192 protein-coding genes, 1 tRNA gene, 10 pseudogenes, 4 riboswitches and 1 other annotated feature (1 of these 208 running past the window's edge) are annotated in these 230,686 nt (G+C 39.1%); of the genes and pseudogenes, 139 read left to right on the plus strand and 64 right to left on the minus strand.

Annotated elements, in window-relative coordinates:
- The first annotated feature begins 747 nt into the window (after nucleotides 1-747).
- Both NSQ41_RS05165 and NSQ41_RS05170 read left to right on the plus strand, forming a co-directional pair.
- Nucleotides 748-2,178, plus strand: coding sequence for an alpha-amylase family glycosyl hydrolase (locus NSQ41_RS05165; protein WP_339211142.1), 1,431 nt, complete (start codon nucleotides 748-750; stop codon nucleotides 2,176-2,178).
- A gap of 472 nt (nucleotides 2,179-2,650) precedes the next feature.
- Complete coding sequence (locus NSQ41_RS05170; protein ID WP_130158619.1) at nucleotides 2,651-3,094, plus strand: DUF1284 domain-containing protein; 444 nt, start codon at nucleotides 2,651-2,653, stop codon at nucleotides 3,092-3,094.
- Nucleotides 3,095-3,806: 712 nt separating this feature from the next.
- Here the strand turns inward: NSQ41_RS05170 and NSQ41_RS05175 are convergent.
- On the minus strand, nucleotides 3,807-4,862 hold the full coding sequence (locus NSQ41_RS05175) for a lactonase family protein (RefSeq protein ID WP_339211143.1): 1,056 nt from the start codon (nucleotides 4,860-4,862) through the stop codon (nucleotides 3,807-3,809).
- A gap of 172 nt (nucleotides 4,863-5,034) precedes the next feature.
- On the opposite strand from NSQ41_RS05175, the gene NSQ41_RS05180 reads away from it, so the two are divergent.
- The 3 genes from NSQ41_RS05180 (at nucleotide 5,035) to NSQ41_RS05190 (ending at nucleotide 13,312) form a co-directional block, all read left to right on the plus strand.
- Nucleotides 5,035-10,470, plus strand: coding sequence for a lamin tail domain-containing protein (locus tag NSQ41_RS05180; protein WP_339211145.1), 5,436 nt, complete (start codon nucleotides 5,035-5,037; stop codon nucleotides 10,468-10,470).
- A 702-nt stretch (nucleotides 10,471-11,172) separates the two neighbouring features.
- Entirely contained in the window at nucleotides 11,173-11,970 is a 798-nt protein-coding gene (locus tag NSQ41_RS05185; RefSeq protein WP_066248413.1) for an ABC transporter ATP-binding protein, read from the plus strand.
- On the plus strand, nucleotides 11,918-13,312 hold the full coding sequence (locus NSQ41_RS05190) for a hypothetical protein (protein WP_339211147.1): 1,395 nt from the start codon (nucleotides 11,918-11,920) through the stop codon (nucleotides 13,310-13,312). The genes NSQ41_RS05185 and NSQ41_RS05190 overlap by 53 nt, the downstream gene beginning before the upstream one ends.
- A 908-nt stretch (nucleotides 13,313-14,220) precedes the next feature.
- Here the strand turns inward: NSQ41_RS05190 and NSQ41_RS05195 are convergent.
- A complete protein-coding gene (locus tag NSQ41_RS05195; protein WP_066248403.1) occupies nucleotides 14,221-15,090 on the minus strand; it encodes an SDR family oxidoreductase in 870 nt (289 codons plus the stop codon).
- Nucleotides 15,091-15,849: 759 nt separating this feature from the next.
- Nucleotides 15,850-16,996 (minus strand): annotated as a pseudogene (locus NSQ41_RS05200) (IS3 family transposase).
- 101 nt (nucleotides 16,997-17,097) lie between these two features.
- On the opposite strand from NSQ41_RS05200, the gene NSQ41_RS05205 reads away from it, so the two are divergent.
- Nucleotides 17,098-17,319, plus strand: coding sequence for a GH36 C-terminal domain-containing protein (locus NSQ41_RS05205; protein ID WP_339211149.1), 222 nt, complete (start codon nucleotides 17,098-17,100; stop codon nucleotides 17,317-17,319).
- Between the two features lie 196 nt (nucleotides 17,320-17,515).
- Here the strand turns inward: NSQ41_RS05205 and NSQ41_RS05210 are convergent, their stop codons facing one another.
- Nucleotides 17,516-19,186 carry an ABC transporter ATP-binding protein gene (locus NSQ41_RS05210; protein WP_327855894.1) on the minus strand — a complete coding sequence of 557 codons (1,671 nt, stop codon included), beginning with the start codon at nucleotides 19,184-19,186 and terminating at the stop codon, nucleotides 17,516-17,518.
- Between the two features lie 95 nt (nucleotides 19,187-19,281).
- Entirely contained in the window at nucleotides 19,282-19,731 is a 450-nt protein-coding gene (locus NSQ41_RS05215) for a hypothetical protein (RefSeq protein WP_339211150.1), read from the minus strand.
- A 668-nt stretch (nucleotides 19,732-20,399) separates the two neighbouring features.
- On the opposite strand from NSQ41_RS05215, the gene NSQ41_RS05220 reads away from it, so the two are divergent.
- A complete protein-coding gene (locus tag NSQ41_RS05220; protein ID WP_339211152.1) occupies nucleotides 20,400-20,582 on the plus strand; it encodes a hypothetical protein in 183 nt (60 codons plus the stop codon).
- Between the two features lie 234 nt (nucleotides 20,583-20,816).
- Here the strand turns inward: NSQ41_RS05220 and metH are convergent, their stop codons facing one another.
- The 8 genes from metH to NSQ41_RS05260 all read right to left on the minus strand — a co-directional run bounded on the left by metH (nucleotide 20,817) and on the right by NSQ41_RS05260 (nucleotide 30,119).
- Complete coding sequence (gene metH / locus NSQ41_RS05225) at nucleotides 20,817-24,239, minus strand: methionine synthase (RefSeq protein ID WP_063387030.1); 3,423 nt, start codon at nucleotides 24,237-24,239, stop codon at nucleotides 20,817-20,819.
- On the minus strand, nucleotides 24,232-26,091 hold the full coding sequence (locus tag NSQ41_RS05230) for a bifunctional homocysteine S-methyltransferase/methylenetetrahydrofolate reductase (RefSeq protein ID WP_339199126.1): 1,860 nt from the start codon (nucleotides 26,089-26,091) through the stop codon (nucleotides 24,232-24,234). The genes metH and NSQ41_RS05230 overlap by 8 nt, the downstream gene beginning before the upstream one ends.
- A 108-nt stretch (nucleotides 26,092-26,199) precedes the next feature.
- Nucleotides 26,200-26,321: riboswitch (SAM riboswitch) on the minus strand.
- Nucleotides 26,322-26,422: 101 nt separating this feature from the next.
- On the minus strand, nucleotides 26,423-26,914 hold the full coding sequence (locus NSQ41_RS05235; RefSeq protein WP_063387028.1) for a YajQ family cyclic di-GMP-binding protein: 492 nt from the start codon (nucleotides 26,912-26,914) through the stop codon (nucleotides 26,423-26,425).
- Between the two features lie 144 nt (nucleotides 26,915-27,058).
- Entirely contained in the window at nucleotides 27,059-27,337 is a 279-nt protein-coding gene (locus NSQ41_RS05240) for an HPr family phosphocarrier protein (RefSeq protein WP_063387027.1), read from the minus strand.
- 342 nt (nucleotides 27,338-27,679) lie between these two features.
- Nucleotides 27,680-27,811: a DUF3941 domain-containing protein gene (locus tag NSQ41_RS05245; protein ID WP_082829462.1), complete on the minus strand. Its 132-nt coding sequence runs from the start codon at nucleotides 27,809-27,811 to the stop codon at nucleotides 27,680-27,682.
- Nucleotides 27,812-27,842: 31 nt separating this feature from the next.
- Nucleotides 27,843-28,721: a DegV family protein gene (locus NSQ41_RS05250; protein WP_339199128.1), complete on the minus strand. Its 879-nt coding sequence runs from the start codon at nucleotides 28,719-28,721 to the stop codon at nucleotides 27,843-27,845.
- 315 nt (nucleotides 28,722-29,036) lie between these two features.
- Entirely contained in the window at nucleotides 29,037-29,177 is a 141-nt protein-coding gene (locus tag NSQ41_RS05255; protein ID WP_063387024.1) for a hypothetical protein, read from the minus strand.
- A 132-nt stretch (nucleotides 29,178-29,309) separates the two neighbouring features.
- Nucleotides 29,310-30,119: a Cof-type HAD-IIB family hydrolase gene (locus NSQ41_RS05260; RefSeq protein ID WP_339211154.1), complete on the minus strand. Its 810-nt coding sequence runs from the start codon at nucleotides 30,117-30,119 to the stop codon at nucleotides 29,310-29,312.
- Nucleotides 30,120-30,248: 129 nt separating this feature from the next.
- On the opposite strand from NSQ41_RS05260, the gene NSQ41_RS05265 reads away from it, so the two are divergent.
- The 11 genes from NSQ41_RS05265 to clpB all read left to right on the plus strand — a co-directional run bounded on the left by NSQ41_RS05265 (nucleotide 30,249) and on the right by clpB (nucleotide 44,301).
- A complete protein-coding gene (locus tag NSQ41_RS05265; protein WP_066248429.1) occupies nucleotides 30,249-30,998 on the plus strand; it encodes an alpha/beta fold hydrolase in 750 nt (249 codons plus the stop codon).
- Between the two features lie 66 nt (nucleotides 30,999-31,064).
- Entirely contained in the window at nucleotides 31,065-31,373 is a 309-nt protein-coding gene (locus NSQ41_RS05270) for a metal-sulfur cluster assembly factor (RefSeq protein ID WP_063387022.1), read from the plus strand.
- Nucleotides 31,374-31,701: 328 nt separating this feature from the next.
- The gene (gene argC, locus NSQ41_RS05275; protein ID WP_130158453.1) at nucleotides 31,702-32,739 is read left to right on the plus strand and encodes an N-acetyl-gamma-glutamyl-phosphate reductase; all 1,038 of its coding nucleotides are present in this window, start codon (nucleotides 31,702-31,704) and stop codon (nucleotides 32,737-32,739) included.
- An 18-nt stretch (nucleotides 32,740-32,757) separates the two neighbouring features.
- Nucleotides 32,758-33,978, plus strand: a complete 1,221-nt coding sequence (gene argJ, locus NSQ41_RS05280) for a bifunctional ornithine acetyltransferase/N-acetylglutamate synthase (RefSeq protein ID WP_339199133.1) — start codon at nucleotides 32,758-32,760, stop codon at nucleotides 33,976-33,978.
- On the plus strand, nucleotides 33,941-34,753 hold the full coding sequence (gene argB, locus NSQ41_RS05285; protein WP_327856678.1) for an acetylglutamate kinase: 813 nt from the start codon (nucleotides 33,941-33,943) through the stop codon (nucleotides 34,751-34,753). The genes argJ and argB overlap by 38 nt, the downstream gene beginning before the upstream one ends.
- On the plus strand, nucleotides 34,750-35,907 hold the full coding sequence (locus NSQ41_RS05290) for an acetylornithine transaminase (protein WP_339211156.1): 1,158 nt from the start codon (nucleotides 34,750-34,752) through the stop codon (nucleotides 35,905-35,907). Before argB ends, NSQ41_RS05290 begins: the two co-directional genes overlap by 4 nt.
- Before the next feature lie 57 nt (nucleotides 35,908-35,964).
- Nucleotides 35,965-37,029 (plus strand): carbamoyl phosphate synthase small subunit, encoded by a 1,065-nt coding sequence (locus tag NSQ41_RS05295; protein WP_063387018.1) that lies wholly within the window; start codon nucleotides 35,965-35,967, stop codon nucleotides 37,027-37,029.
- Complete coding sequence (locus NSQ41_RS05300) at nucleotides 37,022-40,099, plus strand: carbamoyl phosphate synthase large subunit (protein ID WP_144596630.1); 3,078 nt, start codon at nucleotides 37,022-37,024, stop codon at nucleotides 40,097-40,099. The genes NSQ41_RS05295 and NSQ41_RS05300 overlap by 8 nt, the downstream gene beginning before the upstream one ends.
- Nucleotides 40,096-41,016, plus strand: a complete 921-nt coding sequence (gene argF, locus NSQ41_RS05305; protein WP_063387016.1) for an ornithine carbamoyltransferase — start codon at nucleotides 40,096-40,098, stop codon at nucleotides 41,014-41,016. Before NSQ41_RS05300 ends, argF begins: the two co-directional genes overlap by 4 nt.
- 356 nt (nucleotides 41,017-41,372) lie before the next feature.
- Complete coding sequence (locus NSQ41_RS05310; RefSeq protein WP_063387015.1) at nucleotides 41,373-41,552, plus strand: YjzC family protein; 180 nt, start codon at nucleotides 41,373-41,375, stop codon at nucleotides 41,550-41,552.
- A 109-nt stretch (nucleotides 41,553-41,661) separates the two neighbouring features.
- Complete coding sequence (clpB, locus tag NSQ41_RS05315; protein WP_339199142.1) at nucleotides 41,662-44,301, plus strand: ATP-dependent chaperone ClpB; 2,640 nt, start codon at nucleotides 41,662-41,664, stop codon at nucleotides 44,299-44,301.
- A gap of 540 nt (nucleotides 44,302-44,841) precedes the next feature.
- Here the strand turns inward: clpB and NSQ41_RS05320 are convergent.
- Nucleotides 44,842-45,024: a YjzD family protein gene (locus tag NSQ41_RS05320; protein ID WP_063387013.1), complete on the minus strand. Its 183-nt coding sequence runs from the start codon at nucleotides 45,022-45,024 to the stop codon at nucleotides 44,842-44,844.
- A gap of 146 nt (nucleotides 45,025-45,170) precedes the next feature.
- On the opposite strand from NSQ41_RS05320, the gene NSQ41_RS05325 reads away from it, so the two are divergent.
- From NSQ41_RS05325 to NSQ41_RS05335, 3 genes are all read left to right on the plus strand, one after another.
- Nucleotides 45,171-45,908, plus strand: coding sequence for a hypothetical protein (locus tag NSQ41_RS05325; protein WP_311067038.1), 738 nt, complete (start codon nucleotides 45,171-45,173; stop codon nucleotides 45,906-45,908).
- Nucleotides 45,909-46,047: 139 nt separating this feature from the next.
- Complete coding sequence (locus NSQ41_RS05330; protein ID WP_327873811.1) at nucleotides 46,048-46,896, plus strand: hypothetical protein; 849 nt, start codon at nucleotides 46,048-46,050, stop codon at nucleotides 46,894-46,896.
- 274 nt (nucleotides 46,897-47,170) lie between these two features.
- Entirely contained in the window at nucleotides 47,171-48,121 is a 951-nt protein-coding gene (locus NSQ41_RS05335; RefSeq protein ID WP_339199146.1) for a BMP family ABC transporter substrate-binding protein, read from the plus strand.
- Nucleotides 48,122-48,176: 55 nt separating this feature from the next.
- Here the strand turns inward: NSQ41_RS05335 and NSQ41_RS05340 are convergent, their stop codons facing one another.
- On the minus strand, nucleotides 48,177-48,449 hold the full coding sequence (locus NSQ41_RS05340) for a hypothetical protein (protein ID WP_063387009.1): 273 nt from the start codon (nucleotides 48,447-48,449) through the stop codon (nucleotides 48,177-48,179).
- Between the two features lie 213 nt (nucleotides 48,450-48,662).
- Between NSQ41_RS05340 and NSQ41_RS05345 the strand changes: the two genes are divergently transcribed.
- From NSQ41_RS05345 to NSQ41_RS05365, 5 genes are all read left to right on the plus strand, one after another.
- Complete coding sequence (locus NSQ41_RS05345; protein ID WP_063387008.1) at nucleotides 48,663-49,595, plus strand: beta-ketoacyl-ACP synthase III; 933 nt, start codon at nucleotides 48,663-48,665, stop codon at nucleotides 49,593-49,595.
- Nucleotides 49,596-49,664: 69 nt separating this feature from the next.
- On the plus strand, nucleotides 49,665-50,909 hold the full coding sequence (fabF, locus tag NSQ41_RS05350) for a beta-ketoacyl-ACP synthase II (RefSeq protein WP_063387007.1): 1,245 nt from the start codon (nucleotides 49,665-49,667) through the stop codon (nucleotides 50,907-50,909).
- A 773-nt stretch (nucleotides 50,910-51,682) separates the two neighbouring features.
- A complete protein-coding gene (locus NSQ41_RS05355) occupies nucleotides 51,683-52,462 on the plus strand; it encodes a DUF2268 domain-containing protein (protein ID WP_339211158.1) in 780 nt (259 codons plus the stop codon).
- 91 nt (nucleotides 52,463-52,553) lie between these two features.
- Complete coding sequence (locus NSQ41_RS05360; protein WP_339211159.1) at nucleotides 52,554-54,200, plus strand: peptide-binding protein; 1,647 nt, start codon at nucleotides 52,554-52,556, stop codon at nucleotides 54,198-54,200.
- 136 nt (nucleotides 54,201-54,336) lie between these two features.
- A complete protein-coding gene (locus NSQ41_RS05365; RefSeq protein ID WP_066248356.1) occupies nucleotides 54,337-55,089 on the plus strand; it encodes a YjbA family protein in 753 nt (250 codons plus the stop codon).
- A gap of 115 nt (nucleotides 55,090-55,204) precedes the next feature.
- Here the strand turns inward: NSQ41_RS05365 and trpS are convergent, their stop codons facing one another.
- On the minus strand, nucleotides 55,205-56,197 hold the full coding sequence (gene trpS, locus NSQ41_RS05370) for a tryptophan--tRNA ligase (protein ID WP_066248353.1): 993 nt from the start codon (nucleotides 56,195-56,197) through the stop codon (nucleotides 55,205-55,207).
- 47 nt (nucleotides 56,198-56,244) lie between these two features.
- Nucleotides 56,245-56,463, minus strand: a binding site (T-box leader).
- A gap of 340 nt (nucleotides 56,464-56,803) precedes the next feature.
- Between trpS and spxA the strand changes: the two genes are divergently transcribed.
- A complete protein-coding gene (gene spxA, locus NSQ41_RS05375) occupies nucleotides 56,804-57,199 on the plus strand; it encodes a transcriptional regulator SpxA (RefSeq protein WP_063387002.1) in 396 nt (131 codons plus the stop codon).
- Nucleotides 57,200-57,249: 50 nt separating this feature from the next.
- Here the strand turns inward: spxA and NSQ41_RS05380 are convergent, their stop codons facing one another.
- Nucleotides 57,250-57,906 (minus strand): TerC family protein, encoded by a 657-nt coding sequence (locus NSQ41_RS05380; RefSeq protein WP_144596613.1) that lies wholly within the window; start codon nucleotides 57,904-57,906, stop codon nucleotides 57,250-57,252.
- A 268-nt stretch (nucleotides 57,907-58,174) separates the two neighbouring features.
- On the opposite strand from NSQ41_RS05380, the gene mecA reads away from it, so the two are divergent.
- From mecA to pepF, 4 genes are all read left to right on the plus strand, one after another.
- The gene (gene mecA / locus NSQ41_RS05385; protein ID WP_063387000.1) at nucleotides 58,175-58,837 is read left to right on the plus strand and encodes an adaptor protein MecA; all 663 of its coding nucleotides are present in this window, start codon (nucleotides 58,175-58,177) and stop codon (nucleotides 58,835-58,837) included.
- 118 nt (nucleotides 58,838-58,955) lie between these two features.
- Nucleotides 58,956-60,461 (plus strand): cardiolipin synthase, encoded by a 1,506-nt coding sequence (gene cls / locus NSQ41_RS05390; protein WP_339211161.1) that lies wholly within the window; start codon nucleotides 58,956-58,958, stop codon nucleotides 60,459-60,461.
- Nucleotides 60,462-60,751: 290 nt separating this feature from the next.
- The gene (locus tag NSQ41_RS05395) at nucleotides 60,752-61,945 is read left to right on the plus strand and encodes a competence protein CoiA family protein (RefSeq protein WP_339211163.1); all 1,194 of its coding nucleotides are present in this window, start codon (nucleotides 60,752-60,754) and stop codon (nucleotides 61,943-61,945) included.
- Between the two features lie 84 nt (nucleotides 61,946-62,029).
- Nucleotides 62,030-63,847 (plus strand): oligoendopeptidase F, encoded by a 1,818-nt coding sequence (pepF, locus tag NSQ41_RS05400; protein WP_339211165.1) that lies wholly within the window; start codon nucleotides 62,030-62,032, stop codon nucleotides 63,845-63,847.
- Nucleotides 63,848-64,017: 170 nt separating this feature from the next.
- On the opposite strand, the gene NSQ41_RS05405 is transcribed toward pepF, so the two are convergent.
- The 6 genes from NSQ41_RS05405 to NSQ41_RS05430 form a co-directional block, all read right to left on the minus strand.
- Nucleotides 64,018-64,191 (minus strand): hypothetical protein, encoded by a 174-nt coding sequence (locus NSQ41_RS05405; RefSeq protein WP_162536160.1) that lies wholly within the window; start codon nucleotides 64,189-64,191, stop codon nucleotides 64,018-64,020.
- A gap of 173 nt (nucleotides 64,192-64,364) precedes the next feature.
- Nucleotides 64,365-64,595, minus strand: a complete 231-nt coding sequence (locus tag NSQ41_RS05410) for a hypothetical protein (RefSeq protein WP_339199163.1) — start codon at nucleotides 64,593-64,595, stop codon at nucleotides 64,365-64,367.
- Nucleotides 64,564-65,424 (minus strand): ClpXP adapter SpxH family protein, encoded by an 861-nt coding sequence (locus NSQ41_RS05415; RefSeq protein WP_232515740.1) that lies wholly within the window; start codon nucleotides 65,422-65,424, stop codon nucleotides 64,564-64,566. Before NSQ41_RS05415 ends, NSQ41_RS05410 begins: the two co-directional genes overlap by 32 nt.
- Before the next feature lie 13 nt (nucleotides 65,425-65,437).
- On the minus strand, nucleotides 65,438-65,848 hold the full coding sequence (locus NSQ41_RS05420) for a hypothetical protein (RefSeq protein ID WP_063387493.1): 411 nt from the start codon (nucleotides 65,846-65,848) through the stop codon (nucleotides 65,438-65,440).
- 298 nt (nucleotides 65,849-66,146) lie between these two features.
- Nucleotides 66,147-66,749 carry a lytic transglycosylase domain-containing protein gene (locus NSQ41_RS05425; RefSeq protein WP_082830278.1) on the minus strand — a complete coding sequence of 201 codons (603 nt, stop codon included), beginning with the start codon at nucleotides 66,747-66,749 and terminating at the stop codon, nucleotides 66,147-66,149.
- Nucleotides 66,749-67,339, minus strand: coding sequence for a CYTH domain-containing protein (locus tag NSQ41_RS05430; protein ID WP_339211167.1), 591 nt, complete (start codon nucleotides 67,337-67,339; stop codon nucleotides 66,749-66,751). Before NSQ41_RS05430 ends, NSQ41_RS05425 begins: the two co-directional genes overlap by 1 nt.
- A 112-nt stretch (nucleotides 67,340-67,451) precedes the next feature.
- Here NSQ41_RS05430 and NSQ41_RS05435 point away from each other — a divergent pair, with 112 nt between their 5' ends.
- From NSQ41_RS05435 to NSQ41_RS05515, 17 genes are all read left to right on the plus strand, one after another.
- Nucleotides 67,452-67,820, plus strand: a complete 369-nt coding sequence (locus NSQ41_RS05435) for a hypothetical protein (RefSeq protein ID WP_339211169.1) — start codon at nucleotides 67,452-67,454, stop codon at nucleotides 67,818-67,820.
- Between the two features lie 13 nt (nucleotides 67,821-67,833).
- Nucleotides 67,834-68,463 (plus strand): GTP pyrophosphokinase family protein, encoded by a 630-nt coding sequence (locus tag NSQ41_RS05440; protein ID WP_063387496.1) that lies wholly within the window; start codon nucleotides 67,834-67,836, stop codon nucleotides 68,461-68,463.
- 20 nt (nucleotides 68,464-68,483) lie between these two features.
- Complete coding sequence (locus tag NSQ41_RS05445; RefSeq protein WP_063387497.1) at nucleotides 68,484-69,278, plus strand: NAD kinase; 795 nt, start codon at nucleotides 68,484-68,486, stop codon at nucleotides 69,276-69,278.
- Between the two features lie 15 nt (nucleotides 69,279-69,293).
- Nucleotides 69,294-70,193: an RluA family pseudouridine synthase gene (locus tag NSQ41_RS05450; protein ID WP_063387498.1), complete on the plus strand. Its 900-nt coding sequence runs from the start codon at nucleotides 69,294-69,296 to the stop codon at nucleotides 70,191-70,193.
- A 104-nt stretch (nucleotides 70,194-70,297) separates the two neighbouring features.
- Nucleotides 70,298-71,662, plus strand: coding sequence for a magnesium transporter (mgtE, locus tag NSQ41_RS05455; protein ID WP_339211171.1), 1,365 nt, complete (start codon nucleotides 70,298-70,300; stop codon nucleotides 71,660-71,662).
- A gap of 25 nt (nucleotides 71,663-71,687) precedes the next feature.
- The gene (locus tag NSQ41_RS05460; RefSeq protein WP_327847686.1) at nucleotides 71,688-73,541 is read left to right on the plus strand and encodes a monovalent cation:proton antiporter family protein; all 1,854 of its coding nucleotides are present in this window, start codon (nucleotides 71,688-71,690) and stop codon (nucleotides 73,539-73,541) included.
- A 54-nt stretch (nucleotides 73,542-73,595) separates the two neighbouring features.
- Nucleotides 73,596-73,704, plus strand: a riboswitch (TPP riboswitch).
- A 139-nt stretch (nucleotides 73,705-73,843) separates the two neighbouring features.
- Nucleotides 73,844-74,458: a thiazole tautomerase TenI gene (tenI, locus tag NSQ41_RS05465; RefSeq protein ID WP_339211173.1), complete on the plus strand. Its 615-nt coding sequence runs from the start codon at nucleotides 73,844-73,846 to the stop codon at nucleotides 74,456-74,458.
- Nucleotides 74,445-75,557, plus strand: a complete 1,113-nt coding sequence (gene thiO / locus NSQ41_RS05470; protein WP_339211174.1) for a glycine oxidase ThiO — start codon at nucleotides 74,445-74,447, stop codon at nucleotides 75,555-75,557. The genes tenI and thiO overlap by 14 nt, the downstream gene beginning before the upstream one ends.
- Before the next feature lie 7 nt (nucleotides 75,558-75,564).
- Entirely contained in the window at nucleotides 75,565-75,768 is a 204-nt protein-coding gene (thiS, locus tag NSQ41_RS05475) for a sulfur carrier protein ThiS (protein ID WP_339199181.1), read from the plus strand.
- A 6-nt stretch (nucleotides 75,769-75,774) separates the two neighbouring features.
- A complete protein-coding gene (locus tag NSQ41_RS05480) occupies nucleotides 75,775-76,542 on the plus strand; it encodes a thiazole synthase (protein WP_066248317.1) in 768 nt (255 codons plus the stop codon).
- The gene (locus NSQ41_RS05485; protein WP_063387505.1) at nucleotides 76,539-77,552 is read left to right on the plus strand and encodes a thiazole biosynthesis adenylyltransferase ThiF; all 1,014 of its coding nucleotides are present in this window, start codon (nucleotides 76,539-76,541) and stop codon (nucleotides 77,550-77,552) included. Before NSQ41_RS05480 ends, NSQ41_RS05485 begins: the two co-directional genes overlap by 4 nt.
- A 14-nt stretch (nucleotides 77,553-77,566) precedes the next feature.
- Nucleotides 77,567-78,379: a bifunctional hydroxymethylpyrimidine kinase/phosphomethylpyrimidine kinase gene (thiD, locus tag NSQ41_RS05490; RefSeq protein WP_063387506.1), complete on the plus strand. Its 813-nt coding sequence runs from the start codon at nucleotides 77,567-77,569 to the stop codon at nucleotides 78,377-78,379.
- Nucleotides 78,380-78,477: 98 nt separating this feature from the next.
- The gene (gene fabI / locus NSQ41_RS05495) at nucleotides 78,478-79,254 is read left to right on the plus strand and encodes an enoyl-ACP reductase FabI (RefSeq protein ID WP_063387507.1); all 777 of its coding nucleotides are present in this window, start codon (nucleotides 78,478-78,480) and stop codon (nucleotides 79,252-79,254) included.
- Nucleotides 79,255-79,533: 279 nt separating this feature from the next.
- Nucleotides 79,534-79,920, plus strand: coding sequence for a CotO family spore coat protein (locus NSQ41_RS05500; protein WP_339211178.1), 387 nt, complete (start codon nucleotides 79,534-79,536; stop codon nucleotides 79,918-79,920).
- A gap of 94 nt (nucleotides 79,921-80,014) precedes the next feature.
- Nucleotides 80,015-80,356: a DUF1360 domain-containing protein gene (locus tag NSQ41_RS05505; RefSeq protein WP_339199969.1), complete on the plus strand. Its 342-nt coding sequence runs from the start codon at nucleotides 80,015-80,017 to the stop codon at nucleotides 80,354-80,356.
- A gap of 67 nt (nucleotides 80,357-80,423) precedes the next feature.
- A complete protein-coding gene (locus NSQ41_RS05510; RefSeq protein ID WP_339199188.1) occupies nucleotides 80,424-81,155 on the plus strand; it encodes a sugar nucleotidyltransferase in 732 nt (243 codons plus the stop codon).
- Between the two features lie 4 nt (nucleotides 81,156-81,159).
- Nucleotides 81,160-82,455, plus strand: a complete 1,296-nt coding sequence (locus tag NSQ41_RS05515; RefSeq protein ID WP_339211180.1) for a glycosyltransferase — start codon at nucleotides 81,160-81,162, stop codon at nucleotides 82,453-82,455.
- 294 nt (nucleotides 82,456-82,749) lie between these two features.
- Here the strand turns inward: NSQ41_RS05515 and NSQ41_RS05520 are convergent, their stop codons facing one another.
- The 3 genes from NSQ41_RS05520 to NSQ41_RS05530 form a co-directional block, all read right to left on the minus strand.
- Nucleotides 82,750-82,947 (minus strand): hypothetical protein, encoded by a 198-nt coding sequence (locus NSQ41_RS05520; RefSeq protein WP_339199195.1) that lies wholly within the window; start codon nucleotides 82,945-82,947, stop codon nucleotides 82,750-82,752.
- 27 nt (nucleotides 82,948-82,974) lie between these two features.
- On the minus strand, nucleotides 82,975-83,139 hold the full coding sequence (locus NSQ41_RS05525; RefSeq protein WP_339199198.1) for a hypothetical protein: 165 nt from the start codon (nucleotides 83,137-83,139) through the stop codon (nucleotides 82,975-82,977).
- Nucleotides 83,140-83,263: 124 nt separating this feature from the next.
- Complete coding sequence (locus NSQ41_RS05530) at nucleotides 83,264-84,343, minus strand: glycosyltransferase family 4 protein (protein WP_339199201.1); 1,080 nt, start codon at nucleotides 84,341-84,343, stop codon at nucleotides 83,264-83,266.
- A gap of 258 nt (nucleotides 84,344-84,601) precedes the next feature.
- Between NSQ41_RS05530 and NSQ41_RS05535 the strand changes: the two genes are divergently transcribed.
- Together NSQ41_RS05535 and NSQ41_RS05540 are read left to right on the plus strand one after the other, a co-directional pair.
- Complete coding sequence (locus NSQ41_RS05535; RefSeq protein ID WP_339199971.1) at nucleotides 84,602-85,606, plus strand: sugar phosphate nucleotidyltransferase; 1,005 nt, start codon at nucleotides 84,602-84,604, stop codon at nucleotides 85,604-85,606.
- The gene (locus tag NSQ41_RS05540; protein ID WP_339199204.1) at nucleotides 85,603-86,718 is read left to right on the plus strand and encodes a glycosyltransferase family 1 protein; all 1,116 of its coding nucleotides are present in this window, start codon (nucleotides 85,603-85,605) and stop codon (nucleotides 86,716-86,718) included. The genes NSQ41_RS05535 and NSQ41_RS05540 overlap by 4 nt, the downstream gene beginning before the upstream one ends.
- On the opposite strand, the gene NSQ41_RS05545 is transcribed toward NSQ41_RS05540, so the two are convergent.
- From NSQ41_RS05545 to NSQ41_RS05555, 3 genes and pseudogenes are all read right to left on the minus strand, one after another.
- Complete coding sequence (locus tag NSQ41_RS05545; protein ID WP_327862821.1) at nucleotides 86,712-87,659, minus strand: GDP-L-fucose synthase; 948 nt, start codon at nucleotides 87,657-87,659, stop codon at nucleotides 86,712-86,714. The genes NSQ41_RS05540 and NSQ41_RS05545 overlap by 7 nt on opposite strands.
- Nucleotides 87,656-88,879 (minus strand): glycosyltransferase family 2 protein, encoded by a 1,224-nt coding sequence (locus NSQ41_RS05550; RefSeq protein WP_339199208.1) that lies wholly within the window; start codon nucleotides 88,877-88,879, stop codon nucleotides 87,656-87,658. Before NSQ41_RS05550 ends, NSQ41_RS05545 begins: the two co-directional genes overlap by 4 nt.
- Nucleotides 88,880-89,443: 564 nt before the next feature.
- Nucleotides 89,444-89,821, minus strand: a pseudogene (locus NSQ41_RS05555) (transposase); the annotation flags it as partial.
- A gap of 246 nt (nucleotides 89,822-90,067) precedes the next feature.
- Between NSQ41_RS05555 and gmd the strand changes: the two are divergent.
- From gmd to NSQ41_RS05595, 8 genes are read left to right on the plus strand one after another with little or no spacing between them, the layout of a single operon-like run.
- Complete coding sequence (gmd, locus tag NSQ41_RS05560; protein ID WP_327862823.1) at nucleotides 90,068-91,048, plus strand: GDP-mannose 4,6-dehydratase; 981 nt, start codon at nucleotides 90,068-90,070, stop codon at nucleotides 91,046-91,048.
- 5 nt (nucleotides 91,049-91,053) lie between these two features.
- Nucleotides 91,054-91,692 (plus strand): acetyltransferase, encoded by a 639-nt coding sequence (locus NSQ41_RS05565; RefSeq protein ID WP_339199211.1) that lies wholly within the window; start codon nucleotides 91,054-91,056, stop codon nucleotides 91,690-91,692.
- Between the two features lie 41 nt (nucleotides 91,693-91,733).
- Nucleotides 91,734-92,849, plus strand: coding sequence for a DegT/DnrJ/EryC1/StrS family aminotransferase (locus NSQ41_RS05570; protein ID WP_339199214.1), 1,116 nt, complete (start codon nucleotides 91,734-91,736; stop codon nucleotides 92,847-92,849).
- A gap of 6 nt (nucleotides 92,850-92,855) precedes the next feature.
- A complete protein-coding gene (locus tag NSQ41_RS05575) occupies nucleotides 92,856-93,893 on the plus strand; it encodes a glycosyltransferase family 4 protein (protein ID WP_327862826.1) in 1,038 nt (345 codons plus the stop codon).
- The gene (locus NSQ41_RS05580; RefSeq protein ID WP_339199217.1) at nucleotides 93,890-94,390 is read left to right on the plus strand and encodes a hypothetical protein; all 501 of its coding nucleotides are present in this window, start codon (nucleotides 93,890-93,892) and stop codon (nucleotides 94,388-94,390) included. Before NSQ41_RS05575 ends, NSQ41_RS05580 begins: the two co-directional genes overlap by 4 nt.
- A gap of 34 nt (nucleotides 94,391-94,424) precedes the next feature.
- Nucleotides 94,425-96,059 carry a hypothetical protein gene (locus NSQ41_RS05585; RefSeq protein ID WP_339199219.1) on the plus strand — a complete coding sequence of 545 codons (1,635 nt, stop codon included), beginning with the start codon at nucleotides 94,425-94,427 and terminating at the stop codon, nucleotides 96,057-96,059.
- 21 nt (nucleotides 96,060-96,080) lie between these two features.
- Nucleotides 96,081-96,785: a sulfotransferase family 2 domain-containing protein gene (locus NSQ41_RS05590; protein ID WP_339211181.1), complete on the plus strand. Its 705-nt coding sequence runs from the start codon at nucleotides 96,081-96,083 to the stop codon at nucleotides 96,783-96,785.
- A 26-nt stretch (nucleotides 96,786-96,811) separates the two neighbouring features.
- On the plus strand, nucleotides 96,812-98,548 hold the full coding sequence (locus NSQ41_RS05595; protein WP_339199224.1) for a DUF4214 domain-containing protein: 1,737 nt from the start codon (nucleotides 96,812-96,814) through the stop codon (nucleotides 98,546-98,548).
- A gap of 47 nt (nucleotides 98,549-98,595) precedes the next feature.
- Here NSQ41_RS05595 and NSQ41_RS05600 read toward each other — a convergent pair whose 3' ends face one another.
- Nucleotides 98,596-99,369: a sulfotransferase family 2 domain-containing protein gene (locus NSQ41_RS05600; protein ID WP_339199227.1), complete on the minus strand. Its 774-nt coding sequence runs from the start codon at nucleotides 99,367-99,369 to the stop codon at nucleotides 98,596-98,598.
- A 179-nt stretch (nucleotides 99,370-99,548) separates the two neighbouring features.
- Here NSQ41_RS05600 and rfbC point away from each other — a divergent pair, with 179 nt between their 5' ends.
- The 3 genes from rfbC to rfbD are packed head-to-tail and all read left to right on the plus strand — an operon-like array spanning nucleotide 99,549 to nucleotide 101,937.
- Nucleotides 99,549-100,112 carry a dTDP-4-dehydrorhamnose 3,5-epimerase gene (gene rfbC, locus NSQ41_RS05605; RefSeq protein WP_327862832.1) on the plus strand — a complete coding sequence of 188 codons (564 nt, stop codon included), beginning with the start codon at nucleotides 99,549-99,551 and terminating at the stop codon, nucleotides 100,110-100,112.
- Complete coding sequence (rfbB, locus tag NSQ41_RS05610) at nucleotides 100,109-101,089, plus strand: dTDP-glucose 4,6-dehydratase (RefSeq protein ID WP_339199230.1); 981 nt, start codon at nucleotides 100,109-100,111, stop codon at nucleotides 101,087-101,089. The genes rfbC and rfbB overlap by 4 nt, the downstream gene beginning before the upstream one ends.
- Entirely contained in the window at nucleotides 101,086-101,937 is an 852-nt protein-coding gene (rfbD, locus tag NSQ41_RS05615; RefSeq protein WP_327862834.1) for a dTDP-4-dehydrorhamnose reductase, read from the plus strand. Before rfbB ends, rfbD begins: the two co-directional genes overlap by 4 nt.
- Nucleotides 101,938-102,067: 130 nt before the next feature.
- On the opposite strand, the gene NSQ41_RS05620 is transcribed toward rfbD, so the two are convergent.
- The 4 genes from NSQ41_RS05620 to NSQ41_RS05635 form a co-directional block, all read right to left on the minus strand.
- On the minus strand, nucleotides 102,068-102,814 hold the full coding sequence (locus tag NSQ41_RS05620; RefSeq protein ID WP_339199232.1) for a sulfotransferase family 2 domain-containing protein: 747 nt from the start codon (nucleotides 102,812-102,814) through the stop codon (nucleotides 102,068-102,070).
- 86 nt (nucleotides 102,815-102,900) lie between these two features.
- Nucleotides 102,901-103,872, minus strand: a complete 972-nt coding sequence (locus NSQ41_RS05625) for a glycosyltransferase (RefSeq protein ID WP_339199234.1) — start codon at nucleotides 103,870-103,872, stop codon at nucleotides 102,901-102,903.
- A gap of 17 nt (nucleotides 103,873-103,889) precedes the next feature.
- Complete coding sequence (locus NSQ41_RS05630; RefSeq protein WP_327862837.1) at nucleotides 103,890-104,927, minus strand: hypothetical protein; 1,038 nt, start codon at nucleotides 104,925-104,927, stop codon at nucleotides 103,890-103,892.
- Between the two features lie 397 nt (nucleotides 104,928-105,324).
- Nucleotides 105,325-106,044, minus strand: a complete 720-nt coding sequence (locus tag NSQ41_RS05635; RefSeq protein ID WP_339211182.1) for a hypothetical protein — start codon at nucleotides 106,042-106,044, stop codon at nucleotides 105,325-105,327.
- 272 nt (nucleotides 106,045-106,316) lie between these two features.
- Here NSQ41_RS05635 and NSQ41_RS05640 point away from each other — a divergent pair, with 272 nt between their 5' ends.
- From NSQ41_RS05640 to NSQ41_RS05660, 5 genes are all read left to right on the plus strand, one after another.
- Nucleotides 106,317-106,784 carry a hypothetical protein gene (locus NSQ41_RS05640; protein ID WP_327862839.1) on the plus strand — a complete coding sequence of 156 codons (468 nt, stop codon included), beginning with the start codon at nucleotides 106,317-106,319 and terminating at the stop codon, nucleotides 106,782-106,784.
- Between the two features lie 76 nt (nucleotides 106,785-106,860).
- A complete protein-coding gene (locus NSQ41_RS05645; protein WP_327862840.1) occupies nucleotides 106,861-107,013 on the plus strand; it encodes a hypothetical protein in 153 nt (50 codons plus the stop codon).
- 10 nt (nucleotides 107,014-107,023) lie between these two features.
- Entirely contained in the window at nucleotides 107,024-107,200 is a 177-nt protein-coding gene (locus NSQ41_RS05650; protein WP_339199241.1) for a hypothetical protein, read from the plus strand.
- A gap of 135 nt (nucleotides 107,201-107,335) precedes the next feature.
- Nucleotides 107,336-107,476: a YjcZ family sporulation protein gene (locus tag NSQ41_RS05655; protein ID WP_327862842.1), complete on the plus strand. Its 141-nt coding sequence runs from the start codon at nucleotides 107,336-107,338 to the stop codon at nucleotides 107,474-107,476.
- Between the two features lie 169 nt (nucleotides 107,477-107,645).
- Nucleotides 107,646-107,903 carry a stage VI sporulation protein F gene (locus NSQ41_RS05660; RefSeq protein ID WP_327862843.1) on the plus strand — a complete coding sequence of 86 codons (258 nt, stop codon included), beginning with the start codon at nucleotides 107,646-107,648 and terminating at the stop codon, nucleotides 107,901-107,903.
- Between the two features lie 332 nt (nucleotides 107,904-108,235).
- Here the strand turns inward: NSQ41_RS05660 and NSQ41_RS05665 are convergent, their stop codons facing one another.
- From NSQ41_RS05665 to NSQ41_RS05685, 5 genes are all read right to left on the minus strand, one after another.
- A complete protein-coding gene (locus NSQ41_RS05665; protein WP_339199244.1) occupies nucleotides 108,236-108,703 on the minus strand; it encodes a hypothetical protein in 468 nt (155 codons plus the stop codon).
- A gap of 284 nt (nucleotides 108,704-108,987) precedes the next feature.
- Nucleotides 108,988-109,662, minus strand: coding sequence for a DUF421 domain-containing protein (locus tag NSQ41_RS05670; protein ID WP_339211183.1), 675 nt, complete (start codon nucleotides 109,660-109,662; stop codon nucleotides 108,988-108,990).
- A 217-nt stretch (nucleotides 109,663-109,879) separates the two neighbouring features.
- On the minus strand, nucleotides 109,880-110,314 hold the full coding sequence (locus tag NSQ41_RS05675; RefSeq protein WP_339199249.1) for a GNAT family N-acetyltransferase: 435 nt from the start codon (nucleotides 110,312-110,314) through the stop codon (nucleotides 109,880-109,882).
- On the minus strand, nucleotides 110,314-110,832 hold the full coding sequence (locus tag NSQ41_RS05680; RefSeq protein WP_094245364.1) for a YjcG family protein: 519 nt from the start codon (nucleotides 110,830-110,832) through the stop codon (nucleotides 110,314-110,316). The genes NSQ41_RS05675 and NSQ41_RS05680 overlap by 1 nt, the downstream gene beginning before the upstream one ends.
- A 61-nt stretch (nucleotides 110,833-110,893) precedes the next feature.
- Nucleotides 110,894-111,625: an alpha/beta hydrolase-fold protein gene (locus NSQ41_RS05685; RefSeq protein WP_339199251.1), complete on the minus strand. Its 732-nt coding sequence runs from the start codon at nucleotides 111,623-111,625 to the stop codon at nucleotides 110,894-110,896.
- Nucleotides 111,626-111,802: 177 nt separating this feature from the next.
- Here NSQ41_RS05685 and NSQ41_RS05690 point away from each other — a divergent pair, with 177 nt between their 5' ends.
- The 3 genes from NSQ41_RS05690 to NSQ41_RS05700 are packed head-to-tail and all read left to right on the plus strand — an operon-like array spanning nucleotide 111,803 to nucleotide 114,358.
- On the plus strand, nucleotides 111,803-112,588 hold the full coding sequence (locus NSQ41_RS05690) for an ABC transporter ATP-binding protein (RefSeq protein WP_339211185.1): 786 nt from the start codon (nucleotides 111,803-111,805) through the stop codon (nucleotides 112,586-112,588).
- Nucleotides 112,572-113,330 carry an ABC transporter permease gene (locus NSQ41_RS05695; protein WP_327862847.1) on the plus strand — a complete coding sequence of 253 codons (759 nt, stop codon included), beginning with the start codon at nucleotides 112,572-112,574 and terminating at the stop codon, nucleotides 113,328-113,330. The genes NSQ41_RS05690 and NSQ41_RS05695 overlap by 17 nt, the downstream gene beginning before the upstream one ends.
- Nucleotides 113,331-113,347: 17 nt before the next feature.
- Nucleotides 113,348-114,358, plus strand: coding sequence for an aliphatic sulfonate ABC transporter substrate-binding protein (locus tag NSQ41_RS05700; RefSeq protein WP_339211186.1), 1,011 nt, complete (start codon nucleotides 113,348-113,350; stop codon nucleotides 114,356-114,358).
- Between the two features lie 270 nt (nucleotides 114,359-114,628).
- On the opposite strand, the gene NSQ41_RS05705 is transcribed toward NSQ41_RS05700, so the two are convergent.
- Nucleotides 114,629-114,787, minus strand: a complete 159-nt coding sequence (locus tag NSQ41_RS05705) for a hypothetical protein (RefSeq protein WP_339211187.1) — start codon at nucleotides 114,785-114,787, stop codon at nucleotides 114,629-114,631.
- 793 nt (nucleotides 114,788-115,580) lie between these two features.
- Nucleotides 115,581-115,718: riboswitch (SAM riboswitch) on the plus strand.
- A 116-nt stretch (nucleotides 115,719-115,834) separates the two neighbouring features.
- Between NSQ41_RS05705 and NSQ41_RS05710 the strand changes: the two genes are divergently transcribed.
- The 5 genes from NSQ41_RS05710 (at nucleotide 115,835) to NSQ41_RS05730 (ending at nucleotide 121,831) form a co-directional block, all read left to right on the plus strand.
- Nucleotides 115,835-116,950: a methionine biosynthesis PLP-dependent protein gene (locus tag NSQ41_RS05710; protein WP_339211188.1), complete on the plus strand. Its 1,116-nt coding sequence runs from the start codon at nucleotides 115,835-115,837 to the stop codon at nucleotides 116,948-116,950.
- Nucleotides 116,943-118,106 carry a cystathionine beta-lyase gene (gene metC / locus NSQ41_RS05715; RefSeq protein ID WP_339211191.1) on the plus strand — a complete coding sequence of 388 codons (1,164 nt, stop codon included), beginning with the start codon at nucleotides 116,943-116,945 and terminating at the stop codon, nucleotides 118,104-118,106. The genes NSQ41_RS05710 and metC overlap by 8 nt, the downstream gene beginning before the upstream one ends.
- Before the next feature lie 162 nt (nucleotides 118,107-118,268).
- A complete protein-coding gene (locus tag NSQ41_RS05720) occupies nucleotides 118,269-119,276 on the plus strand; it encodes a TAXI family TRAP transporter solute-binding subunit (protein ID WP_339211193.1) in 1,008 nt (335 codons plus the stop codon).
- A gap of 73 nt (nucleotides 119,277-119,349) precedes the next feature.
- Nucleotides 119,350-119,868, plus strand: a complete 519-nt coding sequence (locus NSQ41_RS05725; protein WP_063387530.1) for a DUF1850 domain-containing protein — start codon at nucleotides 119,350-119,352, stop codon at nucleotides 119,866-119,868.
- A 37-nt stretch (nucleotides 119,869-119,905) separates the two neighbouring features.
- The gene (locus NSQ41_RS05730; protein WP_339211599.1) at nucleotides 119,906-121,831 is read left to right on the plus strand and encodes a TRAP transporter permease; all 1,926 of its coding nucleotides are present in this window, start codon (nucleotides 119,906-119,908) and stop codon (nucleotides 121,829-121,831) included.
- Between the two features lie 808 nt (nucleotides 121,832-122,639).
- On the opposite strand, the gene NSQ41_RS05735 is transcribed toward NSQ41_RS05730, so the two are convergent.
- A tRNA-Val gene (locus NSQ41_RS05735) sits at nucleotides 122,640-122,712 on the minus strand.
- Nucleotides 122,713-123,170: 458 nt separating this feature from the next.
- Between NSQ41_RS05735 and moaA the strand changes: the two genes are divergently transcribed.
- From moaA to NSQ41_RS05800, 13 genes are all read left to right on the plus strand, one after another.
- A complete protein-coding gene (moaA, locus tag NSQ41_RS05740; RefSeq protein WP_339211194.1) occupies nucleotides 123,171-124,190 on the plus strand; it encodes a GTP 3',8-cyclase MoaA in 1,020 nt (339 codons plus the stop codon).
- Nucleotides 124,191-124,337: 147 nt separating this feature from the next.
- Nucleotides 124,338-125,090, plus strand: coding sequence for a helix-turn-helix domain-containing protein (locus NSQ41_RS05745; RefSeq protein ID WP_339199267.1), 753 nt, complete (start codon nucleotides 124,338-124,340; stop codon nucleotides 125,088-125,090).
- A gap of 11 nt (nucleotides 125,091-125,101) precedes the next feature.
- On the plus strand, nucleotides 125,102-126,190 hold the full coding sequence (locus NSQ41_RS05750) for an XdhC/CoxI family protein (protein ID WP_339199269.1): 1,089 nt from the start codon (nucleotides 125,102-125,104) through the stop codon (nucleotides 126,188-126,190).
- Between the two features lie 537 nt (nucleotides 126,191-126,727).
- Nucleotides 126,728-129,145, plus strand: a complete 2,418-nt coding sequence (locus NSQ41_RS05755; RefSeq protein ID WP_339199271.1) for a xanthine dehydrogenase family protein molybdopterin-binding subunit — start codon at nucleotides 126,728-126,730, stop codon at nucleotides 129,143-129,145.
- Complete coding sequence (locus tag NSQ41_RS05760) at nucleotides 129,142-129,597, plus strand: carbon monoxide dehydrogenase subunit G (protein WP_144596576.1); 456 nt, start codon at nucleotides 129,142-129,144, stop codon at nucleotides 129,595-129,597. The genes NSQ41_RS05755 and NSQ41_RS05760 overlap by 4 nt, the downstream gene beginning before the upstream one ends.
- 608 nt (nucleotides 129,598-130,205) lie before the next feature.
- On the plus strand, nucleotides 130,206-131,093 hold the full coding sequence (locus tag NSQ41_RS05765) for a xanthine dehydrogenase family protein subunit M (protein ID WP_339199273.1): 888 nt from the start codon (nucleotides 130,206-130,208) through the stop codon (nucleotides 131,091-131,093).
- Complete coding sequence (locus tag NSQ41_RS05770; protein ID WP_063387539.1) at nucleotides 131,080-131,571, plus strand: (2Fe-2S)-binding protein; 492 nt, start codon at nucleotides 131,080-131,082, stop codon at nucleotides 131,569-131,571. Before NSQ41_RS05765 ends, NSQ41_RS05770 begins: the two co-directional genes overlap by 14 nt.
- A gap of 7 nt (nucleotides 131,572-131,578) precedes the next feature.
- Nucleotides 131,579-133,138 carry an AMP-binding protein gene (locus NSQ41_RS05775; protein ID WP_339199275.1) on the plus strand — a complete coding sequence of 520 codons (1,560 nt, stop codon included), beginning with the start codon at nucleotides 131,579-131,581 and terminating at the stop codon, nucleotides 133,136-133,138.
- Nucleotides 133,139-133,168: 30 nt separating this feature from the next.
- A complete protein-coding gene (locus NSQ41_RS05780; RefSeq protein WP_339211196.1) occupies nucleotides 133,169-133,957 on the plus strand; it encodes an enoyl-CoA hydratase-related protein in 789 nt (262 codons plus the stop codon).
- 97 nt (nucleotides 133,958-134,054) lie between these two features.
- Nucleotides 134,055-135,305: a benzoate/H(+) symporter BenE family transporter gene (locus tag NSQ41_RS05785; RefSeq protein ID WP_339211198.1), complete on the plus strand. Its 1,251-nt coding sequence runs from the start codon at nucleotides 134,055-134,057 to the stop codon at nucleotides 135,303-135,305.
- A gap of 2,012 nt (nucleotides 135,306-137,317) precedes the next feature.
- Nucleotides 137,318-137,716: a hypothetical protein gene (locus NSQ41_RS05790; protein ID WP_339199277.1), complete on the plus strand. Its 399-nt coding sequence runs from the start codon at nucleotides 137,318-137,320 to the stop codon at nucleotides 137,714-137,716.
- A 607-nt stretch (nucleotides 137,717-138,323) separates the two neighbouring features.
- The gene (locus NSQ41_RS05795) at nucleotides 138,324-138,473 is read left to right on the plus strand and encodes a TetR/AcrR family transcriptional regulator (RefSeq protein WP_232515741.1); all 150 of its coding nucleotides are present in this window, start codon (nucleotides 138,324-138,326) and stop codon (nucleotides 138,471-138,473) included.
- Nucleotides 138,474-138,677: 204 nt separating this feature from the next.
- On the plus strand, nucleotides 138,678-139,256 hold the full coding sequence (locus tag NSQ41_RS05800; protein ID WP_198318514.1) for an HXXEE domain-containing protein: 579 nt from the start codon (nucleotides 138,678-138,680) through the stop codon (nucleotides 139,254-139,256).
- A 267-nt stretch (nucleotides 139,257-139,523) separates the two neighbouring features.
- On the opposite strand, the pseudogene NSQ41_RS05805 reads toward NSQ41_RS05800, so the two are convergent.
- Nucleotides 139,524-140,117, minus strand: a pseudogene (locus NSQ41_RS05805) (multicopper oxidase domain-containing protein); the annotation flags it as partial.
- Nucleotides 140,118-140,277: 160 nt separating this feature from the next.
- A complete protein-coding gene (locus tag NSQ41_RS05810) occupies nucleotides 140,278-141,147 on the minus strand; it encodes a C39 family peptidase (RefSeq protein WP_094245385.1) in 870 nt (289 codons plus the stop codon).
- Between the two features lie 277 nt (nucleotides 141,148-141,424).
- On the opposite strand from NSQ41_RS05810, the gene NSQ41_RS05815 reads away from it, so the two are divergent.
- Both NSQ41_RS05815 and asnB read left to right on the plus strand, forming a co-directional pair.
- Nucleotides 141,425-142,675: an IS4 family transposase gene (locus tag NSQ41_RS05815; RefSeq protein WP_339192832.1), complete on the plus strand. Its 1,251-nt coding sequence runs from the start codon at nucleotides 141,425-141,427 to the stop codon at nucleotides 142,673-142,675.
- A gap of 357 nt (nucleotides 142,676-143,032) precedes the next feature.
- Nucleotides 143,033-144,931, plus strand: a complete 1,899-nt coding sequence (asnB, locus tag NSQ41_RS05820; protein ID WP_339199281.1) for an asparagine synthase (glutamine-hydrolyzing) — start codon at nucleotides 143,033-143,035, stop codon at nucleotides 144,929-144,931.
- Nucleotides 144,932-145,163: 232 nt separating this feature from the next.
- Here asnB and NSQ41_RS05825 read toward each other — a convergent pair whose 3' ends face one another.
- From NSQ41_RS05825 to NSQ41_RS05840, 4 genes are all read right to left on the minus strand, one after another.
- Complete coding sequence (locus tag NSQ41_RS05825; RefSeq protein ID WP_339199974.1) at nucleotides 145,164-146,738, minus strand: IS66 family transposase; 1,575 nt, start codon at nucleotides 146,736-146,738, stop codon at nucleotides 145,164-145,166.
- Nucleotides 146,739-147,185: 447 nt separating this feature from the next.
- Nucleotides 147,186-148,763, minus strand: coding sequence for an IS66 family transposase (locus tag NSQ41_RS05830; RefSeq protein WP_274856739.1), 1,578 nt, complete (start codon nucleotides 148,761-148,763; stop codon nucleotides 147,186-147,188).
- A gap of 61 nt (nucleotides 148,764-148,824) precedes the next feature.
- On the minus strand, nucleotides 148,825-149,181 hold the full coding sequence (tnpB, locus tag NSQ41_RS05835) for an IS66 family insertion sequence element accessory protein TnpB (RefSeq protein WP_003352857.1): 357 nt from the start codon (nucleotides 149,179-149,181) through the stop codon (nucleotides 148,825-148,827).
- Nucleotides 149,175-149,495, minus strand: a complete 321-nt coding sequence (locus NSQ41_RS05840) for a hypothetical protein (RefSeq protein ID WP_003352856.1) — start codon at nucleotides 149,493-149,495, stop codon at nucleotides 149,175-149,177. The genes tnpB and NSQ41_RS05840 overlap by 7 nt, the downstream gene beginning before the upstream one ends.
- 391 nt (nucleotides 149,496-149,886) lie before the next feature.
- On the opposite strand from NSQ41_RS05840, the pseudogene NSQ41_RS05845 reads away from it, so the two are divergent.
- Nucleotides 149,887-151,048: pseudogene (locus NSQ41_RS05845) on the plus strand (IS3 family transposase).
- A gap of 178 nt (nucleotides 151,049-151,226) precedes the next feature.
- Here NSQ41_RS05845 and NSQ41_RS05850 read toward each other — a convergent pair.
- Together NSQ41_RS05850 and NSQ41_RS05855 are read right to left on the minus strand one after the other, a co-directional pair.
- The gene (locus NSQ41_RS05850) at nucleotides 151,227-151,760 is read right to left on the minus strand and encodes a hypothetical protein (RefSeq protein WP_066249858.1); all 534 of its coding nucleotides are present in this window, start codon (nucleotides 151,758-151,760) and stop codon (nucleotides 151,227-151,229) included.
- Nucleotides 151,761-151,772: 12 nt separating this feature from the next.
- Nucleotides 151,773-153,281, minus strand: coding sequence for a hypothetical protein (locus tag NSQ41_RS05855; RefSeq protein WP_339199291.1), 1,509 nt, complete (start codon nucleotides 153,279-153,281; stop codon nucleotides 151,773-151,775).
- A gap of 959 nt (nucleotides 153,282-154,240) precedes the next feature.
- Here NSQ41_RS05855 and NSQ41_RS05860 point away from each other — a divergent pair.
- The 5 genes from NSQ41_RS05860 to NSQ41_RS05880 all read left to right on the plus strand — a co-directional run bounded on the left by NSQ41_RS05860 (nucleotide 154,241) and on the right by NSQ41_RS05880 (nucleotide 160,699).
- A complete protein-coding gene (locus NSQ41_RS05860; protein WP_066249868.1) occupies nucleotides 154,241-155,239 on the plus strand; it encodes a LacI family DNA-binding transcriptional regulator in 999 nt (332 codons plus the stop codon).
- A gap of 96 nt (nucleotides 155,240-155,335) precedes the next feature.
- Nucleotides 155,336-156,778, plus strand: a complete 1,443-nt coding sequence (locus NSQ41_RS05865; RefSeq protein ID WP_339199307.1) for a sucrose-specific PTS transporter subunit IIBC — start codon at nucleotides 155,336-155,338, stop codon at nucleotides 156,776-156,778.
- A 124-nt stretch (nucleotides 156,779-156,902) separates the two neighbouring features.
- Nucleotides 156,903-158,084, plus strand: coding sequence for an IS701 family transposase (locus NSQ41_RS05870; protein ID WP_339197155.1), 1,182 nt, complete (start codon nucleotides 156,903-156,905; stop codon nucleotides 158,082-158,084).
- 145 nt (nucleotides 158,085-158,229) lie between these two features.
- Nucleotides 158,230-159,711 carry a sucrose-6-phosphate hydrolase gene (locus tag NSQ41_RS05875; protein ID WP_339211200.1) on the plus strand — a complete coding sequence of 494 codons (1,482 nt, stop codon included), beginning with the start codon at nucleotides 158,230-158,232 and terminating at the stop codon, nucleotides 159,709-159,711.
- A gap of 16 nt (nucleotides 159,712-159,727) precedes the next feature.
- A complete protein-coding gene (locus NSQ41_RS05880; protein ID WP_339211202.1) occupies nucleotides 159,728-160,699 on the plus strand; it encodes a carbohydrate kinase in 972 nt (323 codons plus the stop codon).
- Between the two features lie 1,313 nt (nucleotides 160,700-162,012).
- Here the strand turns inward: NSQ41_RS05880 and bioA are convergent.
- From bioA to NSQ41_RS05895, 3 genes and pseudogenes are all read right to left on the minus strand, one after another.
- A pseudogene (gene bioA / locus NSQ41_RS05885) lies at nucleotides 162,013-163,387 on the minus strand (adenosylmethionine--8-amino-7-oxononanoate transaminase).
- A complete protein-coding gene (gene bioD / locus NSQ41_RS05890) occupies nucleotides 163,377-164,099 on the minus strand; it encodes a dethiobiotin synthase (protein ID WP_339199315.1) in 723 nt (240 codons plus the stop codon). Before bioD ends, bioA begins: the two are co-directional and overlap by 11 nt.
- Nucleotides 164,099-164,662, minus strand: coding sequence for a biotin transporter BioY (locus NSQ41_RS05895; RefSeq protein ID WP_339199317.1), 564 nt, complete (start codon nucleotides 164,660-164,662; stop codon nucleotides 164,099-164,101). The genes bioD and NSQ41_RS05895 overlap by 1 nt, the downstream gene beginning before the upstream one ends.
- Before the next feature lie 265 nt (nucleotides 164,663-164,927).
- Here NSQ41_RS05895 and NSQ41_RS05900 point away from each other — a divergent pair, with 265 nt between their 5' ends.
- The 13 genes and pseudogenes from NSQ41_RS05900 (at nucleotide 164,928) to NSQ41_RS05960 (ending at nucleotide 179,528) form a co-directional block, all read left to right on the plus strand.
- Nucleotides 164,928-165,668 (plus strand): transposase, encoded by a 741-nt coding sequence (locus tag NSQ41_RS05900; protein WP_339211204.1) that lies wholly within the window; start codon nucleotides 164,928-164,930, stop codon nucleotides 165,666-165,668.
- 357 nt (nucleotides 165,669-166,025) lie between these two features.
- Nucleotides 166,026-167,279, plus strand: coding sequence for an MFS transporter (locus NSQ41_RS05905; protein WP_339199321.1), 1,254 nt, complete (start codon nucleotides 166,026-166,028; stop codon nucleotides 167,277-167,279).
- Between the two features lie 46 nt (nucleotides 167,280-167,325).
- Nucleotides 167,326-168,099 carry an IclR family transcriptional regulator gene (locus tag NSQ41_RS05910; RefSeq protein WP_339199323.1) on the plus strand — a complete coding sequence of 258 codons (774 nt, stop codon included), beginning with the start codon at nucleotides 167,326-167,328 and terminating at the stop codon, nucleotides 168,097-168,099.
- Between the two features lie 92 nt (nucleotides 168,100-168,191).
- Nucleotides 168,192-169,460, plus strand: coding sequence for a M20 family metallo-hydrolase (locus NSQ41_RS05915; protein ID WP_339199326.1), 1,269 nt, complete (start codon nucleotides 168,192-168,194; stop codon nucleotides 169,458-169,460).
- Nucleotides 169,442-170,227, plus strand: a complete 786-nt coding sequence (locus NSQ41_RS05920; RefSeq protein ID WP_339199328.1) for a dihydroorotate dehydrogenase electron transfer subunit — start codon at nucleotides 169,442-169,444, stop codon at nucleotides 170,225-170,227. Before NSQ41_RS05915 ends, NSQ41_RS05920 begins: the two co-directional genes overlap by 19 nt.
- Nucleotides 170,224-171,147 (plus strand): dihydroorotate dehydrogenase, encoded by a 924-nt coding sequence (locus NSQ41_RS05925; RefSeq protein WP_339199330.1) that lies wholly within the window; start codon nucleotides 170,224-170,226, stop codon nucleotides 171,145-171,147. The genes NSQ41_RS05920 and NSQ41_RS05925 overlap by 4 nt, the downstream gene beginning before the upstream one ends.
- Before the next feature lie 18 nt (nucleotides 171,148-171,165).
- Nucleotides 171,166-172,566 (plus strand): allantoinase AllB, encoded by a 1,401-nt coding sequence (gene allB / locus NSQ41_RS05930; RefSeq protein WP_339199332.1) that lies wholly within the window; start codon nucleotides 171,166-171,168, stop codon nucleotides 172,564-172,566.
- A gap of 15 nt (nucleotides 172,567-172,581) precedes the next feature.
- Complete coding sequence (locus tag NSQ41_RS05935; RefSeq protein WP_339211206.1) at nucleotides 172,582-173,868, plus strand: CapA family protein; 1,287 nt, start codon at nucleotides 172,582-172,584, stop codon at nucleotides 173,866-173,868.
- 47 nt (nucleotides 173,869-173,915) lie between these two features.
- On the plus strand, nucleotides 173,916-174,068 hold the full coding sequence (locus NSQ41_RS05940) for a hypothetical protein (RefSeq protein ID WP_339199336.1): 153 nt from the start codon (nucleotides 173,916-173,918) through the stop codon (nucleotides 174,066-174,068).
- Nucleotides 174,069-174,167: 99 nt separating this feature from the next.
- On the plus strand, nucleotides 174,168-175,001 hold the full coding sequence (locus tag NSQ41_RS05945) for a nucleotidyltransferase domain-containing protein (protein WP_100660515.1): 834 nt from the start codon (nucleotides 174,168-174,170) through the stop codon (nucleotides 174,999-175,001).
- Nucleotides 175,002-175,011: 10 nt separating this feature from the next.
- Nucleotides 175,012-175,080 (plus strand): annotated as a pseudogene (locus NSQ41_RS05950) (class I SAM-dependent methyltransferase); the annotation flags it as partial.
- A 206-nt stretch (nucleotides 175,081-175,286) separates the two neighbouring features.
- Nucleotides 175,287-177,617: an IS1182 family transposase gene (locus NSQ41_RS05955; RefSeq protein ID WP_339211209.1), complete on the plus strand. Its 2,331-nt coding sequence runs from the start codon at nucleotides 175,287-175,289 to the stop codon at nucleotides 177,615-177,617.
- 1,031 nt (nucleotides 177,618-178,648) lie between these two features.
- Nucleotides 178,649-179,528: pseudogene (locus NSQ41_RS05960) on the plus strand (IS982-like element ISGth1 family transposase).
- 848 nt (nucleotides 179,529-180,376) lie between these two features.
- Here the strand turns inward: NSQ41_RS05960 and NSQ41_RS05965 are convergent.
- From NSQ41_RS05965 to NSQ41_RS05975, 3 genes and pseudogenes are all read right to left on the minus strand, one after another.
- Nucleotides 180,377-180,619 (minus strand): 30S ribosomal protein S14, encoded by a 243-nt coding sequence (locus NSQ41_RS05965; protein WP_339211211.1) that lies wholly within the window; start codon nucleotides 180,617-180,619, stop codon nucleotides 180,377-180,379.
- 44 nt (nucleotides 180,620-180,663) lie between these two features.
- On the minus strand, nucleotides 180,664-181,206 hold the full coding sequence (gene dcd, locus NSQ41_RS05970; protein WP_094245416.1) for a dCTP deaminase: 543 nt from the start codon (nucleotides 181,204-181,206) through the stop codon (nucleotides 180,664-180,666).
- A 20-nt stretch (nucleotides 181,207-181,226) separates the two neighbouring features.
- Nucleotides 181,227-182,426, minus strand: a pseudogene (locus tag NSQ41_RS05975) (GTP-binding protein).
- Nucleotides 182,427-182,834: 408 nt separating this feature from the next.
- Between NSQ41_RS05975 and NSQ41_RS05980 the strand changes: the two are divergent.
- The 4 genes and pseudogenes from NSQ41_RS05980 to NSQ41_RS05995 form a co-directional block, all read left to right on the plus strand.
- Nucleotides 182,835-183,005: pseudogene (locus tag NSQ41_RS05980) on the plus strand (NAD(P)-binding domain-containing protein); the annotation flags it as partial.
- Between the two features lie 268 nt (nucleotides 183,006-183,273).
- The gene (locus NSQ41_RS05985) at nucleotides 183,274-184,302 is read left to right on the plus strand and encodes an amidohydrolase family protein (RefSeq protein WP_339211213.1); all 1,029 of its coding nucleotides are present in this window, start codon (nucleotides 183,274-183,276) and stop codon (nucleotides 184,300-184,302) included.
- A gap of 68 nt (nucleotides 184,303-184,370) precedes the next feature.
- On the plus strand, nucleotides 184,371-185,081 hold the full coding sequence (locus NSQ41_RS05990) for an iron-sulfur cluster assembly protein (RefSeq protein ID WP_339211215.1): 711 nt from the start codon (nucleotides 184,371-184,373) through the stop codon (nucleotides 185,079-185,081).
- A 56-nt stretch (nucleotides 185,082-185,137) separates the two neighbouring features.
- The gene (locus NSQ41_RS05995) at nucleotides 185,138-185,710 is read left to right on the plus strand and encodes a DJ-1/PfpI family protein (RefSeq protein WP_063386439.1); all 573 of its coding nucleotides are present in this window, start codon (nucleotides 185,138-185,140) and stop codon (nucleotides 185,708-185,710) included.
- A gap of 396 nt (nucleotides 185,711-186,106) precedes the next feature.
- Here NSQ41_RS05995 and NSQ41_RS06000 read toward each other — a convergent pair whose 3' ends face one another.
- Nucleotides 186,107-187,237 carry a sugar diacid recognition domain-containing protein gene (locus tag NSQ41_RS06000; RefSeq protein ID WP_339211216.1) on the minus strand — a complete coding sequence of 377 codons (1,131 nt, stop codon included), beginning with the start codon at nucleotides 187,235-187,237 and terminating at the stop codon, nucleotides 186,107-186,109.
- 134 nt (nucleotides 187,238-187,371) lie between these two features.
- Between NSQ41_RS06000 and glcD the strand changes: the two genes are divergently transcribed.
- Both glcD and NSQ41_RS06010 read left to right on the plus strand, forming a co-directional pair.
- Nucleotides 187,372-188,784, plus strand: coding sequence for a glycolate oxidase subunit GlcD (gene glcD, locus NSQ41_RS06005; RefSeq protein WP_063386437.1), 1,413 nt, complete (start codon nucleotides 187,372-187,374; stop codon nucleotides 188,782-188,784).
- Nucleotides 188,784-190,100, plus strand: a complete 1,317-nt coding sequence (locus tag NSQ41_RS06010) for a (Fe-S)-binding protein (protein WP_339195704.1) — start codon at nucleotides 188,784-188,786, stop codon at nucleotides 190,098-190,100. Before glcD ends, NSQ41_RS06010 begins: the two co-directional genes overlap by 1 nt.
- 648 nt (nucleotides 190,101-190,748) lie before the next feature.
- Here NSQ41_RS06010 and NSQ41_RS06015 read toward each other — a convergent pair.
- A complete protein-coding gene (locus NSQ41_RS06015) occupies nucleotides 190,749-191,087 on the minus strand; it encodes a thioredoxin family protein (protein WP_144597540.1) in 339 nt (112 codons plus the stop codon).
- Between the two features lie 870 nt (nucleotides 191,088-191,957).
- Nucleotides 191,958-192,478: pseudogene (locus NSQ41_RS06020) on the minus strand (type II toxin-antitoxin system PemK/MazF family toxin).
- A 409-nt stretch (nucleotides 192,479-192,887) separates the two neighbouring features.
- Between NSQ41_RS06020 and NSQ41_RS06025 the strand changes: the two are divergent.
- The 13 genes from NSQ41_RS06025 (at nucleotide 192,888) to NSQ41_RS06085 (ending at nucleotide 212,164) form a co-directional block, all read left to right on the plus strand.
- Entirely contained in the window at nucleotides 192,888-193,010 is a 123-nt protein-coding gene (locus NSQ41_RS06025; protein ID WP_261308773.1) for a hypothetical protein, read from the plus strand.
- A gap of 644 nt (nucleotides 193,011-193,654) precedes the next feature.
- Complete coding sequence (locus tag NSQ41_RS06030; RefSeq protein ID WP_063386432.1) at nucleotides 193,655-193,918, plus strand: hypothetical protein; 264 nt, start codon at nucleotides 193,655-193,657, stop codon at nucleotides 193,916-193,918.
- An 18-nt stretch (nucleotides 193,919-193,936) separates the two neighbouring features.
- Nucleotides 193,937-195,433, plus strand: coding sequence for a TIGR02677 family protein (locus NSQ41_RS06035; RefSeq protein ID WP_339194824.1), 1,497 nt, complete (start codon nucleotides 193,937-193,939; stop codon nucleotides 195,431-195,433).
- 47 nt (nucleotides 195,434-195,480) lie between these two features.
- Nucleotides 195,481-196,611 carry a TIGR02678 family protein gene (locus NSQ41_RS06040; RefSeq protein WP_117017513.1) on the plus strand — a complete coding sequence of 377 codons (1,131 nt, stop codon included), beginning with the start codon at nucleotides 195,481-195,483 and terminating at the stop codon, nucleotides 196,609-196,611.
- Complete coding sequence (locus NSQ41_RS06045) at nucleotides 196,601-200,752, plus strand: TIGR02680 family protein (RefSeq protein WP_339211219.1); 4,152 nt, start codon at nucleotides 196,601-196,603, stop codon at nucleotides 200,750-200,752. The genes NSQ41_RS06040 and NSQ41_RS06045 overlap by 11 nt, the downstream gene beginning before the upstream one ends.
- A 12-nt stretch (nucleotides 200,753-200,764) precedes the next feature.
- Nucleotides 200,765-202,057 (plus strand): TIGR02679 family protein, encoded by a 1,293-nt coding sequence (locus tag NSQ41_RS06050; RefSeq protein WP_339194830.1) that lies wholly within the window; start codon nucleotides 200,765-200,767, stop codon nucleotides 202,055-202,057.
- Nucleotides 202,058-202,309: 252 nt separating this feature from the next.
- Nucleotides 202,310-202,399 carry an ImmA/IrrE family metallo-endopeptidase gene (locus tag NSQ41_RS06055; RefSeq protein ID WP_339195707.1) on the plus strand — a complete coding sequence of 30 codons (90 nt, stop codon included), beginning with the start codon at nucleotides 202,310-202,312 and terminating at the stop codon, nucleotides 202,397-202,399.
- A 449-nt stretch (nucleotides 202,400-202,848) separates the two neighbouring features.
- Nucleotides 202,849-206,094: a type I restriction-modification system endonuclease gene (gene hsdR / locus NSQ41_RS06060; protein ID WP_339211221.1), complete on the plus strand. Its 3,246-nt coding sequence runs from the start codon at nucleotides 202,849-202,851 to the stop codon at nucleotides 206,092-206,094.
- Nucleotides 206,095-207,576, plus strand: coding sequence for an N-6 DNA methylase (locus NSQ41_RS06065; protein ID WP_339211222.1), 1,482 nt, complete (start codon nucleotides 206,095-206,097; stop codon nucleotides 207,574-207,576).
- The gene (locus NSQ41_RS06070) at nucleotides 207,573-208,970 is read left to right on the plus strand and encodes a restriction endonuclease subunit S (protein ID WP_339211224.1); all 1,398 of its coding nucleotides are present in this window, start codon (nucleotides 207,573-207,575) and stop codon (nucleotides 208,968-208,970) included. The genes NSQ41_RS06065 and NSQ41_RS06070 overlap by 4 nt, the downstream gene beginning before the upstream one ends.
- A gap of 914 nt (nucleotides 208,971-209,884) precedes the next feature.
- Complete coding sequence (locus NSQ41_RS06075; protein ID WP_327848799.1) at nucleotides 209,885-210,139, plus strand: hypothetical protein; 255 nt, start codon at nucleotides 209,885-209,887, stop codon at nucleotides 210,137-210,139.
- Nucleotides 210,129-210,515, plus strand: coding sequence for a retropepsin-like aspartic protease (locus NSQ41_RS06080; protein ID WP_339194842.1), 387 nt, complete (start codon nucleotides 210,129-210,131; stop codon nucleotides 210,513-210,515). Before NSQ41_RS06075 ends, NSQ41_RS06080 begins: the two co-directional genes overlap by 11 nt.
- A 287-nt stretch (nucleotides 210,516-210,802) precedes the next feature.
- Nucleotides 210,803-212,164, plus strand: coding sequence for a transposase (locus NSQ41_RS06085; protein WP_087960047.1), 1,362 nt, complete (start codon nucleotides 210,803-210,805; stop codon nucleotides 212,162-212,164).
- A 368-nt stretch (nucleotides 212,165-212,532) separates the two neighbouring features.
- Here NSQ41_RS06085 and NSQ41_RS06090 read toward each other — a convergent pair whose 3' ends face one another.
- Nucleotides 212,533-213,396 (minus strand): SDR family oxidoreductase, encoded by an 864-nt coding sequence (locus tag NSQ41_RS06090; protein WP_066249957.1) that lies wholly within the window; start codon nucleotides 213,394-213,396, stop codon nucleotides 212,533-212,535.
- Between the two features lie 1,281 nt (nucleotides 213,397-214,677).
- On the opposite strand from NSQ41_RS06090, the gene NSQ41_RS06095 reads away from it, so the two are divergent.
- Genes NSQ41_RS06095 through NSQ41_RS06105 form a run of 3 tightly spaced genes read left to right on the plus strand, consistent with a single transcriptional unit; the run spans nucleotide 214,678 to nucleotide 215,664 of the window.
- Nucleotides 214,678-214,845: a hypothetical protein gene (locus tag NSQ41_RS06095; RefSeq protein WP_235600397.1), complete on the plus strand. Its 168-nt coding sequence runs from the start codon at nucleotides 214,678-214,680 to the stop codon at nucleotides 214,843-214,845.
- A complete protein-coding gene (locus NSQ41_RS06100) occupies nucleotides 214,830-215,291 on the plus strand; it encodes an SRPBCC domain-containing protein (protein ID WP_066249963.1) in 462 nt (153 codons plus the stop codon). Before NSQ41_RS06095 ends, NSQ41_RS06100 begins: the two co-directional genes overlap by 16 nt.
- Entirely contained in the window at nucleotides 215,284-215,664 is a 381-nt protein-coding gene (locus tag NSQ41_RS06105) for a VOC family protein (RefSeq protein ID WP_066249966.1), read from the plus strand. The genes NSQ41_RS06100 and NSQ41_RS06105 overlap by 8 nt, the downstream gene beginning before the upstream one ends.
- A gap of 65 nt (nucleotides 215,665-215,729) precedes the next feature.
- On the opposite strand, the gene NSQ41_RS06110 is transcribed toward NSQ41_RS06105, so the two are convergent.
- Entirely contained in the window at nucleotides 215,730-216,773 is a 1,044-nt protein-coding gene (locus NSQ41_RS06110) for an LLM class flavin-dependent oxidoreductase (RefSeq protein ID WP_063386411.1), read from the minus strand.
- A 578-nt stretch (nucleotides 216,774-217,351) separates the two neighbouring features.
- Here NSQ41_RS06110 and NSQ41_RS06115 point away from each other — a divergent pair.
- Nucleotides 217,352-217,546, plus strand: coding sequence for a hypothetical protein (locus NSQ41_RS06115; protein WP_063386410.1), 195 nt, complete (start codon nucleotides 217,352-217,354; stop codon nucleotides 217,544-217,546).
- 64 nt (nucleotides 217,547-217,610) lie between these two features.
- Here the strand turns inward: NSQ41_RS06115 and NSQ41_RS06120 are convergent, their stop codons facing one another.
- Nucleotides 217,611-217,859, minus strand: coding sequence for an ATP-binding cassette domain-containing protein (locus NSQ41_RS06120; RefSeq protein ID WP_327848804.1), 249 nt, complete (start codon nucleotides 217,857-217,859; stop codon nucleotides 217,611-217,613).
- Between the two features lie 736 nt (nucleotides 217,860-218,595).
- Nucleotides 218,596-218,684: riboswitch (cyclic di-GMP riboswitch) on the plus strand.
- Between the two features lie 515 nt (nucleotides 218,685-219,199).
- Here NSQ41_RS06120 and NSQ41_RS06125 point away from each other — a divergent pair.
- The 6 genes from NSQ41_RS06125 to NSQ41_RS06150 all read left to right on the plus strand — a co-directional run bounded on the left by NSQ41_RS06125 (nucleotide 219,200) and on the right by NSQ41_RS06150 (nucleotide 225,769).
- Nucleotides 219,200-220,468 (plus strand): HAMP domain-containing methyl-accepting chemotaxis protein, encoded by a 1,269-nt coding sequence (locus NSQ41_RS06125; protein WP_339211227.1) that lies wholly within the window; start codon nucleotides 219,200-219,202, stop codon nucleotides 220,466-220,468.
- Nucleotides 220,469-220,895: 427 nt separating this feature from the next.
- Nucleotides 220,896-221,186 (plus strand): hypothetical protein, encoded by a 291-nt coding sequence (locus tag NSQ41_RS06130; protein WP_063386407.1) that lies wholly within the window; start codon nucleotides 220,896-220,898, stop codon nucleotides 221,184-221,186.
- 66 nt (nucleotides 221,187-221,252) lie between these two features.
- Nucleotides 221,253-221,561: a hypothetical protein gene (locus NSQ41_RS06135; protein ID WP_063386406.1), complete on the plus strand. Its 309-nt coding sequence runs from the start codon at nucleotides 221,253-221,255 to the stop codon at nucleotides 221,559-221,561.
- A 661-nt stretch (nucleotides 221,562-222,222) separates the two neighbouring features.
- On the plus strand, nucleotides 222,223-223,101 hold the full coding sequence (locus tag NSQ41_RS06140) for an IS982-like element ISGth1 family transposase (RefSeq protein ID WP_311066496.1): 879 nt from the start codon (nucleotides 222,223-222,225) through the stop codon (nucleotides 223,099-223,101).
- 84 nt (nucleotides 223,102-223,185) lie between these two features.
- Entirely contained in the window at nucleotides 223,186-224,760 is a 1,575-nt protein-coding gene (locus NSQ41_RS06145) for a class I SAM-dependent DNA methyltransferase (RefSeq protein ID WP_063386404.1), read from the plus strand.
- Nucleotides 224,761-225,004: 244 nt separating this feature from the next.
- Entirely contained in the window at nucleotides 225,005-225,769 is a 765-nt protein-coding gene (locus tag NSQ41_RS06150) for a hypothetical protein (protein WP_339199374.1), read from the plus strand.
- 131 nt (nucleotides 225,770-225,900) lie between these two features.
- Here the strand turns inward: NSQ41_RS06150 and NSQ41_RS06155 are convergent, their stop codons facing one another.
- A complete protein-coding gene (locus NSQ41_RS06155) occupies nucleotides 225,901-226,194 on the minus strand; it encodes a YxcD family protein (protein ID WP_066251682.1) in 294 nt (97 codons plus the stop codon).
- A complete protein-coding gene (locus NSQ41_RS06160; RefSeq protein ID WP_327874009.1) occupies nucleotides 226,182-226,616 on the minus strand; it encodes a hypothetical protein in 435 nt (144 codons plus the stop codon). Before NSQ41_RS06160 ends, NSQ41_RS06155 begins: the two co-directional genes overlap by 13 nt.
- A 348-nt stretch (nucleotides 226,617-226,964) precedes the next feature.
- Here NSQ41_RS06160 and cydD point away from each other — a divergent pair, with 348 nt between their 5' ends.
- Both cydD and cydC read left to right on the plus strand, forming a co-directional pair.
- A complete protein-coding gene (gene cydD / locus NSQ41_RS06165) occupies nucleotides 226,965-228,698 on the plus strand; it encodes a thiol reductant ABC exporter subunit CydD (protein ID WP_339211230.1) in 1,734 nt (577 codons plus the stop codon).
- Nucleotides 228,695-230,416: a thiol reductant ABC exporter subunit CydC gene (cydC, locus tag NSQ41_RS06170; RefSeq protein WP_339211233.1), complete on the plus strand. Its 1,722-nt coding sequence runs from the start codon at nucleotides 228,695-228,697 to the stop codon at nucleotides 230,414-230,416. The genes cydD and cydC overlap by 4 nt, the downstream gene beginning before the upstream one ends.
- 185 nt (nucleotides 230,417-230,601) lie before the next feature.
- On the opposite strand, the gene NSQ41_RS06175 is transcribed toward cydC, so the two are convergent.
- Nucleotides 230,602-230,686, minus strand: partial view of a cytochrome d ubiquinol oxidase subunit II gene (locus NSQ41_RS06175; RefSeq protein WP_063386398.1) — the 3' end only. Its footprint extends 935 nt past the window's final position; only the last 85 of its 1,020 coding nucleotides appear in the window; its start codon lies beyond the right edge, outside the window — the gene reads right to left on this strand; its stop codon occupies nucleotides 230,602-230,604.

Below are 230,686 nucleotides of genomic sequence, written 5' to 3' on the forward strand. Positions count from 1 at the left end.
AAAATCATAAACACCGATATATCAACGTTTCTAACACATTAATGGGGGCGTCAATAAGCCGTAAAAACGACTTATTAGACACCCCCCTTGCTTTTTATAATAAAGAAGGACAAACATGTTCAGCATGTTATAATGTTTTTTATAATGAAATTCAAAAATGATCTGCAAGGGGAGCGGGAGGGGAGAGATATATAAACATTTTGTAGAAACTGAATGATTCATCGGTAGAAAAAAGATTTTTATGAAAATGATGAACGTTTTCAAAAAATTTTCTAATGTCTAGGAATCAAGCAGGGAGAGAAGCTTACAATAAGATCCGAATTTGGCCTGGTACGTTTCATGTTGTAAGAGAATAGTTCAAGAAGATATGAATGAAAAATTAACTGACCTAACTTTTTGAATACGTTGACGAACTGTTTGATCGTGGCGCAATCCAGGCAAAATGATGTAGGTAACGCAATGATTTCAAACATGTAAACTTATTTTTCAGTTAGCATGGAAGGAATAAAGGCTCTTTCAAATGAAACTGGGATAAGCCAGCGAGTGATTCGCGAGGCTTATAAAGAAAAACTCATCGGAAAAGGGGATAAATCCCATCAAACATTACATACATTCGATGAGAAGATTGACAGCAAACCAAAACAGATGCAACACCGCTTGCCGATTTTGCGGAAGAGTTGAAGCGGCGAACTTAGATGAATTAAGCGACAAGCATGGATTTTGCTGACATAAGGAGGATTTTGACGAGTGAAAAAAGGATTGATCTTCATTTTGTGTGTTTCATTGCTTTTTTGTTTTTCAGCGACTGCTAGCGCTGTAAACTTGCAGGATGAGTCAATTTATCACGTAGCAGTTGACCGCTTTTACAATGGAACGACGGCCAATGACGGCGAAAGAAAGGGCGGTCTTGAACATTTTCTTGGGGGTGACTTGCAAGGGGTGATCAAAAAGCTGGATTACATAAAAGGAATGGGCTTTACAATCGTTTCTTTATCACCAATATTTCAAAATGAGGCAAACGGCTTTCATGGGAAATGGGTGAAAGACTTTAAAAAAGTGGACGAGCATTTTGGAACAATGCAGGATTTAAAACAGCTGACAAAGGAAGCACATAAACGTGATCTAAAGGTCATGATAGATTTTGTTTTCGAAACAGGACCGAACCACCCTTGGCTGTCTGATCCAGCTAAAAAAGAATGGTTTGTTGAAGGAAGTACGACATTCGATGTTTCTCGCCCCGACGTTCAAGCATTTATAATCGATGTCGCTAAATGGTGGATCAAACAAAGTGATATTGACGGGTATCGGTTGATTGACGCGAATCGAACTGAACCTCAATTTTTAAAAAAAATGGCTGAAGAAGTTAAGTCTGTCAAAAAAGATTTCGTTTTAGTGGCAGATATTGGCGGGGGTGATCCGAATACATATCAAAACAGTGGAATCGATGCCGTGATGAATACCTATTTTGCGAAAAATGCGCAAAAATCATTTTCGAATGTGGATGAACCGCTTTCGGGATTGGACGGGTTTACGCAATCCAATCTGCCTGTCGTTTCGTTTTTAGATGACGAGGATATCGTTCGTTTTACAAGAAAAGCTGTTGAGAATGAAGCGTTTCCAGTGACAAGATTAAAACTTGCCTTGACGTATTTATATACTTTACCGGCTGTTCCTTTTGTTTATTACGGGACGGAGATTGCATTGGATGGCGGAAATGGAGCAGTCAATTATCGGATGATGGATTTTCGCACGAGCACCGAAATAGTCGAGTACATAACAAATTTAGCCGACATTCGCAAAATCCTGCCTTCTCTCCGAACAGGGCAATATCATTTGTTGTATGAAAAGGACGGCATGCTCGTTTATCAATTAAAAAGCGGTGATGAAACATCCATTATTGCCATTAACAACACATCGCAAACAAAAAGCGTAACGATCGGATTTCGATATTTGCCGGATAATCACGAATTGAGAGGGTATTTAAAAGGGGGAAGCATAAAAAGTTCAAAGGACGGATACACGATCACTTTGGAACGGGAAACAGCGGAGATTTTTAAACTGGACGAACAAAAAGGCGCGAGCATCCCTTTTATTTCCATTTTGGTCGGAGTCCCAGTTTTGTTTATCCTTTTCTTATATGCCGCATATAAAAAAGGGAAGGGAAAACAGCCGTCGTAAAATGCAAAATAAAAAGCTGATCCCTTAAAGGTGCAAAAAAAGGACAAACTCGTCTTGATTTGCCATTTTGAAGCTGCTTCTATGTACACATAGGCTTTAAACAGGAATTTTTCAACTGAAAGCTTCGGGGCGGAAAGTTCGCCTATCACATCTTCCTTTTCATATTGAGATGTTGGAAAAGAAGCCTAATTCTTCCTTTTTGAACGCAAAAAAGCCCCTTCCTCATATCAAGACGCTGAAAAAGGAGCGACTCCATTTAAAGTGGGTAAAACAATATTGATCAATGGATAACCGATTAGGAAAGAGGGCTTCTTATCAATAGCTTGTGAATTTGGAACAAGCTTTTGCTCGCTTTTTCGTTGTGACGCTTGTATTTTAATTTTAAAGGATGCAATGTTTTTTCACGTTTATGTTGTAGGCTTGTGCTTTTTCTCATAAGATGGGAGTAATAGAAAAAGGGGAGGAGAAATGTATGAAGCCGCTTCGCTTACGGGGGCATCATTTATTATGTGTGCACGGATTTCGCGGAATGGGATATAGTCCATCGTTTGTAGAGAAGATGTGGGAAGTAGTTACAAAAATTCGTGATGAAGAGCAAGACTTTCCCATTCAAGTCGTATCTGCACTTGATGATGCGTGCATGGCATGTCCGCACCATGGAGAATCGACGTGCCAAGCGGATCCGAATTCAAATGAGCATGTGATTTCCATGGATCAAAAAGTAATCCGCCATTTAGGCATTGAAGAAAATGGGATTTACTTAAAATCGGAATTATTGGGGCTCACGGCCCAAAAAGTAGTCCCTGACGACTTAGATTACTTATGTGCGAATTGCTCCTGGCTTCCGCACGGTGTATGCAAAGAAGGCATCGCCAATGTCCGTAACGGGAATATTGCGCAAAAGGAAGCTAAGTAGCTTTTTACAGTTTTCGTCACTGCCCAATCTGTCAGTGTAGCTGATTGCGGCTTTTCAAAATTATTGGTGCATATTGGCGCAATCTTGTTGAAATTTTGTACTCTTTTTCGTCTTCGTCATCTTTTACATAATCCAAGTATTAGCGAAACCATGTTGAGATTTTGCTCCTGTTAAGCAGGAAATAACCTCTTCGTGGAAATAGCCGAGCGACAATTCGGCTATTCTAATTTTAAACACGGAGGGCTATGCTTCTTCACTATAATACTGCAAGCTTTGTAGAAAGCTGTTTCCGTTTCTTTTCTATAGGAATCATGAATGAAGATGTCATAAAGGTTTGCAACATTTGCTGTCCGATGGATCATAAGCGGTCAGCTTAAAAGAAGGGTGCTTCCATGACGATTTTTCTTTCGAGTTCGGGAATTGGATTAATAAGTTGGAGGAAAACTAGATTGTTTGAAACGCTCTGTATCGGACGACGATAAGATTTGAATTAATAAGTTGGAGGCAAACGGATTGAGCAGCACTTCACCGTTTTTATACTCTTTCACTAGGGATTCGCACTGTGATCGAAGTTGACCAACGCCAATAGGCTCCTAAATTAAAAGTCTGATGGAAGGTGCCATTTTTATAAAAATTTGAAAGGCTCGTCTTGTTTTAAAACAAGATGAGCCTTCTTTTCGTAAAGGTGAAAATAGATTGCAAAGACATTTTTTTAGCCTTGATGAAGAAATTTCACGCAAACCGGATCAGGCACGGAAATTTCTGATGGCAAGCGTGTCAATTTGCCGGTTTCAGGATCGCGTTCAAATAAGACGGCGTTGCTTGATTCTTGGTTTGTGGCGATCACAAATCTTTCTGTCGGATCGAGGACAAAGTCTCTTGGCCAATGGCCGCCGGTGCTTGTCCATTCAACAAATTCAAGCTTGCCCCCATCATTTTCTACCTTGAAAACAGCAATGCTGTCATGGCCGCGGTTAGCAGCATAAACGAACTTGCCGTCGGAAGAAATGTGAATGGCGCTGCCTTGGCTGTTTTCTGCAAAATCTTCCGGAATTGCTGGGATGTATTGCAGCTCTTGAAAGCTTCCTTCATCTGCATTATAAGAAAGAACGATCACTTCATTGCTTAATTCCGTCATCACGTAAGCGAATTTTCCGTTTGGATGAAAGACGATATGGCGAGGGCCGCTTCCAGGTTTAACAGAAAGGCTGCTCACCTTCTTTAAAACACCTTGATCACAAGAGTAGGTAATAATTTGGTCAATTCCTAAATCAACAGCTACAACATATTTTTCATCTGGTGTAAACCCCGAATAGTGAGCGTGCGGTTTTTCTTGCCTTTCAAGATTAGGGCCTGAACCTGTATGTTCTGCAACGCTTGCCGCTGGATTTGCGCTTTTGTCTTCATTCAGCAAGTAAGCCTCGATCGTTCCGCGATGGTAATTAGCGGTGACGACGAAATGGTTTGCTTTGTTGACGCTGACGTGGCACGGAGAAGGTCCTTCCGTCACTTGTCGGTTGATGCTTTGCAGATCGCCTGTTTGTTCGTCAATGGAAAAAACAGCAAGCCCCCCTGAATTTCTGTCTTTAACAACCGAATATAAATTTTGATTGTCTTTGGAAATCGCGACATATGTCGGATTGTCAAGCTCTGCTGCTACTTTAGCTTCACCAAGCTCTTTTTTCTCAGTGTCCAATGTAAATTTGTAAATGCCTTTGCTTTCACCTTTCGTATATGTACCGATATAACCGATGAATGGATTTGCCACGAAACATGCTCCTTTCAAATATACTTTTCTAGAATTATATCATGGAAATTCTCCTATTTTTCTATTTTAAAATGAACGAAAATTAGACGAAAATTTACAAATAATTAAAACCAACTAAATATTTCGATATTACAATAATTTGAGGTTAGAAAATTTTAGGGAGGTGTTTTATTTGAAAAAAAGAAAGAGACGCTCTATGCTGGCTGGAGCTTCCGCTGTTTTGCTTGTTCTTGTTTCCGTGTTAACACCGATACATACGTATGCAACAGCAACAGTTGCAGGAAACGCCGAGCAGCAGATGGAGGAACAAACGAAATCAACGGATAAACCAAATCAAGAACAACCGCTTCATCAAAATGACAGCGAGCCAAATGTTGAAGAAAACAACTCTCAGCAAAACGAAGTTCAACAGGACAAAAGTGATGAAAGACAGCCTGATGCAGCAAATGAAGAAATGAAAGAACCTGCAAAAGGAGGGGATCATCCATCTTTTCCGGTTAATGAAAGTGAACAAAAGCAGCAAAAACCAGAACAGCAAGATACTGATACAGTTCCCGAAACTTCAAAACAAGAACCAGAAGCAAATTCACAATCTACCCCCCAACTTGAACAGCAAGCTGTTACACTGCCACTGGAAATCGTTCATCAGCCACCGGCAGTCATTCAAAAAGGCCGGCCGCTTAAAATTGATGCGGAAGGAAAAGGTCTTGCGGAGTTGTCACTGTTTTATCGTACAGCACCGGGTATGCTTGTGAAAAGCATGAAAATGGAGAAAATAAATGATACAACCTTTACGGCAACTGTACCAGAAAGCGATTTATGGTCTTATGCTTTTACTTATTGGTTTGAAGGGAAAAATGAGACAGAAACAACAAGACTTCCAATAAATTCTTCTGAAACATTTTCAGTAGCTATTCAACAAGATGCGGAACCGGATTATCAAAAAGTTCCGAAAATCTTAATCACCGAACTGGCTCCAGACACGTCAAATGTCGGAAGTGCTGACGGATATGAATTTATTGAGCTTTACAACAATACCAACAAGCCGATTGAATTGCGAAATTATGAACTTCATTATCAATATCCGGGTACAGCAAAAGCCGATCAAGTTTTTCAATTTTCGGACAATCAAGTAATAGCTCCGCAAAAAACTTTCATTCTCTGGGTGAAAAATAGTTCTAATCAATCTTTAAGATTGGAAGATTTTAATCAATTTTACGGAACGAATTTGAAAGAAAGCGAAGTCCAAGCCTTGCCATTTGAAGGAATGGCTAACAGCGGCATCCGGGCATTAGCTGTTTATTCAAAGGATGGTTCATTAGTATCTGCAGCAGCATATAATGATGGAGCTGATGATGTTGAAAGAGATAAAGGAATCATTTATCAATTTACGGAAGAGACGAAAATGAAAAAAATTGGCTTAAGTGAAAAAGCTAATCCAGGTGCATTCATCGAAGGGCAAGTGCCGAAGACACCTGTCGCTATTGAAGAGCCTGATGACAAAGAAGCTCCTGTCATTACACATCAGCCAATAGCAGAATGGGAAAGCGAGGAGCCATTAATTGTAAAAGCTACAGTCACTGATAATAAAAAAGTCCGTTATGTCACATTATTTTATAAATTGACGGAAAATGGAGCATACAAATCCCTTCAAATGACTGAAAACGGAAATCAAAATGAATATAGGGCGGCGATTCCCAGTGCAGGCATGTGGGGAAGCGAACTCCTATATTACATAGAGGCATCAGATGGAACAAACACGGTCAAAACAGAGGAACACCATGTTCAACTCAAAACTCCCAATATTGATTATCAAAAAGCCCCAAAACTTCTCATTACTGAAGTAGTTCCGGACAGCGCCAATATAAATGGGTTGGACGGTTATGAATTTATTGAAATTTATAATAATACTAATCAGACCATTGATTTTAAAGACTATAAAATCCGTTATCGATATCCGCAGGAAGGTGCAGAATCCGATCTTATTTGGGGACCTCCTAATGATGATCAATCACTGCTAATTCCTTCAGGTGGGACGCTTGTATTTTGGATCATCAATCAAGGGAATGCATCGTTGGCTGTTGAAGATTTTAATAAACATTATGGTGTTTCGTTAGAAGAGAATAAAAACATTGTGAAAATTTATAATAACGGGATGGCCAACAGTAGTGCGAGATCATTAGTAATTGCCACAAACAGCGGAAAAGAAATTTCCGTTGCTCATTATAATGATCAGGTAAATATTGATGATACTAAAGAGGACAAAGGGATTTTGTACAAATATCCTGCGGATGGAAGCAATATAATGCAAAAAATTAGTGCCGGCGTTGAAGCGGCTACACCCGGATCGGTAAAAGACGGACAAACTCCGAAAGTGAAAGTAACTGTTCCAGCCGATTCAATGGCGCCAACTATTGAAAATTTAACAAATACTGAAAAAGCCATGGAAACGGATAATATTTTCATCAAAGCGGAAGTAAAAGATAATATCGAAGTCAAAACCGTTTCTTTATACTACCGGACAAAACTACAAGAACCATTTAAAAAAGTGAATTTAGAAGAAAACTATAATTCGAGATTATATGAACATACGATTTATTCGCCTGAATTAATTGGGAAAAATATAGTTGAGTATTACTTTGTCGCTGGCGATGGAGTGAATATCAAGGAGTCTCCTAAGTTTACCGTTCAAATTGGAAATGCAAATAAGAAGCAGGGATTGCGGTTAAATGTAGAAAATGGACAAATTGTTTCAAAAGAAACCGTAGTGAAGGCAACAGGCGATCTTACACCTGAGGAGGTTTCCTTATATATTGATGGAGCAAAACAAACAAATACTTTCCGCACGATTGAATCAGACGTTTATTTTGCCTTTGATGTTCGTAAAACGAATCTTTATTTTCAAAACGGTGTGACGATAGGAAATGACATTTTGAGAATATTTGATGACACCATTAATCAATATACAACAATTACGGTTCCGATTTCGTCGGAAAGGCTGAAAATCGGTGAAGATTTATCAATTGCGATTAGGGCAGGCACAAAGGTCAGTCCATTTGATGAAACATCTGAAGAAAATCGAGATGATTTTTATGTAAAAAATGTGCGATTAGTTTTATCTGACGGCACAGCTCTATACAGCAGCGAGTATCAAGAACCCGAACAGGAGATTTCCGTCGGCGACAGTGCCGGATTAAGCCCGGTTGTCGAATTTACGTTCAATATTCCGGATGAAAAATTTACTTCCCTCGGTTACTTATGGAACAGCGAAAATGAAGAAGATGGCGAGCATGAAGTGAAAGCAGTTGACCAAAAGGGGAATGAAGTGAAATCGACAGTTATTGTCGATAACACAATGCCAATCATTAAACCAACTATTGAGGAAGGAAAAAAATATAAAGGACCTTTTGTTATTGATGCTGAAATTCAAGATAAATGGAGTAAAATTAGATCGATCACTGCCAAATTAGATGATCAATATATCGATCTTCCATTTGCAGCTTCGTCAGCACAGCTTCAATCAGGCAAACATCAACTTGTCATTACAGCTATTGATGAGGCAGGCAATGAAGGCAAAAGCGAAGTCACTTTCTATACAGTGGACGAACATCCGCTCTTACCTGATTTTTCCGAAACAGATGAGGATGCTTTAAGTGCTAAATTGTCCGTAAGGGTGGCGGATCCGACAATGGACGATCTTGATGTATCTTTCTTTCAAGCTTTTCAGTATAAAGCATCAGATGAAGAACATGTAGATATTTTGCAAAATGCATCTGATACAGAACCGCCTGCTGGATTTCAAGTTGAAGGCGAAAAAGTTCTTTCGAAAGATGAACGCAGGAAGTTGGAAAACGCAGATGGCGAGGCGCTTGCAACAACATCAACTGAGCAGTTTCCGTATCATCGCTTCAACGTTACCGTTGATCAAAAAGTTGATGAAAATGATGAAATAGAACTTATTTGGAACGGTTCTTCATTGCCGGGACGAAAAGTGACGATGTATGCCTGGAACAATATGGAAAATAAATGGAAGGAAGTTGCTTCACAAACTGCCGGTGAAGAAAGATTTCAATTGAAAGGGAGCGTAATTGCGAAAGACTATGTGAAAAACCAAAAGGTGAGCGTGATCGTTCAAGACCAAATCGCGCAAACTATAGATTATGATTATACGTTTGTATGGATGAGCGATACGCAATATTATTCGGAAAGCTATCCACACATTTATCAAAAGCAAGTCGAATGGATTCGAGATCAAAAAGATAATCTCAATATTCAGTATGTATTTCATACAGGTGATCTAGTCGATGAAGCAGATGATCACAATCAATGGGCAGTGGCCGATCAAGCTATGAAAGTGCTAGATGATGCAGGAATCAGATATGGAGTTCTAGCCGGCAATCATGATGTTGGCCATAAAGACGGAAGCTATGACAATTATTATCAATATTTCGGCGAGAATCGGTTTGCAGGTCGTGACTATTATGGAGGTTCTTATAAAAATAACCGCGGTCATTATGATTTAATTTCGGCGAACGGTAATGATTATATTATGGTGTATATGGGCTGGGGCGTTTCGGATGAAGATTTGGACTGGGTGAATTCGGTGCTTGAAAAGTATCCCGATCGGAAAGCAATTTTAGCATTCCATGAATATTTACTAGTCAGCGGAAACCGCAGCCCGATTGGAAATCAAATTTTTGAAAAAGTTGTTAAACCAAATAAAAATGTGATGGCGGTATTATGCGGACATTATCATGACAGCGAGACATTAGTCGATGAGATTGATGATAACGGAGATGGAGCGCCTGACCGAAAAGTATATCAAATACTTGCTGATTATCAAGGCGGTCCTGAGGGCGGCCAGGGCTATATCCGTTTGCTGCATTTCAATACAGATACGAATCAAATTTATGTAAAAACATATTCGCCTTATTTAGACGACTACAACTTTTACGATCCGGAACAGTATCCAGGAAAAGATGAATTTATCATTGAAACCGATTTACAACCGCAAGAGAAAAAAGTAGCAACAGATTCTTTTGTTGTCAACGTCTATACCGACAGCTTGATCGGCAAAGTCGAAAACGTTCCGAGTGGCGAAGTGGCCTCTGTCATGTGGCATGATTTAGAGCCAAACCAAGTGTATTATTGGTACACGGAAGCGGAAGATCAATTTGGCGGTAAAACGCGCTCATCGATTTGGTCTTTCCAAACGAAAGAAGGTGAAATTGTTCCAAATCCGGCTGATCCGGGAGAAGGCGGAAATGATCCGGAAAAAGACAACAGGGATAAAGGTGGTCAAGGCGATAAAACACCTTCCGAAAGCGGCGGCCAAGAAAAAGATCAAGATCATTCGGGTAACGAAGATCATCCTGAAAACGAAAATCATAATGGAAACAACGGTAGCGGATCAGGCGGCACAAATAATCCTTCTGGTACGGATGGAACTACGGATGAAACGAAATTTGAACAGGTGAGTGAGAATCAAGCTTCGGCATCACTTCCGGATACAGCAACGTACGTGTATCGCTGGCTGCTGATAGGCATGCTGCTGATAGCAATGGGAATGATGCTGAAGATTCGTCAGCGCAAAGCTATTTACAAATAAAATAGGCAAACGGGGCTGTCTAATAAGTCGATTTTCCGGCTTATAGACGCCCCTTTAATGTTTTAGTAACGCTGATATATCAATGTTTATGATGTTTCGTTTTCAATGGATTTTGACTTTCTGGACAGCCCGTTTCTTGGTGCGCCCGACATGGGTGTAATCTCTAGGATGAAAGTCCCGAGCTCTGAAGGCAGAAGCAGCATTTAGCTTAACGCAAGGGGTGTCCGTGGTGACACGGATTCTGATGGAAGCGGGCGGCAAACTTTGGGTCTCTTGCCTGAATAGTCAGCCGTCCTATGATTTTTTCCATTAAAAAATGACCATTTGAAAACTTCTTCTATATCTATTATGAAAAAACAATTTCTATAAAGTTTGTAAATGATCGGAAATTAAAATTGACAAAAAGAAAAAAGTATTGGTAAAATTACCAATGAATTGGAAAATTATATATAATATTCAAAAGAATGAAAGTGAAGTTTATAGTTTACAAAGAAAATAGATTTTTCCATTATTCATCGGGATAAGCAGTGGTTTTAGCACAAGTATCTTTATACAAAATAAAAGAACTATTTTCAGTTATTGTTGATCCCTAGACAGTGCATTTACGTGAAGAAAAAAGGATAGAAAACATGATCCCGTTTTCTCTCTTTCAATCTATCATAATTGAATGTTTCCAATCAACTGCAAAGCGGGGAATATAGAATGCTGTCATTATATATTCAACACAAGAGACACGGTGATGAATTTGAGCTGAAAAATATAGAAGTGACCATCATGCCTTCTCAAATCACATTATTATTAGGTCATAATGGGGCGGGGAAAACAACCATTATTAAATCACTCTTTGGATTAATGGATTATGTCGGTACTTTATCCGTAAATAACAAAAAGATTGATTTGAATGTTTCTGAAGATGTGGATTATTTGAAGAAAAATGTTTCCTATATTTCAGATGAGATTGCTCTTTTCGATTATTTGACGCCGAAAGAATACTTCTCTTTAATCGAAAACTCATTTAAACATCAGGTAGACCATCAGTTATTAGAAAAGCTTATAAAAATTTTTGAACTTGAAAGGTATCTGCATATACCGATAAGCAATTTATCTCATGGCAATAAGAAAAAAACACAAATTGTTTCACAGCTTTTTAAAGGAAGTGAATTTGTCATCTTTGACGAGCCGACGAACGGGCTGGATCCCGATATGGTCATTATCTTGCGGAAAACTCTTCATTTTTTAAAAACAAAAGGCATCGGGATTTTATTGTCCACCCATCACCTTAGTTTTGGGGAAGAATTGTACGACAAGGTTATTTTGCTTCGAAACGGAAAAGTAAAATTAAATTGTACGCGGGATCAAGTATTTGAGCAGTTTGGCAGAATGTCTTTGGAAGAAATATATGAAGAGGCAAACAAGGATTATTACTTGAAAGCAGAGGAGATTTTAAATGCCCCCGATGTTCGAGATAATAGCGAGGATCGAGATTCCGAAACAGGTTAAAAAAGCAAAAAATATCTTTTTGAACTACCCGACTCATTTATTGGCAGTTGTTTTAGGAGCGATTCTCCTTTATGTCGTATATGCCTTAATTTTATTTCAATATTTGGATTTCATTCCATTGAATAAGACAGACGCTTTTGATTCAATTTTGGTGTTCAGCATCTTATTGGCGTGTTTCCTTATGATATTTTCCAGAGAAAAGTTAAAAAGAAAGGAGTATGCCTTTTTCTTTTTAAACACTTCTATTAATGCGGGTCAATTTGTTGCGGGAAGCTATTTTTTGTTATATGTCTTTTTTAACATCTTCATTTTTTTCGCATTTTTGCCTTTGCTCATTTCTTTTTATATAAAACATATTCAAATACATATCTTTCATATTTTTCTAGTTCTTCTTTTGTTGTTTATTATTTTTTGGTTCATCCTGTTTATTTGGATTTTATCCTCTTTGATTGTCGGAAAATGGCTGGGCAGACATAAAGATGGACTTTATTTCAAATCATTATTATTTATGTCCATCATATGGGGGATGCATTTTGTTTCTAAACATATGGCGGAGCGTATAGGAAATTTCGGCTTTCTGTTTTGGATCGGTTGTTTGGTCGCTCTTTTAATATTATGGATAGGGATAAAAAATTTATCGGGAAGGTATTTATTTGGTTTATTTCAGCAAAGCCATACAGGTAATTATCCTAAAAAAATAAAAAGCAAGGAATTTAAGCTTAATCATTACGTTATTCATTTTGTATTGGAAGCAATCTATTATTTTCGAAATCGACTTTTTGCGGAAATGGCTCTTATGTTCTCGATTCTCTATGCTCTCACCATAGGGGTTTATATTTTCTCGGATGCAATGACCTTTGCCATTGTATATTCATTTATTATGAATTTAGGTTTAAAAGAACTTATGATTGTTTTGCCTTTATGTATTGGGATGCATTTTAGGCAATATAATCTTTCCATATTTATGATCAATGCACCGGCTTCCGTCTATTTTTTTCCGAGAATATTCATGGCAATAGCAGTAAATTTTATGATTTATTTTTTATTTGTAGTTTTAAATTGTTTTATATTAAATCAAGATTTTCTTCCGCAATTAACCGGAATTTTTTCTATTTTTTTCGTTACAATGCTCTCAACCTTTGCCGGATTTATAGCGAGAATTCATGACGGGAATAAGGCTGTAGCGTTAATTATAATCCTTGTCATTGTGGCAATCATTGATTCTTTTTTACATTATTTCATTTCGCAAAGTTATTATATTGATTTTATATATGTTGCAGGCGGGATTTTTCTATACTTGATTTCTCAAAATATTTTTTTAAGAAGGCCTGTTTTCAAATGATAAAAGTGCTATTAGCAGTCTGGCCTCCAATTTTTCATGAGACGGGATATATCGCAATGAATTATAAAGAGGGGATGAAAAATATTGGACTTCGGCAAATAATCAATTTGAAGTATTTTTATGTAATATATTTCAATTCTGAAATAAATTTGTGCATTTGCTCCAATGGCAGTGTCGATAGTATGAATAAATATGACTGACAGCTTTTTTGTGAAGATGTTATTTTTAACATCGTTATGTAATTTGCTCTTTTTGTCCTCAAATGGCCTGATGAAAAAAATTGTAAAAGCAATAGAAGAAATGAGGAAGATGTTATGACAACTTTCTTTAGAGCGCTTATGGGCGGAATCAGTTTAGTTTTTCTGTACGCTTTAATAGTTCTAATAACCCCTTTTATTATTCGGTTATCCGGCATCACCCACATTGAATCAAGTCCGAAGATTCTGAACCTTCCCTTATATGTCATCAAAATAGAGGGAAGTAAATTTGTAGCGGAAGCGACCTGGTTAGGCTTAATTCTTTCACTTGTAGCAGGCACGGCTTTTTATTACTTGGTTCATTTCTTTACAAGAAACAGATCCCGTTAATTCATAGAAGGAGCCGCTGAAGAGAGGGGCTTGTAAAAAATTTTGCTTATTTTTCACGACATACCGTCAAGCAAAATATTGAATGCCACGAAATTTTCTTCTTTACTTTGGATTTGAAAGCGATTGATGCAGTCTGTAGAATTTTCCAGAAATTAATAATCCAGTGGAATTCATTTATCAGCATCTGACAGGAGCGAACATGTATCGATGACTTTTGTTTAGCGTATTGATCTGGCCATGTGGATATTGCTCTCAGATATGCCAGAGCTATTTACAAATAGAAAAGCCCCAAAGTATTGGATTTTGGAGCCTTTTTGCAGATTAACCATTTACGATCGTGCCGCCGTTTACGTGGAGAATTTGCCCTGTCATATAAGTAGAATCGTCACTTGCTAAATATACATAAGCAGGCGCAACTTCCATCGGCTGTCCGGGCCGCTTCATCGCTGTGTTGGAGCCAAAAGAAGCTACTTTTGTACGATCAAAAGTAGAAGGGATGAGCGGTGTCCAAATGGGTCCTGGCGCTACACCGTTGACTCGAATGCCTTTAGGGGCCAATGATAAAGCAAGAGAACGGGTAAATGACGCAATGGCGCCTTTTGTTGCCGAATAATCAATGAGCTGTTCATTTCCATGATAGGCTGTAACAGATGTCGTATTTATGATCGTGCTGCCTGTCTTCATATGGGGAAGAACAGCCTTTGTCATGAAAAAGAACGAAAAAATATTGGTCCGAAACGTTCGTTCAAGCTGTTCTGCTGTAATAAATTCAATTCCTTGCTGCGGATGCTGCTCGGCTGCGTTGTTTACTAAAATATCCACTTTTCCAAATTGATCTTTTGCTCCCTTCACCGCTTGCTGGCAAAATGCTTCGTCGCCGAGATCGCCGGCTATTAAATGACATTTGCGCCCGAGCTGTTCAACATATCCTTTTGTTTCCTTTGCATCTTCATGCTCATTTAAGTAAATGATGGCCACATCGGCACCTTCTTTGGCAAACAGCACCGCAACCGCCCTCCCGATGCCGCTGTCGCCGCCGGTAATGACCGCTGTCTTTCCTGCAAGCTTTCCGCTGCCTTGATAAGAAGGATCATCAAAGATTGGTCTTGGATTCATAAACGATTCAATCCCCGGCTGCACATTTTGCTGTTGAGGCGGAAGTGTATTTGGCTGATTTTGCTGCTGAACCATAAAAACCTCCTCCTAAAACAAGTAAGTATATAGTTAGTATGGGAAGTTGACGGGATAATAAACAAAAATTGATTAACAGTATATTTTAGAAAAGAATGATTTTTCAAAAAAACTATTGATACTACAATCTGTTTTATGGTTATATTTAGGTGAAGTAACAGTATTTGGTTATATAATAAAATGGAGAATATTTGATATGACATTTGGAAAAAGCGAACCGTTAATAACAAAATGGCTTTTGGGTGATGAAATGTTAATAATAAAGTGGCTTAAATGGAAATTAATGATAAGATGGAGAAATAAAATCGGAGAATATAAAACTGATTCCTGATAAATATTTAGAAGGAAGGACATTATTTTTATTGAGTATCTTAAAAGATAAACTTTTTTTTCGATGAATTCATCATTTTATAATATTCTTTTTCAACTAATATCGCGAGATTATATCGAATAAAGATCATCGCAAATGGATTCAAAAAGGAACATTTTACCGCTTAATAAGCCCATTTGACGGGGACGGAAATGTGACGGCATGTATGGTTGTGTAATGCACCCCTTTGTCAAGACACAAATTGATAATATTTAAGTTATCCATTCTCTCCTTTCGCTATGAATGTGGTGCGTGTGCGATAAAGGCTTGACATGGAGCCTCTACGGGCACGATTTTTTGCGCTGGAGCGATGGACAGATAACATCGCATGGCTAAAACAGCCTATCATGCCCGTCTCTCCATATAAAGCCTCTCATCACGTTCGATGGTTAGGATGCTTGAGCCATCTTAGGTTGCTTGTACACTGTTGCTGGCGTCAAATAGTCCAAGGATTGGTGAGGTCGGTCTGTATTATAGAACGTAACATAGCGTCGAATGCCTTTTCGCAACTCTTTAGGATTCTCGAATTCATTGAGATAGATACATTCATACTTTAAAGCTCTAAAGAATCGTTCCGTACGACTATTGTCTGTTGCTCGTCCTTTGCCATCCATTGATACCTGGATGCCATACTCTTTCAACAGCCCGAGATAGTCAGCGTTTGTAAAATGGCTGCCCTGGTCACTATTGATGATGGTCGGCTTACCATGACGCAATGCCCGCTTAAGACAGTTGATGACAAATCCTTTCTCCAGCGTACTAGATAACTCGTAATCGATCACTTTGCGGCTGAACCAGTCGATGATGGTAAACAGATACATAAAGCCCCGTCCCATACGAAGGTAGGTGATATCCACTCCCCACACATGGTTCGGATGAGTGATCTCCTATCCACGGAGCAGGTAAGGTCGGCAGTACTTGGCATGTAGCCTCTTACTAAGGTTGGGTTTAGGGTAAATAGCTTGTATACCCATAAGACGCATGAGACGGTGTACGCGTTTACGATTCGCATCAAATCCTTTCTCACGAAGTTTCGCAGTCATTCGCCTGTAGCCAAAGTAGGGATGAGCTGTATAAAGCATATCCATTTCGTGCATGAGCATGATGTTTTCTGAGCTTTCTGTTTGCCCCTTTGATTGGCGATACACGCTAGTACGATGAATACCTAATAACTGTGCCTGACGCTTGATGCTGATCGATGGGTGATTGAATTCGACCATAGCCTTTCGTTCGTCAACAGACTTATTTGAGCCCAGATTTTTTTTTCAGCCAGTCAACTTCAACCGTTAACTGACCTACCAATTTCTCTAAATTTTCTTGTTTGGCCTCATATTCTTTACGGATTTTATCCACTTCGCTTGAGCCTTTTTCAAAGACCATCGAGGATCGTTCTAGAAATTCTGCTTTCCAACGACTGACCATGACTGGGCTTAATTCATATTTGGCGGCTATTTCATTGACGGTTTGCTCTTCACGCAACACCTCAAGAACCACCTTAGCTTTAAATTCTGCGGTATATCGGTTTCTTTTTTTCATGGTATCATTATAACTTATTTATCACGCTCATGTGTCTCACCTTATGGGAGCATTATATTGTTTCAGAAGATCAAAAAGAAGCGCTTGTAGGTTACTACCAAGTGCTGGCAAAACCAAATCACGGATATTCACGCATTCTGTTAAAAGGGTTAAATGGCGATTTTGAATATGAAATAAAAGGAGTCGAAAACACATTTTTTGGCGATGAACTGATGAACGTCGGCATTCAGCTGACGAACAATATCTTTGATGCCCACTTCGGGGTCAATGAATCGGGCGATTTTTCTTCAAAACTCTTTAAGCTCAAAGCAAAAGAATGGTAGAAACCGGGGCGCCTGCCTCGGTTTTTTCATCAGAGCCTCAAATACTTCCCCTTACACCCAGAAGGAGTGATGGATTTTTCCCGCAGGCTGGGGCATGGATCGGGGAAGAGTCAAATTACCCAAAGTGCACAAAATCCGGGCAATTTGCAAAATGTGAACGGTATTTACGGATTTTAGGTTGAAGTCATGAGTTTTGCTAATTGGCAGCAATTGTTGCTTCGCCTTGTGGATGATCATGTAAGTGAATGATTTTGTTGCATACTGTGTCAAAATCATTGCTATGGTCTATAATGATAAAAATGGAATTTGATGAGCCGCTTTCAATTAATTTCTTTATCTTTTCTTTACCGCTAAAATCCATATGAGAAATTGCTTCATCAAACATAATGATGTTTGCCCCTTTTAAAAGGGCTCTGGCAATAGCAATTCTTTGAATTTGGCCTCCTGATAAATTTTTTCCGTTTTCCCCAACTAATGTATTTTCTTTATCAGGCAATTTTTCTATAATATCATCTAAACCAGTCGTTCTCAGCACTTCCATATAAGTATTCGAATCAACGTTTTCTACACCATATTTAATATTGTTTTCAATTGTATCGTTAAATAAATATATTTTTTGCGATACGATGCCAATGTTTTTCCGAAGCGATTTTTTATCTATGTCATCAATCGGTATTCCATTTATAAGAACTTGTCCTTTTCCTTTTTGCACATTATATAATCCCATTAATATTCTAAGTATTGTTGTTTTGCCGGTTCCATTTTTCCCCTTTATTAAAAGCTTATCAGCAGGGGCTAGCGAAAAACTTACATTATTCAAGATATATGGCTGGTCTTCTTTATACCTAAAAGATACACCTTTAAACTCAATGCTCTTAATATCATTTATTTTGACTTTATTCTGTTCCTCGTCTTCTCCTATTTGTTCAATAAATATATGGAGCCTTTTTAAACTTACTAATGCCGGCTGGATCGTTAGAACAGTAGCCGATATATTTTGAATTGGCGAATACAGTCTGGGAAGATAGTTCATAAATACCATATATCCGCCTATTGTCATACTATTTATTATGACATCTTTTCCACCCATAACGATTAATAAAACAGAAGACAGTGAACCAACCAAAACAATTAATTCCATACCAATTGAATAAAAGATTGATTGTTTAATATTGGCATCCACTAGATCTTTAGCTGCTGAATTGATTTTTTCTGTTTCCTTATCCTCTACCGAGAGATTTTTGACTTCTTCGATACCCTGTACTGACTGCTGTATTTTGTTGTTTAAAACGGCACTTTTTTCAGCTGTTTCAGTAGATATATGAAATATTGAAGACAAGAATTTGTTTGAAATGATGTAATATGCCGGCATTAGCAGACATAAAATTAATGTTAATTTGAAATTGATTGCTGCCAGAATAATAAGGGTAGCAAACAGTTCAAAAAAACTCAGCAAAATTTTAAATGTGTTGGCAGAAAACAATCCCCCTATATTATTTACCTCATTTAATCTTGATGTAATATATCCGCTGGGGTAAAAATTGAAAAACTCCATAGGCAGTTTCAGCAGTCTTGTTGATATATTTTGCCGAAGATTCAACACTATATTCTGGCTTACTTTTGTAAAAACTACATTGGAAAAATAGTTGAGCATACTCTTAATTACATATATTAATGCAAGTATTGCACTGAATAAAAGAACATAGTGATAATCTTTTTTTGCTATTCCAAAATCAAAAATATTCTTAATGATTAATCCTGGAAGTACAGTGATTGCAGAAAGAACAACTAATAAAAGAAAAGCTATAGACAAGCTCTTTTTAAATTCTTTTAAATAGCTAAACAATAATTTTACGCTGTTGTTCATATATATCGCCCCGGTTTAGTTAGTAGAGGTAACCGTTGATTTTTCTATTTTATTGCAATAGACCATTCCATCAATCCTTTTGGATTTAAAATAATCTAGCGCACGGCAATCAAAGCAAAATAAATTTCTCTCACAATTTGAACAATGTTGAATTTTCGTTCCATACGTTTATTTGAAAAATTCTTTGAATAAAAATAATGGTCAGAGTAAATACAATATTTGCATCTGAAATTGCAAGCATCGGTAACAATTAAGCATAGATGCGATATTCCCTCTGTCAGTAATTTTTCTTTAATAAATTGTTCAGTGATTTTTGGCAATTGAAAATCTGATTGAAAGAGGTTATATTTTACAATTTTATGAAGCAATTCATTTAGATTATTTTTTTTGAAGTCTTCTTCATGAATGGTGTCACCTATCTTAATTGCCGACAAAAAGTTTTTTTCTGATTTATTTACTGGAATAACTATTCTCGTACTGTTGTCATAGCAATAATTATCTTTTTCGGTATCAAATAATAATGGTTCAGTTAAAAATTTAATCATTTCACTTCTTCCTTTCTATTTTAACGTTAACCTTGTTGCAACCATCTTAGGGGAAGAAAGTGAAGAGGCCTCTCTACCAAAAATTATAAATGATGAACTCCATTAATTTACAGAAAAATTTTACATATTTTTGAATTTTTCCAACTATATGGGAGGCTATTAAAAAGGTCAATCTGACAAGGCATGAAAACAAGAAAATGATGGAATGATCCGGCGGAATGAGAAAATGGGTGGGAATCGCACAGGATCGGTATTTAGCCGTTGTTAGGGGTGTGAACTAAAATGAGAGATTATTTAGAAAGCATTTATGCACCTTTGTATTTGACCGAAAGACGATGGGGCTCACTTTTTTTGTCCCTGCTGTGATGTTTAGCTTATCTATGTTGCTTATTCTGTTTGTTCCAAGAGAGGAAGATGATATTCACAGTAATATCATTATTATTCAAGGTGTTTTTATACCGTTTACTTGCTGGTGCCTTATGTATCGGCTGAGTGAAATGTATGAAGAAGGGGCGTATGAAACGTTAGTTCCATATTACTAAAAACGGTTTGGGATGGATTTCTTCCAGTACTTGATTGTCAATATTATCGGGGTTTTTCATTTATGTACCGTTTTTGTGATGAAATACGGGATGACTTCGTTATCTGGTCTTAACGTGATTCATTTTATGATTTTAGTATTATTCTATATGCTTTTTGGCACATCACTTATCGTGCTGATTATAAACATTGAGATTTCTCTAACGATTATCATGATTTACACGGTTTTAGAAGTGCTTACGTTAGGAGAATTTATCCATGGCCGCACATCTTTCTATTCGATCCGCCTGTTTGGGATCCATTTTTATTGAGAAAATGGTTATTTTTGTCGATAACCGTTATCGTGCTAATGTTTATAACAGTTGTTTTCATTCAGCGGGCGGATAGGAAACCGCAATAGGCTATTTTAATACAATTTATTCAAGCTTATGGTTAGGAAAAGCTTTGAGGCGATTTAATAAAAAATGGATAACGAAGTGCTCGTTTAGCACTTCGTTATCCATATGCATCCGAAAATAGCTTGCCCTTAACGGCGAGACGAAATATTAAAGGACATTAAAATATCGAGCTTCAGGGTGTGAGACGACGAAGGCAGAGACGGATGCTTCCGGTTCCATCATAAAGCCTTCCGTCAGCTGGATGCCGATTTTTTCAGGCTTTAACAGCTTAAACAGCTTCGCTTGATCTTCTAAGTCTGGACAAGCCGGATAGCCAAATGAATAGCGCTGACCTTGGTATTTTGCTGCAAACCGTTCCTGCATTGTGAAGTCAAGTGGATCCGGGAAGCCCCATCGGTCGCGGATCAGCTGGTGCGTCCGCTCTGCAAGACCTTCTGCCAGCTCCAGCGCCAATGCTTGAATCGCATGGCTCCGGAAAAATTCACCGCTTTCTTTAAACTGCATGGCGATGCTGCGAATGTCTTTTCCAGCAGTTACGGCAAACAGGGCGATATAATCATGCGGTGTTTCATCTGACCGTTCGCTTACATAGTCGGCAATGCATAAAAACGGCGGCTTTTCCTGCCGAGGGAATGTAAACGTCTCAATGATTTTATCTTTTGCAGCCGGATCTAAAATGTGAATGGAGTTTCCTTCGCGATAGGCCGGGAAAAATTGATAAATAGCAGATGGACGGAACCAGCCATTTTCTTTCCCTAAACGCAGCAATTCATCTATTTCATTTTTTAGTTCTACCGCTTTTTCCTGTTTTTCCAGAAGCATCTGTTTGACATTGCCTTTTAATCCGAGATGGTGTCCTAAAAGCATTTGCATGTTCACATACGGGACGACTTGGGCAATATCAATGTTTTGAATAATGTGTGGATTGCAGTCAGCTGGATGATATACGGTCGGTTTGGACACAGATGATTTTTTTTCAATGATCATAACAGGTTTGCTGCTTTTCTGTCTATTCTGTTTTTCCTCAACTGCGACCGTTCTTTTCTCAAGGAATGCATCCGGGTTTTCTCTCAGCTTATTGGCAAGCGACAGCCCGTCCATTGCATCTTTCGCATATAACACAGGACCGTCATATTCCGGTGATATTTTTTGATCGGTAAATTTGCGTGATAATGCAGCACCGCCGACTAAAATCGGAATCGAAATGTTGGCTGTTTTTAAGTCTTGTGCTGTTAACACCATTTGCTGGGCTGATTTGACGAGCAGTCCGGAAAGACCGATAATATCAGGCTTTTCATTATTGACCGCTTCAATCAGCTGCTGCGGCGCAACTTTAATGCCTAAATCAACGACGCGGTAGCCGTTGTTGGAAAGAATAATGTCAACTAAATTTTTGCCGATGTCATGGACGTCGCCCTTGACTGTAGCTAAAATGACTTTTCCTTTGCCGCTGTCATCTTTTTTTTCCATATACGGTTCTAAAAAGGCGACAGATGCTTTCATCACTTCCGCACTTTGAAGCACTTCAGCAACAATCAGCTGATTGTCGTTAAACAGTTCGCCGACAATTTCCATTCCTTTCATTAACGGCCCGTTGATGATATCGAGAGGATCATCATATTTTTCTAGTGCCAGCTGCAAGTCTTCGATTAATCCTTGCTTTGTTCCTTCCACAACGTATTGTGCGAGCCGTTCCTCCAAGGTTAATTCCGTTTTCGGCTTTTTTTCCTCTTTCTTTTTGTCGCGGTAAAAGTTCGTAAATTGTGCGAGCGTCTGATCATTTGTTTCAAATAATAAGTTTTCTGCCAACTTCCGCTCTTCCTCAGGGATCGAAGCGTACCGTTCTAATTTTTCCGTATTGACGATCGCATAATCGAGCCCTGCCTGTGTGCAATGGTATAAAAAAACGGCGTTTAATATTTCTCTGCCGACCGGCGGAAGCCCGAAAGAAACATTGCTGATCCCGAGAATAGTTAAACAGCCGGGAAGATGTTCTTTAATTAAACGGATCCCTTCGATCGTTTCTTGGGCAGATCCGATATATTGCTCATCACCTGTGCCGACAGGGAAGACGAGTGGGTCAAAAATAATGTCGCTTGGACTTATACCGTGTTGATTGACTAAAATGTCATAAGACCGCTTGGCAATCTCCAGCTTTCGCTCCGCAGTCAGAGCCATTCCGTCTTCATCGATTGTTCCGACGACAACAGCTGCACCGAATTGTTTCACAAGCGGGAGAACTTCTTCAAACCGTTCTAAGCCGTCCTCTAAATTGATCGAGTTGATGATCGCTTTCCCTTGTGAGTATTCGAGCGCTTTTCTGATGACATTGGCGTCGGTTGAGTCAATGACAAGCGGCGCTTTTACTTTTTTTACAACCTCGCGGATGAAGTTTTCCATATCTTCAAGCTCGTTTCGGTCCGGATCTGCGAGACAGACATCGATGACGTGGGCGCCGTTTTTCACTTGAGCGCGGGCGATCTCCGCTGCTTCTTCAAATTTTCCTTCCGCAATGAGACGCTTGAATTTACGCGAACCGATGACGTTTGTGCGTTCACCGACAAACAGCGGGCGCATTGATTCATCATAGCGAAGGGGCTCGATGCCTGATACCGTATGTTGATTTTGCTTTTTGACGATTTTTCGCGGTTTTAAGCCTTCCATTGCCTCCCTTATTGCGCGAATATGTTCGGGAGTTGTTCCGCAGCAGCCGCCGACCATATTAAGCCAGCCTCTTTCTGCAAACCCTCTGATTTTTTTGGCTAAAGATTCCGGTGATTCGTGGTAGCGTCCTTCTTCATCAGGCAGTCCGGCATTCGGATAACAGCTGACAGCGGTATTGGCGATTTCAGACAATGTGCGGATGTGATCGGTCATGAATTCCGGGCCTGTCGCACAGTTTAAGCCAACGGCAATTGGATTCATATGTTCAGCTGAAATGTAAAACGCTTCAATATCTTGACCGGCAAGAGTTGTTCCCATCGGTTCTATCGTTCCGGACAGAATGATCGGCACTTCTTTCTTGAGCTTTTGAAAAGCTCGTTGAATTCCTAAGTAACCCGCTTTTACATTGAGCATATCTTGGCTTGTCTCAAGCAGAAGTACATCAACGCCCCCCTCTAACAGTCCTTCCGCTTGAACTTGATAAGCTTCTGCCAATTGTTGGAATGTGACGCCGCCTGTAACGGAGAGCGTTTTAGTCGTTGGCCCCATTGATCCTGCCACAAAACGAGGCCAATCCGGTGTTGAATATTTTTCTGCAGCGCGCTTTGCAATCTCAGCTGCTTTTTTATTTATTTCAAAAGCAAGGTGCCCCAAGTTATATTCCTCGAGGACGATGCTTGTACCGCCAAACGTATTTGTCTCGATAATATCAGCGCCTGCTTCAAGGTACGCTTCATGAATACGGACAATCGTTTCAGGGGAAGTGATGTTTAAATATTCGTTGCATCCTTCATATTCTTCACCGCCAAAATCTTTCGCAGATAATTCTGCAGCTTGAATCATTGTTCCCATGGCTCCGTCTAGTATTAAAATTTTTTTCTCCAGCTGTTCCTTTATGTTATACATGGGAAATCTTCCTTTCTCGTTTTGCCTTTTCTTTTTCATGAATGTATTCCGTCAGCTCGACTGTCATCTCATAATGCAAAAACGGAGTGATTAAGTAAATGCCGTTAAACAGGTCAAATGCTGCGTCAATAAGCGATTTTGCAATGGCAAGTCCTTCTCGTTTTCCCTTTTCTTTATCATTGCCTGCTTTTTGCATCTGTTCGCGAATCGAATCAGACAATTTAATGCCTGGCACTTCGTTATGAATAAATTCAGCATTGCGGCTGCTTATTAACGGCATAATCCCGAGATATATCGGAACATTCAGATGTTTTGTTGCTTCATATACTTCTTCGATCAGCTTCTCCGAGTAGAGCGGCTGCGTAATAAAATAATCGGCTCCACAGCTGATTTTTTTCTCAAGTCTCTGAACTGCGCGATCAAGATGTCTTACGTTCGGGTTGAAGGCGGCGGCAACAGTAAAGTTTGTTTTTTGACCAAGTGATTTTCCGGAGTATGACAAACCTTCATTAAATTGCTTAATTAAACTGATTAAATCAAACGATGATAAATCATAGACAGAGGTTGCACCCGGAAAATCACCGATTTTGGACGGGTCGCCGGTGACCGCTAAAATATCGTGCAGGCCAAGCGTATGCAGCCCCATTAAATGGGATTGAATGCCGATTAAATTTCTGTCACGACATGTTAAATGAACGAGCGGGCGAAGCTGGAAACGGCTTTTCACAATTTTTGCGCAAGCAACATTGCTGATTCTTGGTGTAGCAAGGGAATTATCCGCAAGCGTAATTGCATCAATCCCCGCTTTTTTCAACGCTTTTGCTCCTGTTAAAAATTTTTCCAAGCCGAGCGTTTTCGGCGGGTCCAATTCTACAATCACTGAGCGTCTGTTTTTTGCAATATCTGGGAGAGGAGTTTCTTGACTTTCTTTCATAGGTAAAACATGAATTGGAACATTTCGTTCTTTTACTTCTTTCTCTGTGACAGGAGGGAGGTTTGATACCGCTTCAGCCATTGCCCGAATATGTTTCGGCGCGGTTCCGCAGCATCCGCCGAGAAGCCGGACACCTTGTTTTCGGAATTGAAGAGCCGCTTCATAAAAATAGTGTTCATCTGATTCATAAACTAATCTTCCGTTTTCATACCTTGGCAGGCTGCCGTTTGGAAAAGCGGATAAAAAGGCATGTTCAAACAGCGGCACTTCTTCCAGAGATTGCAGCATATGATAAGGGCCTAAACGGCAATTGAGGCCGACAATATCTGCACCAAGTTCTTCAAGCATTTTCAAACCGTCTGCCAATCTTGTTCCATTTTGAAAGACGCCTTGTTCGTGCAAAGAAACATTTGTGATAATGGGCAAATCCGTTTCTTTTCTAGCTATTTGCAAAACGGTTTTCAGTTCTTCCAAGTCGTAATAGGTTTCTAAAATAATGCCATCTACGTTTTCGGATAAAAGGACATGAAGCTGCTCACGAAAATTTTCGGCAATGTCAGATAGCGTGAAGGCGCTTTTTTGAAACGAACGGATGCCGCCGATTGTTCCGATGACATACCCTTTGTTTTCCGCTTTTTGTAACGCCCTCTTTGCAAGTTCAACCCCTTTTTGGTTGATGATCTTTATATCATCTTCCAGCCCATATCTGGCAAGCTTTATGCGATTGGCGCCGTATGTATTTGTTTGAATAACAGTTGCGCCTGCGTCTAAATAGGCTGAATGAATCCGTTCTATTTCTTCCGGTTTTGAAACGTTTAGCTCATCAAAGCATCTGTCTATTCCGAATGAGTATAGTAGAGTCCCCATTGCTCCGTCGGCAATTAATATATGATTCTGTAAATCTTGTAAAAGCCCCATAAAAAGTCCTCCAATCAAATGAAATAGGCGCCTGCAAGGAGGCGAACACCTATATAAAAAAGAAAAGCCTTCTAAGAAGAAGACTTTTTCTTGAACAATTTCCCCTTCTTCTTATCTTCCGAGCGCAAATTTACGCATCGCTGGATTTAGCACCTTGGTACCCAAAGTTTTTGGGTAATCCGGTTGCTGAAGGTTCATCGGGCCAGTCCCTCCGCTTCTCTTGATAAGAACGCTTTACCGTATGAAATTTTAAAACAACGGATTAATCCTAATTTAACGAATTTTATCAAAATAATCAATATAAAATTTCAATTTTGTGAACAGGGCAAAGCTAGCGAAAATTAATAAATTGTACGTCGATCGGCAAGTCGGCGCTTTTCACAGCTGCAATCACTTTTTGCAAATCGTCCTTGCTTTTGCCGCTTACCCGGACTTGGTCGTCTTGAATTTGGCTTTTTACTTTTAGCCCGGTATTTTTGATCAGCGCATTGATCTTTTTCCCGTTTTCTTTGTCAATTCCGTTGACAAGTTTGGCTCTTTGTCTGACAGTGCCTCCTGAAGCCTTTTCGATTTTCCCGTACTGAATATTCTTGGTTGCGACACCGCGTTTAATCATTTTGCTTACTAATACATCTTTTAGTTGATTCAGCTTATATTCATCGTCAGAGATTAGCACAAGCTCATCTTTTTCTAGGGATATATCGCTTTTAGATCCTTTGAAATCATATCTGTTTACAATTTCTTTTTTCGCCATTTGAATGGAATTGTTCACTTCGGCAATATCCACTTTTGAGACGATGTCAAATGAATTCTCCTTAGCCAACTTTTTACCTCCAATAACGTTATTTACATTCATTATAGTGAATGTCGTTCAGTTGAACAACTCTTTTAGGGGTTCCTCGCAAATTAAATGAAAAAACCGTTACTTAAAGCAACGGCAAGGAAATTAATATCTGCTTAAATGCAATTAAGCTAAAGATGTCGCTTTAGAACATTTAGGGGAAAGAAAGTCTTGTAAGTTTTTTACTGCTTCGAGCGAATCTTCTCCTTCAGCGCTGATGACTACATGACCTTCTAAAAAGGCGGAAAAACCGAGCATGCTTAAAACGCTTTTCGCATTTAATTGGAGCTTTTTTGTTTGGAATAAAATGTAGCTGTTAAATTTAATCGCTTCATGGACAAGGGAAATGACATATTCCGGCTCCATCTCTTTTGTAAGATACACGGAAATTTCATGTTTCTTCATTGTGCCACCTCTTGTATACTTATTTTACAATATCTTACATTAATAAAGGATAGATTCCCACATGTTTGTCATTTCCTCTTACATATAAAAAAATGACCTCCGCTTTTGAATATGGAAACGTTTTGGATTTCTCTGTTTTTTAATGAAATGAATGGCCTAATCAAATTGAAAGTTATTGCCCCGCCCATGTTTTATTAGACAAAAATGAAAACAAAAGCTAGAGAAAAGATGCATACTGTAAGATAAGAAAGCGTCTTTTTCTTTCAGAACGTCCGGATAGAAGAGGTGGAAGACTCGCCTTTAGAGATATTTCAAAAAAAGAAAAAGCCCGACAGGCGGGCATTATAAATGATCCGTTTTCTTTGAGTATTGCCGTTTTCCAAGCTCTCGATTTTTTTCCTTCAATAGATTTTTTTCGTGTCGTTTTGCATTGTTGTCTACAGCTTTTTTATCATTATCGCTTGTTTTGGACATTCAGGAAGCTCCTTTCCATACTGTTATATACTTATGATTTCCATGAAGCTTCTTGAATATGTTTATTTAGAAAAAATACAGCAAGGGTGCCGGGGCCAGAGTGTGCACCAATGACAGCACCGATCGTATGGATGATCATTTCTTTTGGATGAAACGTTTCTTCAATTAATTGTTTTAATTCGAGAGCTGCTTCTTCATCATCACCATGGCTGATGGCGATTGTCTGTTCACTCAATCCGTCTCCACGCTCTTCCATCAGCTCAAGAATTCTCCGGTAAAGCTTCTTTTTCCCGCGGATTTTTTCCAGCGGGATCAGCTTTCCTTCTTCGACATGCAAAAGCGGCTTGATATTAAGCAGTCCGCCAACAAACGCAGATGTTTTGCTGATTCTCCCGCCGCGAGCCAAATATTCCAGGCGATCAACTGTAAAAATGTGCTCCATATGACTGCAATACTCTTTTACTGCATTTGCCATTTGTTCTAAATCAAGTCCTTGTTTTGCTAATTGAATGGTGTAGCGGACAGCAAGTCCATACCCAAGTGAAGCACATTTCGAATCGATAATTTGCAGTTTCCAATTCGGATATTTTTCAAGCAATTGCTGCTGAACCATAACGGCAGTTTGATATGTACCGGACAATTCGGAAGAAAAGGCAATATACAGCGCCGGCTGATTGTCTTTCGCCAGCTTTTCAAATTGATTGGTGATTGTTTCCGGTGATGCTTGTGATGTTTTAGCAACGTTTCCAGCTCTCATATAGTCGTAAACTTCTTTCGGTTTGATTGTCAATTGATCCTCATAGTCCTTCTCGCCAAGGTGGACACGAAGAGGGATGAAAGAAACGCCTTGATCGTTTAAAAAAGAGACAGGCAGATCACAAGCACTATCAGCGATAATGTGAATATTCATTAATCACACCTACTTTTTTTCATTTACATATAGTCTATCTTGATCACAAATAGAAAACAATACAATTTGTGCAAACTGAAAATTTAAAAAAGAAGGACAAAAAAAGAAAAAATGGACGAAACAAGAGGAGCTCGTTTCGTCCATTTCATATTTATTCCTTGTTCAAAATGTGCCGTACAATCGGCATTCTGGATGGTGTTATGCCTGCTCGATTTTTTCTCGATGCAGATGCTGTACAAAGATTGGTCTGTTCAAATTCGATCTGTTCATTATAAAAACAGCCCTTAAAAGGATTCGAAAATGAACGGAAGGGCATTATCCTTCGAAGCTTGCTTCGTTATTGACTCTTGCTTCTGATTCGGCAAACGTCATACGGTATGGAAACTTTTCATCATGTTTTTTGACAGCACCTTTTCCTTGCTCAATGAATCGTTTCGATTTATTCCGTTTGCCCAAGTTGGAATCCCCCTTTTGATCATTGACGAAATGAGTTCGTCAATTATAGGGTATCCCTTTTTAAACATCTAAATCCTTGTCAATTGTTGTGAGGTGTAAAAAGATAATCGAACTTTTGGACTTTTGCAAAGATTAAAGGGACAGCAATTCCTTTAAAAATTTTGCAACTCCGTCTTCTTCATTTGTCAGCGTAATTTCATCAGCAATCTCTTTGAGCCGCTCAATTCCGTTTCCCATTGCAACGCCTAATCCCGCATATTCGATCATTTCCAAATCATTGTCTTCGTCGCCAAAAGCGATAATTTGCTTTCGAGGGATATTGTAAAATTCGGCGATTTTTTGCAATCCGACTGCTTTATTAATGCCTGCTCGGATAATTTCAATAACATGCCACGGGTGAGCCCAGCTTCTGTGGTCTACAACTTCCGCATGAACTTCATTTAAATAATGGCGAATCCGCTTGACATTTTCTTCATCTGAATGGATTAACATGCTTGTGACATCGCGATTTAAAACAGCTTTTAAGTTGCCGATTTCAATTTTCGGATTTCCTATACTGAAAATATCCAACCATTGTTCATTATGGTAATGAAAATAAACATGATCAAGCACTTCTGCTAAAATGTTATGGACTTGATGCTGTTCGGCGATTTCTACAATTTCTTTTACAACAGATACATCAAGGGTTGTATGATGAAATCCCCAGGATTCATCCAGCGGATGATGGACAAAGGCCCCGTTAAAATTGACAATCGGGGTTTTTAAATTTAATTCTTCGTAATACATTTTGCTCGAGCGGAACGGCCTTCCTGTTGAAATGCATATGATATGCCCTTCTTCTTGTGCTTTTTGCAAAACATTTTTTGTAAAAGGAGAAATCGTTTTGTCATCTTTCAGCAATGTGCCGTCTAAATCCAATGCGATTAAATGTTTTTTGGCCATAATCTCTCCTCATTTTTTGTTTTTATTTAGTGTATCTTTTTTCCATCTTTTTTGTCCATATGTTAAACTAATTTTAGCAAAAAAATAATGAAAGGAGCATCCTAATTGAAGGTCATTGTTGAGCATACGATGGCGGACAATATCCCTGTACTGCATGTATGCAAAGAAGATTTTATAAAAGATGAGCTGCCGCTTGTTGTGTTTATCCATGGATTTACGAGCGCAAAAGAGCATAATTTGCACATTGCCTATCTTTTGGCGGAAAAAGGTTTGCGAGTAGTATTGCCTGATGCGAAATTTCACGGAGAGAGGGATGAGAATCTTTCAGAGGCTGACTTAAATTTAAATTTTTGGAATATTGTTATCAGTTCTGTTAAAGAGCTCGAAAAAATAAAAAATTATTTTTTTGAAAAAGAATTGATTGACGGGAAAAATATAGGGGTAGCGGGAACTTCCATGGGCGGTGTTGCTACACTTGGAGCGCTCACTCAATATCCGTGGATCAAAGCTGCTGTCAGTTTAATGGGCAGCCCAAATTATCAGGAATTTTTCAAATATCTTGTGGACTCCTATCAAAAAGCAGGCTATACCTTTCCGTTGTCTGAAGAAGAAATTCAGCAGCAATTCGATGCATTGTATGAGTATGATTTATCCGTACATAAAGAAGCGTTATGCAACCGCCCCCTTTTGTTTTGGCACGGGATGAAGGATCAAGTTGTACCATTCGCTCCTACTTATCAATTTTATGAAGAGATAAAGCCGTTGTATGCTGACAATCCGGAACATTTGGCATTTATTGCGGAAAAGGATGCAGGGCATAAGGTGTCTCGAAAAGGGGTGCTAGAAACGGTTGAATGGTTTGTACGGCATTTGAGGTAGAAAATTTTTAATGTGACATTAACTTCGATATAATGTAATTAACGAATATAAGAGGAGTGGATCGAAATGGATGAAGCGCTGAAGGAAAATATAATGGGTGCTCTTGAACAAGTTATTGACCCAGAACTCGGCATTGACATTGTCAATTTAGGATTAATATATGATTTGGAACTGAACGATGAAGGAGTCCTCAAAGTAACTATGACATTGACGGCAATGGGATGCCCCCTTGCTGGAACAATTGTTCAACAAGTAAAAGCTGCGCTTGACGGAATTCCGGAAATCAAAGATGTCGATGTCAACATCGTTTGGAATCCACCTTGGACGAAGGACCGCATGTCCAGATACGCAAAAATTGCCTTGGGTATTCAATAAAAACTTGTGCAGACTGGCGGAAAAGGCCAGTCTTTTTTTTATGCAAATGTTTTATCAATTTGGCTGCAAGTGTCATTATGTTTTTATTTTCGTCTTTATCGCTTCTTTTGTTTATCTCTCACCATAATGGAGCTTTTATCCCGAAACATAATTTGCATTTTTTCTTCAGCATGGCATATCCGGATAATTTGCAAGGGATTCCCTGCTCTCTACTACATTAAGAATCCTTGTTTTTGAACAGAAAAATTATAAATATACAATTGATTTTATTTTTATACAGTATTATAATGGTAACTAATTTAACGGAATGAATTGAAGGTGATTGAGGTTGAATATAGGAATTATCGGGGCAACAGGATATGGCGGTGTGGAACTTTATCGAATTTTAGCCAATCATCGGTATGTCGAAAACATTCATTTATATACATCTTCAGCAGAAAAAAAGAGCTATATTGACGAATATCCGCATTTATCCCATATAAAAGAAAATGAACTAAAACCGCTAGAGCCGGATCAAATAAAAGAAGAAAATGATGTTGTTTTTCTTGCGACGCCGTCGGGGATATCGGCTTCACTGACGCCGGAATTGCTTGACGATCAATTGAAAATCATCGACTTATCAGGCGATTTAAGGTTAAAAAACAGTAATGATTATGAAAAATGGTATAAAAAAGCACCAGCGCCTGAAATGCTTTTGCAGAAAGCGGTATACGGCTTGACAGAGCTGTATCGTGAGGATATTAAGAACGCTAAAATTTTGGCGAATCCTGGATGTTATCCAACTGCAACCTTGCTTGGCCTAGCACCGCTTGTGCGGGAAAAAATCGTCAAAGAGAACTCGATCATTGTTGATGCAAAATCGGGTGTTTCAGGTGCAGGTCGGAACGCGTCGCTTGCTACAAGCTTTGTTGAAATACAAGATAATTTCAAAATTTATAAAGTACATCAGCATCAGCATATACCGGAAATTGAACAGGAGCTTCATAAGTGGGACGAGAAAGTCGGCTTCATTTCGTTCAGCACCCACTTAGTGCCGATGACAAGAGGGATTATGGCGACAATGTATATTGAATTATTAGAAGAATGGAATACTTCAAAATTAGTAGATTTATATGAATCGTTTTATAAACATTCACCATTTGTGAGAGTGCGTACAAACGGAACGTTCCCAAGCACAAAGGAAGTGTTCGGCTCGAATTATTGCGATATCGGTCTTGCATTTGATCAAAGAACAAGTCGGTTGACAGTCGTATCTGTCATTGACAATTTGATGAAAGGCGCTGCAGGGCAGGCAGTGCAAAATTTCAACATTATGTCAGGATTCCAAGAAAATGAAGGACTAAACTTTTTGCCAGTATATCCATAACATCAAGGAGGACTTCTAGTGACAACCAAAATAAGAAAAATAGACAACGGTTCAATTACAACACCGAAAGGCTTTTATGCAGGCGGCTATGAAGCGCACATCCGCTACACTCATAAAAAAGACATCGGCATCATTTATAGTGACGTTTCAGCAACAGCTGCAGCTGTTTACACACAAAACGTTGTGCAAGCTGCCCCAATTTTTGTGACAAAAGAGAGCATTGCAAAGGAAAACAAAATTCAAGCGGTGATTGTCAACAGCGGCAACGCCAATGCCTGTACAGGCGAAAAAGGTTTAAGCGATGCATACGCAATGCGGAAATGGACAGCTGAAAAGCTTGGAATTGCAGATCATCTTGTGGCTGTCGCTTCAACAGGAGTGATTGGCGAATATTTAAACATGGAAAAAGTCCAAGAGGGGATCAACAATATTGAATATGAACGTTCATCAGCAGGAGCCAAAAGCTTTGCCGAGGCTATTTTGACAACAGATACGTGTGAAAAGACTGCCTGCTATCAATTTGAAATCGAGGGAAAACAGGTGACCATCGGCGGAGCAGCAAAAGGATCGGGGATGATTCATCCCAACATGGCGACAATGCTCGGGTTTTTGACGACAGATGCGAATATCAATGAAAAATCGCTGCAGCAAGCTTTTCGAGAAGTTATCGATGAAACGTTTAATCAAATAACCGTTGACGGCGATACATCAACAAATGATATGGTGCTTGTTTTAGCAAACGGAAAAGCTGAACACTCAATGCTGACGGAAGAGCATCCAGATTGGCCTGTTTTTAAAGAGGCGTTGAGAAAAGTAAGCGAAGATTTAGCAAAGCAAATTGCCAGAGACGGTGAAGGCGCGACAAAATTGATTGAAGTTTCTGTTAATGGGGCTAAATCAAAGCAGGAAGCGAACATCATTGCCAAGACGATTGTCGGATCCTCCCTCGTCAAAACTGCAATATATGGAAAAGATGCGAACTGGGGAAGAATCTTGTGCGCCGCCGGCTACAGCGGAGCGGAATTCGATCCGAATCAAATGGAAGTGTATCTCGGCCATATCTTATTATTTAAAAACGGATTGCCGGCTTCATTTTCGGAACAAGAAGCGATCCAATATTTGGATCAGGAAATCGTAGAAATCAAGGTAATGTTAAATAATGGTGAAGCACAAGGAAAAGCATGGGGATGTGATTTAACATATGAGTATGTCAAAATCAATGCAAGTTACCGGACATGATAAACCGATTGTTGTCATTAAGCTTGGCGGCAGCATGCTGGAACAGCTGTCAGAAAGCTTTTTAGACAGCATAAAAGAACTGTTAACTACGAAACGGGTCATTATCGTCCACGGCGGAGGACCGGACATTAACAATATGTTGACAAAATTAAATGTAAAAAGCGAGTTTTACAACGGCATGCGTAAAACGACAAAAGAAGTGCTTGAAATTGCAGAAATGGTTCTTTCAGGAAAAATTAACAAACAGCTTACGGCTCTGTTGACACAAAAAAATGTGAAAGCGATCGGCCTTTCAGGCACTGATGGTCAGCTAATTGTCTCGTCATTTTTAGATGAAGAAAATCTTGGCTTTGTCGGCAAAGTCGAGCAGATTAATGATGAACTATTGCGTTCGCTGCTAATTCTTGACTATGTTCCAGTCATTGCCCCGATCGGCATAACGGCGGATGGGCAAAAATTAAATATCAACGCAGATCTGGCTGCTAGTGCAATTGCTGAAAAAATAAATGCGGAACAGCTGCTGTTTGTGACGAATGTTCCGGGAATTTTACATGACGGCAAGCTTATTGAAGAAGCGACGGAAACGATGATCGAAAAACTCATTGAACAGAAGGTTATTTACGGCGGGATGATTCCGAAAGTACAGGCGGCTTTAGATGCGCTTTCTGATCAGCTTGAGCATGTGATGATTGTGAGCGGCAACGACCGTATTTTTAAGGAAGGGAAAATGATCGGGACGAAAATTACGAAAAAACGAGAGGTCGTGGTCAAATGAGTTATTTATTTCCAACCTATGCGAAGTGGGATGTGGCGATTGAAAAAGCAGAAGGAAGCTATGCATATGATGCAAACGGAAAAAAATATTTAGATTTTATTTCCGGAATTGCTGTATGCAACCTGGGTCATTGTCCGAAGCAAGTGGCGGATGCCATCACTGAACAGCTGCAAAAGGTATGGCATACTTCTAATCTTTTTCATATCCCCCTTCAAGAAGAGGTTGCCAAGCAATTGGTGGAGCATTCAAGCGGAGATGCCGTATTTTTTGCGAACAGCGGCGCCGAAGCGAATGAAGCCGCCATAAAACTGGCTAGAAAACATACCGGCAAACATAAAATCATTACATTTTACCAGTCTTTTCACGGCAGAACATTTGCGACTATGACGGCTACTGCTCAAGAAAAAGTACATAAAGGGTTCGGTCCTCTCATTCCTACGTTCGAATATCTTCCTTACAATGATGCAGCTGCGGTGAAAAACATTCATGATGAGGATATAGCTGCTTTTATGCTGGAAGTGGTTCAGGGCGAGGGAGGAGTTATTCCTGCAACGAAGGAATTTTTACTGGCGGTAGAAGAAAAGTGCAGGGAGATCGGCGCATTATTCATCGTCGATGAGGTGCAAACTGGAATCGGACGCACCGGAAAAGCATTCGGCTACCAGCATTACGGCATTTCTCCGGATATTATCACTGTCGCCAAAGGATTGGGAAGCGGATTTCCTGTCGGAGCCATGATCGGAAAACAAGAATTGATCGAAAGTTTTTCACCGGGAACACACGGTTCAACGTTCGGCGGGAATTATTTGGCTATGGCAGCTGCGAAAGCGACTTTGGAAACTGTTTTTCAGCCAAGCTTTTTGCAAAGCGTTCAGGAAAAAGGTCAGCGGCTGTTCGAAGGTCTATCAGAACTCTTGAGAGATGTGCCTACTGTAAAAAAAGTGCGGGGTAAAGGATTGATGCTTGGAATTGAGCTGGATATTGAGGTCAATAAAGTGCTTGCTTCTTTAAGAGAAGAAGGACTTCTAGCACTTTCAGCTGGATCCAATGTGTTACGGCTTCTTCCTCCGCTCACTGTTTCGAATGAAGAAATTGATTTAGGACTGGGCATTATTGCTTCTGTTTTGAAAAAAGAAAAGATCTTCTCTTCCTAAAAGAGAAGAATTTTCTTGCAAATTGTTGTATAAATATACATCAAAGAGGTGTTCAATATGCAAGGTTATCTTGTATTAGAAGATGGAACAGTTTTTGAAGGCAAGATGGATGAAATCGTGTCTCCTGTTAAAGGGGAACTCGTTTTTTATACAGGAATGACAGGATATCAAGAGGTGTTGACAGATCCTTCCTACAAAGATCAAATCGTCGTTTTTACGTATCCGCTTATTGGCAATTACGGTATCAATGATCAAGATTTTGAAAGCAAAAAGCCGCAGGTGAAAGGGGTCATCCTTTTTCAGCTGACTGAACACTATTCCCATTATAAAGCGAACCGTTCATTAAAAGACTATTTACAAAAATGGAATATTCCTTATTTAACAAATGTTGACACGAGAGCTGTTGTCAAACAAATCCGATCAAAAGGGACATTGCATGCGGTCATTTCAAAAGACAAACAATACGACTCTCAGGATAAGCTCTCCGATTTTCCGATTCGCGACGTTTCTGCAAGCGAAATCGAAACGTTTGGCAATGGTGCGACACACATTGCGTTAATTGATTTTGGATTTAAAAAATCGATTTTGAATTCTTTGCTGAAAAGAGGCTGTAAAGTTTCAGTCGTTCCGTTTCATCAAATGGAAAAAGTGTTTGAAATCAAGCCGCATGGCATCGTGCTGTCGAACGGACCGGGCGATCCAAAGCAAATGAAAAATTATTTTTCAACATTAAACCAATTGATGAAGCAATATCCGACGCTCGGGATTTGTTTAGGGAATCAGCTGATTGCCCTGTCGTTTGGCGGGAATACAACAAAGCTCAGATTCGGGCACCGCGGAGCAAACCATCCGGTAATTGATCAAAAAACAGGAAACGTATTTATTACATCACAAAACCACAGCTATGTGGTGGATAAAAAAAGCTTGGAAAAAACACCTCTTAAATTGCGATATACAAATGTCAATGACGGCTCAGTTGAAGGGCTTGAGCATGAAAAATTGAAAGTCATGTCTGTTCAATTTCATCCGGAAGCCCATCCAGGACCGGAAGATGCTAGTTTTATTTTTGATGAATTTTTAGACACATATGTAGCAGCAGGGAGAGAAAAAGTCTATGCCTAAAGATACATCATTAAACAAAATACTAGTGATCGGTTCAGGTCCGATCATTATCGGCCAAGCGGCGGAATTTGACTATTCTGGGACACAGGGATGCTTGGCGTTAAAAGAAGAAGGATTTGAAGTTGTACTTGTTAACAACAATCCTGCAACGATTATGACCGATACGAAAATTGCCGATGCGGTCTATTCAGAGCCGCTTACGGTGGAAAGCATTGAAAAAATAATTGCAAAAGAACGTCCAGACGGCCTTTTGGCAACATTGGGGGGCCAGACGGCTTTAAATCTAGCTGTGGAGCTTGATCAGGCAGGGATTTTGCAAAAATACGGCTTGAAACTGCTCGGAACCTCGATCGAATCGATTCAAAAAGGGGAGGACCGGGAGCTATTTCGAAAGCTGATGATTGATTTGAACGAGCCGATCCCGGAAAGCAAAATTGTGGAGGATGTTCCGTCCGCCCTTCAATTTGCTGATGAAATTGGCTTTCCGATTATCATTCGTCCGGCTTATACGCTTGGCGGCAAAGGCGGAGGCATCGCCTACAACCGAGAAGAGTTTATTTCCATTGTCACAAATGGACTTAAAATGAGCCCAATCAATCAAGTGCTTGTGGAAAGAAGCATTGCCGGATTTAAGGAAATCGAATATGAAGTGATGCGCGATGCAAAAGGTACTTGTATTACCGTCTGCAATATGGAAAACATTGATCCAGTCGGAATTCATACCGGGGATTCGATCGTTGTTGCCCCATCTCAAACATTAACAGATGAAGAATATCAAATGCTCCGGCAGGCGGCTTTGAAAATCATCGATGCATTAAAGGTGGTCGGGGGCTGCAACATTCAGTTTGCACTTGACCCTGAAAGCAAGCAATATTACGTGATTGAGGTCAACCCTAGGGTAAGTCGCTCTTCCGCACTTGCTTCGAAAGCGACCGGTTACCCAATTGCCAGAATGGCTGCAAAGCTAGCTGTTGGCTACTCATTAGCGGAGCTGAAGAACCCGTTAACGATGTCGACATATGCCAGCTTTGAACCTGCACTTGACTATGTAGTTGTCAAATTTCCGCGCTGGCCGTTTGATAAATTTACAAAAGCAGATCGGAAGCTTGGAACAAAGATGAAAGCAACCGGCGAAGTGATGGCGATCGAACGGACGATGGAAGCCGCTCTGCAAAAAGCTGCGGAATCGTTGGAATTAAATAATATCGGCATTTATTTGCCTAAGCTTGTGAAAGAAGATACGTCAGCTCTTATTAACCGCCTCCAGCATGCAGATGATGAACGCTTTTTCATCTTAATGGAGCTGTTAAGAAGAGGAGTTTCTATAGATGAGCTTCACAGCCAGACAAAAATTGACTATTATTTCTTGCATGTTTTCAACCATCTAATTGAACTTGAAGGAAAAGCGAAAAAAGAAAAGCTGTCTCCAAGCCTTTTAAAAGAACTGAAATTTTTCGGTTTTTCCGACCGTTCGATTTCATATTGGCAAAAGACAGAAGAAAAAGAAATCCGAAAGCTCCGTAAAGAGTGGGGGATTAAAGCCATATTCAAAATGGTTGATACATGTGCAGCAGAATTTGAAGCGAGAACAAATTATTTCTATTCTACGTACGTTTTCGGTGAAAACGAAGCTGTCTCCACAAGAGGAAAGAAGAAGGCGCTTGTCATTGGTTCCGGCCCGATTCGCATCGGACAGGGAGTTGAGTTTGACTACAGTGCTGTTCACTGCATTCAAACATTGCAAAAGCTTGGATATGACGCGATCATGATCAACAATAATCCTGAGACGGTCAGCACTGATTATGAAACAGCGGATCGATTATATTTTGAGCCGTTAACAGTCGAGCATATATTAAATGTTGTTGAAAATGAAAACATTGACGTAACGCTCGTCCAATTTGGCGGCCAGACGGCGATCAACTTAGCGGAGAAGCTTGAAAAAGCAGGCGTGAAGCTGCTTGGTACAACTTCTGAGCTTCTGGACATATTGGAGGATCGAGAAAGATTTTATCAGCTATTAGACGAAACGAATATCCCGCACATTCAAGGAGCAATGGCACATACAAAAGAGGAGGCGATATCGGAAGCGAAAAAGCTGCGGTATCCGATCCTGTTAAGACCTTCATATGTTATTGGCGGAAAAGGCATGGTGAAGGTAAAAAATCAAGAAGAGCTGCTTTCGTTAGTGGAGCAGACGGACGAAAATCATTTTCCTCTTCTTTTAGATGAATTCCTTTTTGGTCAGGAAGCGGAGGTTGATTTAATAGCTGACGGGAAAAATGTGTTTATTCCGGGATTTATGGAGCATATCGAGCCCGCTGGTGTTCATTCTGGCGATAGTTATGCGATTTTTCCAGCTGTGTCGTTGTCAAAAGAAATAAAAGAAAAAATGACCGACTATGCGGAAAGAATGGTTCAACATTTGCAATATAAAGGCATTATGAACATTCAATTTTTAATTGATGGTCAGGACGTTTATGTGCTGGAAGTGAATCCGCGTGCGAGCCGGACTGTGCCGATCGTCAGCAAAGTTGCCGGAGTGCCGTTAGTAGATCTTGCGACAACCATTTTAACCGGAAAAATGTTAACTGACTTACATCCTCAAATAGCAGCCCATGAATATGTGGCTATTAAATATCCGGTATTTTCAACGCACGCCCATTCAGATGTCGATATGAAACTAGGTCCGGAAATGAAATCGACGGGCGAAGGAATGTGTGTCGGCAAATCTGTGGAGGAAGCGATGCGGAAGGTATTCGATCATTTATTTCCAATTCATTCGGACGGTATTTTTGTGGATGGAGATAAGAAAGATGATGTACTCGATTATATAAAACCGGTAACGGATAATTTTGAAAGTTGGCTTGAGAAAAAAGAAGCGGTGCTTTATTATAATCCGGAAGAAAACGATCAGGCAAAGGCAAGACGACAAAAAGCGCTTGAACGAGGAATTATGGTATTGACGGAAGAAGCATCATTTCAGGCATTTTTAAGTGCACTAACAGTTAGCAAATACACGCCTATTTCTTTACATGAACTGTCAGATAAAGGAGTCGAAATGAGTTTATGAGCACACTTAAAGGTCGTAACGTTTTAAAGCTGCTTGATTTTACATCAGAAGAAATTCAATATTTGCTCGAGGAAGCATTGAAATTGAAACAAAATCCGCTATCAAACGTTCTTCATGGGAAAACGCTGGCGATGATTTTCGAAAAATCATCCACTCGAACTCGTGTCTCCTTTGAAGTAGGAATGCTGCAATTAGGGGGACATGCGCTTGCTCTTTCTTCAAAAGAGCTACAGCTCGGGCGCGGTGAGACAATCGCTGATACAGCGAGAGTATTGTCGCGATATGTGGATGCCATTCTTCTCCGCACAACTGACCATAATCGGGTCAAAGAGCTTGCCGAATATGCAACTGTCCCTGTCATCAATGGTTTGTGCGACTTGTACCATCCTTGCCAAGCGTTAGCTGATTTATTGACAATTTATGAGCTGAAAGGCAAATTTTCAGGCGTAAAAGTCGTTTATGTTGGCGACGGCAACAATGTCGCCCACTCCCTTATGGTTGGCTGCGCAAAAGTTGGCGCTCATTTTACGATCGCAGCCCCAGAAGGCTATGAGCCAAATGAAAGCATTTTGAAACAGGCGAAAGAAATTGCTGGCGAAACGGGCGGCAAAGTCGAATTAATTCATAATCCAGACGAAGCGGTTCAGGATGCTGATATTATTTATACGGACGTTTGGGTCAGCATGGGACAGGAAGAAGAAACAGAAGCAAGAATGAAAGCATTTAAACCGTTTCAAGTAAATCAATCCTTGCTGGCAAAAGCAAAACGAGATGTAAGCTTCCTTCACTGCCTGCCGGCTGCGCGCGGTTTGGAAGTGACAGATGAAGTGATGGACGGAAGCCAATCAGCGGTATTTTTGCAGGCCGAAAACCGCCTTCATGCGCAAAAAGCAATTTTAAAAGAAATTATGGCTTAACAAGATCTTTCGTTGATAAAGCAGGATGATCTCCTGCTTTTTTCTTTTGAAACGGGGCGAAAGGTTTTACTCTACTGCATGTATATCCAGACAAAAAAAACGACAGGTGAGACGATTTTAGAAATAATTGGAAATAATGTTTCTCACAGAAACAGTAAAAAGAGCTTTTGACCCAGCATTCGGTGCTTGAACGCTTAAACGATTTTTTCAAAAGGATGCCATATGCAGTGGGTTCGATTTTGGGCGTTGAGTAAAGTTTCGAAGTACATCACATAATGAAAATTATCAAAGGTGTTTCTGTCTATACATGAAAAATCTTCTGATAGCCAACAATAATGTCCAAGGAGGGATGATTCATGGGTCAAAATCGTCAATTCAGGCCTGGTCAAAAAGCACCTAACAACGGAATTTACATCGAAGTCGGCGAGACCGGATCGATGGTGGTCGATCCCAAAAAGGTTGAACTCAAAGCAGGAGATCGATTCCCCGAAACATCCAACCATAATCGGGTTTGGACCTATAAGCGCAAGCCGTAATATTTCGAACAACGCTAAGCCATTCGGAAAACGAATGGCTTTACTTGATTTATAAAGAAGTTATAATAAAATTAAAGGTCAAAAAAAGTCAAAATAGGGGCGTTTCGGTATGGATGTAAATCTATTCACGGAGAAGCTGCAAAAAGGTCTGGTAGAAGCTCAAAAAATCGCAAAAGAACATGAACATCAAGAAGTGGATGAATTTCATATTTTACTTGCTTTTCTGCGGCAGTCTGACGGGATTTTTCCAAGAATTTTAGAAAAGCTTAAATGTCCTGTACAACAAATTGAGTCAGCGATCAACGAGTATTTACAAAAAAAGCCGAAAATATCTGTTCACGGAAACGGTGAGGTAAGTATTTATATTTCCCGTACTCTTTCAGAAGCTTTTGCAAAAGCGGACGAAATAAGGAAAGATTTTCAAGATGATTATTTATCAGTTGAACATATTATATTGGCATTTACCGAATCGAGCTCAAAAGAAGTGAGAGAGCTTTTTCAGCAATATCACTTAACAAAAGCTGCCATATTGAAAGTGTTAAAGGAAATAAGGGGGAATGCTCGGGTGACATCACCTAATCCAGAAAGCACTTATGAAGTATTGGAGAAATACGGCCGTGATTTAGTTAAAGAGGTGAAAGAAGGAAAAATTGACCCTGTCATTGGCCGTGATCAAGAAATTCGGCGCGTGATCCGAATTTTATCAAGAAAAACGAAAAACAACCCGGTGTTAATCGGTGAACCAGGGGTTGGAAAAACAGCGATCGTGGAAGGATTAGCCCATCGGATTGTACGAAAAGATGTACCGGAGGGATTAAAAGATAAAACAATATTTGCTTTAGATATGAGCTCGCTCATTGCGGGAGCCAAGTTTCGCGGAGAATTTGAAGAAAGATTAAAAGCTGTTTTGCAAGAAATTAAAAAGAGCGATGGACGGATTATTTTATTTATTGATGAATTGCACACAATAGTCGGGGCCGGCAAAACAGAAGGAGCGATGGATGCCGGCAACATGTTAAAGCCGATGCTTGCGAGAGGTGAGCTGCACTGCATAGGAGCAACGACACTTGATGAACATCGCAAGTATATTGAAAAAGATCCGGCGCTTGAGCGGCGTTTTCAACAGGTGCTTGTGAGCGAACCGTCTGTGGAAGACACGATTTCTATTTTACGAGGACTAAAAGAACGGTTTGAAATCCATCATGGAGTCAAAATTCATGATTCGGCGATTGTAGCTGCGAGTGAGCTCTCGCACCGCTATATTACAGAACGCTTCCTGCCTGATAAAGCGATTGATTTAATCGATGAAGCATGCGCGATGATCCGCACGGAAATAGATTCAATGCCGACAGAACTTGATGAAGTGACGAGAAGGATTATGCAGCTTGAAATTGAAGAGGCTGCATTGAAAAAAGAAACGGATGACATCAGCCGAATCAGATTGGAAGAGTTGCAAAAGGAACTTGCAAATTTAAAAGAGAAAGCAAATGAAATGAAGGCGAAATGGCAGCTTGAAGTCGAAGGTATTCAACAGCTTAGAAGCTTGAGGGAAGAGCTGGAAAAAGCACGCAGAGATTTAGCTGATGCTGAAAATGAATACGATTTAAACAAAGCGGCTGAGCTGCGCCATGGAAAAATTCCGGCGCTGGAAAAACAAATCAAACAGCTGGAAGAAGAAATGAAGCAGAAAGAGGAAAACAAGATGCTTCGCGAGGAAGTAACAGAAGAGGAAATTGCCGGTATTGTGTCAAGATGGACTGGCATTCCGGTAGCAAAGCTTGTACAAGGGGAAAGAGAAAAGCTTCTGAAGCTTGAACAAATATTAAAAGAAAGGGTCATCGGGCAAGACGATGCAGTTGAATTAGTATCGGATGCAGTTTTGCGTGCGCGGGCAGGCATAAAAGATCCGAACAGGCCGATCGGCTCCTTCCTCTTTTTAGGTCCGACAGGGGTCGGGAAAACGGAGCTGGCGAAAGCATTGGCAGAAGCGCTTTTTGACAGCGAGGACGAAATAGTCCGCATTGATATGTCGGAGTATATGGAAAAACATTCTGTCTCAAGGCTGATCGGCGCACCTCCGGGTTATGTCGGATATGAAGAAGGAGGACAGCTGACGGAAAAAGTTCGGAGACATCCGTACTCGGTTATATTACTGGACGAAATCGAAAAGGCTCACCCAGAAGTGTTTAACATATTGCTGCAAATGCTTGATGACGGCAGGGTGACCGATTCGAAAGGAAGAACAGTTGATTTTAAAAATACAGTGATCATTATGACATCCAACATCGGTTCTCAGCATTTGCTCTCCGGTTTAAATGATGAGGGGGAAATAACAGACGAAGCGAAAAAGAAAGTTCTTGATGAGCTCTCCATGCATTTCCGGCCAGAATTTTTAAACCGGATTGATGACACGATCCTGTTCAAGCCTTTAACAATGAACGAAGTAAAAGGAATAGTAGAAAAACTTTTAAAAGAGCTTCAAGCGCGCCTATCCCATAAACAACTTACACTAAAGATTACAGATGAAGCGAAGGAATTCATTGCAAAAAGAGGATTTGATCCTGTATTTGGCGCACGGCCGCTGAAACGGTTTATTCAAAAGCATGTAGAGACAAAACTTGCGAAAGCGGTTATTGCTGGAACCGTTCATGATCGTGACCAAGTTCTGTTAGGGGTAGAAAATGAAGAAATTGTTATAAAAACGGATTTGCATGCTCATGAGAAGAGCGGAGCAGCAAAATTAGAATAGCTATAAATGGATATTAAAACCCTTCTCAATCGAGGAGGGTTCTTTTTTTTGTGCGGACCATGTAGACATAGGAAACTGTGTCCTGGCGGCGGGGAATCTGATTCGGAGACTAAAAACAGGGCGAGATTCCTATCAGGCTAGTTTCATGGGGAGATTGCACAGCTAAGCAAGCCTGATTCTGCCTAAAAGACTAGAAAACTATAATTGGAAAAGTGTAGTGATTTATAAGTTTTTCCGCCAATCTTAGTTGTGCTGACGTATACGTAACAGCTTCATGTAAATTTGCTAGGCTGAAATCTTAATTATACTGACGTATATGTTAACTGGTAAGGGTCTGTCCAAAGACAAATCTCCATTGAAAACAAAAAATCACAGGGGATGTCTTAAGCCCAAAAATGACTTATTAGACTATCCCCTTTTTTTGAATTTGTCTATATTATGGCGTAACAAGTGAGGCTTCGCCGATAGCAGCAGGCATCTAATCGCTGATTTTCGTTTTAAATAAAAAGAAATTGGCAATTCGCCAATTTCGACAAATTCTTAATGCTCTTCTGAAGGTTCAGCCGGAATTAACTCCCCAATTATAAAGAGAAGTACGGTAAAAACAACAGAGATTATAATTGCTGTTGAAAAATGGAATGCAGAGCCTGTCATGGAAGAAACAACATAGCTGGCCATGTTGACAAGCAAAAACGTCCAAAAAAATGTTGCGAAATATCTCATTATCTTCACCTCGTTTATTCCTGTCTTTACTTATATTATCATACAACATTTTTCATGAAAACGGTTGTTTCGCGATTTTTTTGCGAGCCTTTTTGACATTTCGTACATACATTATAAAAGGTCATCGATGGAAAGGTGGTGGGCAAATGGAAGGTGTTTCGGAAAGATTTTTTCAAATTGAAAACGAGTGGAATGTCATTCATCTTCCGGAAAAGCCGAACGGATTCGGCATCTTGATCATTGGCGATCGAACCCATTTTGTTGAAAATGGTTCAAGCTACTGGTTGGAGCATTACGGGCGGCGTCAGCTGATCAATACGTTAAAAAGCTGCGGATATACATTGTTTCATTCCAATCTTTACGGACGCCATTGGGGCAGCTCTCACGCCGTTTTGTTGGCAAAACAGCTTTATCATCTTGTCATGAAACAAGAAATTTTAAATAAAAAAATCCATATACTGTCTGAAGGTATAGGAGCACTCGTTGCGCTGCAGTTGATGGAAGAGATGCCAAATTCCATCCGTTCATCGGTGATGATCAATCCTTGTTTGGACATAAAAGCCCAAATAGCGGAAGAGAAAAAGAATAAATTTTTTTACAAACAAATGATAAAAGAACTATCAAAAGCTTACCAATTAGATGAAAAAGCTGTCACCCATTATCCCTTTGTCCGTATACAAGACTTTGTATCAAAAATACCTGTAGGCATCTGGCAGAAAATGAACGGGGGAAGCTATTCCTATAAAATTCATGGAAAAAAATATGAGGAATGGAGAAAGCAGCTGAAAGCTCCAATTCAATTCACATTTTATTTCCAGGAAAATATAAATCGGATCCATGATATGATAAGAAGTTTTTACAAAGAGCATGAAAGAATCTTATAGAAAAGGAATTGAGGACTGGGCGAAAATGCTCAATAAGTGAGCAGGCTGCCCCCTTTTTGTTTGAAAAGGGCATTGGACTAATCTCTTCTTTTTTCGCATACGATACAATAATAGTTTTTTCATAAAGGAGGTTTTCAAAATGTCAACTGCCTTAAAGCAGTGTAAACATATTTTAATTGTTGGGGTTCATCAATTTGAAGGCTTTCATATATGTTCAAAACTGGTAGAGGAAGGATTACTAGTCGATGGAGTGGTAATCGTTCCTAAAAATCCGTTGCAAAAAAAAATATGCGAAGAAGAAATGATGTGGCTCGGGCGGAACGCACATTTTCATTTATTGGAAGAAGACAGCTGGATAGAGGATGCTTCCAAAAAGCAATATGATTTGATTTATTATTGTCAAACAGATCATCAACCGATAGACGATGAAGCTGAAAAACACCGATTGGAAAAAACGGTCGAAATCGCATCCCTCAAGCAGACTCCGATTATTTTTATATTTTCTCTTGAAGGAGAAAATCCGCAGGAAGATAGGGATGAAGAAATTGACAGCTGGATGCAGCAAATAGGACAAAAATGGACTTTCCCTTATTTATTTGTTTATCTTCCAACCGTTTTCGGACCTTGGCAGCCGCTAGGCCATTGGATTTCGAACAGTTTGTTGGAATGTACAGGCATCAGCCGTTCCAAGACGAATGCGAATGAAAAAATTGTCATTCGCGACATTCTTCATATTGATGAAATAGTTCCGGTGTTAACAGAATTTGACGAAGATTTGTTTGCGAAAAAAACAATTTACTTGATTTCCGACGACAAAGAGCGCATCAAGAAGGTGATGAGCTTTTTTGACATTTTTCATTACATTTACAAGCCTATATCGAAAAGCGAACATCATTTAGTTGTTCCAAAGACGGTCGAAAACATTGAAAAGAGTTTGCAAGAATTAAAAGATTTTTTCCTGCACAATACACGCAGACTTTATACCTAAATATAAAATTTCTTTACTTCATTGACGGCGTATAGCAAAATAAAAGAGGAATGAAGTGAAACGTGAAAATTTTAGTACTAAATATACATCGTGTTAAAGAGGAAGCTTCCTAGAGAAACGCCTCATAAGCTATATTTCGTGACAATCAAATTGACCGTAAATTCAAAAGATCGTTTTGAACTTAGCTGAGATCGATATGTAATCATTTCGATTATTGAGAAACCTCACCATTTCAATGATGATGCAGTTCACTGGTTTAAAGGAGTTGCTTGGTATGTATAAAAAAATGTTTGTGATCATTTTTATTTTATTATTTCTCGTTGGCTGCGGACAAGCATCAGAAAAAGGAAAACTGAAAAAGGTGGGTTTGCTCGTTCCTGAAACGATTAATGATCAAGTTTGGGGGACAAAAGGGTATAAAGGGCTGTTAAAAATTCAGTCTGAGCTGAATGTAGATGTTTTTTATAAAGAAGGAATGAATTCCGAAGCGGCGGTGAGGGAGGCGGTCGAAGAATTTCACGGAAAGGGAGTTAATTTAATTATCGGGCACGGTCACGAATATGAGGGTTTTTTTAGAGATTTGCTGGATCTATATCCAGATATTCATTTCGTTTTTTTTAATGGTGATGCAAAAGGCCCGAATGCCACAAGTTTAAATTTTGAGGCGCATGCCATGGGCTTTTTCGCAGGAATGGTGGCAGCACATATGACAAAAACAAACGAAATCGGAATTATTGCCGCTTTTGAGTGGCAGCCTGAAGTGGAGGGGTTTTATCAAGGGGCGCAATTTGAAAATCCAAACGTAACCATTCACATTGAATATGTCCAAGGGTTTGATCATATTGACTTGGCGCTTGAGAAGCTCGATAAGCTTGTCGCAGAAAATGTAGATGTTGTTTATCCGGCAGGCGACAGATACAACGTGCCAGTGATCGAAAAAGTGAAGGAAAAAGGAATATATTCAATTGGCTTTGTTTCAGATCAAAGTGATTTGGGCGAACAAATGGTTTTAACAAGCACAGTACAGCATGTGGATGAGTTGTATTTATTAGTCGCAAAAAAATTTATAAAAGGCGAACTGGAAAGCGGGAATTTATATTTTGATTTTCAAGATGGTGTGATTGATTTAGGGAAGTTCAGCCCTCTAGTAGATAAAGAATTTAAAAATAAAGTTTTAAAATATGTGGAAGAATATAAGAAAACAGGGAAATTGCCTAACGAATAATGCTATGGTGAGATAAATAAAATAAAAATTTTGGGGGATGGTTGAATTCATCCCCTTAATTTTTAAATAGTTTTTTAATTTGATTGACGAACGGCTTTATTTCTTTAATAATTGGCTTCAGCTCAGATAATTTTGTCACAATATCATCGACTTGCTCAAAAATTTTTTGATAGTCTGATTGCTCGTTTTGCTCGTTTTTTTCGGAAGTTTTTTCGGAATGAACCGGAAGCTGCCGGCCGAACATAAATTGGGTAAAAAAATCGGGTTCTGGTGCTTCTGCTTTCTCTTTTTCATCTTCCTGCCGCTCGTTTACGTTTTCATCACTCATTCCCGTTTCACCTTCCGTTCTTTTTTCCTTTTCATCCTATTTTATGAAACAAAACTGAGTAAGGAATAGACGATTAGCTCAATCTATCAGTCAAAAACAAGAAAACCTGTAGTTAACTGTTATGAAGCATATTGCTATAAGTAGAAAAATAATATAAAATTAGTACCAAGTCATAACATTTGATAATAATTTTTTGTGAAGGAGATGTTCTTGATGAGAGCTGGGATCATCGGGATAGGCCGTTATATACCGGAAAAAGTTGTGACTAACTATGATTTAGAAAAAATCATGGATACGTCTGATGAATGGATTCGAACAAGAACCGGCATTGAAGAGCGGAGAATTGCTTCAGATGATATGAAAACATCGGATTTGGGCGCAAGAGCGGCATTAGAGGCCATTGAAGATGCAAAAATTTCCCCGGAAGAAATCGATATGATTATAGTTGCGACCGCAACACCTGATCAATCCTTTCCATCAGTTGCCTGTGTTCTGCAGGAAAGACTTGGTGCAAAACGGGCTGCTGCTTTGGACATAAGTGCCGCATGTTCAGGTTTTATTTATGCGATGGCAACGGCAGAGCAGTTTATACAAACAGGAGCTTATAAAAAAATTCTTGTCGTTGGAGCCGAAAAGCTTTCGAAAATTACGGATTGGAATGACCGTTCAACAGGTGTTTTATTTGGGGATGGTGCCGGGGCGGTTGTTTTAGGAGAGGTAAGTGATGACAGAGGGATTCTCTCATTTGAGCTAGGAGCGGACGGAAGCGGCGGCAAGCATTTATATGAAAAAGGCCATATTGTGATGAACGGGCGTGAAGTATTTAAATTTGCTGTGCGGCAGATGGGAGAATCAAGCATTAATGTATTGGAAAAAGCGGGATTAACGAAAGAAGATGTTGACTTTCTCATTCCGCATCAAGCAAATATCCGCATTATGGAAGCCGCCAGACAACGGCTTGAATTGCCGGAGGAGAAAATGTCCAAGACGATTCACAAGTACGGGAATACTTCCGCAGCATCAATACCAATTTCTTTATACGAAGAAGTAAAAGCTGGTAAAATAAAAGATGGTGATCTTATTGTGATGGTCGGCTTCGGCGGAGGTTTAACATGGGGAGCCATTGCATTAAGATGGGGACAGTAAAATCATTCAATCAAAAATAAAAATGCTTTTTTTCCGTCATACAAACCGAAAAAGGCGAGGTGTAATGATATGGAAAAACGTAGAGTAGTTGTAACAGGCATCGGTGCTGTGACACCGATTGGATTGGATGCGAAAACAAGCTGGGAAAATGCTTTGAAAGGTGTATCAGGCATTGGAGAATTGACGAGAGTCGATAAAGACATATTTCCTGTCAAAGTTTCCGCCGAAATAAACGATTTTAAACCTGAAGATTTTATGGATCGGAAAGAAGCGAGGAAAATGGACCGCTTCACACAATTTGCATTAGCCGCCTCGTTGATGGCGCTTGAAGATTCAGGTTTAAAAATAAATAATGAAAACCGCGAACGGGTAGGCGTTTGGATCGGTTCAGGCATAGGCGGAATGGAGACGTATGAACAGCAATTCGAAACTTTTCTGGAAAAAGGTCCGAGACGTGTAAGTCCTTTCTTTGTTCCGATGATGATTCCTGATATGGCAGCCGGACAGGTGTCCATAGCGATCGGCGCGAAAGGTCCAAATTCATGTACAGTCACTGCCTGTGCAACAGGATCAAATTCAATCGGCGATGCCTTTAAAGTAATTCAACGTGGCGATGCCGATGTGATGATTACGGGCGGAACAGAAGCGCCGCTGACCAAGATGGCTTTTGCAGGTTTCAGTGCAGCAAAAGCGTTGTCGACAAATCCTGATCCGAAAACTGCTAGCCGTCCTTTTGACAAAAACCGCGATGGCTTTGTCATGGGAGAAGGTGCAGGAATACTTGTTCTTGAAGAGCTGGAACATGCTTTAAAACGAGGAGCAAACATTTATGCAGAAATCGTCGGCTATGGATCAACAGGCGATGCCTATCACATTACACAACCGGCTCCTGGCGGAGAAGGCGGAGCACGTGCAATGAAAATGGCAATTCAAGATGCAGGCTTAAAACCGGAAGATATCGATTATATTAATGCCCATGGAACAAGCACCGAATATAATGATAAATTTGAAACATCGGCGATTAAAGAAGTTTTTGGCAGCCATGCTTATCAATTAACCGTCAGCTCGACAAAATCGATGACAGGTCATCTCCTTGGAGCAGCAGGAGGAGTTGAAGCCATTTTCACCATTTTAGCAGTGAAAGAAAATATAATTCCTCCGACAATTAATTATGAAACACCTGATCCTGACTGTGACTTGGATTATGCTGTTAATCAGGCTAAACAAAAAACAGTTCGGGCGGCGCTCAGCAATTCCCTTGGTTTCGGAGGACATAACGCCACGCTCGTTTTCAAGAAATTTGAAGAAGCCTGATGTCAACATATAGGAAATTAAGGATTATATGAAACCGTTATTGCCTAAACAGGCAGTAGCGGTTTTTCTTGTGCGCCCGGCATGGGTGTAATCTATAGGGTGAAAGTCCCGAGCTGCGAAGGCAGAAGTAGCAGTTAGCTTAACGCAAGGGTGTCCGTGGTGACGCGGAATCTGAAGGAAGCGAGCGGCAAACTTTGGGTCTCTCGGAACACGAACTTCATATGAGGCTAGGTATCACTGGGTGAGTTTGCAAGACAAAACAAAGCCCTTTCTGCCGAAGGTGATACAGAGTAAATGAAGCAGATGGATGGAAGGAAAGATTACACTCTTACCCGGGGAGGTCTGGCTGGCACGCCAAGTAACCTTGGTAACCTATCTAGTGATAGATAGCTGAACCGTCAGAAGTCAGCAGAGGTCATAGTATTAGTTGGTCTAGAACAACTAAGAAGGACCGAACAATTAAGAGAGAATAGCCCTTGGCATTCAGTGAGTCATGATGAACACAGAAAACGTAGTACCTCACTTGAGGGAGGAAGCGGTGAATCCCGTGGGAGATCTCTTGGAGGGTGGAGTGACCACTGGCATAAAGAGAACAGCTATTCACGGAAGTTATAAAGACTTGCGTCAATTATCTTAATTGAACCGCCGTATACGGAACCGTACGTACGGTGGTGTGAGAGGACGGGAGTTAATCGCTCCCTCCTACTCGATTTTAAAAAAATTCAAACATCTTTCTTTTCTAATGAATAGTGTAGAAAAGGAGGTGCGAAGATTTGGGAGTTATTGACACAAAAAACTGGTTGAAGGAAAGCCGGAATCCAATCGAGCTTTGTGAAAAGCTAGAGAAATATTTTCACCATTTACAAGCGGAGGAAATCCATCACTACCTGTCACAATACGGCATGCTTCGAACTGGCTATGAACATTGGCTTGTTAAGGCTGATGATTCGAATATTTGGACAAAAGCAAATAACATTTTTTTGAAGTTAAAGAAAAGATGGAACGGTCCAGATGTCCCTATTTTTATTTTTCCTGTTGAAGAGCGAAAAAGTTTTTTTGGGAGAGATTTTAAAGGTCGTTCGGGGTTGTCTTTTCAGGATAAAATGTTTTTATTTTTATCGCCGGATGTAAAAAATGATGAGCTCATTGCGCTATTGATTCACGAATATCATCATATTTGCAGGCTTAGGAAAAATCCGAAGCACGAAAAAGACTATACGCTTCTTGATGCGATTATTTTGGAAGGTTTGGCGGAGCATACGGTTTACAGAACGATAGGTGAGCAGCATGTAACAAATTGGGTGAAAAAATATTCGAAGAGACAACTATACAGCTGGTGGAAAAATTTAATTGTTCCGAATAAAGACATAAAATGGGACCATCCGTTATTCGATCAGCTTTTGTTCGGAAAAGGCTTTTATCCGACCATGCTTGGATACGCAATTGGATATGATATCGTACAAACGTTTTATAAACAAAAACCGTTTTCAACAAAAGAAAGCTTTTATTTGCCTGCCGAACAATTCGTGGAAAGCTATGAAACAAAGGAATAGGCTCCTTTGTTTCTATATTTATTAATAATTTGGACAGACTGTGAATATGAATAAAAAATAGAACGAAACTTCCAATGATGGGGGAATGGATTTGGCACGATTAAAACGACCATGGCTGTATATATCGATTCTCTTGTTTTTATTGCTTCTACATGGCTGCTCAAGTCTGGATTATAATAGAAAGCCGCAACCAACGGTTAAGGAGATAAAGGAGGAAGAGCTCGATCCGCTGATTGTTCCGGAAACATTTATAATCGGTTCAACTGAATCGCCGCAGCTTTTTAATCCTTTGTATTCTCTAGATGAATCAAGCTCGCAGTTAGAAGGGATGCTTTTTGATGGACTGGTGACAGTTGATGAGCAGCTGCGACCGAAACCGCATCTGGCTGAAAAGATTCAGCAATCAGAGAATGGACTTGAATATACGGTCACTATTCGGCGCGGGGTCAAATTTCATGACGGAAAAGAATTAACGGCGGATGATGTTGTTTTTACTTACAGCATTCCTTTAAGCCCTGATTATAATGGCGAAAGAAGTTCAGACTTTGAAATGATTGAAAGCATTGAAAAGCTTGATAAGTATACAGTGAAATTCCGTTTAAGAGAAAAAGACGCCTCCTTTCTTCCAGTCACATTATCATACGGCATATTGCCGAAGCATTTGTTGAAAAATGTACAGGTTGCAAAATTAAAGGAGCATAAGTTTAATACATCACAGCCTGTGGGCACTGGGCCTTTTCGGTTCGTAAAATGGGAAAAGAATGGATTCGTAGAGCTGGCCGCAAATGAACATTATTTTTTAGGGAAGCCTCGAATCAAATCAATCAAGTATAAAATTGTTCATAATCAGGAAGCTCTTTACGAAGAGCTGAAAAACGGCGAGGTTCATTACGCCCCTGAAATAGAACTAACCAATGTAAAAAAAATAAAAAGGTTAAGAGGATTGGACGTTCAATCGAACATTTCCCATTCTTATGTGTTTATCGGCTGGAATGAAAAAAACGAACTTTTTCAAGATAAAAAAGTAAGGCAAGCCTTGACGATGGCGATCAACCGCAAAGCTATCGTTCGCAAGATTTTGCACAGACAAGGAAAGGAAGCACATATTCCAGAAACGCCTATTGCTTCTATTTTTACCGACGAAATTCAAACATTAAAGTATAACCGGAGAGAAGCAAAAAAGCTGCTGAAAGAAGCGGGATGGGAAGATACGGACAGGGACGGCATACTGGATCGAGAAGGAAAAGATTTCTCGTTTACGTTAAAAACGAACAAAGGAAATGTTGTTCGCGAAAAAGTTGCGTTGCTCGTGCAAAAACAATTGAAAGAGATCGGAATTGACGTGAAAACGGAGTTTTGGGAATGGGAAGATTTAATTAAGCAAATTTCACCGCCGAATTGGGATTACGATGCGTTGATTTTAGAATGGTCGTTATCTAAATTTCCGAATCATTTTGATATTTTCCATTCCAGTCAGAGAGAATATGGATTGAACTTTGTTTGGTGGGAAAACGAACAGGCCGACCTGCTGTTGTCTAAATCTAGAAAAATAATGGACGAAAGCGAACGAAAACAAATTTACAAGGAGATATTTCAAATTATCGAGGATGAACAGCCATATACAGTTTTATACTATCCGAAGGAATTTCGGGCGTTGCCTGAACGATTAAACGGCTATATTTTTCATCCGAAAAATTACTTTTATAAAGTGCATGAATGGTCCTTTTCTGAAAGCTGACAGGCCTGAAATCCGCATTGATCAAAAGTGGAATACGTAATGATGAAAAGTTTTTTGGGCAATGAAAAATTTGGAATAAAAACCTTCTCCACTGACCATAATGATGACAAACAGTCTTGTAGTAAGGGGGCTAATTATGCTGAATTTGTACGATGTTTGGGTAAACTGGTTTGAAGGAGAAGAAAATGGTTATAATGTTTGTCATTTTCATGAATGGAGAAAGGATGATAAGGTTGAACTGTTAGACCAAGTACCGCTGATTAAAGTGAGTAAAGAACTTTATGATTATATTGAAAATGACTTAAAAGAACTGCCTGAAAAACTTTTAAAGGATGTTTACCAGAAGGCATACGCCCGGAAAAACCATGAGAGAATTCAGCTAGATTATTGCTTTGTTGTTTCGGATGGCAACGGCATTTTAGCAGTAGATACGATCGGATATACGACGCCAATTCGCAAAAGCCGGCTTATCCCAAGACAAGAGCAGCTTGTATATGACATGGTGAAGGATTTAGAGCCGGAATCATACGAGTTCTCACAAACAAATGACAAAGACAAAAAAGATTATCATCTTTTATCCCTTGCACCTGAATATATGCACGGATTAACCCGCAAAGAAAGACAGCTGAAACAGCTTTTGTTTATGGCTCTTGATCAATTGCAATCGACAAAAAATACGGCGGAAATGAAATATTGGTATACGGAATGGAATCCGTACATGTATGGTCAAATTCAATCACTCGGTTTTGAGGAAATTTGGACTATGCTTTATGAGGAAGCGATTGTCGGATGGTCTCAAAAGCATGAACAATTATGCGAACGATTAATAAAAGGGCAGCCTTTCTTTGAAAAGCTTTGGGAAATGGAGCAAGAACCGAAAGTAAATTAAGGAAGAGGGCACTATATCAGCCGCCCTCTTTTTATCGAACAATATTTTTTTAAGCTAGTATATTTGTTTTGTTTAATCAGCTCCATCATCAATCGTCATTCGTTCGCTAGCGCTTTTATTTTCGTTTTTTTCTTCCCAATCCCATTGCATTCTCCATTTTTTTCAACATTTTGGATGCTACTTTGTTTGCTTCCTCCCGGCCTCTGTCTAAAATGTCATCAAGTTCATCAGAATCAATGAGCTCATAATATTTTTCCTGAATCGGCTTTAAAGTGTTAATGACGACTTCTGCCAAATCCGCTTTAAATTCACCATAGCCTTTTCCTTCGTATTTTGTTTCCAGCTCGGCAATTGACACGCCAGCTAAAATTGAATAAATAGATAAAAGGTTGGAGATGCCTGGTTTGTTCTCTTTATCATAACGAACCACTCCGTCTGAATCAGTCACAGCGCTTTTAATTTTCTTTTCAATTTTTTTTGGATCATCGAGAAGGGAAATAAACGATTTTTCATTCGCATCGGATTTGCTCATTTTTTTCGTCGGATCTTGAAGCGACATAATCCGAGCACCGACTTTTGGAATGCGGACTTCTGGAATTTTAAAAATGTCTGCATATTTTTTGTTGAATCTTTCGGCTAAATCCCTTGTCAATTCCAAATGTTGTTTTTGATCCTCGCCGACTGGAACAAGGTCCGTGTTGTACAAAAGAATATCGGCGGCCATTAAAGGCGGATAAGTTAACAGTCCTGCTGAAACAGCTTCTTTCCCTTTAGATTTATCTTTAAATTGTGTCATTCTTTCAAGCTCGCCAATATAAGAAACGCATTGAAGCATCCATCCTGCTTGCGCGTGAGCGGGCACCTCCGATTGAATGAAAAGGGTGGATTTTTCCGGATCGATGCCGACTGCTAAATATAATGCAGCAAGGCTCTTAATGTTTTTTCTTAATTGAAGTCTGTCTTGCGGAACAGTTATGGCATGCTGATCGACAATGCAAAAATAGCATTTATATTCATGCTGGAGCTCTACAAATTGTCTCATTGCTCCGATATAGTTTCCGAGTGTTAACGTGCCGCTAGGCTGAATTCCTGAAAAGATCGTTTTCATGTGCAAACTCCTCCTGATTTTTATATATAAAAAAGCCCATCCGTCCGTATAGGGACGAATGGACCGCGGTGCCACCCTAATTATTTCACAAACTTTCATGTGAAATCACTTTTCGTCTTTTAACGCAAGACAAAAACGCCGCAGCTTACTGATTTCAGCTGAGAGCTCAAAAGTCCATTTCCATACCGGACAGTGTTTGTTTCCACCAGCCACAAACTCTCTGAAAACTGTTTTCGGCATGTACTTCTCTTTCTCATCGCCTATGTATTCATTTACAGATGATTATAAAAAAATTGTGTATTCTTTGCAACTTCTCAGCGTCTTTCTGAAAAAATTTCTTTTTCACGTTTGATCGAACCAAAAAAGGGGAAAAGAAGAGTAGAGAAAGAAAAGAGGTGTTAATTGAGAAAATGGCCTTGAAAATGATCATCATTCACCGGTTGTAACACTTTTGTTATAATTTGAGAAATAAAAACATATAGGCGAAGTTGCTTTTTTATAGTATAATAATCAATACAAATTACTTTTTTAAATTTATTTTAATGTGAGATTGGCATAGTTTTTATATATACACCTATATTTTTCACGAAAAGGAGAGTGATTGGCATGGTAATATTGTATACATCTCCGAGCTGCACATCTTGTAGAAAAGCAAAATCTTGGTTAGAAAAGCATCAAATTGAATATAGAGAGCGGAACATTTTTTCCGAGCCGTTAACGATCGAAGAAATTAAAGAAATTCTTCGTATGACAGAAGACGGAACAGATGAAATTATTTCCACTCGTTCAAAGGTTTTTCAAAAATTGAAGGTTGATGTTGAATCGCTTCCTTTGCAGGAGCTGTATGATATTATCCGGAAAAACCCTGGAATTTTGCGCCGCCCGATTTTGATAGATGAAAAACGTCTTCAAGTCGGTTATAACGAGGATGAAATACGACGCTTTCTGCCAAGAAAAATTCGCACCTACCAGCTGAGAGAAGCTCAGAGAATGGCAAATTAAAAGGGAATGATGCCTTCCGTACGCAAAGCAAAATAGATTGCGGAAGGCTGTTATTTTTTTGTTATGTTGTAAAAAAGGGCAAAGAAAAGGATGAGACAAGCTGTGAAATAAGGGAGAGTTTGTGCAACAGCTTCAGTTTTCAACAGAGGGGTCATTTTTTCATCCGTTGCCATCATTTTACCTGCTGTATAAGCTAATATTCCTCCGCCCCCGTAAATGAGCAAAGGAAATCGGGACATGCCAGACATGATGAATCTGCTTCCCCAAATAATGATCGGAATGGATATAAGAAGACCTGTTATGACAAGAAAGATATTTCCTCCAGCTGCTCCAGCAACCGCAATGACATTGTCAAATCCCATAAAAAGGTCAGCCAAAACAATCGTTTGGATGGCTTTCCACAATGAGCGGTGGCTTTTCACGGAAGTATGCTCACCTTCATTTCCTGTCAATAATAAAAAGGCAATATACATTAAAAATAATCCGCCAAAAAACTGTAAAAAAGGAATGTTCAATAAATGGACAGCCAGTACCGTTAACAAAATTCGGCTGAGTATCGCGAGCATTGTTCCAAATAAAATTCCTTTCCTCCGCTGATTTTCCGGCAAATTGCGGCATGCCAGCGCAATGACAATGGCATTATCTCCTCCTAATATGAGGTCAATGCCAATGATAAGGAATAAAGATGTGAAAAATTGTTCATCCATCAGTCAACCTCTTTTCAAATTATGGCTCGTACAATATATATGAAAAACGAAATATTTTATGCTTAATAGGTAAATAACGGTTTTTTTCAAAATCAAGGCTTTTTTTATTTCTTTATGAAGTGATTTATCATACAATAGAATTAGAATTGAACAACTTGGTGCTCGCGATGAAAATTTGGAAATTTTTTAAATTAGGAAAGAAAAGTGCAACGAATTCGGGGGTTTATTGTCCCTTCCAAAAATTTAAAAAGAAGGGAAGGTTGTTCAAATGGAAATCGAACGCATTAATGAAAACACAGTAAAATTTTATATTTCATATGTTGACATAGAAGAACGAGGATTTGACCGAGAAGAAATCTGGTATAACAGAGAAAGAAGCGAAGAGCTGTTTTGGGAAATGATGGATGAAATTAATGATGAAGAAGACTTTCCGCTTGAAGGTCCGTTATGGATTCAAGTTCATGCCAATGACAAAGGGCTTGAAGTCATTGTCACAAAAGCACAGCTGTCAAAAGACGGACAAAAGCTGGAGCTTCCGGTAGTCGATGAAAAATTAAGAGAAATCCCGGTTGATGAGAATATAGAATCTTTGTTGGACAAACATTTTAATATGTCTGAACGATCTTCCTCAGATGAGAAAGATGAAACGGCGCAATTGCAATTTGTCATAAAGTTTCAGGACTTTGAAGACGTTATTTCGTTAGCATCCCATCGTTTGGACGGATTTTTGAATAGCTTATATGTATTTGAACAAAAATATTATTTATTCGTTGAATTTTCGGATAAAGACGATGAACAAATTGAAAATTTGCTCAGCATTATGCTTGAATACGGTCAGGAATCAAGGATGACAATTCACCGTCTTGAAGAATACGGAAAGCTGATTATGAAGGACAATGCCTTGGAACAAATCGAAACGCACTTTTCTTAAATTGCCGATTTCATGTTCGAAATCGGTCTTTTTTACTTAAGGAACGCTTAATATCTCAGATCAAATGAGATATGTCCAAATCGAGAGATAAGAAATATCGATTGCCTGGAGGAAGCTTATGAGAAAATTTCTGCAAGTAATCGTTTTTGCCATTGGTCTAGCTATCATCTTGTATTTAACTAAGAACATCTGGGAGGAATGGTTTTTAGGAGCCGTTTCCATTTTGTTCACGTTATCCATCATTTTTATCGGATTTGTTATTTTCTTGGAAAACCGCCACCCAACTCAAACGCTTACTTGGCTTGTTGTTTTAGGAGGATTTCCATTAATAGGCTTCTTCTTTTATATATTTTTTGGAAGAAATGTCCGGAAGCATCGTCTATTTAAGAAAAAAGCTTTAATAGATGAGCAAGCTTATGCTCAATTTGAATTTCATACATATGAAGATAAAATTAAATTCATGAGAAATCACCAGCGCCTATTATTTAAGCTTGCCCATAAGCTTGGCCGCAGTCCGATTTCTTTTCGGACAAATACAAAGGTGCTGACGAACGGCATTGAAACATTTGACCATATTTTTCGAGAGCTTCAAAAGGCGGAAGATCATATTCATCTTGAATACTATATTGTTCGGCATGATGTAATTGGGCAAAAATTAAAAAAGCTGTTGATCGAAAAAGCGAAAAACGGTGTAGAGGTTCGATTTTTATACGATGCAGTCGGCAGCTGGAAGCTGTCCAAAAAATACAGGAAGGAGCTCCTCGATGCCGGGGTGGAAATGGTTCCATTTTTACCTGTAAAGCTTCCGTTTTTGTCTAACAATATTAACTTTCGCAATCATCGTAAAATTATTGTGATTGACGGAAAAGTCGGCTTTGTCGGAGGTTTAAATATAGGAGATGAATATTTGGGAAGAAATCCGTATTTCGGCTTTTGGCGGGATACGCATATGATGCTCGAAGGGGAAGGAGTACGGACGCTCAATCTTATTTTTTTACAGGATTGGTATTATATGACTGGGCAGAAGCTACTTACCGATCGATATTTGCTGCCTCATTTTCAAATGGACGATAAAGAAGGAGGCGTTCAGCTAATCGCCGGCGGTCCTGATAATAAGTGGGAGGTCATTAAAAGCTTGTTCTTTTCGATGATCGTTTCCGCAAAAAATTCGATATGGATCGCCTCTCCGTATTTTATTCCTGACGAGGATATAAAATCCGCTTTAAAGATTGCTGCGCTGAGCGGCATTGACGTTCGTCTCCTCGTTCCGAAAAGGCCTGACAAACGGATTGTATTTTATGCGTCGCGATCTTATTTTCCGGAGCTTTTAGAAGCCGGGGTTAAAGTGTACGAATATGAAAAAGGGTTTATGCACAGCAAAATCATTATTGTTGATGGCGAACTGGCATCGATCGGTACGGCGAATATGGATATGAGAAGTTTTCATTTGAATTTTGAAGTAAATGCTTTTTTATACCGAACGGACAGCATTGAAACGCTTGTAGAGGATTATATTCGAGACATTGAAAATTCAAGTGTCATCGACCTTGAACAATTCAAAAAACGCCCGCTATATATAAAGCTGTTTGAATCAACGTCGCGGCTTTTGTCTCCTTTATTATAAAACACCGTTTTTGATACAGCGGTGTTTTTTTTTAGGATGAAGCTCTATTTGAGCGGATTTCACAACACCACAGGTGAATTGCCGACCGTCACGATGTAAAATGGCGAACCTTTATTGAAACGAATGAAGCAACATCTAACTTCCGCCTCTTTAGCGGCAAGCATGCGTTTTTGAAAAAAGTATATTTTTCCATGAAGTGTTTCTGGCATCTTTTAAAACTTATGAAAAACGCTGCTTTTGAAAGGATTTTTTTCCCTTTTGTCGAATGTTTCTATTTGTGAAAGGAAGTGATGATTTATATGCTTGTTGCCATTTTGCGAAACGGCGAAAAAGTAAATGTCGCCGCCCCGTACTGGTCGACAGAAAGGCTTCTAAAACTGAAAGAAGAGCACGCCTTTTTTTGTCCGGCTTGCAAGGAGCCGGTAAAATTAAAAATAGGCAAAATCAAAATTCCTCATTTTGCCCACTTAACGGCCTCTTGTCAGGCTGATTCGGAAGCGGAAAGCACGTACCATTTGAACGGAAAAAAGCAATTGTATGTTTGGTTGAAAAGGCAGCGGTTAGCTGCGGAAGTGGAAAAATTTATACCTTCTATTGCACAACGAGCGGATCTGTTTGTATCTTTTCAGCATAAACGGTATGCGATTGAATACCAATGCTCTAATATTCCCCCTGATCAGGTGATAAAACGGACAAATGGCTACAAAAAAGAACGAATTAAACCGATTTGGATATTAGGCTGGAAACAAATGAAGCAAGTCGGTGAACATCAATATCGACTGACTCCTTTTCATTGTCAGTTTCTTCATTCCCCGCAAAACGATCATCCTTTTATCATCAATTATTGCTCAGATAAGAAAACCTTCATCTTTTTTTCCCATCTGATTCCGTTTTCTAAACAGAATATTTTTGCCGCATCTGCTATGATCTCTCCAGAGTCGTTTTTCTTTCGAGATTGTTTGCAAGGAAAGAGCCTGGCGGCAAACGGTTTATGGAAGCATTGGCTGAAGAAAATAAGTCAATATCGCTTAAAGCCGCTGTTTCAAAAGACGAACGAAGAGCGAAAGCTGCAAAAAAAGGTTTACGAAACAGTTGGCTTATCTTTATCGCAGCTGCCAGTTGAAGCTTTTATCCCTTTAAAAAGCGGTTATATGGTTGATGAGGCGGTCTATATTTGGCAATGCTCAGTTTTATTATTTATTGAAACATTACGCGCCGATGAAGTATTTCACGCAGAAAAGCTAGTTTGGCACCTTAAGAAAATAGGGATGAAAGAAAGAAGCTGTAGCGTAAAAACGGATTTAAAAAAGCCGATTATTGAATATTTAACGACTCTTTCCCATTTTAAATTTTTGCAGCCAATCGGTCCATATTCGTTTCGAAAAACATCATCTCCTTTTCATTTGGAGTCGATGGAAAAGCGTGAACAACGTCTTGGACATTATTTGGACAAGGAAGGTATGTTTTTTTCTGCTGTAGAATAATATAAGCATAGTGATTTATTGCGTTTTGAAAAAAATTTCAATATGATGGAAACAGACTGATTTTTTTAAAGGGGGAAATCGAGAATGGGCAATGAAACAGCTGTCAAAAGGCTGCCAAAACGGGAAGAAATCCCTGTTGAGTATACTTGGCGGCTAGAAGATATTTTTGCTTCTGATGATGAATGGGAAAAAGAATTTGAAGAAGTAAAGCAGCTAATTCCAAAAATCGGTGAATATAGAGGAAAATTAGGTCAATCCTCCGATCTGTTATATGAGGCGCTCTCTTATCAAGATTCCGTGATGGAGAGGCTTGGAAAGCTTTATACATATGCCCATATGCGCTACGATCAAGATACAACTAATTCTTTTTATCAAGGATTGAATGACCGGGCAGCAAATCTTTATACACAAGCTTCCAGCCTCTCATCCTATATCGTTCCGGAAATACTATCCATTGAAGAAGAAAAGCTTCAGCAATTTTTGAAAGAAAATGATCAATTGAAGCTTTATGCACATGCCTTGGACGAAATCAACCGGCAAAGACCGCACGTGCTCGATGCGGAGCAAGAGGCTATTTTAGCTCAAGCTGCGGAAGCCCTGAGCACTGCCTCCAATACGTTTGGAAAATTAAATAATGCGGACTTGGAATTTCCAGCAATTAAGGATGAAAATGGAGAAGAAGTGGAAATCACTCACGGCCGTTATATCCAGTTTTTGGAGAGTGAAAATAGACGAGTCCGTCGCGATGCGTTCCAGGCATTATACGCAACATATGGAAAATTTAAAAATACGTTTGCCAGCACATTAAGCGGAGCTGTTAAGAAAAATAATTTTTATGCGAAGGTGCGGAAATATGAGAATGCCCGCCAGGCTGCACTAAGCGCCAACAACATTCCCGAGGAAGTCTACGACAATTTAGTAAAAACGATCAATGAACATTTGCCGCTGCTCCATCGTTATGTCGATTTGCGGAAAAAAGCGCTGAAGCTTGATGAACTTCATATGTATGATCTTTATACGCCGCTTGTACAAAACGTCGATTTGAAAATCACGTATGAAGAAGCGAAAGACATCGTATTGAAGGGGCTTGCTCCATTAGGTGAAGAATATGTCGGCATTTTACAAGAAGGCTTTGAAAACAGATGGATTGACGTTAAGGAGAATAAAGGGAAACGAAGCGGAGCTTACTCCTCTGGCGCCTATGGAACAAATCCATATATTTTGCTGAATTGGCAAGATAATGTGAACAATTTATTCACACTTGTTCACGAGCTTGGCCATTCGGTGCACAGCTACTATACAAGAAAAACACAGCCGTATCCGTACGGAGATTATTCTATTTTTGTCGCGGAAGTGGCTTCTACATGCAATGAAAACTTGTTAAATGAATATTTGCTCAACACGATCGATGATGAAAAGAAACGTTTATACTTGCTGAATCATTTCCTTGAAGGGTTTAGAGGAACGGTATTCCGGCAAACGATGTTTGCTGAGTTTGAACATTATATCCATTTGAAGGCGCAAAACGGAGAGCCGCTCACACCGGAATTTTTGACGCAAACGTATTATGAGTTAAACAAAAAATATTTTGGTGACAACATTGTGATCGATGAAGAAATTGGCTTAGAATGGGCAAGAATTCCGCATTTTTATTACAATTTTTACGTTTATCAATACGCAACAGGCTTTAGTGCTGCAAGCGCCTTGAGCAAGCAGATTTTATCGGAAGGAGAAACTGCCGTTGAAAGGTACATTAATTTCTTGAAAGCGGGAAGCTCTGATTATCCGATTAATGTGCTGAAAAAAGCAGGGGTCGATATGACATCAACCAAGCCGATTGAAGATGCTTGCAAAGTATTTGAAGAAAAGCTGACGGAGATGGAGGAGCTGCTGTTAAAGTAAAGTGAAAGAAAACAGGAGCATCATCTGAATCCAAAAAATTAGTGGCATGAGTTCGATCTGGAACTGGACTCATGCCTTTTTTGTTTCCGGTCATATAAAAACTGCACCTCCAATTGTCAGTTGTATCTACTAATTGAGATGCAGTTCATCATCCCGTTCTCTTTTTTATCTTAAAATCCGCGGAACGTTTTTCGATGGTTAAACAGAAGAAACGATATGAAAAGAGAAATAAAAAGCAGGGGGGCAGAAACGAAAATCGGTGCGAGATTCATCAATCCTAACAGATTATAAAAAAAAGCGAAGATGACGAGCAGCAGGCTGATTATGAGCCAAAATGTTTTCACGATTTTTCCCTCCTACACATGTTCTAAAACGAGGAAAAAGATTTTGTATATTGTATGCAGCTTGCCCGTTCTTCATGTTTTGTGACAAATTTGTGAATTGTTGTTTTCCCCTCTTGCAAACTGAAAAAGGAATTTGTTATATTAAAAACGTGAAATTGATCACAAACAAACATTTACCCCTTTGTTTGACCGTGAAAAATTTCTCCCATCCCCTTTGTTGTCATAAGACAAAAAAGAAACCACAAACGTTTGTTTGTGGTTTCTTTTTTTAATTGTTTAATAAAGATAAAGCGCTTACATTTTTGGTTAAAAACGCTCCCCATCAGCATAGAAGCCGATGGAGAACGTTTCGTTGAATTAAACCCCTCAATCTCACTGCCCGATATAGCGCCAAAAAGTTCCATATTTCACAGGCACCCGCTCAACTTGTTGCTTTAAAAGCAGTCTTTTCATTTCACGTTCCGTTTCTTCATCAGTCATATTATACACAACGGAGATCTCTTTTGTTGCGACAAATTTATAATGCTTTAAAAAAATCTCTATTGGCGGCACTTGAGACGGCTTCGGTTTATCTCCGACAAGCTCGCAAAGAATATCAACATATGTTTCATAAGGATATAATCCGGTAATTTTTAATCCTTCCTTCTCTTCACGGCAATGAAAAAAGACAAGGGAAGGAATTTCATGCACGTCCATTTCTTCTGTAATTTTATAATCGCATTGAAGTGCTTTTCTTGCACTTTCGGAATATAAGTCCCTCTCAAATTCATTGACATCAAGGCCGACATTTTTAGCAATTTGTATGAGAACGTTTTGATCAGAGACATTTTGCTTTTCTAAAAAAACAACTTCCTGTAAGTGCCGCAAGAAACGGATGCCCGCTTTTCTCCCTTGAAGCTCCGCTGCTTTTAAAGCAAGGGAAGCTCTGTAGGGCGATGATATAGGGTTTTCAAGCCAAAGGTTGCCGTCACATGACATGCCGGTTCTGCTCGCTATCTTCTCCCATGATTGGGCAATTGTTTTCGGTTTCCGCCGTTTTGTTAAGTTTAAATTAGCAAGCTTTCCGCAAACAATATGGCGCAATGAGAAAAGCCTGCCGTATTCGATTTGCAGTTTTTTGATAAACGGTTCAAGCGCCCAGCATTCAGGGCATAGCGGATCAATAAACATATAAATCTCGATCGGCTTTTTAGGATGACTGTGACAATGAGAAAAGAAGTGAGCAGCATTCACTTCGTCTTTTTTGTCAGGTTTCAACTGAATACTCCTCCTGATCTTCGTCTTTCGAATTAATCATGTGATGGGCGGTCACCACAAGCCGATCGTAGAAAAACTCTCGTATTTCCCCGTCAAGTCCGACCTCGTCCATTGCTTTTCGCATACATGAGAGCCATGCTTCTGCTCTCCTCGGCGTAATCGGGAATGGAAGATGGCGGGCTCTGAGCATCGGATGTCCGTGTTCTTTTGTGTAAAGTGGCGGACCACCTAAAAACTGTGTCATAAATTGTTTCTGCTTTCTGGCAGTTTCCGTTAAATCCTCCGGGAAAATAGGTTTTAAAAGAGGATGTTTTTTAACATTTTTATAAAAAGCATCGATTAGAGCGTGAAGTTTCTTTTCTCCAATCGCGTCATATGGAGTTAAGGGTGGTTTTGTCATGGTGATAGCTCCTTTGGAATCATTCGTTAATAATGATGTTACATTTATTTTATCAACATAACTTATTTATCTCAAACGAATCGCTTTGAAGGAGTTGGCTGAGGCAATGCAAACAAAAGGATAAATAGCGAAAGCGGGAGCTATTTCCGCAAATATGTTGTGCTTGCTTGTGAAATGAACATAGAAGGACTTGCGGCTTGAAGCGCAGCTATCGAAGATTAGCCGAAATCGATTGGATAACAAATATTCCCAACTACTTTTAATGAAAAAGAAAAAGGTGCTGTTTGTTTGCACCTTTTTACGCAAAATATTTTTGAGTAATTTTATTTACATAGTTTTGCGTTTCTTTAAATGGAGGGATGCCTCCATATTTGTCGACATTTCCCGGACCGGCGTTGTATGCAGCCAGCGCCAATTTTACATTACCGTTATATCGGTTTAAAAGCTGTTTTAAATATTTTGTGCCGCCCTCGATATTTTGCACAGGATCAAACGGATTTTTTACACCGAGCGCTTTTGCTGTAGAAGGCATGAGCTGCATATAGCCGGCAGCTCCTTTAGGACTGACGGCATTTGCCTTGAAGCTTGACTCCTGTTGAATCACAGCTCTGATTAATTTGGCATCGACGCCGTATTTTTGAGCCATCTTCTGAATGATTTCATTTAGATCAGCGGAAACCTGTTTCTGTTCATTTGTTTTTTTGGCAGATTGGGAGGAAGACAGTGAAATATTCTCTTTGGCCGTTTCAGATTGTACATCTTGTTCGATGAAGGCATTTAAAACATCCTGAAAGTTCAGCGAAATTGCTGCATCTTTTGTTTGCGGCCCATCGGATTGGCCTGACAAAAGACGAAGGACTTCAAGCTCAAACAGAACATTGAAATTATAGTTTGTATTCATCACAAATTCTCCTTTGAAAATTTTGCGGAATAAAACCGCTTTATTTTATTTTCTGTTTGACGGATCGGGATGTTGTGTTTGTTTAAAATCTCCAAAAATTGCTGCTTTCCTTCCTTTTCATCCTCTGCCTCAAATTCGATTTCAAAATCCTCTCTACTTTCATATCGGCTATGATCGAGAACAATTTCACCATTTTTATATTTTTTTGTTGCCCGGCTTGTAATGAGCGAACCGAAACAAAGAAGGCTTTCGGGCTTGATTTCAAGCTGTTTGATTTTTTCGACCACTGATCCCTCCTTCGGAAAGACTGACTCATGAATGGCTGAAACTGCTTCCTGATCGGTTAAAAACTGGTGTGTTTCCAGCAGTCCGACATGATAGGGCTCCTTTAATGTCAAAACATACTGATCCTTTTTTTTACGAATTCTTAAGGCAGCGCCATGCTTTTTCAACGCAAAATATTTTGTGTCAAAATAATAGTTTTCCTGCTCGGCAAAATCTTTTTCGGTCAATTGAAAAAAATCAGCTAAGCGGTGGAATTCTTCTTTTGTAAGCAGGTTTTTAAATTCTATCTCAAGCTCTTGAACCATCGGGCATTCCTCTCTTTGATTAATATCAAAATAAGGTAATACAGTTATGAATATGATACAATAAAATATATTCGAGTTGAACTTGAAATGTTTGATTGGAAGGGTGAACAGCATGAAAAAAAGAATAAAAGTGCTGGCTGTCAGCAAAACGGAAGAAAAATTGCTGCTCGAAACGGAACATGTCCAAGATGCAGTCAATCTTGCAGCAAAAGGACAGATGCTGGTAGATTCAGACCAATTTTCTTTTATTTACATATTGGATAATGGCGCTGACTTTCTTTACATAGATTTATCATCGGATATTTGGCCGCATTTAAAAGAAGCCAAAAATGAAGAGCTTCCTGTTTATGCTAAAGTGGGAGAAAAAGAAATTTTGCTTACCCATTTTCATGAGGAGATCGAGTTTTTGCTTGAAAATATAAAAGGAAACGCAAATTACGGCGAGGAGATGGAAAAAATGGTGGAAAGCGTGTTTTATTAGGAGGGGGGACTTTATGAACTACAAGGAATGGGAGCAATTTTTAGCGCCTTATAAGCAGGCAGTGGAAGAATTAAAGGTCAAATTAAAAGGGATTCGTTCCCAATTTGAATTGAGAGGAGAACATTCTCCAATTGAGTTTGTGACAGGCAGGGTAAAACCTGTGCCGAGCATTTTGGATAAAGCGAAGCGAAAACAAATTCCCCTTGATAAAATAGAAGAAGAAATGCAGGACATTGCCGGGCTCCGAATGATGTGCCAATTTGTCGGCGACATTCAATTGGTTGTTCAAATGCTAAGAGATCGGCATGATTTGGAAATCGTGGAGGAAAGAGACTACATAACCCGAAATAAAGAAAGCGGCTACCGCTCTTACCATGTTGTGGCCCGCTACCCGGTTCAATCGTTCGAAGGATTGAAAAAGGTTTTGGTTGAAATTCAAATTCGTACGCTTGCCATGAATTTTTGGGCGACGATTGAGCATTCTTTAAATTACAAATATAGCGGGAACATACCTGAACAGATTAAAATCCGCTTGCAGCGCGCAGCTGAAGCAGCTTACCGGCTGGATGAGGAAATGTCGCAAATACGGGGAGAAATTCAAGAAGCGCACGCGATATTTTCACGCAAAACAGAAACAACATAAAAAAGGAGAATGATACTTAAATGAAGTTTTCGATCACATCAAAAGGTGATGAAACATCTAATGCTTTGGCGCAAAAAATCAGAACCTATTTGCTCGATTTCGAGTTTCAATATGATGAAGATCAGCCGGATATCGTGATTTCCGTCGGGGGAGACGGAACATTGCTTTATGCATTTCATCGATATAATAAACGATTGGATAAAACAGCGTTTATAGGAGTTCATACGGGGCATTTAGGATTTTATGCCGACTGGCTCCCGAATGAAATTGAAAAAATGGTGATTGCAATTGCTAAAACACCGTTTCAGATCGTTGAATATCCATTGCTTGAAGTGGTGGTCCGGCATAATGGCGGGAGTGAAGCCTCCTACCTTGCGCTAAATGAATGCACAGTGAAAAGCATTGAAGGGACTCTCGTCATGAATATAGAAATTAAAGGGCTTCTCTTTGAAACATTTCGAGGAGATGGGTTGTGTATTTCAACACCGACAGGAAGCACCGCCTACAATAAAGCGCTTGGCGGTGCTCTCATTCATCCTTCACTGCGGGCTATTCAATTAACAGAAATGGCTTCCATAAACAACAGGGTGTTCCGGACAATCGGCTCGCCGTTAATTTTGCCTGACCACCATACGTGTATGCTAAAGCCTGTCAATGATGTTGATTTTCAAATTACAATCGATCATTTAACACTTCTTCACAAAAACGTCAGGTCCATCCAATGCCGGGTCGCACAGGAAAAGGTAAGGTTTGCGAGATTTCGGCCTTTCCCATTTTGGAAGCGGGTCCGGGACTCGTTTATTGGCGACAGATAAAGGAAAGAGAAAAACATGGGGACATTTCAGCTTCATTGGGACATCAAAAAAGAACATCATGGCTGGCTGCTTAGAGAATTTTTGCGGGAGCATCATATTTCTAAATCCGCTTTAACAGATATTAAATTTAACGGTGGAAAAATTGTCGTTAACGGGAACGAAAAAAATGTCCGATACGTCTTACAAGAAGGCGATCAAGTAACCGTCCATTTTCCGGAAGAAAAGAGAAGCCAGTCGCTCATTCCAGAGAACATACCATTGGACATTGTTTATGAAGACGATTATTGCCTTATTGTAAATAAACCGGCGTTTTTGTCCACCATTCCGTCTAGAGAGCATCCGTCAGGAAGTCTTGCGAACGGGCTTTTACACTATTATGATCAACAGCGGCAAAATCTTACGGTGCATATCGTCAATCGGCTTGACCGGGATACATCCGGGCTGCTTCTTGTAGCCAAACATCGCTACAGCCATTTTCTTTTTTCAAAGGAACAGCAAAAAGGAGCGGTAAAACGGACATACATCGCAATTGTCCATGGAAGGATCAGCGAAGACGAAGGCATCATCGATGCGCCAATTGCAAGAAAGGACGATAGCATCATCGAGAGAACTGTCAGGGAGGATGGGAAAAAAGCTATTACGCATTTTCGGGTCATAAGCCGCTTTTCTGACAAAACGGTTGTTGAGGTAAAGCCTGTAACTGGTAGAACTCATCAAATTCGTCTACATATGTCCTATATAGGTCATCCGCTTTTAGGAGATTCGCTTTATGGTGGACAAAAAGAAGAAATTGACCGCCATGCCCTCCACAGTCAGTCGCTGTCCTTCTATCATCCCGTTTTGCATAAAAATTTGACGTATACTTGCAAGCTTCCTCCTGATATGGAAAAAATAATTAAGCATGCGCGCCTGTAAGTGCATGCTTTTATTATGAAAAAATGTACGACAAAATCAGATAGATTTGTTAATATAGTAAAACACAAAACTTTTCGATATTTTTCCGGAAAGGAGGAGATTTTATGCAGCCTAAAACAGATGTACCGGAATACAGACAGTTGATGATTGACAAGCTGAGAGAGAACAATGTAGAGGAATTCCGTTCGCTGTTTTTTGAGCTACATCCATATGATCAGGCAAAATTTTTTCTAAAACTTGACCAGCCGGATAGAATGCTTTTATATCAAATTCTATCTCCGGAAGAAATGGCGAATGTTTTTGAAAATATAAGGGATGATAAAAACCGCTACAAATCGCTGCTTGAGGAAATGCATCCGGCATTTGCCGCCAAAATGATGGAATACATGTACGCTGATGATGCGGCAGATGTATTAAGTGAGCTGACAAAAGAGAAAATTTCCAGCTATTTAACCATCATGGACGCTCAAGCTGCCAAAAGCATAAGCGAGCTTCTTGATTATGAACAATTTACCGCAGGAAGTATTATGACAACTGAGTTCGTTGCCATTAATGCCAATTATACGGTGCGGTCAACGATGGACTTGCTGCGGAAAGAAGCTCCTGATGCGGAAACAATATATTATTTATATGTGATTGACGAAGAGAAACATCTTGTTGGCGTCCTGTCGTTAAGAGATTTAATTGTTCATGAAGACGATACTTTGATTGCTGACATTATGAAAAAGAAAGTCTACTCGGTATCTGTGGCGGATGATCAGGAAGAAGTAGCAAGAAAGATGAAGGACTACAATTTTTTGGCTCTTCCGGTTGTTGATTTTCAACATCGTCTTGTTGGAATTATAACTGTTGATGATATTATTGATGTGCTGGACGAAGAGGCTTCTGACGATTATTCGAAACTGGCCGCTGTCTCGGATGTAGATTCATATGATCCGAATGCTGTTTCTGCTGCCAAAAAAAGATTGCCATGGCTTATTATTCTCCTATTTTTAGGAATGTTCACCGCCGGCCTAATCGGCCAGTTTGAAGAAACGTTGAACAAAGTGGCAACTTTAGCGCTCTTTATACCATTAATTGCAGGGATGGCTGGAAATACAGGAACACAAGCTCTCGCTGTTGCCGTAAGAAGAATTGCAACAGGCGAAGGCACTTCCGAACGCGTGTGGAAAATTATTCTCAAAGAAGCTGGAACCGGCTTGATTACCGGAACAGTATGCGGAATTGTTGTTGCACTGACAATTTTTATTTGGAAGCAGAAATTTTTCTTAGGACTGCTAGTGGGTCTTTCCATATTGTCAACGCTGACTGTTGCGACAATTGCCGGGGCGTTTGTTCCTCTTGTCATGCACAGGCTTCGCATTGACCCGGCTGTGGCCTCCGGTCCATTTATTACAACGATTAATGATATGATCAGCATTTTGATTTATTTTGGCATGGCGACGCTATTTATGAACTATTTGCTCTAACAAAATTAGCTAAAGGAGGCGCAATATGGAATCACATGCAGTAACCTCTCTTGTCATCGTGCTGGTCGGCGCTTTTTTAACCCCGATTTTGCTGCATCGGTTCAAACTGGCATTCATTCCTGTCGTCGTTGCGGAAATTATTGTCGGATTAATCATCGGGAAAACGGGATTTAATTTAGTGCAGGAAGATGTATGGCTGTCAACTCTCTCAACGCTGGGATTTATATTTCTCATGTTTTTAAGCGGGCTTGAGATTGATTTCACCATTTTCTCCAAAGAGAAGAAAAAAGAAGAAAAGCTGCCCAACGGAAAAAAAGCTCCTCATACTTTTTTGGTTGCGTCAATTGTTTTTCTTGGCATTTTCGTTGTTTCATTACTTTTATCGTATTTGTTAATGTGGATGGGATTTATCCGCAATGCCTTTTTCATGACGTTAGTGATTTCAACGATTTCTTTAGGAGTAGTAGTGCCGACGCTGAAAGACGAGCAAATTATGAAAACAAACATCGGCCAAATTATTTTGCTGGTTGCTGTCATAGCCGACCTTGTCACCATGATTTTGCTGGCGGTTTTTGTCTCCTTAAACAGCGAAGGAGAAAGCAATACGTGGCTTCTGCTTCTTTTGTTTGCAGCAGGCGTACTGCTTTACTTCATTGGCAAAAGGTTTAAAAGTCGATCCTTTATTAAAACGATGTCAAAAGGAACGGTTCAAATTGGAACAAGGGCGGTTTTTACGTTAATTCTCGCACTTGTAGGTTTATCGGAAACGCTTGGGGCAGAAAATATTTTAGGCGCCTTCCTTGCGGGAGTTTTAGTCTCGCTTTTATCGCCTAATTCAGACTTGGTGCAAAAGCTAGATTCGTTTGGTTACGGTTTTTTAATCCCGATCTTTTTTGTCATGGTAGGGGTGGAATTGGATTTATGGGAATTGATCAAAGATCCGAACCTTCTTTTGTTAATTCCTTTGTTATTTCTCGCCCTCTTGATCTCAAAGTTTATTCCCGTTTTTGTGCTGAGAAAATGGTATGATACGAATACAACGATTGCGGCGGCGTTCTTGTTGACTGCTACTTTATCATTAGTTATTGCGGCAGCTGAAATTGGACAGCGAATCGAACTGATTGATAAGCAAATGGCTGACGCACTAATAGTAGTTGCCGTGTTAACAAGCATTATCACGCCGATAGGATTTAAAAAATTATTCCCTAAAAAAATGGCGGTGCAGCCAAAAAAGAAAATTGCTTTTATTGGTGCAAATCAAATGACCCTTCCAGTCACAAGAGAATTGGACAAAAATTTGTATGAAGCAACCGTATATCATACACAGCAAGACAAAATTGAAAACGGGACTGCTCAATCGGTGTTTAAAATTGAAGAATTGAAAGACTATTCGATAGAATCATTGAATGAACACCACATAATGGAAGCTGATATAGTGGTAGTGGCTACTGGGGATGAAGAAAGAAATGCGGAAATTGCGACATATGCAAAAGAATGCGGCGTAGAACAGGTCATCGCCTCTATTTCTTCCCCGGAGTTGGATCAAATATTAAAAGAAAAGGGGATCAGCGTATTTTCCGTCATGCTGTCAACAAAAACGCTGCTCAGGGCTTTGATCGAATCGCCTGGCGTTATGCGGATCTTAACAAACCAAGACAACTCTCTTTATCAAATTAATATGAATAACCGAAAATATGATGGAATGAAGCTTCGATACTTTCCGTTTACAGGAGATTGTATCTTTGTCCGGATTTTTCGAGGTGAAGATTCCATTGTGCCTCACGGCGATACCGAATTGAAAAAAGGGGACCGCTTGATTGTAACGGGTTCCCGCAAATATGTAAATGAGTTAAAAGATGAGCTGGAATTTAGTAAATAATATTTGCAAACAAAACAAATTGTGATAGCATGAAATTAGTATGAAAATTTAATAAGCATCCACTAGGGGAGCCTTTGGAAAGGCTGAGATTAAAGTGTTGACTTTAAGACCCTTTGAACCTGATCTGGATGATGCCAGCGTAGGGAAGTGGGAATTTGAAACATATGTCTGATATTCCATTACCACTTTCCAGCAAGGAAGGTGGTTTTTTATTGTTTCCAGTCTCACCCTTGGACAGCTGCTTTCCAGTTTTGAACCTTGAAAGACGAGTGTGAGCGTCTTTCTCATGAAAGGAATGTACAATGTTGGAGCTTCATGCCGTAACAGACGGAACAAAACCAGTTAACGAGCTAATACGCATAATTTTGTCCATATCAGATCATGTTGATTACGTTCATATACGAGAAAAAAATAAAAGACCATGTGAGATCATTCATCTCGTAGAACAGCTTTTGGCAAACGGGATAAGGAGAGAACAGCTTGTTATCAACGATCGGCTCGATGTTGCGCTCCTAACAGGCGTTCAAAATGTTCATCTTCCGGGAACCGGCCTGCCGGTAAAAAAAGTGAAAAGCGCTTTTCCGCAAATAAAAGCCGGTGTCAGCGTCCATTCATTAGATGAAGCGGTAAAAGCAGAAAAAGACGGAGCAGACTATTGTTTTTTCGGAAACGTTTTTGAAACGAACAGTAAAAAAGGACTTCCGGCAAAGGGAACAGATTTGCTTGGGAAAATCGTTGGACACGTCAATATTCCTATTATCGCCATCGGTGGGATCACGCCTGATAATATGCAAAAGGTTTTAGAAAAAAAAGCAAGCGGTATTGCCGTTATGTCCTATATCTTTTCTTCGAAAGATCCAGAGAGCGCTGCCAAACTTTTCAGGAAAGGGGAAGCTTTTTCAAATGAACGTTTTTGATGTTGGAATCATCGGGGGAGGGGTCATCGGCCAAGGGATCGCCTATGAGCTATCAAAAGCAGGGCTGAAGACCGCCGTGTTTGAAAGCGGCGAAATCGGAGGTAAAGCGACATCCGCTGCAGCAGGAATGCTGGGTGCCCATTCTGAAAATGAAAAAAGAGACATATTTTTTGAGCTATGCTTAGAGAGCCGAAATTTATATCCGAGCCTTGCAAAAGAATTATTGGAGCAATCTGGTGTGGATATTGAGCTTGTGCAGGAAGGCATGTATCGGCTTGCATTTACTGAGGATGAAGGCCGCTTTCTGCAATCGCTTGCAGATGAGGATGAGCTAGAATGGCATTCAAGGGAAAACGTACTGGCAAATGAGCCACATGTTTCTGAAGACATTGTGGGAGCTCTTTGGCTTAAGCATGACGGCCAAGTGAAAGGTTCATCTGTTTGCCAGGCATATGCGAAAGGCGCTAGAAAATATGGTGCATCTATTTTTGAACAATGTCCTGTTTTCGACGTGATTAAAGAGGGAAAAGCATACAAGCTTGTCACTTCCCAAGGAGTTTTTATATGTGGAAAAGTCGTCGTTTCAAGCGGAGTTTGGAGTGGCTTTTTCTTTGAAAAGCTGGGGCTGAGAAATCCAATGAAGCCCGTTAAAGGAGAATGCTTAGCCATAAAACCGAAAAAACTGGTGATCAACAAAACAGTGTTTTACGAGCACTGTTATATCGTACCGAAAAAAGACGGCACCGTTATTATTGGAGCAACTTCTTATGAAAACGACTGGGATACGCATCCGACAGTCAAAGGAGTATCCGAATTAATGATAAAGGTTCAGAAAATTATGCCAGAAATCGGGTCTGAACCGGTCGTTAGTGCTTGGTCGTCGCTCAGGCCGCAAACAGCTGACGGCTGGCCGTATTTTGCCGAGCACCCGGAGCATGAGGGAATCTTTTTTGCGACCGGTCATTATCGAAACGGCATTCTTCTAGCGCCGATTACAAGCTTGATCGTAAAAGACATGATTTTGAAAACGAATCAATATGAGCGTTATGTTCATAGCTTTTCTTTAAACCGATTGCTTTCTGATGCGAAAGGGAGGTGATGAAACGGTGAAACTTCGCATCAACGGCCAGCAGATGGAAGTGGAGAATAGTGTTCGAAGCATTGAAGATTTGCTGAACTTTTTTCAATTACAGGAAAGAATTGTTGTCGTTGAACGAAATGGTGAAATTGTTTCAAAAGAACAATACAGCTTCCAGACATTACATGATGGTGATCAAATTGAAATTGTCCATTTTGTTGGAGGGGGATGATGATTCATGTTAAAAATAGGAGATAAAACATTTCAGTCGAGATTAATGTTAGGAACTGGAAAATATCCGTCTTTTGAGATACAAAAAGAAGCGGTGGAGGCCTCAGGTGCTGAAATTTTGACATTTGCCGTCAGAAGAATGAATATTTACGAGCCTTCTCAGCCAAATTTTTTAGAAATGTTGGATTTATCGAAATATACGCTTCTGCCGAACACGGCCGGGGCAAAAACTGCGGAGGAAGCAGTCAGAATCGCTAAACTTGCTAAAGCATCAGGATTATGTGATATGATTAAGGTGGAAGTAATTGGAGATGATAAAACGCTTCTCCCTGATCCGATTGAAACATTGAAGGCATCAGAGATGTTATTGGATGAAGGGTTTATTGTTCTTCCATACACTTCAGACGATGTTGTTCTGGCGAAGAAGCTTGAAGAATTAGGGGTTCATGCCATCATGCCGGGAGCATCTCCGATCGGATCAGGCCAAGGAATTGTCAATCCTCTCAATCTATCATTTATTATTGAGCAAGCCAATATTCCAGTCATTGTTGATGCCGGAATCGGTTCGCCGGCAGATTGCGCACTCGCCATGGAGATGGGAGCAGATGGAATCTTATTAAATACAGCTGTTTCCGGTGCAAAAGATCCTGTGAAAATGGCGAAGGCAATGAAACTGGCGATTGAAGCAGGAAGACTTGGATATGAAGCAGGACGCATTCCGAAAAAACGGTATGCACAAGCAAGCAGTCCAACGGAAGGAATGTTAACGACATAATGGAACGATATTCTCGCCAAATCTTGTTTTCTCCTATTGGAGAAGAGGGACAAAAAAAATTGCTGAAAAGCCATGTGCTCATTGTTGGAGCTGGGGCACTCGGCTGCGCAAGCGCTGAAATGTTAGCCCGTGCTGGAATCGGCAAAATAACCATCATTGACCGTGATTATGTCGATTGGAGCAATCTCGGGCGTCAACAGCTGTATACGGAAGAGGATGCGAAACAAAAGCTGCCAAAAGCGGTTGCTGCCAAAAAACATTTGCAGGAAATCAATTCGAACATTTCGATTGAAGCGATTGTGGGCGATTTCTCAATTGATTTTATTGAACATGTAAAGGATGTCGACCTTATCATCGATGGGACTGACAATTTTGAAACGAGATTTTTCATCAATGATTTAGCGATGAAGCACGAAATACCTTGGATCTATGGGGCAGTAGTGAGAAGTTATGGAATGACCGTTTCCATCGTTCCGAAACAAACACCATGCCTCCATTGTATGCTCCAAGCGATTCCGTCTGACGGAATGACGTGCGATACAGTTGGCGTGATCAGCCCGGCGGTGCAAATCGTCGCCTCTTATCAAACAGCAGAGGCACTGAAATATTTAGTCAGCGGAGAGGTGTCCAAGAAGTTAGTTTCATTTGATGTTTGGACAAGGGAGCATTCTGCAGTGGACATGACAAAATTAAAAAAGGCCGACTGCCCATCGTGCGGACATCACCCGACATATCCATATTTGTCGGTTGAAAATGGATTAAAAACAGCGGTTTTGTGCGGAAGGAATACCGTACAAATACGTCCGCAGCAAAAACAGAAGATTTCGCTATCAGAAATTACCAATCGTTTGCGTCCGATCGTGAAAGACTTAAAAGGAAATGCTTATTTAATTTCCTTTCAGGCGGATGATTTCCGCGTTGTGCTTTTTCAAGACGGAAGAGCATTAATTCACGGCACTAAGGAAGAAGAGAAAGCAAAAGCTATTTATCAACGTTACTTCGGAGCTTAAATGGAGGTGTGTTTATGACCATCGGAAAAGCGTTGACGATTGCCGGGTCCGATTCAGGAGGAGGCGCGGGAATTCAGGCAGATTTGAAAACTTTTCAGGAGTTGGATGTATACGGAATGAGCGTGATCACGGCCGTTACGTCTCAAAACACATTAGGTGTTCATGGCGTCTACCCTGTTCCGATTGAAGGGGTGATCAGTCAGCTTGATGCAATTGCTGAAGATTTATCGCCAGATGCGGTCAAAACAGGAATGCTTTTTAATCAAGAAATCATCCAAATCGTCTCAAATAAAGTTCAAAAGCATGGATGGGAAAAAATTGTCGTTGATCCAGTAATGATTGCAAAAGGCGGACATCCATTACTTGAAGAGTCTGCCATCAACGCGCTCATCAACGACTTAATTCCGCTTTCGTTTATTGTGACGCCGAACATCCCGGAAGCGGAAGCGATCACGGGCATCGAGATAAAATCGTTTGATGATCGGAAAGAAGCTGCGAAAAAAATTTGCCAAATGGGAGCAAAGCATGTGATCATAAAGGGAGGACATCAGCCGTCGGGCAGCGAAATCATTGATTTGTTGTTTGACGGGCATGATTTTTATGAATTTAAAGGCAACTATGTCAACACAAAGCACACGCACGGAACAGGCTGCACTTTTTCTGCTGCGCTGACAGCTGAGCTCGCCAAAGGTAAAGACGTTATCGAAGCCGTAAAAACCGCAAAAGAGTTCATCCATCTTGCTGTAGAAAATGCGCTAGGCATTGGAGGCGGCCACGGTCCTACCAATCATTGGGCATATAAAAGAAATTTAGCTGCTTCGAAATAACATAAGCCGGACATATATGTTCTGGCTTTTTTCTCTTTTGTCCTTTATAATTATGATCAGGTATTAATAACTTGTAATAATGTTTAGGAGGATTTTCCATGAAATTGAATTTGGAAGGCCGAAACATTGTGGTCATGGGTGTTGCAAACAAGCGAAGCATTGCTTGGGGAATTGCCCGCTCTTTGCATGAAGCAGGAGCAAGATTGATCTTTACATATGTGGGCGAAAGAATGGAGAAATCGGTTCGAGAGCTTGTAGATTCGTTAGGACGGGAAGATTATCTCGTGCTGCCTTGTGATGTAACAAAGGATGAAGAAATCGAGCAGTGTTTTGAAAAAATTAAAAGCGAGGTTGGTGTGATTCACGGTATCGCTCATTGTATCGCCTTTGCGAATAAGGAAGAGCTGAGCGGTGAATATTTGAACACAACAAGAGACGGCTTCCTGTTGGCCCACAACATCAGTTCTTATTCTTTAACGGCGGTTGCGAAAACAGCCCGTCCTTTGATGACAGAAGGCGGAAGCATTGTTACATTAACTTACTTGGGCGGTGAGCGAGTCGTTCAAAACTACAACGTAATGGGAGTTGCGAAAGCGTCATTGGATGCTAGCGTGAAATATTTGGCGAACGATCTAGGTAAAGAAAATATTCGCGTCAATGCCATTTCCGCTGGTCCGATTCGTACGCTTTCGGCAAAAGGTATCAGTGATTTTAATTCAATTCTGAAGGAAATAGAAGAACGTGCTCCGCTGCGCCGAACCACAACACAAGAAGAAGTTGGAGACACTGCGTTGTTCCTGTTCAGCGATCTTTCCCGCGGCATTACAGGGGAAACGATTCATGTTGATTCAGGTTTTCATATTTTAGGTTATTAAGTTAGCTGAAAAAGATTAATCTGTGTGCGTTACTCGCACAAGATTAATCTTTTTTTATGGCAGGATAAAATGAAATTTTGCTGTCAGCTTCAAGGTGCCACTATTTCAAGCCGTGAAGCTTGGATTTATTGTTGATGTTCTGTTACGACTTTTTGTGTCAATGTGCAGCGATTTTCAAATGCTCTTTTGTCATAAGAAAAAGTTAGATTTCCGTCATGATTTCATTCTATCGTGTCATAAAATAATGAGAGAAATCATATTAGAGGGTGGCGATCAAACTTGATTAAAAAAGAAAAATTAGAACCTTTGATGTATATTGTCCAGCCGAATATAAAAAAACCTGAAGTGACCATGCAGTCGACGTTATTAAAAAAAATTGCAAATAATTCTAAGCAAGCGGTAAAGAGTACATGGACGAAAGAAGAGATTTATAAAAGAAGAAGAGAATTGGCAAATATGACGATTCATGAAAAGATTGATTTCTTTTCAAGTCTTCCGGAGCATGTGTATAAAAACGTATGTGAAATTAAAACAGTAGAGAAAACATACAAAGGAATTATTTTGTCAAAGGAAAACGATGTCGTTCAAATCCGTACATTTGATCAAAATGAACCTTTGAAAATAAAATCGAAAAGTATTTTAGACATAAAAGTGTTAGGGAATTAAAATGGAGAACTCGGTTATGCCGGGTTTTTTAATTTTATTTGAACGCTTTAAATATTCAAAACATATGTTGGTGAAGGAAAGGAGAATTGATTCCATGGAGTGGTATTGGTTTTCATTTGTTCTCACTGCATTGGCATCTTTTCGATTAACGAGAATTATAGTGTTTGATAAAATCGCTTCATTTTTGCGGGCTCCTTTTTTAACAATTGTGGAGGAAAAAGGGGAGACAGGAGAAACCGTTTCTTTTTTCAGACCGAAAGGAAAAGGACTTCGATTGTGGATCGGTGAGCTTTTAAGCTGTTATTGGTGCACAGGAATATGGTGTGCCGCCATTTTATTTTTTGGAAATGAATATTTATACGCCATTTTCCATCCAATTACGGTCATATTAGCGATCTCAGGTTTGGCTGGAATTATTGAACATTTGCTTGATTAGCGCCATTTGAAATGAACTGTTTACCGGAATATCTCCGGGAATTGCATCGTAAAGGAAGTGAAAGGTTTTGAAAGGCGTCATTTTGGCAGGAGGAAAAGGGACGAGATTGAAACCATTTACGAATGTAATCAATAAACATTTACTTCCGGTTGGAAAATTCCCAATGATATGCTGGCCGATTTCAAGGTTGAAAGAAGCAGGAATTAAAGATATTTTAATTGTTACTAATGAAGAACATCTACCACAGTTTTTCAAAATTATTGGAAATGGAGAAAGTTTAAATGTAAATATCCAATATACGATTCAAAAGGAGCCAAATGGAATTGGAGATGGTGTTAGAAAGGCTGAATTTTTTACGAATGGCGATCCATTTGTGCTTTTGCTGGGGGATAACATTTTTGAAATGAATTTAAGCTCATTTTTGAAATCTTTTGAAAAGAGCGGGAATGAAGCTCATCTCTTTTTAAAAGAAGTGGATGAGCCGTCGAGATATGGCGTTGCTTTTTTGGATAAAGAAAAAAAGGAAATCACGGATTTAGTCGAAAAACCGACCTGCAGCAAGTCCAATTTATGCATTACAGGCATTTACTTGTATAAACCGGTTGTTTTTCACGTGCTCAACGAGATCAAGCCGTCTTTAAGAGGAGAATATGAAATTACAGATGTAAACCGAAAATTTTTGGAAAAAGGAACGATCGGTTTTTCCTATGTGGAAGGGTTTTGGTCAGATGCTGGCACGTATGAATCATGGGTGGATGCCAATCTATTTGCTTTTCATCAAATAAATAGCAAGGTGTGAGATGATGAAGCCGAAGGTTTCCATCATTTTAACGAGCTATAACAAGCCGGATACGGTTCATCTAGCGATTGAAAGCGTGCTTGCCCAAAAATATGACAATTGGGAGCTATTGATCATGGACGATCATTCCAATGATAAGACAAAAAGAATTATAAAAGGCTTTTTGCAAGATTCACGAATTCAATATTTTGACAGCGGCATTCGAGATGAGGATCGACATAAAACAACACGTTACGCAACATTGATTAATGAGGCGTTGGAAAAAGTATCCGGCGACTACATTTCTTATTTAACAGATGACGACATATATTTGCCGGAACGGCTTTCTGAAATGACAACTATTTTAAATAACAGTCCATCTTATGGTGTTGTCTATTCAAAACAGCTTGTCCGAAAAATTGATCAAAGCGGAAGAACCGTGTATGAAAAAGTGCGGGAAACAAACGGGATATTAACAAAACCTCAAAATCTTGTTGATCATTGTTCGGTGATGCATCGAGCTTCACTGTTGCCGCTCATACTGGCGAAATACGGTTCATATTGGGACGATTCGCCTGAATATTGGCATAACGGTGATGCTGCTTTTTGGGCCCGTTTGGCAGAATGGTCACCATTTTATCCTATTCCAAAAGTTTTGGATATATGTTTAAAAACACCTGATTCATTTCAAGAATTGAACGCATTCATGCCGAAAGAATTGCCGACTGGGCTGGTTGTCCTCTCAACAAATGAAAACACATTTTTAATTGACGGAAACATAAGGCGGAAAATCGATGAGGCAGCCTTTCGAATGTTAAAATATGATCGAAAACAGCTGGTAAAAGTACATGATCCATTGCTTTATCAATATCGTGAAGGGGCCCCTATTGAAAAATCTGTTTTTTCCAATGCCAAATTGTTTCCAAATTATCGTTTCATTAAATGTGGGAAAAGTATTTTTTATACAGAAGGGGGATGCGCCAGGCCGATTGAGTCGGCCGATGCTTTGCGGAGATTAAAGGCAGACTTAAAAGATTTCATTCTTGTAGCGCCTGACATGTTGGAAGATTTTCAAATTGGCAAGCCTATTTCGAGAACATTTGATCAAAAAAACCCGATTCCGGAAGGAAAATTGTTTTTGTATAAACGGCATTTTTTTATTAGTGGAAATGGTGAACTTAAACCAATGGAAGCAAAGGTCCTCCGTAAATTAAAATACGACAAATCGCTTGCCATTCCATTAAGCAAATATGAATTTGCTTCATTTCCCAAAGGCGAATCATTAAAATGGGAAGTTGTCCGCTGGAAAGATAAGAATTGAGAAGCAATTTGAACTAAAATGTTTATAGTTTCAAACATTAAAGAAGGGGCTGTCCAGAAAGTCAAAATCCATTGAAAACGACATAAGCATTGATATATCAACGTTTCTAAAACATTAAAGGGGCGTCTATAAGCCGGAAAATCGACTTATTATTAGACAGCCCCTGTGTTTAATTTTAAGGAAAAATATTTCGGCATTCTTTATCCAAAAATTGTGGAAGAAACCGGAATTTTTGACAGGATCAGCTCGTTTTTTCCGGTTTCTTACACCTGAAAGACTTGGTCAGCGCCTTTCTTATAGATGCATGCTTTCAATTGCAGCAATGGTGTATGGATTTCGGCATTCTCTAAGCGCTTCTCTACACTCGCGCCGTTCGCTTCGACAGATGCTTAATGGTTCCCTGCATTGGCGCAGTTCGTTTCTGATCTCCCTTAACGTTGCTCTTTCCTGCCGTAATTCATTTCGGCATTGAATCAGTTCAGGACTCGGCAATTCTTTCACCCTCCTATTTAAAATAGTTTACATTTCTTCTCTGCATTCTCGTAATTCTTCTCTGCACTGTGCTAATTCTTCTCTACAATCGATTAGCTTTTGCCGGCATTCAAGTAGTTTATTTCTTGTTTGCTGCTGCGATAAACGTGTTTGTTCTAATTTTTCCCGGCACTCTTCTACAGTTTGTGGCAAAGCATACCCCTCCTATTTATAAAATTAGGAAGTGCGCTCAGATGGAACTTCCTAATACTATACGTATATTCAAAGTCGATCAAAAAGTATAGTCATTTATAATTATTAATTAATTTTCACAAGCCTATTCTTTTTGTTTATATCCAAGATGTTTAAGCATTTTGATAAAAGATTCACCATATTTTTCAAGTGAAAATTCGTGTTGAATTAAATTCAGACCGTTTTGAACCAATTTTGAACGGAGAGGTGCATTAGTTAACATATCCTTTGCTTCTAAAACCGCTTTTTGAAGGCGGTTTTTTGGGATGATTTTTCCTGTCCGATTATGAATGACAAAGCTTTTCACTCCGTCTGAATCTGTACATAGAACGGGACATTGGCAGCTCATCGCTTCCAACGGAGCATATCCGAATCCTTCTAACAGCGATGTTGAGCAAAAAAAGCCTCCTGATTTTGCGATTTTAGAGTAATAGATTGGCATTTCACCATGGGGGATATTTGCGAACATTTTTACATGCTCTGTTAGCTCGAGACGTTTCAGCCACCTTGCGAACTGTTTTCTTTGTTCATCCATGCTTAAAGTGGGGTCCTCAAACATCCATAATTCAATGTCAAATTGTTGATTTAACAAATGTCTCCCAAGGCGGAGAAAAAGTTTCCAATTTTTGTTCTCCTCTATTCTGCCTACCCACCCTATAATCCTTTTTTGAGGAGCTTCCACTTCTTTTTTGGAGAATAACTTCGTATCGATGCCGTTATGAAAGCTATAAAGCTGTTTATCCGGAAAAGCTTTCTTTATTTTTGTAATTAAGTGGGATGTGTTGGGGGATAAAATGGCAGCGGCATGTTCTTCAACGAACGGTTTAGCTTTTTTTAACAGTTGATCGATTTCTGTTCCAAACCCTTGAATGTCATATACGATCTTGCCGTTAAAGCCTAGTTTTCTAATTTTTGACAAAAAAAGGTAGTCTGCACAAACAAAAATCAAGTCGTATTTTTCTATTTCAAATATCCGCTTAATCTCTTGTTCATCATTGGTGACAAACGCTGTCATTCCGCTTGCCTCTATATTTTTCCATCCGGAACCTTTTGTTAAATATAATGCATGGCTTTCGACCCCGTATTTTTTTAAAGCGGCAAAACGTTGACGATTCAACGTTTCGACGCCGCTTCCCGCAATATAAAAAGTAAACAATATTTTCATGCGAGATACGCCCTTTCTATTTCATAAAATTCTTAAAAAAAGAAAATGTAAATATTTAAAAATCCGCTGTTCTCCATCGCCAATGTCTGTTCTTATATATAATTTTATGAAAAACGGCATGATACTTGCTCTATCACTTTAAGGATTCCTTCTTTCAGCGCCTAAATCTGTTTATTCAAGGCGGTTTACTCAAACAAAAATCTATGCCTTGCGTAAAATACTGTGAAACTCGAAACGAGGTGTTGCTTTTTGAAAGTCGTGATAATGGCTGGAGGACAAGGTACAAGATTTTGGCCTTGGAGTACAAAGGAAAAACCTAAGCAATTTCTTCCGCTCACCAAACAGGATGAAACGATGCTAGAGCAAACATATAAACGTTTTTCCGGGCAGATGCCGGTTGAAAATATATATATTATTACTACAGCACAATATAAAAATTTGATAAAAGATCAATTGGGCATCTCTGATGAACAGATCCTCATCGAACCCGCCCAAAGAGATACTGGACCATGCATGGCTTTTTGCGCTCGAACATTTTTAAAAAAACAGGATGATGAAGTATTTGCTGCTGTACCTGCAGATCACTATATTCCAGATGCTAATGAGCTGTTAAAGGCTTTGAAAGCTGCCGAAAAAATAGCTTGCAGGTCTAATACGATCGTGACGCTTGGCATAAAACCGGATAGGCCGGAAACGGGTTATGGCTACATTCAATGCGTGAAGAAAGAGGATTCGGTATTCAGGGCGAAAGCATTTATTGAAAAACCTTCCTACGCTCTGGCAAAAACGTTGTATCAAATGGATCATGTTTTTTGGAACAGCGGCATTTTTATTTGGAAACCATCGACCATTGCGTACTATATGGAAAAGTTTCAACCTGAATTGTGGGAGCCGTTTACGAAAGACGATGAGCATGTCCAAAAAGTGTATAAGTCCTTGCCGAAAATTTCAGTTGATTATGCCATTTTAGAGAAAGCGGACAACATTTACACAATTTCTGTTGACTTACAGTGGAATGATGTAGGGAAATGGAGTTCATTGGAACATTTTTACTCCTCATCAGAGGAAGAAAACATTTTGATAGGGCAAGTCACAGCCAGTGATGTAAAAAATTGTCTTGTAAAAGTCGATCAAAAGCATGCGTTATTGATTGGAATTCAAGATTTGATTGTCGCTTCAACAAAAGATGGTCTCTTAATTTGTCATAAATCAAAAGAACATGAAATCAAAAGGTTGTTAAAGGAACGAGATGACGGAACATGAAAATTGCGGTAAACATGATTCAATTTTGGTCAGGAAAAATGGGCGGGATGGAGCAGTTTGCTGCCAATTTAATAGAGGGAATGTCTAGAACATCTGAGCATGAATTTTATCTGTTTCTGAACGAATTTCAGATGCATTTGTTCAACATCGAAGGATGTAATGTAAAAAAATTGAGCGTTTCCATGAACAATTCTACGGAAAAACAGTTGAAGACTTGGATTGATCAATTAAACATTGATGTTTTATTGTGCCCATTGTTTACAAGGTTTCCAAAAGTTGTTCACATTCCGGTTTGTGTTTTAATTCCCGATGTTCAGCATGAATATTTTCCGGAGTTTTTTCAACAAAGTGAAAGGGAAAAACGCAATCGCGATATAAAAGATGCCCTCGAACATGCCGACCGCATTATAACGATTTCAGATTTTTCTAAACGGACAATAATCGAAAAATTCGAAGTAAATAAAAAAGAAATAGATGTCATTTATGGAGATGCTCCGAAAGAGTTTCAGCAGCCTATCAGGAAACAAAAAATCGAACGCATCAAAAAAAAATATCAGCTTCCGGTTGAATTCGGTCTATATCCAGCCAATTTCTGGCCTCATAAAAACCATCTGAATCTGCTGAAGGCGTTATCCGTTGCAAAAAAATACCACAACTATTCAATATCCATTGTTTTTACAGGTTATGAAAAAGCTGATCTTCAACAGTTTGACAAAATCCAAAGTCTCGTTCAAAAGCTGCAATTAGACGAACAAATCTCCTTTTTAGGATATGTGCCGAAAAAAGATATACCGTATATGTATCATCTCGCTAGTTTCCTCATCTATCCTTCTCTTTTTGAAGGATTTGGCATTCCGTTAGTTGAAGCGATGAAAACCGGTACCCCCATCGCCGCAGCAAACGCCGGGAGCATACCGGAAATCGTCCAATCAGCGGGACTTTTGTTCAATCCGTATGATCCGAACGATATAGCAGATAAACTCGTGAAAATAATGGATGTAAAGATAAGAAAAAAGGTGATTGCGAAAGGAAAAGTCCGCTCAAAAAATTTTTCATGGGATAAAAGCGGTCAAAAATTGCTTGAAATCTTTCATCAAATAAAAAATCATTGATTGGTGAAGTCCCTATGTTTTCGGTACCATTCAATCGTTTGCTGCAAACCTGTTTTTAAATCGGTTTTGGCTGAAAAGCCAAATTTTTCTTTTGCCAAACGGATATCCAACTTCCTGCGGGGCTGTCCGTCCGGTTTCGTTTCATCCCATAAGATGTCTCCTTCAAACTCCGTCAACTCTTTAATTAAATGAGCGAGCGCTTTAATAGATATTTCTTTCCCTGTTCCGATATTGACAGGCAGTCCCTCGTCATAAAGTTCCGTCGCCAATACAATTGCACATGCAGCATCTTTCACATAAAGAAATTCTCTCGTTGCATGGCCGGAGCCCCATAAAACAATGTGTTCGCTTCCTAGTTCTTTTGCATCCAAACATTTGCGGATGATTGCGGGAATGACGTGGGATGTTTCTAAATCGAAATTGTCCCATGGACCGTATAAATTGACAGGGATTAAAAAGATGGAATTAAAACCAAATTGCTTTCGGTAACTTTGAGCTTGTACAAGCAGTGCTTTCTTCGCTATGCCGTAAGGTGCATTTGTCTCTTCAGGATAGCCGTTCCATAAGTCTTTTTCTTGAAAGGGAACGGGTGCAAGCCTAGGATAAGAACAGACTGTGCCGACAGTGACAAACTTTTTTACGCCGAACCTTCTTGCTTGTTCCATTAATTGAACACCCATAATTAAATTGTCATAAAAAAACGTTGCCGGTTTTTTTTGATTGGCTCCAATGCCGCCGACAACAGCTGCTAAATGAATGACAATGTCTGTTTTGAAATCTTTGAACATATTGATAATGTCGCTTTCTTTTCGTAAATCGTAGTCGCGGCTTCTTGGAATAAAGATATTTTGGCATCCTCGTTCTTTCAGGCAGCTGACAACATGTTTTCCAAGAAAACCAGATCCTCCAGTCACAATGATCTTTAATTCTTTTATGTTCATGTATTTTCATCCTTTTCTTGAAAGTGTGCATCAGGAAAATGTTGATGAACCCACTTCGTTATTTCACGAGCTCCTTTTTCAAAATTTTGGTAAAATTCCCATTCCTTTTTGGATAGAGGAAGGAGATGGTCCAGCCGAAAAATTGTTTCTCCTGCGTAATACTGGTCATGAGGCCGTTTCAATTTCACTTCAATTATCTCCCTGTTTTTTATGAAAAGAGGAATCACAAGTTCAAAAGATCCTTTTCGAATAGTTGAATGATAAACCGTTTTTCCATTGTGGACAATCTCAATGCGGCATGTGCGAAATTTTTTTAATTCACCTTTAAATAAAATGGCTTGAACAGGCTCTGAAGGATTGGAATTGATCGTCGCGGAAAAACTTGGAAGGTAATCTACCTTCTTTGACAAATGTACTTTTGAACTTTTTCCAAGCAGCGAATATTTTTTAAATAAATACAGAAATTGGTAAGACCCTTTGTGCCGGAAATGGTTGAGAAAAAAAAGAATCCATTGTTTGGACACTGCCCCAAAATGCTGTTTGAGCGTTTCGATAATTTCAGGAAAGCCGGCATCAAACAGTTTCGCACCTGTTTTGCTGTTTGCATAAAATCGGGTGTTTGCTAAATATTTATTTAGAAACCCAAACGTTTCTTTCCTTTTTGCCATTCGAATCCATAAATCGTAATCCATGCAAAAATCAAGATGTTCATTGACCCCGCCGGCACGATCGAAAGCTGTTTTTTTGATAAATGCTGCCGGCTGGCATATGAAACAAGAATGAAATAATTGATTCATAGTAAAAGGACGAACAGGATAGGAGCGGATGATTTCGTTTTTTTCATTTATAATAAACGCTTTTCCATACACAACTGTCCACTCTGGATGTTGCTCAAATGCTTTCACTGCGTTTGAAACAGCATTCTGGCAATACGTGTCATCGGAGTTCAGCCAGCCGATGATGTCCCCTTTAGCCAAATTCAGCCCTTTATTGATTGCCTCTGACTGTCCATTATCCGGCTCAGAAATATACCGAAATCGCAAGTCTGTTTGGCGGTATTTTTCTAAAATGTCAAGAGTTCCATCCGTTGAACCGCCATCAATGACAATGTGTTCCAATGAGAAATAATCTTGAGACAGCACGCTTTGTATTGTGTCTTCGATAAAATGAGCTTGATTGAGAGATGGAGTGATAATGGTAACATGGGGAACTGTTTGCATCATGTACCTCCTCAAAAAAATTTAAGATCATAAAAAGCCTATCTATATATATGGGTGAACTTCTTCATATGTGAGAGATGGAAATATGGTCAAGTCCAAATTATTGTGTAAATTCCCCTTTGATGTTTTTTGCAAAATAAAAGTGCAGAGAATTGCAAAATCCTTATGCAGTGATATGCAATGGGGCTTTACATGGAGGAGGAGCCATGATAACCTTTTTTGGTTTTGCCAAAACTGTTGAAGCTGGCGCTTGGCTAAAGAATCATGGCTACAGAGGATCCATGTCAAGCCCTTGATGGATAGATCACATATATGTATATTTATTCAAAATTTTGATAAAGATATACTGCAACACTCTGTATTTTTTTTTCTTGCAGAAAACACCTTTGATAGAAAACATGGACCTGATGGCTTGACGTATAGAAGGTAAGTCCGGCAAGTCTCCCAGCCGGTCGCCTTCCCGGACAAACAATCATGTTGTCAAGGAACAGACGTGCCAAGGAGTTTTGCGGCATATCTCGCTTCGCTCCGATATTCCATGTTCTCCTTGACACAGCGAAGGGGTTATCCTACTCTCTTGATCGCCGAAGCCTTCTGATTCACCGATCGAGCTTCTTGCTCTTTCATTTTCCGCCACTGCCAATATTCGGACATATCCAAGTATTTACGTCCGGACATCCATTTTTCGTCAATTTCGATCAACACGGCACCAACGAGGAGGTACACCGATTCCCAGTTCGGAAAGATGCGAATCACCCGTTCTCTACGGCGGATTTCTTCGTTCAGCCGTTCTACCCAGTTGGTCGTGCGCAGGTGCCGCCGCTAATGGTCCAGTTAGTCCAATGCAGCTGTGGCGTCTTCAAATCCTTCTTCGAGGATCTGCATGGCTTTTGGCACTTTTTCCTCCCATTTGGCCAGCACTTGTTCCAATAGCAGCCATGCCCCGTGCAAAAGTTCATCATTTCCAGTAATATGATTTTGAGCCATTGTTGTATTCCTCCTTATGTGTAGTGTTTTGTCCACAGTTTATTCTACCAAAGGGGAAACAACATGGCTCTTTTTCTATTTCCTTTTTACACAATTATATGGACATAACTGAAAATAGGCTGATCATTTATACGCTTTTCTTTTTAAAACATATATTGTTAGCACGTAGAAATGGCTTTTGATATGGATGGGGATGATAACTTGAAAAAAGCGTTGATTACCGGTATAACTGGGCAGGACGGATCTTATTTAGCCGAGTTTTTGCTGAAGAAAGGATATAAAGTATATGGATTAAAAAGGAGAAGTGCAACGCCAAATCACCAAAATATTGAACATATCGAAAAAGAAATTGACATGATTCCCGGTGATGTACAAGACTTATATTCTCTTATTCATGCAATGAAGATTGCCCGGCCTGATGAAGTCTACAATTTAGCTGCTCAATCATTTGTCGGCGATTCATGGCACCAGCCGTTTTTTACAGGCAGTGTGACTGCACTGGGTGTCGTCAACATGCTTGAAGCTGTAAGGAACGTAAACCCAAACGCAAAATTTTATCAAGCCTCAAGCAGCGAAATGTATGGGAAAGTGGCTGAAGTACCGCAAACGGAAACAACCCCTTTTTATCCAAGGAGTCCTTATGCTGCTGCAAAAGCATACGGTCATTGGATTACTGTTAATTATCGGGAAAGCTATTCTCTTTTTGCCTGTTCAGGCATTTTATTTAATCACGAGTCGCCAAGGAGAGGCCTTGAATTTGTTACACGAAAAATATCAGATGGGGTGGCGAAAATTAAACTGGGCTTGGAAAAAGAACTAAGGCTTGGGAATTTGGAGTCCAAAAGGGACTGGGGATTTGCCGGTGACTATGTGGAAGCAATGTGGCTGATGCTTCAGCAGGAAAAACCTGATGACTATGTCATCGCCACCGGAGAAACCCATACAGTAAAAGAATTTGTCAATATTGCCTTCAATCATGTCGGTCTTGATTGGCGAGAATTTGTCATCCAAGATCCAAAATTTTTCCGGCCTGCTGAAGTCGATTTGCTGCTTGGCGATGCGACAAAAGCGAAGAAAAAGCTCAACTGGAAACCGAGAGTATCTTTTGAAGAGCTGGTAAAAATGATGGTTGACTATGATTTAGAAAAATATTCATCACAGTTAAAAAAAGTTAATAGGTGAAGTCCATGAAAACAAAAATCGTGATCATTGGTGCCGGAGGTCATGCGAAGGTCATTATTGATATGCTAAAAAGCAGCAGCCAATTTGAGATAGCCGGCTGCACAGCCCCATCGAAAACAGAGTCCAACGTGCAAGGAGTGCCCGTAATAGGTGATGACAGCATCCTTCCCGGACTCCTTAAAAAAGGCATCCAGAATGCGTTTGTTGCCATCGGAGACAATAAAAAGAGGAGAGAAGCATTCGAACAGCTATCCTTATTAGGATTTCAGCACCTGAATGTCATCAGCCCGTTTTCTTATATAGCTCCGACTGTCAAGATGGGCAAAGGGGTTGCGGTAATGCCTGGGGCGGTGATAAATGCAGATGCAGTTATTGGTGATAATGCCATTATCAATACTGGTGCAACAGTTGATCACGATGCTGTCATCGAAAGCCACACCCATATAGCACCTGGATCGAATGTTGCTGGAAATGTACATGTTGGAGAAGGGGCGTTCATCGGAACTGGAAGCAAAGTGATTCCAAATGTGAAAATTGGAAGATGGTCGGTTATTGGAGCCGGAGCTGTGGTCATTCGGCAAATACCTGATTATAAAAAGGCTGCCGGCGTACCGGCAAGGATATTCAAAGAAAACAAGCCTTGACACAAAAATCAGGGATGAATGAATGTAGAAAGGTGAACAACATGAGCAATCGTTATAACATTTCGTTAGCACACCCGCTTTTGAACGGGAATGAAAAAAAATACGTATTGGACTGCCTTGAATCAACATGGATTTCTTCGGTTGGAAAATATGTCGATGAATTTGAAAAGAAATTCGCTGAATTTTGCGGAACAAAATACGCCATCACATGTGCCAACGGGACTGTTGCCCTGCACCTTGCTTTACTGGCATGCGGCATAAAACCAGGAGATGAGGTGATTGTTCCGACATTAACGTATATCGCATCAGCCAATGCTGTTTCATATTGCGGAGCCTCCCCTGTATTCGTTGACAGCGAGGAGAAAACATGGAATATCGATCCGGAAAAAATGGAAGAAAAAATTACCGATCGCACGAAAGCAATTATGGTCGTTCACTTATACGGACACCCGGTTAATATGGAGCAAGTAATGAAACTTGCTGAAAAATATAATTTGTATGTTATCGAAGATGCAGCTGAAGCACATGGTGCCGAATACAAGGGAGAGAAAGTTGGAGCAATCGGACATATAGGCTGTTTCAGTTTTTTTGGCAATAAAATAATTACAACGGGAGAAGGAGGCATGATTACGACAAATGATAATAAGTTGGATGAGAAAATCCGATTGCTTCGAAATCAAGGAATGGATCCAACAAAAAAATATTGGTTTCCTGTCATCGGCTACAACTACCGCATGACAAATCTTCAAGCCGCTGTCGGCCTCGGGCAGCTTGAGAACATTCAATTTCATTTAAAGAAACGCCGCACCGTTGCCACTTTATATGACCACTATTTAAAACCGCTGGGAAAATTTATTGAAACTCCAAAGGAACAAAGTTGGGCCCGTCATTCATTTTGGATGTATTCGATTTTGCTGAAAAACCGCTCAAAAGTAGATCGAGACCAGTTTATGAATCTCTTGAGAAATGATGGAATCGAGACGAGGCCAATTTTTTATCCAATGCATACATTGCCGCCATATCAAGAGACGGAAGGCCGTTTTCCAATTGCTGAAAACATTGCGCGGCGGGGAGTGAATTTGCCAACTCATGCTCTCTTAACAGAAGAAGAAATTCAATATATAGCAGAACGTATTTTATACCATTGCAAAGGATAAAAGATGATGAAGATATTAATCGGAAGCACGTATGTACCTTATGTGAGGGGCGGCGCAACGTTCATAGCTGATTGGCTAAAGGCAAAGCTAGAAGAGTATGGCCATCAAACGGAAATGTTAAAAATACCTTTTCTCTCTTACTACCCGACGATGCTTCAGCAAATGAAAGCAATTCGTTCTTTTCCAATAAGCGAAAATATAGATCGGTTTATTGCCATCAGACCTCCAAGCTATTTGGTGAAGCATCCGCAGAAAGTGATCTGGTTTATCCATCATCATCGAGGGGCTTACGATTTTTGGGGAACCCGCTATCAAGATATTCCGAATACTGATAGCGGAAGGAATATTAGAAACAGAATGATAGAAGCGGACAATTTGGCCTTTTCGGAAGCAAAAAAAATCTTTGCTAACTCGCATACCGTCAAGAACCGCTTAAAAACATTTAATCATATTGATGCTGAAGTGCTCTATCCTCCTTTATATGATCCTGATGCATTTTATTGCGATAAGTACGGTGATTTTCTTTTTTATCCGAGCCGAATCGTTCATCATAAAAGGCAGCAATTAGCCATAAAAGCCATGAAATACACTAGGTCAGGTGTAAAGCTCATTATTGCAGGAAAAACCGAATCAAAAGAAATGGCATTTCTTTTAGAACAAATGATCGAAAAGAATGGCTTAGCAAACAAAGTTTGGATTCTAAATAGATGGATCACGGAACAGGAGAAAATTGCATTAATGGCAAAAGCGCTCTCCTGCTTATATATCCCATATCAAGAGGATTCTTACGGATATCCCTCTTTAGAAGCCTATTACTCTCGAAAACCTGTTATTACTTGTACTGATTCCGGCGGCACACTCGAACTGATTGAACATGAAGAAAACGGACTCGTGTCACAACCGGATCCGAAAGAACTTGCCAAATGTTTTGATAGACTTTATTTCAGCAGGAAACTGGCTAAAAAGCTCGGTGAAGCAGGATATGAAAAATTGAAATCAATGGACATTTCTTGGAACCATGTTGTTCGGAGGTTATTGAGTTGAGAATCGCTGTTGTGAAAAACTTTATACCTTTCCAAAAAGATTGTATAGACGAATTAGCCAGGAAGTTAGTAAACAAAATAAGTCAATTCGGACATCAAACGGAAATTATCCACATCCCTTTTGATTGGACAGATTCAAAAGCTTTGATTGACCACGTGAAGTCGATCAGGCTGCTTCATCTTCAATGTTTTTTTGATCAAATTATTGCACTTGAAATTCCGGCCTGTTTCGTCGATCATTCGAGCAAAACATGGTGGCTTATGAACACCAGTTCTTTTTTTCAGGAGTTGGAAAAAAAGAATTTAAAGCCGCGTATGATCGATAAAGTGATTCACTTTGGAGCAAGATCAATTGCTGATGTTTCAGCCATTTATACACCGTCGATTAAAGATCGTGAATTCATCCAGAGACATTGGAAGAAAGACTGTGAAATATTGTCACATCCTTTATCTGAACATAAATGCTGGGACAAAGTCATCGAGAAACTCATCTGTTGATGTGAAGAAAAGACCGAATTTTGGAGGTGTCAGAATGATTGCACCAAGGATTTATTGGCTTTGCACTCATCAAACGCTGCGATATGAGGAAATTCCGTTGTTAATTGAGGCCGGCGCCGAAGTCATTCCATGTTTGGGAGACCGGTTTTGGTTAAAATTTGACAGCCGCTACGATGATGAAACAGACCGGCTTTATCCGCATTGGAGGAAGTCATGCACGCTTCCCACCAATATTGTGGAACAGATTAGAAGAATAAACATATTAGGAAAAAAAGGAAATTTGTCAACAGAAGAAGCAAAACTGATCAATCAATGGATCGATTGCATATTTGTTTCAAACTACCCAGAAATTTTGCAAAATATTAGCAAATGGTTTCATGGATACATTGTATTCCGTGTTTTTGGCCATGGAGATTATACAACTTATACGGAGCAAATGAACCGTCTTCATGTAGATATCGGTCAAATCACTGCATCCGAACGATATGTTTGGTGCCCGATATTACATTCTTTAGATGATCGGGAAGATAAGAGAATCATCAAAAATAAATTTTATTTAAATGCATTTGTATCAAAAGAAAGGCTTGAATTTGCATGGAAAGGTCCATTTTCCAAACCATATGTAAGCACGACGATTTCCTATTTGGACAGTAATCCTGCAGCAAGGGGGATTTTCGAAAATTTTATAAATGAATTTCAAGAGATTCCATTCGTTGTTCTTGGAAAAAATTCTAAAAATGCAGTTAAAGGCATATCCGACAAAATTCTTGGCCATTTGGACGATTTGTCATTTTATTCGAAAATTACAGAAAGCCGGATTTTCGTTTATTTCGGTTTAGGCTCCAACTACCATTTGCATTACACTCCGATTGAAGCGATTGAAATGGGAGTGCCAGTCGTTTTTCTTGAAAAATCAGGTCTGGCTCAAGAAGCACGCGATCACGGTATAAACGACAATGAACTGAAAAAAATCGGCATGTGTGCAAATCCAAAAGAAATAAAACAGTTTGTCTTGAGCAAAATGAACAATATTCAAGCTTTGCAAAACCTTGCGAACGATCAATCGAACGTATTTGGAAAAATATTCAGCCGCCAAGCAGCATTAACTAGAACGAAAATATTTTTCCGCCGCATAAGGCCGTACATTCGGGAACGTCGAAAAGAAGAGCGTGCACAAACAACGATTGCCAATCTATCAAAAAATACCTTATTCCGAAGTCCTGATATTCAAACGGATTTGCCGGTCATAATGGGGCAACGGACAGTTTTCAGTATGGAGAACATCAGCGGAACAACGGGAAAAATGATTTACGACCACAAAGGCGAATTTATTGCGAAGAGGGCTGAAAAAGGTTCAGATCCGGTTGGAATGTTGATAGGACAATATATTCAGAAGATGTCCCCTGGCAGGTATTCTTTTTCTCTTGAATTGATCAGTGGACAATCGTTTCCTTCATCTGTTGGAGTTTTTTCGATCGGAGTTTGGAATCCAGAGTTTCAATTGATTAGATCAACCGCTGTTTCCAATTTAAAGCAAGGAAAAAATATTGTTGCGTTTTCTGCGGAAATATCGCAACAAACAGCTGAACTATTGAAGGAAATTAGGTTTGTCTGGAATGGAAATCATACGTTTGAGTTAAAGAATTTAATCGTCGAAAAACTGGATTAATCTGAGGAAAGGGTGAGCAAAGTGAATGGAAATGAACTTCTTATTTTTCTTCACATCCCAAAAACAGGCGGTACGACTTTAACAAAAGTGATCGAACAACAATATCAAAACAATTTTCATTATGAAAAAGGGGATTTATCTAAACTAAAAATGGATCTGGATCGAGCTGAGACAATTTTAGGTCATCTGCCTTTTGGCGCGCATCGTTATGTATCTAAAAAATGCACTTATATCACAATGTTGAGAGAACCGGTTGAACACGTGACTTCATGGTTTTATTACCGCTATAAAAGCCCCTACCTCGACCCTTATGACGGCAGTTTTGAAGATTATTTAAACGATGACATATTCAATTTGACCTATAGCAATTTGCAAACCCGTTTTATTTGTGGGGATGATCCTCCAAGTTTTGAAAAAGCGAAAATGATTTTAACAACTTATTTTTCTGTCGTGGGCATTACGGAATTTTTTGCCGAGTCACTGTTTTTTATGAAAAAGAAGTTTCATTGGCAAGAAGTCTTTGTGGAAAAAAGTAATGTCAACCGCAATCGGCCTTTAAGAGAACACTTGCCAAAATCGACGATTGAAATAATATGTAAAAAAAATGAAATTGATTTAAAAGTGTACAATTTTGCTAAAAATAAGCTTTTAAAAAAAATAGCAGGGCTAGATGATCAAACGAAGCGTGAGCTCAATCAATTTAAAAGAAATTTTGCATCCATTTGAATTTGGATGGAAGGAGATGCCGTCAAATGAATTTTGCCGAATTGCGAAAAAGAAACAAACAATTACAAAAAATGTATGGCCATTGCGACAAGACGGTTGTGCATTTTTTGTCAAAAGTGCTTCAGCTGGATGGAAATGACTTCGTTTGGGAGCTATACAGACAAATACTTGAGCGGGAGCCGGAAAAAGATAGTTTGCAGGCTCTTGCTACACAGGCTTCTAGTAGTCACAAAAAGTTTGCAATAATTCTAAAAATGATGCAAAGCAAAGAGGCTAAAAAATTATATGCAAACAATCAATTGAAAAACAACGAACAAACAGTATTAAAATTTATAAGAGAGTGTCTGTTTACCCAAAATGAAGACTTCATACTTAAAATCTATGAACATTTTCTTCTTCGCAAGCCAAGACAAGAAGAATGGAATGATCAAATTCAGCGGCTTCAACAAGGCATTTCCCGAATCAAAATCATCTTTCGTCTCATCTATTCAGAAGAATTTCGAAAGCTTTTAATGGCTCTTGCTTTCGCTTCCAAAGTCCGGCCAGAAAGAGAACATCTTCATAAAGGAAGGAGCAAGGTGGAAAAATCATTTTCGAACAATGTAACAATAGGAGTATTTCTCTGTTACTCTATAAAGATTCACAATTTTGACGGCGAAGGGATTGGGCGTTTTGTCATAAGACTTCTTGAAGGAATGTTAAAAAACAACGGCCGTATTAAAACAATAATAGCAATAGAGGCGCTTAATTATGGCGTAATCCAACAGGCGTTTCAAACTTTGTTAAAAGTATTTCCTGCACAAATAAAGTTGATTCAATTTGATACAATTGGCTGGCTGAACGAAAACGTAATGGTTGATGGCTGGATCGTCCCATACGCCGGGATGAAACAGGCAGCTGATTTAAAACAGCCGATGATTCTCTGTCTGCATGATCTTGTTTACACACATTTTCAAGGTATGTATAAACAAAATAAAATCTTTTACGATCAATTTCATGAAACTGTAAAAAAGGTAGCAGAGAAAGCTAAAAAAATTGTATTTCATTCCGAATTTATCAGAAATCATGAAGGGCTGCATGTGCTAAAACTGCCTATTGAGAAAACGTGCGTAATCAGACTTGCTGCGCCGAGGGAGGAGTACAGCTCATCCGCTGTAACAACGGAAGAAGCATTTAGGAACAAATATAAACTGTATGGAAATTATATGACATATCCAACAGTGTTTCGCTGGCATAAAAATATAGAAAGGCTTATTGAAGCGTTTTTGCGATTTAGTAAAAATTATCCAGAAGCCGATCTGAAATTTGTTTTCACTGATCATTATGTAAACAGCCCTTTAGCTGGAAAGATAAAAGATATTTTGCAGAAGGAGCAAGTAGCGGACTTCAGAAACCGGATTATTTTTTTAGGTAGGCTGCCGTGGACTGATATTTCCCTTCTATATAAATATGCCATTGGCACAGTTGTTCCAACGCTTTTTGAAGGCAGCTGCCCGTTTCAAATGCTGGAATCATTACTTATGGGGACTCCTGTTGCTGTCAGCAATATGGAAGTGGTAAAAGAGATAGTTCATGATTTGAACGATTTTGTCCCATTTAATCCTTATCAAATAGAAGAGATTGAACGGGCGCTCTTCAACTTGTGGAAACAGCACAATTATCTCCTGCCAAAACAATTGGCGGCCTTTCGCTCAACTTTGGAGCGAACGTGGTCAGATGTATCAAGCGAATATTTGGCATTGATGCATGAACTCATAGGTTAAAGCTCGCTAATTTCTCTGAACTCTCATCTCCGTTTCCCTCTGCTATATTAATGTAATTGTTTATACTCGTTTATTTTTTTCTTAAAAATTTTCAAATGTTTTTTTGTCAAAAAATCTAAAGAGGAAATTCGATCGGTTAATCGCTGTTTGGCAAATTCATAAAGTTTTATATCTGTTCTATTGTTTTCTTTGATTTTTTCAATTGTTTCCTGGGAAATTTCATGTTTTGCGGGTCTTTTTTTTGTGACATTTGCTTTCGTATAAAGCGTGTTCGCCCATTGAAATTGTTTCATCAACAAAAATAAAGATTCATCAAACATGTCCGTAATGCCGACAACGGAAAAATGTGTTTCTAAATTTTTTTTTGCCTGTTCAAAATCTTCTTCTGATAGAGGAGAACCAAACTTTCCCCCTAAAATGTAATGAGTTTGCAAATTTTGATTCATTGGTGATTCCTGATATTCTTCCAAACTCATCTTTGAAACTTTTAAATGAGAATTATGCCAGGGAATGCTTCGGATAAAATAATACTCTGAAATGATCCGATCAACCGGATCTCTTAACAGTGTAATATAAGTGCTTGGCTGCTTGAAAACATGATGAACTCCGAAAGGCATGTGACCTTGCAAGCACTTGACATCTTTTTCAGCTATCTCCTGAAGCCGTGTTTCCAATTGTTGATGGTCTAAGTATACGTCGAAAACATTACTTCTCGGGTAATTTTTTTTGATGATTTTTTTTAATGTTGTTCCGCCGGTTTTCGGCATATGAAGATGAATTACTAAAGGGGCTTTTTTTTGAATATGAATCATTGTTCCCATTTTCATCCGCCTTTTTTACAATTTTTTATCATTTGCTGTTTTATATATAATTACAATATTTTTAGCAATGTATGAAAGTTCTAGGTTGTTCCTTTAATTTCTTTCTCTTTTAAGAGGCGGATGCAGTTCATGAAACCGTTGATGCGTTCATAAAATGAAGATATGGGGAGGAACGCGCAATGAATGTCATAAACACGATGTTCCCGGATGTCTTTCTGTTTGAACCAGACGTTTTTCTAGATGAACGTGGATATTTTATGGAAGCATTTAACGAAAAAACGCTGCAAAAGCTTGGATTTTCTTTCAAATTTGTCCAAGATAACCATTCTTTTTCCAACTCTTCTGGAGTTTTGCGTGGTCTGCACTATCAGCTTTCTGAAAAAGCGCAAACAAAGCTGATTCGCGTCATTAAGGGAGCTATTTGGGATGTGGTCGTTGATCTTAGAAAAGGATCGCCGACTTTCAAAAAGTGGGAAGGATTTATTTTATCAGAGAATAACAAAAGACAGCTTCTTGTACCGAAAGGCTTTGCCCACGGTTTTTGCACCATCGTCAAAGAAACAGAAGTAATCTATAAAGTGGATGAATTTTATTCACCGGAATTCGACCGCGGAATTTGTTGGAATGATGATGAACTTCAAATCAGCTGGCCTGTTCAAAAACCGATTCTTTCGGTAAAAGATGCAAGTCTTCCTCCGCTTCGTGAGGCAGAAAACGATTTTGTCTGGAGGAGTTGGCCGTGAACATTCTTGTTACAGGCGGATGCGGCTTCATCGGAAGTCATTTTATTCGCCGGATGATCGCGCGATATGCCGATTATAAGCTGGTGAATCTTGATTTATTGACTTATGCGGGGGATTTGGAAAACTTAGGAAATATAAAAGCGCATCAAAACTATATGTTTATTCAAGGCGATATTCAGGATCGGAAGCTCGTCCGACAAATCATTGAATCTGAACAAATTGACGCCATTGTCAACTTTGCCGCCGAATCCCATGTAGACTTAAGCATTCGCGAGCCGGAAGTTTTCGTCCGTACAAATGTGCTTGGAACGCAAACTCTTCTGGAAGCTGCAAAAGATTTCAGTATACAAAAGTTTGTCCAAATATCTACCGACGAAGTATACGGATCCCTTACTAAATTCGGCTGTTTTACGGAAGATTCGCCGCTGAAACCGAACAACCCGTATTCTGCAAGCAAAGCAGGAGCTGATCTTCTTGTGCGATCCTATTATAAAACGTACGGGTTAAACGTTAATATTTCAAGATCATCCAACAACTACGGCCCTTTTCAATATCCAGAAAAGCTGATTCCGCTAATTATTACAAACGCATTGGAGGGAAAGAGGCTGCCGATTTATGGAACCGGAGAAAACATCCGGGACTGGATATATGTAGAAGATCATGTTGCAGCTATTGATTTGATACTTCATAAAGGAAAGCCGGGAGAAATATATAATGTCGGCGGCCGAAATGAACGTACAAACAATGAAATCGCCAAGCTAATTTTGGAGCAATTGAATTTATCTGATGAATGGATCGAGTATGTGCAGGATCGTCCGGGGCACGATTTCAGATACGCGGTCAATCCTGAGAAAATTGAGAAAGAGCTTGGATGGAGGCCGAACCGCTTATTCAGGGATGGTTTAAAGAAAACGATTCAATGGTATGTGGAGCATGAATCGTGGTGGAAGCCGCTAAAAAAAGGTGAGAAGGGATGAAAATTGTTGTTACGGGAGGCAAAGGGCTGTTAGGGACAGACTTGACACAAATTATAAAACAGAAAGGGTATGAAGTTTTTTCTTTTGGCAAAGCAGAACTAGATGTTACGAATTTTGACAAAGTTTATAAAGCATTTCAAGAGGCTGAACCTGATGTTGTCATTCATGCGGCTGCCTTCACGAATGTAGATTTGGCGGAAAGAGAGCAGGATCTAGCTTATTTGATCAACGGAATAGGTACGCGAAACGTTGCGGTATTGAGCGAAAAAGTCGGAGCGAAGCTGATGTTTATCAGCACAGATTACGTTTTTGATGGGGAAAAGAATCGCCCTTACAACGAATTCGATGTTCCAAAACCGCTCAATATATACGGACATTCAAAACTGCTAGCAGAAACATTTGTCAAACAGTTCCATTCAAAATGGTTTATTGTCCGAACGTCATGGCTGTTTGGCGAAAAAGGGTTAAATTTTGTCAAGACGATGATCAAATTGGCGAAAGAAAAGAAAAACATTCAAGTTGTAAATGATCAAATCGGTTCGCCAACATACACGAAAGATCTTTCCGAAAAATTGATCGAGCTTATGGTTACGGAAAAATACGGGGTGTACCATATTTCCAATGCCGGAGAATGTTCATGGTTTCAATTTGCCAATCAAATTTTAAACGAAGCAGGCTACACAGATATCAAAATCATCCCTTGCACAACAAAAGAAATAAATAGACAAGCAAAACGTCCGCATTATTCCGTCCTTGACAATTTTGCTTTAAGACTAAATGGATTTGCCGGCCTGCGTTCGTGGGAAGAGGCTTTGAAGGAGTATATGGTGAACAATAGGGGACATTAACGAAACAAGGGGCTGTCCAGAAAGTCAAATCCCCATTGAAAACAAAAAATCATAACACCGATATATCAACGTTTCTAATACATTAAAGGGGGCATCAATAAGCCGTAAAAATGACTTATTAGACACCCCCTCAAGTTTGTTTCTTCAAATATTTGTTCAATTCTTGTTTTTCTTTAGCTGTAAGCTCATCCAGCATCTTCTCCAATTTTTCTTTTGCTTTACTATAAAGGGCAAGATCCAACTGATTTTTTGACTCAATGAGCTGGATCAAAGAATCGTCAAGATCACTTTTTTTCGGTCTGTTATTAGTTTGATTTACCTTTTGATAAGAAATATTTTTCCAACCTAAATGTTTTTTCATTAAAAAAATCGATTCGTTAAATTTTTCCGTAACGCCGACAACTGAAAAAAACTGCTCCATATTTTTTAGCGCAAGCTTTAAGTCAGGAATTTTTTTACCGGACATAAATCTCGTTTGGTGGTTGTTTACCGGAACATGAAATTCAGGATGTTTTTCTTGGACAAACTGTTCGAAGGTGACTTTTTTCGCCAATTGGTGCAATCGATTTTGCGGGCGTTCTAAGATAAAATAATAAGTGGAAATAACCCGTTCAACAGGATCTCTTAGCATGGAGATATACGTAAAGGACCGCTTTTGTATATGCTGATGAATTCCAAACCGATTGTGTCCATAGAGAGCCTTTATTTGTGTGTTATCCGCCTGTTTCATTTGTTGATTAAGATCGAGATCAGATCGAATAAGCATAATTTCTTTCAGACGGTATTGTTGTTCCATCAGTTTTCTAATAGTAAGTCCTCCGGTTTTTGGAATATGCATGAAAATAACGAGCGGAAGCCTCATGTGTTTTTTATACATTTGCTCACTCTCCTTAAAGTATCTATACTTTATGTTTTATGCATTTGAAGAGTGAATGTGTTTCTTAGAAAAAAAAAATACATCAATTACTCATTTTTTCCAGAAATCGAGTCAATCATTTGTTTCAATCTGTTTTCAAATGAATCACGGCTTTTGGCGGTTTTTTGTGCATTTCGGCCGATTCGTTCCCGTTTCTGCTTGTTTTTCATATAACGATCTATTTTTTGTACGGCTTCTTGAAAGTCAGAAAAAATGCAAATTTCTTCTTCTTCCATAAAAAAATCTTCCAAGTCATCGCTTTTTTCAGCAATTTGAAAAGCTCCGCACGCTGCAAGATCAAACGTCCGATTGTTCAATGATCGAAATGGTATGAAGTCAAGCGTGTCATTATGGGAATCGTTGATGGGCCTTAAAGTGTTGACATTGATCTCCGCGCTGTTGTAATAGGATGAAGCGATGCCGGGAGAAACCCAACCGTAATGGACAGATACCCGTTTTTGTTGATGTTTCGAAAGATTTAATTTCCATAATCCAACTAGTTTTAGTCGGTAAGGCGTTTCCTTGATCAGAAGCTCCGCGAGTTTTTTTCGGTTCTCATACGGGTAGCCGATGATGCAAATATCGCTTTTAAAAAGAGGTGCCGCTTGTTTTGGATAAAATGTAGAAAAATCTGTTCCAAGCGGCAAATAAAAGGCGTTTTGAATTCCCTGTTTTTGATACCAGCCGGCGCTAAATCGGTCAACAGTAAAAACAAAGTCAAACCAAAAAGCATATTGTATTGTTTTTTTTAAATAGTAAGGATCTTCTGTCAGCCAAACCGTGGCAGGAACGTTTCTTTTTTTCATAAGTTTTAGTTTTTGCAGCGGAATTTTGTCGCCAATCATTGTTAAAGCAAGGTCTGGCTGAAATTTAAGTAGCAATTCTGTAAGCTTTTGAATCGGCTCTAAAGGGTGGTGAACGACAAATGGAATGGACAGTTTGTTAAAGGCGCGAAAAAGGGATCGGTCAAAAAACGTGTAGATTCCTTTATGGCCAGATGGAATGTAGAGAATTTTCATTAAAACATGACCGCCTTTTAATTTATAATAATTTTGTTTTCAAATGGAATGCCGTTTTTCTTTTCCTGGCAATATACAAAACCTTCAATGACTAGCGCTTCATCGAAATCATCTAAAGGGAAAACAATGTGAAATCCTTCAAAGGAAATTTTTTCGTATGGTTCGATCGCCATTTTTTCACTAGGTTTTAGCCAGTATTCCCCTTTTTCTTGAATTTGTTTTCGCCAATCAGGGTGCAAATACTTCCATTCCATGGAAGAATCAGTTTTATAGTTGAAATCATTTTCGTTTTGTTTTTTTGTTGTAATAATTTTTCCGCTGAATTGAACATGTTGATGAGGGTGGATTTTAATGCATAATACAGGATGGTGCAAAGTTTGTTCTGTAATGTTTTCTATCTCGGCATGGCCAAGAATCGTTACCGGATCACCGTTTTCATGAGGAAGAACAATCGAGTGTATAAAACGAGCGCGAATCGGGTCGTCCATAAAGGCGGTGTTTTCCTTTCCTACCGCATCAACCTCTTTTTGTTCAACGTGTTTCTCGTATAGTGATTGGAATAAAAATTGAGAAGTATTTAAAAGTTCATTTCGTTCAGCTGTCAATAAATCGATGCGAAATTGTTCTTTTTCAAGCCTTTTATCTAGTTGTGTAATCAATCGTTCTTTTTCCAACAATAGTTGATTGATCTTTTCGTCAGAAGATTGCTTTTCTTTTAATAGGTTAGTAACTGCTGCTTTTAACAGTTTTAATAGGTCGTTTCGTTCCTCTTCAACAATGGAAAGCTGCATGTTCATCTTCTCAGCATTTTTTTCAGCTTCTTTCAATTTGGATTGAACGTATTGGATTTCTTGTTCAAATTGTTCTTTTGCGATGCGATATTGTTCGCCGGTTCGGATGACTGCTTTGTAATATTCTGTTTTCTCCCGTTCTTGAAGAAGTTTATTCTGAACGCTTGCCAATTCGTGTTTGTATTTCGAAATTTCGGACTTATAGTGGATAAGCTGCTGCTGAAGTTGTAAATAATCCTGTTTGCCCCGTTTTGTTTTGTTCATTGAATCGCCTCCTCGGACAAATAAATATTTTGCTTTTTTCTTGAAAATAGAAAACAGTTATTAGCCATTTCTTTCAAAAAGAAGCGCTTTTAAAACATAATTGTAACAGGATATAAATGGAAGAAATTAGTCATTCTATCTGATTTTGACCAAGCCTGCAGTTGATTCTGATCATTGGTTTAAATCCCATATGTATACGGAATTTGGCGCATAAGCGGTTCAAAATCCGTATAAAGGGACGAAAACTTTCGAAAGCGCTGTTCTCGTTTAAGTTTCAACAAAACCATCTTTGAAAGAACAGTTTTTCTATACATATGTATGTTCACTTCTTTAAACACTTTCCCGGAAAAATGAGAGGAAAAATAAAAAGGGGAGGACATCCCCTTTTCCAGTTGATTTAGTCATCCAAGTCGTAGTCGTCACCAGGGAAAATTTCCGGACATTGCGGCGGAACTTGCACGGCCGAACATGTAAGAGTTGTAGGCAGTTCGCGACGGGGTTTGCAAAATTTCCCTTCCACCTCAAGCTTCACTTGGGCTTCCATTTGCACATCTAGACAAATCATGATGGAAATATCTAGTTGGCTGAATGATGTATTATCACAAATCATGTTCGCGTCGCTTTCAAAAAAGGAAACATGGCTGTTTAATGTTGTGCCGGGTGGTGCGCAAAGGAAGAAGGTTTGAACCGTTGCAAATGGAATAGCATCTGACACACAAGTGACAGATCCTTGCAAATCGGAGAGAGTAACGACAATATACCCTCTGATGAGCACTCTTACTTTTTGAAGGGTAATTTTTCCATCCCTTGGCAAATGAACGACTACTGATTGACGACCTTGCGGCTGAACAATTTCTGTCACTGATATAGCGTTTGGAGAATTTGGATCAACGGGATTTCCTAAACTGTCTGACAAGTAGCAATTGACATTTACAGGCCCATCATCATACAGCGCACACGGATCTTCCGATGTACCTGTCACTCCTTCGCAATCAAAACCGATGGATGATAAATCTCTAAAGCTTAACTGAGGAAGATCAATTTGACGGCTCACCCAGTCATAAACTTTCGGAACGCGAATACATAATCTTTCTGTATCATGTCCCAAATGGCTCATGCTGTTACCTCCTAATCATTCTGATTTCCAAAACCTTCTTAGGTGTCGGACTACTGTATATTATGAGCAAACTGGTTAAATGTGCAGTGACAGGAGCGGAAATTTTGAATTTGTTTTGCTAAAAAAATCCCTTTCTTTGAAGCAATGAGAGAGAATCTCTATATTTGCCTATACGCACATGTCAATATACAAAAGTCATATGCATCTTTTTCCTGGGCTTTTGTCAACATTTTTCATTTGAGCTCATACATTTACAGTAAGGGGTGAGGAAGATGGCGCAAATAAATAAAGAATTTTTGCAGCGGATGAGAGCGGAACTTTCGTTTTATAAAGAAAAAGCAAAAGAATCGATAGAATTAGAAATATTATTGCAGGAAAAAGAACGGGAACTTGAAAAAATCATCAAAGAAAACGAGAAGCTAAAGGAAACGATCGAACAGCACCGCCAAAGCAATGATCGAAATCATGAGTGGGAGGAACAAAAAAAACTTTTAGAAAAAATCGAGGCGTTAAAAAAGCAATTAGCTGAAAAAAATCACCATCCGTATGAATATGAAAAAAAGGCTGATGAAAAAAAGCAGGGAGATTGGTTTTTCCGAAATTTAAAAGAAACGAAAGCTATTCAAGGAAGAGTTGAACCTCATGAGTGGAAAGAATATTTTATAAAAGAAAAAAACGAAAAGAACAACCAAAGAGAATTTCATTTTTTGATGATGGATGATGCGGCCAAAAACGATTAGAAGGAACACAGATCAACCTTATTCTTCATAGAATGGAATAAGGTTCTTATTTTTTGGAAGAAAGGGGAGAAGCACATTGAAAAAAAACGTAAAGGTTTATTCCGGTTCAATGGCAAAAGGAGATGTTTTTAAAAAGAAGATGATGAAAAAGAAAGCTTACCCATCCGACATAAAAATTTACAACTCATCGAGTTCCGGTGGCTGCGGCTGTGGGAAAAAAGGATTTTAAAAAGGGAAAGATGAACAAGCTAGAAAAGGAATTCGTCAAATGGATAGAAGGTATATACGAAGACCATGACAAAGTTCAGCAAAAATGTTTAAGCTGGATGATGAAAAAAGACGGTGAGCTTTTAGACCTTGAAAAAACGGCGGTAAAATTTGAAAAAGAGATCGAAAACATGGAAAAACATATTTAAAAGGGAAACGAAAAGTGAACCAAAACAGGTTGAAACCTCACTAAAAAATCCGCACTTGCCCATCTTGTGTGTCCACTCCAAATGAGGAACTGCTTCATACTGTATAGTGATGAATAAAGGAGGAGGTGCAGAAAAATGGGCTTTGGTTGCGGATATGGAGGATACGGCGGATACAGCTATCCTTATAGCGGCGGTTTTCATAACAACAGCTTTGTGCTAATCGTCGTTTTATTCATCTTGTTGATTATCGTCGGTTGTTCCTGTTTTAAATATTAATCTGTAAGTCTTTTACAAAACTAATGGTGAGTGCTGGTCACGGATGGATGTCCGCCTTTTAGAAGGCGGACTATACTTTTTCCTCATCACGTTTTCATTTCATTTTCATAAAATATTAAAGCCTGTTATACAGGACATTTCGACAATTTAGGAGGGGACGAATTTCAGAATGGATCATATTTTTAAAAATATTGAGAAAAAAACCGGCGTCAATATGAAAGATGTGTTTGAACTGGCCAATTCCTTGCAAAATTCCAATTTCAACGATGAAGCAACCGTCAGAAAAGTGATCAAGCGGGTTGCACAATTGGCAAATCGGCCGGTTTCAAGAGAATTAGAAAATAAAATTGTCAATGCGATTGTAAATGGAAAAGAGAATATGGATTTTAACACCATCGCCAATATGCTGGACAATAAGAAAAAATAGCGCGTCAGCGGGAGTACTCCCGCTGACGGTTTTATAGCAGCATTGGTTATAAAACCCCACAAGAGCTAGAGGACTACATTCGGCGTACTGCCTAATGGCTATCTTAAGATTGTGCACCCGCTTTACATGGAGTGGCGGGCATGATGGCCTTGTTTGGCGATGCCGATTGTTTTACACTTCTGCTTTATGGCAGCATGGAAGGAAAAGAGAAAATAGGGCAGCTTTTTTCCATCCAGACTTCTGCCAATTAAGATAGCAGAGCTGTTCAGCCAACAGCAGATTATGCGAAACGAAAACTGCGAAACAAATGTTAGAATGGATGAAAAATATTCTTAGACGGCTAAGACTGGCCGTATGAAATCCATAAGTTCTTGAGATGCGCTGCTCTTTAAATTGTGAGCTGCCAAAATCGTACCGCTCAGGACCTCTCGAATCACGTATAAGGTTTCATTTCCTTTTTCAGGTTGAACTCCATCAATAAACAATATGATCCCGCCATGTTCATTGACCACTTTTTGGAGATCATCCTTTACAGTCTCTTTGACATTGGCTCGAAGTAATAAAGCATAACGTTCATAAAGTTTCTGTACTTGACGGTCTGAGATTTTTACTTTCTTCTCTTTCAAAATAGAAGCCATTTCTGTTCGTGCTTTATGTTCTTTAAAGCGTAAATGGCCAATATATGCAATGACATCCATACCATAAGTAATGTGCTTCATACTTAAATGTTCAGCTTGTGCCGAACGATAAACTGTTGTGTTAGAACAAGATGGGTTTTCACAGCGATATCCCATATTCACGATCTTGAATTCACCATCTAAAGTGGAAATGGTTTTCTCCAAACTGGATGGCAATATGTAAGTTTTTCACCACAATCGGAGCAATGGGTGATTTCAGGACGAAAATACTTTGTATCTATAGGAGTTAATCGGTTTTTTGTACGCATAAATAAACATCAACCATTAAGATTTATAAGTCAATTATAACTTAAATCTCAACTTAGTGTTATTTATTCCATCTAAGAAAATATTTCAATTTCCAGCAAAAGCACATACATGAGTTTCATGATATGCTTCGAAACAAGCTAATATTTTTGGACAAATAATCCGTTGTTTTGATCCCATTCCGCGTAAAAAACATCTTTCGCGTCTTCCACACTGTAAGCGAGAAGCTGCTGCTGAAGCCATTTTTCATCAAAACCTGCTTCTTTTAAATTTTCACTAACCACTTCGCCGTCAACAATAATCGTGTAGGGGATGGTAGCTGGCGAAGATAGAATATTTAAATCGTTTCGGGTCGGCTTATCAAATTCCGATTTTTTCAATACGCTGATCGTGCCGTCCGTTTCAAGAACTGCGTATTCCACTTCGCGGATCGAAAAAGCTCCTTTTGCTCTTAGCAAATGTTGAAGCTGGTTCATATCAAGCTTGTTTTTTTTCAGCTGATCCCGTAAAATTTTTCCTTTGAGGATGACCATTGACGGAGCGCCCTCCAGTATTCCTCGGGTTCTTCTCCATTTTTGTGTGATGAATTCCAACAAATAGATTAACATTCCCCATATCACGACCGTAAATAATATTTTTTCAATCCCCATTTTCACATCATAAACAGCATTGCCAACCAGCTCGCCTAAAACGAGTGCAGAAATAAAATCGAACGTCGTGATTTGCGTAATTTGTGTTTTACCTAGTATTTTTGTCAGAAGAAAAAGGGCAAAGAATCCGAAAATCAGTTCAGTGGCAATTGCTACAAATTCCATTCCCATCACCTTTGCTAAGATCGGTAATGGTTAGGTTGTCCCAACTGCCAAAATTCATGTACATTTTTTAAAAACTATGGGAAGGTGTGCGGCGGAGAAAATGGTGAAACATTCAAATTGATCTGAATGTAATGAAGGGATTTTTAACCTCTTTTTCACGCTTTCTGACCCTTCAAAATGAAAGACCGCAATTCGCGGCCTCGTTTGTTTTTCAGCTTTATGAATGTGGATGTAACGTTTTTTCCATCGTGACATGAGGAATGCCCGCATCCATAAAAATATCGGAAACGGTTTGATATCCATGCTTTTTATAAAAATTTTCCGCTTGTGTTTGAGCGTTTAATTTTATTTTCTTTAATCCTTTTTCGGCCGCGAGTTTTTCAAGTGTTTCCAAAATGATATTTCCCGCTCCTTTTCCTCGGTATTGTGGCAGAACACAAATTCTCTCAAGCTTTCCGGTGTCGCCAATAACACGAAACCTGCCGGCTCCTACAGGCTGATTGTCGTCATAAAGCACGACATGCTCGGCAAAGTCTTCATATTCATCGAGCTCAATTTCAATTGGAACGTTTTGCTCCTCTACAAACACTTTTTTTCTAACATAAAAAGCATCATTTCGTTGTTTTTCATTAATAGCTTTGACTGCCTTCATCAATCTCGTCCTTCTCCAAGCAGGAATGTTTCATAAACAGTCCATGAGCCGTTTTCTAATTGATACAAAATATGGAATCGGTCAATCGTTTCCTCATGTTGAATTTTTAACATTTTTAAACGGCCGAGAACGTCAGAATGTTCATCATCCGATAAATTTTGTCCAATTGTAATGTGAGGTACGAAAGCGTATTCAGGCTTCTCTTTAAATTTTCCTTGATGGAGAAGCTCATGCAATTTTGTTAATTCCGGATTTGGTTCAACTTTTAAATAAATAACGTTATTGACAGGAGCAAATGAACTGAATTTGTAGACAGAGAGTTTAAAAGGCTTCACTTGTTTCGCAATTTTCCTAAGTTCTTTCACAATATCGCCAATTTCTTTTTCGTCAGCTTCAAACGGTGCCTTCAATGTTAAATGAGGAGGGACAAGCGCATAATGCGGATCGTAACGTTTTCTATATGAGTTGGCAATGTCTTGCAACTTTTTTGAAGGAAATAACACAATTCCGTACTTCATTTTTTTGGCCTCCTTGATATTTACTCGTATTCTTTATTATAACAACTTAAAGAATGAATTTTCATGATACAGCAAACATTTTTTTTAATATGTCTTTTAGCAGCGGCTGCCAATATGTCCAGCGGTGATCGCCGTCAAATTCTTCATAAATGCATTCGAATCCTTTATGTTCCATTCGTTCATGAAGTTTTTGATTGATTGTGTAAAAATCTATTATTTTCCCATCGGTCGTTTTTACGCTCGTTTCCTGTTTCCCGATTTGATGATAAATAGATAATAAAGAAGGCTGTGAAAAAGCATCGATCGCTTCTAACACCTTTTCATCCACATATGGTGATTGCATAATCACTTTTCCAAATGTATGCGGATAATACAGCGCTGCCATAAGTGAAACGGTTGCAGCCAGAGAATCACCGATAAGCGCACGGCCTCTTCCTAATGGCAAAAGTGGAAAACGTTCTTCTAAAACAGGAATTAATTCATGAGCTAAAAATCGGATATAGCTGTTGAACTGGCTTCCATCGGGATGATATTTTCTTCTTCGATCTTGAATGTCTTTATAAGGAATGCCGACGACGATCAAATCTTCAATCGTTTGCTGCTCTGTTAATTCCTCAACAAAACGCGCGATCCTTCCCAGTTTAAAGTAGTCTCCACCATCTTGGGCGATGAGAAGATGATGATGAGATAATGGAGAAAAAGAAGTCGGCAAAAATATGAGCAAAGAAACTTCTTCCCCCAGCTCTTTGCTAAAAAATGTTTCTTCTTTAATAGGTGCGACTTTTTGGGCCATACCAATTCCTCCAAAATGACTAATTACCAGTTAGGCTGGACTTCTCATTATTTTATCACTCTTTTGAAAAGTCTCCAACAAATAAAAAGGTTGACAAAATAAAAAATGCTTATATTATAATGATAACGACTAATCCGATAAGATAGGTAAGAATGATCATATACTGGGGGAATTACTTTGTCTGTCCAAATTGCGCATATTTCAAAAACATTTCAACATCATGGCGTCTCCCAAACGGTTCTTGACCAAATTGATTTGACTGTGCAGAAAGGAGAATTTGTTTCCATTCTTGGCCCTTCCGGCTGTGGCAAGTCGACGTTATTATCGATTGTTGCCGGGTTAACAGCCCCCACATCGGGAAAAGTGCTGGTAAACGGGAAGGAAGTAAAAGGACCTGGAAGCGACCGGGGAGTAGTGTTCCAACAGGCAGCCCTTTTTCCATGGCTGACAGTTGAGGAAAATGTCATGTTTCCGCTGAAGAAAAAAATGCCGAAGGAAGAAGCGAAAAAAAAGGCGCATCAATATTTGGCCATGGTTCAATTAAGCCAATATGCCAAGCATTCTCCGCACGAGCTTTCCGGCGGCATGCAGCAGCGCGTATCGATCGCAAGAGCTTTGGCGATGGATCCTGAGGTGCTCTTAATGGATGAGCCGTTCGGAGCGTTGGATGAGCAGACGAGTTCACGTCTGCACGAAGTGTTGGAAAAAATTTGGATCGATACGAAAAAAACAATTCTATTTGTTACGCACAGCATCCAAGAGTCGTTAAAATTATCGGACCGTATTATCGTCATGGGTACAAGGCCTGGGAGAATTATTGATGAGATTGAAGTTTCTTTTCCGAGACCACGTGATGAATTTAGAAAGCAGCTTGCTGAATATGAAGAGCGCATTCAAAAGCTGTTGAAGTCAGAAATTGATAAAGTAGTGAAAGAGGAAGAAAGTTATGCAGCAGGTCGTTAAACGAATCATTTTTTATGCAGCCGCACTGGGTATATGGGAAGCAATCGTCAAGCTGTTAAATATTAAGGCTGTCGTCTTTCCGGCTCCGAGCGATATTTTTCAGGCATTGTGGAACGGTTTTGCTGATCTAACTCTTGTTTATGATTTGCTGGCAAGTTTTCAGCGGCTGGCAATCGGGCTTGTGATTGCTCTAATTCTTGGAACGGTGCTAGGGGTTATTTTGGCAAAATCGAAAGTAATTGATGATACCATTGGCTCTTTAATTTTGCCGTTGCAAAGCGTACCGAGCATCGTATGGCTGCCTCTAGCCATCATCTGGTTCGGTTTAAATGAAAAAGCGATCATTTTTATTGTTGTGCTCGGTGGAACGCTTGTGATGACATTGAATATGCGGACAGGCATTAAAAGCGTTCCTCCAATCTACACAAATGCGGCAAGGACAATGGATTACAACGGATTTTCACTGTTTACTCATGTGATTTTTCCTGCAGCCATTCCGCATGCAGTAACTGGTGCAAGGCTTGCTTGGGCGTTTGGGTGGAGAGGCCTAATGGGTAGCGAGCTGCTAAGCACCGGCCCGGGTTTAGGCTATACATTAAAATTCGCATCGGACTTTGGCGATATGGCGTTAGTGATGGGCATTATATTTATCATTGCCTTAATTGGAATTTTAGTAGATTTAGTTTTTTTCAGCAGAATTGAAAAGAAAGTGATGAAAAAATGGGGATTGCTTGAACAATAAAGGAGGAAGTTGAGATTATGAAGAGAAAAAGTTTGTTGCTATCATTTATCTCCTTGCTGCTGATCGGTATTTTATCTGCCTGCGGAGCCGGTGGAGGAAATGAAGCATCAGGGAAAGAAGAAAGCGGAAAAAATAAAGTAGTCATCGGCTATTTTCCAAACATTGACCATGTTCCGGCGATGATTGCGAAGGAAAAGGGCTACTATGAAGAAGCGCTAGGGGATCAGGTAGAGATTGAATATAAAACTTTTCCGGATGGCGGTGCTTTTATGACAGCGTTGAAAACCGGCGAAATTGACGCCGGGCTTGTCGGTCCAGCTCCTGTCATGAATAACTATTCTAATGGTGCAGACGTGAAAATTATTGCCGGTGCGTCATCTGGGGGTACTGTCGTCGTAGCAAGCAAAAAAAGCGGAATCGAAAGCTTAGATGATATTCATAATAAAACATTCATTACTCCTGGTGTCGGCTGCACTCACGATGTCCAATTTGAAACGTACTTGCAAGATTACGACATTGCTTCATCAAGAATCGGCGGCACATTAAAGCATACAACTGGAAACCCGGCACAATATCAAGCTTTCTTTGAATCGGGAAAAGTGGATTTAGCCGCTGTGCCTGAGCCTTGGGCTTCATTATTAATAAAAGACGGGGCGAAAGTGATTGTCGATACGAAAGATATCGCCTATGGCACAACGCTTCCGAACACTGTTTTAGTGACGAGCAACAAATTTATTAAAGAAAATAAAGATTTAGTTCAAAATATTGTCAAAGCCCACAAAAAAGCAGTCGACTTCATCAATAAAAACAAAGAGGAAGCACGCGATATTGCCATTCAATCGATTAAAGAAATAACAAATCAAGAGCTTGACCCAGAAATTATCGACAGCGCTTGGGAACGTGTCCGCTATACAACCGAAGTGGATGAAAAAGTTCTTCAAGACTTTTCTAACTCTTCTTATGACTTGAAATTTTTAAAAGAAAAACCGGATCTTAAAGGTCTTGTAGATACAAGCTTTTTGAATTAAGTAATAAACCCCCTATACAGAAGCTTTTTGATATTATGCGGCTTCTGGATAGGGGGGTTATTTTGTTGATGTAAATTCAAGATGAAGCAGTTGTTAAAACAGGGCTTATCCCGAAAGTTGTTTATGACTATGCCTGTATATTGGGATTCCGCTGTTGCGAGAGCTTTTATCTAATTCGCTCGACTAAGCTCCCATTTTTTAACATTGTTTGCCATTACTTAATGGCTATATAAATTTCAATTTCTCCATTTGGGCTTTAGGCTGTATTTTTCAAGCACGCTCTATTAAACCAGTTTCTTCTTGCTTCCAAATCTTACTCCAAGTTTTAAACATGCCTTGTTCGTCCGTCTTATCTACTTGGAAAACTTTATATTTCGTGTTGCTCGGGATTTCAATTAAAAGCTTCCCCATTATTTTCTTCAATTGCAATGCTTAATAAATAATCTCCTCTGTAGTCGCTTTCATAATCATAATAAATTCCGTACACATTGTTTTGATGATGTTCCAGTTTTTAGAAAGCGTTTTCTCACATAATTTTGATTTGCCCCATCATTTGCTCGTCATGAAAATTATTGGTTCGTATGCTGTCGATTATATACAGCATCATAAACAGTCTTTCCTTTCCATAATATTGATAAAAAAGAGAAGGCGCATCAGTAAAGAATGTTCAGCAAATTTTCCAACGGCACGTTTATGTTCATCTTTTTTGCTTCCCAGCTTCACCTGCAAAACAAATATCGCATCTTCGTTTTCTGTTCAGTTGCTTTATGGAGTACGGGTTCGTTTGACAGAAGTTGGCGAAAAATTTATCAAACGATTAGTTTGCCAATTCAATCGTTTCATTCACTGTTTATTAAATACTCTTAAAATTTTCCAATTCCTCTAAAGAAGATCACCTCGTTCACAATTTTTCTCCAAATACGACAGCTTCCGAATTGAATATTTATATTTTAAAATCTATTAAAATTTGGGAAGCCTCAGGGGAAAATAAAACCACTTCATTGAAATGATGGAGGATCAAAGGTGATCCATACAAAAAAATTTCCCTTTTGGCTTTCGCAAAAAAACATTTCAAGAATCGACGGATTATTTAAAGAAAGTTCTTATTTTTCTTTAGTTTTACTGAAAATAAATCAAAGTTATCGGAATTGTTGGCAGGAAACGTCTTGAATTTTTTTTAAAACTGAGGTAAAGTTATACCTATCAAAAGTTCATATCGGAATTCTTATCGAGAGAGGCGGAGGGAACTGGCCCGAAGAAGTCTCAGCAACCGGTACAAGGACGGCGGCATGATAACCTTTGTACCAAGGTGCTAAATCCAGCAAGCATTTTGCCGTAAGATATGCTTGGAAGATAAGAAGGAGCCAAACAATAAACGCCTTCTTCTTATGAAGAGGGCGTTTTATTTTTAAAGCCTCCTCTACAGGCAATGAAAGCAGCACATTTTTACTAACTAAAAAAGGAGGAAAGTCAAAGATGAATATTGAAACAGTTTTGGCCCAATTAGGAAATCGAAGTGAAGCTCTTACAGGAACAGTAAGCGCCCCCATTTATTTGTCCACAGCCTACCGGCATAAAGGAATAGGTGAATCAACAGGTTATGATTACACTCGGACAAAAAATCCAACGAGAGAGCTTGTCGAGGACGCCATAGCCAAATTGGAGGGAGCCGATCAAGGATTTGCATTTTCTTCCGGAATGGCAGCGATTCAGACGATTATGGCTTTATTTAAAAGTGGAGATGAACTGATCGTTTCAAAAGATTTATATGGCGGGACATACCGCTTGTTTGAAGAAGAGTGGCGCAAATACGGTCTTTCCTTCCACTATGACGATTTTACGTCTCGCGAATATACGGAATCATTAATAAACGAAAATACTAAAGCGATTTTTCTAGAAACGCCCACTAATCCGCTTATGCAGGAAACATCGATTTCCTCGTTGGCGGAATTGGCCCGGAAGCACAATTTGCTGCTGATCGTTGACAATACGTTCTACACACCTGTTTTGCAGCGTCCGATTGAAGAAGGAGCGCATATCGTGATTCACAGCGCAACGAAATATTTAGGCGGTCACAACGATGTCCTTGCCGGCCTGGTCTGTGCAAAAGGGAAAGAAATTTGCGAAAAATTAGCCATGCATCAAAATGCAATTGGTGCGGTATTATCTCCTTTTGATTCGTGGCTGCTGCTTAGAGGAATGAAAACTTTATCATTGAGAATGGCCAAACATCAGGAAAATGCAAGGAAGCTGGCGGCATATTTAAAAGAGCTTCCTGAAATTGATGATGTATTATATCCTGGCAGAGGCGGAATGCTTTCCTTCCGTGTGAAAAAAGAAGAATGGGTCAACCCGTTTTTGCAGAATCTGAAATTAATCTGTTTTGCGGAAAGCCTTGGAGGGGTAGAAAGCTTTATAACGTATCCAGCTACCCAAACACATGCGGACATTCCGGAAGAAATCCGAATTCAAAACGGTGTATGTAACCGGCTTCTCCGTTTTTCTGTAGGGATTGAAAGCGTGGAGGATTTGAAGGAAGATCTCAAGCAGGCATTGCAAGCAGCTGCGAAAGGGGATTTACTAAATGCATGACCAATGGAGCTTTCAAACAAAATTGATTCATAATAAACATAAGGTTGACCCGACAACTGGTGCTGTCAGCGTGGCGATTCAGCAAGCGTCAACGTTTCATCAGCAAACATTGGATGAATCTCCTGAATTTGACTACAGCCGTTCAGGAAATCCAACACGAAAAGCGTTGGAAGAGGCGATTGCCGAACTGGAAGGCGGAGTGAGAGGCTTTGCGTTTGCTTCTGGGATGGCCGCTATATCAACAGCTTTTCTTTTACTTTCTTCCGGTGATCATGTTTTGGTCACAGAAGATGTGTACGGCGGAACATACCGGATCGTTGCCGATGTTTTATCGCGCTTTGGCATTGAATATACGTTTGTCGATATGACGGACCTTGATGCCGTAAAAGCAAATATACGTCCGAACACAAAAGTGATTTACATTGAAACGCCCTCGAATCCGCTGTTAAAAGTGACGGACATTCGAGCAATTGTGCAGCTTGCAAAAGAAAATGGCTGTTTAACATTTGTTGATAATACATTTATGACTCCGGCTTTGCAAAGGCCTCTCGATTTAGGGGCCGATATTGTTTTACATAGTGCAACAAAATTTTTGGCAGGTCATAGCGACTGTTTGGCAGGACTGGCAGTTGTGAAAGATGAAAAGCTAGGCGAAGCGCTTTACAAACTTCAAAATGCCTTCGGCGCTGTTCTCGGCCCGCATGATTGCTGGCTTGTATTAAGAGGGTTAAAAACACTTCATGTGCGGCTGGATCAATCCGTCAAAACAGCTTCTCAATTAGCAGAATTTTTGAAAAAGCACCCTGCCATTAAAAAAGTGTACTATCCGGGTCTTCACGATCACCCAGGGTCAGATATTCATTTGCGGCAAAGTGTCAACGGTGGAGCGGTTTTATCGTTTGAACTAGAAGATGAAAAAGCGGTCAAGATTCTTGCTGATCATGTTCAGCTGCCTGTTTTCGCAGTCAGCCTTGGTGCAGTTGAATCGATCTTGTCGTATCCAGCTAAAATGTCCCATGCCGCGATGCCGAAAGAAGAACGGATCAAAAGAGGGATAACCGATGGTCTTCTTCGATTAAGCGTAGGGCTAGAAAATTTTGAAGACTTAAAAAATGATTTGGAGTCTGGTCTTTCTACTGTTTTGGCCTATCAATAAAATTTTACTTAATAGAAGACAGGAAGATGTCGAATATTGACAATTCCTGTCTTTTTTTATGTTGATAGTTTAGCTGACACATTATCTTACATTTTTTCATTTGTTCCTTAATATGATAGTAATGCATCCAAAGTCAAACGAATTTAAAAAGGGGGAGTATCAATGGTCAAATGGCGAAGCGGATTCATATTCATAACAGCTCTTCTTTTCATAATGATCATTTCTGCGTGTGGAAATAACAACGAAGGAGGAAGCAGTACAAGTGATGGCTCCAATCAAAGCGGGGAAAAGGCAGGAAGCAAGACGTTAAGCATTTTAACCGGAGGCACAGGAGGAACTTATTACCCGCTCGGCGGATCGATGGCGCAAATTATATCGGAAGAAACAGATTTTAATGCAAATGCACAATCTTCAGGAGCATCTGCAGAAAATATGCAAGCGCTAAAAAATGGTGAAGCTGATATTGCGTTCTCGCAAACTGATATTGCTGCTTATGCATTAAACGGTGAATTGATGTTCAAAGACAATAAAGTCGACAATGTTAAAGCAATTGGGACTTTATATCCGGAGACGGTACAAATTATTACAACAAAAGGTAGCGGCATTAATTCTGTTGAAGATTTGAAAGGCAAGTCGGTTTCCGTTGGTGCCCCTGGGTCTGGAGTGAATGCAAACGCACAGCAAATTTTAGAAATTCATGGATTAAGCTTTGATGATATTAAAGCGCAAAGCTTATCTTTTGACGAATCAACGGACGGCATTCAATCCGGGAGCATAGACGCTGCATTCATTACTGCAGGGACACCGACGGCTGCAGTTGAATCGCTCTCAGCACAAAAAGAAATTAAAGTAATTCCGATTGCCGATGACAAAATCAAACAATTGATCGAAAAATATCCTTACTATGCTGAAGATACAGTACCAAAGGGGACATATAAAATTCCTGAGGACGTAAAAACAGTCGCTGTAAAAGCGATGCTGGTCGTCCGCGGCGAATTGGATGAAGATGCCGTATACAATATTACAAAAGCGATTTTTGAAAATACAAATAAAATTACTCACGCAAAAGGCAAATTAATCAAAGCGGAGGCAGCCCTTGATGGAATAGGCAATTTGCCGCTTCATCCAGGGGCTGAAACGTATTTTTCAGAAAAAGGAATCCAGCCATAACGCATCAAAGATAGGCCGTTTTAAACGGTCTATCGATTTCATTTATGTAACTCCATTTTAGGCGGGGATTTTCATGAGAGCTAGGATGAAAGCTTTGTTCATCTGTCTTCCCCTTTTTATGACAATCAACGTTTTTTTATTTTTCCTTCCTATTGTAAATGCCATCGCTTTTTATCATGAAGATCAGAATGACTTATTAGGTTATCTGCCTGTCCGTGATGATGACTTGTTTCAAATTCAGTACACTCATTCCATCCATCTTACGGATGTGAAGGAGACATATACATTACGCAATAATAAAATCATTCAGACAGAACTTGAGTATGAAAATTTTGCTGTTGGAATGCCTTCTAATGTGGAAGGGGAGGGGAAATTTTTAGAAAAGGATGGAAAATTTTTTATAAAAAACATGGAGCGAGAATTTTCCTATATTGATTTGAGAATTGGACAAGTACAGGCCGATCACCGAATTGTTTATCAAGGTATTAGCTACAAATTGGCGGATTTTTTTGGACCCGGATCATGGGTAAGAATAAAACCGGCAAAAATCAGTATTTGGCAGCAGGTGAAAGGAGTGAATATTCGTGAGTAAAGAGAAATTTGACGTACTGTCAGAAGAAGAGCAGCAAATGCTGATGGAAAAATATGATCCTGAAGCCGGGACGAGGAAACTAAAAGGAGTGTTGGGCGGCATCGCATTTGCCGGATTATTGGCATTTTCGCTGTTTCAGTTGTATACATCAATTTTCGGTGTTTTTACAGCGCAAATCCAGCGCTCTGTCCATCTCGGTTTTGCGCTTGCTTTGATTTTTCTTTTGTTTCCGGCTAATCGAAAAAAGAGGAAAGAATATAAATTTCAAGTGGCCTGGTATGATATCATCCTTGCGCTTTTGAGCGTTGTCGTGGGGGCGTATTGGCCGCTGTTTATTAACGATATTGTCATGAGAGTAGGGATGCTTACAGAAACGGATTTTTATATTGGCATCATCGCTATTTTGCTAGTTTTAGAGGCAACGCGCCGTGCAGTGGGTTTGCCGATCACCATCATCGCTCTTCTTTTTTTAGCGTACGCTTATTTCGGTCCTTATATGCCGGATTTCCTTCAACACAGCGGACTTAGTTTTGATCGGATTGTGCAAACGATGTTTTTTACGACGGAAGGAATACTCGGAACCCCGCTTGGAGTGTCATCAACCTTTATCTTTTTGTTTCTCCTTTTCGGCTCCTTTTTAATTAGAACTGGGATTGGTCAATATTTTAATGATTTGGCCGTTGCCGTTGCAGGGCGCAGAATTGGCGGTCCTGCAAAAGTAGCTATTTTTTCCAGCGCTCTTCAAGGAACGATCAGCGGAAGCTCAGTTGCCAATGTCGTCACATCCGGCGCGTTTACCATCCCGATGATGAAAAAGCTTGGTTATAACAAAGATTTTGCAGGAGCGGTGGAGGCTTCTTCATCTACAGGCGGTCAGTTAATGCCGCCGATAATGGGGGCAGCTGCGTTTTTAATGGTTGAATTTATCGGAAACGGCATTACGTATTGGGACATTGCCAAAGCGGCAGCTATTCCGGCTATTCTATATTTTGCAGGGATTTGGATCATGACTCATTTTGAAGCAAAGCGAATCGGTTTAAGAGGCTTGTCAAAAGAAGAAATGCCGAATCGGAAAGAAATTTTGAAAAAACTGCATTTGTTAGCCCCGATCGTTGTCATTATTATTTTGCTAATGTCAGGAGTGACCGTTACACATGCTGCCATTTATTCGATATGTATTTCGATTGTCGCTGGATTTTTAAATCGCGAGAATCGGATGACATTTAAGGATATTGTATTAGCGCTCGTCGACGGCGCCCGTACAGCGTTAGGGGTTGCGGCAGCAACAGCCGCTGCCGGAATTATTGTCGGCGTTGTGACGAAAACCGGGCTTGGTTTGAAGCTTGCCAACGGTCTGCTTGATATCGCCGGGGGCAATCTCATTCCGACATTAATGCTGACGATGATAGCTTCGTTGATACTTGGAATGGGTTCGCCGACTACAGCGAACTATGTTATTACCTCAACGATTGCTGCACCAGCGATTATTTTGTTGGGGGTACCTGATTTGTCTGCACATTTATTTGTGTTTTACTTCGGGATTATTGCCGACATTACACCGCCAGTTGCTCTTGCAGCCTTTGCCGCAGCCGGTGTATCAGGGGGGGAACCGATCCGAACGGGAATTCACTCTTCAAAATTGGCAATCGCCGCCTTTATCATTCCGTATATTTTCGTTTTGTCTCCGCAAATGTTAATGATTGATACGACATGGCTTGGAATTTTATGGGTAGTCTTTACGGCGTTTTGCGGAATGATCGCAATTGGAGCCGGGATGATCGGATATTGGATGAGAAACATGCATTTGATTGAACGAATTGCTGCGGTCGTGGCCGGGCTGTTGCTGATTTATCCAGAACGTTTTTCAGACATAACAGGTCTCATCATTTTCATCGCATTATATGCGTTTCAATATATATGGAAATACGGAGCTGATCAAAAAGTGAAAGGTGAAAGCATATAAAGAAGACAGGTTGTTATGAAGAATCGATCCAATGATTAGAACATGATTCTACAGATGGATCATTGAGACGCAGAATAAACGCGGAGAGCCATTCACATTGGAACGAACAAAATCAGGATGAAAGTCGGGGAGCTTGAAAGAGATGTGTTGGAATCGATCCATAAATTTGCAGAAGACGTTCTCCAAAAGGATGATATGACTCAGCTTGTTTTGTTATGCGAAAAATAAAACTGGTTTTTTGACAGGCTGAATTGCTTGTAAAAATGAAAAAGGGGCAAACAAAATTGAAAATACAGCAAGCTTCTAAAAATCTTTTGGGGAACGGCTGCTCGTGTGTAAGCGGTTGATAGCGGGACAGTTTTATATCATAAATAAAAAAAGAGCCTGCAGAAAACTTATTTTTCCGTTTTAGACTGCATGATTTGAAATGCGAGTTTTGTTGGTTCATAACGATCATTTTATAGCATGATTTTTTCCAATTGTTGAGTATGCAAACTTTCTATCAATCCAGTAAGATCGTCCCTTTTCGGTACGAACATTGTGAGTCCGATTTATTTTTGTGCTGCAAAATTCAAAATGTTGTTTAAGAAAAACCGCTTTATGTCACGAATAGGGGGGAAATGGAGCGGCATATCAACCTAGACGGCAAAATGAAATCCGATAGAAAACGAAAATTTAAGTTAAATAGTCTGTTGAATAAACCTGATATTTTAATGTTTCGCCGTTAAAAAGTCGACAAAAAAAAGAGAAAAAGAAAACGCGATTCTTGTATTTCACAAGAACCACGTCATACTAAGGTTTTTAATGATGATTCCGACTGGGCTCGAACCAGCGACCTCCACCCTGTCAAGGTGGCGCTCTCCCTGCTGAGCTACGGAATCATATTAACAAAACAGATGAATTTCTAATGCGTTTTTTTGACAATATCTATTGTAATGTTGTTAAAAAAATATGTCAAGCCATAATATGCAAGTTTTTTTACTTGCTGTAGTTTTTAATCATTGATAAGCTCTTCTGGTCTTAGAATCTAAATTGATAAAAGAAAGTGCTTTTAATAGAAGCACAAAATGTTGAGAATTATAAATTATACGAAACGACCAACCGGGTTTCCGAGAGGTTTTTGTTCCTGATTGACGACAAAGTGTAACAGTAGTTATTTTTCCGTTTTATCTAAATAATCTGTAAGGAGTCCTCTTTGTTATACAAAATGATAGGAAAGAAAAAGGAGTGTCCTTTTGCCATTTATGCAATATTTTTGAAATCGTTTTAATAATTTGATAGGATAACATTTATAATATCGATCATTTTTGAAAATCCTTATAAAGGAATGTGATAAAAAATGAAAAATGGCCAAGTCTTGGATCAGAGGCACCGCCCTTTGCGCGATTTGCGTATTTCTGTAACCGACCGATGTAATTTCCGGTGCACGTATTGTATGCCGAAAGAGATATTCGGAGACGATTATCAATTCCTTCCGAAGGATCACTTGTTGACGTTTGAAGAAATTGCCCGGCTCACGAAAATTTTTGTTGAGCTTGGCGTGAAGAAAATTAAGCTGACGGGAGGCGAACCGCTTCTTCGAAAGGATGTATATAAACTAATTGCCATGCTTTCAAAAATTGAAGGAATTCATGATATTGGTTTGACAACAAACGGCGTGTATTTAAAAAAGTATGGCTCAAAATTGTATGAAGCAGGTCTTCGCCGATTGAACATCAGCCTTGATGCAATTGATGACGATACGTTTCGCCGTCTAAATGGACGAAATATATCAGCAAAAACGGTCTTGGCAAATATTGATTATGCTGTATCGATCGGATTTTCGGTTAAAGTAAATATGGTTGTACAAAAAGGAGTAAATGATCACCAAATTTTGCCGATGACGGAATACTTTAAAAACAAGGGGATTCCATTAAGATTTATTGAATTTATGGATGTAGGCAATACAAACGGCTGGAATATGAAAGATGTCTTGATAAAAAAAGATATTGTAAAGATGATTAGTTCTGTTTATTCCATTGAACCAATTGATGAAAACTACTTTGGAGAGGTAGCCAAGAGATATCGTCATCAAGACACAGGTTCAGAAATCGGATTTATTACATCAGTATCAGAACCATTTTGTTCAAGCTGTACGAGGGCGCGTATTTCATCAGACGGAAAGCTGTACACTTGTTTATATGCCCACGAAGGATTTGATTTACGGGATTTCATTCGTTCAGGAAAAAGTCCAGAAGAAATCAAAATGGCTATTGAACGTGTTTGGCAAAATCGTAAAGATCAATATTCTGTTGAACGTACAGAAAACAAAGGTATGTTGAACAAAAATAAAATTGAGATGTCATATATAGGAGGATAAACAATCGGCGTTTGGTGATGAAATGCTGATTGTTTTTTATTTTTTTTAGAAAATTCGAAAGAGAAAAAAATTAAAATTGAAATCGCAAAATTTTTAAACCATTAAAATACATTTTTATCTAATATATAGAAGCAAGGAGGGGAGCAATTGGCTGATGTATTAATTGTTGATAATGATAAATCTGCTCGGAAGGATTTAAAGTCAATTATTGAAGATAGTAAATTCAGCTTTCTTTCCATTTATGAAGCAAGTACATCTCAACGAGGTATGATCCTTTTAAAGCAAAATCGACCGACTATACTCATTGTGGATATCTCCTTGCCAGATATAGACGGTATTAAATTAGGGAGATCAGCGTTGCAACTGTATCCAGATTTGCCCGTGATTGTTGTGACTCAGTTAAAAATGTTCGAGTTTGTTCAGGAAGCGATCAACTCAGGTTTTTCAGCTTATTTGTTGAAACCGCTTTCCAAAAATGAACTGCTTGATACATTTGAGCGGATTTTGCCCCAAGGATTAAATAAAGAAATTAATCAAACCATCAATGGTAAAAGTCATTTTTCCTCTGACTTAAAAAATCCGATCGAAAGTGCCATTCAGTTTATTCAAATGAATTATGGCTATGCTCTTACTCTAAAAGAAGTAGCAAATCAAGTATATTTAAGTCCATCTTATTTCAGCCGATTGTTTAAAGAAGAAGTTGGTATGACATTTGTGGAATATTTATCGTTTGTTAGAGTTCAAAAAGCTAAAACGCTGCTTAGAGTTTCGAGTCTTCCGATTGAAATTATCGCTAACAATACCGGTTTTTCAAATGCAAGCTATTTTGCAACCGCTTTTAAAAAAATGGTTGGGAAGACGCCAAGAGAGTATCGGGAGCAGTTTCATTTTGAAGAATAGGAGGTGAAGTCGTGATTACGATTAAAAAGGAATTGGAACGCTGCAAAAAGGAAGGGTTATCAGGTGTTATTGGAACCATTATTTCTACAAAAGGATCTACCTACCAAAAGACAGGGGCAAAATGCTTCGTATCAGAAGATCGAAAGCTAACAGGTCTTTTAAGCGGAGGCTGCGTCGAAGCAGATATTGTGGAACATGCTGTAAAAGTGCTCGAAACGGGAAAACCGGCAGTTCTCCACTATGATTTTTACGGAGAAGAGGATATTGTTTGGGGACTTGGTGTCGGCTGTAATGGAAAAATGAACATTTTTTTACAACCATATCTGCCAAAAAAGCAGCCTGAAAGGACAGAAGTGATTGATCAATATTTTTCACAATCCCTCCAAAAACAATTACACGCTGTCACGATCGTGAATGCGAAAGATGAAAATCTTCAAGGAAAAATGTGGATCCTAGACCCTTTGCAAAGTAATGACGACTCACTTATTACCGTTTCTGAAATTGCTCATGATTATCAAGATCGGAAAAACAATTTAAAAAATGAAATGGTTTATTTAGGTGGTGAAAAAGAATTGTACGTATATTATGAATCATTAAGTCCACCACCACACTTAAAGATTTTTGGCGCAGGTCCTGATGCCATTCCGCTTGTCAAAATGGCGAAAAGCTTGAAATGGATTGTGACTGTTCTTGACCATCGTCCTACTTATTGCAATGAAAATAATTTTCCTGATGCTGATTTTATCCAAGTTTATCCTAAAGGGTCTGTTCCTGACGTTTCGTTTAATGAAAACACATATGTCATTATAATGACACACAATTTTTTGCACGATCAAGAAATATTAGAATCCATCATTCATTCAAATGCGGCTTACATTGGCCTTTTAGGTCCGAAAAAAAGAACTGCCCAATTAATTGAAAGCAGCCAAACTCTAAAGGCTCATCCTTCTATTCGGCAAATTCATAGTCCTATCGGTCTTGATATTGGAGCGAAAACACCGGAAGAAATTGCCTTTAGTATTTTGGCTGAAATTATGACGGTGTACAGAGGCGGAACAGGAAAGAAATTATCAGAGCTGGCGGCAATGGCTTATTCCTAAAAAAGATACATCAGTCATAAAGGTAAAAAAACATATTTTGTTGTGTTGTCAGCTGCAGTTTTTTTAAAGCGGATGGTCAAACACAATCTATTAATACCATCTATTGGAAAGGTATTAACCAAAATACCGTGGATGTAAGTAAAAAATCTCAGTTAAGCGGTAGTGTTGCTGTCTTAACTCGGAACTGAAGTTTCTGTGAAATAAGTAAACCGATTGGTTTTGGGTGATATTACCAATCAAGGTTGATTACGTTGCTAAAAATAAGATTAAAAAATGTATCTGACAAGACTGACACCATTGTTGCGTTATTGTGCTGTGATTCAATGCTATGAAAGAAATGGGAACCTGTTTATTGTTCAAGCAAAATATCGAATTAAAAAGGTCATCCAGTTCTTTTTAAGTTTTCTTACTTCTTTAAAAGGATGAGATAAAGGGCAAAAATTCGTAATGATATTTGTTTTGCTGCGATCGCAATATCCTCAAGTTAGTGAGTCACCACAAAATTATGAGAGATTTCTTCGGAAGGAGGTAAGTTAAATGAGTAAAGTGATTGGGAAAAGAGTGACGCGTGTTGAAGATGCTAGATTATTGACTGGTCAGGGAAAATATATTGATGACATCGGTACCCCGCCGAATACTGGTCATGTGGCCATTTTAAGGAGCCCTTATCCGCATGCCAAAATTGTGTCTATCGATTATTCGGAAGCCTTAGAAATTCCTGGAGTAAAGGGTGTTGTAACAGGTAAGGATGTACATCCTCTATTAAATCCTTTTAGTGTTGGCGTCAGTGCTCCAGTACACTATTATCCAATTGCCATTGATAAAGTTCGTTTTGTAGGTGAGCCAGTAGCAGTTGTCGTGGCAAAAAACCGATATATTGCGGAGGATGCGTTAGAAAAAATTAAGGTGAAATATGAAAATCTTGAACCAATTGTAGATATTGAACGTGCACTCGAAAAAGGAGCACCTATTTTACATGAAAATGTTGGTTCAAATATCGCTAATCATCGAACTTTTCATTATGGAGATGTAGAGAAGGCTTTTGAGCAGGCTGACAAAATCATCAAGCATCGTTTTCAATTTCCGAAATATTCTGCAACGCCAGTTGAAACATACGGCATTATTGCACAATACGAGGATAGCTCTGATAGTTATACGGTTCACGCAAACTTTCACGGACCGTTTGTGCTTCATTCGATTATGGCAGGTGCATTAAAAATTCCAAGCAATCGGTTGCGGATTATTATACCAAAAGATATTGGCGGCAGTTATGGAATTAAGGCAGGAATATTCCCGTATATCGTTCTTTGTTCCGTTGTAAGCCGTCTCGTAGGCTGTCCAGTGAAATGGATCGAGGACAGGCAGGAGCATTTAGCAGCTAGTTCAAGCTGTACGGATCGAGTCACATATATTGAAGCAGCAGTAAAAAATGACGGAAAAATACTCGGATTAAAAATGAAAATGATTGACAATGTTGGTGCATATATCCGGGCACCAGAGCCGGCATGTCTGTACCGGAATCATGCTAACACAACCGGTGCCTATGATATTCCCAACTTAATGATTGATGCGTATGCCGTTATGACGAATAAATTGCCAACAGGGCTTATACGCGGATATGGGGGACAAGAAACGTATTTCCCTCTTGAACGGATCATGCAAATCATTTCAGATGAATTAAAATTAGAGCCAGCTGAAGTGATCAGACGGAATTTAATTAAAAAAGAACAATTTCCATACAGAACGGCATCTGGTGGAGTGTATGACAGCGGCGACTATGAAAAAGCATTTGACCTGCTATTAAAAATCGGTAAATATGATGAATTCAGAAAAAAACAAGCTGAAGCACGCAAGATGGGAAAGCTTCTTGGTGTTGGCCTCGCTGTTATCGTTGAACCATCCGGTTCGAATATGGGATACATTACGATCGCCTTAACTCCAGAGGAAAGAAAAGCAGGATTGCCGAAATCTGGTTGTTCAGAAGCGGCGACGATTTCGATGGATCCTATGGGAAATGTGAATGTGCGCATTAGTACAACACCGTCCGGACAAGGGCATGAAACGGTCGCTAGCCAAATCGTATCGGAAATTCTCGGAATTCCGCATGACAAAATTAATGTTGTAGCTGAACTTGATACAGCAACAAGTGCATGGTCCATTGCTTCTGGAAGCTATTCCAGCCGGTTTGCGTCACTCGGATCAAGTGCAGTGTACTACGCAGCACATAAGGTAAAAAATAAGCTTATCAAAATTGCCGCACATTTTTTAAAAGCTAAGGAAGAAGATTTAACAATTGAAAAAGGCAATATTGTTTCCAAAACCGATCCATCTAAATCTATTTCTGTAAAAAGGGTTGTTGGATCAGCCCATTGGAATCCGCTTTCTTTACCAGAAGGGATGGAGCCTGGAATTTATGAAACAGCCTATTATACAGCCCAGGCTGAACCGCCGGATGATCAGGATTTAATTAATTCATCGGTTACGTATGGATTTGTTGCAGATTTAGTGACAGTTGAAATTGATCCAGAGACGGGTGACATTCACATTCTTGATTATTTCACGGTTCACGATGCAGGAAAACTATTAAATCCGCTTATTGTCGATGGACAAATATTGGGAGGCCTGGTCCATGGGCTTGGCGGCGCCATGTATGAAGAGCTCGTCTACGATGAAAAAGGTCAGTTTTTAACTGGATCGTTTATGGATTATTTATGTCCAACAGCGCCTGAAGTACCAAATGTAACGATCAAACATATCGAGACGCCGTCACCACTTACACCATTAGGCGCTAAAGGTCTTGGAGAAGGAAATACAATGAGTGCACCTGTTGTCATTGCAAATGCAGTAAATGATGCGTTGAAGCCATATGGTGTGACGATTGATTCATTACCAGTAACACCAAATAAAGTATGGAACATTTTGAATCAGTCTAAAAAACAGGAGGTTTCATCATGAACGGAAAAGGGAGCGTAACATTAAATGCAGGAATTGAAAAAGCATGGGAAGTGCTGCTGGACCCAGAGGCATTAAAAAATTGCATTATGGGCTGTAAAAAATTAGAGCCTGTCAATGAAAACAAATATGAAGCGGAAGTATCTATTGGAATTGCAGCTGTGAAAGGAAAATATGAATCAACCATTGAAATTGCTGATGTTCAAAAACCGAACCATTATAAGCTCATTGTAAAAGGGGAAGGCGGACCAGGAAGTGTTGAAGCAGCAGGAGTTGTTGATCTTGTTCCAATTGACGATAACAAGACGGAATTGAACTATACGTATGAAGCGGAAGTTGGCGGAAAAGTGGCAATGGTTGGGCAAAGAATGCTAAATGGTGTAGCTAAATTAATCATTCAGGACTTCTTTAAAAAGTTTAATAAAGAACTAGCGAAAAGCGAACAATCTATTTAAATAGAGAAAATACTAGTCAAGCACAAAAATCAAAGGAATTGGAAATTCCAAATTTTTTGAATGGCTTTATCCAATTCTTTGAACTGCTAGATCATACTGTGAGTGGACGCAATGAAAAGGTCGATTGAGTCTTCTGCACCGATAAGAAAATCTGGCTGCCTTTTGAATGGAGTTTGCTACATTTAGCATCATTAAAGCGATTTTTGCCCTTTTCCTGAAAATAACCCTTTTCATGTAAGGATCTGTGGAAAGGACTATTCGGGATGTCCCCAGTCCACTTGTTGATCAATCACGAGAACTTGCTCTAATCCATGCTGTCTGGAAGCTGTCATATTCAGCATTGGTGGCAAGAGGGAACAAGATTGCGGGTTAGAAGTTCGAGCAAGAGCTAGAGAAACAGACTTTATAAGTAGTCATAGCTGATGGATTTCTCCCAATGATCCTTAATACTACTATCTAGGGGCATCACGAAAAGTCTACCCCTAAAATGGAACTTTTTCAGATAGTGCCAGTTAGCAACACTATCTGAAAAAGTTATCAAAGAATCTAACTGGAAAATGCCTCTCTCTAAAGAGGATTCTAAAAATACTAAACGAGGAGGGGAGTATATGAAACCCGTAAAATTTGATTATTATTCCCCGAAAACAGTTGATGAAGCTTTAACACTTTTAGAAGAAGCAGGATTTGACGGGAAAATCATTGCCGGTGGTCAAAGTCTTGTACCAATAATGAACATGAGACTATCATCGCCAGAATGTTTAATTGACATTAATCAGCTTCATGATTTGCAATTTATTGAGTTTGATAGTGACAAAGTTAAAATTGGTGCGTTAACGAGGCAGGCGGAAGTTGAAAGTTCAGATGTAGTTCAGAAGCATTTAGGGCTTCTAAGTGAAGCGGTTCCCTTTATTGGGCACGTTCAAACGAGAAATCGGGGAACATTTGGGGGAAGTCTTGTTCATGCTGACCCAACAGCTGAAATTCCTCTTTCATTGATGGCGCTCGGAGGGACCCTTCATATTGCTTCTAAAGAAGAGGTGCGAGAAGTAAACGTCGAGGATTTCTTTATTACTTATTTAACAACTGACATAATGCCAAATGAGATGCTGACGGAAATTCACATTCCTATAGAACAAGAAAGAAATGGATATTCATTTTATGAAATTTCTCGTCGTCACGGTGATTTTGCACTCGTTGCCTCTGCTTGTCAATTAACGATTGATCATTTAGATCGCATTACAAATGTAAGACTTGTATTAGGCGGTGTTGAAGCAACGCCATTGTTAATAGAAGGGGCAAACGAATGGATGAAAGGAGAGGTTTTATCTGACTCCCTTCTCCAAAAAGTCGAGGATATAGTGGATGAAATGGTAGATCCAGAGTCAGATATACACGCAACTGCTGAATATAGAAGACATCTTTCGAAAAAATTGGCAGTGCGTACGGTGAAATCAGCCTACGAACGAGCAAGAGGTGAAACTAATGAGTGTTCATGAAATCGAAGTGACCATCAACGGAAAAAAATATAAAGAACAAGTTGAGTCAAGATTGCTGTTAAGTGATTTTTTACGAGAAACGTGCGGTCTCACTGGCACGCATGTCGGCTGTGAACATGGTGTGTGCGGAGCTTGCACGATCCATTTAAATGGTTCAGCTGTTCGAAGCTGCCTCATATTTGCGGTTCAAGTGGATGGGCAGGAGATCACGACAGTAGAAGGTTTGGGAGAAGACGGTCAATTAACTCCATTACAAAAAAACTTCATTGAATGTCACGGCCTTCAGTGCGGGTTCTGTACACCTGGAATCTTAATGTCAGCAACTGACTATTTACAAAAAAATCCGAATCCTTCCGTTCAAGAAATAAAAGAAATGCTATCAGGACATTTATGCCGATGCACGGGTTATGTTGGAATTATAGAAGCAATTCAAAAAACAGTTGAAGAAAATAGTAATCATGCTCGGGTGGAAAGGTGATGATGATATGAACCTTTTAACTCTTTTTGAATTTGCTGTTGAGCGTCATCCAAATCGACTTGCTGTTGTAGAAGGAGACAGAAGGTATACGTACAGGCAATATCATAACGAAGTGGAAAAAGTCGCTGCTTCACTTCAAAAAATCGGCATTAAACAGCATGACCGCGTTATGATCCTTTTAAAAAATCGTCTTGAAAATACGGTGATTTATTGGGCACTGCAAAAAATTGGAGCCGTTTACACTCCAATTAATTTTCGGCTTTCGGTGAAAGAAGTTGAGTATTGTGTCAATGATGCAGAGGCTGCTGCTGTCATATACGAAAGCGTAAGCCAAGAATCCGTGCTGAAAGCAAATCTGCACCAAAAACCGATACTTATTGGGTTCGGCGAAGTAGAAGGAGCTGATATCTACTATGATGAGCTTGTTGAAAGAAGTCCTGGCAGCTTGGAAAAGCCAACGATAGATGATAACGATATCGCTCTTATGCTTTATACGTCCGGAACAACAGGAAAACCGAAAGGAGTTCCTCGAACGCACAAAAATGAATATAGTGCAGCGCTAGCCCATATTATTCAAAACCAATATCAAGATGGGGAAAGTACATTAGGGACAATGCCGCTTTATCACACAATGGGAATGCGCTCCCTTCTATCTATTATGTTTTTAAATGGAAAATATGTTATTCTGCCTGATTTTGATGCAAAGGAAGCGTTGGAATTAATAGAACGTGAAGAAATTACATGCCTTTACTTAGTACCTACGTTATATCACGATATGTTAAATCACGCTGAATTTCATCATTTCGATTTGTCTAAGTTGAAAAAAATTGGTTATGCAGGCGCTTCTATGACAACAGCTTTAACAGAAAAATGTATTGAGATGTTAAAGCCTGAAGTGTTTGTGAACCATTTTGGCAGCACTGAAATTTACACATTTACAATAAACCATAATGTGAAGGAAAAACCAGGATGTGCCGGTAAGCCAGGCTTTCATCAGAGTATCCGCATTGTTAAGGCAGATCCTGATGGCAATGCAACTCCAGAGGATGTAGTGGAAAAAGGAGAACTGGGAGAAATCATTGTCAATATTGAATCACCAGAAAGCTTTAAAGGCTACTGGAATAGACCAGATGCTACAAAAAAAGCCATTCGGGATGGATGGTATTTTACTGGAGACCTTGGCAAATTAGATGAGGATGGAGATTTATATGTCGTCGGACGTGTCGATGATATGATTATTTCCGGCGGAGAAAATATACATCCTCTTGAAGTAGAAGATGTTTTAGCCAAGCATCCGAAAGTGCATGAAGTTGCTGTAATTGGTGAAGAAGATGAGCGCTGGGGCCAAGTTGTTTCTGCCTATGTCGTACCAAAAGATCCGTCACTTACCATACAGGAACTTGACGATTATTGTAAAAATAATACAAAACTTTCAAACTTTAAACGTCCAAGAAAATATGTATTTATTCAAGAAGTACCGAAAAGCCCTGTTGGGAAAATTCTCCGTCGTAAACTCAAAACGGGAGAATTTGAACTATATATAAATGAAAGTGAAAAAATCGTTTAATTTTTTCAAAAAAGAAAGGGGAACCAAAACATGGAAGCAGTAAAACAATATGATCACATTCGAGTTGAAAAAAATCCGGAAAAAAAGACGGCAACAATTGTTTTCGACCGTCCAGAAAAAATGAATTATATTAGCATGCTAGCTCGCTCGCAATTTCCAGAAATTTTTGATGAGTTAAATAAAGACGATGATGTTCGCGTCATCATTATTAAAGGTGAAGGAGATAAGGCATTTAGTGCAGGAGGGAATATCCCTGAATTTTTGGAAGTGCATCAAGAAGAATTATCACATCTTGCTGTAAACGTTGCAGCACCAGAACGTTCTCCAAAGCCTGTCATTGCTCAGCTTCAAGGCTATACGTTTGGAGTCGGTTTTGAAATTGCTATGGCATGTGATTTTCGAATTGCAGCAGACGACACATTATTAGCACTGCCTGAGATGAATCTTGGTATGATTCCAGGAAGCGGCGGAACACAAAGGGTGGCCAAAGCAGTAGGATTAACTCGCGCAAAAGACATGATTATGCGTGCACGAAGAATTCCTGCTGAAGAAGCGTATCAATGGGGCCTTATTACAAAGGTTGTTCCAAAGGAAGAACTAGAAAGCGCTGTCGATTCACTCGTTGAAGAGCTTGTAAACTTCTCTCCGCTTGCATTAAAAGTATGTAAACAAGTGCTCAATGCAGCCGAAGAAACACCGCTTAGTGCAGGAATTGAAATAGAAGGAAAAGCCTATGGATTGCTTCGCACTACAGAAGATTTCAAAGAAGGCGTCAAAGCATTCGTCGAAAAAAGAAAGCCGAATTTTAAAGGCAAATAATATTGAATTACGAATTATTCGTGCTCCCCAACTATAGTTGAGGGAGCATATAAAAAATAGTTATTTTCAGAAAATTCATAATAAAAGGGGGTATACGATGAATACCGAACGAAAAGGATTTACGAAACATTTAAATATTAACACAGTGAGCGCTGGTACACTTGCCGCTATTTTTGGATGTACTGGTCCAGCTTTAATTATTATTGGTGGAGCAGCAGACGGTGGTTTAACACATGCGCAGACGATCTCGTGGCTCTTTGCTGTTTATTTCTTTGGTGGATTGTTGGGGATTTATTTGGCTTTAAAATATCGCCAGCCGATTGCAGGAGCTTACTCTATTCCAGGTGCAGTACTTGTTGCAGGTGCATTATCACAGTTTTCTTTAAATGAAATAGCGGGTGCTTATTTTGTGGCTGGTGTCATTGTCTTACTACTAGGAATTACTCGTACAATCGGAAAGATAATGAACTGGATACCCGTTCCGATCGTAATGGGGATGATTGTTGGGGCCATGATCCGGTTTGGAACCGGAATGATTACATCTATTGAAAAAGCCCCATTGATCGCAGGGGTAGCAGTTCTCGTATACTTGCTATCAGTACGATTTATTAAAGTCATACCGCCAATTTTAACATCTTTCATTGTTTCTGTTATTTTAGTAGTAATCATGAACGAATTTCAAATTCAAGATCAGCAAAGTAGTTTTATTCTTCCACAAATTTTAATACCTTCATTTAGTCTTGAGGCAATAGTATCTGTTTCAATTCCGCTTGCTTTCTTAGTTATCGGAGCAGAAAATGCTCAAGCAACCGGTGTATTAATGGCTCAAGGATACAAGCCGCCTGTCAATGTTATGACAATAATAAGCGGAATTGGTGGGATGGTCACTTCTTTCTTTGGAGGACATAATGCAAATATTGCCGGTCCGATGACGGCCATTTGTGCTTCAGAGGAAGCGGGGAAAAATAAGGAAGGACGTTATGCATCTGTTGTGGTAAACGGTATTTTATTCAGTTTATTTGGATTACTTGCCGGCATCGTCGTACCGTTTGTAACGGCTCTACCATCTGTACTCGTTGGTACTATTGCTGGTCTAGCAATGATTAGCGTACTGGTGAACTCTTTACAAAGTGCTTTTTCTGAAACTAAATTTCAAGTTGGAGCGTTTTTCGCATTAATCATTGGTATGTCGGATATTAGTTTTTTTAATATTAGTTCACCGTTTTGGGCATTAGTTGGAGGAGTGTTGGTTTCCTTGTTAATCGAACCTCATCATTTTCAAAAAGAACATGAGGATAATTTTGATCTTCCTGAGAAAATGGATCATGCCATTTCTGAAACATTTTAAGGTGTTCAATTTCAAAATGACACAAATTAAAATCGCTTTCTAAAAATCGTTTAGGTTCTGCCTAAAAGATTGTTGTTTTACTATTTCTTTTTGATTGTCCTAGATAGTCGCAAAGCAGCAAATCTTACGAAAACAGCCTTTAAAAACAACATACAGGATAGGAAAAAGATCTGTTTTGAACAAGCCTATCGTACGATTGCTTTGAGACCTCCTTCTTAAAAATGTTCAAAAAGAAGGAGGTTAATTGATTTTATCCATAAATATTTACTCTACTTTATCATATTTTTCATGTTCCGAACTTATTCATTGCAACGCGAAACATATCGATCCCATTATTTTTAAATTCAGCTTAACAGCAAAGTCCGCGTTTGATCCTAATTATTTTGTTCGAACTTTCGATAATATTTGCTTAACCTTCTTTTTAACAAATCCTTTTGACTTATAAAAAATATCTTTTTCATGCTATTATTACTCTTTTCATCTAAAGATCGGCATTGATCATTCTTGATTATTTGCAATATTCCTCTTTTTCATCTTAATACATACACTTATTATTTATTATATGCCGACAATAAGTGAAATTTCTGCCTTTATTTTCACACATAATATCCAAACATTTCACTCATGAAAACATGATACACTCCATGGATTTGTAACAGGTTACATCAGTGTAAAATAAAAGCTATTCTCTAAAAGATTGTTGTTATCAATCATAGAGAAATATATATCATATGGTAAAATAAAGTAAAAAGGGGTAGTTTCAATGGGATTGCCAAAATGTTGTAAATGTAACTATCCATTTAGTTGGAGAAACATATTTCGTGCTTCGTTCAAATTTAGCCAAGAAATAAAGTGCCCTAAGTGTGGAACAAAAATGTATCCAACAATGAAATCAAGACAAAAAATGGGTATAGTAACTTTTGTACCATTGGTCATATCTTTTGCATTACAGGTATTTGGGCTTCCATTCAAGTTTACTATGTTGATATTTTTGTTGTTGTCAGTTTTGGGTATGATATTGCTGCCATTTTTATATTCGTTTGTCGATCATGAGGAGCCCTTTTGGTGAAAAAGGACGTATTGTTAAAGCTGATGATAAAAGGGTTTTTACGTAATCTTGATGATAGGGAGGAGTTTTATGGAGAATATTAGTGTGTAAAGTTTTTAGCTTCTCATCTTAATTCAATAATCCCGATTTTTCATCAAAAGGACGTCAGAACCGGTACCCCCGTATCGTCTGAAAAAAATCCCCGCATATAACTATAGTGTCAATGAGAGAAGCTGTCGTTTACGATTACGAGAAGAATTTTTTTGTTCAAAGAGATATATAAAAGAGGAATGAATATTTTCTAATAATATAAGGAAATTGAGGATCGAAAACAGTTCAGAAATCAATTCAATCTCTCAATTGCTCCTTCGAAATGAAAGAAAAAATGAGAAAGTAGGTTGGATCTATTTAAGCGATGCCTTTCAAAAACGAAAGAGGGTTTTTCCAAAATTTCTATTTTTATTGAGGAAGACGAAAAGACATTCGGACTGTTATCGAGGACATCGTTTGATCTCTACCGATTAGTAAGAGCAAAAAAGGATAGAAACGCAAAGTACGTTATGAGAAAAATCTCTACTCAACATCTTCTGAACTTGCGCAAAAAAAGTATGGTTAAAGATTACAAATAATCATTTGATTGTATTAAATGATCAGTAAACGAAACATCGTTGTTAAATTATGAAACGCAACAAAAGATAATCATCCGAAAATGGAAAAATCAGCGAAAATTATTCTGAATTATGTGATAGATTCTTAATAAATCAACAAAAAGTATCTATAACCGCTCTTGCGAATGTAGAGAGTGTCGAACTTTCTCCATTTGAGCGAAACATTGCATAAAGTGTTTTTAAACATCATACTCCAATTACCATGTGAATACATGAAAGTTGATGCGATTTATATCGAAATGACCGCAATATGGTATAATAATAGTTATATTTAAAATGAAGAAAGGAGCATACCGATGGCTGAAATTACAAATGAAATGATTTTGCAAGCGATTAAAGAACTGGCTGAGCAGCTAAAAAACCATTCAGAAGAAACGAATAACCGGTTTGAACAAATTGACCAACGATTTGAGCAGATTGATCGACGGTTTGAACAAATTGATCAACGGTTTGAGCAGATTGATCGACGGTTTGAACAAATTGACCAACGATTTGAACAAACCGATCAGCAGTTTGAACAAACGAAGCAGCAATTGGTCGAAATCAATGAGCGGCTCGACCAAGTTGAACAAAAGATCGAGGAGATGGACAAACAGCTCACTGATGTAGCAAACGGTCAAAAAATTCTTGTGGAAGATTTGTTTGAAAATAAGAAAGAAATCAAGCGAGTCAAAAATATTTTAAACATATATTAACCGCATTGATCTATTAAGCGTTTCTTTTTGGACAAAACCGTTAGATAAAAACAAAATGATGTCTGAAATTAGCTTTTCGCCTCCCTGTTTTCTTCAAAATAATGTCAAACTTCTTCGCTGTTTTTATTTAGCTTTATTCGTTCCTATTATTATCCAATTAATACTATCCCCGTTTTTAACACATAATCCCCGCAATAGGATCTGGCTTGTGCTGTCTACAGTGTGAGAAAAAAGACGCAACAAAGGACAAATCCCCATTCAAAAAACAGCGGCTGTCTCATCGGTTTAACGGCCATTGCGGCAGCCTCGTTATGCTTTCACCTTATTGATTAATTTTTATTATAAATGCAATAATTTTTTCTATCAGCGAAAGCAAAGATTGACATTAGCTTTAAGCGCCTCAGGCTTTTTACTTTCGGTACTTTCCATTCTTCCCTGTTTTGAAAATCTATTTACAACAAAGCAAATTTTTCCTATAATTATAACTAACTAATTAGTTAGTTATAAAAAAGGAGATTCTTGTTGGCTGTAAAAAAAGGCGAAGAGAGTATGAGAAAGTTATTTCAAATGCCTGAAGAGCTTTTTTCGGAAAAAGGGTTTTCAAAGTATCAAAAGGAGCGAATTTGTTGCAAAAACAGGCTTAACGCAAGCTTTATTTTACTTTAATTTCAAGAGTAAGGAAGATATCTTTCAACAAATATTTCAAAATTTTGATCAACAGTTAATAAAACTAAGGGATGTTGGAAAAATCTGTTGAACTATCGCTATCGGATGTCAAAGTTTTGTAAGATTGATATGTTCAATAACAAGCGATTCGGAATTGTAAAAGAAAAAATTGACACATGGGTGGCGCCAGAGTCAATTGTTACTATTACATCGATATTTATTAACAGGAGAAAAAGTAAAGTAGGACAGATGTTTTTGGGCGGAATTCAAAATCGTTCGAAAAGCGGTGATTGAAATGGTATTAGATTGGTTGGATTCTCAACTTCATTTGATTAGCGTGCTTTGGTTATTTCCCATTTTGTTTATGTTTCATGATTTCGAAGAGATTCTTACGGTGGAGAAGTGGACCAAACAGAACAAGGAACAAGTTCTTGCGGTTTTACCTAAATCAATACGAAAATATTTTTATAGCAGCTTTCAGATGACAACTGTTCAATTTGCGTACGATGTATTTTGGATTTTCCTTACCATTACAACAGCAACATGTTTAGCCGTCATTTTCTCTTTTTACTATATTTTTTTAATGTTACTGTTTATCTTTTTTGCCCATGTGTTCACACATTTAGGGCAAGCACTCTACCTAAGGAAATACACTCCTGGTGTAATCACTTCCATCATTCTAGTGTTGCCCTATTCTTCATATACCTACTATCGATTGCTGAAAGAACAAGTCATAAGCGGAACAGATATATTGTGGAGTACTATTGGAGCTTTCATCATCGTGCCAATATTATTTCTGTTTCTGGTGAATGAAAGAAATAAAGCTACAAAAAAAATTGAGGAAGATGGTGCCGACAAGAATTTTTTGTTGTAAGATAGATTTGAAGTTACACGATTAACTGTAGGCGGGTAACTTTCATATAAATATACCCCAAAATGTGCAGAGTATTTTATCGAAAAACTTAAGAAAGATCAAATTAATACAATTGTTGTACAGGAAATCGAACAGGAATCCGAACCAAAAGTTCGGAAGGAAAAACGGACAGAACGCAAGAAATGGAAAAAAAACTTTAAAACTGATTCAAGAAAATTTTTTACCTCGACTAGCCCAATACAAGGAACAGGATGAAATCTTTGGCGACACAAGTGTATAATCTCGATCTACTTTTTCCTCGTTCTTAGGTTCTACGATTAATGTACCGTATAATCCCTTGTCCACTTGTTTCGCGCTTTCTTGATGGGAATGATACCAATACGTTCCTGGTACAGTAGCTGTAAATTCATACGTAAAGGTTTCGCCCGGTTTGACTGCATCCATTGTGATCCCCGGAATTCCGTCCTTACTATTTGGAAAAGGGTAGCCATGCCAATGAATCGTAACCTGTTCCGGTAATTCATTTTTCAAATTGATTTTAACAGTCTCCCCCTGTTTAATACTCATTTGCGCTCCGGGAACCGATCCATCGTACGTATAGACCGGAAGTTTTACTTTATCATTTATTTGTAATAATGCTTCCTTAGCAGTAAGATTAATCTCTTTACCGGATAAAACTTCTGTATTTGTTACCAAATTCAGTTGCTCATTGACTTCAGAGGTTTTGGATGTTTTTTCCTCATTTTTATTCATGTTTGACATATCGTGTCCTTGCATAGAACTGTGCGAAGCGTTATTTGAGCAGGCTGCACTAATCGCAACGACTCCCGCTAAAATGGTTCCAAACAATAATTTTTTCATGTATTTTCCTCCATAAACTTTCATCATAAAAAATAAATGTGCAAAATTTATGGAGAAAGAGTTATATAAATAATTTTCCACAAAGTAATTTAGAGAAAATAATTATTCGATGTTAATGGAGGATATGAAACAAAAAAGACAAACCACTATCTATAACCGGTTAATTGTGGTTATAGGTAATAGCTTGTTTGCCCATTTGTATCCAAGCGTTTATAAATTCAGACTTAGGTGCTTTTTTATTTTTCGTACCTGTCAACGGGTCATTAAAATAAATATATTGCTCATCATATCCGGTGATTAACACGGAATGCTCCCAGTATGTAATTTTTAAAGGACCTTGCGGGGTCTGCCATTCAATAAATTCAGAAGGAGGAAGTACACGAAAGGTTGTGTTAGTAATAACCCAAACTGGAGTACCTTTAGACAAATATTTATATATTTCTTCAAATGACTGTCCTGTTAAATCAATGATTTGGTTAGGTAAATAACTCTCGGCTAATTCTTTTATAGGTTTATGATAGACACCGTATCCCGGTTTCTTTTTTGTATACATGTCACCAACAAACCCTTCATTTGGATGTCCATAAAATACTTTTCCATTATGTATTCGATAAGGAGTTGGGTTTTTCTTTATTTGCTTCGCTAGTGTCATCTTGTCTACTTTGATTCCCGCGTGATTCAAAAGCATTGCCAGACTTGTTACCTCGCACCCCCTTGGTAGTTCTGGAAGTTGCGAGAGAAGGGGGGCATCAATGAGAGCTGATTTAACCGGGACTTGTTCTTTTGAATTAGATGACGAATTTCTCTCTTCAACTTTATTTTTATATGATGTTTTCTGTACTTGATTTTTTATAGCATCGATCATATTTTCAGAATTTACATAATGGACAAATAGAGTTAAAAACAATAGGAAAAAAGCGGTATAGAACCCTATAGCTAGTTTATATAACTTTTCATTGGTTGGCTTTCGTAAAAGAAAAATAGAAAGTGAAACAATCATAAAGGCTAAAAAAAGTATAATCCCTAACATGACAGCTGCACCCCTTTGTTAAACTTGCTGTTTTTATATTATCAACTAAATATGCAGAAACAATGGAGGTGATTCTTATCATGTAATTATGTAACAATTTCGAAAAAATCCATAATTTTTCCACATTTTATTGTTATAATCAGTAGCATTGCATTAAGTTAATTTTAATTTGTCAAGCCCAATTTTATGTTAAATTTCATCTTTTTGGATATAAAAAAACTCCTTATAATTAGGATTGGCAGTCCTATCCAAATCCTAAGAATAAGGAGAAACCATTATGGATAAGAATACCACAGAATCCACAATAAATGAACTATTTAAAGAGATCGATCCAATAACTTTTTCAAAACTAATTAATGTGATTGACGTTGACAAATACATTAAAAAATTAACGGCGTATAAGTTTTTACAACTTTGTATCATCGCTCAGTTAAACGAATTGGAAAGCTTAACAAAATTGGCCAAACATTTGAAAGACAAGGAAGAGTTGCAGACATATCTGGAATTTGATGCAATTAGTACTTCGCAACTTTCTCGCAAATTAGGCCAATTATCCCCTCAACTGTTTGAAAAAGTATTTAAATATCTGGTCTTAAAGATCCAAGGGCAAATGAAAAATGCCCCGATCATCCGAAACATTGGTCGTCTTCTGGTCATTGATTCTACCACGATGAGCATGAGTTTGAGCCAATATCCATGGGCAACTTTTCGTAAGACAAAGGCTGGTGTTCGACTCCATTTAAAGGTTGTTGTAACGAAGGATATCACTGTTCCGGATCAAGGGATTATCTTACCCGCGAAACATGCCGATCGCACACAGATGGACGAACTCATTGAAATCGATCCAAATGCGATTTACTTGTTTGATCGAGGGTATGTCGATTACAAACAGTTCGACCGCTTATGCCGAGAAGGGGTGCGATTCATTACCCGGCTTAAAAAGAACGCAGAGATTGAAGTTTTATCGGAACGGATTCCCAATCCAGAACGTTTGATTTATAGGGATCAGATTGTCATTTTAGGAAATGACCGTAATCATACCAAAATGACTCATCCTCTCCGATTGATCGAAACGGTCGACAGCGAAGGGAATCCCGTGATCATCATAACCAATTGCTTTGATCTTTCTGCGGAAGAGATTGCAGATTTATACCGATATCGCTGGAAGATAGAGACCTTCTTTAAATGGATGAAACAGCACCTTAAGATAAAAAGATTTTATGGAAAAAGTCAAAATGCCGTTTACAATCAAATTTGGATCGCCCTAATCACCTATTGCTTACAGGCCATGCTCCAATTAAAAGTGAATCACGATGGTCCTTTATTAGAGATCAAGCGAACTTTACAGAATCTGCTTTTTAAAGGTTTTGACTGTTTTGTTCGCTCCCTTTTTAAAAAGCCAATTCGAACGTCCAACGGTCGGAAAAAATACCATTGGGAAAAAGATTTTGAAACCATCGTGTACCAATTTGAAGAAGGGGAGGTGGAACACCTAGACGATTTAGTTTATGATCCAATGTTTCTGTAATATATTACCAAATTGTGGAAATGGACTGCCGATTAAGACGTCATTGTCCTTTTAAGCTTGCTTAGAAAGATTGTATGTCTGAATATTCAGTTACATGAAATAACTGGAATTTTTATTGAGCTTGACAAACATTAAATTTTTTTATGCAACGCTACTGTGTTATAATATATTAAAGGAATGAAAATATCGCAAGCAGGTTTCAGGAGGAATAATTAAAGTTCATTATAGGAACCTATAGATGGTATAAAAATAGAGTTTGTTACATTTAAATAAGATCAAAATATTATATTTTGCTAACCCAAGTCTTGATACAATCTATAAAATTTAAATTTGATAAAGTGAGGGAATAGCAATATCATGTGCGGTTTTATTTGTAGTATTCATGATCATCCAAGAATCATTGATGAAAAATGGAAAGAAACGTTTCAAGAAATGAATGATATCATTACTCATCGCGGTCCTGATGATGGTGGTTATTTTTTTGATGAATATGTGAATTTTGGATTTCGACGTTTGAGTATTATCGATCTTGAGACAGGGCACCAGCCATTGTCCTATGAAAATGAACGATATTGGATCATATTTAATGGGGAAATCTACAACTATGTGGAATTGCGAGAAGAATTGCTTGCAAAGGGATATAAATTTACTACTCATTCCGATACAGAAGTCATTATTGCTCTTTATAGTGCTGAAAAAGAAAAAGCTGTAGAAAAGCTTCGAGGTATGTTTGCTTTCGTCATCTGGGACAAACAAGAGAAAACGATTTTTGCGGCACGTGACCCGTTTGGCATAAAACCATTTTTCTATATGGAACAGGGCGACCGTACGTTTTTTGCTTCCGAGAAGAAAAGTATTTTGCTCGCTCTTAAAAATGATTTATTAGACTATGATTCACTGCAGCATTATTTAACATTCCAATATGTACCTGAACCAATGACGATGTCTGATGGTATTAAAAAGTTAGAACCGGGTCATTATATTAAGAAAAAAATCGGTGAAAAATTAACCATTCATCGCTATTGGAAAGCCAAATTCCAACCTATCATCAAATCAGAAGATGAACTTGTCAAAGAAATTCGCAACGCGCTGTTCGATTCCGTGCAAGTGCATATGCGCAGCGATGTGCCGGTAGGTTCTTTTTTATCAGGAGGAATTGATTCATCCTTCATTGCAGCGATTGCGAAACAATTTAACCCTCATATCAAGACATTTTCTGTCGGCTTTGATCGGGAAGGATTCAGTGAAATTGATGTGGCAAAAGAAACAGCGGACAAGTTAGGCGTTGAGAATATTAGCTATGTCATTTCACCAGAGGAATATATGGAGGAATTGCCGAAAATTATGTGGCATATGGATGATCCACTTGCCGACCCTGCTGCAGTGCCGCTTTATTTTGTCGCCCGGGAAGCAAGAAAGCATGTAACGGTCGTTCTTTCCGGTGAGGGAGCAGACGAGCTGTTTGGGGGTTATAATATTTATCGTGAGCCGCAGTCATTGGAACTCTTTGAGCGAATGCCAAATGCAGTTAAATCAGCCTTGAGAGTGATTGCAGGAATACTCCCGGAAGGAATAAAAGGAAAAAGTTTTATTGAGCGTGGTACAACACCCATGGAAGAACGATATATCGGCAATGCGAAAATGTATAGCGAGGCAGAAAAACAAAAGCTGCTAAAAGGATATAAGAGGGGATTAGAATATACAAATATTACAGCTCCTTTTTATAGAGAAACAACCCATTATCCTCCTGTAAACCGGATGCAATATATTGATATTCATACATGGCTGCGTGGCGATATTTTATTAAAAGCGGACAAAATGACAATGGCCCATTCATTAGAATTGCGGGTTCCATTTTTAGATAAAGCAGTGTTTGAAGTAGCGGCAAAAATTCCTCCAGAGATGAAGACAGCAAATAATACGACGAAATACATTTTGCGCAGAGCAGCGGAGGGTATTGTGCCAGATCATGTTTTACATCGAAAAAAATTAGGGTTTCCCGTGCCAATACGTCATTGGTTGAAAAACGAAATGTATGACTGGTCGAAAAATATTATAAAAGAAAGTGCAACAGATCATTTATTTAATAAAAATCTATTGTACCGTTTACTAGACGAGCATTGTAGCGATAAGGCAGATCACAGCCGAAAAATTTGGACCGTTCTTATCTTTATGATTTGGCACCAAGTATATGTGGAAAAGAAATACGATTTTACAAATGTATATAAAAAAGACAAGCAGCTGCTATCAATCTAATTTGATTAATTTGTGATTTCCTGTCTTCTTATTTGCACCCAAGCTTCTAAAATTCAGCTTTTGGGTGCTCTTTTATTTTTCGTACCTGTCAACGGATTATTAAAATAAATATGTTAATCATCATCCCATCAAGGAATTACAAGATCAGATTATTACATGCAATCAATGAAATAATTGTAAGCGTAAAATAGTCCACACCTACCTTTAGATGTGGACTATTGTTATGATTTATTTAGCTTTTATTAGGAACACGACATTCTTCTGGAATTGTTGTGGACCAAGGAAGGAGTTGATCTAATTTTTCTTTGTCAGTCAGATTAATATTTGGAAGCTGTTCAAATAAATATTTAAGGTAATTGAATGGGTTTAATCCGTTTTCCTTCGCAGTCTCCACAATGCTATAAATGATTGCGCTGGATTTAGCCCCCTTTATGGTATTGCTAAACAGCCAGTTTTTCCTCCCGATTACAAACGGTTTAATGGATCGTTCTGCGCGGTTGTTATCAATTTCTAAACGACCATCCTCTAAAAAAGCTACTAAACGGTCCCATTGATTACGACAATATTTAATGGCTTGCCCAAGTGCACTTTTTGGCAACACTCTTGGGGCTTGTTCATGAAGCCATGCCAAAAAAGCCTCCAATACCGGTTGGCTGCGTTCTAAACGTTTCTTATAACGTTCTTCAGGACTAACGTCCTTTAAATCCCGTTCTATCGAGAAAAGTTGGTTACAGAATGCAAGACCTTCTTTGGCTTTAACGTGAGTAGTTTTAGCCGATTCAGGAAGAGCCTGCAAAGCTTCTGTGAATTTACGTCTGGCATGAGCCCAACAACCGACCAGACTGACATCAGGGATTCCGTTATAACCGGCATACCCGTCCACATGTAAATATCCACGGAAACCTTCCAAAAATCGTAAAGGATGTTTGGATGCACGGGTTCGCTGGTAGTCATACAAAACAATTGGAGGCCCCATTCGTCCTGTCCGATAAAGCCACATAAATGATTTGGAAGTCGCTCGTCGGTCAGGTTCTGAAAGAACCTGTAAGGTGGTCTCATCCGCATGGAGGATATCCTGATTCAATAGATGGTTACGCATTCGGTCGTAAACAGGACTCAACCAGGTGTCGGCTCCATACAAAATCCAATTGGATAAAGTTTGCCTGGAAATGAATATGCCAAATCGCTCCAGATGTTTTTCCTGGCGATACAAAGGCATACTTTCAACGTATTTCTGCGTCATCGTATAAGCCATTGACGATGGAGATGCCAGACTTCCCGGAAAAACAGGAGCCGGCATTTTCGCCGTGACAATAGGCGTTTCTATTTCATGGCGTTCACAATGACGGCAACTATAAACATATTGGACATGCTTTTTCACTTTTACTTGTGCTGGAATAACTTCTATTTCTCTGCGTACTTGCGTACTCATTTCGTGTAGAGGTCCAGCGCAACACGAACAAACCTGTTCCTCAGCTGGCAAACGGTATTCCACCGTTTCAGTAGGCAGGTTTTCTAGTTTTTCATCTCGACGATTTCGCTCCTTCTTGCGTGTATATGTAATGGTTTCAATCGTCGGTTCTTCATCATCAGGATTTGCGGTAGCTTCAGCTTCATTGAAAAGGGACAGTTGGTCTGAATTGGTCTTCTCACTGGAAGAACCAAAACGACGTTGTTGACTTAACCGAAATTGCTCCTCATACCATTTTAGCTTCGCTTCCAAAGCTTCCTTTTCTATTTCAAGCTTTTCGTTACGCGCTTTATAGTATTCAATTGTTTCCTGAATTTTTGTGTCCGTGTTTTTCATAGTTCCAGTATACGCAAAAGAATCCGGCTTGACCAGTCGGATTCTCAAGTTTTTTAATTTCATAGAATCGTGCGTGCTTTCACTGTGGGATGGGCTTGTTTTTGTTCGATGGATAAGCCATCTAATAACCAGCGTAGCTGACGAGGACTGATATCCATCGGCACTCCTTCTTGTTCAGATGGCCAGTTGAAAGTTCCTCTTTCTAATCTTCGATAATGGAGCCAAAACCCATTATTATCCCACTGTAGAATTTTAAGTTTATCCCTTTTCCGATTACAGAAAACAAATAAACAAGGGGAAAATGGATCCAAATCGAAGCATTCTTTGACGATGACTGCGAGACCATCAATCGATTTCCGGAGATCGGTGCTTCCACGTGCAAGGTACACTCGTTCAAAAGTAAGCGTAAAATAATCCCCACCTTTTAATGATAGGGATTAAATACTATTATTGTGATAAGTTATTAAAAACCCGACAATTCAAAGGAATTGTTTTGGACCAAGGAAGTAGTTGATCAAGCTCATCCATATTGCTTATATCCATATTGGGAAGCCTTTCAAATAAGTAGCGAAGATAATAAAATGGATTTAATTTATTCTCTTTTGCTGTCTCCACAATACTGTAAATGATTGAGCTGGCCTTAGCTCCTTTCGGAGTATTGCTAAAAATCCAGTTCTTCCTTCCGATCACAAATGGTTTAATGGATCGTTCACTTCGATTATTATCGATTTCTAATCGTCCATCCTCTAAAAATGCCACGAGTTTTTCCCATTGGTTGAGGCAGTATGTAATGGCTTGACCTAATAGACTCTTTGGTAAAACATTGCTTTTCTCTGTTTTTAGCCATGCTGAAAAAGCCTCCAACAATGGTTGGCTGTGTTTAAGTCGTTTTTTATATCGTTCTTCTGGTGTACATTCTTTCAAATCACGCTCGATGGCAAATAGCTGATTACAGAAATTGAGTCCTTCCCGAGCTGTGACTGCTGAATGACGTTTGGATTCAGGAAGTACGTTTAAAGCCTCATCGAACTTTCTGCGGGCATGAGCCCAACATCCAACTAATGTTACGCCGGATACCTTATGGTATCCTGCATATCCATCGACATGCAGGTATCCTTTAAACCCTTTTAGGAATTCTTTGGCATGTTCTCCTGCTCTAGTTTCCTGATAGTCATAAAGGACAAGTGGTGGATCCTCTCTTCCAGTCCGATAAAGCCACATGTAAGATTTCGATGTGCTTGACCTTCCAGGTTCATGTAAAACCTGAACAGTTGTTTCATCCGCATGTAGAATGTCTTTAGAGAGGAGATGCTCTTTCATTCGTTGATAAATTGGCGCAAGCCATTTTTCGGCACCATAAAGCATCCAATTGGCCATGGTTTGCCTGGATAAGATCACACCTAATCGTTTGAACTGTTGTTCTTGGCGATATAGAGGTAGCCCCTCTACATATTTTTGATTCATAATATATGCCATGCTTGACGGTGAAGCTAAACTTTTTGGATACACAGATTTTGGGGCAGGTGCTGTAACGATTGGTGTCTCTATTTCATTACGCTCACAATGACGGCATCCATAGACATATCGAACGTGTTTTAAAACTTTGACTTGAGCCGGAATAATCACTAATTCTTGTCGTACTTCTGTGCTCATTTCGTGTGTTTTTTCACCGCAACACGAACAGACCTGCTCTTCTTCGGGTAAACGATATTCAATCGTTTCCATAGGCAGGTTTTCAAACGTAGCTTGACGTTGACCACGTTTCTTTTTACGACGATATGTAATTGTTTCAACAGTTGGCTCTTCGGCTTTTACATTAGACTCTACCTCTGCTTCATTGAATAAAGGTAGTTCTAATTGATTAGGATTTGTTTTTTCGCTTGAAGAGCCAAATTTTCGTTTTTGACTAAGACGATACTGTTCTTCATACCATTGTAATTTCGCCGTCAATTCAACGATTTGCTGTTGAAGTTTTTCAATTAATTCAAATGGGTTTTGGGTAGGATTCTTTAAATTTTTCATCATGTAGTAATAATTCGACGGTTTTAGCTATTTTCCTCCAAGGTTTTTGTTAAAAGTAAAAAATTCATATAACTGTTCTAGCCTTTACTTCTGGGTGTGCTTTCTTTTGCTCCATTGCAAGACCATCCAATAACCAGCGTAATTGCCGATAACTAATTTGTATCGTTCCAGTGTCATTTTCATTTGGCCATTGAAATTTTCCTTTTTCCAATCGACGATAATAAAGCCAAAAACCATTATAGTCCCAGTGAAGAATTTTTAATTTATCTCGCTTTCGATTACAGAACACAAAATAGCTTGATGAAAAGGGATCTAAATCAAATCCCTCTTTCACCAAAGCAGCTAATCCATCAATGGATTTTCTCAAATCAGTACTTCCTTTTGCCAAGTAAACTCGTTCAGCTCTTGTACCAACTAACATGTTGATTTCAACGTCCTAACCACTTCTGAAAGAAAGGCCGGATCGAAACCAGGTTTTACTTCAATTGAAATCCCACTAATTTCAATCCGTAATGAATTTTCAACTGTTTGTGAATGATCTTCTAGGGTAACGGATGCCCATTTTGTAGACTTTCCTTGATTTTTTATTGGATTTTCAATTTTTCTTAACCAGTATTTAAACTGGTGAATACTCCATTGATTTTCCTTGCACCAGTTTACTTGAGTTTGACCGCTTTTACGATAGTCAGCGATTCGTTGTTCCCAAACCTTTCGTAATTCAGGATTCTTAGGCATAAAAAAACCTCCTTCAATTTCATCTTGAGGAGATTATCTCATGAAATTAGCACATCAAGAAGGTGTGCAAGATTTGACGCTTACCTATAATTTGAATCTTTAAATGTAGTAGCAATACTCGAAGGTAAAGGCATTTTTTCAATTTCCTCTACCTGATTGTCAATACGAGTTGAGTAATCTTTTCCTTTTTCAACTGTTTTTTTACCAGTACCCTTAGGAAATTATAAAAATGTACTTTATAAATGGGCGGCAGTTTCACTAACCATCACCCATTATATCAACTGACTTTCCGTTCAGGCATGATATAAGCGTGATGTTAGTCTAAAAATTGGACACGGAGAACAGGGAGATTATAATAAACTTAATTACAATAGGTTCGAGGTGTTCAATCATGAAAAAGAGAACATTTGATCAAGAATACAAGATTCAAGCTGTTGAGTTATGCTTGGAGGGGGACAAGTCCATCGCCCAAGTGGCAAAAGAACTAGGTTTGGCTTACAACACTCTTCATCGTTGGGTCAAAGAATACAAAGAAAGCAATGGAACAAGCTTTGTAGGTTCAGGCAACATCAAGCCACAAAATCAAGAAATCATCGAGTTACGCCGTCGCAATCAAGAGTTGGAGGAGGAATTAGCGATCCTAAAAAAGGCGTTAGGCATCTTCACCAGAAGTAATTTACGCCTTCATTTTTCAACACCATAATGAATTTCTTGTTGTGAAGATGTGCCAAGTTTTCGGTGTTTCAAGAAGTGGGTATTACGACTGGCTCAAGCGTGTGAAAAGTAAACAGAAAGAACGAAAAGAACAACTCACTCAACAAATTCGAAATGAGTATCTAAAGTCCCGTAAGATTTACGGAAGCCCAAAAATTACGCAAGAACTACGCAAACAAGGGATTCGTGTTTCTCAAAAGAATGTCGCTCGCATCATGAGCGAAGAAGGCTTGAGATCCATTACCGTCCGTAAATTCAAAGCCACTACGAACAGTAACCATCCTTACAACGTATATGCCAATCTATTGAAACAGAACTTCCAAGCAACGGCTCCTAATGAAATATGGATGGCAGATATTACGTACATTCCTACCGACGAAGGCTGGTTGTATTTAGCGAGTATCATGGATTTATATACTCGTAAGATTGTAGGATGGTATATCGATACACGAATGACGAAAGAGTTAGTCATCAAAGCGTTACAACGGGCTCTAAACAGCGAAAAACCAACGGGACGAGTGATTCATCATTCGGATCGTGGAAGCCAGTATGCTTCGAATGACTATCAGCGACTTTTACAGGAACATCATTTTCAAGTGAGCATGTCGAGACGTGGGAACTGTTACGATAACGCTTGTATAGAGTCATTTCATAGCCTCATCAAGAAAGAGTGCATTTATCTGAATCGATTCCGTACGCGAAAAGAAGCGAAACAAGCCATTTTTGAGTACATCGAATGCTTCTACAACCGCAAAAGAAGTCATTCAGCCCTTGGCTATGTATCGCCATGTGAATTTGAAGCTGCATATTACGCTAACCAGAGAAAAGTAGCTGCCTAAATTCAGCTATTTCTCTCTGTTTAACGTGTCCGTTTTCTTGACATAACACCACATAGAGTTTAAAATTTACTTTATCTTTTAAAAACTCCAAAACTAATGCTCTCATTGTCTTCGTTGTTCAAATAATCTACAACCATTAAAGTCTCTTGCTTAATGCCAATCCAAGTATAATTTCTTTTTAATAACTATCTTCAAATAGGCAATGAAATACTGTTACCTTTTCCTCTCTAAGTTCTAACGAAATATTAGGTACTTCTATTTCTAATAAGCTTTTTTCAAGAACTTCTATCCCCTCATTCTCTAATAATTTCAAAATATCTTTGCCGATTCGTTCTGTTTCTTCATCGAATGGCTGGTATTGTTCTTGCATTTCAATCTCTCCATCAACATATTCATACCTAACATATTTTATTGCTGCGAATGGAGCAATTGCCGAAATATAAACCAATAATCCGTTTAAATAAGTGTGTTCTCTGATATATGCTCTAAATTCATCCGTACCAATTTTTATCTTAGGATGGATCGAAGGCATAATATATAATGTGAAACATTTTGAATAATTAAAATCTGTTAAATTCTCAACGTTTATTCCTTTTATTTCATGAGTGATTTTATTAGCCCAAACATTAGTATCGACATAATTCAATAAAACATATCCAAAATCACCATGGTGATATAATTGTTCAATTGTATTTAATACATTTTGTTTCATGATATACCTCCGTTATTTTACTGGGTAACCATGGATGTTTCCTTTTTTATCCATATGAACTTTTACTCTAGTTTCTCCATTCACCCCAATTGGTTTGTGAAAGTCATAAATTTTAACACTACCATCTGGCTTAACTACAGTTCCCTTTACCCATGCTTCTTGAGTCAATTTAACTCCATCTTCTCCTTCTGGCCATTGAGTTTTCTTACCAGGCATACTATTAGGATGACCTAAAACATGCTTTCCTTGCTTACCAGCATCTACTTTTGGTGCTCCCGGAACGCCTGCATCCACCGTCCCTTGGCTTGGTAGCTTAACAGTTTTACCCGTACCCTTAGTGCCAAGTTCAACGCCATCGTTGCCTGCTTTACTTCCGCCTAAATTTACCCCCGTCTTCTCACTTAGATAAGCTCGAACTTTATTCTCCAATCCTTTGGTGTTTTCGGGCGGAACCTTAACATTCCCAACCCCTTCTATGGCCAATCCCATTTGCCGGCTTGGCAGGAGGTGTCTTAAGTTTGTTGCGGCGTTGTCTACGAACCGACCGACTTGCAACGAACCTTTTTTTGCACCGGTTTTTAAATGCTGCGTCATTTCTTTCGTCCATGCCTTGGCACTCCTGATGCGGGCCAATATGCTGTTTTCCGCATGGACAACCAGGTCGCAGGCACGTTGTGATTTCTGGTGCAATCCAGCTTTCAAGCTTGTAAATAGCTTGGGATCCATTGCTTCTAGAAGAGGTGCGAACCGGGCGGCACTGCTGAATTTCGAAAGCGCGCTGATGCCAGGGACGATATCCAATGGGGCGAGGGCACCGCGGAATACTCTTTCGCCTGTTCCCAGTTCCCTCCCTGAAATCCAGTCTTTTCCGGAAACGGCCGAGCTTAATTCCAGTGTACCATAGGCCATGCCCAATGCCATCCCTGCCGGCGGACAAATAAATGAGACGCCGACAATCACGACGAGCGCCGCTATTTGCCCCCAGAATTCTTTATTCAACTGTCCTTCTTTGATCGATTCATACTGAAAAGCATGGGAATTCAATGTCGTCTGTATATATTCTTTTTTCGAAAAGTCATGGCGGGTGTTCAGTTCTTTCCATGAGGCGTATTCCCGTTCCATTAGCCTGGCATAGTAGTTGCTGCCGCTGAACAGATCTTCCAGTCCAACTTCCGCTTTCGGCACTTCGATCGTCTCCTGTGAGCCATAAGTTCCTGGAACGACGATTATTTCTTTAACACCGATGTGGTTTTTCGTCTTGATCTTTGATATCGATAAGTCGCGCATCGCTTCGACAAAAGCATCGATATCTTGATAAAACGGCTCATCGATGGTGCGGTCGACAATATCTCCGATGCGGCCGCTAAAGCGGTGCATGACAAGAAAATCCTCATATAAGCTTTGATATTGGCTTTTGCGATCGGTATGGGTGAAAGAGATGACACCATCGCTGTCATATTTGGCTATGTCTGACTGGGCGTCTTCCAAAAGATCGCTGATATCTTTTAAGTTGTCGATCATGCCTTTTCCCCATGCGCCAAGGCCGATCAGATCGCCAATGCCTTTCTTGGTCCTTTCCCATTCTAAGGTATATAGTTGACATTCACTGTATCCATGCCTCCGATTGAAACGAAATGGATTCCATCAAGTGGAAAAGCTTTTTGTTTCATTATAAGACAGATAAAGGAATTTTTAGTAAATAGAAATGAAAAAAGGGAATTTTAAGAAAAAACTACCAAGAGGTTTCTAGATTATTTTCTTATTTAGGTAATAGAGACCAATCATATTGTCTTAAAATAAAAATCCCCCTTAAAATTTGAAGGGGGATAAATGATTCTGTTTTGCAGGTAATCTTGACGGCAGCTTGTCGTCGATTTTTTGGTTTTATAATATGTTTGTTGGCGTATTTTTTGTTTAAGATAAAAATAAATTTTTTGCATTCTATTAGACTATGATTTATCCTACTACTACACCTTGACAGGGTGGAGGTCACTGGTTCGAACCCAGTCGGAATCATCGAGATGAAAAGTCATAAATCCTTGAGATAAGGGCATTGACCTATTTAATGTTCAAAAGTTGAGAGTCGATCGAGTAGTGGAAACAAAAGATTGATTATTGAATCACCCGCCAAAGTGATGGAAAGGTGCGTAAAAATGTTAGGGGAAAGTAATGGAATGGCGTTTAAAAGTGATTGAATCCCTAGCCAAAGTGATGGGAAAGTGCTTAAAAGTGATTGAATCCCTAGCCAAAGTGATGGGAAAGATCCCAGAAGTGATTTAAATCCCCAGCAAAAGTGGAGGAATCAATCGATCCTAGAAGTAACCTATCAAATTTGCAGCAATCGGTGAATGACCGAGTGCTTTATTATTCGGAACACAAGGATTTTAAATCTCGAATGCTTATTTTGTTACCCCATGCATTAAAAATGGGTTTAATATTATAATAAAAAAAAGAGAACTCATTTTTGAGGTGGACTAGGAATGAATAAAACTATTGCAGATATAGCAAAAATTTCGGGAGTTTCCAAAAGCACTGTATCTCGCTACTTAAATGGTGGATCTGTTAGTGAAGCAACAAAAAGAAAAATTGAACTTGCCATTAAAGAAACAGGATATACACCTAATCCTTTTGCACAAAGTTTAAAGGCTAAGAAAACATATTTTATTGGAACGATTGTTCCGCGATTAGATTCCTATGCAGCATCGCATACTTTAATTGGGATTGATGAACAATTAAAAGAGTTGAATTTTCAATTATTAATATCCAATACGAATCAGCAAATTGAACGTGAAATTGAAACGATTTATAGCTTGGCTAGTCAAAAAGTTGCGGGAATTATTTTACTTGCTACTCAAATTACACAAGTACATTTAGAGGCATTTGAAAAGGTGAACATCCCGATTCTTCTTGTTGGTCAAGAACATCCTGATGTACATAGTCTGATTCATAATGATTTGGAAGCAGGCTATGCAATTGGAAAATATGTATTAGAGAAAGGGCATCGAAAAATTGCTTACTTAGGTGTTACCGAAAAGGATGTAGCAGTTGGAGTAAGAAGAAAGGAAGGATTTAAAAGGGCAATAGCAGAAGCGGAAGGATGTGAGGTTCGTTATTTTGAAACAGGTTTTAATATGTTTGCTGCTCAACAAAGAGTAACAGAAATGCTAGAAGGATTTCAGCCAACTTGCATTGTGTGTGCAACGGATAATATTGCTCTCGGTGCTTTAAGGGCAGCACAATTAAAAGGATTGAGCATTCCAAAGGATGTTTCTATTACAGGTTTTGGAGGATATGATGTGACGGAAATTATTCACCCAGGGCTAACAACAGTAAAACTGTTTTTTAAAGAGGCTGGAAAGATGGCAGCGCAAAACATTGTAAAGCTTGTCAATGAGGAGTCAGTTCCAAAAAGAACATTATCAAAATATGAAATTATTGAACGAGAAAGCGTTGACAGCATCATTCCTAATGACTTATAATCATACTGGAACCGGTTCCATTTCATAAAGTTTGGAACCGGTTCCTAAATCGCAAAAAATGGAACCGGTTCCACTGAATAAATGGGGGAGGAAGCTATGAAATACGATCAAATCGCAAAAGAAATTTTAGAAGCTCTTGGTGGAAAAGATAATATTTCTGCTGCAGCTCACTGTGCGACACGTTTACGTCTAGTTTTAAATGATGAAAGTAAAATAAATCAAGAAGCGCTTGACAAAATGGACGATGTAAAAGGAACTTTTTCAACGGGTGGACAGTTCCAAATTATTTTAGGGTCAGGTACAGTTAACAAAGTTTATCAAGAATTGACCAAATTAACTGGACTTCAAGAAATGTCTACAAAAGATGTGAAAGATGCTGGAGCGAAAAAATTAAATCCAATTCAACGTTTAGTGAAGCTACTTTCTGATATTTTCGTTCCGATTATTCCTGCCATTGTTGCTGGCGGTCTTTTAATGGGAATTAATAACGTATTAACGGCAAAGGATCTATTTATTGAAGGTAAGTCCCTCATTGATGCTTATCCAGAAATAGCGGACTTAGCAGCACTTATTAATACATTTGCCAATGCGGCATTTGTCTTTTTACCAATTTTAATTGGTTTCTCCGCTACACAGCGCTTTGGTGGTAACCCGTACTTAGGAGCTACTTTAGGTATGTTAATGGTTCACCCTGATTTATTAAATGGTTGGGGTTATGGTAGCGCCTTAGCGAACGGTGAAATTCCAGTTTGGAGTATTTTCGGATTTGAAATTGAAAAAGTCGGTTATCAAGGGACCGTATTACCTGTATTAGCATCATCCTTTATTTTAGCGAAAACAGAACAATTCTTACGCAAATATATTCCGTCTGCACTTGATAACTTATTAACGCCATTATTAACGATTTTTATTACAGGCATTTTAACGTTTACAGCAGTAGGACCGATTACTCGTTCTGCAGGTAACTTATTAACAGACGGACTTGTTTGGTTATATGATACTACGGGACTCATTGGTGGTGCGTTATTCGGTTTAGTTTATGCCCCAATCGTTATTACAGGTATGCATCATAGCTTTATTGCAGTTGAAACACAATTGTTAGCAGAATTTGCTAAAACAGGTGGTTCGTTTATTTTCCCTGTTGCAGCTATGTCAAACGTAGCTCAAGGTGCAGCAACATTAGCTGTTTTTATGATTATTAATGATAAGAAAATTAAAGGTATTGCATCCGCAGCTGGTATTTCGGCTCTTTTAGGAATTACAGAGCCTTCTATGTTTGGTGTTAACTTGAAGCTACGTTATCCATTTATTGGTGCTATTACAGGTGCAGCTGTATCAGCCGCATTTATTACGATCTTTAAAGTAAAAGCTGTTGCGCTTGGAGCAGCCGGTTTACCAGGTATTATTTCAATTCGTCCAGATTCCATAGCTCCATACGTAATTGGAATGGTTATTTCATTCATCGTTGCATTCGTAACAACCATCATTTTAGCGAAACGTGCAGCGAAAAAAGAACAAGCAGCAGAAAAAGCATCTTAATAACAGTAGATGAGCAAAATCACTAACATAAATTTACATCGAAACAAAAAAGGAGACATGAACCCGATTCCTTGGTTAGAATAGATGTGCCAACAAACCATTCACACAAGGAGGTTCATGTCTCATGAATAGATTAGCACATCATCAAGGAATCCACAAGTTTTTCACGATGTTGGGGTTGGCACTTTATTTTTCAAAACCTGTCATGAAGCATCTCGTTCATATCGTGGATGCGATGATCACGAAAGGCTTTTCTGGAACGTTGACCGATCTTCATCATTGGAGCTTTCACCCCAATCATCGAACGACACTCAGCCATTTTTTCACGAAAAGCCCTTGGGATGAAGAGACGCTGCTTGGCAAACTCCAGCAATGGATGCTTCATCGTGTCGAACGGATCGCCAAACAGAAAAATCAACCCCTTTTTGTTTCGATCGATGATACGATTTGCCAAAAAATCAAGCCTTCGTCACGGGCAACGCACGCCATTCAAGGGTGTGATTGGCACTATTCTCACACAGAGAAAAAGTCGATCTGGGGACATTCTCTTGTTTGGCTCATGGTTCATACGATGACCCAGGCTTTTCCCTTTGCGTTCCGCCTCTACGACAAGGCGGCTGGGAAAAGCAAGGGGGAACTCGCGATCGAGATGCTTTCTTCTTTGGATGTACGCCGTCCCGTTTATGTGCTGATGGATTCGTGGTATCCATCGCAAGCGCTCGTGGAAGCCTGTCTGAAAAAAGGATTTCACGTCATCGCGATGCTCAAAACGAACCGGATTCTCTATCCGAAAGGCATCGCCATCCAAGCCAAACAGTTTGCCCGCTATATCGAACCGAACGACACCCATCTCGTCACGGTGGGAGAAGAGCGTTATCGCGTGTATCGCTACGAGGGATCGCTGAAAGGTCTCGATGATGCCGTTGTGTTGTTGGCTTGGAAAGCCGATCAGCCGATGACACCCGAACATCTTCACTGCGTCTTGAGCACCGACCGGGAGCTAAGCGATGAAGAGATCTTGCGCTACTATGCCCAACGTTGGTCGATCGAATGCTTTTTTCGACAAGCGAAAGACCAGCTGAAGCTCGATGGGTACCGTGTTCGTCATCGTCGGGCGGTGAAACGGTATTGGATCTTGGTGCAACTCGCTTATGTGTACAGTATGGTCGAGTCCAACCGGGATTTCTCTACTGGGCTTGATCTTCTCCGAACGAAGAAAGGGCATAGTCTCGTCGAGTTCATTTACCATGCAGCGAAGCAAGATATTCCCATTGATGTTGTCAAAAAACAGCTCCATGTGGCATAAGGGGTACCCTGTTTGTCTCTTTTGGTATGGTAATTATTGTTATGAAAATTGCTCATCTACAGTTAATAAATTAAATATTGGGGTCTGATCCTTAAAAAGAGGTCAGGCCCTGTGTTTACATCGTGAAGGAGTTTGAGGTTTAAAGATGGAATGGACGAGAAAACAACGGTATCGCCGAATCGAAGAAGCGACAAAAGAAGAATTGAATGCATTAAAAGAAAAAGTCAACAAAAGCATTTGGCGTCAGAAATTTCATATTCAACCAGTAACGGGACTTTTAAATGATCCAAATGGTTTTTCTTATTTTAACGGAGAATATCACTTGTTTTATCAATGGTTTCCGCTAGGTCCTGTTCATGGATTAAAATATTGGTATCACACAAAATCAAAAGATCTTGTCAATTGGCAAAATGTCGGAATTGGTATTAAGCCGAACGATTATTTTGATTCTCACGGAGCTTATTCAGGTAGTGCTATTTGTCATGACGGTAAGCTCCATTTAATGTATACAGGAAATACAAGAGATGAAAATTGGGTTCGTCATCCATATCAATGCTTAGCGGTAATGAATGAAAATGGACGTATTGAAAAATTACAAGAGCCGGTTATTAAAGAAGTTCCAAAAGGTTATACCGATCATTATCGCGATCCGAAAGTTTGGAAGGAAAATGACACATTTTATGCTGTTATCGGGGCACAGAGGGAAAACAAAACAGGTTGTATTGTTCTTTATTCATCACCTGATTTAAAAAATTGGACATTTGAAGGTGAGGTTCAAACAAACTTAAAGGAATTTGGATTTATGTGGGAATGCCCCGATTATTTTGAACTAGATGGAAAAGGTGTGCTGATCTTCTCACCACAAGGGTTAGAGCCAAAGGGAGATCAATTTCAAAATATCTATCAATCTGGTTATCTTTTAGGGAACACACTAGATTTAAAGACTAAAGTTTTTGAACACAGTGAGTTTGTTGAGTTAGACCGTGGATTTGACTTTTATGCACCACAAACGACAATTGACCATAAGGGACGTCGCCTTTTAGTCGGGTGGATGGGTCTTCCCGAAATCGAGTATCCAACTGATAAGGATGGGTGGGCTCATTGTTTAACATTACCGAGAGAGTTGACCGTTCAAAATGGAAAGCTTATTCAGTGTCCTGTAAAAGAACTAGAAGCATTGCGACAAGATTCGGTAAATGTGAAAGATATTCTCGATGATGAGAAAAAAATGTATGAAGGATTCAATGGGACGACGTATGAACTTATTTGTGAATTTACGAACATGGAAGCAGATGAAGTCGGGATTGAATTCCGGTCATGTAAAGATGAAAAAACGGTCATCTCCTATAACAGAAAGGAACAAAAGGTGACCTTAGACCGTACCCATTCAGGGGAGGTTCCAGCTAAAGAATATGGAACAACAAGAACGTGCAGCGTTGAAGGGGATACGTTAAAGCTTCATCTGTTTGTTGATACGTCTTCTGTCGAAATTTTTATCAATGACGGCGTTGAAGTATTTACGAGCCGAATTTTTCCAAGACTTGAAAGCACAGATATTCGCTTCTTTGCACGAAACGGAAAAGTTACATTAGACACAACGAAATATAACTTATCCACTATGAATTAAAAGGGAGGTGTAGACAATGGGGCGCTTATTTTCAATTGGTGAAGTGTTAATTGATTTTCTTCCAATGCAAAAAGGCAAAGCATTAAAGGATGTTCAATCTTTTAAACGTGCACCTGGGGGAGCCCCAGCAAACGTTGCAGCAGCTGTTGCGAGATTTGGAGCAGAATCTGCAATAATCACAAAGCTTGGAATGGATGCCTTTAGTGACTTTTTAATTGAAGAGTTACAAAAAATCGGTGTGAAAACAGATAAAATAAAGCGAACAAATGAAGCGAATACAGGATTAGCATTTGTTTCACTGCTCGATGATGGTGAACGTGATTTTTCCTTCTATCGCAATCCTTCTGCAGATCTTTTGCTTTCAGAAGATGAAATTGAAGAAAGTTGGTTTGCTAAAGGAGATATTTTACATTTTTGCTCCGTCGATCTAGTCGAAAGCCCAATGAAAAAAGCCCATGAAAAAGCAATTCGACTTGTTAAAGAAAATGGGGGAATCATTAGCTTTGATCCCAACGTTCGCCTTCCACTATGGAACAGTGCAGAGGATTGTCGACAAACGATTTTAGAATTTATTCCGAAAGCACATATCATCAAAATTTCCGATGAAGAATTAGCGTTTATCACAGGAATCTCTAATGAAAAAGAGGCGATTGAAAACTTATTCACAGGTGATGTAAAAGCCGTTATTTACACAAAAGGAGCTAATGGAGCCGACCTTTACACGAAGAATGCCAAATATGAATCAACTGGTTTCAAAGTTGAGGTTCAGGATACTACAGGTGCAGGAGATGCCTTTATCGGTGGCTTTTTATATAAACTACTCGAAAAAGAAGTAAACCATGATAACTTAATAGATGTATTAAATGAACACCATCAAGAAATCCTCACCTTTGCCAATGCAAGCGGTGCGATCACAACAACAGGAAAAGGTGCCATTTCATCCTTACCGACAAAAGAAGAAATCCTTAACTTCATTTCATGTAAATAAAAACATATTAAGATTAGCAGCACAGACCACGGTCAAGGTCTGTGCTGCTATTTGTGCGCCCGGCATGGGTGTAATCTATAGGGTGAAAGTCCCGAGCTGCGAAGGCAGAAGTAGCAGTTAGCTTAACGCAAGGGTGTCCGTGGTGACGCGGAATCTGAAGGAAGCGAGCGGCAAACTTTGGGTCTCTCGGAACACGAACTTCATATGAGGCTAGGTATCACTGGGTGAGTTTGCACAACAAAACAAAGCCCTTTCTGCCGAAGGTGATACAGAGTAAATGAAGCAGATGGATGGAAGGAAAGATTACACTCTTACCCGGGGAGGTCTGGCGGATATGTGAAGTACGCTTCATAACCTACTTAGTGATAAGTAGCTGAACCGTCAGAAGTCAGCAGAGGTCATAGTATTAGTTGGTCTAGAACAACTAAGAAGGACCGAACAATTAAGAGAGAATAGCCCTTGGCATTCAGTGAGTCATGATGAACACAGAAAACGTAGTACCTCACTTGAGGGAGGAAGCGGTGAATCCCGTGGGAGATCTCTTGGAGGGTGGAGTGACCACTGGCATAAAGAGAACAGCTATTCACGGAAGTTATAAAGACTTGCGTCAATTATCTTAATTGAACCGCCGTATACGGAACCGTACGTACGGTGGTGTGAGAGGACGGGAGTTAATCGCTCCCTCCTACTCGATTTTTAGTAGAAGTGGAGAAAAGGTCGTGACAGCCTAAAGAACGATAGGTTCGCAATGAAAAAACTGGCCTACTTCACGGATCTTATAAGAATCAGATTTAATATGTTGGATCCATGAGATCGTGGATAAGAAAAGGGAATCATTAAGGTTATATGAAGGCTTCTACAAATAATAGAGGAGGAATGTTTATGCAAAGTGTCATTGCCATTGATGTTACTAGGGGAAAGAGCTATATGGTTATTTATAATTCTGCTCAGATTTGTGTTTATGAGGGGGAAATATTACATAATCGCCTACAATTACGAAATCGAATCAGCAACTTCGTAATTGTGTAGGAAAAAAAGCAAAAATCGTGGGGGCTATTTGGCATGCGTAAAATTATTTAGTTAGGGGCTTCTAATAAGTCGATTTTCCGTCTTATAGACGCCCCTTTAATGTTTTAGAAACGTTGATATATCAATGCTTATGATGTTTCGTTTTCAGTGGATTTTGACTTTCTGGACAACCCCTAAATAAATCCACTGAAACAAATAGTTTTACTAAAAACTCTTGACTAATTGTAAGTAGGGGATGTCTCAAAACATGAGACATCCCCTTGCAACGATAAAGTACCTTCATCTTAAAACTGCTTGATGCTTACCATTTCCGCAATCGAATCAAAAATAATATCAACAGCGGTCTTTAGCTCATCATCGGTCATCGCCAAAACAGGGATAAACGTGATGACAGGACCTAATGGTCGGATAATGAGCCCGCGCTTTCTAGCTTCTAAAATAATTTTATGCTCAATCTGCTTCGAGCGGTCGAATATTTCTTTTGTTTTCTTATCCTTGACGATTTCGATGCCAATCATGAGTCCTTTTTGACGAATATCACCGACGATCGGCAGTTCATAAAGCTTTTGCAATTTACCTGCCAACGCATGAGCTTTTCGTTGGACATCCGAAACTAAGTTTCTCTTTTCGATCAACTCAATATTTTTTAACGCAACAGAACAAGATAATTGATTTCCCGTATATGTATGACCATGGAAAAATGTTTTATTTTCATGAACATCTCCTAAAAATGCAGAATAAATTTCTTCTGTTGTCAATGTTGCCGCAAGCGGTAAATATCCTCCTGTGATGCCTTTGGCTAAGCAAACAATATCAGGCTGGACATCTTCTTGTTCGCAGGCAAATAATGTTCCGGTTCTGCCGAATCCAACAGCCACTTCATCGCAAATAAGCAAAATATTGTATTTGCGGCAAAGCTTTTCAACGCCTTTTAAAAACCCTTTCGGATGTACAATGATACCTGCCGCTCCTTGAACGAGCGGTTCGACAATCATACCCGCGACTTCTGAATGATGCTGTTCAAGCGTTTCCTCAAGCCTTGTTAAACAATAATTCACAATTTCCTTTTCATCGCCATATTCGTCCATCCTATATACATATGGGGAAGGTACTTCAATTCGTTCAAACAATAGCGGCCTAAAGATTCGATGGAATAAATCCATTCCGCCAACACTTACAGCACCAATGGTATCCCCGTGATAAGCTTCTTTTAATGAGATAAATTTGTTTTTATCCTTGTAGCGGACAGGGTCAATGTTTTGCCAGTACTGGTATGCCATCTTCAATGCAATTTCAACGGCAGCAGCCCCTGTATCGGAATAAAATACTTTTGATAAATTTCCTCCCCAAATTTCCACTAGTTTTTTTGCTAACAAAATGGAAGGAACATTCGCGGACCCTAAAAGCGTAGAATGAGAGATTTTTTCAATTTGTTCATAAAGCACTTCGTTTATTTCAGGATCACTGTGTCCGTGAACATTTACCCATAAAGATGCATAACCGTCTAAATATTTTTTTTCCTTCGACATCATAAAGGTAGCTTCCCTTTCCTCTTTCAATGATGAGCGGCTTTTCTTCGATATAAGACTTCATTTGGGTAAAAGGATGCCATACATATTGTTTATCAAGTTGTTCTAACTGTTCGTAGCTATACTTCAATTTCTAATCCCCCTGACAATACATTCTTAAGTTCTTGCTTGGATATCAATGTTTTGGCTAATTGAGTAAGACTGTCTTTAGACAACGAGTCCATTGTTGGCAATTTAGTGATAATTGGAAGATTCAACATCTTATGTATAGTCCGTACATTATCAACATGAATCATATTGTATTGGTCAAAATGGTTAAATATAAGCCCGAGGATTTTAATGTCGTGCTTTTCGGCATAATTTACAGTTGTGAGTGTATGGTGTATAGCCCCTAATCCAGCCAGAGACACGAGAATTGTTGGCAATTCACATTCTTGAATTAAATCTTTTGTCATATAAAATCCATTAGAATGTTCAATGAGCGGAACCGCGAGTCCGCCTGCTCCTTCTACTAGAACAACATCGTATTGATTTTTTAATTCTAAAATTTTATTTTTTATTTCATTTGGCAGAATCGTAGTATTTGTGATCTCTGAAGCTAAATGAGGGGAAACAGCAGGCTCCATATAATACATCCCCGTAGAGCCTTTTTCTTCTCCAATCACTTCTTCATACCAATATTGATCGGCAAAAGAATCGCTCTCTTCTACTACACCTGTTTGAATGGGTTTAAATATTTTTGTTTTCACTCCCATTTCTTTCAATACCAGAAATAGAATGGAAGTGACAATCGTTTTGCCAATTTCTGTTCCGGTCCCTGTGATAAAAATCGCTTTTCCCATTAAGATGCAACTCCTTGTTTATGAATCAAAAAGTTCGTCCGTGGAAGAATCTGCGCTGCGATGATGGAACATAGGATACATAAGAAAATATCTCCCGGTATAGGAATCACAAAACCAAATAATAATGTTTGAGCAATCGTTAACGACTTATCGAAAATAAATTTCATTGCTGCATATAACCAAAGACAGCCAAGAAGATACACTACAAGAAGGCAGGCGAAATTAGCGAGGAAAATAGAAAATGTTTTTACCAATTGCAATCTCTTAATCAACCAGCCATTGACGTATGCTCCTAACACAAAACCTAGTAAATAACCAAATGTAGGTTTAAAAATGTAACTTGGACCTCCTCCTTCCGCAAAAACAGGCGCACCTGCCAGTCCAATCAAAACGTAAACAAGCTGGCTTAACATTCCGAGTTTTGGGCCTAACAAACACCCAGCTAAATAAACAGATACAATTTGCAGCGTAAATGGGACATATGGAATAGGGATTTTAATAAACCCACCGATCGCCGTTAACGCCGCAAAAAGAGCAATTAACACCATCGATTTGATTTTCATGCTTTTCCTCCTAATACAATATTTGTTATTTATTATGCAAGAAGAATGATAGAAATGTCAACCTAGAATTTTATTTGGTTAACATATTAAAGAAGAAGGAGCATTCCTGTTAGAAGTTTTTTCGGGGACTTGAATAAAAAAAGCCCTCTTGGTATGATTCGGGGGTGTCAATCGGATGAATTGACCCCTAATTTGGATACCAAGGAGGACTATACATGAATTCTATCTCAAACAAGAAGATTAATCAAGTCACCGATCAAACACGTTGCTTTATCCCACATATGGAGAAGCTAGCCTCCACTTCATTACCGATGCCCCAAACAGTTATTGCGGTAGTGAAGAAAACTATGTATATGCAGTTGGTGATGAGAAAGAGCCCCGTTTTGAGTTTTTAATTCCTTATGGGAGCTATGTAAAAGAACAAACACGTACATACAAAAAAGACATTAAAAATGCCAAAAACTGGACCTATTGTGAAGAGGATGATTGTTTTATTTGCCCGAATGGAAGGAGAGTAACGTTTAAAAAATACCAAAACAAAAAGAATCCATCTGGCTATGAACAAAGCTTCAAAATATGCGAATGTGAAGATTGTACCGATTGCCCATTGAAAGCGAAATGCACAAAAGCGAAGGGAAATCGTCAAGTTCACTGGAATCCCATCTTCGAAGAAATGAAAGCAAAGGCCAAAACAGCCCTTGAATGTGAAGAGAAAGCCGCCATCTACGCTCGACGCAAAGTCGAGGCAGAAAGTGTGTTCGGTCACATCAAGGGCAATCGGTCGTTCCGCAGATTTTCTTTGCGGGGCCTCGACAAGGTACATGTTGAGTTTGGGATTGTGGCATTAGCCCACAACTTCCTGAAAGTAGCCGGCATCCGCCAGCTACTTTCAGATAAAAATCGAAAAAATATAAAAGCAAGTGGAGAGAAACGAATTGTTTTTCTCCACTTGCTTCATTTTAGGGACTTATCGGACAGTCCCTTTCTTAGTGTAGCACCCCTATAAAACAGAAGAAAATCTAATTTCAAAATCTTTTTTAACCTAATAATTTTGTCTCATCACCATATTCTGTGATGTTCACACAATTCCGGTAATAAGTTAGCGAGATTGATACTCAATCTAGAGTAGCTCCTTCGTCAGCTTGATTCCTTCCAACTTGCCGATACTGCCCTTTCTCTTCGCAATGTTAAAAAAGTATGTAAGATTTTATTACATTAATATTACAAAAAAATTAACAAGAGAGTATATTAATTTACATATTCAAGACCTATTATTTTTTACTCTAAAATAGAACGATGTTCCTCTTAGCGGAACAAAATGAGTAATGAAATAAAGAGGTTCAAATTGTGAGGAGGGAATGTGATGGAACAATTGGAAATGAACAAAAATTTATCGGAACAAATAGGTATAGAGAGCAAACCTAAGATTACAAAGTATCAGTGGAAAACATTGTGGGCATCCACAATTGGCTATGCAATGGACGGACTGGATATGATGATCCTTGCATATACATTGCCTCTGATCATGGCCTTCTATGGGCTGAATCAAGCTGAAGGCGGCGCTCTCTCTACCATCACTCTGCTCGGATCGGTACTGGGGGGGATCTTTTTCGGCACTTTGGCAGATAAGTTTGGCCGAGTTAAGGTTTTTTCATGGACTATCTTAATTTTTTCGGTTTTCACTGGTCTTTGTGCTGTTGCGCCTAACGAGCAGGCCTTTGCATTTTTCCGTTTTATGGCCGGGCTTGGTCTTGGCGGAGAGTTCGGTATTGGCATGACCATTGTCAGCGAGAGCTGGCATAAAAAATATCGTTCAAGAGCAACATCGATTGTTGCAGTCGGTTTTCAGTTTGGAACCGTTCTGGCTACACTAGCCGTGTTATTTATCGCACCTGAATTTGGTTGGCAAGGTGTCTTTTTGGCAGGGGTATTGCCTTCATTGTTAGCATTCTGGTCTCGTAAAAATCTAGAAGAACCGGAAATTTGGAAGGTTTTAAAAAAGGAAAATAAAAATAAAATTGCGATTGGACAACTTTTTTCTTCTGCTAAACAAACAAAAACTACGATTGGCCTTATCATCGCGACGACTGTTCAGAACTTTGGTTTTTATGGAATCATGACCTGGATGCCGACCATGCTCGCTACTGAAATGGGTTACTCTTTTAACAAAACGACCGTTTGGACAGTAGTCACTATTATTGGCATGATTATCGGCATTATTACATTTGGCATTTTGGCAGATAAAATCGGGCGCAGACCGTCCTATATCATTTATTTATTTTCAGCTGCGACAATTGTTTGGATTTATTTTCATCAAACTTCTACAACGATTCTTCTGCTCTTGGGAGGAGTGCTCGGATTTTTTGTAAACGGCATGATGGGCGGATATGGCGCTCTGCTTGCCGAACATTATTCAACCGAAGCAAGATCGACAGCTGAAAATGTCATTTTTAACATCGGCCGGGGATTTGCCGGATTTGCGCCATGGATTATCGGTTATCTGTCATTAAATTACTCCTTAAGCTTTGCTTTAGGGCTAATTTCTCTTACGTATATAATCTCAGCGTTAAGTTTTATCTTTTTAATCCCTGAAACGAAAGGAACAGAATTGAAGTAGTCGGATCGGTTTCCGTTATTTATTTAGTAAAAAGGGGTTAATGTTTATGGAATGGTTAGATCGAATGATATCGGTCATGGACATAATCAGTGAAAAATCGGTAGAAGGTATTGGTATAACGGAATTATCCAAGCAAACCCTTATAAGTAAGGGAACTCTTCATCGGATGTTAAAAAACATGGTTGAACATAAACTGCTTACCCAGGACGCTGTTACGAAACGATATATGCTGGGGCCAAAATCAATGTTATGGGGTAGCGAATTTCTTCGCAACCAAGATCCAACAGGCTTGTTAACTCAGTATTGCAATGAAATTGGCAATAAAACCAACCTATATTCTTATATTTGCAGATTCCAATCCAATCAAGTCTATTGTACCTATACACATCAACCATCAGATGTACGCCATAAATATTTTGTCCATCTCGGCCAGAGAATGCCGCTGCACTGTACGTCAGCGGCAAAAGCAATACTGGCTTACCAGCCTCCTAATTTAGTAGATGGCCTTCTGCAAAAAGAAGATTTAATGAAGTACACCGAATACACAAAGCAGGATATTGAATTGATAAAAAGGGAATTATCCGAAATTCGCCAGGACGGTATTGCTTTTTGCAATCAAGAATTGGAAGTAGGTGTTTATGCTATGTCCGTACCGCTTTTTCATGAAAATCATAAAACGGCCATAAGTCTTAGCTTGGTCGGGGAATGCCAATATATTCAAGAAAACCGAATGCAATTCATCAAGGAACTGAAAAACATTTCCGAACAGGCAAGCGAGCATTTAATATCTATGAATCTATTAAGTTCCAATCGGATCTAGAGAAAAAGAATAGCAAAAACAAGTAGGAAAAGAGGGGTGGGAAAAACAATGGAATTATCTGAAACATTGGGGGACAGATATGAGGTGGTTTTTTGAAAATTTCCAGGGTTATGCAAACATTAGAAAAAATCAACGAGTTTGGAAAGACGGATTGCGGTATATCAAGATTAGCTTATTCAGATGAAGAACAACAGGCCAAATTCTATTTATTGGAGCAATGTCGGAATTTAGGGATGAAAATAAGCGTCGACCCGGTTGGCAATATGATCGCCCGTTATGAAGGATTGGATCATACATTGCCTGCTGTAGCTGTTGGTTCCCACTTAGATACTGTTTACAATGGGGGCAAGTTTGACGGTGTGCTGGGTGTTGTTGCAGGACTTGAAATTGTTAGGAGCATTGTGGAACAAGGGATCACGACGCTTCATCCAATTGAATTGATATGTTTTGCTTGTGAAGAATCATCCCGATTTAATTTTTCAACATTAGGCAGCAAAGCGATGATCGGCAGCTTAAACCTCGAAACCCTTAAACAGTTGAAAGATCATGATGGCATTTCCTTAGCACATGCATTTCAAAAGCAAAATTTACACCTCGAAAACTACCATATGGCGGAAAGAACAGAAAGAGAATTAAAGGCGTTTTTTGAACTTCATATCGAACAAGGCGCCAAGCTAATCGAAAGCGGAAAAAGAATAGGAATTGTTACTGGCATTGCAGCTCCATTGCGATTAGCCGTAAGTATTGAAGGGAAAAGTTCCCATTCCGGGACAACGGCGATGGGGCATCGCAAAGACGCTTTATTGGCTGCTGCCGAATTATCTTTAGCTGTGGAAGAAGCGGCATTTGCTGAAAGCGATTTTGAAACAGTGGCAACGGTGGGAGTGTTGGATGTTCATCCTTGCGCCATGAATGTGATTCCGGGATTAGCGGAATTAAAGATTGACATTCGAAGTACTGACATTGAATCTCGTAATCGGGTTTTCAAAAAAATTCAAGAAGAGATAGCATTCCTGCAGAACAAGCGGGGAGTTGTGATCAAGATAGATTGGATGATTGAAGAAGAACCGGTCATGATGGATCAAGGCATCGCTAAAACGATTGCTTCAATCTGCGAGGAGCAAGGATTGAGTTATATGTTTATGGCAAGTGGAGCTGGCCATGACTCAATGAATATGGCAAAACGCTGGCCTACTGCCTTAATTTTTGTCCCGTCAGTCGATGGTTTGAGCCATCATCCTGATGAATACACGAAACAAGAGGATATTGCAGCTGGAATAGCACTTTTAGAGCAAGCGGTCTTAACCAGCGCGATAACTTTAAGCAAGAAAGGAGATTCAGTATGGAGTCGCACCAAGTGAGAATCCTCTCAAATGAAAAAGTAAGTGAACGCTATTGGCATATGATTGTTGATGCAAGTGATATAAAAGAGAATGTGGAACCCGGCCAGTTCTTTCATTTTCTTTGCAGTAATAGTATCTATCCATTCCTGAGACGGCCGTTTAGTGTATACCGAATCGATTCGGATCGCAATACTCTTGAATTTCTTTATTTAGTAAAAGGTTTGGGAACAAAGAAAATGACTGAGCTGAAGGCTGGAGAAAAAATTGATATATTTGGCCCGCTTGGAACCGGATTTCATTTAAAAGAATCCGATTCCAATATCCTCCTTCTTGCCAGAGGTGTTGGCATTGCGACATTGGCGGCATTAGCTTATAAAGCTGTCGGCAAAAACAAAAAAGTCATTGCAATACTAAGCGCCAGATGCCGAAATGATCTCTTGGCTGCTGATTATTTAACCAGTTTTGGCGTTCAAGTGTATAAAGTGACTGATGAAGAAGGAACAAGCGATTTGCACAACGTTAAGGAATTAATCAATCAACTTCTTATTGAAAATGACATTCATGCTCTTTATACATGCGGTTCAAAAAGATTAGCTCGATTAATGCAAAGTATCGGAAAAAGGGAAGGATTGTGGGGAGAAATTGCTCTCGAAGAAAATATGGGATGTGCAATGGGAGTTTGTTTTGCATGTCTTTGTCATATACATGATGGCCATGAAGCGAAAAGTGCCCGAGTTTGTGTTGACGGTCCTGTATTTCCTTTAGAACAGGTGATCCTACAATGAAAAATGCGGCAGTGAATATGAGTGTAGATATTGGTGGATTAGTTTTGAAAAATCCGGTTATGCCAGCTTCAGGTACATTCGGCCCTGAGATGGAAAAGGTGATTGATTTTAATCGCTTAGGTGCGATTGTTCTTAAAAGCATTACGATGTTTCCGCGTGCTGGAAATTCAGCTCCACGCGTGTGTGAAACACCGGCTGGAATGATAAACTCCATTGGGATCCCAAGTAAAGGGATAGAGTATTATTTGGAAAACTCCGTCCCTTCTTATTCAAAATATGACTCACCCCTCATTTCCAGCTTATCAGCTGATTCCATTGATGAATTTGCCAAACTGGCTGAAATTGTAACAAAAAGCAATGATGTGGATGCAATAGAATTAAATATTTCCTGCCCTAATTTAAAAGGAAACGGCCTTGCATTCGGTATGGATGCAGACATCACGTTTAACCTTGTAAAGAAGGTTCGTGCTGTAACGGAAAAACCAATCATTACAAAGCTTACGCCCAATGTAACAAACATACAAGAAATAGCTGTAGCGGCTGAAGAAGCTGGGAGCGATTGTTTAAATGTCGCTAACACTTTTTTGGCGATGTCCATTGATGTTCATACGAGAAAGCCGAAGATTGGGAACATTATGGGCGGGCTGTCTGGACCCGCAACGAAACCGATCATTGTCAGACTAATTTATCAAGTTTCCCAAGTCGTTCACATTCCGATTATTGGATGTGGCGGAGTTATGTCAGGAGAAGATGCCATTGAAATGATGTTAGCTGGGGCAACTGCTGTTCAAGTCGGAACGGCAAATTTCATTCAACCTGATGCGATGATCAGAATATTGAAAGAAATTGAATCATATATGGAGCAATATCAAATAAAAGATATTCGTGAAATCATCGGACAAGTAGTAATAAATCAATAACAAGGGGTGATGGAATCAATGGAGTTCGATTTACTAATAAAAAATGGAACGATTGTGACCCCAGAAGATGCTTATAAAGGCAATATTTATATAAAAAATGGAAAAATTGCCGCTATCACAAACGATGAATTGCGGAGCGATGTAGGGGAAGTCGTGGATGCAAACGGAAAATTTGTATTTCCTGGTTTTATTGATACCCATGTGCATTCGAGGGATCCCGGTGCTACCTATAAAGAGGATTTTTACCATTCTACTCAAGCTGCCGCAGCCGGAGGTGTTACGACTGTTTTTGAAATGCCAAATACGAATCCGCCGGTAAATAATGTGGAAAATTTTCGGAAACAGGTTGCAAATTTGAAAAGTAAAGCTTTTGTTAACTTTGGCGTTTGGGGAATTTGTCTTGGGCATTTAAATATGAAAGAATACGAAAAGCTTCACCATGCTGGTGTCATTGGTTTTAAATTTTTCTGGGGATATGCTGTACATTCGGAAACATTCCAATTGATATATAACTATAAACCGGGGATGAAAGATGTAATCCCGCCATTTGCAGACGGTGAAATATATGAAATGTTTCAGGAAGTGGCAAAAACCGGGCAAATATTTGCGATTCATGCGGAAAATCATGATCTCATCCAGCGGCTGACACAAAAAGTTGAGGATCGGAATGGACGCACTTACATGGATCTGCTCGAAGGCAGACCCAGTCTTGCCGAAGAATTGACAATACAATCGGGGATAGCTATGGCAAAAAAAACCGGGGCGCGACTCCATATATTGCATGTTAGTACTGCCGAAGGGATAGAATTAGTTCGCCAGGCGCAAAAAGAAGGCTATCCAATTACCGCAGAAACATGCCCGCATTATTTGTTTTTATCAGCAGAAGATTATGATCATATAGGGCCACAGATGAAAGTTTATCCTCCGATTAAATATAAAAAAGACCAAGAAGCCCTTTGGGATGCGTTGCAAGATGGGACCATTTCTCATGTTTGTTCTGATCACGCTCCACACACTGAAGAAGAAAAAGCAGGAGATTTATGGTCAATCCCGGCAGGTATGTGTGGAGTTGAAACAATGGCTCCGCTAATGTTAAATGCAGTCAACGAAGGAAAAATTTCAATCCATGATATTGTCCACCTTCTTTCGGAAGGGCCGGCAAAATTATTTAATTTATATCCTAATAAAGGTGTTATTCGTATAGGCGCCGATGCGGATATCACGATTGTTGACATGAATAAAGAACATACAATTAAACGCAATGAGCTCCATAGCAAGAGTAAAGTTACCGCTTTTGATGGGTTTAAAGTGAAAGGGGTTCCCGAACAGACAATTGTAGGAGGTACGATTGTTATGAGGGATGGCGAAATAATTGGCCCGCCAACAGGAAAATTCATTGCACCAAATGCATCAAACTGATAAGGAGATTGGCGAATGACAGGTATGAGTTTTGTTGCGACAGGAGACAGTTTTTTAACAAGAAGGTTGTCTAAGAAAGACTATGATCGTCATCTTGCTGAATTGATTGGGAGAGCGGAATTTCGTTTTACAAATTTAGAAGTTACCCTTCACCATAACGAAGGGTATCCTTCTGCGCTAAGCGGTGGTACGTGGGCTATGGCCGATCCGGAACGGCTGGATGACTTAAAAAAGTATACATTTAATTGTATGACATGGGCCAATAACCATACGCTTGATTATTTATACGGCGGTTTGAGTGCAACGGAACGATATTTGAATGCATCTAATATCGTACATGCAGGTGCAGGAGAAAATTTGGCTGCTGCAAGTTCCCCTAAATATTTAGACTGCGAGTCAGGAAGAGTAGCTATAATTGGAGCCACTTCCACGTTCCATGATTTTTGGCGGGCTGGTGAACAACGCTCTGATATGAAAGGACGTCCTGGGGTCAATCCGCTTCGCTACAAGACTACGTATTATGTAAAACCGGAACATATGAAGGTTCTCAGGGAAATTGCTGATGTTACGGGAATGAATGCGGAAAATGATCTGGCAATTAAAGAGGGGTTTTCTGCTGAAAATGATCAGTTTAAATTTGGGGAATATACATTTTGCATAGGCGACAAAGAAGGAATGGTTAGAGTTCCCTATGAAAAGGATTTAAAGAGAATAACAAAAGCCATTCACGAAGGAAAGCGCCAGGCTGATTACGTCATCATTAGTATTCATTGCCATGAAATGAATAAGGATCGCAAAGATCAGGCGCCTGATTTTCTGGAAGCCTTTGCCCGTCATTGTATCGATGAAGGTGCTCATGCAGTGATTGGCCATGGCCCCCATATTCTTAGAGGCGTAGAAATTTATAAAAACAGACCGATTTTTTACAGTTTAGGGAATTTTATTTTTCAAAACGATTCTGTGCAGAAATTGCCTAGCGATTTCTATGAACAATATGATTTACCATTGACGGCTACTGTGGCGGATGCACTTGATAAACGAAGCAACAATAATATAAAAGGTCTTGGGGTTAATAAGGCAGTATGGGAATCTGTGGTTGCCTTTTGGGAAATGAAGGAAGGTGCTCTTACAAGTTTAACTTTTTATCCAATAGAATTAGGATATGGATTAAAACGATATCGAAGAGGCTGGCCTAAATTATCGGATAATATCGAAATATTGAAAAGGTTGGAAATATTATCGAAACAATATGGAACCAAATTTGACATTAAAGATGGAACAGCCAAAGTAATGTTAAATTAAATGTTTTTGTAATTTCCTGAGTAAGAAATATATAAAGGGTGAATAAAATGGATAAGGTAGAAAAAGTGAAAGTTTTATCACAATTATTTGACCTTATTAATTATTATTATGAGTATCGTGATCAACCAGCTGATGATCATTTTATTCAAAGTTGGCTCTCTGCTTCGGCCAGTTTTGCCCAAATTTTTGTGTCAGCGTGATCAACATTTGCAGTTGGTTAATCTTCATTTATGAGGTATAATGGAAAAAGATTTGATGGGAATTTTATGGAAGGTCATTGACGAAAGGTGCGGGCTTGGATGGTCAATCATATGATTCAATCAGTAGCAGAAAAGTTATCCTGTCTTCCTTTTATTGAAGGCGTTGTGTTGGGGGGCTCTCGTGCAAGGGGGACTCATGAAGAGGATTCGGATATTGATATCGGTATCTATTACAACGCAGAATTATTTGATCTCAATGCGATGAACCAGGTTGCTGCAGAATTGGACGACGAGCGTAGAAGCAACCTTGTTTTCCCTCCCGGAGCATGGGGGAAGTGGGTGAATGGAGGCGGGTGGCTGGTCATCAACGGGTATCATGTCGATTTCATTTTACGTGATATCAAACGTGTGGAACAAATCATCAAAGAAACCGAGCAAGGAATGGTCACTGCCGATTATCAGACCGGGCATCCCCATGGTTATATCAGTGCCATGTATCGGGGGGAATTGGCGATCAGCAAAATACTATATGCGAAGGATGAAACCTTCTGCCAATTAAAAAAACGGGCAGAAACTTATCCCGCTGCCTTGCGGAAAAGTTTAATTGACTTTTTTATGTTTGAAGCAGAATTTTCTTTATTGTTTGTAAAGAAAAATGTAAAAGCAAATGATAAATATTATATTGTAGGCCATGTTTTTCGTATGATTTCATGTTTAAATCAAGTAATATTTGCATGCAATCATGCTTATTGCATTAACGAAAAGAAGGCAATCAAGCTGATTGAAACATTTGAGCATAAACCTGAGAACTATGCGCAAAAGGTGAATCGCATTTTTGAACTACTTGGTTCTTCGCTTATGGAATGCTGCGACATGACGGAGAAGCTTTACAATGAAGTGAAACAACTTGTATCGGAGATAAATCACTGTTGAGATGAGGGGAAGAATGCTGAAGTCCGATGGTAATTTGATGTTTACGGTTGAACATCTTGTTTTTACTGCTGATGGAACATAAGACTGGATCATCATGAGTGATCGCTTCAGTCTGTCCCCTCAACAATAAACAGCAAAGGAGTGTGGCATGATGGGGCTGTCCGAAAAGTCGATTGAATCGACCTTGGGCTCAGCCCTTTTTTCTGTTTTTAGGGTACAAAAAAATCGTCCTTTTTTATAGAATGAAATTGACCAAAAAACATTCTACAGAAAGGACGATTTCTTATGAATAATCAAATGACTATTCAAGAAAATTATAACACGCAATTAGAAATGACTCTAGAGGGTATTCAAAAAATAGAGGTTCAAAAGAATAAGAAACGCAAAAAACTAGTTTTCCAACCTTATTGCAATCGTCAAGTCATGAGCATTTTAGATATCGAAATGTATATTCCTGAAAATCATGTCGCCCGTTTAGTGGATGAAATGGTGGAATCGATTCCGGATGAAGTGTTGTATACTCATTATGTTGGTGGGGGTCGTGCACCCTATCACCCTAAAATGTTATTGAAAGTGATTTTATATGCGTACACTCAAAATGTTTATTCAAGTCGGAAAATAGCGCAAATGGTGAAAGAAAATCTTCCGATGATGTGGTTGGCGGGATTGCAAACCCCTGACCATCGCACAATAAATGATTTTCGTAGTGTTCGTATGTCAAACATGATGGATTCTGTATTTGAACAATTTGTCCTTCAACTAGTAGAACAAGGACTTATCGACCTCGACCATATTTTTGTGGATGGTACGAAAATAGAAGCGAATGCCAACAAATATACGTTTGTATGGCGAAAATCCGTAGAAAAATATGATCAGAAACTACGAGCCAAAATTCAATCGTTTCTACAAGAAGCGCACCAAATCGCCTTGGAGGAATTAAAAGAAGAACAATTAGAAGAAGAATTAGAAAAATCATCGGCACAACTTTCTGAGAGAATAGAAGCTTTGGAAAAAGATTATAAACAGGAAGAAGACAAAGAAAGAAAAAAAGAACTTCGCTCTAAAAAATCCCAACTCACCAAACAACTGAAAACGATTCAAACGGATTATCTTCCACGATTACGAAAATACAAAGTACAAAAACAGATTCTAGGTGAACGAAATAGCTACTCGAAAACCGACCATGAGGCCACTTTTATGCGAATGAAAGAGGACCATATGAAAAACGGCCAACTCAAGGCGGGTTATAATGTTCAACTCGCCACACAACATCAATTTATCGTGGGATTTGAAATTTATCAAAATCCAGGAGATACTCGCTGTTTCCAACCATTTATGGAAAAGTTATTGGAATCGATGCCGAAGGAAAAGAAACTCAAGTATGTCATTGCCGATGCAGGATATGCGAGTGAAGAAAACTATTTATATGCGATTGGCGAAGAAAAAGAACCTCGTTTTGAATTATTAGCCCCATACCAAACCTATTTGAAGGAACAAAGTAAAAAGTTTAAAAAGGATTTATCAAAAGTACAAAACTGGAAATACATCGAAGAAGACGATTGCTTTATCTGTCCGAACAATCGGAAAGTCGTATTCAAGTATTATCAAAAAAGAAAAAATGCATCTGGATACATACAAGATTTGAAAGTGTACGAGTGTGAAGATTGTACGGATTGCCCGTTGAAGAATGGGTGTACGAAAGCCAAAGGAAATCGTCGAGTATATTGGAACACGATTTATGAAGAAATGAAAGCGAAAGCCAAAGCAGCTCTTGGTGACGAACAAAAGGCAGCTCTTTATGCGAAGCGTAAAGTGGATGTCGAAAGTGTGTTCGGTAACATCAAGGGCAATTTGCGTTTCACTCGATTTCTGTTACGGGGGCTTCATAAAGTCCGAACAGAATTCGGGATTGTGGCAATGGCCCACAACATACTGAAATGGGCCGCAAATTCCCAAACCAATTTCAAAAATAAGGAAACAGAGCGAATGGAAAAACTCATTGTTTTCTCCATTCGCTCTGTTTTTATGGACTTTTTAGACAAGCCCTTTACACCTAGGAGTGATGAGGAACTCCAGAAGCTTACGGTGGGTGAACTGAAACCGCACAATGCACCGATTACTCTTGTCGAATACGATCCGCGTTGGCCTGAATTGTTTGAACGGGAAGCAAAACGGATTCGTTCCGTACTCGGCAGCAAAGCATTGCAAATCGAACATGTTGGCTCAACTTCGGTGCCAGGACTTTGTGCCAAGCCAATCATTGATATGCTGCTGGTTGTGGAGGATTCTGCAGACGAGCCATCATATGTTCCGGCATTGGAAGCAGCTGGCTATCGACTGCGAATTCGAGAACCTGAATGGTTCGAGCATCGTTTATTTAAAGGACCGGATACTGACATTAACTTATATGTGTTCAGCAAGGGAACGTCTGAAATCGATAAAATGTTACGATTTCGAGATTGGTTGCGCTCGAACGAGAGCGACCGTGACAAATATGCGCAAGTGAAGCGAAGTTTGGCAAAGAATAAATGGCGGCACGTTCAGCACTATGCAGATGCGAAAACATCAATCGTGCAGGAAATCTTAGCACGGACGAACGATTCAAATGCTAAATAAGAAGAAAAGGTGATCTTCTAAAATTTGAGTTGTTTCTATGAACAGACAAGTTCTCGAAAATGAGAAAAAACCATTGCTATGTTCCCGCAAACGCAATGTTTAAGAGATAATCCATTAGCTCGTGCCACGTTGAGTTTGTGGCGAAGATCCGTGAGGTAAGGAACGTGGGGCGGCTTGTCCGGCCCTGTTATTCATTTATTTCAATCCATTGCTAACGATCCTTAATTGTATCAACTGCCGTGGCGCTAGTATATTTATTAAAATCATCGGTGGCTGCTGTTTTGTTAAGTGCAATGGAAGGGGAAAAGGGTTTTTGCGCATGCTCATGCGCCTTGAGCTTAATGAGAGAAGACAGCGGCTAAAGAAGCCTAGCACAAAAAGGGCGTTTCTAGACGGAATATGCACTATTGTTTCGTCCATCAACAGTAGACACCAAACGTTTTGTTCGTGTTTCATGAGTGTGGGTACGATGTTTCGCTGGATTGTGTCCGAACTATTTTCTTCGCCTTTCATCATATGAAGATCTCGTTCCTCTTATGAGGCTGAATAGTTGCAACATCTATTATCCAATATATATAAACTTACAAAAAGGGGTTGTATGTAATAAAGAAAAGAAAAAGGGGAAAGAACTATTCTGTTTCCGATCACATCTTTGCAATAACTGTTGTATTCTTCATGTGCTTAGCTATTATTTCATTTCCTTTCCTGCTTTTTTATGCAGTCATGCATCTTATTTCGTTGACAACTGATGTGCGTATTCATTCACTTGGAACCTTCTCTTCGCTCAAAATTATCCTGACATTTTTTATAACGACTGTAGTCACCACAGGGATGGTAGGTACGATTTTTTCGATTATCTTGAAGCGTTCGAAAGGAATGTTTGGTTTTCTTTCCGAAGCGCTTTTGATGCTTGCTTTCTTCTATCTTTATACCCGTGGTGCTAGATAAAATCAGACAAGCATAAAAATAGCCCTTGCATGAGGATCTCCTTAAAATGAAAGTGCGACCAAACATTTAAAAGGAGAATTCACATGCAAGAGCACTTTCATTTTACAACAGATCGAGCCAAACTTCAAAAACAATATGTATCGATTTTGTGTTTTGTATCAGCTCAACTATCGAGTATCCAGATTCATCTTCAACGTCGAAATCTTCATTTGTTGAAACAGAAGGACGAGGTCATCATCGCCGTCCATGTCCTTGGAAAGTTGTTAGGCTTCACTTCCGAACGGGCTTGGCACCGGTTTGTGATCGGGAATTTGTTTTCCAAGGACTTGTTCCCTGAACGTTCTCGATACAACCGTCGCTGCCGAGCGCTTGGCTTTGCGATCAAGTGGATGCGGCACCAGCTGGCCAAGCGTGGACAACACCATGCGTATGCGGTCGTGGACAGTTTGCCGATCGAGCTGTGTCATTCATCCCGAATGTATCGCGCCAAACGGTTTCGTGGAATTGCGGATATTGGCTATTGTGCTTCCAAAAGGATCACTTTTCTATGGGTTGAAACTTCACCTGCAGGTCACCGACCAAGGGCTTCCGATGGGATATGTTGTCACCGAAGCGTCTTGTCACGACCGGGTGGCCGCTGAAACCGTCATGACGCAAATTCCACATCCATATAACCTAGGTGACAAAGGGTACATCAGCCAAAAACTGCAAAAGAAGCTGTACGAAGAGCATCGAGTCGCTTTTTGGACGCCCGTTCGAAAAAATCAGCGAATTCTCCAATCCGACGCATGGAAACAGTGGATGAAACGAAAACGCAAAGTGATTGAAACCGTGTTTTCGATTTTAGTCGATTCGTATCGGATCACCGAGATTCGAGCGAACTCGGTTTCTGGATTTGAAACGGCACTGGATGGTATTTTACTGGCTTACTCCCTTGTTGTTCTTGGGCTAGTTGAGCGTTAAGACTCAACTAGCACCACGGGTTATTATATTATATATGTTCAGAATAAATTTGATCTCGCCAACAAAAAAGTTCTTTATGAAAATCAACTCCAATTTTTATTTATAAAAAAGCAAAAGGAAATAAAGAGCTCAATTTTGCTTACGCTCGCTCTTATTTCCTCAGACTATTAGACATTGGTGAAATATTTTTGACTCACCAGCTTGATTTTTTGACGCCTGGAATTTGTCCTTGTGCGCCCGGCATGGGTGTAATCTATAGGGTGAAAGTCCCGAGCTGCGAAGGCAGAAGTAGCAGTTAGCTTAACGCAAGGGTGTCCGTGGTGACGCGGAATCTGAAGGAAGCGAGCGGCAAACTTCCGGTCTGAGGAACACGAACTTCATATGAGGCTAGGTATCACTGGGTGAGTTTGCAAGACAAAACAAAGCCCTTTCTGCCGAAGGTGATACAGAGTAAATGAAGCAGATGGATGGAAGGAAAGATTACACTCTTACCCGGGGAGGTCTGGCTGGCACGCCAAGTAACCTTGGTAACCTATCTAGTGATAGATAGCTGAACCGTCAGAAGTCAGCAGAGGTCATAGTATTAGTTGGTCTAGAACAACTAAGAAGGACCGAACAATTAAGAGAGAATAGCCCTTGGCATTCAGTGAGTCATGATGAACACAGAAAACGTAGTACCTCACTTGAGGGAGGAAGCGGTGAATCCCGTGGGAGATCTCTTGGAGGGTGGAGTGACCACTGGCATAAAGAGAACAGCTATTCACGGAAGTTATAAAGACTTGCGTCAATTATCTTAATTGAACCGCCGTATACGGAACCGTACGTACGGTGGTGTGAGAGGACGGGAGTTAATCGCTCCCTCCTACTCGATTGTAGGCTAACCCACGGAATGCAATATGCGACAGCTTAAATTTACGGAGATAACCTCTTGGCCTTCCGGTAATTTCACAACGATTTTTTAGACGGATAGGGGGGAGCTTTTGAAGAGCTTCATAGTCCCCTTTCTCCTTTAGCTCTCGTCTTAGCTCAGCATATTTAACAACGAATTCTTGTCTTTTTCTTTCTTTCGCTATTTTTGATTTTTTAGCCAATGTTCGTCCTTCCTGTCATATCATTTATTATTGAAAATTCCTCATTATTGCGTGACATCATCGTCTTGAAAAATTCGGCTTTCTGTCGCTCCTTTTTGAAATAGATATTTTCCGCTGTATGGTTTTGCTTCTTGATCAACTTTAGAAATGATAATCTGACAAATTCTTCTTCCTATCGTTAATTCAATCGGTAGGCGATTCGCGTTAAACAGTTCCAACGTGATTTGTCCTTTAAATCCCGGGTCAACCCAACCGGCATTTTGAATAAATAGCCCTAAGCGGCCGATCGAGCTTCTTCCTTCTACGAAAGCAGTAAGATTTTCCGGCAGCTCGATGGTTTCTATAGTAGTAGCAAGCAAGAAAGAGAAGGGGGGAATGACAATTTTCTCGTTTTCAGCCACTACTTCTTTATATTTCGCTTTCGCCTCTAATGATAGATGAGCATTGGCGTGCTCATCCATCACAAGAAAATGATTTCCAAGGCGCAAATCTACTGAAGCAGGTTGAATTTGCTCTTTTGTTAAGGGATCAATGACCAATTCTTTATGTTGAATTTTCTCAAGAATAGTTTTTCCAGATAAAATCATTCCTTCTTTCCTTCCTCCAGTTACACTTTTTGTAAATTCCAAGGGAATGGATCTGGAAGAGTAGACCAGTCTTGATCAAACTCAGCGTCGGTTAGTAAACATTTATCCAATTCCTTTATGATTTCTTCAGGGCGTAAATCTATTCCAATAAATACTAATTCTGTTTGCCGATCTCCGAACTGATCATCCCACTCGTCCAGCAAATAAGGGTTTTCCTTTAAAATTTGCTGCTGCTCTTCTTTCGGTAAAGAAGCGACCCAATAAGAGATCGGTTCAATACTAACAGAAGGTCCTGCCTGTGACATCAAAAGGGCAAGGTTATTTCTAGTTGCGCACCATGCAATTCCCTTTGCCCTTACAATATTTTCGGGCATGGAGTGAAGCCAATTGTAAAAGCGCTCGGAATGGAAAGGCAAACGTCTTGAATAAACAAAGGAAGAAATTCCATATTCTTCAGTTTCCGGTGTATGCTGATCATGCCCTTGCTCTAACTCCTTGATCCATCCAGCTGAAGAGCTTGCTTCCTCAAAATTGAATAGTCCAGTGTTTAAAATCTCTCGAGGATCAATCTCACCTTTGACAGTACGAATAAGTTTCGCTTTTGGCTGCAATGTTTTTAATACCTTTTCCAGCTTTGCCAATTCTTCTTCAGACACCTAGTCACACTTATTCAAGATGAGCACATCGCAAAATTCAATTTGGTCAATAAGAAGGTCTGCGATTTCACGAGTATCGTCTTCACTTAACGCTTGCTTTCTATCTAATAGCCGATCACCTGACTGGTAATCCTTCCAGAATCGATTGGCATCTACAACCGTCACCATCGTATCCAATCGACAAAAGCGCGTCAGATCGATTCCTAGTTCTTCATCAATATATGAAAAAGTTTGAGCAACTGGGATTGGCTCACTAATTCCAGTCGATTCAATAATGATATAATCGATATTTCCTTGTTTAGCGAGCCTTTCTACTTCAATTAATAGATCTTCCCTTAATGTACAGCAAATACATCCGTTTGACATTTCGACTAGCTTCTCCTCAGTTCTTGAAAGCTCTCCGCCTTGTTTGACTAATTCAGCATCAATATTGACCTCGCTCATATCGTTCACAATAACGGCTACCTTGAGCCCTTGGCGATTTTGTAAAATATGATTCAAAATGGTAGTTTTCCCTGCTCCTAAGTAGCCGCTTAAAACGGTCACAGGTATTTTTTTATCCATTGTCATCTTCCTTTCAACAATTAAAGTTTTTCTTTGACCTCAGATTGGTTCGAGATAATTGAAAACCAATTTATATAAATCGTAATCATTACGATTTATATAATATTTAAACATATTTTTTTCGTAAATGCAAAATAAACTGTGGGAGTATTGATTTAGAATGCCGCAAGCCGAATATTAAACGATATACATAAAAGCAGAACGGTTGGTGCAATCCATCCATAGCTGCCAAAAAGTACTTCAGAGAAAGGTCTTCTACAAAACAATCGTACAATACACATCATGAACAATTTCTGGAAGCTTGAAATCAATGTGCACAATGCTTTTATAAATGGAAAAAAGATTATCCATTCACAAATTCCGTTTTAGATGGTATAGTTTTTACTATTTTCAAGGAGTGGAAAAGAGATGAACCCTTTTATTCTAATCGTAGGAGCGGGTCCTGCCGGGATTGGAATGGGGATATTATTAAAACAATTAGGAATTAAAAATTTCGGAATTTTAGAGCGTGACCGTATTGGGTCACCGTTTATGCAATAGCCGAAGGAGATGAGATTTATTACGCCATCGTTCACAGGATAAGGATTTGGTGCATTAGATTTAAACGCTGTTTCGCTGTCTGTTTTTGATTATAAAAAATTTGTTTAATCACCCAAAAAATTGCTGGAGAAATGGTTGTTTTTTTGTTTAAGTGTATATATCAAATTGAGGATGAACCAAGTATAATTTGATTAAAAATTTCTGAATAAAAAGAAAATAAAGTTTTATTACCTGATAAACATCAATGAATATTCGTAAAAAATGATACCGCTTTCAATTAATTAAATTAATCTAATGTGAGGGGGGAATGGAATTGATCAAAACATCTAATGGTGAAGAAATTTTTATTATTGATGCACACATTGCCTTATGGGATGGAAGTAAGGAGAATCAATTGAATATCCACGGAGAACAATTTATTAGTTGCTTTTATGATTATCACAAAAATCTAAGTCCGAAAGAATATTGGTGGCCGAAAGATGAGTTCGTAAAGTATTCTCCAGAAAAACTTGTGAATGATGTGTTTATTGAAGGATATGTGGATATGGCGATTTTCCAACCAGTTCTTCTAAAAGAGTTTTATAAAAATGGTTTTGGTAATTTTGATGCAAATGAGGAACTTTCAAAAAAGTACCCTAATCGTTTTATTTGCAATGGAACATTCGATCCCCGACATGGTGAACGAGGTTTAGAAAAATTAGAAGAAAATAAAGAAAAATACAACTGGCAAGGTGTCAAGTTATATACAGCTGATTGGTACGGTAATTCAAAGGGCTATAAACTATCTGATGACTGGTCAAAAAGATATCTTGAAAAATGCCAAGAGCTGGGGATAAGAAATATTCATATTCATAAGGGTCCAACGATCACTCCTTTAAATCGGGATGCATTTGACGTAGCAGATGTTGATGATGCAGCAAGTTGTTTCCCTGAACTGAACTTTATTGTCGAACACGTAGGACTTCCAAGATTAGAAGATTTTTGTTGGATTGCTACACAAGAGAAAAATGTCTATGCAGGTTTGTCAGTTGCCATTGCTTTAATTCATACTCGACCTCGTTATTTTGCTCAGATTATTAGTGAATTGTTGTACTGGCTTGATGAAGACCGAATCATTTTTGGAAGTGATTATGCTATATGGGAACCGAAGTGGATCATTGAAAAGTTTCTTGAATTTGAACTTCCAGAAGATATACAAGAAGAAACTGGAGTTACATTTGATTTGGAAGTTAAGAAAAAGATTTTAGCAGGAAATGTAGCGAGATTATATAACATTGATATCGAAAAACAAAAAGAAAAGTTAAAAAATTGTAAATTATCTAAACAAACAGCATAACTGAAATGAGGGAATAACTTATTAAAAGACTTATCTAATCCATTGAATGGGGAGGTGCATCGAAGTTAATGGATAAAGAAAAGCAAGTGTATAGCATGCTTGAAAAAGTGTATGATCCTGAACTTGATCAGCCGTTAACAGAGTTGGGATTTATCGACCATATTGTAATTAAAGACAATCATGTTGAAGTAGTCATTCGTCTTCCAACTTATTGGTGTTCTCCTAACTTTGCATACATCATGGCTGAAGATATAAGGAAATATGTGTCTGAGTTAGAATGGGTAAAAACGGTTCAAGTTCATTTACTGGATCATTGTGCATCCGATGAAATTAATCACGGAGCATCAGCAGGAAAATCATTTAGCGAAGTCTTCGGCGCTTTATCTGACGGAGACCTTGAAGAATTGCGCAAAACTTTTGATATAAAAGCCTACTATGCAAGGCAAGAGAAACTGATGAAATATCTACTAAAAATAGGAATGTCAAAGGAAGAAATTACGTCTTTATCTCTACAAGAACTGAATGAACTGTCCCTGCCCGAAGAAGGGAGGCTGTTAAGAGAAAAATATTTGGAGAAGAAAAAAGTATTCCATCACTCAAGTACATTTGCCATAACAACTCCAGAAGGGAAACCATTGACTGAAGAAGAGTTTTCAGATTACTTGAAAGGCGCCAAGCTGACAAGGTTGAGCATGGAGTTTAATGCGCATTATTGCCGGGGATTGTTGGAGGCACGATATAATTTGTCTGCTGCTTATGAAGGCAGTTTGGCAAAATGATTCATAATTTTTACAGCGTACAAATAATTTCATAATAAAAGGAAAGGTGATGTAAGATGAGTAAAAATGTTCTTATTATTACTGGCGATGCTGCTGAAGCATTAGAAGTGTTTTATCCTTATTATCGTTGTATTGAAGAAAATATTAATTGTACAATTGCCTCACCTGTTAAAAAGAAGCTCCAGACGGTTGTCCATGATTTCCTTCCTGAAATGGAGACTTTTACAGAAAAATGGGCATATAAAATCGAATCTCATGCATCAGTAGATGAGATTAATCCGGCCGACTATGATGGATTAATTATCCCAGGAGGGCGTGCGCCTGAATATATTCGTATGAATCCAAAGGTTCAGGAAATTGCTGCTCACTTTTTAAAAGAAAATAAACCTCTTGGGGTGATCTGTCATGGACAATTAGTCTTAACAACTGTAAGAGAATACATCAAAGGAAGAGAGATGACAGCTTACACTGCTTGTAGACCAGAAGTGGAAGCAGCAGGAGCTACTTATGTGGAAAAAATGCTTCATGTGGATGGGAACATTGTATCGGGCCACGCTTGGCCGGATTTACCGGGATTCATGAGAGAATTCTTTAAATTGTTGAATGTAAGAGAAAAGTCTGCTGTTTAAAACATAAAAGGGCTGATGTATTTGAAAATGCCCCCCGAATATCGGATACTTGAAAAAAGTTCGATATTCGGGATTTTTTGTTTCATCAGGAAAAATACGTTTATCATCGAATCCAAGATGTAAGCGGAGAAAATCCAATGAGGATGATTTGAGTGACGTTCAAATGAGACAGTTAGAGAAAATCATTGGAATGTCAAACATGTGTCCAGACGTTCTCCACATTTAGAGCAGTTCCTAATTACTTGTCTAAAAAGGAAATTGCCCATTGAAAGACACTATGGACTTAATACTTGGTGTATGGTAGCAATCCCAAGTTTTCCTGCCGGTCGTCTCCCCGAACAACATTTGCCGATTGTCTTTTTTCATTCACTCCCGTTTCGATCAAATTATACGGACTTAACGGTCTAAAGAATTTAATAACAGTAACGATATATAAAATATGACAATTCCTTCTGTTGTTTTAGGGTTAATTCCTGTCAGCTCTTCGATTTTATTTAAACGGTAGTGCAGTGTATTAATATGGATATTCATTTCCTCTGCTGTTTTTTTGATCGATTGATTATTGTTCATATAGTGTTGTAACGTTTCGATTAGAATTTGATCTTTTTCCATCATATGAATGGTTTGCTTCAAAAAATCTTTTTGCATCTCTGATGGGATATCTTCCAAGATGATTTCTAATATAAGATCCTCATAAAATACAATGCCTTTATTTTTTCGCGCTACCTTTAATGCTTTTTGTGCTTCTTTAAAAGATTTATTGATCATGTGTTTGCAAGCTGTTTTTCCTATGCCAATAGCTAAAGTGCTTTTGTATCTGTTTTCGAATCTTTTTTTTAAATCGTTTAACTGACTGTAAAAATAATTTTGTTTATAAGAAGCATCCATCTTTTTTAATACTAAAAAGCGCTCTTGCCCCCATCGAACAATAAAATGTTTTTCTTTCCCGAAGATAGAATAAAACAATTCTATGATTTCTTTTTGAATTCGATGAATATCGTAATTATTTAATGTGTGTATCTCCAATTCCATGAGTGTGCAAACATGAGTGTCATACACAGGAATGCCTAACATAAACCCGCGCTCTAAAAAATCTTTATCCACAGATGAAGCATTGATCCATTCATAAAGATACGATTCTATTCCTCTTATTTCCCATTCGTTTCTTTCAGTATAATATGCTTCTTGTATAATGAGCTCTGTCATTCTTCTAATTAAGTCCGCATAAGGCTCCACTTGTTTCGGTTCGCCAGTTATTCCGATCACTCCAATTACCTTCTTATGAAACATAATGGGCATATTGATTCCTGCTTTGACTCCTTTCAGCACTTGTGCTTTGATTTGATCAATGTAAAGCTTTTGTTTGGACTTAATAACAATCGTAGCTCCTTCATGAAAAGAGCCGATCCGACTCTCATCAGTGGAGGATATGATGATCCCATTAATATCAACTAATATAATATCCTCTTTGACTACGTCCTGAACCTCTGAAATAATTTTAGCAGCCAGCTTTGGGGATAATTGCAACTCGTATCACCACCCTTTTGGTTAAAAAGACAATAAAATAGGCATTTTTGGTATGTTAATTATATCATCATACATAGATAATATGACTCTCATTCTTTATAATAAAACGAAAAGAATAAAAGTGAGGGGTTTGAATGATTGCTCCTGATATAAAGAGGGAATTCATAAATATTGTAGGAGAAGAAAATTTTGAAGATTCGGAAGTTGAAAGGTTAGTATATTCGTATGATGCGACTCCAAATTTTCAATCGATTCCGGATGCGGTCGTTTCGCCTAGAAATACAGAGGAAGTATCTAAAATATTGCAATTATGTAATGAAAATAAAATACCGATTGTTCCGCGGGGCTCTGGTACGAACTTATGCGCCGGCACTTGTCCTGTTGAAGGAGGAATCGTTCTTCTATTTAAACATATGAACAAAATTTTAGAGATCGATGAGGAAAACTTAACCGTCACATGTCAACCGGGAGTTATCACACTTGATTTAATCCATGCGGTGGAACAAAAAGGTTTGTTTTATCCACCAGACCCAAGCTCAATGAAAATATCTACAATTGGGGGAAATATTAACGAAAATTCTGGAGGATTAAGAGGACTGAAATATGGAGTAACTCGTGATTATGTGCTGGGGCTAGAGGCGGTTCTTCCTAATGGGGAAATTGTTCGAACAGGAGGAAAGCTAGCAAAAGATGTGGCAGGGTATGATTTAACGCGCTTATTTATAGGTTCTGAAGGAACGTTAGGAGTGATTACAGAAGCGACATTAAAGCTGATCCCACTGCCTGAATCAAAAAAGACAATGCTTGCTTTATTTCAAGATTTAGAAGCTGCTGCGCGTTCCGTATCGAAAATTATTGCCAATAAAGTAATTCCGGCAACTTTAGAGTTTTTAGATCAGCCGACGCTAAAAGTAGTGGAGGACTATTCACAAATCGGACTGCCAACAGACGTTCAAGCCGTATTACTGATTGAACAAGATGGAACGCCTGAAAATGTGAGTAAAGATATGAAGGTCATGGAAGAAATATGCAGGAGTGAAAACGCCGTATCTGTACAAATTGCCCAGTCAGAAGAAGAAGCTGAAGCTTTACGAACAGCGAGACGCACCGCTTTGTCCGCCTTAGCCAGACTAGCACCAACTACTATTTTAGAAGATGCGACTGTACCAAGATCAGAAATTGCCAAAATGGTCAAAGCCATTAATGAAATAGCCGCAAAACATAACGTAAAAATATGCACGTTTGGTCATGCGGGAGACGGAAACCTTCATCCTACCTGCACGACAGATATTCGGAAGAAAGATGAGATGGAACGGGTGGAAAAAGCTTTTGCTGAAATATTTGCAAAGGCCATTGAACTGGGAGGAACAATTACTGGAGAACATGGAGTAGGAGCCATGAAAGCGCCTTATTTAGAATGGAAGCTAGGAAAATCTGGCATCGATGTGATGAAGTCGATCAAAGCTGCATTGGATCCAAACAATATTATGAATCCTGGGAAATTATTTGCAAAGGATACACGAAAACGAGTGGTGATCTCAAAATGATGACAGAATCAGAAAAGCAAAATATCCAAAGAGATTTCAAGGAACGCATGGACGAAGATGAGCTGTTAAATTGTATGAGATGCGGTTTTTGTTTGCCATCTTGCCCAACTTACATTGTGTCTGGATATAAAGAAAGCCAATCACCAAGAGGAAGAATTGCCTTAATGAAGGCAGTTTATGATGGGGTCCTTCAACCGGATGATGAATTTGAAAAGTCTTTAAACTTGTGTTTAGGATGTCGTGCGTGTGAGCCGGTTTGTCCATCGGGTGTGAATTATGGACATTTATTAGAAGAAGCAAGAGACATAATTAACCAAAATAAAAAGCATTCTTTACCTGCGCGGGCAGTTCGAAATGTAGTTTTTAAACAACTATTTCCTAAAAAAAGTAATTTAATCAACATAACTAGCTTAGTTGGATTTTATCAAAAATCTGGACTTCAAAAAGCGGCACGTAAAATAGGATTTATGAAACTGTTTCCATATCATCTCCGGGAAATGGAAAAAATATTACCTGATGTTCCTGAGAGAAAGACACTGAAACAGCGATCTGAATATTTCCCGCCAAAAGGAGAGAAAAAAGCAACTGTTGCTTTCTTTTCCGGATGTTTAATGGACACGTTGTTTCTCGAAACAAATCATGCAACCATTCAATTATTGCAAAAAGCCGGGTGTGAAATTGTTATTCCTAAAACACAAGCATGCTGCGGAGCTTTGCACGGTCATAGCGGAGAAAAAGAACTAGCGAAAGAATTAGCAAAACAAAATATTGAAGCGTTTGGAAAAAACGAAGTAGATTATATTATAACAAACGCAGGTGGCTGCGGCGCTTTCTTGATTGAATATGATCACTTATTAAAAGATGATCCGCAATGGTCAGAGCGCGCTGAAAAATTTGTTGCAAAAATAAAAGACATTACGTCCATTTTATATGAGCTTGATTTTCACAAACAATTTCGCCTTTCACTTCCTGAACAAGTCGTCACATATCAAGATTCCTGTCACCTGAGAAACGTCATGAAAACGTCAAAAGCTCCTAGAGAATTGCTTCGTTCAATTAAAGGAGTAACATTCACAGAAATGGAAAATGCCGATAGCTGCTGCGGCTCTGCAGGCATTTATAACATTGTCGAACCGAAAACATCCATGGAAATTTTAGATCAGAAAATGGAAAAAATGAAAAAAACCAAAGCCACTACAATAGTAACAGCTAATCCAGGATGTTTCATGCAAATGAAGCTAGGAATTGAAAGAGAAGGATTAAAGGATGTAAAAGCTGTTCATATTGTGGATCTATTGTTAGAAGCAGCGAAATAACGAACAAGCACTATATTTGATGTAATTTTGAAACTTAATGTGAATGTTTAATTGCTAAGCTGCAGTTTTTTGTTCAGATGATTATGGGGGAGGACTTTCTCTAAGAAGCGGACTTGTTTGAAGTAGCTTCTACTCAAGTGTCTCAGACCTTCGGAAGCATCTGTGTCTGATTTTAAGTTAAATTCAACATAAAATGAAGAAAAGAAACGGAATGTACCGCGCATGCATTCCGTTATTTCAACCGCCATCAAGATAGATTTTACGGTTGGCAAAACATTTAGATTTTCCATGAAAAAACTAAACATCTCTTTTTATTCCAGACCTCATTTTTATCATTGGAGATTTTTCTTGCGGCGTTGGCAAGTTTGCTTTCGTTTGATGATCCAGTCTAACTTTAAGCAGGCTCATTCCCTTTTAGAACAAGAACATTTTTTGGGGCTGTCCAGAAAGTCAAAATCCACTGAAAATGAAACATCATAAGCATTGATATATCAACGTTTCTAAAATATTAAAGGGGCGTCTATAAGCCGGAAAATCGACTTATTAGACAGCCCCTATGTGTAGAAGACTCCGCTCATGGAATACATTAGTTAGCATTCCGCCTCTGTGAAACGTCTCAGCCAAAAGGTGCCTTCACCCGCAAACAAGTTACGATTGCTCCGCTAAAAAATAAATTTTCTTCACTTTCTCCTTAAACTGCTCAACATGAACAAACCTCGCTTCTCGCAAAACCTCTTTTCCATCGACATACAAAATTAAAACAGGTGCGGTAAATATGGATAAGTGACCGGCTATGCTCGGAATATCATCGACGTTGATAAAGCCCATTTGAATCTTTGGAAACTCAGCCAGCACTTTTTCCACCTTTGGCAGCAAAGCATGACAAACACTGCAATTTGTTTTGGATATATATAAAAATGCCAAATGATGACTATTAATAAATTGCTCGACATCTTCTATGGAAAATAAATCATGGTTTGTCTGCAAAATTCATTTCGTCTCCTTTCATGATCAAAAAACTTACTACATTATACCATAGGAAGGTATAAAGAAATTGAACAGATGCTTCACACGTTGAGAAGCAGGAGATTCACTTGGAGGGGCTTTAGAAGATGTGTATTGACGGCTTCTATTCTTTAATCGTTTGAATAGAAATATTTGAAAAACTGATTATGAACAAAAACTGGAAGTGATGAATCAAATTTGAGAGTAAACGTTCGATGATTTCAAATTGTGCGGATGATATCGCTTACCTTAACATTAAAGAACACGGAAAAACGAATTGATGTTAGAAGTCTTTCTTGTATATAACAAAGAAATTTTAACTTATTGCCCTTTGTATTGTTCTTGTTCGTTGATCTGCTGGGCAAAAATACCTTTTTCTATTTATTAGGCAGCTGGCAGCAAAATCAACGGATGCTCTTTTCTACCCCTTGTAAGTGAACACGTACATTAATTATGTTGAATTACACAAGTCATTCAGCCGCTTTGATGCGGAATCATTCAACATCGCAGACCTTTATGTAGATTTTCTTCGAGAGAAATCTTCTCCAATAAATACATTAACCCCCAGCACCTAAGTACTGGGGCAAAAAACATGAATCCCCCGCTGACGGGGTGAAATGGCCTGCGACGCGGCAGGCAACTTATCATTAAGTTATGAGCTTTTTGCTGATATTATGCAAGGAGAGGAACCATTTAGGCTCCTCTCCGTTAGAAAACACAAACGAATCCACGTTTTTTCACGTGTGAAAAGGTCTGTGACGAGACAGACAACTTATTTTGTATTCTAAGTATAGAAAAATCTTGGGAAATGTCAATACATGATTAATACACTGTCAATACGTTGTAAGTACGTTACAGATTAAATACCCATTTTACACGGTTCATAATCTTATTTAAATCATCCTTGTTTATATTGCCGATATGTTGCTTTAGTCTTACTTTGTTGACTGTCGTTAATTCTTCCACCTTTACGGCGGAAGTCTGCGTTAAAAACGGATAGACTTCCTTTTTGAGAAAATAATGTGTCGCAAGTTTTGGCGATACCTTTGTTTTTCCTTTCCGGTCTGTTATAATTTTGGTTTTTAACTTTGTAGTCAAAGGAGCTATCTTAACATTAACGGATGTACGGTTAATTCTGTCATTAGAAAGGACAAGCATCGGTCGTTCTCCGTTTTGCTCTGTGCCGATATTTTCCCCGAGTTCACAAGTGAAAATGGCCCCTTGAACGATCAGTCGTTTCATTTGCGTTTGCTCATTCTCAATCCATTCATTAGCTAATGTGATCTTATTGGGATACCATTTGTCTAGTTTAGCTTTTTTGTCAGCTTTTTTTAAACTAATCATCGCTCCTGTTTTACTGCATCTGATTCCATCTTCTTCTCCCTTTCCCTTTGTTTTATACCGTCACACTCATGATTGTATCACGTCATGATCTTAAAGTTTGTTAAAGCTTCAATATTTTTTCCGCTATACATTCCCATTATTTTGTCGTTTGCAGGGTATGCCGAAACATCAATAGAATGATTATATAACAGTGTTATAACAGAATGTATCGGTGTTTTGACTAGTGATATAGACGAAGGACTAATATTGATTGAACCGAGAGACGTGTGTACCTAGTTAAGAATGAAGGAATCTGCTTTAAGAAAGTATGCTCTCATTCTCCAAGCAAGACGCGGGTGGGAGCGAGGCTATTTAGAAAAGACATTATATTCTTGAAGCGTTTTATGGAGATAAAACAGAGCAGCGATATGACGCCAGAAACAAGCGGCAGAAGCAGTAATGGCATGTGTTCGACAATCAAACGTAGCAGTTTGCGAAATGAAGACAAAACGGGAATTAGATCGTTATAACGATAATATACAAACGTTAAAAGTGATGGTGCCAAACAAAACGATCTGCTAAAGTACTCATGATGAGGTTAGATCAACAACAGAAATACATAAAGGAAAGGGATGAACTTCTCACGCGGTTTCTAAAGGAATCCATGGAGACACACAAAATGATCACTGTGGCCAAAGAGGAAGAGCAAAAGAAGAAAAAGTGTTTTGGTCTCTTCATCTCTTTTGTGATTGTTCATTTCGCATGCATCCTCTTTTCCCTCAAGTTCAGTATTCATGCGAGAATCAAAATTGTACATTTATTAAATTAGCATTCATATGCATCTTCGCTCTGTATGAGTAAAATGTTTGTTGGAGAAAGATAAGATCCTTCCGTTAGAAGCAGGAGTTTCTCTTAAATGGTAGGGGGAAAGGCAAAATAAATGCAAAAAGGACTCTCTTCCTGTATTGTGATAAGTGCACAAACCAAACACAAGGAGAAAAGAGAGGTGGGCAAACATTAAAAGAGATCGAAATGGAATTATTTTCGATGATTCAAGAAACCTTCGGGGAACTGCTTCAACAGGTGTTGAAGTACATCGATCATGAGTGCCCTTGGTAAACAAACGTCACTATGTGCATCAGACGAAATGAGCCGGTGTAGGAAGGGCTTGAAGGGTTTATGATGGAAGAATACAGCTATGACCCGATGATGGACTGGTTTTCTCAATGGAGATAGAACCGCGTGGATCACCGCTTGCCGGGAGTATTTCGGAAAACGGCAGGAACACCGATTTACAAGCATTAAAAGTGTTGAAAGGATTTAAAAAAACAAAAGAGGCACATACAAACAGGATGAGATGGTTGGCGAACGCTTACAAAACAGATCGTAAAAACGAAATATACCCAAAAAATCAAAACAGCAAAAAAATCCCCATCAAAATCTTGTCTCAATCTCTCTGCAAATCTATTACAATAGAAATAAAAACATAATTTATAAGGTGATGCATAATGGATTCTTCATGGCTGAAGCCGATTTCGGAAGCAAAGTATTTGGCAACGGACAATGCTTATCGCTATCGGGCGATTTTACGATATTTTTATATGCAGCATGAACGAATGCGGCAATATTTGTTTCCTGAAGAAGTATTTGCATTTTTAAAAGAACATAAGGAGTTTCAGAACTATACTGAAGACGATCTCCAGCAGGATTTAGATCAGCTTGTCAAATGGAAAAACTTAATTGCTCGGCAAGAGACGGTGAATATTCGCACAATCGAAGAATTTAAAAAGAAACGGTTTCGTTATCAATGCAGTCCTTACACGGTTGAAATTGAGAGGATGATCCGCACGTTAGAGAAGCTAGGGGATTCATTCGGAGGATCTTTAGAAAAAACGCGTTTTGACCGTTTATACTCTTCACTCGTTCGGATAGAAAATATTATACAAAACGATTTTCAAGAAAAACGAGAAGAGATTAATCAAAATTGGGAAGAAACATTCGATTATTTCAAAAAAATCATTCAAAATTCTGCAGATTACATCGCTTACCTTAACAGTGAGAACACGGAAGAACGAATGATGTCGGAAGCCTTTCTTGTATATAAAGAAAAATTTACGACATATTTACGCGATTTCATCGTTGCCTTACAGAAAACATCGTTAAAAATTGAAAAGTTGTTGGAAGATATCGCAGAAGATGATGTTCACAAACTAGTCGCAATTGTTGCTGATTATCAAATGACGATTCCTCGATTAGAAGAAATGGAAGTGACGAAAGAACAACTTGAAGAAGATTTATTCGAAAAGTGGAGAGGTCTAAAAGAATGGTTTTTAGGCAGAGAAGGACGTGAAAGTGAATTGTATTTTCTTCAGCACCAAACGAATGAAGCCATTCGCCGCATGACCCGGGTCGTGCAAAGGCTGGGGGAACGTCATCACAATTTCCGCAGCCGCAAGAAAGATTTTCTCCATTTAGCAAAGTGGTTTTCCGAGCTTCCGAGTTTAGTAGATGCCCACCGACTATCCTCTGTTGTTTTCGGCTGTTTCCATACAAAGCATCTCATAACAGAGAACGATGCAACAGAAAACTTTTATCGCGATATTTGGGAAGAAGAGCCGACAGAATGGACGGTAAAGCCTCGCGTTCGCCATTACCGTGAAAAGAAAAAGCCGGAAGCGATCGAAACACATGAAAAAGAGAAACAGGAGATGAAGGTGAAATTTTTGCTGGAGAAAAAACGTGAGAAAGAAGAGTTAGAGAACCTCATTCAAGACAATAAAATCGTATTACGAGAGTTGCCGGTGATCGAACCGCACATTCGAAAAACATTGTTAAGCTGGATAGCAAAATCAATGACAAAACAAGACGGAGTCGTAAAAACGGAAAACGGGTGGAAAGTGAAAATCTTGCAAAAGGACTCTTCCTCGATTCAATTGAAAGCCTCTGACGGTACACTTACGATGCCGAATTATGAACTTTATGTCCTCGAAAAGGGAGAGATGTAACATTGGAAAAGACGGAGCAAGGGTTTGATGAAAAAGCGAAAGAAGCCATGACAGCCCTGTTTGAAAACTTCTGGATTGTCCGGGAAGAGGAACCAGAGCTTTATCAAAAGATTAGAGAACGTGAAAAAGTATTGAAACGTTACTTGCAAGAAAAGTTTGGATATCGGCTAATCATTCACCGCTATTTTGCAAAGCTCGAGAAAATCCCGGCTGAGCCAGAATCGTGGATGGGTATTCAAGATTTTCAAGATATATTAGATTATGCCCTGTTTTGCTGCTTATTAGCATATTTAGAGAGCAAAGCCGTCGATGAGAAATTTCTTCTGTCCGATTTATGTGAAGAGATTCAAGCGATGTATCCCGGGGAACTGCCAATCGATTGGACGAATTATCAACATCGGAAGTCGCTCATTCGGGTGCTGAGGACGTCGGAGCAAATTGGTATCGTAAAACGCGTCGATGGGGATCTTGAAGGGTTTGCAAATAAAGAAGACCATGAAGCACTCTATGAAGTTCCCGTTGTATCCCGCTATTTTATGAGATCATATCCGAAAGACTTGTTTCAATATGAAACGATAGAGGAGATTTTAGAAGAAGAATGGAAAGCGTCCCCGCAAGACTATCGCCGCCATCGGATATATCGGCAACTATTTTTATCGCCAGCCATTTATCGAAGACAAAAAGACGATCCTGACTTTTATTATTTAAGAAACTTTCGCCATCGCTTGCGGGAAGATATTGAAAAACATACTGATTATCACTATGAACTTTTTAAAAATGCGGCACTTTTAACTTTACCGGAACGTCAAAGCCGCTATACGCTGTTTCCAGATCAAAAAGGTACTTCGGAGATTATTCTTCATTTTTCCAAAATTATTCGCCAGCATCTTGATGTTCACATGCCTGATGAATATGGACAAATCCGCTTAACACCAAATGATTTTTTAGGTCTGTTAAAAAAATGCCGTGACGAATTTTCCGAAGGATGGAGTAAAACATACCGCGACATGACAATCTCTCAGCTTTCTGATGAAGTATTGAGTGCATTAAAGGAGTGGAAAATGGCAGAACGTGAAGCGGAGACTGGGATGATTATTCTCTACCCCCTTTTAGGTCGATTAGTCGGAACATATCCTGATGATTTTCTAATGAAAGGAACGAATGAAGATGACGAGTAAATGGGAGTTATATCGAGCGGGAGTGTTAAATTTTTGGTATTATGATGAAGAATTTTTTCATTTCGCAGACGGAAAACTTCTATTGCGTGGAAGCAACGGCTCCGGCAAATCGGTGACGATGCAAAGTTTTCTTCCGGTTCTGCTTGATGGAAAAAAGAGTCCTGATCGCCTCGATCCGTTCGGTTCCCGAGCTAGAAGAATGGAAGATTACTTGCTTGGGGAAAAAGAACTCGTCGACAGGGACGAACGAACAGGCTATTTATTTTTAGAATATAAGCGAAAAAACTCTGAACAATATATCACAACGGGTATCGGCTTACGGGCAAAACGGCAGAAAAATATGGATTTTTGGGGATTTGTCGTTTTTGACAATCGGCGCATCGGCAAAGACTTGCGTTTATATAAAGAAGAAAAGACAGACGGGAAGACGCAAAAAATTCCTTTAACGAAACGGGAGTTGATCACTGTTATTGGTGAAGGCGGTACGGTTGTTGATTCGCAACGTGAATATATGGAGTTAGTGAATAAACATATTTTTCGATTTGAGTCGCTTGATGCGTTCCACGAATTGATTGAATTACTCATTCAATTACGCAGTCCGAAGCTTTCAAAAGATTTTAAGCCAACTGTGATCTACGAAATATTAGAAAGCTCGCTGCCAGCACTTACAGATGAAGAGCTGCGACACTTGTCAGAAACGATAGAAAATATGGATCAAGCAAAACAACAATTAGAACAGCTTGAAAAAGACGAGAAGGCTCTAAAGCATCTTTGCCAGCATTATTCGACTTACAATGAGTATATGTTGGCTGAGAAAGCGAATGAATATGTAAAATCGGAAAAAAGCTTTAAAAAGTTAGCTGAAGAAAAGAAACAGTTTGTCGCACAACATCGTGAATATGAGGAAACACTTGCGACATTGAAAGAAGAGACTCAACAATTATCGATTGAACAAGAAGTGCTGCGTAAACGGGAACTTGATTTATCCAATCATGAAGTGTTTCAGGCAGAAGAAAAGCGTAATGAAACAGCGGAAAAACTGCAGAATGTAAACAAAGAGCTCAAAAAGAAAGAAAGATTTATAGATGAAAAACGAGAGCAAGAACGGAAAATTGAACAAAACTTAAACATGTATGAAGAACGTTTCGAACAGTTATTGAAAAAGCTAACAGAACAGTTAGAAATGATGCGGAACGATGCGTTAGAAAGCTCTTTTTCCGAGCATACAATCAACGAAGAAGATTTTCAGCGGAACCGAGAATATGAATTTGATTTTACCGTATGGAAGCGGGAAGCTAATGCACATTTTGATCGACTGGAGCAAATTAACGGACTTTGGAAAGAACATGATGAAATTCAATTACGTTATGAAGAAACGTATAAAGAGCTCGGCGAATTAAATAGGGAATTAGACCAACTAAAAAATGAAGAGAAAAAATGGTATGAACTGGTTGAAGACGAAAAATCCCGTTTGCAGGAAAGCGTGTTTGAATGGAGCAAAATGTATCCGGATATAAAGGTGGATGACGAAGCATTTCAAGTATTTTTACAAAGGTTGAATGAGCTATATGAGCGCTATCATTTCGAAGAGGTGAAACAACCGTTTACGAATCAATATTATCAATCTTTAGAATCGTGGAAAGCGGAAAAAATTAAAAAACAACATGAAATGAAATTGATAGAAAATGAAATTCGTGAAACGGAAGAAAAATTACGTTATTGGAAGGAACAAAAAGATCCTGAACCAGAACGAGACATGCAAACGGTGCAAACAAGGGCGTCGCTAAAAGAAAAAGGAATACCTTTTGTTCCGTTATATGCGGCGGTGGAGTTTCAAGAGCACGTGTCCGAAGAGTTGCGGGAACGGATCGAATCTACATTAAATCATGCTGGATTGCTCGACGCTTTAATTGTGGAAGCGGATTTAGATATCCAATATGATCGAGTAATCATGCCAAACCCGGCAATGATGGCACACACGCTAGAGGATTATTTAAAACCTGATGTAGAGAATGACTCAGGTGTTACTAAGGAACGAATCGAAGCGGTATTGCGCAGTATAATCGTATCGGACGAACAGCAAGGTAACGAATATTTTGTCATTAACGAAGCCGGACAATATTCACTAGGACTTTTAAAAGGACATGCCCCTGAAAGGGAAAAGGCAAAGTATATTGGAAGAGCCGCACGGAAACGGCTGCGTCTTGAGAAAATTCAGCAATTTGAGGAAGAATTACAGCTTTTAAACACTCAACTAAGAGAAAAACGAGAGCAGCTCGCGGCAGTGGATGAACGAATTCGCCATATTACGGAAGGGTTTCAATCGTTTCCAACTGACCAAAATGTCAAATATGCCTATGACCAGTGGAAGGAAACGAAACTCAAAGTAGAGAGCAAAGAAAAAGAAACAGAAAAGAAAAATGAAAAATTAGGTCAAATTGCTCGAAAATGGCAGCAAGTGAAAAATACTTTGCGCAACAAGACAGAAGGACTGGACCTTAAGTTTTCGAAAAAAGGGTACGAAGATGCTTTGTCTTATATGAAATCATATTTAAAAGAGTTAAATGATGTACAAATTACGCATGGAAACATCGTGCATACCGATGAAATGATCAAAAACCTAAATGATCAGCTTGAAGCATTACAAAACGAAATAGACGAAGCGAAAGGCGAAATCAATGTTCTTCTCGATCAACAACAGCGAGTATCACTTGAACTTGAGCATATCGAATTGATGTTAACGAAAATGGGAGCGGAACATATTCGTCAAGAGATTCAACAGATTCGAGAACGACTAACGTTTTTAAAAACGGAAATTCCTGAGAAAATTAAGAAACAAGCAGACATCGGGAATCAACTTTCAAACATGAAAAGCAAAATAAACGGTTTAGAGAGAAAACTGGAATTTGCAAAGGTTCTTGTCCAAGCATGGGAAGAGCTATTTGCCAAAGAATTGGAACGAGGGCTAGTGTTTGTTGACGAAAATGAAACAGGCTCGCTTTTGGACAAAGCAATAGACATTTCCAAGAAATATGGTTCTGTATTAAAAGAGAATACACGACTTTCTGTCACCGAACGATTAAACCGAATATTTTTCCAAGAACAACCGAATTTAATCGAATATCGTCCGGCACAGGAACCTGCCGATTGGAACAAACAAAATCCGTTCGTCGAGCTTTCATTAGATGAGGAATCGGAGCTAAAAGCGAACGATTGGAAGGAAAAAGCAGGACGTATCATCATTTTACTAGACTACAAAGGACAACGCGTTACACCATATTATGTATTAAAAGAGATTGAAAAAGATATATTGCTGCAAAAAGAATATATTAACGAACAGGACCGCGAATTGTATGAAGATATTATTTTGAAAACGATCGGGCGAATATTGCGAAGCCGCATACAGCGTGCCGAACGCTGGGTTAAAGATATGAACGCATTAATGGAAAAACGTGATACTTCTTCAGGTCTGACGTTTTCAATTCAATGGAAGCCGAAGACCGCGGAAACCGAAGAAGAAATGGACACGAAAGATTTAGTCGAATTGTTGCGAATGAATTCGCGGTTGCTAAAGGAAGAAGATTTGCAGCGGGTTACGATGCATTTCCGCTCAAAAATCAACCGAGCGAGAGAAATGCTTGAAGAAAGTGGGCAGGGCAATACGCTTCACCAAGTCATTAAAGAAGTGCTCGATTACCGAAAGTGGTTCTCGTTTACGCTTTATTACCAAAAAACAAATGAACCAAAGCGGGAATTAACGAACCAAAAGTTTTATAAATTTAGCGGCGGAGAAAAGGCGATGGCGATGTATATTCCTCTTTTTGCCGCGGCATATTCACGATATCAAGAGGCTGCAGAGGATGCTCCATATATTATTTCGTTAGATGAAGCGTTTGCCGGCGTTGATGAAAATAACATTCGTGATATGTTTGCTTTAGTCGAAGAGCTTGGTTTTAACTATATCATGAACTCTCAGGCGCTTTGGGGAGACTACGACACGGTACCATCGCTTTCTATTTGCGAGCTAGTTCGCCCGAAAAATGCTCCGTTCGTAACGGTTATACGTTATCATTGGGATGGAAAGGTGAAACGACTTGCGACAAATCCGGACGAAGAATTTACTTTTACATCATCCATATAGGAAGGATGGTTCATGTTGGAACAAAAAGTAGCGGATGCTGTTGAGTTTTTTCGCGGTGAACCTGGCTTTCACCGCCTTTTTTTGCTGATGAAAAAGAAATATCAATCACTCGGGAGAATCGGCGGAACGGTCAAATTAGACGGTTTTTCCTTTGAAGAAAAAGAAGCGCTCGGGGCGTTTTTTGGGAAGGATTTTCATCAAGAATCTACTCCTTCGGTTTCATTAAAAATGTTTGCCGAACAATTAGAGAAAACGCGCTTTGCCGGTATACCGCTCGTTACGTTACTTGAGAATTATTTTGGTGAAGACATTACAACCAATCAAGAGAAGAGGGAAACAGATCGGAAGAAAAAAGAAGAATTTTTTCAAAACCTTATTCATCAATATCCCGAACAAGCAAGGCTTCTGTCTTTTATAGCTGAATCAGCTCCCCAAAACCGCTTTATTCATATCGCCTATTCGCAAGATCGGGAACATTTGGAGACTGTTTTAAAGAATGTGTGCACTGCGCTTCAACATTTGCCGAAAAAAGGTGATTATGAACGTCTTTCAATTTTTTCACAAAAAGTGCTAAAAGATCCGCACGCATTTGACTTACATACGTTTCAAGGAAAAGTATTTCTTCATGCACTTCAATTTTACTCTGATCAAGACTATGACTTATCATCAGTCGAGGAAGTCAATGAGCTCCTGCAATCATTTGGCATTTTACGGGAAGATATTTTAAACTTTGTGACATGTGCGGGAATTTTGACAGAAACGGAACAGGGAATTCATTCTGTGTTTGCTTCTGCTGTAAAAACCAATACAGTACTCAATGTGCCATTGCGGGAAATATTGAAGTTAAAGCGTGCATATCCTGCTAAGGGGCAGACCGTATTTGTCGTTGAGAACTCAGGCGTATTTTCCGCTTTGTTGGATTTATTTCCTGACGCTTTTCCGCCGCTGATTTGCACAAATGGGCAATTTAAACTAGCGTCACTAATGTTAATAGACTTAATCATCCAAGAAGGTTGTCAAATATATTATTCTGGAGATTTTGATCCTGAAGGACTAAAAATGGCGCAGCGATTAAAGGAGCGGAATCAGGAGCATATTCATTTATGGCATTTCCAATTAGAAGATTACTTAGCGTCATCTCCAGAGGTTTTGCTGTCGGATGACCGAGTAGCGAAACTAGAAACTGTTACGATCGAAGAATTGCAGCCGATCAAAGAGAAAATGCGGGAAATAAAAAAAGCTGGGTATCAAGAAGAAATCCTGAAGAAGCTTTATGAAGGTATTTGTCGCCACATGTGGGATTAGGCTGGAAACATGATTTGCGAGTCTGTTCCCATTCGATTTGCTAACAATGCGCGAATGGGGACAGGTGGTTACATAGTAAAGAAAATACTCGTTTGGATAGACGTGCTTACTTTTCGAGTTTATATGATCATATTTCATTATTTGAGGTTTTAAGCTTTTTGTTGGTTTTAAATTAACTCGAATGTCTATTTCTTTTTCTATATGATGAGCTTGCTCATTTTGGTGCAAGTGGTCAATAATTCCTATGTTGAAATGGAAAGACAAGCGAATTATTTTGCAGCTGCTCTAATATTGCCGAGGAAGCTCTTCCTATACTCATATAAAGCTAGAGGAGTTTATTAATGAAAGAAATTTTGGATGGTTTCTATAAATGCGATGATTGTAAGAAGTTATCATATATGTTTAATAAGTTACAATTCAATACCAATGCCAGCAAAAGCAAATGTACCAAAGGAAATAAAAACACTCAGTTGAAATTAAGTTGGACCGCCAAACTCTAATGGAGAAAAGATTTGAATGTACCAAAACAAGATTAACCTAGATTTAGAAATTTTGCATCAACTCTTTCAAGGAAATTCAAAAAATTTGCGGTTAAAATAAACCAATTTTTACAAGCTCAAGCATCTGAAAGGATCGGATTTGAAATTGGCTAGTATTTTTAGACCCATTCATTTTTACACAATTATACGGACTTAACTCTATTAAATAGATGTATGACTGGAAATGATATATATTGTAAAATTTATGATAAAATAGCACTATATACATGTTCTTATGGGTGAGGTGTGTATATGTCGCAAAATTTTCGCTTTTTAGAAGAAAAATGGGAAGTTCTCGCCCGTGTTGGGGAAACGGCAGAACGAAATGTCTATCAAAATCCAAATGTGGCGATAAGTGAGCTTAGAAAATTTGCTGAAACTATAACAAAATATATTTTAGCGTTAGAAGAAATAAAGGAAGAACGCAGAACTGATCAACAGGAGCGTCTGAGAATTCTTTTTTATGAGCAAATTCTGCCGAAGGAAATATATGACTTATTTACGGTCATTCGTTTGAAAGGGAATCAAGCGGTACATAATCCGAGCTATGGTGAAGTAAATGAAGCAAAAGCTTTATTGCATATGGCGTTTCGAATTGCGGTTTGGTTTATGGAAGTGTATGGCGATTGGTCATTTCAAGCTCCAGAATATATCGAACCGACACCGCAAACATCTATATCAGAAGATGAATTGAACCATGTAGTTAAGTCATACGAAGAAAAGCTTGCTCAGTTGGAAACAGAGCTTGAGAAGATCCGAAAGGAACAGCTATATATTAGCAATGAAGAGAAACAAAAACGACGTGAGTACTCACAACGGGCAGTCGCCAACTTTGAATTGACGGAAGCAGAAACCCGCATTCTTATTGATCAGCAATTACGAGATGCTGGCTGGGAGGCTGATTCAGAAAAGCTGCGTTTCTCAAAAGGAGTTCGTCCGGAAAAAGGAAAAAACATGGCGATTGCGGAGTGGCCTTTAAAACATGGTTACGCTGATTATGCTTTATTTATTGGCCCCGAGCTAGTAGGGATCATTGAAGCGAAACGTGCTAGTAAAGATATTCCATCTGACATTGAGCAAGCAAAAGAATATGCAAAACTTATTGTTCGGCATGGTCATGAAGTGATCCATGAACCATGGGGAGATTACTATGTTCCATTTTTGTTCGCAACCAATGGCCGCCCCTTTTTAAAACAGCTAGAACAAAAGTCAGGCATTTGGTTTTTAGATGCGCGGAAATCAACGAATCACCCGCGCCCACTTCAAGGATGGTACACTCCTCAAGGACTGAAAAATCTATTAGAAAAAGATACGGAACGTTCGGAGCAATTTTTGCGTGATGAAAAATTTGATTATCTTAAATTACGAGACTATCAAGTCAAAGCTATTCAAGCGGTCGAAAAAGCATTGGAAGAGAAAAAACGCAGCATTTTAATCGCCATGGCAACCGGAACAGGGAAAACAAGAATGGCGATTGGTCTCATTTATCGATTGATCAAAGCAAAGCGTTTTAATCGTATATTATTCCTTGTCGACCGAAAAGCTCTTGGAGAACAAGCGGAAAGCGCATTTAAAGAAAGTAAGCTGGAAAATTTCCATACGTTCACTGAAATTTATAGCTTACAATCGTTATACGATCAAAAACCAGATGATGAAACAAAAGTACATATCGCTACCGTACAAGGAATGTTAAAACGCATTTTCTACAACGAGAAAACAGAAGACATTCCATCGATTGATCAATATGATTGCATTATTGTCGATGAAGCCCATCGAGGCTATACACTAGATAAAGAGATGAATGACATAGAAATTGAAATAAGAGATCACAATGATTATGTAAGCAAATATCGAAAAGTACTTGATTACTTTGATGCCGTTCGCATCGGTTTAACAGCAACTCCTGCGCTGCATACTACAGAAATTTTTGGACCGCCGGTTTTCACTTATTCTTATCGAGAAGCAGTCGTCGATGGATATTTAGTCGACCATGAACCACCGTATCAATTTGAAACGGTATTAAAAAAGGAAGGAATCACTTGGGCCAAAGGTGAAAAGGTCGACGTATATGATACGGTTTCCGGCACAATTTCACAAGAATACCTTGAAGATGAAGTGAATATTGAGGTTGCACATTTTAATACAAAAGTTATCACAGAAAGCTTTAATCGTGTTATTATACGAGAGTTGACGAATTATATTTCTCCTGACGATGAAGGCAAAACATTGATATTTGCAGCGACAGATGATCACGCAGACTTAGTCGTACGTCTTTTAAAAGAAGAATTTGAAAAAGTATACGGTGAAGTCGAAGACAATGCGATTATGAAAATTACAGGCTCCATTAAAGACCCATCAGGTGCGATTCGACGCTTTAAAAATGAAAAATATCCAACTATTGTTGTGACGGTGGATTTGCTAACGACAGGTGTCGATGTTCCAGCAATTACAAATCTCGTCTTCTTGCGCCGCGTTCGCTCTCGGATTCTTTATGAGCAAATGCTAGGCCGAGCAACGAGAAGATGTGAAGAAATCCGAAAAGATCACTTTAATATTTTCGATGCGGTTGGAATCTATGAGTCTTTAAAACCATATACAAGCATGAAGCCTGTTGTCACTCGACCAAATATTTCACTGACTCAATTAGTAGAAGAATTAGAAGGTTTAGAAAAAGAAGAACACCTTCAGCATCAACAAGAACAAATTATAGCCAAAATCCAACGAAAAAAACGCCAATGGTCAGATAAGCAGCACCAAGACTTTAAAGTATTATCTGGTGGAAAAACAGTTGATGAATTTATAGATTGGGTAAAAAACTTGAATCCTGCTGAATTAACTGGGCAATTAAAAGAGTATATATCGATGTTCCGTTATATGGATGAAAATCGCTATCGGGAAAATAAACAATATATTTCCACGCATGAAGATGAACTTATTGGAGTTAAACGCGGATATGGAAATGCGGAAAAACCGGATGATTATTTACAATCATTTGGAGAGTTTATCCGAAACAATATGAACAAAATCCCTGCGCTAATGATTGTATGTCAACGTCCAACTGAATTAACGAGAGAAGAGTTAAAAAAATTGTTGCTTGAATTGGACCAGAAAGGTTTTTCCGAGAAAAAATTACAAGCAGCTTGGCGCGAGGCGAAAAATGAAGACATCGCAGCGGACATCATCGCCTTCATCCGCCAGCAGGCTTTAGGCGATCCGCTTATTAGTCATGAAGAACGAATTAAACACGCCATGAAGAAAATTTACCAAATGAAAGCGTGGCCGCCTGTGCACAAGAAATGGCTGGAACGTATTGAAAAGCAATTACTGCAAGAATCTGTTCTTCATCCGGACCCTGAAAAGGCTTTTGAATATGAACCTTTTAAGAGCCGTGGAGGCTTTAAACAATTAAATCAAATTTTCGATGGACAATTAGCACAAATTGTTCGCGAAATTAATTATAATTTGTATAACTATCACCAAAAGAAGGAGCAAGCGTAGATGAACAACAGAGAAATCGTCCAAAAACTATGGAATTTATGTAACGTTCTTCGTGATGACGGCATTACGTATCACCAATATGTGACAGAGCTAACGTATTTGCTGTTCTTAAAAATGATGAAAGAAACCGGTCAAGAATATATGATTCCTGAAAAATATCGTTGGGATTCGTTAGTAGAAAAAGACGGGATCGCACTTAAAGAGCATTATCAACAGCTGTTGCTTGATTTAGGAAAAGAGGAAAATGAATTATTAAAACAAATTTATACAGATGCGACATCTAATATTAGAGAACCAAAGAACCTAGAAAAAATTATTCAATCGACCAATAACTTAGATTGGTACAATGCGAAGCAAGAAGGATTAGGGGATTTATACGAAGGGCTGTTAGAAAAAAACGCGAGCGAAGTGAAATCGGGAGCGGGGCAATATTTTACGCCTCGCGTCCTTATTGATGTTATTGTCGAACTTGTCAATCCTCAGCCGGGCGAACGCTGCCATGACCCTGCTGCGGGAACATTCGGCTTTATGATCGCGGCAGATCGCCATGTTCGTAAACAAACCGATGATTATTTTGACTTATCTCAAGAAGAAATCGAATTTCAAAAATACAAGGCATTCTCAGGAGTAGAGCTTGTCAGAGACACGCATCGTCTAGCGGTCATGAATGCGTTGCTTCATGATATTCATGGGGAAATCTTGTTAGGCGATACCCTCTCTTCACTAGGTGAAAGTTTGAAAAATTTTGATGTGATTTTAACGAATCCGCCTTTTGGAACAAAAAAAGGCGGCGAGCGGGCAACACGAACTGACTTCACCTTTACAACATCGAACAAACAGTTGAATTTCTTGCAGCATATTTACCGCGCTCTCAAGGCAAACGGCAAAGCTCGTGCCGCGGTTGTCCTTCCAGATAACGTCTTGTTTGAAGGCGGAGTCGGCGCTGACATTCGCCGGGACCTAATGGACAAATGCGATTTACATACGATTTTACGCTTGCCGACAGGGATTTTCTATGCCCAAGGGGTGAAAACGAACGTCTTATTCTTCACCCGAGGGAAAACAGATGTCGGCAATACAAAAGAAGTATGGGTGTACGATTTACGCACGAATATGCCTTCCTTTGGCAAACGGAATCCGCTAACGAAAGAACATTTTGAAGGATTTATCAAGGCTTATACGGCAGAAGATCGCAGCCAAGTCAAAGACGAGCGCTGGAATGTATTCACACGTGAAGAAATTGCGAAAAAAGGCGACAGTTTGGATATTGGGCTAATTGCTGATGAATCCCTGTCTATTTACGAAAACTTGCCGGACCCAATCGAATCTGCAGAAGAGGCGGTGGAAAAATTAGAACTAGCGATTTCGTTACTAAACGAAGTCATTGCCGAGTTAAAAGCTGTCGAACAACCTAATAGCTACCAAACAGATTTTAAAGAAATGCTAAAAGTCGCAGAAACATCTGAGGTGCTTGAGAAATGAGTAAAAAGAAACAAAAGTCTATCGAAGAACTACTGGAAGAAGCATTAGTTCCGGAAGAAGAACAGCCTTATAAAGTGCCGGAGAATTGGGTGTGGACAAGATTAGGTAAATTAATTGAATTAGTTTATGGAAAATCTCTTCCAGAGAAAAAAAGAAGTGGAAATGGTTTTCCTGTTTATGGTTCTAACGGAGTGGTTGGTTATCATTCTGAGTTTCTCATAGAAGGACCTGTAATTATTGTTGGTCGAAAAGGCTCATATGGTGAAGTAAATTGGTATAATGAATCAGGATGGGCTATTGACACTACTTATTATGTACTTGCAAAACAAAAAATAAATTATAAATATGTGTATTATTTACTTAAAACTTTAAACCTAAAAAAACTTAATAGATCCACGGCAATTCCCGGATTAAACCGAGAAGATGCATATACTCAAAAAGTAGTGCTCCCACCTTTCAAAGAACAAAAACGCATTGTTGAGAAGATTGAACAGCTTTTTGCTAAAATTGATGAAGCGAAGCGGTTGATTGAGGAAGTGAAAGGGTCGTTTGAACTTCGCTGGGAAAGCATTTTAGACAAGGCATTTCGAGGAGAGTTAACTAAAAAATGGCGGTCTAAGAGCTCAATCATTAAAAGTGCTGATGATATTTTTAAAGAAATTCAAAATGTCTATAAAAAAAAGAACAAAAGAGATGAATACGAAATTAATCCACCTTTTCCAATCCCTCAAAATTGGAGATGGGTTAGATTAGGTGATATTGTCGATATTAACCCAGCTAGGAAGAAATTAGAGGATATTGAAGATATTCAAAGTTGCTCATTTATTCCTATGCCTTCTGTAAATGATAAAACAGGTGAAATAGAAAATCCAGAGATTAGGAAGTATGCTGAAGTCAAGAAAGGTTATACATTTTTCCTTGAGAATGACATTCTTTTTGCCAAAATAACTCCATGTATGGAAAATGGAAAAACTGCCATTGCTCATAATTTAATAAATGGTTTTGGATTTGGATCAACTGAGTTTCACGTGATTAGAACAAACCCTTATATTAACACTAAGTTAATATATTACTTACTCCGATCTAAAAAATTTAGGATGGAAGCTAAAAAGGAAATGACAGGAGCAGTAGGACAACAACGTGTACCTAAATCATTTTTAGAGAATTATTTATTTCCATTGCCACCAAAAGCAGAACAAGACAAAATTGTTGAGTTATTAGATCATTTACATGTTAAAGAAGTCGAAATTAGTAAAATAGAGGCATTAGAAGGAGAAATAGATTCACTACGTCAATCTATCCTTAACAAAGCCTTCCGCGGCGAGCTTGGTACGAACGATCTAACCGACAAACATGCGATTGAGTTGTTAAAGGAAGTGTTAAAATCTAAATAAAATATTTATGTAGGAGGGGCTGTCTAATAAGTCGTTTTTTGGCTTATTGACGGCCCCCCTTTTATGTTTTAGAAACGTTGATATATCGATGTTTATGATTTTTTGTTATCAATAGGGATTTGACTTTCTGGACAGCCCCTCTTTTTTCATTGCGCAAAGTTGTGAAGCGGGATAGTACACTCATTCAACATTGTCTTCGTCATTCTGTTATTTGTACTACGCATATTAACTACAACAGACCACATACTTACTTTCTTGCTAACACATTTGCTAACGTAATTATTTTTTTAAGTTAAATTTAATGAACGGAGTTAATTTTCAACAGCTAAAAAACCTTGATAAATCAAACTTCTTTTGCATATAATTTACAGGCTTTCTTATTCAAGGAGAACGAAAATAGGGAGAACGCTGGATTTTTGAACTTCCCCTCCTCATTGTCCGATCTGCCCGACTTGCTTCGGACGGACAACTAACATGTCATCGAAACGAAAACAATGGATTCATGGCTATACTGGGTTGAGCTTTCCATAGAAAGACATCGCTGCCAAGCCTGTTTCCTTACAGTTACTGTTTCCTATCCGGGGCTTCCGTCTCACAGTATCGCAACGGAATCGTTTCAATATTGTGGGTCGCCCAGTTACGTATCGGAAAAACGATTCAAGAAGTCGCTCGCTTGTTATAACTCGCTTACACAACAGCAGAACGCTGGTTTTATCAATATACTCCGACTCTTTGACCAACATCGAATCCTACAAGTAGTATGTACGATCGTTAAATGCATAAATGTAAAACATTCGGCGAAATGAATTTTTATCTTTCCGCTAGTGATGCATATTGCATCAGAGGTGCCTATTCTTTTTTCAGTTTTCGGGTAGTGATATAATCAATTAAAAGAACAAGTTGAGGTGATGGAGATGGAATGGCAGGAAGTGCGTTCACTGTATCCGAACCAATTTGTGAAATTACAGGTATTGAAGTCTCATTTACAGGGTGATCAGGAGATTATTGAAGAGGTGGCTGTCATTGAAACGGTTTCGGATGAGGATGCAACTCGTGAGTTACTGCAATCAAAAGGGGATCAGCTTGTTTATCACACTAGTCACAAGGAGATTGTCTTAAAAGTTCGTGGAACGATTGGTCTGAGGGGAAATTTTCGTTATGCAGATTGAATATCGTGATGGGTTGTTGTTTACATCGATAGAAATTGTTTATCAAGGAAGGTATAAGTTGATTGATAATATGGTCATTGATACTGGTGCTGTCAAAACACTGATTTCTCAAAATGTAGTAGAGGATATTAATTTACGAGTAGAGATGGGCGATCATATTGTTACTTATTACGGAATCGGAGGAAAAGAGCACGCATTTACGAAGAAATTGGACTCTATTAAATTAGGTTCTTTTCAACTGAGAGAGTATGAGATTGATTTTAGTGGGATGGACTATGAAGGGATTAACGGTTTGTTAGGATTAGATATATTGCTAGACGCTGGACTTGTTCTAGACCTAGACAAATTAGAAATGTACCGTTCCGGTCCAAAATAAAGGATAGGTGTCTGTGATTCAAAAAAGAATTCGTGCCACTGTGCATCATCCGAAATATGTCAAAGTGCGGTAGATATCAGTAAAGAGAGCCTTTGATAAAATCATCCGACTCTTTTTTTGATTTACTCAGCTTTCGCAGTCCAAAATCTTGTTTAAATGCTTGATGTAAATGGTTTTGGGAAGTACAAAATTATCATTTGACATTTTTTAAAACATAAAGAAAGACACCTATTCTTTTGGTAAAATATTGGTGACGAAACCAAATCCAAAAGAAAGGTGTCACCACTATGATAACGAATAAAGACTACTTTGCGCAATTACCAAAAGAAATTAAACAAGGATTTTCCGAATTAAATATTGGATATCATTTAAGAAAAGCGAATATTACGAAACTTTCCGGGTATTCTTGTCTTACTGTTTTCAAACTGATTTTTCTTTTAGTCTTCCAATATAAGAACTGGTTTCGTGCTTTTATGAGTAAACGATCTCAGGATCTGCCCGGAAAGGATACAGTCTATCGCTTTTTAAATACACCAACCTATCATTGGAGAAAGTTTCTGCTTTCATTAAGCAGTGAAATGATCCGTCTGCTTCAACCATTAACTTCAAAAGATCGTGTCACAGCTTTTGTGATTGATGATTCTGTCTTTTCAAGAAACCGTAGTAAGTCGGTTGAACTGTTGGCTAAGGTTTTTGATCACTCTACCCATCAGTACTTGAAAGGGTTTCAAATGCTTACCCTTGGCTGGACCGATAGTTTTACTTTTATTCCCGTTGATTTTGCTCTTCTAAGTTCACCGAAAAAGGAAAATCGCCTGCAAGAAATCAATACCAATATTGATAAACGAACATCTGGCTATAAGCGTCGCCAGGAAGCTCTGAAATCAAAACCGGACGTGGCTTCAGCTTTACTTGATCATGCGCTTGAAAAAGGGATTATAGCTGACTATGTTCTCATGGATTCCTGGTTTACACAAGCGCCTTTAATTGAGAAGATTACGAACAAAGGGTTATTTGTCATTGGCTTGGTGAAGCAATTAAAGCAGCGATACGTTTACAATGGTGAACGTTTCACACTGAATCAACTTTACAAATTGGCAAAACCTCACATGGGTAAAAAAGACATTCGCGGATCCGTTTATGCTACTTTAGACAATGGAATTCCAGTAAAAATTCTATTTGTACGAAACCGTAATAAACGGAGCGAATGGCTTGCCATTCTCAGCACAGATACAACATTAGAAAATGAAGAGATCATTCGTATTTACGGCATGCGTTGGGACATTGAAGTCTTCTTCAAATGCAATAAATCCCTTTTAAATTTAGAGAAAGAATTCCAGGGACGTTCCTACGACATGTTAATTAGCCATACAACCATTGTTTTTACACGATATATTCTCATTGCTTGGCAAATGCGAAAAGAGGAGGATCCTAAGACGATTGGCAACCTTTTTTACATCCTTTGCGAAGATGTAAAAGACATAGATTTTATTACTGCCCTTCAATCACTTATTGACCTTTTCCAAACTTTGGCGGAAGCCGAGGTTTCTTTGAACATGGACATCTTTAAAAATCAAATGAATAAATGGTTGGCCACTATACCTAATTATATCAAGCAATGCTTAAATATTTCTGTGTGCGAAAGTTGAGTGATTTATATTCAGAAAATTCTGTTTAAAATTCCGATCTTTTTCCTCTTCATTCCGCATTTAGCAATTGGTGAAGTAAAGATTCACTGACTTCGAAATCTGAATTATATTGAAATACCTAATCACAACATCTTCTGTTAACACTAAGTCAAATATGATTATACTTGCAACCATCTTTATCCTGTTCAATTAAAAACTCGAAACGGAATGTCCGTCCCGAGTTTTTAATTGAGCTTGATTCCTAAAAGTTTAAGCTATGTCACTCTTGACATCTCTTGTTTTTTTGCTACCGAACTAAGATAAAGCAGGTCATGAGTTTGCAGCCATTGGATGTTCTGTTTTTTCATTTTATGTCATTTGGTCAATTTTTAATTTTTCAGGGCTTGTTTTACGGTTTCCTTCAGAGGGGTCAAGGATCCGATCAGTTTTTGCAGATCATCTGATGTTTTGGACGCTTCTCCTTTGGAAATCGCGTCATAGATCGCTGCCGTAATTTCAGCAAACGGCTCAGGGACACCAGCGTTTACGAGGAAATTTTTCTCTTCTTCGAATGAGACAGGCTGATGCACGACTTTTTTGCCGGAAACCTCGGAGAGAATTTGGGCAAGTTCATCAAAGGTCCACGGTTGATTGGAAACAAGGTTATACGTTTTGTTTTCATGCCCTTCCTCTGTTAGCACCGTTGCGGCAGCCAAAGCAAGTTCATTGCGTGTTACTGAATTAACGATCCCGCTTCCCGCATTCGTAACAATTGCTCCAGATTCTATGGATGCGCGCAGCCCCTCATTTACAAAAAAGTCCGTATATAAGGCATTACGCAGGAAAGTATACGGGGTATTGGTCGTACGGATGGCATATTCCGTTGCTAAATGAACGTATGCAAGGGGAATTAATGACTCCTCAGCAAAGGCATACCCTGTGTAAGCAATATGTTTGACTCCCGCATCTCTGGCAGCTTTTACGACATTTGCATGTTGAACGATACGAAGCGTATTATCAGAATCCGGACCTGAGATAAAGAGCAGCTTGGAGACACCTGCAAAAGCCTTTTGAAGAGATTCCGGTTGATTATAGTCGCCATGGCGAACTTCCACGCCTTGATCGGCAAGAGTAGAGGCTTTTTCAACATTACGCACGATGGCAATGATTTGACTGGCGGGAACTTTTTTGAGCAAATGTTGAATCACAAGCCCACCGAGTTGACCAGTAGCACCAGTAACCGCAATTGACATAAACATTTCTCCTTTTTTTCTAAAGATTTTTTGAATAAATAACATCATCTAGGTGGCGAAGCCAAAAATAAACGAAGGCGGCCGCAATTGAAGACTGGATTGAGGAATGACTGTTTATTATGTATTTCGGCCATTCTTGCCCACCATTATAATTGCATCAGAAATGTAAATCAAATCTTATGCCTGTGCTGCTAAACAAGGTGAACGCCTCCTATCATTTTTGTCGCGCCTATCATAGATAAGGCCGTGCAATCAAAATTCTTACAAGTCAACTCCTCTTTTTAGCTTTTTAATAGTTTGCCCCTGTTGTTCAACTCATGAAAAAGTTATTTTCTCTTTCCCTAAACTAGATAAACCTATGATGCTTCGTGTTTTTTTTATATATGATAGAGATTTTTTGTCCTCTTAAACAGTTTTTGTTACATTCACATAAGGACAGGGGATCTGGGGTAAGTTCTTAAATTGAGGAAAAAATACTCCAAAACAACGGTTTAATATTCTGAATTTTCTGTTAAAATGTAGGTGAGCAATTCATAAAATTTTTTGAAGGAGAGGGCTCAACATCAGATTGCCGATCCATATTGAAATCGGTGGAGGTATTGAAACGGGGAGCTTTACTGAAAATATAGCTGAAAGCGACAAATCGATGGAAGTCTTTCAAAATCGTAAGTTATAGATCTTCTAGATAAACCTGATCCGGTTTTACGAAGTTTACAGGGGAGCCGATTGCCACTTGCCCTTTTTGTGGTGAGTTACATGTCTATTTCGATAATCCTGATTCGGTTTATTTTACGAAGTTAGTTGGAGTGAGGATTTCCATTGGTTCTCAATGTCGTATGCTATAAGTCTATTTCGATGATTCTGATTTGTTTTTACGAAGTTTGCAGGGGCAAGGATTTCTATCGGTTCTCTTTGTCATGAGTTATAAGTCTATCTCGATAATCCTGATTCTGTATATTTTGTGAAGTTTGAAGGGGCTACGATTCCTACTTGGACTCTTTGTCCCTTGAGGTTGGTGATGGCAGAAATGCAGAGCATCCGTTCGTTCATTTTGTCTGATGGAAAGAAAAAGGTTTGATCATTTAATAGAGTGATTATCCTCAAATAATGACGAAAAAGCTGGCTGCATCCAATACAAATGAACGGCCTCATCCAACTGACTTATTTGCATAGTTGCGAAGTACAACCTGTCGTGCAGTATCCATGCCGCTCAGGATGCCGTCAAAAAGATTTTGATCCTATCGTGTTTCTTTTTTCACTGAAAAGAGGGGAGGAATGAAAATGCCAGGGGCCGTTTTTCGACAGGCTGTTCAGGATGCGACGGGAATTACCTGGGAAGAATGGGTTGCCACCTTGAAACAGGCTGTGGATCCTTCTTGGTCTCACGAACATATGAAGGAGCACATATGCGAACAATTTCAGGTGTCGGATGAATGGGGGAATGGCTGACCGTCAAGTATGGACAGCTGCTCGGCAGGATTCCTGTTGGTGTCACCAAAGATGCGGGCGTTCAAATCGGCGTCCGAAAAACGATAAAGGTGGAGAAGGAAAAGGTTTGGGACTATTTGACTTCGCCGCATGGCTTGCTCTTATGGATCGGGGACGTCTCCGAGTTTCGGCTGCAAAAGGGTTACGAATTTAAATCTAAGGAAGGTATCTGCGGGAAACTTACGGTAGTTTTGCCATTTCGAAAGCTCCGCATGAAATGGAAACTTCCGGAATGGGAAAAGCCTTCCCGGCTTCAATTGTATTTGCTGCCCACGGATTCGGGCAAAACGACGATCGCCATCCATCAGGAAATGCTGGATGATGTCTATGTAAGAGAATTGATGAGACGCTTCTGGGCAGACAAGCTGGAGCAAATTAAAAATTATTTGGAGGGGCGCAATGAATAGATACAGTCATATCGATTTAAGAGTAAATTCATGGGAGAAAGTGCGCACGTTTTATGAGAATCTTCTTCCTGCATTGGGTTTTACCCGCACTTTCCATTCGGAAAAATGGAAAGTGTTTGCAGCGGAGGGAGAGCTTCCGAGCGTTCCTTATTTCGCTATCACGGAAGATCCCAATCATAAGCCAAACGAGAATTTGATCGGGTTTTGGGCGCATGACCGGGAGGAGGTGGACCGGATTGCAGAGCTTGTAGTTCGATATGGGGGCACCATCGACAGCGGCCCCTGGCAGTTCCCGATCAGCCCGACTTATTATGCGGTTTATTTTCAGGATCCTTGCGGAAACAAGTATGAAATGGTCCACCGATTAAATTGATTCAGCACCCGTTGTTGCCCAGCCGAAACCTTTTCTTGCTGCTAGCTTCTTTTAGCGGATATCGGTTACGGTTTCCGATTTGTGCGGGCAATTTCCCGCTTGACGGCCGGTGCCACTTTAGTACCCAGCAGTTCGATGGCACGCAACACTTTTTTGTGCGGCAGCGTGCCGACGGTCAATTGCAGAAGGAAGCGATCGTGGCCGAAAATTTCATGCTGGAACAAGATTTTTTCGATCACTTGCTCAGGGCTGCCGACAAAATTGGCGCCCCGTAAGGAAAGAGAGAACTCGAACTGCTCCCGGGTCAATGGCGGCCAACCGCGTTCCCGTCCCAGCCGATCCATCATCGTTTTAAACGCTGGAAATGCAATGTCAGCTGCTTCCTGCGACGAATCGGCGATAAAACCATGTGAATTGATACTGAGGTGTGGCGTTTCGTGCCCCGCCTTTTGCGCTGCCTCCCGGTGTAATTGAGCAAAGGGCGCGAACCGTTCGGGCAGACCACCGATGATGCCCAGTGCCATCGGAAGACCGAGCATGCCTGCACGGACGGCCGACTCCGGGGTTCCTCCAACGGCTATCCAAACCGGAAGCGGATTTTGCAGGGGCCGCGGATAGATCCCTAGATTGTCCAGCGACGGACGATGCTTTCCCGCCCATGTGACCCGTTCGGATTCTCGCAGTTTGAGCAGCAGATCAAGCTTTTCTTCAAAAAGCTCGTCATAATCTTTCAGGTCGTAGCCAAAAAGGGGAAAGGATTCGATAAACGAACCGCGGCCGACCATGATTTCAGCGCGGCCTTGAGTGAGCAGGTCCAAGGTGGCAAATTGTTGAAACACCCTCACCGGATCGTCAGAGCTTAAGACGTTTACTGCACTGGTCAACCGAATGCGTTTGGTGCGGGTCCCGGCAGCGGCAAGCACTACCGCTGGAGCCGATACGGTGTAGTCGGGACGATGATGTTCACCAATGCCGAACACATCCAGTCCGACTTGATCGGCTAGTTCAATTTCCTCCATCAAGTTTTGCAGCCGTTCCCCCGGGCTGATCAATTGACCGGTTTCCGGATCAACCGTCCGTTCTCCAAATGTGTAAATGCCGATTTCCATCCGTTGGCCCCTCCTTTGATTACTGTTCGTTCATACCGATGTTAGATTTATCTTACCCTATTTATTCGACGCCAGGCAATAAAAAGGGCTTAAGGCAGCAATCGCCTTTCCTCAAGGGTGTTTTGCTATGGATGGGAAGTTCGTTTCGGGCGATTTTATCGTAAAAAAAATTTAGCTGACAGGGAAGACGAGATGCCCCAAGATTTTTCCCTAATTCGCTTATGGAGAGGGAATGCTGGTGTGTTTGTCGCTGCCCCAACGTTTTTGATTCATTAGCGGAACGGGAAAACCGCACGGTGCTTTTCATATCCGTTGTTCGCTTCCAGACTGGGAATAACGCCTGTCTATTATCCAAAAGCATTTTTCTCCCGGAAACGGGCATTTTTGCGGAACCCCAAAATCATGACGTATCTTCATAGAGGCTTCTTTAGAATGCTGAGAGCGGAGGGATTCTTTCTTCCATCTATTTAAAATAAATCTTGACGTTTGCCGGATATCCAACATATGCCCATACAAAAGCCGTGACGAATGCATAAAAAATATTGAGATGTAAATTGTTACAACGGGAGGTATGGAAAATGTACCCGGAACGTCAATTTTTCGGAAGGAGACCCTTTTTCTTCGGAGGGCGGAACCCCTTTTTCTTCGGTGCGCCGTTTTTTGGCGGCTTGCTCGGCGGCTTTTTAGGTAGTGCACTGGTAGGACCGCGGCCATATCCGTTTTATCCGCCGTATTACGGAGGATTTTATGGCGGTTATCCGTACTATTGGTAAACGAAAATTTTTTCGACGAGCTGTCTTAAACGGTCATTTTAGAATGACTTTAAGGCGGCTTTTTTTATCCGCAGATTGCAAGATGTAATTCGGGATCAAAGGCAGATGTCGATTCATCATATAACATCGCTTTTGGTTCCATAGCAAGCTCTTGTGCAATTGCCACGCGCTGTTGTTGTCCTCCGGAAAGTTGACTTGGATAATAGTTCATTTTTTCAGCTAAAATCAACTTTTTTAAAATAATTCTCCGCAGTTTTACGAGCGGCTTCCTAGGAATTGTTGAGGGCTTTATCTGTACCAGCCATTTCGTCACCATTGGAGCATCGAAGAGCCATTCTTATTTCTTTTCAAAGAGCAGCTACATGCTTTTCATTAAAAAAATAATGTCCAACTATTTTAACTGTTCCTGATGTAGAAAGACATCTTATTCTATTGGGATATGCCCTGTATAGATTAAAATTCATAACTGTACCAAGCTTAAGGTTAAGGCAAAAATTTATGTTCCATTTTTCTCTGCCATTCTTTTCTTAAACAGAGTATATTTTTCTATTTTAAGAGGTACAAAAATAATAACATGCTGATGAGTGTCAAGTCCCATAATCAGAGGTCATTCCCCGTCTGTATGTAAATCATCAATATTCTGGAAAAGCTTTCTCCGATAAGCCACAAAAATAAAGCGGACGGAAGAAAAAGAACAAGTTTTCTTCGTCCGCTTTTTGTATTGTTTTTTATTAAAAGTGGTTGGCTTTGTGTCATAGCTTCTGTCATGTAGAGAATAAATTGAAAAATTTACTGCCTTCCATAGGTCTTTTGTCTTCACCAATAAAGAAATCAAGAAGCTGACTATTATACGTTGGCTTGTTACTAATCAATTGATCCTAAATTTCTCGTGATTAACAGGCTAATTGTCATACATTCGATTAAAACTTTTTGCCTATCAATTTTAAAAATAGTTCATTTTAACTATACCATTTTCACTATAAAATTTGTTATACAATTAAGTAAGAGGTATTATTTGATAAATTCCTTCAAATTTCTACAAAAATATAATTTTGTTTCGGCAAACTACTCGAAAGGGTAGGACGCAAAGCTAAAGGGGCTAAATCTATTTTGATAGACATGCCAGCCAGCTGCCCTTCCTATAAAGAATGGTTTTGATTCTTTTTAAGAAGGTTATTAGCGGATGTATTGTCTATTCAACTGCCCTCTTTAGAATTTTTAAGGGCAGTTTTTTTATTTTTACATAGGAAAGGAGGCTTGGTGATGGAGTAAAATAAAAATACATATTTGGCAAAGTTCATTCTATTGGCCCATTGTAAAAACATCTCAATCGGTCTAAACCCTCTGTGTCAAAAGGGAGTATGAATTTCCCAGGGAATATTCCTGAAATTGATTTACTTCAACGCCTTCCCGGAATTTCATCTACTGATTAAACAGATTAGTGGTAGTAATAGTTAAGGAAGTAGATGTAGGAAATATTTCATGCATTAAAAGAAGTAATCGACATCAACGAAGAGCAACTCCAACCCTACACCTACTATTCCCCAAAACTATAAAAAAATTTTTTGTTAAACCACAAAATTATCCAATTGATTCAGTTTTGTTTGAAATTGGTAAAAATCACTAAAATAAAACGGTGTAAGGAGGACAATAATGAAAAGTCTGCGATTAAAGATTATTAGTGGATTTGTCGTTGTTATTTTATTATTTACTACCGCAGCAATTTTTGATTTAAATCAACTTGGACATTTAACTGCAGATGGAACAGGAACAGGAAATACATTTGTGCTAACTGTTATTATTTCTGTTCTTGTCAGCTTGACGATTGCAATTGTTCTTTCGAATCGGATTGTAAAACCAATTTTCCAAGTAGTAGATCGTATGAAAATGGTGGCAGAAGGAGATTTGTCTGCAAAGCTGCTTGAAACAAAATCGAAAGATGAGATTGGTCAATTAGTTCAATCAATGAATGAAATGATTTTAAACTTGAGAAATGTTGTTGGGGAAGTAAGAAACACTGCAGAACAAGTAGCTGCATCTTCTGAAGAATTAACAGCAAGTGCCGATCAGACAACAGTTGCAACAGAACAAGTTGCTTCTGTCATTCAACAAGTAGCAAGCGGAGCTGAAACACAGACGAATGGAATAGAACGAAATGCTGCTTCTTTAGAAGAAATTGCACAAGGGGTTATCCGTGTTGCAGATAGTTCTAATCAGGTTGCAGAGCTTGCAAAACAAACTTCTCAGCAAGCTGAAGATGGTGAAGGTTCCGTTGTACGTACAGTTGACCAAATGAATTCAATCTATAAATTAGTTAAAGAGACTGATAGCATGGTTAAGTCTTTATATGAACGATCAAAAGAAATTAGTAAAATTCTTGATGTAATTAGTGGAATTGCCGATCAAACGAATCTTCTCTCTTTAAATGCGGCAATTGAAGCAGCAAGAGCGGGAGAGCATGGAAATGGTTTTGCGGTCGTAGCCGATGAAGTGCGGAAACTAGCTGAACAATCTCAGGCATCAGCAAAGCAAATAGCTGATTTAATCTTAAGAATCCAAAGCGATACAGAAAACTCTGTTAAAGCTATGACAGAAGTAACACATAACGTCGAAAATGGTCTTGAGATCACGAAGGAAACATCTGAAAAATTTGCTCAAATCGTTCAAAATATGAAGGATATTGCACCGCAAATTGAGGATATTTCTTCAATTGCTCAACAAGTCTCAGCGGAAGTAGAAGAAATAACATCTACAGCGGATGAACTTACAACAATAGCAAAAGAAAACGCAGCAACATCCGAACAAGTAGCAGCGTCTACAGAGGAACAACTAGCTTCGATGGAGGAAATAACTTCTTCAGCAAAAATGCTTGCAACAATGGCAGAAGGAATGCAAGAATTAGTTCATAAATTCAAGCTATAAAATGGGGAATACAGCCCCATTTTATAGAACATAAGCATTCCGGATGCTGCCGTCTGTTGCTTATACCGTAGTTTATAGAATATAAACCTTCGAGATGATTCAAATAAATCTGAGAATGAATATAAAACAAATATTTAGGCAATGAAAGAATCGTTGCCTCAGCTGATTTTATGGACTTCAGAATTTTGAACTTCAGCTTTTGAATGCTCATTTATGATGTTGTGAAATCTTTTCCGTATCGCCCAGCACCTTGCCTCCAAAAATTCCATTCGTGCCGTTCTGCATGAGTGATTCGTTTATTTCGACCTTTCTAACTTTCCCGCCGCATCTTTTTGAAAAAAATCCATGTTTTCACTAGAATATTTGACCAGTAAATTATTTCATTATGAATACTATATTGACAAAAGCAAGAAAGGTGGTGAAACGAATGAGTGTATGGTATCCAGACAAAGAAGAGAATAGACGCTCCGATTCAGAAAAACGTGCGAACGCAAAGGCAAAAGCTGATGTAGATTTTAAAAGTGACGTTGATGTGGATACGGACAACGAATTAGAGAATAAATTAAAAAATATTGATCGTAACACAAATATTGCAAAAGTAAATAATAGCGGCAACTCAAAAGTGGAAATTGATATTCATGTTGATTCCGATTCAGATGCAAAAGTTCGGTCGAAAGCAGAATCTGATCAAGATCAAAACCAAGAGCAAAGAGATTAATTGAGCATAATTAAATGTGGGTGAGATGTCTTTTTTGTCCCACCTATAATATAGGGTGAGAATGTTATGGAACATTTAGATAAAGGAGAGTTCTCTTGGTTACGGAATGCTTCTACTCAAAGCCCTCAATCAAATAAATCTTCCATTGATTCGAGCGGTAATTCAGATGTAAATGTTGATGTAAATATTCAAGTTGATACGATACCCATTGCATTTGCCGTTCTTTACTATTTATTGGCTACTAAGCAATTATCGCACGAAGAGTTTGAGTTTGCTTTACGTAAATTATTGGAGACAACAAACAAGTATAAAAAGCTGAACCGTGACGGTTCTTCAAGAGTCAATTTGTTACATCCTAATGTATGGGGAAGGTAAAATAATAAAGGAGATTTTACTTTCCTTCATTTTTTTAAAGGGAAACATGACAGGTAACCTAGTTTTTTAAGTTTTATCGTTTGGGATTTATTTTAGCATTTGATCATTTCTGAAACTGTTATGATGATAGGGACGGTACGTTTTAAAAAAATGTGAAAATGCAAAAAATTGTAAGACTGTAAAGCATCTTCCTTTATTTGAATTCAGCCCGGGTTACGATCTAGTTATAAAATGGTGAGCACGTAAATGATCGAGAAGATTGGAAAAGAAAGCTGCTGTATGGATGCAGTGAAAGTTTAAAGATTTTGTAAATTAAATTTTTTTATCCCTTCAGCAAAAAGCACTGGCACGTTTTTCTTGATTAAAGCAGCATATGTAGAAAGGGTATTATTTTTTCAACCAAATTCAGAATTGATGAAGAACATAAATGCCCAAAAGTTTGCAGGAAGAGGATATCAATCGACAGTTCATATTGTGAAAATTCGAAAATTTATTTTGTTTCTTATTGCGGCCAAAGCATGGGCCGCTCTTTTGTTTTGAAAAAGAGGAAGACAGATTATACCCGTGGTGCTAGATAAAATCAGACAAGCATAAAAATAGCCCTTGCATGAGGATCTCCTTAAAATGAAAGTGCGACCAAACATTTAAAAGGAGAATTCACATGCAAGAGCACTTTCATTTTACAACAGATCGAGCCAAACTTCAAAAACAATATGTATCGATTTTGTGTTTTGTATCAGCTCAACTATCGAGTATCCAGATTCATCTTCAACGTCGAAATCTTCATTTGTTGAAACAGAAGGACGAGGTCATCATCGCCGTCCATGTCCTTGGAAAGTTGTTAGGCTTCACTTCCGAACGGGCTTGGCACCGGTTTGTGATCGGGAATTTGTTTTCCAAGGACTTGTTCCCTGAACGTTCTCGATACAACCGTCGCTGCCGAGCGCTTGGCTTTGCGATCAAGTGGATGCGGCACCAGCTGGCCAAGCGTGGACAACACCATGCGTATGCGGTCGTGGACAGTTTGCCGATCGAGCTGTGTCATTCATCCCGAATGTATCGCGCCAAACGGTTTCGTGGAATTGCGGATATTGGCTATTGTGCTTCGAAAAAGATCGCTTTCTATGGGTTGAAACTTCATCTGCAGGTCACCGACCAAGGGCTTCCGATGGGATATGTCGTCACTGAAGCGTCTTGTCACGATCGGGTGGCCGCTGAAACCGTCATGACGCAAATTCCACATCCATATAACCTAGGTGACAAAGGGTACATCAGCCAAAAACTGCAAAAGAAGCTGTACGAAGAGCATCGAGTCGCTTTTTGGACGCCCGTTCGAAAAAATCAGCGAATTCTCCAATCCGACGCATGGAAACAGTGGATGAAACGAAAACGCAAAGTGATTGAAACCGTGTTTTCGATTTTAGTCGATTCGTATCGGATCACCGAGATTCGAGCGAACTCGGTTTCTGGATTTGAAACGGCACTGGATGGTATTTTACTGGCTTACTCCCTTGTTGTTCTTGGGCTAGTTGAGCGTTAAGACTCAACTAGCACCACGGGTAGATTATGCTAAAATATTTTTAAAATACAATGAATCGACAGCAAGATTTAGAGGGGGAAAACCATGGCGGTTAAAGCAGAGATTGATTTCCAAAAAGAATTATTTGAAGCAGCTAATAAAATGCGCGGAAGCGTGGCTCCAGCTGACTATAAACATTATGTACTGCCGCTTATTTTTTTGCGCTATCTTTCGAATAAATATGAACAGAGCTGCAATGAGTTGGAGCAAATTTTTGCGGAAAATGAAGAAATGCAGCAAGGTTTCGTTTCAGATTCTCATCAATATAGAGATAAAAATGTGTTTGTCGTCCCGAAGGAAGCAAGCTGGCACTATATAATGAAAAATGCTAAACAGCCGAATATTAAAGAAATTCTCGATAATGCGATGAAGCGAATCGAGGAAGAAAACCCAGAATTGACAGGGGTGCTGCCGCAAATTTATCAAGGCTTGAACTTACCGGTAGAAAATGTTGCTGGATTAATTGAAATTTTTTCACGTGATGTGTTTAGTGGCAGCTCGGAAGACAGCATAGATATACTCGGTCGTACTTATGAGTATTTTATTAGTTCATTTGCTTCGTCAGAAGGGAACAGAGGCGGCGAGTTTTTTACCCCATCCTGTATTGTGGAATTGCTGGTGGAGATGCTTGAACCAAAAAGAGGTATCGTGTTTGATCCAGCGTGTGGAAGCGGTGGAATGTTTATTCAAAGCGGGAGGTATGCGCCGAATAAAAAGTCTCTTTTATTTTACGGACAGGAAAATGTCGTCACGACAGTACGTCTTGGAAAAATGAACGTATTGCTTCATGGCATCAATGCGGAAATACGGCTGGGAGATTCGCTGTTGAACGATCAATTTCCTGAATTAAAGGCTGATTATGTGATTGCCAACCCGCCGTTTAATCAAAAAGATTGGGGGGCGGACAGAATATCGAAAAGCGATCCGCGCTTGATCGGGCCTGTTACAAACAGCAATGCAAACTATATGTGGATGCAGCATTTCTTATACCATTTAAATGATGCAGGATCAGCAGGGTTTGTGATGGCAAATGGCGCAATGACAACTAATGTTAAGGAAGAAAAGGAAGTGCGGAAAATATTGGTGGATGAAGGGTACATCGATTGCGTTGTCCAATTGCCGGAAAAACTGTTTTTCACAACAGGCATACCGTGCTGTTTGTTCTTTTTAAGCAAAAACCGCGATGGAAAAAACGGTTACCGTGCTCGAAGAAACAAAATTTTGTTTATCGATGCCCGAAAAATGGGAAAGCCCGTCAGCCGCAAGCAAAAAGCATTGTCTAAAGAAGAAATTGATAAAATCGCATCAGTTTATCGAGCATTTAAATATGAACATGCAAAAAGCTGCGAAAATATTGAAGGTTTCTGTAAAATTGCAAAACTTGAAGAAGTACAACAAAACGACTACAAACTGACACCAAGCATGTACGTCGGAACAGAGGCAGAAGAAGAAGAAGACATTCCTTTTGAGCAAAAAATAGCCGAACTAACGAAACGGTTGCTCGAACAATTTGAAGAATCGAACAAACTACAAGAAAAAATCAAACAAAACCTGGAGGAGCTGATGTATCGGAATGGGGAAAAGTCAAACTTAGTATTCAAAAGGGAAAAAAATGAATGATCTGAGAAAATGTGAAATTTTTTTATCGGTGCTTTCGAAAATTTCCTAATAAAGATTAATCGAGGAAAAAAGGTGGTATTAAGACCTTTCTGTCAGAGAAAAGTGTATTATAATCATTATAAAAGCAGAAGTTAATATGAAACTTTTTCTTCACAAAACCAAACATTTGTTCTATTATTTTATGTAGAAACGTTTAGAGGATAGATATTTGTTATTATAAAATGAATCATGATGGAGGTTTAATATGATGGAAGAAGCGTTAAAATTAATATTATCAGAGCTAAAAGAAATGAAAGAAGGACAATCCCGTTTAGCAGTCGAACAACAAGGTGTAAAGGAACAGCTGAAAGAGCTAAAAGAAGGTCAGTCTCGTTTAGCAGTTGAGCAAAAAGGTATGAAGGAGGAGCTGAAAGAGCTAAAGGAAGGTCAGTCTCGTTTAGCAGTTGAGCAAAAAGGTATGAAGGAAGAGCTGAAAGAGCTAAAGGAAGGTCAGTCTCGTTTAGCAGTTGAGCAAAAAGATATGAAGAAGGAGCTGAAAGAGCTAAAAGAAGGTCAGTCTCGTTTAGCAGTTGAGCAAAAAGATATGAAGAAGGAGCTGAAAGAGCTAAAGGAAGGTCAGTCTCGTTTAGCAGTTGAGCAAAAAGGTATGAAGGAAGAGCTGAAAGAGCTAAAGGAAGGTCAGTCTCGTTTAGCAGTTGAGCAAAAAGATATGAAGGAAGAGCTGAAAGAACTAAAAGAAGGACAACACCGTTTGGCAGTCGAACAACAAGGTGTAAAAGAAGAGTTGAAAGAGCTAAAAGTAGGGATGAAAGAACTAAAAGAAGGACAATCCCGATTAGAAGTAAAAATGGAAAATATCGAACGAAAAATTACAGGAATCCCTAAAACTTATGAGAATTTAGAACAATTTGTAGCACGTCAGCAGCGTGTGATTGAGGAATTGTCAGCACGTTCAGTTGAATACGGGGTAGAGATTAAAGAGATTCATCGCATTTTAAAAAATCAATAAAATAGAGTTTTTTTAAATTCAGAGTGGATTTTAATTGGAAACATGAAAAAGCGCCGAAACATTTTTCATAATGTTCCAGCGCAATCCATAGTCAGCCGAATTTGTGCTGATTATTTTTAAAGATTGTTCGTTTATCTTCCTTTGACGATGGCAATCATTCCTTCTTCATCATCCAACACAAGTTCAATCCCAGCGTACGGGTCTTCGTTTAAAAATTCATCGAGCCAAAGACGCAGAGCTTCGATGATGTTTGCGGTAATAAGTACTTGCTTTCGGTCGTTTACATACGCTTCGGCAGAAAAGCCGTAATCGTCGTCATACATCAGCTCCACTACAACTTCTTCCGGCTTTATTTGTTTTTTTCGGGAAATGTACACGCAGATTGCGTTAATAATATCTTGCTCCGGAATGATCAGCTTTTCCATGGATTAGCAGCCTCTTTTTCTTTTTTATGCTTGATCAGGACGAAAATTTTGCGAATGATCGAGATGAGAATAACGATTGCCAGCAAATTAATGAATAAACCTAAAATTGAACCGAATATACCCATGTTTGCTAGCAGTCCGCCAAATAATAATCCGGCAAGCCCTCCTAACATAAGGCCTTTGAAAAATCCTCCTGATGAGAATGTGCCTTTGGAGGCGGCAGATTGATTTTTTGGAGTGTTTGCCTTTTTATCTTGGAAATTCGAACTGTTCGTTGTGGTATTTTTATTCAAATTGAAGCTTTTTTTCCCTGATTTGTATGACTTCGCCTCTACTATCGTTGGATGATCTTGAAAAACAACATTTCCAACAGGTGAAAAAATAAGCGCGAAAGCAAACAAAGCTGCTAATAATTTTTTCAATTTCGACTTCCCCCTGTATGAAAGTATTTGTATTTTTGTGAACTCAGTTTCAATGTTATATACGATAGAAAATCAAATTAGTTTCACGATTTGATATCTTTTCTATATAAACGAATAAAAATTTTTCTTTCATCTAAGCATGTTATTCAACTATTACAATGCTGTAAACTAAGAATAGAAGACTTTAAAAAAATGGTGAGGCCGTTGTTTTACTTGAATATATTTTATCATGTATACTTGTTTGAAAGTATTTGCGAACTGTAAAACGTTTGGACTGCCATGTTAAAAGAGTTTCTTCAAGTTTCATCAAACGTATCTATGGACGTGTTTTTTTGGAGGCATGAAAGGATGGTTCAGCTAAAAAAATTGGCTTTTAAGCAGAAAACAAAATTGATGTTGCTAATCGTGCTTGCTTTAATCTCTGGTGCTGCCATTATTGGACAAGCTTATTTTTTTGCGGCGATTGTCGATCGCATTTTTTTACAGAAACAGTCTTTTGCTGATGTTTTCCAGTTGCTTTTAGGTTTGTTCATTGTTCTTTTGGCCAGAACTGCATCCCATTATTTCAGCGGTTTAACAGGAATTAAAATAGCGTCCAAAGTGAAAAAAGATCTTCGCCAATCTTTATTAAATAAATTTTCAAGCAACCCGCTGCAAGTATCGCTGCAAGGGAAAACAGGACAAAAAGCAAGTGTATTGCTAGATGCGGTAGATGAAATCGACAGCTACTTTAGCATTTATATTCCAAAGGCAGTTCAAACGTCGATCATACCTCTTCTCATTCTTTTCGTTGTGTTTGCTAGCCATCCATTTACTGGATTAATCATGGTGATTACAGCGCCATTTATACCGATATTCATGATCATCATTGGCTACAAAACGAAAAAGAAATCGGAGGAGCAAATGGAGAAAATGACCGCTTTATCGGGACATTTTCTTGACACCTTGCAAGGGCTGACAACCCTTAAGCTGTTCAACCGTGCGAAACAGCAGAAAGAAGCGATCAGAAAAAGCAGCCATGGCTTTCGGGATGCGACGATGGAAGTATTGAAAATTGCTTTTACCTCTTCTTTTATGCTGGAGTTCATTTCCATGCTTAGTATGGGATTGATTGCCCTTGATGTGGCGATTCGCTTAATTATTTTTCAAAACATTTCTTTTTTTACCGCGTTTTTCATGCTGATTCTAGCTCCTGAGTTTTATAATGCACTGAAAGATTTAGGAAGCGCCTTTCATGCAGGCAGGGGGAGTATGGGGGCGGCAAGAAAGATTGAAGAGGAGCTAAACGCAATCGGAAAGCCAGTAAAATGGGGGAAGGCAGTTTTGCCAAAAGGTGAAGGACCGCCGACCATTCGCATAGAAGGAGCGGGATTTCGTTACGAGGGAGATAGGTTTGCCTTAAAAAATATAAATGCTGAAATCCGCCCGTTTGAGCAAGTGGCAATTGTCGGAAAGAGCGGTGCTGGGAAATCGACTTTATTACATGTGATTGCAGGTCTTGTTCCGCTTACTGAAGGGGAAATTTATGTGAACGGAATTCGGCGGTCTGATTTGAACGAAAAGAGCTGGTTCGATGAAATCAGCTATATTTCGCAAAATCCGTATCTTTTTTCTGGAACGATTGCGGAAAATATCGCTTTGGGAGGAAAACTCGATGCAACGAAAGAGGAAATCGAACAAGCAGCCGAAAAGGCAGGAATTTTAAAGCTTGTCCAATCACTTGAAAATGGTTTTGATACACCTATTGGAGAAGGAGGAAGGGGAATTTCCGGAGGAGAAAAACAACGAATTGCACTGGCACGAGCGTTTTTGAAAAAACCATCCATTATATTGTTTGATGAGCCGACGACTGGACTGGATCTTCAAACAGAACAAATTTTGCAGGATTCCATAAAGGAATTAGCTCAATCTTCCACCGTCATTACCGTCGCTCATCGGCTTCATACCATTATAAATGCGGATAAAGTTCTTTTTTTGGAAAATGGAGAACTCATCGCATCCGGAACACATAAAGAATTGCTGGAATCAGTTGAAGCGTACAGGAAAATGACAACGCTCCAACAAGGAGGCATGGCAAAATGAAAGATTTGCTTTTTATTACAAAGCTGACATTAACAGAAAAGAAAGATCTTTTTTTGTCCATTCTCTTCGGATTTATAACAGGAATCGCGACAGTGAGTTTGTTTGCTTCAAGCGGCTATTTGATTTCTAAAGCAGCTCTTGCACCGCCAATTTACACGCTGACTGTTTTCATAGCGTGTATAAAACTGTTAGGGTTTATCAGTGCCGGCAGCCGTTACGGGGAGCGTTATTTTTCTCATCGCGCCACATTCAATATATTAAGCCGGTTGCGAGTTTCTTTTTTTGAAAAGCTGGTGCCATTGGTGCCCGCGATTTTTCTTAAATATCGGAGCGGAGATCTCCTCTCCAGAATTGTCGGCGATGTGGAAACGCTGCAAAACTTCTTTTTGCGTGTTTTTTATCCGCCGATCGTATCCACTCTCATATTTTTATGGACCATTTTTTTCACTTCGTTCTTTTCCTTTTATATTGCCTTGGTGTTATGTATCGGTTTGATTTTCACCACTGTCCTAATTCCGGCTTACTTTGCTTTCAGACTAAAAAAAGTAGAGCGTCATGTTCGACAAAGCCGCGGGAATTTATCGACAGAAGTGACGGAGTTTTTTTATGGGTTTCGCGATTTAAAAATTTATCAACAGCTTGAGCATAAACAAGAGAAGCTTACCCAACGCTCCGATGCTTATTTGAAAGAACAGGAACGTGAAGCAATCTATAACCTCTTCAGTCAATCTGTCAATACGTTTGTATCTTTAATTGTCTCTTGGATTATTCTTTTGCTTGGCGTCTATTTCGTTGCAGGCGGTCAATTAGATGGTATTTTTCTTGCCATGCTTGTAATGATTTCATTAACTGTTTTTGAACATGCGGCACCGATGGCTGCTTTTCCAAGTTATTTAGAGGACAGCCGCCAAGCTGCTGCAAGACTATCAGACGCCACGCATCAAGACTCTTCTGTAAAAACGTCTGATGAGAAAGAAATGAAGGAGCTTCCCGGTCAACAAGCTCCATCAATTGTCATGGAGAATGTCACCTTTCATTTATTTGGTGAAATTTTAAAAAATGTTTCAATTACATTTCCGGCAGGATCGAAAACAGCCATTGTCGGACCTAGTGGTTCGGGCAAATCGACCTTGCTGGCCCTTTTATTAAAAATTTATAAAAACTATCAAGGGGTGATTCGGATCAACGGCATCCCGATCGATCAATTAGATGACGATAGCCTTTGGAAAAATGCGAACGTTATTTTGCAGGACAACCACTTTTTCTACGGTACCGTTCGCGATAACCTAATGATTGCTAAAGATGCAGTGCTTGACGAAGATTTGGAAGATGTGCTGAAAAAGGTGAAGCTTGACTATCTTTCTTTGGCCGATCCGTTGTTAGAAAGAGGAGGAAATTTATCGGGCGGGGAAAAGCAAAGACTGGCGATCGCCAGGGTATTGTTGAAAAAAGCTCCGCTATGGATACTTGATGAACCGACATCATTTTTGGATGCTTTAACGGAACAGTCTATTTATCATCATCTGTTTGAAGCTGCTAAAAATGATACCGTCATCCTTGTCAGTCATCGTCTGGCCGGTCTGGAAAACATGGATCAAATTATCGTTATGGATGAAGGAGCTATTGTAGAAGCGGGAACCTACAAAGAATTGATGAACAAAAAAGGATACTTTTATCAAATGAAGCAAATTGAACAAAGTGTCTTTACAGCAAATTAAAGAAAGCCGACATGGAGCAAACTGTCGGCTTTTTTTCGATTGATTTCTAAGCTTGCTTCAATTTTTATCCTCTTTTGGATATGAGCTCATCTTTCACTGCTGTCCAAAATGATAAAGCTGCAGCAGCGAATAGCACGAGAAAGGGGGCAAACGTAATTAAAAAAGTCTTCATCGTTCCACACTCCTTATTTTGCGTTTTGCCCTTTCACATAATCTTTATCGAACAGAAACAGTTTTATTAGTAAATAAAGGGAAGGGAGCAAAAGGGCT

It is taken from the genome of Aeribacillus sp. FSL K6-8210, assembly GCF_037963925.1.
Lineage (GTDB): Bacteria > Bacillota > Bacilli > Bacillales > Aeribacillaceae > Aeribacillus > Aeribacillus composti.

Excerpts from the sequence above, each read along its gene's own strand:
- NSQ41_RS05515 (WP_339211180.1), top strand. The coding sequence starts at position 81,160 with ATGAAGCCGAAGGTTTCCATCATTTTAACGAGCTATAACAAGCCGGAT.
- trpS (WP_066248353.1), bottom strand. The coding sequence starts at position 56,197 with ATGAAAACGATCTTTTCAGGAATTCAGCCTAGCGGCACGTTAACACTC.
- NSQ41_RS05685 (WP_339199251.1), bottom strand. The coding sequence starts at position 111,625 with ATGGCCCAAAAAGTCGCACCTATTAAAGAAGAAACATTTTTTAGCAAA.
- NSQ41_RS05210 (WP_327855894.1), bottom strand. The coding sequence starts at position 19,186 with ATGAACAACAGCGTAAAATTATTGTTTAGCTATTTAAAAGAATTTAAA.
- NSQ41_RS05265 (WP_066248429.1), top strand. The coding sequence starts at position 30,249 with ATGGCGGACAATATCCCTGTACTGCATGTATGCAAAGAAGATTTTATA.
- NSQ41_RS05545 (WP_327862821.1), bottom strand. The coding sequence starts at position 87,659 with ATGAACATAAAAGAATTAAAGATCATTGTGACTGGAGGATCTGGTTTT.
- NSQ41_RS05440 (WP_063387496.1), top strand. The coding sequence starts at position 67,834 with ATGAACTACAAGGAATGGGAGCAATTTTTAGCGCCTTATAAGCAGGCA.
- NSQ41_RS06155 (WP_066251682.1), bottom strand. The coding sequence starts at position 226,194 with ATGGAAAAGCTGATCATTCCGGAGCAAGATATTATTAACGCAATCTGC.
- NSQ41_RS05395 (WP_339211163.1), top strand. The coding sequence starts at position 60,752 with ATGATTTATATGCTTGTTGCCATTTTGCGAAACGGCGAAAAAGTAAAT.
- NSQ41_RS05940 (WP_339199336.1), top strand. The coding sequence starts at position 173,916 with ATGGATAAGGTAGAAAAAGTGAAAGTTTTATCACAATTATTTGACCTT.
- NSQ41_RS05775 (WP_339199275.1), top strand. The coding sequence starts at position 131,579 with ATGAACCTTTTAACTCTTTTTGAATTTGCTGTTGAGCGTCATCCAAAT.
- NSQ41_RS06045 (WP_339211219.1), top strand. The coding sequence starts at position 196,601 with ATGACGAGTAAATGGGAGTTATATCGAGCGGGAGTGTTAAATTTTTGG.
- NSQ41_RS06135 (WP_063386406.1), top strand. The coding sequence starts at position 221,253 with ATGGAACATTTAGATAAAGGAGAGTTCTCTTGGTTACGGAATGCTTCT.
- NSQ41_RS05190 (WP_339211147.1), top strand. The coding sequence starts at position 11,918 with ATGCCCCCGATGTTCGAGATAATAGCGAGGATCGAGATTCCGAAACAG.
- NSQ41_RS06110 (WP_063386411.1), bottom strand. The coding sequence starts at position 216,773 with ATGGAAATCGGCATTTACACATTTGGAGAACGGACGGTTGATCCGGAA.
- NSQ41_RS05325 (WP_311067038.1), top strand. The coding sequence starts at position 45,171 with ATGGAAGGTGTTTCGGAAAGATTTTTTCAAATTGAAAACGAGTGGAAT.
- NSQ41_RS06125 (WP_339211227.1), top strand. The coding sequence starts at position 219,200 with ATGAAAAGTCTGCGATTAAAGATTATTAGTGGATTTGTCGTTGTTATT.
- dcd (WP_094245416.1), bottom strand. The coding sequence starts at position 181,206 with ATGATTTTATCTGGAAAAACTATTCTTGAGAAAATTCAACATAAAGAA.
- NSQ41_RS05505 (WP_339199969.1), top strand. The coding sequence starts at position 80,015 with ATGGAGTGGTATTGGTTTTCATTTGTTCTCACTGCATTGGCATCTTTT.
- NSQ41_RS05410 (WP_339199163.1), bottom strand. The coding sequence starts at position 64,595 with ATGGAACTTTTTGGCGCTATATCGGGCAGTGAGATTGAGGGGTTTAAT.
- NSQ41_RS06130 (WP_063386407.1), top strand. The coding sequence starts at position 220,896 with ATGAGTGTATGGTATCCAGACAAAGAAGAGAATAGACGCTCCGATTCA.
- NSQ41_RS05760 (WP_144596576.1), top strand. The coding sequence starts at position 129,142 with ATGAACGGAAAAGGGAGCGTAACATTAAATGCAGGAATTGAAAAAGCA.
- NSQ41_RS05320 (WP_063387013.1), bottom strand. The coding sequence starts at position 45,024 with ATGAGATATTTCGCAACATTTTTTTGGACGTTTTTGCTTGTCAACATG.
- NSQ41_RS05870 (WP_339197155.1), top strand. The coding sequence starts at position 156,903 with ATGAATAGATTAGCACATCATCAAGGAATCCACAAGTTTTTCACGATG.
- NSQ41_RS05185 (WP_066248413.1), top strand. The coding sequence starts at position 11,173 with ATGCTGTCATTATATATTCAACACAAGAGACACGGTGATGAATTTGAG.
- glcD (WP_063386437.1), top strand. The coding sequence starts at position 187,372 with ATGATTGCTCCTGATATAAAGAGGGAATTCATAAATATTGTAGGAGAA.
- NSQ41_RS06065 (WP_339211222.1), top strand. The coding sequence starts at position 206,095 with ATGAACAACAGAGAAATCGTCCAAAAACTATGGAATTTATGTAACGTT.
- NSQ41_RS05655 (WP_327862842.1), top strand. The coding sequence starts at position 107,336 with ATGGGCTTTGGTTGCGGATATGGAGGATACGGCGGATACAGCTATCCT.
- mecA (WP_063387000.1), top strand. The coding sequence starts at position 58,175 with ATGGAAATCGAACGCATTAATGAAAACACAGTAAAATTTTATATTTCA.
- NSQ41_RS05230 (WP_339199126.1), bottom strand. The coding sequence starts at position 26,091 with ATGGGGCTTTTACAAGATTTACAGAATCATATATTAATTGCCGACGGA.
- NSQ41_RS05600 (WP_339199227.1), bottom strand. The coding sequence starts at position 99,369 with ATGGGAACAATGATTCATATTCAAAAAAAAGCCCCTTTAGTAATTCAT.
- NSQ41_RS05815 (WP_339192832.1), top strand. The coding sequence starts at position 141,425 with ATGGATAAGAATACCACAGAATCCACAATAAATGAACTATTTAAAGAG.
- NSQ41_RS06040 (WP_117017513.1), top strand. The coding sequence starts at position 195,481 with ATGACAGCCCTGTTTGAAAACTTCTGGATTGTCCGGGAAGAGGAACCA.
- NSQ41_RS05880 (WP_339211202.1), top strand. The coding sequence starts at position 159,728 with ATGGGGCGCTTATTTTCAATTGGTGAAGTGTTAATTGATTTTCTTCCA.
- NSQ41_RS05575 (WP_327862826.1), top strand. The coding sequence starts at position 92,856 with ATGAAGATATTAATCGGAAGCACGTATGTACCTTATGTGAGGGGCGGC.
- NSQ41_RS05420 (WP_063387493.1), bottom strand. The coding sequence starts at position 65,848 with ATGACAAAACCACCCTTAACTCCATATGACGCGATTGGAGAAAAGAAA.
- NSQ41_RS05630 (WP_327862837.1), bottom strand. The coding sequence starts at position 104,927 with ATGAACAAAACAAAACGGGGCAAACAGGATTATTTACAACTTCAGCAG.
- rfbD (WP_327862834.1), top strand. The coding sequence starts at position 101,086 with ATGAAAATTGTTGTTACGGGAGGCAAAGGGCTGTTAGGGACAGACTTG.
- NSQ41_RS05985 (WP_339211213.1), top strand. The coding sequence starts at position 183,274 with ATGGAATTGATCAAAACATCTAATGGTGAAGAAATTTTTATTATTGAT.
- NSQ41_RS06115 (WP_063386410.1), top strand. The coding sequence starts at position 217,352 with ATGTACCCGGAACGTCAATTTTTCGGAAGGAGACCCTTTTTCTTCGGA.
- NSQ41_RS05990 (WP_339211215.1), top strand. The coding sequence starts at position 184,371 with ATGGATAAAGAAAAGCAAGTGTATAGCATGCTTGAAAAAGTGTATGAT.
- NSQ41_RS06050 (WP_339194830.1), top strand. The coding sequence starts at position 200,765 with ATGTTGGAACAAAAAGTAGCGGATGCTGTTGAGTTTTTTCGCGGTGAA.
- NSQ41_RS05340 (WP_063387009.1), bottom strand. The coding sequence starts at position 48,449 with ATGAGTGATGAAAACGTAAACGAGCGGCAGGAAGATGAAAAAGAGAAA.
- NSQ41_RS05215 (WP_339211150.1), bottom strand. The coding sequence starts at position 19,731 with ATGATTAAATTTTTAACTGAACCATTATTATTTGATACCGAAAAAGAT.
- NSQ41_RS05250 (WP_339199128.1), bottom strand. The coding sequence starts at position 28,721 with ATGAATATTCACATTATCGCTGATAGTGCTTGTGATCTGCCTGTCTCT.
- NSQ41_RS05240 (WP_063387027.1), bottom strand. The coding sequence starts at position 27,337 with ATGAAGAAACATGAAATTTCCGTGTATCTTACAAAAGAGATGGAGCCG.
- NSQ41_RS06080 (WP_339194842.1), top strand. The coding sequence starts at position 210,129 with ATGCAGATTGAATATCGTGATGGGTTGTTGTTTACATCGATAGAAATT.
- NSQ41_RS05860 (WP_066249868.1), top strand. The coding sequence starts at position 154,241 with ATGAATAAAACTATTGCAGATATAGCAAAAATTTCGGGAGTTTCCAAA.
- NSQ41_RS05345 (WP_063387008.1), top strand. The coding sequence starts at position 48,663 with ATGAGAGCTGGGATCATCGGGATAGGCCGTTATATACCGGAAAAAGTT.
- metC (WP_339211191.1), top strand. The coding sequence starts at position 116,943 with ATGCATGACCAATGGAGCTTTCAAACAAAATTGATTCATAATAAACAT.
- NSQ41_RS05450 (WP_063387498.1), top strand. The coding sequence starts at position 69,294 with ATGGGGACATTTCAGCTTCATTGGGACATCAAAAAAGAACATCATGGC.
- fabF (WP_063387007.1), top strand. The coding sequence starts at position 49,665 with ATGGAAAAACGTAGAGTAGTTGTAACAGGCATCGGTGCTGTGACACCG.
- NSQ41_RS05935 (WP_339211206.1), top strand. The coding sequence starts at position 172,582 with ATGACAGGTATGAGTTTTGTTGCGACAGGAGACAGTTTTTTAACAAGA.
- NSQ41_RS05765 (WP_339199273.1), top strand. The coding sequence starts at position 130,206 with ATGAAACCCGTAAAATTTGATTATTATTCCCCGAAAACAGTTGATGAA.
- spxA (WP_063387002.1), top strand. The coding sequence starts at position 56,804 with ATGGTAATATTGTATACATCTCCGAGCTGCACATCTTGTAGAAAAGCA.
- NSQ41_RS05945 (WP_100660515.1), top strand. The coding sequence starts at position 174,168 with ATGGTCAATCATATGATTCAATCAGTAGCAGAAAAGTTATCCTGTCTT.
- tenI (WP_339211173.1), top strand. The coding sequence starts at position 73,844 with ATGTTGGAGCTTCATGCCGTAACAGACGGAACAAAACCAGTTAACGAG.
- NSQ41_RS05425 (WP_082830278.1), bottom strand. The coding sequence starts at position 66,749 with ATGAATACAAACTATAATTTCAATGTTCTGTTTGAGCTTGAAGTCCTT.
- moaA (WP_339211194.1), top strand. The coding sequence starts at position 123,171 with ATGAAAAATGGCCAAGTCTTGGATCAGAGGCACCGCCCTTTGCGCGAT.
- NSQ41_RS05335 (WP_339199146.1), top strand. The coding sequence starts at position 47,171 with ATGTATAAAAAAATGTTTGTGATCATTTTTATTTTATTATTTCTCGTT.
- NSQ41_RS05480 (WP_066248317.1), top strand. The coding sequence starts at position 75,775 with ATGTTAAAAATAGGAGATAAAACATTTCAGTCGAGATTAATGTTAGGA.
- NSQ41_RS05780 (WP_339211196.1), top strand. The coding sequence starts at position 133,169 with ATGGAAGCAGTAAAACAATATGATCACATTCGAGTTGAAAAAAATCCG.
- NSQ41_RS05245 (WP_082829462.1), bottom strand. The coding sequence starts at position 27,811 with ATGTCCAAAACAAGCGATAATGATAAAAAAGCTGTAGACAACAATGCA.
- NSQ41_RS05700 (WP_339211186.1), top strand. The coding sequence starts at position 113,348 with ATGAAGAGAAAAAGTTTGTTGCTATCATTTATCTCCTTGCTGCTGATC.
- NSQ41_RS05810 (WP_094245385.1), bottom strand. The coding sequence starts at position 141,147 with ATGTTAGGGATTATACTTTTTTTAGCCTTTATGATTGTTTCACTTTCT.
- cydC (WP_339211233.1), top strand. The coding sequence starts at position 228,695 with ATGAAAGATTTGCTTTTTATTACAAAGCTGACATTAACAGAAAAGAAA.
- NSQ41_RS05785 (WP_339211198.1), top strand. The coding sequence starts at position 134,055 with ATGAATACCGAACGAAAAGGATTTACGAAACATTTAAATATTAACACA.
- NSQ41_RS06150 (WP_339199374.1), top strand. The coding sequence starts at position 225,005 with ATGATGGAAGAAGCGTTAAAATTAATATTATCAGAGCTAAAAGAAATG.
- NSQ41_RS05635 (WP_339211182.1), bottom strand. The coding sequence starts at position 106,044 with ATGAGCCATTTGGGACATGATACAGAAAGATTATGTATTCGCGTTCCG.
- NSQ41_RS05910 (WP_339199323.1), top strand. The coding sequence starts at position 167,326 with ATGGAATGGTTAGATCGAATGATATCGGTCATGGACATAATCAGTGAA.
- NSQ41_RS05730 (WP_339211599.1), top strand. The coding sequence starts at position 119,906 with ATGCTGATGGAAAAATATGATCCTGAAGCCGGGACGAGGAAACTAAAA.
- fabI (WP_063387507.1), top strand. The coding sequence starts at position 78,478 with ATGAAATTGAATTTGGAAGGCCGAAACATTGTGGTCATGGGTGTTGCA.
- hsdR (WP_339211221.1), top strand. The coding sequence starts at position 202,849 with ATGTCGCAAAATTTTCGCTTTTTAGAAGAAAAATGGGAAGTTCTCGCC.
- NSQ41_RS05625 (WP_339199234.1), bottom strand. The coding sequence starts at position 103,872 with ATGAAAATTCTCTACATTCCATCTGGCCATAAAGGAATCTACACGTTT.
- NSQ41_RS05640 (WP_327862839.1), top strand. The coding sequence starts at position 106,317 with ATGGCGCAAATAAATAAAGAATTTTTGCAGCGGATGAGAGCGGAACTT.
- NSQ41_RS05695 (WP_327862847.1), top strand. The coding sequence starts at position 112,572 with ATGCAGCAGGTCGTTAAACGAATCATTTTTTATGCAGCCGCACTGGGT.
- rfbC (WP_327862832.1), top strand. The coding sequence starts at position 99,549 with ATGAATGTCATAAACACGATGTTCCCGGATGTCTTTCTGTTTGAACCA.
- mgtE (WP_339211171.1), top strand. The coding sequence starts at position 70,298 with ATGCAGCCTAAAACAGATGTACCGGAATACAGACAGTTGATGATTGAC.
- NSQ41_RS05825 (WP_339199974.1), bottom strand. The coding sequence starts at position 146,738 with ATGAAAAACACGGACACAAAAATTCAGGAAACAATTGAATACTATAAA.
- argB (WP_327856678.1), top strand. The coding sequence starts at position 33,941 with ATGAGTATGTCAAAATCAATGCAAGTTACCGGACATGATAAACCGATT.
- allB (WP_339199332.1), top strand. The coding sequence starts at position 171,166 with ATGGAGTTCGATTTACTAATAAAAAATGGAACGATTGTGACCCCAGAA.
- NSQ41_RS05380 (WP_144596613.1), bottom strand. The coding sequence starts at position 57,906 with ATGGATGAACAATTTTTCACATCTTTATTCCTTATCATTGGCATTGAC.
- bioD (WP_339199315.1), bottom strand. The coding sequence starts at position 164,099 with ATGGGAAAAGCGATTTTTATCACAGGGACCGGAACAGAAATTGGCAAA.
- NSQ41_RS06140 (WP_311066496.1), top strand. The coding sequence starts at position 222,223 with ATGCAAGAGCACTTTCATTTTACAACAGATCGAGCCAAACTTCAAAAA.
- NSQ41_RS05260 (WP_339211154.1), bottom strand. The coding sequence starts at position 30,119 with ATGGCCAAAAAACATTTAATCGCATTGGATTTAGACGGCACATTGCTG.
- NSQ41_RS05710 (WP_339211188.1), top strand. The coding sequence starts at position 115,835 with ATGAATATTGAAACAGTTTTGGCCCAATTAGGAAATCGAAGTGAAGCT.
- NSQ41_RS06105 (WP_066249966.1), top strand. The coding sequence starts at position 215,284 with ATGAATAGATACAGTCATATCGATTTAAGAGTAAATTCATGGGAGAAA.
- NSQ41_RS05905 (WP_339199321.1), top strand. The coding sequence starts at position 166,026 with ATGGAACAATTGGAAATGAACAAAAATTTATCGGAACAAATAGGTATA.
- NSQ41_RS05855 (WP_339199291.1), bottom strand. The coding sequence starts at position 153,281 with ATGATCGACAACTTAAAAGATATCAGCGATCTTTTGGAAGACGCCCAG.
- NSQ41_RS05720 (WP_339211193.1), top strand. The coding sequence starts at position 118,269 with ATGGTCAAATGGCGAAGCGGATTCATATTCATAACAGCTCTTCTTTTC.
- asnB (WP_339199281.1), top strand. The coding sequence starts at position 143,033 with ATGTGCGGTTTTATTTGTAGTATTCATGATCATCCAAGAATCATTGAT.
- NSQ41_RS05995 (WP_063386439.1), top strand. The coding sequence starts at position 185,138 with ATGAGTAAAAATGTTCTTATTATTACTGGCGATGCTGCTGAAGCATTA.
- cydD (WP_339211230.1), top strand. The coding sequence starts at position 226,965 with ATGGTTCAGCTAAAAAAATTGGCTTTTAAGCAGAAAACAAAATTGATG.
- NSQ41_RS05875 (WP_339211200.1), top strand. The coding sequence starts at position 158,230 with ATGGAATGGACGAGAAAACAACGGTATCGCCGAATCGAAGAAGCGACA.
- NSQ41_RS05770 (WP_063387539.1), top strand. The coding sequence starts at position 131,080 with ATGAGTGTTCATGAAATCGAAGTGACCATCAACGGAAAAAAATATAAA.
- NSQ41_RS05460 (WP_327847686.1), top strand. The coding sequence starts at position 71,688 with ATGGAATCACATGCAGTAACCTCTCTTGTCATCGTGCTGGTCGGCGCT.
- clpB (WP_339199142.1), top strand. The coding sequence starts at position 41,662 with ATGGATGTAAATCTATTCACGGAGAAGCTGCAAAAAGGTCTGGTAGAA.
- NSQ41_RS05300 (WP_144596630.1), top strand. The coding sequence starts at position 37,022 with ATGCCTAAAGATACATCATTAAACAAAATACTAGTGATCGGTTCAGGT.
- NSQ41_RS05220 (WP_339211152.1), top strand. The coding sequence starts at position 20,400 with ATGATTTTAGTATTATTCTATATGCTTTTTGGCACATCACTTATCGTG.
- NSQ41_RS05675 (WP_339199249.1), bottom strand. The coding sequence starts at position 110,314 with ATGAAGGCAGTCAAAGCTATTAATGAAAAACAACGAAATGATGCTTTT.
- metH (WP_063387030.1), bottom strand. The coding sequence starts at position 24,239 with ATGTATAACATAAAGGAACAGCTGGAGAAAAAAATTTTAATACTAGAC.
- NSQ41_RS06030 (WP_063386432.1), top strand. The coding sequence starts at position 193,655 with ATGGAGATAGAACCGCGTGGATCACCGCTTGCCGGGAGTATTTCGGAA.
- NSQ41_RS05565 (WP_339199211.1), top strand. The coding sequence starts at position 91,054 with ATGAAAACAAAAATCGTGATCATTGGTGCCGGAGGTCATGCGAAGGTC.
- NSQ41_RS06090 (WP_066249957.1), bottom strand. The coding sequence starts at position 213,396 with ATGTCAATTGCGGTTACTGGTGCTACTGGTCAACTCGGTGGGCTTGTG.
- NSQ41_RS05585 (WP_339199219.1), top strand. The coding sequence starts at position 94,425 with ATGATTGCACCAAGGATTTATTGGCTTTGCACTCATCAAACGCTGCGA.
- NSQ41_RS05170 (WP_130158619.1), top strand. The coding sequence starts at position 2,651 with ATGAAGCCGCTTCGCTTACGGGGGCATCATTTATTATGTGTGCACGGA.
- NSQ41_RS06055 (WP_339195707.1), top strand. The coding sequence starts at position 202,310 with ATGGAAAGACAAGCGAATTATTTTGCAGCTGCTCTAATATTGCCGAGG.
- NSQ41_RS05800 (WP_198318514.1), top strand. The coding sequence starts at position 138,678 with ATGGTATTAGATTGGTTGGATTCTCAACTTCATTTGATTAGCGTGCTT.
- NSQ41_RS05195 (WP_066248403.1), bottom strand. The coding sequence starts at position 15,090 with ATGGTTCAGCAGCAAAATCAGCCAAATACACTTCCGCCTCAACAGCAA.
- NSQ41_RS05620 (WP_339199232.1), bottom strand. The coding sequence starts at position 102,814 with ATGTATAAAAAACACATGAGGCTTCCGCTCGTTATTTTCATGCATATT.
- NSQ41_RS06035 (WP_339194824.1), top strand. The coding sequence starts at position 193,937 with ATGGATTCTTCATGGCTGAAGCCGATTTCGGAAGCAAAGTATTTGGCA.
- NSQ41_RS05670 (WP_339211183.1), bottom strand. The coding sequence starts at position 109,662 with ATGGAATTTGTAGCAATTGCCACTGAACTGATTTTCGGATTCTTTGCC.
- NSQ41_RS06085 (WP_087960047.1), top strand. The coding sequence starts at position 210,803 with ATGATAACGAATAAAGACTACTTTGCGCAATTACCAAAAGAAATTAAA.
- NSQ41_RS05550 (WP_339199208.1), bottom strand. The coding sequence starts at position 88,879 with ATGCAAACAGTTCCCCATGTTACCATTATCACTCCATCTCTCAATCAA.
- NSQ41_RS05725 (WP_063387530.1), top strand. The coding sequence starts at position 119,350 with ATGAGAGCTAGGATGAAAGCTTTGTTCATCTGTCTTCCCCTTTTTATG.
- NSQ41_RS06095 (WP_235600397.1), top strand. The coding sequence starts at position 214,678 with ATGCCAGGGGCCGTTTTTCGACAGGCTGTTCAGGATGCGACGGGAATT.
- NSQ41_RS06070 (WP_339211224.1), top strand. The coding sequence starts at position 207,573 with ATGAGTAAAAAGAAACAAAAGTCTATCGAAGAACTACTGGAAGAAGCA.
- NSQ41_RS05290 (WP_339211156.1), top strand. The coding sequence starts at position 34,750 with ATGAGTTATTTATTTCCAACCTATGCGAAGTGGGATGTGGCGATTGAA.
- NSQ41_RS05680 (WP_094245364.1), bottom strand. The coding sequence starts at position 110,832 with ATGAAGTACGGAATTGTGTTATTTCCTTCAAAAAAGTTGCAAGACATT.
- NSQ41_RS06025 (WP_261308773.1), top strand. The coding sequence starts at position 192,888 with ATGGCATGTGTTCGACAATCAAACGTAGCAGTTTGCGAAATGAAGACA.
- NSQ41_RS05865 (WP_339199307.1), top strand. The coding sequence starts at position 155,336 with ATGAAATACGATCAAATCGCAAAAGAAATTTTAGAAGCTCTTGGTGGA.
- NSQ41_RS05295 (WP_063387018.1), top strand. The coding sequence starts at position 35,965 with ATGCAAGGTTATCTTGTATTAGAAGATGGAACAGTTTTTGAAGGCAAG.
- NSQ41_RS05365 (WP_066248356.1), top strand. The coding sequence starts at position 54,337 with ATGCTGAATTTGTACGATGTTTGGGTAAACTGGTTTGAAGGAGAAGAA.
- NSQ41_RS05920 (WP_339199328.1), top strand. The coding sequence starts at position 169,442 with ATGGAGTCGCACCAAGTGAGAATCCTCTCAAATGAAAAAGTAAGTGAA.
- NSQ41_RS05430 (WP_339211167.1), bottom strand. The coding sequence starts at position 67,339 with ATGGTTCAAGAGCTTGAGATAGAATTTAAAAACCTGCTTACAAAAGAA.
- NSQ41_RS05850 (WP_066249858.1), bottom strand. The coding sequence starts at position 151,760 with ATGAAACAAAATGTATTAAATACAATTGAACAATTATATCACCATGGT.
- NSQ41_RS05925 (WP_339199330.1), top strand. The coding sequence starts at position 170,224 with ATGAAAAATGCGGCAGTGAATATGAGTGTAGATATTGGTGGATTAGTT.
- NSQ41_RS05570 (WP_339199214.1), top strand. The coding sequence starts at position 91,734 with ATGAGCAATCGTTATAACATTTCGTTAGCACACCCGCTTTTGAACGGG.
- NSQ41_RS05755 (WP_339199271.1), top strand. The coding sequence starts at position 126,728 with ATGAGTAAAGTGATTGGGAAAAGAGTGACGCGTGTTGAAGATGCTAGA.
- NSQ41_RS05540 (WP_339199204.1), top strand. The coding sequence starts at position 85,603 with ATGAAAATTGCGGTAAACATGATTCAATTTTGGTCAGGAAAAATGGGC.
- NSQ41_RS05595 (WP_339199224.1), top strand. The coding sequence starts at position 96,812 with ATGAATTTTGCCGAATTGCGAAAAAGAAACAAACAATTACAAAAAATG.
- NSQ41_RS05270 (WP_063387022.1), top strand. The coding sequence starts at position 31,065 with ATGGATGAAGCGCTGAAGGAAAATATAATGGGTGCTCTTGAACAAGTT.
- NSQ41_RS05435 (WP_339211169.1), top strand. The coding sequence starts at position 67,452 with ATGAAAAAAAGAATAAAAGTGCTGGCTGTCAGCAAAACGGAAGAAAAA.
- NSQ41_RS05445 (WP_063387497.1), top strand. The coding sequence starts at position 68,484 with ATGAAGTTTTCGATCACATCAAAAGGTGATGAAACATCTAATGCTTTG.
- thiO (WP_339211174.1), top strand. The coding sequence starts at position 74,445 with ATGAACGTTTTTGATGTTGGAATCATCGGGGGAGGGGTCATCGGCCAA.
- thiD (WP_063387506.1), top strand. The coding sequence starts at position 77,567 with ATGACCATCGGAAAAGCGTTGACGATTGCCGGGTCCGATTCAGGAGGA.
- pepF (WP_339211165.1), top strand. The coding sequence starts at position 62,030 with ATGGGCAATGAAACAGCTGTCAAAAGGCTGCCAAAACGGGAAGAAATC.
- NSQ41_RS05840 (WP_003352856.1), bottom strand. The coding sequence starts at position 149,495 with ATGCCTAAGAATCCTGAATTACGAAAGGTTTGGGAACAACGAATCGCT.
- NSQ41_RS05660 (WP_327862843.1), top strand. The coding sequence starts at position 107,646 with ATGGATCATATTTTTAAAAATATTGAGAAAAAAACCGGCGTCAATATG.
- NSQ41_RS06075 (WP_327848799.1), top strand. The coding sequence starts at position 209,885 with ATGGAATGGCAGGAAGTGCGTTCACTGTATCCGAACCAATTTGTGAAA.
- NSQ41_RS05530 (WP_339199201.1), bottom strand. The coding sequence starts at position 84,343 with ATGAAAATATTGTTTACTTTTTATATTGCGGGAAGCGGCGTCGAAACG.
- cls (WP_339211161.1), top strand. The coding sequence starts at position 58,956 with ATGAGAAAATTTCTGCAAGTAATCGTTTTTGCCATTGGTCTAGCTATC.
- NSQ41_RS06145 (WP_063386404.1), top strand. The coding sequence starts at position 223,186 with ATGGCGGTTAAAGCAGAGATTGATTTCCAAAAAGAATTATTTGAAGCA.
- NSQ41_RS05790 (WP_339199277.1), top strand. The coding sequence starts at position 137,318 with ATGGCTGAAATTACAAATGAAATGATTTTGCAAGCGATTAAAGAACTG.
- NSQ41_RS05330 (WP_327873811.1), top strand. The coding sequence starts at position 46,048 with ATGTCAACTGCCTTAAAGCAGTGTAAACATATTTTAATTGTTGGGGTT.
- NSQ41_RS05830 (WP_274856739.1), bottom strand. The coding sequence starts at position 148,763 with ATGATGAAAAATTTAAAGAATCCTACCCAAAACCCATTTGAATTAATT.
- NSQ41_RS05310 (WP_063387015.1), top strand. The coding sequence starts at position 41,373 with ATGGGTCAAAATCGTCAATTCAGGCCTGGTCAAAAAGCACCTAACAAC.
- NSQ41_RS05895 (WP_339199317.1), bottom strand. The coding sequence starts at position 164,662 with ATGAAAATCAAATCGATGGTGTTAATTGCTCTTTTTGCGGCGTTAACG.
- NSQ41_RS06100 (WP_066249963.1), top strand. The coding sequence starts at position 214,830 with ATGGGGGAATGGCTGACCGTCAAGTATGGACAGCTGCTCGGCAGGATT.
- NSQ41_RS05650 (WP_339199241.1), top strand. The coding sequence starts at position 107,024 with ATGAACAAGCTAGAAAAGGAATTCGTCAAATGGATAGAAGGTATATAC.
- NSQ41_RS05955 (WP_339211209.1), top strand. The coding sequence starts at position 175,287 with ATGAATAATCAAATGACTATTCAAGAAAATTATAACACGCAATTAGAA.
- tnpB (WP_003352857.1), bottom strand. The coding sequence starts at position 149,181 with ATGTTAGTTGGTACAAGAGCTGAACGAGTTTACTTGGCAAAAGGAAGT.
- NSQ41_RS06010 (WP_339195704.1), top strand. The coding sequence starts at position 188,784 with ATGACAGAATCAGAAAAGCAAAATATCCAAAGAGATTTCAAGGAACGC.
- argF (WP_063387016.1), top strand. The coding sequence starts at position 40,096 with ATGAGCACACTTAAAGGTCGTAACGTTTTAAAGCTGCTTGATTTTACA.